This is a genomic window from Agromyces italicus DSM 16388, assembly GCF_000421545.1.
GTDB lineage: Bacteria > Actinomycetota > Actinomycetes > Actinomycetales > Microbacteriaceae > Agromyces > Agromyces italicus.
In genome coordinates this window covers 57,672-284,306 of the sequence record NZ_ATXF01000004.1, presented here as the reverse complement: position 1 = coordinate 284,306, position 226,635 = coordinate 57,672, and the positions used below count along the sequence as shown (strand labels likewise).

The window sequence follows — 226,635 nt, the reverse complement described above, 5'->3', positions numbered from 1 at the left end:
GCGACGCCCTGTTTGCCGCTCGAGCGGTTGCCGAGGAAGCGCACGGGGTCGAGCGGTTCGCGCGTGCCGCCCGCGGTGACGACGAGACGGCGACCCGCGAGATCCTGGTTCGCCGACGCATCGGATGCCGCGACCGCGAGTGCCGCCGCAACGATGACGTCGGGCTCCTCCATGCGGCCGGGGCCGCGGTCTGCGCCCGTGAGCTGGCCCACGGCGGGGCCGACGACGGTGACGCCGCGGGCCACCAGGGTCGCGACGTTCGCCTGCGTCGCGGGGTGGCGCCACATCTCGGTGTGCATCGCCGGGGCGATGACCACGGGCGCCTCGCTCGCGAGGATGCTGTTGCCGAGCAGGTCGTCGGCGAGGCCTGCCGCGAGTTTCGCGATCGAGTTCGCCGTCGCCGGCGCGATCACGATGAGGTCGGCCGCCTGGCCCATCGCGACGTGGCGGACCTCGGCGACGCCCTCGTACAGATCGGAGTGCACCGGATTGCGCGAGATCGCCTCGAGGGTGGGCCGACCGACGAAGCGCAGCGCACCCTCGGTCGGGATCACGTGCACGTCATGACCGGCGAGCACGAACGCGCGAACGACGCCGACGGCCTTGTACGCCGCGATGCCGCCGGTGATGCCGACGACGATCTTGAGGGTCATGCGGCCCCCGGGATCACTCGGCCAGGGGGCGGAGCCGCAGCTTGTCCTCGTTGATCTCGTGCATGGCCACGGACAGCGGCTTGTCGTCGATCGACGAGTCGACGAGCGGGCCGACGTTGTCGAACAAGCTGCCCTCGTGGAGGTCTGCGTAGTAGTCGTTGATCTGGCGGGCCCGCTTGGAGGCGAAGATGACCAGCTGGTACTTCGAGTCGACCTTCGAGAGCAGGTCGTCGATGGGCGGATCGATTATGCCGGAAAGCTTCTCAGCCATGGAGTGACTCCTTGTTTCGTGGGTGTGCGCCGAGCGCGCGAAAGCTCGTGGCGAGGGCGCCCGAACCGCGACGGCTCAACGACGACCCTTGCGAGGTCTCATCAAGTCTACGACCTTCTGGGCCGCCTCGCCGACTTCGTGGTTCACGACCTGGTGATCGAACTCGTCGACCGCGGCCAGTTCGACCTTCGCGGTCTCGAGCCGGCGCTGCTGTTCGGCGGCGGTCTCGGTGCCCCGCCCGACGAGGCGCCGGACGAGCTCGTCCCACGTCGGCGGGAGGAGGAAGACCAGGGTCGCATCGGGCATCGCGCGGCGCACCGAACGGGCGCCCTGGATGTCGATCTCGAGAAGCACGCTGTGTCCAGCGGCGATCGCCGCTTCGACCGGACCGCGAGGGGTTCCGTAACGCGAGGCGTTGTGCACGGTCGCCCACTCGAGCAGCTCGCCCGCCTCGATCATGCGGTCGAACTCGGCGTCGTCGACGAAGTAGTAGCTCTCGCCCTCGACCTCGCCGGGACGCGGTGCCCGTGTCGTCGCCGACACCGAGAGCTCGACCTCGGGGTGGTGCTGGCGGATGTGGCCCGCGACCGATCCCTTGCCGACCGCGGTCGGGCCGGCGAGCACGACGAGCCGATCGCCGGTTCCGCCGTGCGCGGCGACCCACTCCGCGATGAACTCGCGCAGGCGCCGGCGCTGCAGGCGCCCGAGACCGCCGAGCCGCTTCGAGGTCGAGATCTCGAGGTCCTGCATGATCCGGGTCGACTTCGTCGCACCGATCGCGGGGATGGAGGTGAGGAACTCGGTGACCCGCAGTCGCCCCTCGACGCCCTCGGGCTCCTCGAATGCGGCGCGCAGCACGTCGAGCGGGCTCCGACGACCCGCGGCGACCTCTGCCTTCACGTTCGCGCGCGCGCGTCGCGCGGCGACGGCCGCACGCGATGCGGCGATGCGGTCGACGTCTGGCGGGGTCGAAGCGGTGGTGCGTGACTCAGACATCGATGCTCCCGACCTCGTCGACCCGGCGGGCGACCGCGTCGGCGAGACCGTCGGGGCCCGCCGCCAGCAGCGAACGCGACTCGCTGACGATGACGCCCGCGCTGTACGCACCGTAGATCGAACGGAGCTCGCGGAGTTCGCCGCCCTGGTGACCGAAGCCGGGCGCGAGGACCGGCAGACCCGGGCGGGGCGGCTCGCCGTCGCGATCGAGACCCGCCGCGCGCAGGTCGACGGTCGCCCCGATGACGACGCCGACGGAGCCGAGGGAGCGCGTCGAGGCATCCGCCCGCCCCTGATTCCACGCCACGACGCCCGCGGTGATCGCTCCGGCGACCGTCGAACCGGCTCGGCTCGACTGCTGAAGCACGGCCCGCTGAATGGCCGCCGCCTCGGGATTGGAGGTCGCCGCGAGCACGAACAGGCCCTTGCCGGACGTCTCGGCGGAGTGCATCACCGACTCGATCGAGCCGAGGCCCTGATAGGCGCTGATGGTCATCGCATCGGCCTCGAGCGAGGAGCCGGGCCGCAGCCACGCCTCGCCGTACGCATCGACGCTCGACCCGATGTCGCCGCGCTTGACATCGGCGATCACGAGGAGCCCCGCGTCGCGTGCCTCGGCGAGCACCCGCTCGAGTGCGGCGTACCCGGCCGATCCGTGCCGCTCGAAGAACGCGACCTGCGGCTTCACGATTCCGGCGCGCCCGGCGGCCGCATCGATCACGCGGAGGCCGAATTCGCGTACCCCGGCGGCCGAATCGTCGAGCCCCCACGAGTCGAGCAGCGAGGCGTGCGGGTCGATGCCGACGCAGAGCCGCCCGTCGGCGGCGACGACCGCGGCGAGCCGCTCGCCGAACGGGATGACCTCGACGTTCACGCGGACGCCCCCCGCGTCGCCTGGTAGTCCTGCAGGCTCGTGACCTCGAAGCCGTCGCCGTTCACGTCGAGCGACGCGACCGCGGCGGAGAGCTCGGCGATGGTCGTGAACAGCGGGATGTCGGCGGCGACGGCGGCGGCGCGGATCTCATAGCCGTCTGCCCGTGCCGAACGGCCGCTCGGCGTGTTCACCACGATGTCGACCTCGCCGCGGTTGATGAGCTCGACCACCGAGATCGCGTCGTCGTCCGGCTTCTCGCTGAACTTCGTCACCTCGCGGGCACGGATGCCGTTGCGGCGGAGCACCTCTGCGGTGCCCTCGGTCGCGGTGATCTCGTAGCCGAGCTGCTGCAGGCGCAGCACCGGGAGGATGATCGCGCGCTTGTCGCGGTCGGAGACCGAGACGAAGACGGTGCCGGTGTCGGGCATGCCGCCGTATGCGGCGAGCTGGCTCTTCGCGAACGCCCGCGGGAAGTCGCGGTCGATGCCCATGACCTCGCCGGTCGAGCGCATCTCGGGGCCGAGCACGGAGTCGACCATGATGCCCTCGCGGGTGCGGAAGCGGTGGAAGGGCAGCACGGCCTCCTTCACTGCCACCGGTGCGTCGAGCGGCACGCGCGAACCGTCGGAGGCGGGCAGCAGGCCCTCGGCGATGAGCTCGGCGACCGTCGCACCCACCATGATGCGGCTCGCGGCCTTCGCGAGCGGGATGCCGAGCGCCTTCGAGACGAACGGCACCGTGCGACTGGCGCGCGGGTTCGCCTCGAGCACGTAGAGCACGCCCGCGCCGATCGCGAACTGCACGTTGAGCAGGCCCCGCACCCCGATCCCCTCGGCGATCGCACGGGTCGCCTCGCGCACGCGGTCGACCTCGGCGCGGCCGAGGGTGACGGGCGGGAGGGTGCAGCTCGAGTCGCCCGAGTGCACGCCGGCCTCTTCGATGTGCTCCATGACGCCGCCGATGTAGAGGTCGGTGCCGTCGTAGAGGGCGTCGACGTCGATCTCGATCGCGTCGTCGAGGAAGCGGTCGACGAGCAGGGGGTGGGTCGGTCCGACGATGCCCTGGCCCTCGATGCGCGCGAAGTAGTCGACGAGCGAGGCGGTGTCGTAGATGATCTCCATGCCACGACCGCCGAGCACGTAGCTCGGGCGGACGAGCACCGGGTAGCCGATGCCCTCGGCGACCTGCGCGGCGCCGGCGAGGTCGACGGCGGTGCCGTTCTTCGGCGCGAGCAGCCCCGCAGCATCGAGGATGCCGGAGAAGAGGCCGCGCTCCTCGGCGAGGTCGATCGCCTCGGGCGTCGTGCCGAGGATCGGCACGCCGGCCGCCTCGAGGCCCTTCGCGAGCCCGAGTGCCGTCTGGCCGCCGAGCTGCACGACGACGCCGACGAGCTCGCCGGACTGCGACTCTGCATGGATGACCTCGAGCACGTCTTCGAGGGTGAGCGGCTCGAAGTAGAGCCGGTCGCTCGTGTCGTAGTCGGTCGAGACGGTCTCGGGGTTGCAGTTGATCATGATCGTCTCGAACCCTGCGGCCGAGAGCGCGAACGACGCGTGGACGCACGAGTAGTCGAACTCGACGCCCTGCCCGATGCGATTCGGGCCGGAACCGAGGATGACGACCTTGCGGCGGTCGCTCGGCGCGACCTCGGTCTCGTGGTCGTAGCTCGAGTAGTGGTACGGCGTGAGCGCGGGGAACTCCCCCGCGCAGGTGTCGACGGTCTTGTACACCGGGCGGATGCCGAGGATGTGGCGCACCTCGCGGGCGTCGGCCTCGCTCCCGAAGCCTCGCAGCTCGGCGATCTGCGCGTCCGAGAAGCCGTGGTCCTTCGCGAGCAGCAGCGTGTCGTGGTCGAGCGCCTCGGCCGCGGCGACGTGCGCCGCGACCTCGTTGATGAGCACGATCTGGTCGAGGAACCAGGGGTCGATCTTCGTCGACTCGAAGGCCTGCTCGATCGTCGCGCCCTTGCGGAGCGCCTGCTGCACGAGCACGATGCGACCGTCGGTCGGCACCTTCGCCTGCTCGAGGAGCTCCTCGACGGTGCGCGCCTCCTCGCCCCAGTGGAACGACGAACCGCGCTTCTCGAGCGACCGCAGCGCCTTCTGCAGCGCGGTCGCGAAGTTGCGGCCGATCGCCATCGCCTCGCCGACCGACTTCATGGTCGTCGTGAGCGTCGGGTCGGCGGCCGGGAACTTCTCGAACGCGAAGCGCGGCACCTTGACGACCACGTAGTCGAGCGTCGGCTCGAAGCTCGCGGGCGTCACCCGGGTGATGTCGTTCGGGATCTCGTCGAGGCGGTAGCCGATGGCGAGCTTCGCGGCGATCTTCGCGATCGGGAATCCGGTCGCCTTCGAGGCGAGTGCGCTCGAGCGGGAGACGCGCGGGTTCATCTCGATGACGATGATCCGGCCGTCGGCCGGGTCGATCGCGAACTGGATGTTGCAGCCGCCGGTGTCGACGCCCACCGCTCGGATGATGTCGATGCCGATGTCGCGGAGCCGCTGGAACTCGCGGTCGGTCAGCGTGAGCGCGGGCGCCACGGTGATCGAGTCGCCCGTGTGCACGCCGACGGGGTCGACGTTCTCGATCGAGCACACGACGACGGTGTTGTCGTGCGTGTCGCGCATGAGTTCGAGCTCGTACTCCTTCCAGCCGAGGATGGACTCCTCGAGGAGCACCTCGGTGGTCGGCGAGTCGTGCAGGCCCGCGCCCGCGATGCGACGGAGGTCGGTCTCGTCGTACGCGAAGCCCGAGCCGAGTCCGCCCATGGTGAACGAGGGACGAACGACCAGCGGATAGCCGAGGTCCTCGGCCGCGGCCAGCACCTCGTCCATCGTGTGCGCGATATGCGAGCGGGCGACCTCGGCACCGCACTCGACCACGAGCTCCTTGAAGAGCTGGCGGTCTTCGCCCTTGCGGATCGCGTCGACCTTGGCGCCGATGAGCTCGACACCGTGCTTCTCGAGGATCCCCGCGTCGTGCAGCGCGATCGCCGCGTTGAGCGCGGTCTGCCCGCCGAGGGTCGGCAGCACCGCGTCGGGGCGCTCCTTTTCGATGATCTTCTCGATGATCTCGGGGGTGATCGGCTCGATGTAGGTCGCGTCGGCGAAGTCGGGGTCGGTCATGATCGTGGCCGGGTTCGGGTTCACGAGGATGACGCGGACCCCCTCGGCACGGAGAACTCGGCAGGCCTGCGTGCCCGAGTAGTCGAACTCGGCCGCCTGGCCGATGACGATCGGGCCTGAGCCGATGACGAGGACGGAGTTGATGTCGTCGCGCTTGGGCATTAGTTGCCGTTCTCCTTGCTCGCGATGACCATGTCGCGGAACCGGTCGAAGAGATAGTTCGCGTCGTGCGGGCCGGCCGCCGACTCGGGGTGGTACTGCACGCTGAACGCGGGGATGTCGAGGCAGTTCAATCCCTCGACGACGTTGTCGTTGAGGCCGACGTGGCTGACCTCGACGCGGCCGAAGCCCTCGCTCGACTCGCTGACCCGATCGGTCGGCGCATCGACGGCGAAACCGTGGTTGTGCGCCGTGATCTCGACGCGACCGGTGGCTCGGTCGAGCACGGGCTGGTTGATGCCGCGATGCCCGAAGGTCAACTTGTAGGTGCCGAATCCGAGAGCGCGACCGAGCAGCTGGTTGCCGAAGCAGATGCCGAAGTAGGGCACACCGGCGCGAAGCGCGCTGCGGAGGATCTCGACGTGCTGGTCGGATGCCGCGGGGTCGCCCGGTCCGTTCGAGAAGAACAGCGCGTCGGGCTGGAGTGCGAGCACCTCCTCGGCCGTCGTCGTCTGCGGGAGCACCTGCACGTCGAAGCCGCGCTCGGCGAGGTAGTTCAGCGTCGACGTCTTGACCCCGAGGTCGAGCACTGCCACCGAGCCGATGCGCTCACCCGTCGCGGGCAGCGAATAGGACTCGACGGTCGAGACGGCGCTCGAGAGATTCTGCCCGGCCATCTGCTCGCCCGACTGCACGACGGCGAGCTGCTCGCCCGAGCTCAGAGCTGCGTCGTCGCCCGAGAAGATTCCGGCGCGCATGGAGCCCGCCGAGCGGAGATGACGCGTGAGCGCGCGCGTGTCGATTCCCGAGATGCCGACGACGCCCGAGGCGACGAGGTCGTCGTCGAGGCTGCGCTGGGCCCGGAAGTTCGAGACCACGCGCGAGGGGTCGCGCACGATGAAGCCGGCGACCCAGATGCGGTTCGACTCCTCGTCCTCGTCGTTCATGCCCGTGTTGCCGATGTGGGGCGCGGTCATCATGACGATCTGCCCGGCGTACGACGGGTCGGTGAGGGTCTCCTGGTAGCCCGTCATACCGGTCGCGAAGACGGCTTCGCCGGTCGTGCGTCCGCGCGCACCGTAGGCGCGCCCCTCGTAGCGCGTTCCGTCTTCGAGGACGAGTACGGCGGGTTCGCCCGTGCCGAAGCCCGGCGCCCCGGCAGTCGCCGCTGCGGTCTCGGGCGTGCCCAGCGGCTCGCTCGCGGGGGTGGTGGTCTCAGTCATCCGAGGCCTCACTCTCGTGTTGTTCCGGCCGCGGTGCGGCTGGCGCCGCGGCGATGTCGTCGATGGCCCGGAGGATTCGGGCCTGGTCGCCCGGATACCGGGCTCGGAGGTAGCTGTCGACACGGGGCGCGGTGGCCTCGGTCTCGTCGCTCGTGGCGGCGATCCAGCTGAGGGCGATGAGCCCGTCGGGCTCCACACCGCGGTCGATCGCGTAGCTCGCCGTCGCCGCGCCGGCGACCCGGTCGGCGGGGATGAAGCTCACCGGTTCACCGGCGATGCGGAGTGCGACGCCGTCGCGCATCACCTCGATTCGCCCGGCGCCGCGGAACGCGAGGCCCTGCACGGCGAGCCGTTCGAGCGGTTCGCCGGCGGGGGTCGTGGCGACGTAGAGCACTTCGGATTCGAACTCGATCTCGCCGCGCACCGCGGGAACCGGATACGCCGAGAGCACCGAGTCGCGCACCGCGCGTCGGCGCCACGAGCGCAGCATGAGCCAGGCGATCACCGCGAGCACGGCGAGCGCGATGAGCGCACCGATCCACTTATCCATGGATACCCCCGTTCGCGGCGGCCGCGAGCTCGGCGGTCTCCTCGCTCGGGCGCACCCGTCCGTCGATCACGGTCGCATACCCGGCGTGGAAGGTCGCGACGACCCGCCCCGGCAGCGTGCGGCCGAGGTAGGGCGAGTTGGTGCTGCGGCCGGCGAGCCGATCGAGGTCGAACACCGAGGAGGCGCTCGGGTCGTAGAGGGTCAGCTCGGGTGCGGCGCCTGCGGCGATCGCCTCGCCCTGGCCGCGCAGCCGGCCGATCCTCGCCGGCGTCTCCGAGAGCACGCGCGCGACGTCGCTCCAGTCGAGCAGCCCGTTCTCGACCACGGCGGCGTGCACCACGGAGAGCGCCGATTCGAGCCCCACCATGCCGTTCGCCGCGGCATCCCACTCGCTCTCCTTCGCCTCGACCGGGTGCGGTGCGTGGTCGGTGGCCACGATGTCGATCGTGCCGTCGGCGAGCGCCGCGCGCAGCGCCAGCGTGTCTTCGGCACGGCGCAGCGGCGGGTTGACCTTGAATCGGGGGTCGTAACCCCTGATGAGGTCTTCGGTGAGCAGCAGGTGGTGCGGGGTGACCTCGGCGGTGACGTCGATGCCGCGGGCCTTCGCCCAGCGGATGACCTCGACCGAACCGGCTGTCGAGACGTGGCAGACGTGCAGTCGGCTGCCGACGTGCTCGGCGAGCAGCACGTCGCGCGCGATGATCGACTCCTCGGCGACCGCGGGCCATCCGACGAGACCGAGCTCGCCCGAGAGCACGCCCTCGTTCATCTGCGCGCCCTCGGTGAGGCGCGGCTCCTGCGCGTGTTGTGCGATGACGCCGTCGAAGGCCTTCACGTACTCGAGCGCGCGGCGCATGAGCAGCGGGTCTGAGACGCAGAAGCCGTCGTCGCTGAAGACGCGAACGTTCGCGCGCGAGCGGGCCATCGCGCCGAGCTCCGCGAGCTCTGCGCCCTTGAGGCCGACGGTGACCGCACCGATCGGCTGAACTGTGGCGTACCCGGCGGAGCGGCCGAGGCTCGCCTCCTGCTCGACGACGCCTGCGGTGTCGGCGACGGGGAAGGTGTTCGCCATCGCGAACACCGCCGTGAATCCGCCGGCCGCGGCCGCCTGCGTGCCGGTGAGCACGGTCTCGCTCTGCTCGTAGCCGGGCTCGCGGAGGTGGGTGTGCAGGTCGACGAGGCCGGGCAGCGCGATGAGACCGTCGGCGTCGTGCACCGTCGCGCCGGCTGGGGCGGAGATGCTGCCGACCTCGGCGATGATGCCGCCGTCGATGAGGATGTCGGCGCGCTCGCCGCTCGGGAGCGTCGCGCCGATGATGAGGTGACGCATCGACATCAGCTCTCACCCCGTTCGCCCGACAGCAGCATGTAGAGGGCGGCCATTCTCACTGAAACTCCGTTCGCGACCTGTTCTCGCACCGTGGACCGCGGCGAATCCGCCGCGCGGGCCGAGATCTCGAGCCCGCGGTTCATGGGCCCGGGGTGCATGACCATCGTAGTCGGGGGCAGCCGGTCGAACCTGGCGTCGTCGAGCCCCCACGTGCGCGCGTATTCACGGCTGTTCGGGAAGAACGCCGCATGCATGCGCTCGGCCTGGATGCGGAGCATCATGACGACGTCGGGGTTGCCTGCAAGCGCCGCGTCGAGGTCGTAGCCGACTCGGGCGGGCCAGGCGCCGGTCGCGACGGGCACGAGGGTCGGCGGCGCGACGAGTTCGACCTCGGCCCCGAGGGTCGTGAGCAGCCACACGTTCGAGCGTGCGACGCGCGAATGCAGGATGTCGCCGACGATCACGACGTGCACCCCGTCGAGCCCGCGGCCGCGGGAGGACGCGCCGTGCAGACGCCGACGGATCGTGAACGCGTCGAGCAGCGCCTGCGTGGGGTGCTCGTGGGTGCCGTCGCCCGCGTTGACGACGCCGGCGTCGATCCAGCCGCTCGTCGCGAGCGTCTGCGGGGCGCCCGAGGCGTGGTGGCGGATGACGACGCCGTCGGCGCCCATCGCCTGCAGCGTCTGCGCCGTGTCCTTCAGGCTCTCGCCCTTCGACACGCTCGAGCCTTTCGCGCTGAAATTGATGACGTCGGCCGAGAGGCGCTTCGCGGCGGCCTCGAACGAGATGCGGGTGCGCGTCGAGTCCTCGAAGAAGAGGTTCACGACGGTCTTGCCGCGGAGCGTCGGGAGCTTCTTGACCTCGCGCTCCTGCACCGCGGCCATGTCCTCCGCGATGTCGAGAAGTGCGATGGCCTCGTCGCGGCCGAGCTCGCGGGTGCCGAGGAGGTGTTTCATCGCGCGCCTCCCTCGGACGGAGCATCCTCGATCGACACGGCATCGTCGCCGTCGACCTCCTGAAGGCGTACGTTGATGCGCTCGCGTGTCGAGCTCGGGAGGTTCTTGCCGACGAAATCGGCGCGGATCGGGAACTCGCGATGACCGCGGTCGACGAGCACCGCGAGGCGCACGGCGCGAGCGCGCCCGAAGTCGGCGAGCGCGTCGAAGGCGGCGCGGATGGTGCGACCGGAGTAGAGCACGTCATCGACGAGCACGACCGTCTTGCCGTCGATGCCGCCCGCCGGCAGCTCGGTCGGCGACGGGGTGCGCAGTCGGGTGTGCGCCAGATCGTCGCGGTACATCGTGACGTCGAGCGCCCCGGCGAGCGCCGCGGGGGCATCGGGCTCGATGCGGGCGATGGTCTCGGCGATCCGGCGGGCGAGGATCACGCCACGCGTCGGGATTCCGAGGAGGACGAGGTCGTTCGAACCGCGATTGGATTCGAGGATCTCGTGCGAGATGCGGGTCAGCGCCCGCTGGATGTCAGCCTGATTGAGCACAGCTCGTGCCATGGACCGACTCCCTTCTCCGCCTCACAGGACGGCCTTAAAGGTTGCCAACTGGCATCGAGTCTACCGGATGCCACGGGGCCGCCGATCGGGTATCGGCGGCCCCGTGACATCCGCGCCTCAACGACGGCCGATGGGGCGCGTGAACGCCCTGGCCGCGACGACCATGGCGGCAGTGACCAGCACGACGTCCTTCAGGATGTACTGCGCGGTCAGCGTCGGGCCCGCGGTCGTGAAGAGCTCGCCCGAGAAGAACACGAGGGGCGAGAAGATGCCGACGAACGCACCGGCGAGTGCCAGGAGACCGACGCGCAGGAGGATTCCGGTGACGAGGGCGAAGCCCACGAACACCTCGAGCGAGCCGGTGATCGCCATCGCCGCGTAGCCGTCGACGAGACCGAACGAGAGGGCGTTCCAGGTGCGCACGACGAGGCCCTCGACTGGGCTGACCGCCGGGAGGAACTTCAGTGCGCCGAACACGAGGAAGACGAGACCGAGCGAGACGCGGAGCGCCGGGACGGCGATGCGGGCGAGGAAGCGCTGGACGACGGCCTGCGCGTCGTTCGCGCGTTCGAGGACGGAGTCGAGGCCCGAACCGGTCGAGACGCGTCCGGTGCCGAGAGCGGTGCTGGACATGATGATGCCTTTCTGAGGGTGTGATGTGGATTGGCAGCCGGATGCGGCAGCAGATCCATCTCATCGGCGCGACGTCGCCGGGTCGCCATGGCATCCGCTGATTCCCGCTCGTGGCCTCCCCCGAACGCGCCCTCAGGGCAACGGCGTGCGAACCCCCCGAGTGCGGGGCGCGCCGTCGCCGCGCAGCATGGTGCCGGCTCATGCGCGTCACGCTCCTCGAACGCGGCACCCCGCCGCCCGGGTTCGGCTTCGCTCCCGCCCGCAGCACCCTCGGGCGGCTGCGCGACCGCCTGCTGATCGCCGCGTTGCGGGTGCTGACGCGACGACTCCAGCGCACGCACGAATCCGAACGCGCGCTCGCGGGCTCCCGCCCGACGGGCGCATCTTCGACGAGGCCTGCTACTCCCCCGCCCTCGTCTGCGCCAGCGGCGTCACCGAACTCGACGTGCCGCGCCCCGACACCGGGCGAGGGCAGTACTGGGCGTGTTGATCGCGGCAGCGCCGGATGCCTCGACGGAGCGCCGCGCACGGCCGCTCCCGAGTGGTGGCCCGAGCTGATCGCCCACTGCGGCATCCTCGCCGCACTGTCGGCCGGCGTGCCGCTCATCGTCGCGGGCGGGGACGCCGACAAGCCCGAAGCCGCGGCGCGCCTCGCGCGTTCGGGCGCCGGTGTCGACCTCCGCACCGGCAGGCCCTCGCCCCGCGCGGTGCTGCGCGCGCACTGCAAGGTCGCGCACGACCGCGCCCACACGGCCAACGCCGAACGCCTCGCCCGACTCCTCGACGCGCACGACGGACCAGGCGAGGTCGTCGCCCTCACCACCGAACTCATGACGAAGGCGGCCGCCCCCGCGTGAGCAGGATCGGCCGCCTCGCGCTGAGTCTCGCGGCCGGTCAGGCCTTCGCGTGCGAGATCGCCGCGAGTAGGCCGTTCACGAAGCCGGCCGAGTCGTCGGTCGACAGCACGGTCGCCGCCTCGACCGCCTCGGAGATCGCGACCGGGTCGGGCACCTCGTCGTTGTAGACGATCTCCCAGACGCCGATGCGCAGCAGCGCCCGGTCGACCGCGGGCATCCGCTCGAGGGTCCACCCGCGCGAGTTCGTCTCGATGAGCTCGTCGATCTCGGCGCGGTGGTCGACGATGCCATCGACGATCTCGCGCGCGTACAGCCATGATGCGGCACGCTCGGGCTCGTTCGCGGCCTTCTGCGCCTCGACGACGAGCATCTGCTCGACCGGCACCTGGCGCATGTCGGCCGAGTACAGCATGTCGAGCGCGCGCTTGCGCGCCTTGGTACGGGCGCTCACTAGTCGTTCACGCGGCCGAGGTAGTCGCCCGTGCGGGTGTCGACCTTGACCTTGGTACCCGACTCGAGAAACAGCGGAACCTGGATCTCGTAGCCGGTCTCGACGGTGGCGGGCTTCGTGCCGCCCGTCGAGCGGTCACCTTGGAGGCCCGGCTCGGTGTACGTGATCTCGAGCACGACCGAGGCGGGCAGCTCGATGTACAGCGGGTTGCCGTTGTTCAGGGCGATGGTCACGGCCTGGTTCTCGAGCATGAAGTTCGCGGCGTCGCCGACGACGGTCGACGAGACGGTGATCTGGTCGTAGTCGGTCGCGTCCATGAACACGAAGCCGTCGCCGTCGTTGTAGAGGTAGGTGAAGTCACGGCGATCGACGTTCTCGATCTCGATCTTCGCGCCGGCGTTGTAGGTGCGGTCGACGGTCTTGCCGCTGACGACGTTCTTCAGCTTGGTGCGCACGAAGGCACCGCCCTTGCCGGGCTTGACGTGCTGGAACTCGATGACGCTCCAGAGCTGGCCGTCGATCGAGAGGACGACGCCGTTCTTGATGTCAGCGGTGCTTGCCATGCGATTACGATCCATTCAGTTGCGAAGAGGCTCGGCCGGAATCGGCCCGAGAAAGTTCAGTCGATCGAGTGTAGTCGCTGCGCTCCGGGCATGCCAATGCGCCCCGGATGCCTCCCGCTCGCGCCGCACGCGATGCCCTAGGCTGTCGTGGTGATCGACACGCCGCGCCCCGGACCCCGCCCCACCGTCTCGACCGAGGGGCCGCAGCACCAACTCGACCAGCAGGCGACGCCCGAGCTGTGGGGCCGTCTCGTGGCGAGCGTGTTCGCGCTCCCCGGGGTCATCGAGGGGCACAGCCAGGTGTCGCCGAAATCGTCCCGCGCCGTCTTCCTCGCGGAAATGAAGGCCGCGCGCACGCCCGAGACCTCGCTCTTCCCCGACGGCCGGCTCGAGCCGGTGCACCTGCACGGCGTCGACGACACGAGCGTGCACCTCGTGCTGCCCGTCGAGCGCGGCGCACGCCTGACCGAGCTCGGCTGGGCGGAGCCGCACCAGTACGAGGACTTCGGCACCGAGTTCATGGTCTACGGCCCGCGCGACCCCGCAGAACTCGCGGTCGTGGTCTCGATCGTCGAGGAGAGCCTCGCCTACGCACGCGGCGACTGAGTTGTCGCAGCCGCCCGGGGTCAGCCCTCGGCGCGGCCCGTGATGACGTCGAGCAGCAGCCGGACCGCGGTTGCATAGCCCGCGACGCCCTCCCCGACGACGTGCACGACCGCGACATCGGCGACGTACGAGTGGTGGCGGAACGACTCGCGCTGCGAGACGTCCGAGATGTGGACCTCTGCGACCGGAAGGTCGACGCCCGCGAGCGCGTCGCGGAGCACGACCGAGGTGTGCGTCAGCCCGCCCGGGTTGATCACGATGCCCGCGCAATCGAGACGCGCATCGTGGATCGCGTCGAGCAGCACGCCTTCGTGGTTCGACTGCACGGCACGCACCTCGAAGCCGCGCGCGGCCGAGACATCCACGACGATTCGCTCGACGTCGTCGAGCGTCTGCGAGCCGTAGATCTCGGGCTCACGGGTGCCGAGCAGATTCAGGTTCGGGCCGTTGACGAGCAGCAGCCGACGCTCGGTCACGAGCCGATCTCCTGGTAGGCGGCGAAGAGCAGCGACTGGTCGGGCGCCTGCATGACCGTCGGCTTCGCGAGATCGTCGAGCACGATGAACCGCAGCTGGCCCGCGCGCGACTTCTTGTCGCGCTGCATGGTGGCGAGGAGGGTGTTCCAGCGGCCGACGGGGTAGCTCGTCGGCAGGCTGAGCAGGTCGAGGACCCGGCGGTGTCGATCGGCGACCTCGTCGGAGAGCCGCCCCGAGAGGCGGCCGAGCTCGGCGGCGAACATCATGCCGACCGCGACGGCCGCACCGTGCCGCCACTGGTAGCGCTCGGCGTGCTCGACCGCGTGGCCGAGAGTGTGCCCGTAGTTGAGGATCTCTCGGAGCCCCTGCTCGGTGAGGTCCTCGGAGACCACGTCGGCCTTCATCTGGATCGCGAGCTCCACCACGCGACGGAACTCGGGCGTCGTGGGATCGGTCGCGACGTCGACATCGGCCTCGACGAGATCGAGGATCTCGGGGTAGCGGATGAACCCGGCCTTCACGATCTCGGCGAAGCCGGCGAGGATCTCGTTCTTCGGCAGGGTGTCGAGGACGTCGAGGTCGCAGAGGACGGCGGCCGGCGGGTGGAAGACGCCGACGAGGTTCTTGCCCTCGTTCGTGTTGATGCCGGTCTTGCCGCCGACCGCGGCGTCGACCATGCCGAGCACGGTCGACGGCACCTGCACGACGCGCACCCCCCGCAACCACGTCGCGGCCACGAAGCCGGCGAGGTCGGTGATCGCGCCCCCACCGAAGCCGACGACGGCATCGGTCCGGGTGAAGTCGGCCTGCCCGAGCACCTGCCAGCAGAACGCCGCCACCTCGACGCGCTTGCCGGCCTCGGCGTCGGGCACCTCGGCGAGCAGCACCTCGAAGCGATCGGAGAGCGACTCGCGGAGCGCAGCAGCACGAGCGCCGAGCGTCGCCGGGTGCACGACGAGCACCTTCTTCACCGCGCTGCCGAGCGCGTCGCCGAGCTCGGCGATGACCCCGCGCCCCACGACCACGTCGTAGCCCGACTCGCCGCCGACCCGGATCGTCGTGCGCTCGTCGTCTACCGTCATCGTTCTCCTCCGAAGTGCTCGGTGATGTCGTCGACGATCCGCCCGACCGAGCGTCGGGAGGTGTCGATGGCGAGGTCGGCGACCGCCGCGTACAGCGGGCGCCGGGCCTCGAGGATGGCCGACCATCGGTCGAGCCCGCCGTCGGCGATGAGCGGGCGGTTGCCGCCCGCCAGACGCGGGGCGACGGCCTCGCGCGAGACCTGGAGCCACACGACCGCGAGGCGTGCGAGGTCGTCGCGGGTGTCGTCGTGCAGCACGGCGCCGCCCCCGAGCGAGACGACGGCCTCCTCCCGGAGCGCCTCGGCGACGACCTCGCGCTCGATCACGCGGAAGTACTCCTCGCCCTCACGGGCGAAGATCTGGTCGATGGCGCCGTACCGTTCGGCGATGCGGGCGTCGGTGTCGATGAAGGGTGCCCCCGCCGCAGCGGCGAGCCGCTGCCCGACGCGCGACTTGCCCGCCCCCATCGGGCCGACGAGCACGATGGGAAGCCCGAGTCGGGAGTCGTCAGACACCGGCGTCGACCGCGCCCTCCGCACCCGCAGTGCGCAGGGCCGTGGGAATCGCGTCGAGATAGGCCGCGAGGTTGCGGCGCGTCTCGTCGACGGAGTCGCCGCCGAACTTCTCGAGCACGGCGTTCGCGAGGGTGAGGGCGACCATCGCCTCGGCGACGACCCCGGCGGCGGGCACCGCGCACACGTCGGACCGCTGGTGGTGCGCGGCAGCCGGCTCGCCGGTCGCGACGTCGATCGTCGGCAGCGCGTGCGGCACGGTCGCGATGGGCTTCATGCCGGCGCGCACGCGCAGCACGGTGCCGGTCGACATGCCGCCCTCGGTTCCGCCGGCGCGGTCGCTGCCGCGAGCGATGCGGCCGCCGACCGCGTGCAGCTCGTCGTGCGCGACCGATCCGCGCCGGCGGGTCGTCTCGAAGCCGTCGCCGACCTCGACGCCCTTGATGGCCTGGATGCCCATCAGCGCTGCGGCCAGCTGCGCGTCGAGTCGGCGATCCCAGTGCACATGCGAGCCGAGGCCGGGCGGCACACCGTACGCGAGCACCTCGACGACCCCGCCCAGGGTGTCGCCCGACTTGTGCGCGTCGTCGACCTCGGCGACCATGCGGGCGCTCGTCTCCGCGTCGAAGCAGCGCAGCGGGTCGGCGTCGACCGCATCGATGTCGGAGGGCAGCGGCAGCTCGGCGCCCTCGGCCACCCGCACCGGGCCGATCGAGAGGGTGTGCGCGATGGTCCGGATGCCGAGCTCGGCGAGGAACGACTTCGCGATCGCACCGAGCGCGACCCGGGCGGCCGTCTCGCGGGCGCTCGCCCGCTCGAGGACGGGGCGGGCCTCGTCGAAGCCGTACTTCTGCATGCCGACCAGGTCGGCATGGCCGGGGCGAGGCCGGGTGAGCGGCGCACCCCGCCCGCGACCGAGCCGCTCGGCGTCGATCGGTTCGGGGCTCATGACCTCTTGCCACTTCGGCCACTCGGTGTTGCCGACGCGCACGGCGATCGGGCTGCCGAGGCTCAGGCCGTGACGGACGCCGCCCGAGATCGCCAGTTCGTCCTGCTCGAACTTCATGCGCGCCCCGCGGCCGTAGCCGAGCTTGCGGCGCGCCAGATCGGCGCGGATCGAATCGAGTGAGACGGGGATACCGGCGGGAAGACCCTCGAGGATCGCGACGAGCTCAGGCCCGTGCGACTCTCCGGCAGTGAGCCAACGGAGCATGACTCCTATCCTTCCACAGCGTCAGGCGAGCGACTCGCGCATGACGGCGAGCACGTCGCGCTCGTCCGGCAGTTCCGCGAACGGGTCGCCGTTGACGAAGATGCGCACCTGCAGGAGCGCCTGGTGCAGCAGCATGCCGAGGCCGTGCACGACCGTGCCCCCGGACTCGACCCAGGATCGTGCGAGCGGGCTCGGCCAGGGGTCGTACGCGACGTCGAGAAGGGCCGCGGCCGCGACGAGCGCCGCCCTGGGCGCGACCCCGAGGTCGGTGCCGCCGGGCACCGTGCTGATCACGAGCTCGGCGTCGCCGCTTCCGAGGTCGGCGAGCGAGGCGAGCGGATGCTCCGTGGTGACGAGTCCGACGCGGCGCCCGAGCGAGTCGAGTTCGGCGGCGGCACCGGGCCGGCGAACGAACACCCGCACCGCCTCGGCCCCGAGCTCGGCCATAGCGACGAGCGCCGACGCGGCAGTCGCCCCGGCGCCGATGAGCACCCCGTGGCGGATCCCGGTGATGCCCGACTCCCCCAGCGTGCGCACGATGCCGCCGACGTCGGTGTTGAAACCGAGGCGTCGCCGCCGGTCGAAGAGCACCGTGTTCGCCGCACCCGTGAGCGACGCGAGTTCGTCGATCCCGTCGAGCAGCGGCAGCACCTCCTGCTTGAGCGGCATCGTGAGCGAGAGGCCCCGCCACGTGGCATCCAGAGCATCGACGAACGCCGGAAGGCGATCGCCGGTCATCTCGATCGCCGAGTACCCCCAGTCGAGGCCGAGTCGCACGTACGCGGCCCGATGCAGCAGCGGGCTCTTCGAGTGCGCGATCGGCGAACCGAGCACCGCGAGGCGGGCGCTCGTGCCCGCACCCGTCGTCGCGAGCTGCGGCTCAGCCATACTCGGGGTGCTCCTCCATCCAGGCGAGCCACTTCTCGACCGCGGCATCGTGCTGCTCGATGGTCTCGGAGAAGATCGTCTCGCCCGTGTCGAGGTTCCAGGTCACGAAGAACAGCCACGGACCGTCGGCCGGGTGCACCGCCGCGTCGATCGCGAGGTCGCCGGGATTCGAGATGGGCCCGACCGGAAGCCCCGGATGGACGTAGGTGTTGTACCGGTTCGCGGGGTCGGCACGCTCCTCGTCGGTCGTCGTGACGAGGTGCGTGTTGCCAGTGCCGTAGGCGACCGTTGCGTCGGACTCGAGCAGGCCGCTCTCCCACTTCGCGGGGTCGAGCCGGTTGAGGAACACGCGGGACACCTTGTAGAAGTCGTCCTTGAGGCCCGCCTCGCGCTGCACGAGCGCGGCGAGCACGATGGTCTTCCAGCGATCCTCGGGTGCCACACCGGCTTCGTCGAGCGCCTGGAACTGGCGATCGACGAGCGTCTGCAGCACGGCGTGCGCGTCGAGGTTCGGGTCGAGTGTGTACGTCGCCGGGAACAGGAAGCCCTCGAGGTTCGTCGCCTCGGCGGGAAGGCCGTAGCTCGCGGGCGGCTCGGCCGCGGCGGCCTGCAGCTCCTCGACCGGGATGCCCGTGCCCTCCGAGATGGGCGTCAGGGCATCGACGGTCGCCGTGCCCTCGGGGATGACGAAGGTGTTCTCGAGCTTGTTCGCCGGGTCGAGCAACGCGTCGAGCGCGGCCTGCGCACTCATCTGCTCGGCCAGCTGATAGGCGCCGGGATAGAACACGGGAGAGGGTTCGGTTTCGGCCACGGCCTCGAGGAAGGCCCCGGTCGAGGCCACGACGTCGGCGTCGACGAGGTTCGCGCCGATCGACTCGCCCGTGTCGCCCTCGTGGATCATGAAGACGAGCTCACCGGTGCCCGCGCCTTCGTAGTCGGCTGCCGGCTCGAAACGCTCGATCAGCGCGTTGATCGGCCTCTGCAGGAAGAAGAAGGCGCCGGCGCCGAGCGCCGCGACGATCAGCAGCCCGATGAGGCAGCCCCACGCGCCGCGACGGCGCGGCTTCTCGTCGTGATCGTGGTCGTGGTCGTAGGGGCCGGATGCCGCGGCCCGACGCTCGGCACGCGAGGGCTTGCGCCGCACGGGCTCGGAATCGGCGAACGTGTCGACCGACTGATGCGGATCGCCGAGGAGGTCGGCGAACGGCGAGGCGGACGGCGCGTGCTCGGCTGCCGACGTCGGCACGAGGTCGGGGCGCGGCACGACGGGCGGCGCCTCGCCCGCCAGATGGGCGTCGAAGGCGGAACGCGGCTGCGCGGGAGCGGCCGGCTGCGGCGCTCGCGACGGCTCGGCGAGCGGCGGTGCCGTCTGCGGCTGTCGAAGCGGCTGCAACGGTTGCTGTTGCTGTTGCTGTTGCTGCATCGCGGGCACGACCGGCTGCGGGGACGGGGTCGCTCCGGCCGCAGCCGGGGCGGCAACGCTCTCGGCTTCGGCCTGTGCCGCCGCGCGCTGCTCGGCCTCACGGATCTCACGCCGGGTCATCGGTCGACCTGGAACCGGGGTCGCCCCGGTCGACAGTGCGGGTACCGCTCCCGTCGTCGGCGCATCGCCGCCGAGCATCGCACGCCAATCGGCGGCGAGGGCGTCGGTGTCGGGGTGCTCTGGGGGGAGCTGGGTCACAGGGGTGAGGGCCCTTCGTCGAGGTCGAGCACGCGGCCGGGTGCGTGGCCTGCGGCCCGCTCGGCGTCGATCGCGTGTTGCAGAATGATAACGGCTGCGACCTGATCGACGACGGGACGCTGCTTCTTCGACGACTTGCCGCTCGCCCGTAGGGCATGTTGCGCGCTCACGGTCGAGAGTCGTTCGTCGACGAGCCGCACCGGCAGGCCCCCGCCGGCGCGCCCGAGCCGCGCGGCGAATTCGAGCGCGTCGTCGGTCGACGGCGTCGACCCGCCCGAGAGCGAGAGGGGCAGCCCGACGACGAACTCGATGACCTCGTGCTCCTCCGCGAGCTCGACGATGCGACGCACGTCGGCATCGCCGTCACTCGCTCGCGCGACCGTCTCGATCGGCACGGCGAGCACCCCGCCCGCGTCGCACCGAGAGACCCCGATACGTGCGCGGCCGACGTCGATGCCGAGCCTCGCTCCGGTGCGCATGCGATGGCTATCCACCGAGGCCGCGTCGTACGGCCTCGAGCGCCGCGGGAATCGCCGCCACGTCGCTGCCGCCGCCCTGGGCGAGGTCGGGCTTGCCGCCGCCGCCGCCGCCGAGCACGCCGGCCGCGGCCTTCGCCAGGGCTCCGGCGTTCGCTCCATGGTCACGTGCAGCCTGAGACGTCGCCACGATCGCGAGCGGCTTGCCGCCGACCGCGGCAGCGAGGGCCACGACGCTCGACGCATCGCCCAGCTGGCCCCGAACCGAGAGCGCGAGCGCGCGCAGTTCGTCGCCCGAGCCGAGCTCGCCGACCGGCTCGGCCACGAGCAGCACCTCGCCGACCCGGGCGGCCTTCGACGCGAGCGCCGGCACCCGGTCGTTCAGGGCCTTCGCCTCGAACGCCTGGATCTTCTTCTCGGCCGTCTTGAGGTTCGCGACGAGCTCGCCGACGCGGTCGACGAGTTGCTCGGGGCGGGTCTTCAGCGACGTGGTGAGCTCGTTGACGAGCGCGCGCTCGGCGGCGAAGCGACGGAACGCCTCGAGACCGACGAGCGACTCGACGCGGCGGTTCGAGGCACCGACCGAGGACTCGCCGACGATGTTGATCATGCCGATCTCGGCACTCGTCGTCACGTGCGTACCGGCGCAGAGCTCGCGCGACCACGGACCGCCGATGTCGACGACCCGCACGACATCGCCGTACTTCTCACCGAACAGCGCCATGGCGCCGAGCGACTTCGCCTCATCGAGGGCCATCTCGCGCGTCACCACCTGCAGGTTGTCACGGATCGCGGTGTTCGAGATCTCCTCCAGCTCACTGCGGGTCTCGGCCGAGAGGGCGGAGTTCCAGCCGTAGTCGAGGCGAAGGTAGCCGGCTTTGTTGAACGAGCCCGACTGGTGGGCGTTCGGGCCGAGCACCTGGCGGAGCGCGGCGTGCACGATGTGCGTTCCCGAGTGCGCCTGGGTCGCGCCGCGGCGGTAGTCCTCGTCGACGAGGCTCGTCGCGCGTTCGCCGACGCCGATCTCCCCGGAGATGACCTTGGCCGTGTGGCTGATGAGCCCCTTCACGGGCTTCTGCACGTCGAGCACCTCGAGTTCGAAGCCGTCGCCGACGATGCGGCCCTGATCGGGCGCCTGTCCGCCCGACTCCGCGTAGAGCGCGGTCTCGGCGAGGATGACCTCGGCCGTCTGCCCGGCGACCGCTCGCTGCACGGGTCGACCGTCGACGAGGAGTCCGAGCACGCTCGACTCGGTGGCGAGCTCGGAATAGCCGGTGAAGACGGTCTCGCCCTTGGCACGGAAGTCGGCGTACACGGAAAGGTCGGCGAGCACCTTCTTCTTCGACTTCGCGTCGGCCTTCGCGCGGGTGCGCTGCGCTGTCATGAGTTCGTCGAAGGCGACCCGGTCGACCGCGAGGCCGGCCTCGTCGGCCATCTCGAGCGTCAGCTCGATCGGGAAGCCGTAGGTGTCGTGCAGCAGGAACGCGGTGTCGCCCGCGAGCGCCCGGTGCCCGGCATCCTTCGTCTTCGCGACAGCCAGGTCGAGGATCGAGGTGCCGGCCGAGAGGGTGCGGAGGAAGGTCTCCTCCTCGCCGAGCGCGAGTTGTTCGATGTGCGCGTAGTCGCGCGCGACCTCGGGGTAGGCCGCCTTCATCGCGTCGCGCGACGCCGCGAACAGCTCGCGGAAGGTCGGCCCTTCGACGCCGAGCAGGCGCATCGCCCGGATGCTGCGACGGAGGAGCCGACGCAGGATGTACCCGCGGCCCTCGTTCGACGGGCTCACCCCGTCGCTCATGAGCATGAGCGCCGAGCGAACATGGTCGGCGATGACCCGCATGCGCACGTCGTCCTCGTGGTCGGCACCGTAGCGTCGGCCCGAGATCTGGGACGCGCGGTCGAGAACCGGCCGCACCTGGTCGATCTCGTACATGTTGTCGACGCCCTGCTTGATGAAGGCGACACGCTCGAGCCCCATGCCGGTGTCGATGTTCTTCTTCGGCAGCTCCTTCACGACGGTGAAGTCGGTCTTCGACTTCACATCGGTGATGAGGTACTGCATGAACACGAGGTTCCAGATCTCGACGTACCGGTCGTCATCGGTCGCCGGGCCGCCGTCGATGCCGTACTCGGGGCCGCGGTCGAAGAAGATCTCCGAGCAGGGGCCCGCCGGGCCGGGCTGCCCGGTGTGCCAGTAGTTCGTGTCCTTGCCGAGTCGCTGGATGCGCTCGTCGGGAAGACCCGCGACGCGCTTCCAGATCTCGATGGCCTCGTCGTCGTCCTCGTAGACGGTGACCCAGAGCTCCTCGGACGCGAACCCGTAGCCGCCGTCCGCCTCGGACGTGGTGAGCAGCTCCCACGCCATCGAGATGGCGCCCTCCTTGAAGTAGTCGCCGAAGGAGAAGTTGCCGCTCATCTGGAAGAAGGTGCCGTGGCGCGGCGTCTTGCCGACCTCTTCGATGTCGTTGGTGCGGATGCACTTCTGCACGCTCGTCGCCCGCGGGTACGGGGCAGGGACGATGCCCGTGAGGTACGGCACGAACGGCACCATGCCGGCGACGGTGAAGAGCAGCGTCGGGTCGTCGGAGACGAGCGAGGCCGAGGGGACGACGGTGTGGCCGCGGTCGGCGAAGAAGTCGAGCCAACGCTGGCGGATGTCGGCAGTCTGCATGGTTCCGTTCTGGGGTCGAGCCCGCGTGTCGGGCCGGAGGGAAGGGTGAGGACTCAGCGAGCGGCCGAGGCGTCGCCGTCGGCACGCAGCTCGGCGTCGCGGGCGTGGTAGCCCTCGGCGATGGCGTTGCCGAACGCGCGGGCCTTCGCATCGATCGACGAGAAGAAGTCGCGACCCTGCTTGGTCTGGTTGACCTGGTGCGCGACCACGAAACCGGCCGCGACGCCGACGGTGAACCACAGCATGCTCTTCACGGGTGCTCCCTCTTCGATCTCTCGCCGGCGCCGTGCGCTCGGCACGCCTCGGATCAGTCTAGCGGCGAGCGGGCGACCGTCGCCGGGAGACGCAACAGGGGCCGCGGGAAACCCCGCGACCCCTGTTCGAGACGACTCGCGTCAGCGAGCGGCGTAGTACTCGACGACGAGCTGCACGTCGCAGGTCACGGGGACCTCGGCGCGCTTCGGGCGACGCACGAGACGCGCCTGGAGCTTGTCGAGTTCGACCTCGAGGTAGCCCGGGACCTTGGGGAGCACGTCGACGTGACCGCCGGCGGCGGCGACCTGGAACGGCTCGGTGCCCTCGCTGCGCGACTTGACGTGCACGAGCTGGCCCGGCTTCACGCGGAACGAGGGGCGGTCGACGAGCTGGCCGTCGACGAGGATGTGACGGTGCACGACGAACTGACGCGCCTGCGTGATGGTACGCGCGAAGCCGGCACGGAGCACGAGCGCGTCGAGACGCATCTCGAGCAGCTCGACCAGGTTCTCGCCCGTCTGGCCGGCGGTGCGCTTGGCCTCGACGTAGGCGATCTTCAGCTGCTTCTCGCGGATGCCGTACTGGGCGCGAAGTCGCTGCTTCTCGCGCAGACGAACGGCGTAGTCGCTGTCCTGCTTGCGCTTGGTGCGCCCGTGCTCACCGGGAGCGTAGGGGCGCTTCTCCATGTAGCGGGCGGCCTTCGGGGTGAGGGCGACGCCGAGCGCACGGGAGAGTCGGGTCTTGCTGCGTGACTGGTTCGACACGAATGTCCTTTCGGAAGAATCTCAAGTGAATCGCCGGCGCGATCGTGCACCGGAAATCTGTGTCAGAGGGATTCGCCAAGGGTGGATCGGCTACAGATCGCACCCGTTCGCCGGTGATCCTCTCGCAGCCGCGCTCGAGGATCTGGCTTCAGGCCAGCGACCATGATATCACGAGGCGATGGCCGGCTCAGCGCCCGCCCCGGACGATCCTGCGGAGCTTCGCGAGCCTCGCCGAGACCTCGCGCTCGTTGCCGTGCTCGGTCGGCTCGTAGTAGACCGCGCCCCGCAGCGTGTCGGGCAGATACGCCTGGGCGACCACGCCGATCGCATCGTCGTGGGGGTAGCGGTAGCCCTTGCCGTGCCCGAGCCGCTTCGCTCCGGGGTAGTGCGCATCGCGGAGATGCTTCGGCACCCGCCCCGCCTTGCCGGCGCGCACGTCGGCGATGGCCTTGTCGATACCGAGGTACGCGGCGTTCGACTTCGGTGCGGTCGCGAGGTGCACGACGGCCTGCGCAAGCGGGATGCGACCCTCGGGCATTCCGATGAGCTGCACCGCGTCGGCGGCGGCGACCGCGACGCCGAGCGCCTGCGGATCGGCGAGGCCGATGTCTTCGGAGGCGAGCACGATGATGCGCCGGGCGATGAAGCGCGCGTCTTCGCCCGCCTCGATCATGCGGGCGAGGTAGTGCAGCGCGGCGTCGACATCGCTCCCGCGAACCGACTTGATGAAGGCGCTGATCACGTCGTAGTGCTCGTCGCCGTTGCGGTCGTAGCGCAACAGGGCGCGGTCGACCGCGCGGGCCACGATGTCGGCGGTGATGACGGGCGGTGCGGATGCCTCGGCGCTGACGCCGGCCTCGTGCTCCCCCGGCTCGACGCCGTCGCCGGCGGACCGGGCCGCCTCGGCCGACTCCGCCGGTTCGGCCACACCATCGGGCATCGCCGAAGCCGAGACCGCCGCCGCCTCGAGGGCGGTCAACGCCCGCCGCGCGTCGCCGGAGGCGAGACGCACGATCGCCGCGCGCGCCTCCTGGCCGAGCGAGACCCTGCCCGCGAGCCCACGCGGGTCGGCGACGGCTCGGTCGACGAGCAGGCCGAGGTCGTCGTCGCTCAGCAGCTCGAGCGTGAGCAGCAACGAGCGCGACAGCAGTGGCGAGATCACCGAGAACGAGGGGTTCTCGGTCGTCGCGGCGACGAGGATCACCCAGCCGTTCTCGACGCCGGGCAGCAATGCGTCTTGTTGGGCCTTCGTGAAGCGGTGGATCTCGTCGAGGAACAGCACCGTGGACAGCCCGTAGAGGTCACGGCTCGCCCGCGCCTCCTCCATCACCTGGCGAACGTCGCGGACGCCCGCCGTCACCGCGGAGAGCTCGACGAACTTGCGCCCCGACGAACGCGCGATCGCCTGGGCCAACGTCGTCTTGCCCGTACCGGGCGGCCCCCAGAGGATCACCGAGACCGACCCCGACTCCCCCGATCGATCTCCGGCGAGGGCGACGAGCGGCGAGCCCGGTGTCAGCAGATGACGCTGGCCGGCCACCTCGTCGAGGCTCGTCGGACGCATGCGCACCGCGAGCGGCGTCGCACCTGAACGCAGCCCCGGACCGGTTTCGACCATGGATTGAAGCGTAGTCGTGGCATCCGACACCGGCTTCTCGGACGACCGCGTACGGAGCGGCGATTGGTGCCGCCCCGCGGGCTTAAGTAGAGTCGGCTCGCAGGATTCCGGAGAAGGAGCACGCGTGGCATCGAACGACCGACAGGCGCGCGAAGAGCGCGCGCGTCTGCGCACCTACCAGGCACGGCAAGAGGTCCACGCCGGAAAGCAGCGGCGGCGCAGCCGCGACAACCTGATCGCAGTCCTCGCGCTGGTCGTCGTGCTCGCCCTCGCGATCGGCGCACAGCTCTTCTTCTTCAACGGCGGCCCGGGCACGCCCGAGCCGGTCGCGAGCGAGACCCCCGCTCCGACCGAAGCCGCCGGCGAGAACCAGGGCGACGTACCGAGCCCCGAACTCGCCGAGGGCCGCACCTGGACGGGCACGCTGACCCTCAACGACATCCCCCTCGGGATCGAGCTCGACGGCGCCGCCGCGCCGCAGGCGGTCTCGAGCGAGATCAGCCTGATCCAGTCGGGCTTCTACGACGGCGTCTCCTGCCACCGCCTGACGAAGGACGCGATCTGGGTGCTGCAGTGCGGCGACCCCGCCGGCGACGGCTCCGGTGGCCCCGACTACAGCTACGGCCCCGTCGAGAACGCGCCCGCAGACGGCGTCTACCCCGCCGGAACCATCGCCATGGCCCGCCAGTCGGGCAACGCCTACAGCCAGGGCAGCCAGTTCTTCATCGTCTACGAAGACACCACGCTTCCGGCCGACGCCGCGGGCGGCTACACGGTCATCGGCACGGTCACGAGCGGACTCGACGAACTGCGTGCAGGCATCACGGATGCCGGGCCCGAGGGCGGAGCGACCGACGGCGCGCCGACCGTGCCCACGACGATCACCGGCTTCACGATCGAGTGAGCACGGCGGCGGTGCCGAGCGGTGCCATAGGCTTGACGCATCATCGCCGCCGCCCGGCGGCATCCGACCTACAAAGGGTGAGGCCGTGACCGAATCAGATCAGCAACCGTGGGGCCGCGTCGACGAGACGGGCACCGTCTTCGTTCGCACGAGCGACGGCGAGCGGGAGGTCGGTCAGTACCCCGACGCGACGCCTGAAGAGGCGCTCGCCTACTTCGAGCGCAAGTACGCCGATCTCGCCGGCCAGGTGGGCCTGCTCGAGCAGCGGGTGCGTCGCGGCGCCCCCGCCGCCGACGTCGCGAAAGCCGTCTCGACGCTCACCGCCTCGGTCGCCGCTGCGCACGCGGTCGGCGACCTCGAGTCGCTCTCGCGTCGCCTCGAGGCGCTCTCGGGCACCACGAAGGAGCTCACCGAGCAGCAGCAGGCCGAAGCGAAGGCGGCGCTCGCCGGCGCCATCGTCGAGCGCACCGCGATCGTCGAGCAGGCCGAGGCGCTTGCCGCGCAGGACCCCGCGAAGACGCAGTGGAAGCAGGCGACCGCCGAGCTCGACGCCCTCTTCGCGAACTGGCAGCGCCACCAGCAAGACGGTCCCCGGCTGCCGAAGAACGACGCCAACGATCTGTGGAAGCGGTTCCGCGCCGCGCGCTCCACGATCGAGCAGCACCGGAAGGCGTTCTTCGCCGAGCTCGACGCCGCCCACCGCGACGTGCGTACCCGCAAGCAGCGGCTCATCGAGCGCGCCGAGGCGCTCGCTCCGCGCGGCGCCGACGCGGTCGGCGACTACCGCAACCTCCTCGACGAGTGGAAGCAGGCGGGTCGCGCCGGCAAGAAGCTCGACGACCAGCTCTGGGCGAAGTTCAAGGCCGCGGGCGATGTGCTCTTCAACGCGAAGGCCGAGATCGACGCGAAGGACGACGAGGAGTACCGCGCGAACCTCGACGAGAAGCTCGTGCTGCTCGCCGAGGCCGAGGCGCTGCTCGCGGAGACCGACCCGAAGCAGGCCCGCGCCGCGCTGAACCGCGTGCAGCGCAAGTGGGACGAGATCGGCAAGGTCCCCCGCGACCAGGTTCGCCCGGTCGAAGACCGACTTCGCAAGGTCGAGAACCACGTCCGCTCCCTCGAGGACGAGCGCTGGCAGCGTGAGGACCCCGAGAAGAAGGCCCGCTCTGAGGGCATGCTCGGCCAGCTCAACGAGGCGATCGAGAAGCTCGAGGCAGAGGTCGCGGCCGCCGAGGCCGCCGGTGACACGAAGGCCGCCGCCGCCGCACGCGAGGCACTCGACGCGCGTCGCGCCTGGCTCAAAGCCGTCGGGGGCTGATCCGTCGTCTCCTCCGCAGCTGAGCGGGAGGCGGGATTCTCCACAGAATCCCGCCTCCCGCTCGTGCGGTCATCGGGATGCCTCAGCATGGGGTGATGGCACGACTCCCACCGGTGCTCGGCACCGACGACCTCCCACTCGCCGAGCTCTGCGCCGCCCGCATCGACGGTGAGCTCTACATCGTCGACGAGGGCTGGGCACCGGTCGACGAGCCCGACCTGCCGAGTGTCAGGGCCGCGGCGGTCGCGCTGCGTGTGCCGCGTCGGCTCATCATCGAGCGACTTTCGGCGGCGTGGGTGCACGGCGCCCTTGACGTCGCTCCGCGCATCGCCCAGTTCTGCGTACCGCTCAACGAGCGCGTCGCCGTCGTCGCGGGTCCGCGCACGAACGTGCGCGAGGTCGTCATCGACGCCGCCGACGTTCTCGAACTCGGTCCCGCCCGGTGCACGACGCTGTCGCGCACCGTCTTCGATCTCCTCCGCGACGCCGCACTCGACGACTCGTTCGCCGAACTCGTCGTTGCACGACTCCTCGAGGTGCACCCCGGCCTGGGCGAGGCGGTGCGCATGCGATTCGCGACGGCGCATCGCCTGCCGCACCTCGAGCTGGCCCGCACCAGGTTCGCGCGGACGACGGCCGCGAAGACCGACGGCACGCCGACGGCAGGCTCAGCCGCGGCCCGGCCGCAGTCTTCTGCGCCGGTTCAACCGTCGCTGACCCGGTAGACGTCGTAGACGGCATCGATTCGCCGCACCGCATTCAGCACGCGGTCGAGATGGGTCGTATCGCCCATCTCGAAGACGAAGCGGCTGAGGGCCAGGCGGTCGGTCGAGGTCGAGACATTCGCCGAGAGGATGTTGACGTGATGTTCGGAGAGCACCCGCGTCACGTCGGAGAGCAAGCCGGCCCGGTCGAGCGCCTCGATCTGAATCTGGACGAGGAACACGCTCTTGGAGCTCGGCGCCCACTCGACATCGATCATCCGCTCGGGCTCACGCAGGAGCGACTGCACGTTGTGGCAGTTCGCCTGGTGCACCGAGACCCCGGCACCGCGGGTGACGAACCCGACGATCTCATCACCGGGCACCGGGGTGCAGCAGCGCGCCAGCTTCACGAGGATGTCGGGCGCACCACGAACGAGCACACCCGACTCCGCGGTCCGCGGCAGGGGACGCGTTCGGGTCGGGAGCGGCATATCGGGCTCGTCGACGTCATCGACGTCCCGAACCAGCGCGACGACCTTCTCGAGCACCGACTGCGTCGAGACGTGCCCCTCGCCCACCGCGGCGTACAGCGACGACACGTCGTCGTAGCGCAGGAGGGCAGCGACCTCTGCGAACGACTCCTGGCTCATGAGCTTCTGAAGGGGCAGGTTCTGTTTGCGCATCGCGCGCGCGATCGAATCGCGGCCCTGCTCGATCGCCTCGTCGCGGCGTTCCTTCGTGAACCATTGACGGATCTTGTTGCGCGCGCGGGGGCTCTTGACGAAGTTGAGCCAGTCTTTGCTCGGACCGGAGTCGGGGTTCTTCGAGGTGAACACCTCGACCACGTCACCGCTGGACAGCTCGCTCTCGAGCGGCACGAGCCGGCCGTTCACCTTCGCGCCCATCGTGCGGTGCCCGACCTCGGTGTGCACGGCGTACGCGAAGTCGACGGGGGTCGCCCCAGCGGGCAGGCCGATGACCCGCCCCTTCGGGGTGAAGACGTAGACCTCCTTCGCGCCGATCTCGAAGCGGAGCGAGTCGAGGAACTCCCCCGGGTCGGCCGTCTCGGCCTGCCAGTCGGAGATGTGGGCGAGCCAGGCCATGTCGGTCTCGCTCTGCATCGCAGGGCCGCCCGACGACTTGCCGGTCGTCTGCTCCTTGTACTTCCAGTGCGCGGCGACACCGTACTCGGCCCGCTGATGCATGTCGTGGGTGCGGATCTGAAGCTCGACCGCGCGGCCCTTCGGCCCGAGCACCGTCGTGTGCAGCGACTGATAGAGGTTGAACTTCGGCGTGGCGATGTAGTCCTTGAAGCGGCCGGGCAACGGCGTCCACCTGGCGTGGATCGCACCGAGCACGGCGTAGCAGTCGCGGACCGAGTTCACGAGCACCCGGATGCCGACGAGGTCGTAGATCTCGTCGAAGTCGCGCCCTCTGACGATCATCTTCTGATAGATCGAGTAGTACTGCTTCGGCCGGCCCACGACCTTGCCGCGGATCTTCGCGGCCTTGAGGTCGTCGTTCACGAGGTCGATGACGTTCTGCACGAACTCCTCGCGCTGCGGCGTGCGTTGCTTCACGAGGCTCTCGATCTCCGCGTAGAGCTTCGGGTAGAGCACCGCGAAGGAGAGGTCTTCGAGCTCCCACTTGATCGCCTGGATACCCAGTCGGTGCGCGAGCGGGGCGTAGATCTCGAGCGTCTCGGTCGCCTTGCGGCTCGCGGAGGCTGCCGGCACGAAGCCCCACGTTCTCGCGTTGTGGAGGCGGTCGGCGAGCTTGATGATCAGCACCCGGATGTCTTTCGACATCGCGACGATCATCTTGCGAACGGTTTCGGCCTGGGTGGAGTCGCCGTACTTGACCTTGTCGAGCTTCGTGACGCCGTCGACGAGCATCGCGATCTCGTCGCCGAAGTCGGCGCGCACCTCATCGAGCGTGTACGCCGTGTCTTCGACCGTGTCGTGCAGCAGCGCCGCCGCGACGGTCTTCGATCCGATCCCGAGATCGGCGAGGATCTGAGCCACCGCGATCGGATGGGTGATGTACGGCTCGCCGCTCTTGCGCTGCTGACCCTCGTGCGCCCGTTCGGCGACAGTGTACGCACGCTCGACCAACGCGAGGTCGGCCTTCGGATGGTGCATCCGGACCGTGCGCAGGAGCGTGTCGACCGCACCCGAAGGCTGCGCCTTCGAGAAGATGCGCGGCACCAGGCGGCGCAGCGAAGCCGTCGAATTGACCCCGGTCTCCGTCACGCCTCACCTCCAGAACTCAATTATCACCGCTCCGGAGGGTGAGGCGTGCACGGCGATGCACGCCGGGGGCGAACGTCATGCGGTCGGCAGCGCCTCTGCTGACGCCGATGCGCCGGCGAGCTCGCGCTCTTTCAGCACCTTCTGGTCGTGCCGGCGGATCGACGGCTCCCGCTCGCGCAGCTGCGAGTACAGCGGAGCCGCGAGGAACACCGTCGACCAGGTGCCGACGAGGATGCCGATGAGCAGTGCCAGCGAGATGTCTCGGAGCGTGTCGGCACCGAGCACACCGGCACCGATGAAGAGGATCGCCGCGACCGGAAGGGCTGCCACCACGCTCGTGTTGATGGATCGCACGAGAGTCTGGTTCACGGCGAGGTTCACCGATTCGGCGAAGGTGCGGCGCGACTGCTCGCCGTCTTCAGCGGTGTTCTCACGGATCTTGTCGAAGACCACCACCGTGTCGTAGAGCGAATAGCTGAGGATCGTGAGGATGCCGATCATCGCGGCGGGGCTGATCTCGAAGCCGACCGCGGCGTAGAGTCCGCTCGTGACGACGAGGTCGACCATGAGCGCGATGATCGCCGCGGCCGACATCTTCCACGTGCGGAAGTACAGCGCCATGATGATCGCGGCCAGAAGCACGAAGGCGATCAGGCCGATGACGGCTTGACGGGTGACGTCGGCGCCCCAGGTCGGACCGATGAACGATGCCGCGACCTCGGATTCGGGAACGTCGTACGCCTCGGCGAGCGCACCGCGCACCTCGAGCGACTCGGGCTGCGTGAGCTGGTCGGTCTGCACGCGGACGCCGTCTTCACCGACGATCGTGACCTTGGTGGTCGCTTCGGGCACGACCGAGGCGACGGCCTCGATGCCGGGCTCGGGCGTGGCATCCTGCACGCCCGTGATCTGGAACTGCGAGCCGCCCCGGAACTCGATGCTGAAGTTCACCCCGGTGAAGAGGGGAACGACCACCGAGAGCAGGAGGATGGCGCCGATGACCACGTACCACTTCTTGCGCCCGCCGACGAAGTTGAACGAGCGCTTGCCGGTGTAGAGGTCATTGCCGAAGGTGGTCAGACGGTTCGCCATCAGGACTCCTTCCCTTCGTTCGAGGTATCGCCGGCGCCGATCGCCGCGGCCTTGCGCTCGGCGATCGTCTGGCGCCGCTGAGCCTCCCTGGCGCTCGAGCCCGCCTTCTTGCCCGCCACCTCGGCGGTGGGCTTCCGGAACTCGGCGCGACCCCGGTACACGGCACCGAGCGCGTTCGGGTCGAGACCCGACCACGGGTTGCCGCTGGAGAAGAAACGGGTCTGTGCGAGCAGCTGCAGCATCGGGTGGGTGAACAGGATCACGACCACCACGTCGATGATCGTGGTGAGACCGAGGGTGTACGCGAAGCCCTTCACGCTGCCGACCGCGAGGATGAACAGCACGATCGCCGCGAGCAGGTTCGTGGCCTTCGAGGCGAGCACCGTCCGGAAGGCGCGCTTCCAGCCGGCCTCGACCGCCCCCACCAGCGGGCGCCCGTCGCGCAGCTCGTCTCGAACACGTTCGAAGTAGATGATGAACGAGTCCGCCGTGAATCCGATCGCGACGATGAGGCCGGCGATACCGGCGAGCGAGAGGCGGTAGCCCTCGCGCCACGAAAGGATCGTGATCATGAGATACGTGATGATCGCCGCGATGACGAGCGACGCGATCGTGACCGAGCCGAGTGCCCGGTACTGGAACAACGTGTAGATCACGACGAGGATGAGGCCGATGAGGCCTGCGAGCAGACCCGACTGCAGTTGCGAGCTACCGAGGGTCGCCGAGATCGAATCGGACGACTGCACCGTGAAGCTGAGCGGCAGCGCACCGAACTTCAACTGATCGGCGAGGGCCTTCGAGCTCTCCTGCGAGAAGTCGCCGGTGATCTGCGGACGACCGTCGGTGATCGCGCCGTTCATGGCGGGCGCCGTGAGCACCTGGCCGTCGAGCACGAACGCGAACTGGTCGCGCGGGGTCTGCCCCTGCAGTCCGAAGAGGCGCGTCGAGACCTTCGCGAACTCCTCGGTGCCCTTGTCGTCGAAGACGATGTTCACCGCCCACTGCCCGGTGGACGCGCCGGTCTGGGTCTGCACCATGCCGTTGGTCGCGTCGACGATGTTCTCGCCGCTCGCCTCGACCGGCCCGAGCAGGTACTTCGCGGTGCGGGTCACGTCGCAGGTCACGAGCGGCTCGTCGGCCGGGGCGACCTCGGTCGTCTCGTCGAGCGCCGAGCAGTCGTACGAGTCGAATTCGGCCTGGAGCGCCGGGGTGACCCATGCCGGGTCGCTGCCGTCGGTCGGCACCGCGGTCGGCGTCGACTCGAGCTCCTCTTCGGGAGCGTCGCTCGGCGACGGGCTCGCGCTCGGATCGATCGTCTGGTTCGTCGCTGCATCGGCGAGGAGGACCGCACGCAGTTCGAGCTTCGCGGACTGCTCGATGCGGGCGCGGGTCTGATCGTCGAGCTCGCCCGGGATGCGGACGACGACGTTGTCACCCTCGGTGTTGATCTCGGCTTCGGCCACGCCGGAGGCGTCGACGCGCTGGCGGATGATCGACACCGCCTGGTCGAGCTGCTCCTGCGAGACGTCGGCACCGGACTCGACCTTCGGGGCGAGCACGATCTGCGTCCCGCCCTCGAGGTCGAGCGCGAGTTTCGGGGTCCAGGAGCCTTCGCCCCAGATCACCCCGGCCGCGTTGATACCGAACAGGAGCGCGATGATGACACCCAGCCAGGTGAGGGAACGCCATGCCTTGCGGACGGGCGTCGGCCGGGATGACCGCTTCGATGGTGCAGCCACGTGTTCTGCTTTCTCTGCAGGAGCCCGCGCGGCATCGCGCGGGCCGAGCCTCGGGGGTGAGTCTTAGTCGTCCGACTTCTTGGTGTCGGGCGTCTCGTCGGTGGTCGGAGCCTCGTCGGCGGCGTCGGTGACGCGCTCACCGAACTCGGGCTCGCCCTCGACCGCTGCCGGCGACTCTTCGACTGCGTCGACCGGCTCGACGACGCGCGCGACGGTCTGGCGGTGCACGGTCAGGACGGTGCCGGGCGAGGTCTCGAGGAGCACCTGGTTCTCCTCTTCGTCCATCGAGAGGATGGTGCCGAAGACGCCGAAGTTGGTCATCACCTTCGCGCCCACCTGGACCTTCGACTGCAGTTCTTTGGCCTCGGCCTGACGCTTGCGCGAGTTGCGGAACATGAAGAAGATCAGCACCGCGAGCACGGCGAGCATGATGAGAGTGAACGGGTCGAACGTCATGAGAGGGAGATACCTTCCGGTGTGCGCGAGGCGCACGAAGTCAGTGGCGTTGAGGGACGAGCCTCAATGGATTATAGGTCATCGATCGGAAGCGCCGCTGCGGCGTCGGGGGCACCTTCGGCGAGGCCGAAGTGGCGCCACGCTGCGGGCGTCGCGACGCGCCCGCGCGGGGTGCGCGTGATGAGCCCGATGCGCACGAGGAACGGCTCGACGACCGCCTCGATCGTCTCCGCCTCTTCTCCGACGGAGACGGCGAGCGTGTTCAGCCCGACCGGGCCGCCGCCGAACCGGGTGAGGATCGTCTCCATCACGGCGCGGTCGAGCCGGTCGAGCCCGAGGGGGTCGACGTCGTAGAGCTCGAGGGCAGCGCGGACGGCCCCGAGATCGGCGCGGCCCGAGTGCACGAGCGCGTAGTCGCGCACGCGCCGCAGCAGCCGGTTGGCGATGCGCGGCGTGCCGCGGCATCGACCCGCGATCTCGGCCAGCGCTGCCCCGTCGGTGTCGAGGCCGAGCATCACGGCCGCGCGCGCGAGCACCTGCTCGAGCTCTGACTCGGCATAGAACTCGAGATGCGCGGTGAAGCCGAATCGGTCGCGGAGCGGGTTCGGCAGGAGGCCTGCGCGCGTCGTCGCACCCACGAGGGTGAAGGGGGCGAGGTCGAGCGGCACCGAGGTGGCCCCGGCGCCCTTGCCGACCATGATGTCGATGCGGAAGTCCTCCATGGCGAGGTAGAGCATCTCTTCAGCCGAGCGCGCCATGCGGTGGATCTCGTCGATGAAGAGCACCTCGCCCGGCACGAGCGAGGAGAGGATCGCAGCGAGATCGCCGGCGTGCTGGATCGCCGGCCCGCTCGACATGCGCAGCGGACGCCCGCCCTCGTGGGCGACGATCATCGCGAGCGTCGTCTTGCCGAGACCGGGGGGCCCGGCGAGCAGGATGTGATCGGGCGTGCGCTGCTGGATGGTCGCAGCGGTGAGGAGGAGCTGCAGCTGGCCGCGCACGCGTGTCTGCCCCACGAACTCCGCGAGGCTGCGGGGGCGGAGCGCTCCCTCGAACGCCAGCTCGGCTTCAGAGGCGAGCTCGGGGTCGGTCGGGTCGTCGGCGAAGTTCACCGGACCCTCCCGCCCTGCTGCGCGGGCCCGAGCCGGGCGAGCGTCAGCCGCAGCATCGTCGGCACCGAGGCGGACTCGACCTCGCCGGCACCGGCGAGCGTCTCGTCGAGGGCCTCGGCGGCGACCCGCTCGGACCACCCGAGGCCGGTGAGCGCCGCGAGCACGCTGTCGGCGACGCCGCCCGAGGCGATGGGAGTGACGGTGCTGCGCACCGCGGGCGGCGCGAGCTTGCCCGCGAGCGAGACGGTGATGAGCTTGGCAGTCTTCGGACCGATGCCGCTGACCTTGCGGAACACGGTGTCGTCGTCGCGGTGCACCGCCTCGGCGACCTGCTCGGGTGAGAGCGAGGAGAGCACGCCGAGTGCCGACTTCGGCCCGACCCCGGTGACGCCGATCAACAACTCGAACACCTCGAGCTCGTCGCGGGTCGCGAAGCCGAAGACCGTGAGCGAGTCTTCGCGCACGATGAGCGAGGTGTGCACCGCCAGCTCGTGGCCCTCACGGCTCGCGAGGACGAGCGCGGGGGTGGTGTTGACCTGGAAGCCGACGCCGCCGACGTCGATGACGACGGAGCTGCCGGCTGCGGCGAGGACGCGCCCGCGGAGGGAGGAGATCACTCCTTCAGCCTACGGGCCGCCCCCGACACCGCCGCGGAGCGCTCCGCGGCGAGCCATGCCCGCTGCGCGGGTGTGAGGCCCGAGGCGTCCGACGACGGTGTCGCGCCGGGCGCGCCGCCGTCCGCCGCCTCACGGATCGCGGTGCCGGCGACGCCACCGGTGCGCCACGCGTGGCAGATCGCGAGCGCGAGCGCGTCGGCGGCGTCGGCGGGTTTCGGCACCGACTCGAGCCCGAGGATGCGCGCGACCATCGCCCCGACCTGCTTCTTGTCTGCGCGCCCGTACCCGGTGATGGCGGCCTTCACCTCGGACGGCGTGTGCAGCGCGACGGGCAGTTCGCGGCGCGCGGCGATGAGCATTGCGACGCCCGAGATCTGCGCCGTGCCCATGATCGTCGACACATCGGATCGGGCGAACACCCGCTCGAGCGCGACCGCCTGCGGGCGGTGCTCGTCGAAGATCGCCTCGAGCCCGTCGGCGATCCTGGCGAGTCGCCGCTCGATGGGCGCGTCGGCCGGCGAACGCAGCACGACGACGTCGACGAGCTTCGCCGTGCGGTTCGGCGAGACGTCGACCACGCCGACGCCGCAGCGGGTGAGCCCGGGGTCGATGCCGAGCACCCGCACGGCGATCGGCCTACTCCGCTTCGAGCTCGGCCTGCACCTCGGGGGTGAGGTCGAAGTTGCTGTAGACGTTCTGCACGTCGTCGGAGTCTTCGAGCGCATCGATGAGGCGGAACACCTTGCGGGCCGTCTCGGCGTCGATCTCGACCTTCAGGTTCGGCACGAACTCGATGTCGGCCGACTCGTAGTCGAGCCCGGCCTCCTGCAGCGCCTTGCGAACCTCGACCATGTCGGACGGGTCGGTGACGACCTCGAAGCCCTGCGCGTGCGGTTCGATCTCTTCGGCGCCGGCCTCGAGGGCGGCCATCATGACGTCGTCTTCGGTCGTGCCCTCGCCCGAGACGACGATGACGCCCTTCCGGGTGAAGTTGTACGCCACCGACCCCGGGTCGGCGAGCGTGCCGCCGTTGCGGTTCAGCCCAGTGCGGACCTCTGCGGCGGCGCGGTTCTTGTTGTCGGTGAGCACCTCGACCATGAGGGCCACACCCGACGGGCCGTACGCCTCGTACGTGATGCTGAGGTACTCGACGGCCTCGCCGCCGATGCCGGCGCCGCGCTTGATCGCGCGCTCGATGTTGTCGTTCGGAACCGAGGTCTTCTTGGCCTTCTGCACCGCGTCGTACAGGGTCGGGTTGCCGTTCAGGTCGGCGCCGCCGAGCTTGGCCGCGACCTCGATGTTCTTGATGAGCTTCGCGAACGACTTCGCACGGCGCGAATCGATGATCGCCTTCTTGTGCTTGGTCGTCGCCCACTTGGAATGCCCGGACATGACTCTCCTGTATCCGCTTCTCGACGGGTCCGCCCGCCGAGAGCCCATTCTAGACGAGCGCGACGACCGCGCTCGGGTGTCGGCCGGATGCCTCGTGCCCGATCTGCTACCCGAGCACCTTGACCAAGGTGCGGAGGTTGCGGTTGGTGGTGGTGGGTCTGTACTGCGCTTTCGCGAGTAGCTTCGCGAACGGCGTGTCGACCGTCGTGCCCTTCACGGGGTTCCAGTACACGACACCCTCGCCGCGCGCGATCGGATCGACCGCGTCGTCGAGGTCGAGTTCACGGGCCGAGGCGAGGAGCTCGTCGAGCACCTCGCCCGACGAGCCGAAGATCACCCACGGCTGCCGGGACTCGTCGGCGGCGTCGAACGGGAACGCCTCGACGGCCCGCTCGAGCTCGGCGCGAGTGACGAGCACCACCCACGCCTCGTACCCGAAGCGGTCGGAGAGCGCGCGTTCGACCCGCGATTTCAGCACCGGGGCCTCCGCAGCGCCGTCGTCGCTCGCGAAGACGACGTTGCCGCTCGCGAGCACCGTTCGAACCCCGTCGAAGTCGAGCTCTCGGAAGAGCGCCGCGAGTTCGGCGGACCTGATCGTCACGCCGCCGACGTTGACCCCGCGGAGCAGGGCGGTCCATTCGGTCATGGGCGCGAGCGTAGCGCGGTCCGCCGACATGCGAGAGGTGGATGCCCCGACCGCCGACGCTCAGACGAGCGCAGGCATGCCCTCCGGGAAGAGCGACCGCTGCCATGCCGTGTACTTGCGGCGCATGAGGAGCGACCAGAGCGCCCGGATGGGCAACGGCAGGTTCTCGTGCAGCCACTGGTCTCGCTCGCCGGCCGGCATCGCGTCGAGCATGAGCCCCATCTGCACGGGCATCGTCTCCTTCGGGAACGCGCCGCGGGCGTGCTCGCCGATCTCGTCCCATTCTGCCTGGGTGAACACTCTAGCGACGATCGGCACGATGTCGGCCTCCTCCCGCCCGAGATGCACACCGAGGGTCGTGCCGATCGCGTCGAGGGCGTCGGCGAGTCGTTCACCCACGGCGGAATCGGCCGTCGTACGCCAGTCGGCGAGGAGCGCGTCGGCGACGTCGAGCAGTTCGGCGACCTGCGCGTGCTGCGCCTTCATGACGTCGACGTGCAGCGCGCAGCCCGGCTCGCGCCGCTCGAGCTTGTCCCAGATGAACCGGTCTTCGCCCTCGTGGTGGATGTGCAGGGCCTTGTCGATGAGCTCCACGGCTGCGGCGACGGTCTCGGCCCGCTCGAGATCGCCGGCGGGCACGGCCCGCACGAGGACGGGCATCTCGCGAAAACCCCATCGGAAGATGCGATGCACGAGAAGGATGTCGGCGGTGTCGCAACCGGCTTCGTCAACGGCTCGGCCGTCGACGCCGGTGCTCGGCAGTCGCTTGGTCATCCTGAGACCGTAGATCCACCGGGAGGCCGGCGGAATCGGTGCTCGCACTGAGCGGAGGCCCCCATTTCGCGGGACGCGCCTCTGGTATCGAGTGCTCAGCTGCGGGCGCGAGCGCGCACCTTCGACAGGAAGTACTCGTGGAAGCGGTGCTCGCCCGTGATCTCGGGGTGGAAGCTGGTGCCGAGGAGGTTCCCCTGCTCGACGGCGACGACACGCCCGTCGGCGAGCGAGGCCAGCACCGTGGCATCCGGCCCCACCGACTCGACGACCGGCCCGCGGATGAACACGGCGCGCACCGGCGCGACGCCGAGTGCCGGCACGTCGAGCTCGGTCTCGAACGACTGGTTCTGCGAGCCGAAGGCGTTGCGGCGCACGACGACGTCGAGCCCGCCGAGCGACTGCTGCCCGGCGATCGCGTCGAGCAGCGTGTCGGCGAGCATGATCAGTCCGGCGCAGGTGCCGTAGACGGGCAGGCCCCCCGCGATCGCCTCCCGAAGGGGGCCGGCGAGCCCGAAGGTGCGCGAGAGCTTGTCGATCACGCTCGACTCGCCGCCCGGGATGACGAGCCCGTCGACGGCCGCGAGCTCCGTGGGCCGGCGCACGAGCGAGACCTCGGCGCCGAGACCGGCGAGCACGTGGGCGTGCTCGCGGAAGTCGCCCTGCAGGGCGAGGACGCCGACGCGGGGGCCGGACGCAGCCCGCTCCCCCGCGCCGACGGACTCCTCGCGGAGGGTGGTCGTCACCAGCCGCGCTCGGCCAGGCGGTGCGGCGCCGCGAGGTCGGCGACGTTGATGCCCACCATGGCCTCGCCGAGGCCGCGCGAGACGTCGGCGATGACCGCGGGGTCGTCGTAGAAGGTCGTCGCCTTGACGACGGCCGCCGCGCGGGCCTCTGGGTTGCCCGACTTGAAGATGCCCGAGCCCACGAAGACGCCGTCGGCGCCGAGCTGCATCATCATCGCGGCATCGGCCGGGGTGGCCACGCCGCCCGCGACGAAGAGCACGACGGGGAGTTTGCCGGTCTCGGCGACCTCGAGCACGAGCTCGTAGGGGGCCTGCAGCTCTTTCGCGGCGACGTAGAGCTCGTCGCGGGTCATCGACTTCAGCTGGTTGATCTCGGAGGAGATCTTGCGGATGTGCTTCGTCGCCTCGGAGACGTCGCCGGTGCCGGCCTCGCCCTTCGAACGGATCATCGCCGCACCCTCGTTGATGCGCCGGAGCGCCTCGCCCAGGTTCGTCGCGCCGCAGACGAAGGGGGTGTTGAACGACCACTTGTCGATGTGGTTGACGTAGTCGGCCGGCGAGAGCACCTCGGACTCGTCGATGTAGTCGACGTCGAGCGCCTGCAGCACCTGCGCCTCGACGAAGTGGCCGATGCGCGCCTTCGCCATGACGGGGATCGACACCTCGGCGATGATCGCGTCGATGAGGTCGGGGTCGCTCATGCGGGCGACGCCGCCCTGCGAGCGGATGTCGGCGGGAACCCGCTCGAGCGCCATCACGGCGACGGCGCCGGCGTCCTCGGCGATGCGGGCCTGTTCGGGCGTGACGACGTCCATGATGACGCCGCCCTTCAGCATCTCGGCCAGGCCGCGCTTCACGCGGCTCGAGCCCGTCTCGGGTACGGTCACAAGGAATCCTCTCGGAGGGCGCTGGGACGTTGCGCAACGATCCGGACAATAGAGATGTTTGTCCTAGGCCAAAAGATAGCATGGTCGAAGACACGAGGAAGGACGGTGCCGAGATCATCGACATCGAGGGCCGCTCGGCGGCCGAGATCGCCGAGAGCCTGCGCACGCTCATCGAGCGCGGCGCGCTGCGCCAGGGCGACGCGCTCCCGCCCGTCCGCGCGCTGGCCGAACAGCTGGGCGTCAACCGCAACACCGCCGTCTCGGCATATCGGCTGCTCACGAACGCCGGAATCGTCGTCACCCTCGGCCGCGGTGGCACCCGTGTCGCGGGCACCGCGGCGGTCGCGCAGGAGGGATTCGCCGCCGACACGGCGTTGCGCGACCTCGGCACCGGAAACCCCGACGCCTCGTTCATCCCCGATCCGTCGGGCGTCCTGGCGAGCATCGCGCGCCGCCCCGTCCTCTACGGCGAACCCGTCATCGACCCCGACCTCGAACGCTCCGCGCGCGCGTGGATGAGCGCCGACCTGCCCGAGGGCACTCCCCTGCGCCTCACGGTGACGAGCGGAGCGGCCGACGCCGTCGAGCGACTGCTCGCGCAGGCCCTCACCCGCGACGACGCCGTCGCCCTCGAGGACCCGTGCTTCCTCACGAGCATCCACACGGTGCGCGTCGCCGGCTACCGCCCGGTTCCCGTGCCCGTCGACGAGGAGGGCATGACCGTCGCGGGGCTCCGCGCCGCCCTCGCGCAGGGGGTGCGCGCCGTCATCTGCACCCCGCGGGCGCAGAACCCGACCGGCGCGAGTCTCACCGCCGGCCGGGCGGCCGCGCTGCGAGCGGTGCTCGCGGAGCATCCCTATGTGCTCGTCATCGAGGACGACCACTACTCGCTCCTCTCGCGGCAGCCGCACCACTCGCTCATCGGCGCCGAACACCGACGGTGGGCGCTCGTGCGCTCGGTCTCGAAATTCCTCGGGCCCGACATGTGCCTCGCCGTCACCGCCTCCGACCCCGAGACCGCCGACCGCCTCGCGATGCGACTCACGCCCGGCACGACCTGGGTGAGCCACCTGCTGCAACGGCTCGTCCACGCCCTCGCGACCGACCCGGAAGTGGCGGCCGGCATTCGCGCCGCGGGTGAGCACTACGCGACCCGCAACGCCGCGTTCGCAGCATTGCTCACCGCCGAGGGGCTGCCCACCGCTCCCGGCGACGGGCTCAACGTCTGGGTCCCCCTCGAGGCGCCGGCGCGCGCGGTCTCCGAACAGCTCATGCGACGCGGATGGCTCGTTCGACCGGGTGACGAGTTCGCACTGGGCGACCACGGGGCATCCGAGCGCCTGCGGCTCACCGTGCACGAACTCGACGACGCCGAGCAGCGGCGATTGGTCGCCGACCTCGGCGCCTCGGTGCGCGCGGTGCGCGCCGCGCGCGAGCGAAGTGCGATGATCGATCGGTGAAGATTCTCTCGATCCAGTCGGCGGTGGCGTACGGCCACGTCGGCAACTCCGCCGCCGTCTTCCCCCTTCAGCGCATCGGCGTCGAGGTGCTGCCCGTGTACACGGTCAACTTCTCGAACCACACCGGCTACGGCGCATGGCGCGGACCGCACATCGCCCCCGACGACGTGCGCGAGGTGATCGCCGGCATCGAGGACCGCGGAGTGCTCGGCGAGATCGACGTCGTGCTCTCGGGCTACCAGGGCGGCGAGGGCATCGCCGACGTCATCCTCGAGGCCGTCGCGAAGGTCAAGTCCGCGAATCCCACCGCGATCTACGCGTGCGACCCCGTCATGGGCAACGCGAAGTCCGGATGCTTCGTGGCCCCCGCCATCCCCGTGCTGCTGCGCGAGCGAGTGGTGCCCGCAGCCGACCTCATCACGCCGAACCAGTTCGAGCTCGGCTATCTGACGGGAACCGAACCCGACACGCTCGAGTCGACGCTCGCCTCGGTCGATCTCGCCCGCACCGGCGGCCCGAGCACGGTGCTCGTGACGAGCGTCGAGCGCCCCGAGCGCGAGGAGGGCACGATCGAGATGCTCGCCGTCGACGAGCACGGCGCCTGGATCGTGCAGACCCCGCGCCTGCCGATGAAGGCGAACGGCTCGGGGGATGTCACCGCCGCCCTCTTCACGGCGCACTACCGTGCCACGGGCGACGCGGCCGAAGCCCTCGCACGCACGACCTCGAGCGTGTTCGACCTGCTCACCCGCACCCACGAGTCGGGCGAGCGCGAGCTGCAGCTCGTCGAGTCGCAGGAGTTCTACGCCCACCCGCGCATGCAGTTCGCGGTGCGACAGGTGCGCTGAGCGCGACCTCCGACGGTCGAGTAGCGAAGCGTATCGAGACCATTTCCGTGGTCTCGATACGCGCTCCGCGCTACTCGCCCGACTTCGGCGCTACTCGGCCTTCGGCCAGGCCTCGGCGATCTCCTGACGCACCTCGCCGAGCAGCCGAGGCAGCGCCTTCGTGCCGGCGATGATCGGGAAGAAGTTCGAGTCGAGCGCCCACCGCGGCACGATGTGCTGATGCAGGTGCTCGGCGATGCCGGCGCCCGCGATCCGTCCCTGGTTCATGCCGATGTTGAAGCCGTCGCAGTGCGAGACCTCCTTCACGACCCGCATCGCGATCTGGGTGAGCAGCCCGATCTCGGCGACCTCTTCAGGGCTCGCCTCGTCGTAGGTCGCGATGTGGCGGTACGGGCAGACCAGCAGGTGCCCGCTGTTGTACGGATACAGGTTCAGCAGGACGTAGGCGTGCTCGCCGCGCGCCACGATGAGCGACTGCTCGTCGCTCATCTCGGGGGCGCGGCAGAACGGGCACGAGTGCTCGTCGGGCTGCTGGCCGTGCTGGATGTAGACGAGTCGATGCGGGGTCCAGAGCCGCTGGAACGCGTCGGGCACGCCCGCGAGATCGGCCGAGGCATCCGTCGGAACACCCTCGAACTCGCCGGACCCGTAGCTCGCCCCGTCACCGGTCATGCGAACAGGTCGTCCCTCGTGTTCACCTGCAGGCGCTCGGCGATCGCGCCGCGCACCTTCTCGATCGCCGCGTTGATCGGCACACCGTTCTCTTGAGTGCCGTCGCGGAAGCGGAAGCTCACCGTCTCGGCCGAACGATCGTTCTCGCCCGCGATGAGCTGGAGCGGCACCTTCTGCGTGGTGTGCGTGCGGATCTTCTTCTGCATGCGGTCGTCGCTCACGTCGAGGTCGGCGCGCACGCCGAAGCCCTTCAGCTGCTCGATGATCGCGCCGAGGTACGGCGAGTACTCGTCGGCCACGGGGATGCCGACGACCTGCACCGGTGCGAGCCACACCGGGAACGCGCCCGCGTAGTGCTCGAGGAGGATCGCGAAGAACCGCTCGATCGATCCGAAGAGTGCCCGGTGGATCATGATCGGACGCTTCTTCTGTCCGTCGCGGTCGGTGAACTCGAGGTCGAACCGTTCGGGCAGGTTCGGATCGACCTGCACGGTCGACAGCTGCCAGGTGCGGCCGATCGCATCTCGGGTTTTCAGGTCGATCTTCGGGCCGTAGAAGGCCGCCTCTCCGGGCATCTCGGTGAGCTTCAACCCGCTCGCGCGGGCGACGTTGCGCAACGCGTTCGTCGAGTACTCCCAGAACTCGTCCGAGCCGATCCACTTCTCCTTCTCGTCGTCGCGCATCGAGAGCTCGAGCTCGAAGTCGTCGAGGCCGAAGTCGCGCAGCATCGAGATGACGAAGTCGATGACCTTCGTCGCCTCCTCCTCGAGTTGCTCGGGGGTGACGAAGAGATGCGAGTCGTCCTGGGTGAAGCCGCGCACGCGCGTGAGGCCGTGCAGCGCGCCCGAGAGCTCGTTGCGGTACACGGTGCCGTTCTCGGCGAGCCGCATCGGCAGGTCGCGGTAGCTGCGTCCGCGCTCCTTGTAGATGAGGATGTGCATCGGGCAGTTCATGGGCTTCAGGTAGTAGTCCTGGCCCTGCTTGGTGATGTTGCCGTCGGCGTCGCGCTCCTCGTCCATGACGATGGGCGGGAACATGCCGTCCTTGTAGGTGATGAGGTGATTCGAGGTGAGGAAGAGGTCTTCCTTCGAGATGTGCGGCGTGTACACGTAGGTGTAGCCGCCCTCGATGTGACGGCGACGGGCGTGCTGCTCCATCTCCATGCGGACGACCCCGCCGCGCGGGTGCCAGACCGAGAGGCCCGAGCCGATCTCCTCGGGGAAGCTGAACAGGTCGAGGTCGCGACCGAGCTTGCGGTGATCGCGCTTCGCCGCTTCCTCGAGGCGGTGCTGGTACGCACGCAGCTCGTCTTTCGTGGGCCACGCGGTGCCGTAGATGCGCTGGAGCTGCGGGTTCTTCTCGGACCCGCGCCAGTATGCGGCGGCGATGCGGGTGAGCGACCAGCCGTTGCCGATCATGCGGGTGTTCGGCAGGTGCGGGCCGCGACAGAGGTCCTTCCAGACCGTCTCGCCGGTCTTCGGGTCGACATTGTCGTAGATCGTGAGTTCGCCGGCGCCGACCTCGACGCTCTCATTGTCGTCGCCCGCCGAGGCCGAGCCTTTGAGCCCGATGAGTTCGAGCTTGTACGGTTCGCTCGCGAGCTCGGCGCGGGCCTCGTCGTCGGTGACGACGCGGCGCATGAAGCGCTGGCCGGCACGGATGATGCGTGCCATCTCTTTGTCGAGCGCCTTGAGGTCGTCGGGGGTGAACGGCGCCGCGACGTCGAAGTCGTAGTAGAAGCCGTCGGTCACCGGCGGGCCGATGCCGAGCTTCGCCTCGGGGTTGATCGACTGCACGGCCTGAGCGAGCACGTGCGCCGCCGAGTGACGGAGGATGTTCAGCCCGTCGTGCGAGTCGATCGTGACCGGCTCGACGACATCGGCGTCGGTCACCGTCGTCGCGAGGTCCTTGAGCTCGCCGTTGACGCGCATCGCGACAACGGAACGGTCGGTGAAGAGCTCGAAGCCGTCAGCCACCTGGATCCACTCCTTGGATTCTCTCGAAACGAACCCTTCAACTGTAGTCGTGCGCGCGCACCGCCCCGCGCCGACCGCCGGCCGCACCGATCCTCCGTCGATCGGGAGTCGAGCGCCCATCGATCGTCCGTCGATCGCGCCGCCCACCCCGAACGGGGGTGTACCCCGCGAGCCCTGATTCGGGGGACAATCCCTGTGGACCGGTCGCTGGCCGGACCACCGGATTCCGGTGAAAGCGAAAGCCGGTCACCGGGATCCGGCCCACTCCCCCTCGACCCACCTCGACGGCGGGGAGATTCGGGGAGACGACGAAAGCCCCGGCTGATGCCGGGGCTCTTGCTGGTGGGCGATACTGGGATCGAACCAGTGACCTCTTCCGTGTCAGGGAAGCGCGCTACCGCTGCGCCAATCGCCCAGGATCGAGGGCGAAGCTCTCGATCTGGAGGTGGATACGGGATTCGAACCCGTGTATACGGCTTTGCAGGCCGCTGCCTCGCCTCTCGGCCAATCCACCGTGTATGGGTTCTCCACCAAAAGAACAGGAATCGGGCTTTCGCCCGACCCTGATCAGAGCGGATGACGAGATTCGAACTCGCGACCCTCACCTTGGCAAGGTGATGCGCTACCACTGCGCCACATCCGCGTTGCTTTCGCATTTCTGCGTGCAGAGAAGACTTTATACACACTTCGGGCGATTCACAAACCGAGCGACCCGCGTTGCTCGTTCGGGCCGGTCAACCCGTCATTCCACCCCACTTTCCCGGGCGTGTCGAGCCCCGGAGTCGCGTCGAGCGCGTCGCTGCTCTCGCTCGATGTGCATTCGTCCTCGATCGTCGGCTAGTATCGAGTCCGCGGTCACCGAGAGGTTCCCGCGAACACCTCAGGGCGATTGGCGCAGCTGGTAGCGCGCTTCCTTCACACGGAAGAGGTCGTCGGTTCGAGCCCGGCATCGCCCACGAAAGCCCCCACTCCACTGGGGGCTTTCCTCGTTTCTCGGAGGGCGCGGCTGAGGCTCGTCGATCCGCCGTACCCAGCCCGCCCGGCCGAATCCCGTTGTGGCCGATCCGAACGCCGACTACCGTGTGCCGTATCCACGCAGTAGGCGAGGGGGAATCATGTCGGGCGAAGTCTCGTTCATCGAGTTCGGAGCTGCGGATGCCATGACTGCACGCAGCTTCTACGGCAAGCTGTTCGGCTGGACGTTCGAGTCGGGGCCGGGCGGGGACGGCTACGCGGTCGCAGGCGCCGGCGTTCCGGCCGGTGTGCACGGCGGCGACCCGGGTGCGTCACCGTACGTCTTCTTCAGGGTCGACGACCTCGACGCCGCGGTCGCCGCAGTCGAACGACTCGGCGGCACGATCGACTCCCTCCCCGGTGGCGATGACGAGGCGACGACGGCCACGTTCGGCGAGTTCCGCCTCTGCCGCGACGACCAGGGGTCGCCGTTCGGACTGCATCGACCACCGCGCGCCTGAAACCGGCCGCCCAGGGCACGAGCGGCCTCGAGCGCGGATCGATTCTCGGCGCGAGCTCGTCACCCCCAGCCGTATCGCGCGTCGAGGGCCTCGACCACGCGGTCGTAGCGCTCGGCGTCGAGCGAGGCCGCCTCACGCCGCATGCCCGCGGCGCGCACGCGGAAGACCCGGTCGATGCGCGCCCAGCTCGGGCGCCCCTCGCCGTCCCAGGCGCCGGGTCCGAGTGCGACGAAGTCCCGGTCGCCGTCGTGCGCCTTGCTCGTGAGCTGCACCGCCAGATAGTCGCCCGCGCCGGATGCCGCGACGACGACGACCGGCCGGTCCTTGCCACGCCCGTCGTTCTCCTCGTAGGGCACCCAGGTCCACACGACCTCGCCGGGATCGGGCTCGCCGTCTCGCGCCGGCGCGTAGCTCAAGCGCACCCCGCGCAGGCGCACCGGGTCGACCTCGATCGTGGCGGACTCCCCCGCCTGCCCAGGAGACGGGGAGTCGGTCGCGGTCGACGGCGACCCAGGGGCATCCGCCGTTCGCGACGCACCCCCTGTCTGCGGCCTCGCCCGGCCGGCCGACGATCGCGACGAACCCGATCCGAACAGGGCTCCGACGGCGCGGGAGAGGGCGGTGAGGAAGCGGCTGGTGTCTGGCACACCGGGCACACTACCCCACCGCCCTCGGGCGTCCGGAGAAGGCTCAGACGGTCTCGAGCTTGTACGCGTCCTCACCGTGCACGACGGTGTCGACGCCGGCGATCTCGTCTTCGTTCGTCACTCGGAAGCCCATCGTCTTCTGGATGATCGTGCCGATGGCGAAGGTCAACACGAAGGAGTACGCGAGCACCGAGATCGCGGCGATCGCCTGCACCGCCAGCTGCGTGAGGTCGCCGCTGTAGATGAGGCCCGTGCCGTTCGCGAAGATGCCGAGGTACAGGGTGCCGATGAGGCCGCCGACGAGGTGGATGCCCACGACGTCGAGCGAGTCGTCGAAGCCGAGCTTGAACTTCAGGTCGATCGCGAGGGCGCAGACCGCACCGGCGACGAGCCCGAGCACGATCGCCCACACCGGCGTCAGCGAGGCGCAGGCGGGAGTGATGGCGACGAGACCGGCGACGGCGCCCGAGGCGGCGCCGACCGAGGTCGGCTTGCCGTCCTTGAGCTTCTCGACGAGGAGCCAGGCGAGCAGGGCCGCGGCGGGAGCCGCGATCGTGTTCACGAAGGCGAGTGCGGCGGTGCCGTCGGCGGCGAGCTCGGAGCCCGCGTTGAAGCCGAACCAGCCGAACCAGAGGAGGCCCGCACCGAGGAGCACGAACGGCGGGTTGTGGGGAACGTGCGCGCCTTTCGAGAAGCCGACGCGCTTGCCGAGCACCAGCGCGAGGGCGAGGGCCGCGGCACCCGCGTTGATGTGCACCGCCGTGCCTCCGGCGAAGTCGATCGCGCCGACACCGAAGAACTCCTGCATGCCGTAGGTGATCCAGCCGCCGTAGGCGAAGCTGCCGTCGTCGGCGAGGCCGAAGTTGAAGACCCAGCTCGCCACCGGGAAGTAGACGATCGTCGCCCAGACGCCGGCGAACACCATCCACGCACCGAACTTCGCACGGTCGGCGATCGCGCCCGAGATGAGGGCGACCGTGAGGATGGCGAACGTCGCCTGGAACGCCACGAAGGCGAGCGGCGGGTACGCGGCGCCCTCTGGGGTCTCGAGGAGGCTCGTGAGGCCGATGGCCGACCAATCGATCGACCAGGGGGCGACGAGGCCATCAGCGCCGGGGAATGCGACGGCGTAGCCGAAGAGCACCCAGAGCACGCCGATGAGGCCCATCGCACCGAAGCTCATCATCATCATGCTGATGACGCTCTTCGCCTTGACGAGGCCGCCGTAGAAGAACGCGAGCCCTGGGGTCATCAGCAGCACCAGGGCTGCGGCGATCAACAGGAACGCGGTGTTGCCTTGATCCATCTCTCGAACCTCTCTCGGATTGCAGGGCGGGGGACCCTGTGCGCCCAAGTTTCACGAGGGGACGTTTCGAGAGGGATCGTGCGATGTTTCCGGCCCGTTACGGGTCGCGGCGTCGTGTGAACAGCACATTTCAGGATGCTGCTGATCGGCGAGGAACTCGCCGTGCGAACGCTCAGTCGTGCGGCGGCAGCTCGCCCGAGGTCAGCGCGATCATGCGCGAGATCGCCCGCAGGTACTTCTTGCGATAGCCGCCCGACATCATGTCGCCGCCGAAGACCTGGTCGAGCGCCAACCCGCTCGTGATGATCGGCACCTCGGCGTCGTAGGCGCGGTCGATGAAGGCGACGAGCCGGAGCGCGGCGTTCTGGTCGGTGAGCTCGTGCACCCCCTGGAGGGCGATGGTGTCGAGGCCCTGCACCAGCTTCACGTACTTCGAGGGATGCACGGTCGCAAGGTGCGCGATCAGCTCGTCGAAGGTGTCGACGGAGACGCTGTGGGAGCGTTCGGCGAGGGCCTGCGCGGTGCGAGCGACCTCGTCATCGGTCTCGAGCGCGAGGGCGTGCCCCTCGGTGTCGCGTCGACGGTAGTCGAGCCCGTCGATGCGCAGGGTCTCGAAGTTCGAGGACAGCGCGTGGATCTCGCGGAGGAAGTCGGCGGCGGCGAATCGACCCTCGCCGAGCGCGTTGGGCGGTGTGTTCGACGTCGCCGCCACGCGCGTGCCGCTCGCCATGAGCTCGCCGAGGAAGCGGGTCATGAGCATGGTGTCGCCCGGATCGTCGAGCTCGAACTCGTCGATGCAGATGAGCTTCGCACCGCGGAGCAGTTCGATTGCGGGCTGGTAGCCGAGCGCGCCCACGAGCGCGGTGTACTCGATGAAGGTGCCGAAGTACTTCGGGCCGTGCGCGACGTGCCAGAGGGCGGCGAGCAGGTGGGTCTTGCCCACACCGAAGCCGCCGTCGAGATAGACGCCCGGGAGTTCGATGCGGGCGGGGCGCTTGCGTGAGAAGAATCCGCCCGGCCGCTGGGCCGCGCGCCACGCGCCGGCGAACTGATTCAACCGTTCGAGGGCGGCCTGTTGCGACGGGAAGTCGGGGTCGGGTCGATACGACTCGAAGGAGGCGTGCTCGAACTGCGGCGGCGGCACGAGCTCCGAGGCGATCTCGGCTCCGGAGATCGCCGGGTTGCGATCGACGAGCCGGATGGGGACGTGGCGTGAGGCCTCGGTCATGCTGGTGAGCTCCCGTATTGCACCGGATGACGGGTGCCGTGACTGCGCCCCTCGGGCGGCGTAGATTCGAGTGTGGACAGGTGATCAGCCTAGTCCGCTCCCCCCGCACACGCCGCCGACCAGGCGATCCCAGGAGGTTCCCATGCCCGCCGAGTTCGACTCCGCCGCGAAGTTCGCCGAGTACGCCCACCCCGAACGGCTCGTCTCCACCGCCTGGCTCGCCGGACACCTCGGCGAACCGGGCCTCGTCGTCGTCGAGTCGGATGAGGACGTCCTCCTCTACGAGACCGGCCACATCCCCGGCGCGGTCAAGATCGACTGGCACCTCGACCTCAACGACCCGGTCGTCCGCGACTACGTCAGCGACGAGCGGTTCGCGGCGCTCCTCGGTTCGAAGGGCATCTCGCGCGATTCGACGATCGTCGTCTACGGCGACAAGAGCAACTGGTGGGCGGCCTACGCGCTCTGGGTCTTCACGCTGTTCGGCCACGAGGACGTCCGACTCCTCGACGGCGGCCGCGACCTATGGATCGCGGAGGGCCGCGAGATCACCACGGATGCCCCGGAGGTGACCCCGGTCGACTACCCGGTCGTCGCACGCGACGACCGCAAGGTGCGCGCCTTCAAGGAGGACGTGCTCGCCCACCTCGGCAACCCGCTCATCGACGTCCGCTCCCCCGAGGAGTACAGCGGCGAGCGCACGACCGCACCGGCCTACCCCGAGGAGGGGGCGCTGCGCGCGGGTCACATCCCGACCGCGGCGTCCGTGCCGTGGGCCCGCGCCGCCGCAGGCGACGGCACCTTCAAGGATCGCGCCGAGCTCGACGCGATCTACCGCGACGAGGTGGGGCTCGTCGACGGCGACGACATCGTCGCGTACTGCCGCATCGGCGAGCGGTCGAGTCACACCTGGTTCGTGCTGACGCACCTCCTCGGTTTCGACAAGGTGCGCAACTACGACGGCTCGTGGACCGAGTGGGGCAGCGCGGTGCGGGTGCCGATCGTGACGGGCACCGAGCGCGGCGAAGCGCCCTCCCGCTGAGCGCGCCGACTTCTCCGACGGGTGCGCCGGGTCACGCCCGTGGGAGAATCGAACCGATGGACCAGACGACGCTGCCCGAACGCCTCGCCGAGACCCGCGACGACTTCCTCGCCCTCGGCGTGCGCGACCGACTCCAACTGCTGCTCGAATTCTCGAACGAACTTCCCGAGCTCCCCGAGCGCTACGGCGAGCACCCCGACCTGCTCGAACGCGTCGAGGAGTGCCAGTCTCCGGTGTTCATCTTCGTCGAGGTCGACGACGGCATCGTGCACCTGTTCGCGACGGCGCCCGCCGAGTCGCCCACGACGCGGGGCTTCGCGTCGATCCTCGTGCAGGGTCTCGCCGGGCTCACGGTGCAGCAGGTGCTCGACATCCCCGCCGACTACCCGCAGTCGCTCGGGCTCGGCGAGGCGGTCTCGCCGCTGCGCGTGCGCGGCATGACCGGCATGCTGGCACGGACGAAGCGTCAACTGCGCGACCGCGTCGCCGCGGCCTGACGATTCCGCGCGGGTCGGATGCCCCGGCTCAGCCCACGATCTCGGCGGCGGCACCGTCGTGGTCGCCCACCGTCCGCGCGGCGAGCCATCCGGTGATCAGGCCGTTCCATCGCTCGGGATCGTGGTTCCAGAGCTTCGTGTGACGCGCACCCCTGAACTCCTCGAATTGGATGAGGTCGGGCCGGGAGGCTGCGAAGCGGCGCGATCCGTCGATGGGCACGAATCCGTCGTCGATGCTGTGCATCAACAGGATCGGCACGGAGAACTCGCTCGCCCTGGCGACGGGATCGAGCTCGTCGAGCGAGATCGGGGCGGCGAGCCCGGTCAGGCCGCCGCTGTACGGCGCACCGAGGAACCGCGCCACGACGTCGCCGAGCCGCCGGGGCAGACCGAGCGCCCCACCCTGGAATCGCAGGATGTCGACCCAGTCGATCGCCGGCGAATCGAGGATGACGCCCACGAGGTGCTCGCGGACCTCGGCGGAGCGCAGCACCGCCTGCAGTGAGATCATGCCGCCCATCGACCACCCCATCAGCACGATCTCCCGCGCGCCGTGCTCGCTCGCGTATCGCACCGCGGCGACCGCGTCGGCCCACTCGGTACCGCCGAGACCATACCGCCGATCCGTGCTCTCGGGCGCTTCTCCGTCGTTGCGGTACGAGATGAGGAGGCTGTTCCAGCCCGCCGCGTGCCCGGCATCCACCGCTCGGAGCGCCTCATGGCGCTTGGCGCCCCGCCCGTGGACCTGCACGACCCACCGATCGCTCGGCCGGTCGGCCGGAATCCACCACGCCGGCGCCGGGCCGAGCGGCGTCTCGACCACGACGTCCTCGTACGGGGTGTCGAGCTCCCACGGGCCGAGGTGGAACCAGCCGTCGATCCGCCCCCGAGTGGCGCGCTCGGGCCGCCCGAAGTCCGTCGAGGTGAACGCGCGACGCACCCGCCCGTCCCGTTCCTCGATCACGTCACCGAGTCGCGCGTGCCCCGAGTCGTGTTCGAACCAGAGCCCGTAGCGGCCGCGCATGCGCGCCTCGTCGCTCGCGGCGAGCGTGATCTCACCAGCCGCGGAGTCGATGCCGAGGATCCGGAGATCCTGCTCTCTCCTCGTGGGCGGCGTGACGACCCTGCGCGCGAACACGACCGTGAGCAGGGCGGCCGTCGCCCCGGTCACGAGAGCGATCACCGCCGCGAGCAGCGCGGCGGCTCCGACCACCGTCCGCACGGCCCCGTCTCGTTCCCCGTGCAGCGCCATCGGCATCCTCCCCGTCAACCCGTCTCGGGTGCGTCACGGTGCGGCGTGCCGCCGTCACCGGTTCCGGTCGAGACTCTAGTCTGCACTCGTGCCCGACGACCCGTCCTCGCTTCCCGCCGAGTTCGAGGCAGCACTCGCCTCGATCCGAGCCGCAGTTCCGCGCGCCGAGCTCGCGGTCACCGAGATCCCGGCGCCCGGCGGGCTCGCACCGCACTCGGTCGCCCTCTCGGCCGATGTCGCGCCCACGCGCCACGGCGACGACTCGGAACTCGGCACCGGCCGATTCATCCTGCTCTACGACCCCAGCGAGCCCGAGGCCTGGGGCGGGAGCTTCCGCGTGGTCTGCTTCGCCCAGGCGCCGCTCGAGACCGACATCGGACTCGACCCTTTCGTGGCCGAAGTCGCATGGTCGTGGCTGATCGATGCGCTCGACGCCCGCGGAGCGCACTACATCGCCGCCTCCGGCACCGCGACCAAGATCCTCTCGACCGGTTTCGGCGAGCTGGCAGCCCAGGGTGACGGCGCGCAGATCGAGTTGCGCGCATCCTGGACCCCTCTCGACGCCGAGATCAAGGCCCATGTGGAAGGCTGGAGCGAATTGCTGTGCATGCTCGCAGGGCTTCCGCCCCGATCGGAAGGGGTGACCGCACTGCCCCGTCGGAGGTCGAATCGTGGATGACTACCGGGTGATCGAGACACCCGAGGAGTTCGACGACGCCGTCGCAGCCCTCCTCGGAGGCGAAGGGCCGATCGCGGTCGACGCCGAACGGGCGAGCGGGTTCCGCTATTCGCAGCGCGCCTATCTCATCCAGATGTACCGCCGCGGCTCGGGGGTCTTCCTCTTCGACCCGCTGCACATCCCCGACTTCTCGGCACTGCAGGCGGGCATCCACTCCGATGAGTGGGTGCTGCACGCGGCCAGCCAAGATCTGGCGTGCCTTCGCGAGGTCGGACTGGACCCGGATCGCATCTTCGACACCGAACTCGCGGCGCGGTTGCTCGGCATGCCGCGCGTCGGCCTCGCCTCGGTCGTCGAGGAACTGCTCGACGTCAGGCTCGCCAAGGAGCACTCCGCGGCCGACTGGTCGACGAGGCCGTTGCCGCAATCGTGGCTGAAGTACGCGGCGCTCGACGTCGAAATGCTCGTCGATGTGCGCGACCGCCTCGTCGATCGCCTCGCCGAGGCCGGGAAGACCGAGATCGGCGTGCAGGAGTTCGACGCCGTGCTGCATCGCGCGGCGAAGCCGGCCGCGGCCGAGCCCTGGCGGAGGCTCTCCGGTATCCACGCGATGCGCAACGGACGGAATCTCGCCGTCGCCCGAGAGCTCTGGCTCTCCCGCGACGAGCTCGCGTCCTCGACCGACGTCGCCCCCGGTCGACTGGTGCCCGATGCCTCGATCGTCGCGGTCGCGAAGTCATTGCCGTCGACCCGCCGCGCACTCGCCGATCTTCGCGAGTTCACCGGGCGCCAGAGCCGCAGTGAGCTCGACCGCTGGTGGACAGCGGTCGAGCGCGGACTCACGACGACCGAGCTTCCTGCGGTTCGGGTGCCGAACGACGCGCCGCCACCGCCGCGGGCCTGGGCGGGCCGAAACCCGGAGGCCGACGCACGGCTGAAGGCAGCGAAGACGGCCGTCGCCGAAGTCGCGGAGGCACTCGAGATGCCGGTCGAGAACCTCCTCACGCCCGACTTCCTGCGGCGCGTAGCCTGGTCCCCGCCCAGTCCCGCCGATGCCGCATCGATCGGTTCTGCGCTCGCCGAGCTCGGCGCCCGCCCGTGGCAGCTTGCCGCAACCGCACAGATTATCGCCGCCGCGTTTGTGGAGGCGTCACAAGCCCTGCTCGACGCCACCTCCGACGATTCGTAGGATCCGTCAAGCGATTCAGCGGGCTTGCAGCGTGCTTCGTAGGATCGAAGCATCCTGATCGAAAGTGAGCTGCAGCGTGGCTGATCAAGCTGAAGTCGTGTTCGTCGACGGGGTCCGCACCCCGTTCGGCAAAGCCGGCGACAAGGGCATGTACTGGAACACCCGAGCCGACGACCTCGTCGTGAAGGCGATCGTCGGACTCCTCGAACGCAACCCGAACGTGCCGAAGGACCGCATCGACGAGGTCGCCATCGCCGCGACCACCCAGACCGGCGACCAGGGGCTCACCCTCGGTCGCACCGCCGCGATCCTCGCCGGACTGCCGAAGACGGTGCCCGGCTTCTCGATCGACCGCATGTGCGCCGGCGCGATGACCGCGACCGCGATGCTGGCAGGATCGATCGGCTACGGCATGTACGACCTCGCGATCGCCGGTGGCGTCGAGCACATGGGGCACCACCCGATGGGCTCGGGCGTCGACCCGAACCCGCGCTTCCTCAGCGAACGGCTCGTCGGCGAGGACGCCCTCGTCATGGGTGCGACCGCTGAGCGCATCCACGACCGCTTCCCGCAGCTCACGAAGGAGCGGAGCGACCGTTTCGCCCTTGCGAGCCAGCAGAAGACCGCCGCGGCCTACGCGGCCGGCAAGATCCAGCAGGATCTGGTGTCCGTCGCCATCCGCACCGATGAGGGCTGGGGTCTCGCCACCCGCGACGAGGTCATGCGACCCGAGACGACCCTCGAGGGCCTCGCCGGGTTGAAGACGCCGTTCCGCCCCCACGGCCGCATCACCGCGGGCAACGCCTCGGGGCTCAACGACGGCGCGACCGCCGCCCTGCTCGCCTCGGGCGCGACCGCGAAGGAGCTCGGCCTCGCCCCGAAGATGAAGCTCGTGAGCTACGCCTTCGCCGGCGTCGACCCCGAGATCATGGGCATCGGCCCGATCCCCGCGACTGAGAAGGCGCTCCGCAAGGCGGGCCTCACGATCGACGACATCGACCTCTTCGAGATGAACGAGGCCTTCGCCGTGCAGGTGCTCTCCTTCATGGACCACTACGGCATCGACGACGAGGACCCGCGCGTGAACCCGTGGGGCGGCGCGATCGCCGTCGGCCACCCGCTCGCCTCGTCGGGCGTACGCCTCATGAACCAGCTCGCGAGCCAGTTCGCCGAACGCCCCGAACTTCGGTACGGCATCACGAGCATGTGCGTCGGCCTCGGGCAGGGCGGCACGATGATCTGGGAGAACCCGAACTTCGACAAGAAGGCGAAGAAGCGCGCATGACCGACTACTCGACCATCGACTTCGCCTCGCTCGTCGCCCTCGCCGGCGACGACGAGGTCGTGACCCGCTCGTACGTCCGCGATGTGCCGCTCTCGGGCGGCAAGACGCTTGCGCTCCTGACCCTCGACAACGGCCGAGACCACACCCGCCCGAACACGCTCGGTGCGGCGACGCTGCTCGAGTACGCGGCGCGGCTCGACGAGCTCAAGGCACGCGCGGCAGCCGGCGAGATCCACGCGGTCGCCGTCACCGGAAAGCCGTTCATCCTCGCCGCGGGCGCCGACCTGTCGAAGGTCGCCGAGATCCCCGACAAGGAGACCGCGAAGAAATTCGTGCAGCTCGGCCACTACGCGCTCGCGAAGCTCGGCGAGGTCGGTGTGCCGTCGTTCACGTTCTACAACGGACTCGCGCTCGGCGGCGGCCTCGAGATCGGCCTCCACGCCGACTACCGTACGGTGGATGCCTCGGCTCCGGCCCTTGCGCTGCCCGAGGTGTTCCTCGGTCTCATCCCGGGTTGGGGCGGCGCGACGATCCTGCCGAACCTCATCGGTATCGAGAACGCCCTCAAGGTCGTCATCGAGAACCCGCTGAAGCAGAACCGCACGCTCAAGGGCCAGGACGCGTTCGACCTCGGCATTGCGGACGCGATCTTCCCCGCGGTGAACTATCTGGAGGACTCGATCCGCTGGGCGGACGACGTCGTCTCGGACCGCATCAAGGTGAAGCGCACGAACGAGCCCGGCAAGATGGAGCGGCTCGTCAAGTGGGACGCCGCGATCGGCATCGCGACGAAGATGCTGAAGAGCCGCATCGGCTCGGTGCCGCAGTCGCCGTACGCTGCACTCGAGCTCATGAAGGCCGCGAAGAGCGGCACGCGCGCGGAGGGCTTCCAGCGCGAGGACGAGGTGCTCGCCGACCTCATCGCCGGCGATCAGCTGCAGGCCTCGATCTACGCCTTCAACCTCGTGCAGAAGCGCACGAAGCGCCCGGCCGGCGCGCCCGACAAGGCGCTCGCGAAGAAGGTCACCAAGGTCGGCGTGCTCGGCGCCGGGTACATGGCGAGCCAGCTCGCGCTGCTGTTCGTGCGTCGCCTCCGCGTTCCCGTGGTGATCACCGACATCGACCAGGAGCGGGTCGACAAGGGCGTGGCCTACATCGCCGGCGAGATCGACGCCCTGCTCGGCAAGGGCCGCATCTCACCCGACGAGGCGAACCGTCTGAAGGCGCTCGTCACGGGCACCGTCGACAAGGCCGACTTCGCCGACTGCGACTGGGTCATCGAGGCGGTGTTCGAAGAGCTCGCGATCAAGCAGAACGTGTTCGCCGAGATCGAACAGCACATCTCGCCCGAGGCCGTGCTGGCGACGAACACCTCGTCGCTGTCGGTCGAGCAGATCGGCGCGAAGCTCGCCCATCCCGAGCGTCTCGTCGGATTCCACTTCTTCACGCCGGTCGCGGTCATGCCGCTCATCGAGGTCGTGAAGACGCCGTCCACCGATGAGGCGACGCTGTCGACCGCGATGGTCACGGCGAAGAACCTGAAGAAGAACGCCGTCATCACGGCCGACACCCCGGGCTTCGTCGTCAACCGCCTGCTCGCGGTGCTGCTCGGCGAGGCCATGCGCGCCGTCGACGAGGGCACCTCCTTCGAGACGGTCGACCAGGCGATCGCCCCGCTCGGCCTGCCGATGGCGCCGTCGGCGCTGCTCGACCTCGTCGGGCTGAAGGTCGGCGCGCACGTGCTCGACACGCACCACGCGGCATTCCCCGAGCGCTTCTACCGCAGCGAGAACCTGCACAAGCTCGCCGAGTACGGCAAGCTGCTCGAGAAGGACGACAAGGGCAAGGTCAAGGGCTTCGACAAGGGCGCCCTGAAGCTGGTCGCGGGCGGCAGGAACCCGCGTTCGGCCGAGGAGATCCTCGTGGCCCTGCAGGACGGCCTGGCCCGCGAGGTCAAGCTCATGCTCGACGGCGAGGTCGTGGCCGCACCTGAAGACATCGACCTCTGCATGGTGCTCGGCGCCGGCTTCCCGTTCCAGATGGGCGGCGTCACGCCCTACCTCGACCGGGTCGGTGCCTCGGATCGCGTCTTCGGCGACACCTTCCACCACCCGCCCGTGAAGGGCGTCGGCGCGTAGTCCGACGCGATTCGGCATGCGAACGCGGCCCCGTGCTTCGGCTGGGGCCGCGTTCGTGTTCGGTGGATGCCTCGCGCCCGCCTCGCTCGAGGTGTCCCCCGAGGCGTCCGGCGCCGGCTCGCCCGCGATGCCGCGGTCCGCACGGCCGGCGGAACGCGTCAGATGCGCTGCTGAGGACTCGTGTCGGTGGGCACGGCCGACTCGGTGCCGGTCGGCCTGGCGTGCGGCAGCTTCGAGCCGAGGACCATCGCCGTCACATCGCGGGCGATGTGCTGCGGCGTGAGCCCGACCCGCTCGAGGATGTCGGCCCGCGAGCCGTGCTCGAGGAACTCGTCGGGCAGCCCCAACTCGGTGACGGCGGTGTCGACGCCCGCCTCGCGCAGGTCTTGACGGATGCGGGTGCCGATGCCGCCGACCCGGATGCCGTCCTCGAGGCTCACGACGATGCGGTACTCGGCCGAGAGCTCGATCACGCTGCGCGGCACCGGAACCACCCACCGCGGGTCGACGACGGTCGCGCCGATGCCCTGCGCCTCGAGCCGCTCGGCGACGGCCAGGCCGATGCCGGCCATCGGCCCGACGGTGACGAGCAGCACGTCTTTGCGGTCGGACTCCGTGAGTACGTCGACGCCGTCATCGGTACGTCGCACTGCGTCGTAGTCGACACCGACGGTGCCCTTCGGGAAGCGCAGGACCGTGGGCGCGTCATCGACGGCGACGGCTTCGCCGAGTTCTTCGGCCAGTCGGATCGCATCGCGGGGGGCGGCGATGCGGATGCCCGGCACGACCTGGAGGATCGAGAGATCCCAGACGCCATGGTGGCTCGGGCCGTCGGGTCCGGTCACGCCCGCGCGATCCAGCACGAACGTCACGCCGGCCTTGTGCAGGGCGACGTCCATGAGGAGCTGGTCGAACGCGCGGTTGATGAACGTGGCGTAGACGGCCACCACCGGGTGCAGCCCGCCGAACGCAAGGCCGGCTGCCGCGGTCGCGGCGTGCTGCTCGGCGATGCCGACATCGAACACCCGGTTCGGGAACCGCTCGGCCATGCGGTGCAGCCCGGTCGGACGGAGCATCGCCGCGGTGATGCCGACGAGACGCTCGTTGCGTTCGGCCTGGTGCACGAGTTCATCGGCGAAGGCCCCCGTCCACGACGGGCCCGCGGATGACTCGAGCGACTCCCCCGTCTCTGGGTCGATCTGACCGACCGCGTGGAACTGATCGGCGACGTCGCGGCGGGCGGGCTCGTAGCCGCGCCCCTTCTCGGTGATGGTGTGCACGATGACGGGCGCACCGTAGGCCTTCGCCTGGCGCAGCGCCTCCTCCATCGCATGCTCGTCGTGCCCGTCGACCGGGCCGATGTATTTGATATCGAGGTTCGAGTACAGCGCCTCGTTGCCGGTGAAACGGCTGAGGAAGCCGTGCAGACCACCCCGCACGCCGCGGTAGAACGCACTGGCAGGTCCGCCGAGCTTGTCGAACGCCCGCCGGCTCGAGAGGTGGAGATTGCGGTACCCCTGCTTCGTGCGCACCGTGTTGAGGAAGCGGGCCATGCCGCCGATCGTCGGAGCATACGATCGGCCGTTGTCGTTGACGACCACGATGAGCTTGCGGGTGTTGTCGTCGGAGATGTTGTTGAGCGCCTCCCACGTCATGCCGCCCGTGAGTGCACCGTCGCCGACCACCGCCACGACGTGGCGATCGTTCTGCCCGGTCATCTCGAACGCCTTCGAGATGCCGTCGGCCCACGACAGCGAACTCGAGGCGTGCGAGCTCTCGACGATGTCGTGCTCGGACTCGGAGCGCTGCGGGTAGCCGGCCAGTCCGCCGGTGCGCCGGAGCGACGAGAGGTCGGTGCGGCCGGTGAGCAGCTTGTGCACGTACGACTGATGGCCCGTGTCGAACACGATCGCATCGCGCGGCGACTCGAACACCCGGTGGATGGCGATCGTCATCTCGACGACGCCGAGGTTCGGGCCGAGATGGCCGCCCGTCTTCGACACCGATTCGACGAGGTACTCGCGGATCTCACGGGCGAGCTGCTCGAGCTGCTGCTGGCTCAGTGCATCGAGGTCGCGAGGGCCTGAGATCGTCGAGAGCAGGGTCATGCGTGGTGCCTCCGGAGTGACGCGGGTGGTACCGCCGAACGGAACGATTCTACGCCGGGCCGGCTGTGGGCCCGGGCAGACGAGGGGGCGATCGGCGGAGTCGCCGATCGCCCCCTCGTCGAGGCGTGCGTCGCGTCAGACCAGGCTGCGGAGCACGTACTGCAGGATGCCGCCGTTGCGGTAGTAGTCGGCCTCACCCGGCGTGTCGATGCGCACGACCGCGTCGAACTCGATCGTCTGCTTGCCGGCCGGCGAGTGCTCGCTCGGCGCTGCGACGACGTGCACCGTCTTGGGAGTCACGCCCTCGTTCAACTGCTCCAGCCCCGAGATCGAGACGACCTCGGTGCCGTCGAGACCGAGCGACGCCCAGCTCTCGCCGGCGGGGAACTGCAGCGGCACGACGCCCATGCCGATGAGGTTCGAACGGTGGATGCGTTCGAAGCTCTCGGTGATGACCGCCTTGACGCCGAGGAGGCTCGTGCCCTTGGCCGCCCAGTCGCGCGACGAACCCGAGCCGTACTCCTTGCCGCCGAAGATGACGAGCGGGGTGCCCTGGGCCTGGTAGTTCTGGCTCGCGTCGTAGATGAACGACTGGGGCGCGTCGACCTGCGTGAAGTCGCGCGTGTAGCCGCCCTCGACGCCGTCGAGGAGCTGGTTCTTCAGGCGGATGTTCGCGAAGGTGCCGCGGATCATGATCTCGTGGTTGCCGCGACGCGAGCCGTAGGAGTTGAAGTCCTTGCGGTCGACGCCGTGTTCGGTCAGGTAGTGACCGGCCGGGCTGTCGGCCTTGATCGAGCCGGCCGGGCTGATGTGGTCGGTCGTGACCGAGTCGCCGAGCTTGGCGAGCACGCGGGCGCCGGCGATGTCGGCGACGGGCGTCGTCTCCATGGTCATGCCGTCGAAGTACGGGGGCTTGCGGACGTAGGTCGATGCCTCGTCCCATTCGAACACCGAACCGGTCGGCGTCTCGAGGTTGCGCCAGCGCTCGTCACCCTCGAACACGCTCGCGTACTGGTGCACGAACATGTCCTTGTTGATCGAGCTGTCGATCGTGTCCTGCACCTCGGCGGCGTCGGGCCAGATGTCCTTCAGGAAGACGTCGTTGCCCTCGGTGTCCTTGCCGAGGGCGTCGGCCTCGAAATCGAAGTTCATCGAGCCGGCGAGTGCGTAGGCGATGACGAGCGGCGGGCTCGCGAGGTAGTTCATCTTCACGTCGGGGTTGATGCGCCCCTCGAAATTGCGGTTGCCCGAGAGCACGGCGGTGACGGCGAGGTCGGAGTCGTTGACGGCGGCCGAGATCTCTTCGATCAGCGGACCCGAGTTGCCGATGCAGGTCGTGCAGCCGTAGCCGACGGTGTAGAAGCCGAGCGCCTCGAGGTCGTCGGTGAGGCCGGCCTTCTCGTAGTAGTCGGTGACGACCTTCGAGCCCGGCGCGAGCGTGGTCTTCACCCACGGCTTGGCCTTCAGGCCCTTCTTCGCCGCGTTGCGCGCGAGCAGGCCCGCGGCGAGCATGACCGACGGGTTCGACGTGTTCGTGCACGAGGTGATCGCCGCGATCGCGACGGCGCCGTGGTCGAGCGTGAACTTCTCACCGTCGGCCAGCGTCACCGGCGTCGGGTTCGACGCGGTCGCCGGGGCGTGGCTGCGGTGGTGGTGCTCGTGGTGGCTGTGCTCGTCTTCGGGCGAGTTGCCGGGCGGGTCGGAGGCCGGGAACGACTCGGCGACCTCGAGGTCGACGAGGTCGTGGTCGACGATCGCGTAGTTGAGCAGATCCTTCTCGAAGGCGCTCTTGGACTCGGAGAGCTCGATGCGGTCTTGCGGGCGCTTGGGTCCGGCGATCGAGGGAACGACGGTCGAGAGGTCGAGCTCCATGTACTCGCTGAACACGGGCTCGCTGTCTGCGTCGTGCCAGAGCTTCTGCGTCTTGGAGTACGCCTCGACGAGCGCGATCTGCTCGTCGCTGCGGCCGGTGAGGCGCAGGTAGTCGAGCGTCACGTCGTCGATGGGGAACATTGCGGCGGTCGAACCGAACTCGGGGCTCATGTTGCCGATGGTGGCGCGGTTGGCGAGCGGCACGGAGGCCACGCCCGATCCGTAGAACTCGACGAACTTGCCGACCACGCCGTGCTTGCGCAGCATGTCGGTGATGGTCAGCACGACGTCGGTGGCGGTGACGCCCGTCGGGATCGCGCCCGAGAGCTTGAAGCCGACGACCTTGGGGATGAGCATCGACACGGGCTGGCCGAGCATGGCCGCCTCCGCCTCGATGCCGCCGACGCCCCAGCCGAGCACGCCGAGGCCGTTGACCATGGTGGTGTGGGAGTCGGTGCCCACGCAGGTGTCGGGGTAGGCGCGGAGCACGCCCCCGACGGTGCGGGTGAAGGTGACCTTCGCGAGGTGCTCGATGTTGACCTGGTGCACGATGCCGGTGCCCGGCGGCACGACTTTGAAGTCGTCGAACGCCGTCTGGCCCCAGCGGAGGAACTGGTAGCGCTCGCCGTTGCGCTCGTACTCGATCTCGACGTTGCGCTCGAGGGCGTTCTCGGTGCCGAAGAGGTCGGCGATGACGGAGTGGTCGATGACCATCTCTGCTGGGGCGAGCGGGTTGATCTTGTTCGGATCGCCGCCGAGAGCGACGACCGCCTCGCGCATCGTGGCGAGGTCGACGATGCAGGGAACACCGGTGAAGTCCTGCATGACGACGCGCGCCGGCGTGAACTGGATCTCGGTGTCGGGCTCGGCGGTGGGAACCCACGAGCCGAGCGCCTCGATCTGCTCCTTGGTGACGTTCGCGCCGTCCTCGGTGCGGAGCAGGTTCTCGAGCAGCACCTTCAGGCTGAACGGAAGCCGCTCGTGACCCGGCACGGTGTCGAGCCGGAAGATCTCATAGGACTCATCACCGACGCGGAGCGTGTCCTTCGCCCCGAAACTGTTCACTGCAGACACGATGTCCTCTCCTTCGCGGATGTCGGCGACGACGCGCACGACACTCCATCTTCTCCGTCAGACATGGGGCGGTACCAGCAAGGGTAACCTAAGCCGATCGCCCGCCGACAGGCCTCGCACCTCGTGCGAATTTATCTTGACGTCGAGATAACTCTATCACTCGCCGGAGCGCGACGAAGACGGGTGGACGGCGCGCACCACGAGCCAGGAGAAGACGAGCACGAGCGCATAGAGCGGCACGCCCATGAGCAGCCGGAAAGCACCGAGGGCTTCGACGTTGCCCGCGAAATAGAACGGGAGCTGAACGGCGAGCCGGGCGACGAACAGGCCGATCCAGACGAGTGTCAGGAATTGGGCCGCGCGGTACTTGCGGCGATCCTTGCGCCATGCGAGACCATCGCCCATGAGGAATCCGACGATGAGCCCGATCGCAGGCCACCGAACGAACAACGAGATCAGCAGGGCGAGCGCGTACGCGGCGTTCGTGAAGAAGCCGAGCACGTAGTTGTCCTCGGCGCGCCCGGTCCAGAGTGCGAGCGCGGCGGACGCGAGCACGCCCACGAGCCCCGCGATCGCCTGGGTCGCCTGGCCCTTCACGATGAGCCGTGCGATCGTGAACACCACCGCAAGACCGACCGACGCGCCGAGCGCCGGCACGAGGGCCGCCTGCGCCTCGTAGCCCGCGAAGCTCGTCAGCGAACTGTAGACGACGAGGAAGACGAGGCCGGGCAGCAGCGCCTCGAGGATGCCCCGAACACCGCCGACCGCTCCGAGCAGGTCGCGCCCGCTCAGCTGTTCATCGCGTGCGAGCGCGCCGAGGCCGCTCTTCTCGGCAGCGGCGGCGAGCTGACGGCCGAACTCGGCCGCATCGGCGTCGGCACTGTCCGGGGCATCCTGCCCGTCGTCATCGGGGCGTGCCGCCCCCGGTGCAGCCGACACCGCTACGCCGTCGGAGCGCCCGCGGAGGACGCGGGCATTCGCAGCGGAATCAGGTCGCGGGGCGGCATCGGCGTCGCACCGCGCACCACCACGATCGAGCGGAAGAGATCTTCGACCTGCGACGCCGCCGCGGGATCGACCGCCGCCTGCCCTGCGATGACGCCGCGCAGGAACCAGCGGGGGCCGTCGACGCCGATGAAGCGGGCGAGACGCATCTGACCCTGCTGCCCCTCGCCGGCCGCCACGGGGATCTGCGCGAGCAGTTCGGGTCCGAAGGTTCCCTCGCGCACGGTGGTCGTGCCACCCTGACGAGCGATCTGCTCGGCGATCTGCGAACGGATCTCGTGCCAGAGCCCGCTCGAACGCGGTGCGGCGAACGGCTGCACCTGCAGCGTCGAGTTCGCATAGTCGAGGCCGATGGCCACGACGCGCTTGGTGCCCTCCTCGACCTCGAGACGGAGATGCAGGCCCTCTCGGGGCAGGACCTTCACGCCGCCGAGATCGACGTACGGACGGACCGGGTTGGCCTCCGACTCGTCGAAGGGGCCCGCGCTCGCCCGATCGTCGGGTGCGGACTTGGGCTGGTCGACGACCGCGCCCTCGGTGTTCTCGATGTCGCTCACGCGCTCACTCCTGACTTGAGCTCCCCGAATCCCGTGGAGCCGAATCCACCCTCGCCGCGCAGACTGCCCGGGAGTTGCTCGACCTCGACGAAGCGCGCCCGGCTGACGGGCATGACGACGACCTGGGCGATGCGGTCGCCGGCCTCGATCGTGTACGACTCACGCGCGTCGGTGTTGAGCAGGGCGACCTTGATCTCGCCGCGATACCCCGCATCCACCGTTCCCGGCGCGTTCACGATCGTGATGCCGTGCTTGAATGCGAGGCCCGACCGCGGGACGACGAACGCCACGTAGCCCTCGGGCAACGCGATCGAGACGCCAGTGGCGACGGTCGCGCGCTCCCCCGGATCGAGGACGACGGACTCCGCGGCATGGAGGTCGGCGCCGGCGTCGCCCTCGTGGGCGTAGCTCGGGATGCGTTCAGCGGTGATCAGCACATCGACGGCATCGGTCACGGTTCGCGGGTAGTGCAGAAGTCCGTGCGCGAGCGCCGCCCGGGTCACCGACCCACTCGATCACCGGGGAGTGCAGAAGTCCGTGCGCGAGCGCCGCCCGGGTCACCGACCCACTCGATCACCGGGGAGTGCAGAAGTCCGTGCGCGAGCGCCGCCCGGGTCACCGACCCACTCGATCACCGGGGAGTGCAGAAGTCTGATCTGATAGAGCCATGCCCGATTACCACGAGAGACTCTGGCCCACGCCGTGGATCTACATCGCCAGCCTGCTGCTCATCCCCGCGAGCATCCTCGTGCTGGCGCCCGTCTCGCTGCCCGCCGGCATCGCCACGGGGGTGATCCTCTACCTCGCGTCCGTGGGCGCATTGACACTCACCTCGCCCACCGTCGAGGTTCGCGACGGCCGGTTCCGCGCCGGACGCGCCGAGATCGGGGTCGGGCAGCTCGGCGAGGCGGTTGCGGCCGACGAGGTCGCCGCCCGCATCGAGCGCGGAACCGGGCTCGACGCCCGTGCGTTCCTCGTCATCCGCGGGTGGGTGCGACCGGTCGTGCGGGTGCCGATCATGGACCCGGCGGACCCCACGCCCTACTGGCTCGTCTCGAGCCGACGGCCGAAAGAACTGGCCGCCGCGATCAACGGATCACGACGGCCTGAAAGTGAGCAGCGCAGCGTCTAGGACGCGCACTCCAGGCAGATCGGCCCGAGCTTCGTCTCGTGGTCGATCTGCGAACGGTGCTTGACCAGGAAGCAGTTCACACAGGTGAACTCGTCGGCCTGGGGCGGAAGCACGACGACATCGAGTTCGACGTCCGAGAGGTCTGCACCGGAGAGGTCGAATCCTCCGGGGTTGTCGGCATCATCGACATCCACCACTCCCGACATCTTGTCGGGGACGCGTTCCTTGAGGGCCTCGATCGACTCCGAGTCGTCTTCGGTCTTCCGCGGGGCGTCGTAATCCGTTGCCATTCCCATCCATTTCCTCATGCGCCGAAGATTCGGCGGCCATAGTCTGCATCAAAACGGGTACGTAAGCAAACCCTCTGCACACCCGTTCGGCGATGCACCGTGCTCAACTTCCGCCGCGCCCGCGCTATTCCCGCGAGCATCGGCGGCGACGTGGCATCCTTGGGCGGAGACGAAAGCACGGAAGGGCTTGTCGCGATGCAGGAACTCAAGGTAATCGGGGTCGAGAACGGCGCGTTGCTCGCTGCCTCCGACGATGGCGCGCGCTTCCGGATCGAGATCGACGAGGTGCTCCAGTCGCGGATCCGGCAGGCTCAACCCGAGCAGCACAGCGGGCCCAAACCCTCGCCACGGGAAGTGCAGGCGCACATTCGTGCAGGGATGTCCGCCGAGGAGGTCGCGGAGGTCACGGGCGCGTCGGTCGACTACATCCGGCGATTCGAGGGTCCAGTGCTCGCGGAGCGCGAACACGTCGTCACTTCGGCACTCGCCGTACCCGTCAATCTCGGCGTCGAGGCGGAGCCCGCCGACGAACCCGCCACCTTCGGCGCCGTGATCCGCGACCGGCTCGCGAAGCTCGGCGCCCAGGGCGAGCGATGGGCCAGCTGGAAGGACGAGGAACGCGGTTGGATCGTCAAGCTCGAGTTCACCGCCGACACGATCGATCACGATGCGCGCTGGACGTTCGAGCCGCGCAAGCAGTCGTTGCAGCCGCTGAACTCCGAGGCGGTCACGCTCTCGCAGCAGGGCGAACTCAAGGGCGGGCTCATTCCCCGGCTGCGTGCCGTCGGGCCGGATTCCGATGAGTCGAGGTTCGACAGCGGAGCCTTCACCTTCGAGGAACTCGACCACGACGTCAACGACACGGCTCCCCATCTCGAGCCGCTCCCCTACGCTCGCACTTCGCAGACGTCGAGCCCCGCCGTCGCGCGTGCCGCGATCAAGCGCGCCGACGAACCGAAGCAATCTCTCGGCGAGACGGCTGACCTGCTCGAGGCGCTGCGACGGCGTCGCGGTGAACGCGAATCGGCGATCGTCGAGAACGAGTCGCCGCGGCCTGCACCCACCCCTGCCACGCCACCTGCACCGGTCGCCCCTGCCGCGGCCGTCGAGGCGCAGCCCGAACTCTCCGCCGACGATCAGCCCGGCGCAGGGGCCCGCAGCATCTGGGGCAAGGTCGCGTCCCCCTCGGGCAGCAACGGCGCAGCTCGGGCCCAGAAGAAGGGCCGCGCGTCGATGCCCAGTTGGGACGAGATCGTGTTCGGCGCTCGGACCGACGACGACCTGGCCTGAGTCCGCCGGAGTCCCTCGTACGACGGCCCGAGCAGCGCTTCGCTGCTCGGGCCGTCGTCCGTTCTCGGGTTCGATCCGAGTGCGAGCCTCCTCGCGCCCGGATGCCTCCTCCCCGCCCCGTCGCCTCGGATCGAGCAGTTCGTGGCACGATGGTAGGATTCGAACACATATTCGAATGACGGTCGAATCGGAGGGTGCCGTGCCGCAACTGCATGAACCCGTCGAACTGTGGACGGACGACGCCGGAACACCGCTGCGTCTCGTCTGGCGGTCGCGCCGGTTCCGGGTCAGCGATACCCCGACCGCACTCGTGGGGGCGTGCGAGTGGTGGCGCCCCTTCGCCGAGCACGACGTCTCCCCGGGCCGGCTACCGCTCGAGATCTCAGGGTGGCGGTTCCAAGCGGGCACGGCCGACGGCGAGACCCACGTGTTCGACGTCGAGCACGCATCGGGCTCCGACGCTCGGTGGCACGTCGTGCGCGTCTTCGATTGACCCAGAGATCCCGGCGACCCGAGACGGGATGGAGGGCGGACTCTCTCGTTCTACGCCGACTTCTCGGCCCGGCGCGGCTTGTGCGGCACGATCGTCGGAGCCGCGTTGTCGAGCACTGCGGCCTTGGTCACGACCACCCGAGCAACACCCGTCGAGGACGGCACCTCGAACATGATCGGTCCGAGCACCTCCTCCATGATCGCGCGAAGGCCGCGGGCACCCGTCTGGCGGAGCACCGCGAGGTCGGCGATCGCCTCGAGTGCGGCCTGCTCGAAGTCGAGCTCGACGCCGTCGAGCTCGAACATGCGCTGGTACTGCTTGACGAGGGCGTTCTTCGGCTCGGTGAGGATCTCCATCAGCGCCTCCTGGTCGAGCGGCGTCACCGTCGCCACGACCGGAAGCCTGCCGATGAACTCGGGGATGAGTCCGAACTTGTGCAGGTCTTCGGGGAGGACCTCGCTGAAGATGTCGGCCTCGTCCTCCTTGTTGTGCAGGGGGGCGCCGAACCCGATGCCGCGCTTGCCCGCGCGCGAGGAGATGATGTCTTCGAGCCCGGCGAAGGCGCCGGCCACGATGAACAGCACGTTCGTCGTGTCGATCTGGATGAACTCCTGGTGGGGGTGCTTGCGACCGCCCTGCGGCGGCACCGAGGCGACCGTGCCCTCCAGGATCTTCAACAGCGCCTGCTGCACGCCCTCGCCCGAGACGTCTCGCGTGATCGACGGATTCTCGGCCTTGCGGGCGATCTTGTCGACCTCGTCGATGTAGATGATGCCGGTCTCGGCTCGCTTGACGTCGTAGTCGGCGGCCTGGATGAGCTTCAGCAGGATGTTCTCGACATCTTCGCCGACGTAGCCCGCCTCGGTGAGCGCCGTCGCATCGGCGACCGCGAACGGCACGTTGAGCTGCTTCGCGAGCGTCTGGGCGAGGTAGGTCTTGCCGCAGCCCGTCGGACCGATCAGCAGGATGTTCGACTTCGCGATCTCGACGTCGTCGTGGGCACGATCGGCGGTCGTCAGCGTCGCCTTCGCACGCACGCGCTTGTAGTGGTTGTAGACCGCGACGGCGAGCGCCTTCTTCGCGGCCTCCTGCCCGATCACATACTCTTCGAGGAAGCCGAAGATCTCTTTCGGCTTCGGCAACTCGAACTCGCCTGCCTCGGTGTCGCCCGCTTCAGCCAGGCGCTCCTCGATGATCTCGTTGCAGAGTTCGACGCACTCGTCGCAGATGTAGACGCCGGGTCCGGCGATGAGCTGCTGGACCTGCTTCTGGCTCTTTCCGCAGAAGGAGCACTTCAGCAGATCGGCGCTCTCTCCGATGCGTGCCATCGAAACCCTCCCTGTCGACGAGTCTGTTCCGAGCCTAGCCCGAGTTCCGGCGGTTGCGGCGTAGCCCGGGCGATTCGACACGCCACCGGGTTCGCCCGCCGCGAACCCGGTGCGCTCCGTCGATGAGATGACGCAGGTAGCGACGTGGGTCGTCGAGGTACGAGCGCCAGTGGGCGACGAGTTCGAGGTCCTCCCAGTTCGCCTCCCGGATGCCCCACTCCCCCAGCTCGAGGATGGTCGCGCCGGGGACGGAGGCGAGGATCGGCGAGTGGGTCGCGCAGACGACCTGCGTGCCGCGGGCGACCATGCGGTCGAGCGCCGCGATCCATCCGAGGATCGACGAGAACGACAGCGCCGCCTCGGGTTCGTCGAGGCACACGAGCCCGGCCACGAAGTCGGGGTGGTCGAGCTTGTTGCCGAGCAGATCGTTGAACGACTCGCCGTGGCTCAGCGAGTGCAGGTGCCGATCGGGGCTGTCGGGCAGGTCTTCGAGGTAGCTGTAGTAGCCGTGCATCGTCTCGGCCCTGAGGAAGAACCCCCATCGGGGCGCCCACGGGCTTCGCTCGACGCGCAACCACTCGCCGAGCGGCGATTCACTCGGGCGGGTCGCTCGGCCCCCATTGCTGCTGCCGCCCTCGGGCGGGAGCCCGTATGCGGTCGCGATGCCCTCGAGCAGGGTCGACTTGCCACTGCCGTTCTCGCCCACGAGGAAGGTGAGGCCGGGCATGAACTCGAGCCCTCGGTCTTCGATGAGCTGCGCGACCGCGGGGACCGTCGCCGGCCAGACGGCGGGATCGATCGACGCGTCCGCAGACAGCGAAACGCGGCGGATGGCGCGGCTGTCGTCCAGCCGGCCATCCGCCGCGTTCGTCACGCTGAAAGGCTACCGGGTGATCGCCGGCAGACTCTTGCGCGAGGTGAGCACCTGGTCGATGAGACCGTATTCGAGCGCCTCGGCAGCGGACAGGATCTTGTCGCGGTCGATGTCGGCATTGACCTGCTCGGGGGTGCGGTTGGAGTGACGCGACAGCGTCTCTTCGAGCCATCCGCGCATGCGCAGGATCTCGGCCGCCTGGATCTCGATGTCGCTCGCCTGGCCGTGCCCCGCCTCGCCCATGGCGGGCTGGTGGATGAGCACGCGCGCGTTCGGCAGCGCGAGGCGCTTGCCGGGCGTGCCGGCGGCGGCGATGACCGCAGCGGCGGAGGCCGCCTGGCCGAGCACGACGGTCTGGATCTGCGGACGGATGTACTGCATCGTGTCGTAGATCGCCGTCATGGCGGTGAACGAGCCACCGGGCGAGTTGATGTAGAGGATGATGTCGCGGTCGGGGTCCATCGACTCGAGCACCAGGAGCTGGGCCATGATGTCGTCGGCCGAGGCATCGTCGACCTGCACGCCGAGGAAGATGATGCGGTCCTCGAAGAGCTTCGCGTACGGGTCTTGACGCTTGTAGCCGTAGGCGGTGCGCTCCTCGAAGCTCGGCAGGATGTAGCGCGAGCCCGGTGCCTGCACGCCGTTGAAGGCGGTGCCACCGAAGGTGGGTACTGTCATTCGCTCGTTCTCTCTTCTCTCGTGCCTACGCCTGGGTTCCGCCGCCGCCGGCGACGTCGAGCGCCGACTCGCGGATGTGGTCGACGAAGCCGTACTCGAGCGCCTGCTGCGCATTGAACCAGCGGTCGCGGTCGCCGTCGGCGTTGATCTGCTCGACGGACTTGCCCGTCTGGGCCGCGGTGATCTCGGCGAGACGCTTCTTCATGTCGAGGATGAGCTGCGCCTGTGTCTGGATGTCGCTCGCGGTGCCGCCGAAGCCGCCGTGCGGCTGGTGCAGGAGCACTCGCGCGTTCGGCGTGATGTAGCGCTTGCCCTTCGTGCCCGCCGTGAGGAGGAGCTGCCCCATGGAGGCAGCCATGCCGATGCCGACCGTGACGATGTCGTTCGGCACGAACTGCATCGTGTCGTAGATCGCCATGCCGGCCGTGATCGAGCCACCGGGCGAGTTGATGTAGAGGTAGATGTCCTTCTTCGGATCCTCCGCGGCGAGCAGCAGAAGCTTCGCCGCGATCTCGTTCGCGTTGTCGTCGCGCACCTCGGAGCCAAGCCAGATGATGCGGTCCTTCAGCAGTCGATCGAAAACACCGGTGCCTGGTGTCGGTTCGGCCATGTGTCGCTCCGTTTCGGTTGTCGCGTTGAATCGAATCTATCCGGTGCAACGCGCGCGAACCGGGCTGTTCGCCCTAGGCGGATGCCGCGAGTTCCGCCGCGTAGGCGGCGAGCGAGATGCGGTAGCGCGGCAGATGGGGTGCGAGTGCGGCCAGGGCGTCGGATGCCGCATGGCGGGCGTCGCCCGCGTCGACCCGCGCCAGCGCACGGAACGCGACGACCGCGTCGCGCAGCTCGCCCGACTCGGGCTCGATCTGGTCGAGGAGCGCGATCGACTCGAGCGGCCGCCCGAGGTTGCGAACGGTGGAGGCGAGCTGGATGTATGCCTGCACGCGCTCCGAACCTGCGAGGCCGACCCCGATCGCGCGCCGATAGAGCGGTTCGGCCTCGCGCTCGAGCCCGGCCGAGTCGCGCGCGCCGGCCCGCTCGAAGAGCGCGAGCGGGTCGTGCTCATCGCGTTCGGCGGCCAGCGCGTCGATGCGCCGGATGACCTCGAGCTCGCCGAGCTCGTCGGCCCTGGACCACACCTCGTCGATCTGCCGCTGCCAGTCGCTCGTCTCGCTCATCCTGTCTCCCTCTGCCGACGGTCCCGGCCAAGACGAGAGGGCCGAGCGAGAACGCTCGACCCTCTCGTACTGCGATGCGGTGATTACTCCGCGTCGGCCTTCTTCGGCGCACGCTTGCGAGCCGGCTTCTTCTCTTCGGCAGGAGCCTCGGCGGCGTCCTCGGCCGGGGCATCGGCGGCGGCCTTCTTGGGAGCGCGCTTCTTCGCGGCGGGCTTCTTCTCCTCCGCGGGCGCCTCGGTGGCCTCCTCAGCGGCCTCGTCGTCGCCGCCCACGGCCGTGAACTCGGAGAGGTCGACGGCGTTGCCCGCGGCATCCGACACCTTGGTCTTGCCGAGCGCGATCGCGAGCGCCTTGTTGCGCGCGACCTCGCCGACCATGGCGGGGATCTGGCCCTGCTGGCTCAGGATCTGCACGAACTCGTTCGGGTCCATGCCGTACTGCGCCGCACCCTGCACGAGGTACTGGGTGAGCTCCTCCTGGCTGACCTGGACCTTCTCGGCCTCGGCGATCGCGTCGAGGAGGATCTGCGTCTTGAACGCCTTCTCGCTCGACTCGGCGACCTCGGCGCGGTGCACGTCGTCCTCGAGGCGGTTCTCGCCCTCGAGGTGACGGTGCACCTCGTCGTCGATGACGCCCTGCGCGACCGGCACGTCGGCGAGCTCGAGGAGCTTCTCGACGAGGAGGTCGCGGGCCTGGTTGCCCTGGCCGAAGACCTTGTTGCGACCGGCCTGCTCCTTGAGCGATGCGGTCAGTTCGGCGAGCGTGTCGAATTCGCTCGCGATCTGTGCGAAGTCGTCGTCGGCCTCGGGGAGTTCGCGCTCCTTGACCGCACCGACCGTCACGGTGATCTCGGCGGTCTCGCCCTCGTGGTCGCCGCCGAGCAGCTTCGAGGCGAAGGTGGTGGTCTCATCGGCGGAGAGCGTGTCGAGCGCCTCGTCGATGCCCTCGAGCAGTTCGCCCGAGCCGAGCTCGTACGAGATGCCGCTGGCGGTGTCGACCTCGGTGCCGTCGATCGTGGCGACGAGGTCGAGGGTCACGAAGTCGCCCGACTTGGCGGGGCGGTCGACCGTGATGAGCGTGCCGAAGCGGCTGCGCAGGCGGTCGAGCTCTTCGGCGACCTCGTCGTCGCCGACCTCGATCGAGTCGACGGTCAGCTCGAGGCCCTCGTAGGCCGGGATCTCGATCTCGGGACGAACGTCGACCTCGATGGCGAGCAGCAGCTCGCCCGAGAAGTCCTTGTCGCTCGGCCACTCGACGATGTCGGCCTCGGGGCGGCCCATGGGGCGCAGTTCGTGCTCGGCGACGGCGGCGCGGTAGAAGCCGTCGAGGCCCTCGTTGACCGCGTGCTCGAGCACGGCGGCCTTGCCGACCCGCTGGTCGATGATGGGCGGCGGCACCTTGCCCTTGCGGAAGCCGGGCACGTTGACCTGCTCGGCGATGTGCTCGTACGCGTGGGCGATGCTGGGCTTCAGCTCCTCGGGCGTCACCGAGATGGTGAGCTTGGCGCGAGTGGGGCTCAGCTTCTCAACCGAAGTGGTCGGCATGGGGAAGATCTCCTGTTGTGTGGAAGTTCGTGTCGAGTCGAGGAACTCGTCGGGGCGACAGGATTCGAACCTGCGACTTCCCGCTCCCAAAGCGGGCGCTCTACCAAGCTGAGCTACGCCCCGAGTCGCCGACTCAACTCGTCGATTCACCCGCACGGGCATGCCGAAGCACACGTCAGGCGGGTGGACCTCGGAAAGTCTACTGCACGCGCGGCGAGGGTTGCTGATCACCGCGCTCCGGCTCGGCGCGCCTGTGGAGCGATCACGCGATCCTCGCCGTGCGGCTGGCAGAGTGTCGCCATGACCGACCGACCGACCGCCGCTCCCGACGGAGTGCTGCGCTGGCCCGCCGACCCCGCGTTCTTCGTCGACACGACGCGCTGCCCCGCCTGCTTCGCCCTGCTTCCCTCCGCCCGATGCGCCGCATGCGGACTCGACCTCGGCGTGCCCGCCTCGGTCGAGCTGCTCGCGGTCGGCACCCGCCTCCACGCCGAGAGCGCGACGCGGGCCGAGCTCATCACGCGGATGCGTGCCGCGCAGGCGGCGGCAGTCGCGCGGCCGAGCGAGGCGCTGCCACCGACGGCGTCGCTCGCGTCCCGGTCCGGCACGACGACCGCGGTGATGGATGCCACGGCGCCGGCCACGGCCGTCACACCACCGGTGCCGGCGGTGCCGGTGGCGCCATCGCCCGGGTCGGCGACTCCGCCGGCGATCGGGCCCACGGCATCGGCTTCGCCCGTCGACGAGGCCCCGACCCGACCCGCGCGACGCTCCGGCGTCCAGGTCTTCCTGCTCGGGCTCGGTGTCGTGCTGCTCTCGATCACCGCGATCGTCTTCCTGTTCTACGCGTACCTCGTGGCGAACCTCGAGGTGCGTTCGATCATCACCGCCGCACTCAGCGTCGTGGTGCTCGGCGTCGCCTGGCTCGTCCGCGCCCGGCGGCTGCCCGGAACGGCCGAGGGGGTGGCAGCCGTGGCCGTCGTCCTCCTGCTGCTCGACGTCTGGATCGTGCGTGCGAACGACCTGTTCGGCACCGACGCGCTCGATGCCGCCGGCTACACGGGCGGCGCCCTCCTCGTCGTGGCTGCGGTGCTCGCGCTCGCGCGCCTCGCCACCGGCATCCGCACGACGGGCATCGCCGTCGCGGCGCTTCTGCCCGTCTCGGTCTACCTCCTCGCATCCCAGCTCGCCCCCGCGGGCGACTCGGTCACCGGGGTCTGGGCAGGTGCGATCGCCACGGCGTTGCTCGGCGCCGCTGCCCTCGCCCTTCCACCGCTCGTCGAACGCACGATCGTGCTCAGCGCGGGTTTCGCCGGAGGCGGGCTCGCGGTGTTGACCGCCGCGTGGACGATGCCCGAACTGGCATGGCATCCGCTCTGGGGCTTCCTCGGCGCCGCCGCGGCCTGGCTCCTCCTCGTCAGAGCGCTCGGCGCGCGGGCGGCCACCGTTCCCGAGGCGTGGCGCGTCGTCGCCGCCTCGGCGTTCGGGCTCAGCGCGGCGCTGGCGCCCGCGGTCACGATCGCCGTCGAGGCCGACCTGGGCACGGCGATCTGGCTCGCTCCAGCTGGAGCCGGGGCGGTGCTGTGCCTCCTCTCGCTCGCCCTCCGGCGCGTGGGCGTACGGCCCGGCCACGAGCTCGGCGCGGTCCTCAGCGGCGCGCTCGTGGCGGCGGGCTCGGCGGTGCCCGGGGCACTCGTCGGCATCGCCGCGATCGGTGCGCGTCTGCTCGGGGACGCCATCCCCGCCCCGGGCCTCAGGGTCGACGGTGCCCTCGGCCTCGACGCCGCCACCGAGCTCGGCGCAGTGCTCCTGCCGGTGGTCGTCGCCCTCGGCGGGGCGGCGACGCTCGCGATCCTCGGCCGCCTCCGCCGCTTCGTCGCGCTCCCGGCAGGCGCGGCACTCGCCGCGCTCGTCGTCGTCGGCGCGGTCGTCGACGCGCCGTGGGCCACCGCGTCGATCTGGCTCGCCGTCGCCCTCGGCGCACTCGTCTGGGCGGGATTCTCGCGTCACGCGACGGGCGGGCTGCTCGCGGTCGCCGCAGTCGCTGGAGTGACGGCCGCGATACTCGCCGAGCTGTTCGGCTTCACCGCGCCCGAGGTCTGGCCCGCGACGAGCGGCGGCGTGCTCGCGGCCGCCGTCGGCGGGCGCATCCTCTCGGGCCGCATCTGGGGTGCGCGGGCGAACGCGGCCGGGATCGTGCACGTCGTCATCGCGGCGCTGCTCACCGTCGCCGCCCTGGCTTCGCTCGTCTGGTGGCTCGAGTCGCGGGGCGTGCGGTTCGACGAGCCGGCGGCCGCACCGTGGCTGACGGTCGGCATCGGCGCCTCGCTGCTCGTCGGCATCGCCGGCGTCGTGCGTCTCGGCACCCGGGGCGACCGCACCGCGTTCACCGTCCCGCTGCTCGCGAGCGCCGTCGTGGCCGCGGGCGAGTTCGTCGTCGATCAACCGGATGCCACGTGGTCGTGGCTTCCGGCGACGCTGCTCGCCGTGGCATCCGCGTCATGGTTGCGCCCCTCGGCGCCGGCAGGACTGCGCATCGCCGTCGCCGCGATCGCCCCGCTCGCACTCGGTGCAGGCGGCGGACTGCTCGCGCTCGAGGCGGCCGGCCCCGAGGCGCTCGCCTACAGCCTCGCGGGCGCCGCCCTCGCGAGCGCCGGGCTCGCGCACGTGGTGTCGCGCGGCCCTGACGATGCCGCGGTGGTCGGCTGGTCCGCAGCGGTCGGCCTGCTCGGCCTCCTCACGGTCACGTCGGCGTTCTCGGGCGCGGGCGAACCCTGGCTGGTGTTCGCGATCCTCGCGCCGGTGCCCATCGTGCTCGCCGCGCTCGCGGGCGACCCGATCGGCGGCGAGAGCCCACTGCGCCACTTCTCCTGGCTGAGCGCCGTCCTCGCGGTCCTCGCGGTGTGGAGCCGCTTCCTCGGCGACGGCATCGACGAAGTGGAGGCGTACACGCTGCCGCTCGCGGCGGCGCTCATCGTGTGCGGGGCGCTCATCACTTGGCGCCGCGCACCTGCGACCCCGAGCGCGCGCGGCCGCACCGCGTTGTTCGCTGTCGCCGCTGCAGTCGCGGTGCTGCCGAGCGTCGCCTCGGCCGGGTCGTCCGAGCTGCGAACCATCGTGCTCGTCGCCGGGGGCACCGTGGTCGCCATCGCGGCCGGGTTCCTCCCGCAGATGGTGCGCGGCGTGCCCGTTCGCCTGCTCGCCGCGGCGACCGGGTGGGCGGCCGTCACGGGTGCAGCGCTCGTGCGCGGCATGACCGTCGCGCAGGCCGGTGGCGGCGGCCTGCCACCGGAGTTCTGGCCTGTCGTGGCACTCGCGACGGGCATCGTCGTCGCGGTCGTCTGGGCCCGGGCCGGCTCGCGACCCGCGTTCGTCGCGGCGACCGGTCTCGCCGCCTCGCTCGTCGCGGCCTCACTGCCGACGCTCTTCGCGATCGTCTACGACGACGCGTCGTCGCTGCGGGCGGCTGTGCTCGTCACCGTCGTGGGCGCCGCCCATGTCGTCGCTGCTGCCACGGGGGCGCGACCGATCGCCGGGCCGATCTTCGCGTGGACGACCCGCGGCATCCTCGTGCTCGGCGGCCTCATCGCACTCCTGAGCGCGACCGTCGACCCGTTCGATCTCGTCACCGCACCGGTCGGCCTCGCCTTCATCGCCGCAGGCGCGTTCGCGCTGCACCGCTCGCCCGAACTCGGCAGCTGGCCGGCGCTCGGAGCCGGTCTCGCGATTCTGCTGCTCCCCCCGCTCGCCGCCGACGCCCTCGACCCAGAACTCTGGCGGATCATCGCACTGGGCATCGTGTCGGCCCTGGCCCTGATCATCGGCGCGATGCGGCGAATGCAGGCGCCGTTCGTGCTCGGCGGCTCGGTGCTGCTCGTGCACGCGATCGTGCAGCTCTGGCCGGCGATCACCTGGCTGTACGAAGCCGTGTGGTGGTGGCTGTGGCTCGGCATCGCGGGCGTCGTGCTGGTGGTGCTCGCGGCCACCTACGAGCGCCAGCTGCGCCTCGCACGGACGACGATCGGTTCGATCGGAGCACTGCGCTGACGACGCGCCGTGCGCGAAGGTGCCGACGGCGTGTACTACGATGATCCAGTGCCCGCGAGCGGGCCGCGGGGATGTAGCTCAATGGTAGAGCCTCAGTCTTCCAAACTGATCACGCGGGTTCGATTCCCGTCATCCCCTCTCTGAGAAATCGCCGGTCAGCCCCGGATTCCGGCCCGACCGCCGAGTGCCGCGATGTCACGAGCTGGCCCGGAAATGTCACTAACGCTCCCGAGAGCACCCGCGAGAGCGTCGACCGCAGCGGCGGCTGCGACGGCGTTGGAATGGGCGTAGGTCGACAGCAGAGTGCGCACGTCGTGACCAAGAACGGCCGCGACCACGTGCGGCGGCTGACCTGCCTCGAGGAGCAGCGTGGCGACACTGTGACGCACGTCGTGCAACCTGATGCGCCGGAGCCCCGCGGCGTCGGCGACGGCGTAGAACGCGGCTGAGTAGTGGTCGGGCCGCATCGGCTCGCCCAGCTCGTCGAGCGCGATCAGCCGGCGGTCGATATCGATCGGGAGAGCGTCAACGAAGGTGCGCTCCCGCGTGATCCGCAGCGCCTCGATGACGGCCGCATGCAGAGGAACCTCGCGCCGACCGCGCGCGCTCTTCGGCGACCCCGCGATGACATCCGCGCCGACGGCGACGCGCGACTCCCTGATCACGATCACGCGGCGGTTCATGTCAATGTCGCCCCACCGGGCGCCGAGCACCTCGCCCCGGCGCATGCCGAGGGTCGAGAGGGCGAACGCACCCGCAAGCCGGTGATCGAGAGCAGCGTCGAGGAAGCGGCGCAGCTCGTCGGCCGACCACGTGGTGCGCTCGGTCGCCTCGGTGCGGGGTAGCTCGATACCCCGAGCGACGTTGCGGTTCACCGTGCCGCGCCGCACGGCGAGGTCGAGGGCCGCGGTCAACAACTGGATCGCGAGCTTCACCGAGCGGCCGGAGCGACCACCCTCGGCGCCCGAGCGGGTGCTGCTCAGGTGCCGCACGAGCTTGTCGACATCCTCGGGCCGCAGGCGCTGCACAGGCTTGTCGCCCATGAATGCCCGGATCGGCCGAAGGGCGCTCTCGTTCACGTACTTCGTGCTCGGCTTCCAGCGCACGCTCTTTGCTGCGATCCATGCGTCGAGCACGTCGTCGACCGTCGCCCGGTCGGGCTCGACGTAGTCGCCCGCGTGCACCTGAGCCCGAGCCTTCGCCTGCGCGGCGATCGCCTCGGCCTCGGTCTTGCACGTGATCGTCTGTTGCCGACGACGCACCCGGCCGTTCTCGTCGACGACCGGCGGTAGGTCGAGGCGGAACCGCCAACGCACCTCACCCGACTTGAGTACGACGCGCTGAATGCTGCTGCCACGCTGGCGGCGCTGCTCGGTCATTTCGTGTCCTCCTTCTTTGTCGTCGTCGTCGTGCTCCCCCGGCCCGGTGCACGGCCGGTGCGTGGATCGACACCCGGCCGATCCTTGCGCGCGTCGCGCGGGCGGTGCGGCGTGTAGGCCTTCGCCCGCGCCAGCTCGTCGCGATAGTCGTCGATGAGCCCGGCGTCTCGCGCCTGCGCGATCCACCGCTGACCCGTCGGCTCGGTGGTCTCGAATACCTCGGCGAGCAGCTCGCGCGGGGCGATGTCGTGCTCAAGCGCGAGGCGATAGACCCGGACTACGCGGGCGAGGTGCTCGCGTCTGCCGCCACGCGACGACGCCCGAGGGTCGCCGCCCTCGCTCGCGATCATCTGGGCCAAGCCGTGAAGTACTTCACCTTGGCGCACCGAATCGGCGACCCGGAGCACCGCGCCGAGCGGTAGCGCTCGCCATTCCCTCGTGGTCACTGTCTTGCCCGGCGGCGGCACGAGGGTGACCGCGCCGTCGGCGGTCCGCACCTCGACGGCCCATGCGGGCAGATCGCGGATGCCGGTCACCGTGACGCCGGCCGCGCTCGCCGTCGCTGTCATTTTCGTTCGCATGATCATCAGTGTGTCATCTGCGCATAGCTCTGTCAAACACATTTGCATAGCGTGAGAGACATAACAACACGTCGAGAGGAGACGACATGACGAACACCCGAAACGCGACCGCCGACGACGCGATGCAGGCTCTGTTGACGCAAACGACGATTACGCCCGACCAGGCGGCCCGAGTCGTCGGGCAGAGCGGGTACACGGTCCGGCTGGCGATCGAGCGCGGCGACATCGCCTCGATGCGGCTCGGCCGCAACATCCGCGTACTGAGCGCACCGCTCCGCCGCCAGCTCGGACTCGAGGAGGTCTGACCCATGCACTACAACGACAGCGCCCCCACCTCCCGGAGGAAGCAGGGGCACCCAGCAACACGAGTCTACGACTCCTCCGCCGCGCTCGTCGCGGAATTCGACGACCGCATCCGCCAGCACGATGCCGAGCTGCTCGTCAACTGGGCCATCATCCCGACGATCGGCGGCAAGCCTGCGCTCGGTACGACGTTCGATCTCGCGACCGCCCGCCCTGATGAGCGCGCCCGCCTCGGCGCCGAGTTCTTCCACGACGGATGGGGCGTCCGCCTCGACTGGTCCGACCTTCTCGTTTTGGATCTCGACGTCGGCCACCCCAACGGGCGCGACGGTATCAACGACGCGTGCGAGCTGTTCGGTGGCCACTCCCCGATGTCCAACATCTTCGCGACCACCCCGCGCGGCGGCATCCACCTGTATTACAGGGCGGAACCGCGCTTCGACCGCACGGAGATCGGGCTCAACGCCTTGTCCATCGACCTCCTCGCCGGTAAGCGCGTCGTTCCCTTCTGCGGACCGGGCCGCGAGCTTCGCGGATGGTGGCGGCAGGAATCCGTGGGCATAGTGCCGGACTACATGCGGCGAGTACTCGTCGACGTGCTGCCGCCGGAGCGCGCCGCCGTGCCGAGGTTCAGTGACATCAGGACTTCGGCGCCGCTCACCCGAGAGACCGCTCGGCGGCGCCTCGAGGGGCTCCTCGTCGCCGTACGCGGTGCCGAGGCCGGTACGCGGAATTCGACGCTAAATTGGGCCGCCTACAGGGCCGCCGAGATCGTGGCGGCCGGCGGTGACGAGCACGGCATTGCCGAGGCACTCGTCGACGCGGCACGCGACGCAGGTCTGCCGCCGTCGGAAGCGTGGGCGACCGTGCGGTCGGGACTCCGAGAGGGGGCCCAGCGATGAGGGAGATCAACGACCCCTTCGCGGGCATTCCGGACGCGGCAAGCGTGGGCCTCGAGGTGTTCGACACCCGGCCGATCCTCGGCCGGATCCGCGACCACGCCCGCGCTCGCCGTGTCGGTCCATGGGCCGTGCTCGGTGGGGTACTCGCCCGCGTGATCGCCGCGACACCACCGGATGTCGTGCTGCCGCCCGCCGTCGGCTCCTTCGGCTCGCTCAACCTCTTCGTCGGCATCGTCGCGCCCTCTGGCGGAGGAAAGGGCGCGAGCCAGTCTGCCGCGGCGGACTTTCTGAACTTCGGGAGCTTTCCGGCGTTCGACATCGTGAACATCGGGTCGGGAGAAGGCATACCTCACGCTTACGTGCGCCGGGCCGACGGGCAGGTCGAGCAGCACACGACGAACGTGTTGTTCGACGTCGCCGAGATCGATACCCTCGCCGCCCTCGCCAAGAGGCAGGGAGCCACCCTCCTCGGTGAACTCCGCAAGGTGTGGTCCGGTGAGGCCCTCGGGTTCCAGAACGCCGATGCCGCCCGACGTCTGCCCGTCGCGGCACACACCTACCGGGCCGCCCTCGTCGCCGGCATCCAGCCAGCACGAGCGGCCGGACTCCTCGACGACACCGACGGCGGCACGCCGCAGAGGTTCATCTGGCTCCCCGGCACCGACCCGGACGCACCGACGACACCGCCGCCCGCGCCCGAGCCGCTCGGCTGGACCCCGCCACCCTTCATGACGATCCCGACGAGAGGGAAGCACCGGGTCATCCCGGTGTGCCCGGCCGCGCTTGCCGAGATCGACGCCGCCCGCCTCGCACGGCTCCGCGGCGAGGGCCATGAACTCGATGCACACGCCGGTCTGGCTCGCCTCAAGATCGCCGCCGGCGTCGCGCTCCTCGAGCCGCGCGACGCCGTCTCGATCACCGAGGAGGACTGGCACCTTGCCGGGCTCGTCCTCGACCGGTCGAACGTGACCCGGGCGGAAGTCCGCGCCGATCTCGTACGAGCCGCCGCGAGGGCGAACACCGCGCGCGCCGAGTCGCGGGCCGCTGCAGAAATCATCGTGAACGAACGCGTTGACGATGCCGCCCGGAAGCGCGTAGCCAAGTGGATCTTGGCCCGCCTCGAGAGCGGCGAGGTCGGCCGCGCCGAGCTTCGCAAGGGGGCCAATTCGCGAGACCGCGGGAACGTCGACTACGCCCTCGATGACCTCGTCGCCGCGAGCGCGGTCGTCGCCGATACGTCGGGCGACGGCACCCGCTACCGACTCACCGACGCCGTGGACACGGGGCACAGGGGTGGACAGGTGGACAACGTGTCCACCCCCCAACTCGCCCGGAATTCCGCAGAAGTTCGGGGGTGGACAGCGCGTCCACCTGTCCACCCCACCCCCGAGGAGAAGACCGCATGAACGACCCGACCAGAGACGACCGAATGACCACCACCGCCCGATGGCTCGAGGCCGAGCTCGCCCGACTCGATCGCGAGTACGACGGCACCGTCGACGAGCTGACCGACTGTGAGCGCGCAACGCTCGAGGCGCTCGCCTCGAGGGCGAAGGCCGACGGCGCCGTCATCGCCACCCGCGCCGAGCTGGCGGTCGCGACCGGATGCTCGGTGGCCGACATCATCGCGGGCGAGCAGTGGCTGCGGTGGCGCGGTTCCCTCAATGCGAAGGCCTCGAGGAACAACCCGCGCGTCATGGTGTACCGGCTCCGCGGATGGGAGCGCGGCGCATGAAACCGACCCGAACCCGCCGTTTCCCGTCCGGCGCCATCCTGTGCGCCCTGCTCGCCTTCACGATCGCGACGATCACGCCCGTGATCGCCCGATGAACCGCAACACCCGATCGACCGAGGAGGTCAACGAAATGAACCACGAACCCGAAGTCCGCTGCAGCTACTGCGGCACGGGCGTGCCGGCGTCTGCCGCCGCGCTCGCCGCCGGCGGAAACCACCCTGAGTGCCGCTGGCCCGCACGTGCTCTGCTCGCCTCAGTCGGCGGGCCGACTGCCTCGGCGCACGCGCTCAGAGTCTGGCGAGCACGCCGAGCGCTCGATTCGATCGTGCGGTCGATCCGTCGGAACGGCGGCCGACGATGAGCCCGCGGAGCAGCCGCCAGATGCCCCAGAAGAGCCGCGAAGTTCTCGATCGGCTCCGCGACCTGCCCGAGGCGCTCTGTGCCGCCTGCGGGGCGCCTGTGGGCGCTGGCGATGGCATCACGGCCCCGGAGGGCGCTCCGGGGCGGGGCGACGCCTGGAGCAACTCCGCGCACGTCGATCACGACCGCGCCGATGTCGACCGGAAGGCCCGGGGGCTCACTCCGGTGCTCCGCTGGCAGCGCCGTCACGACGCCTGCCCGACGACCGGCACGACAGCTGTCAAGGTGCTGCTCGATCGCGACGACCTCACCGACGGCGAAGCCGAGGCGATCGCGGCGAGATACGTCGGCACCGTCAGGCGGGCGCTGCTCGCGTCGCGGCAGTTCTTCGGCCCCGATGCCCGCGACGCGCCCGGGCGGGCATGGCAGCACGTCGACCGTGCCGCACTCGCCGATGCCGCGAAGAAGGTGCTCGCCCGAAGCCGGGGCGCGCGGTGCTCCACGGGGCCGTGTGCGGCCTGCGGCGCCTCGCACAGCACGCGATGGTCGACGAGCCCGCTCAGGTGGTCGTCGGGTGGCCCCGCGAGCTTCTGCGGCTCGTGCGCGACGCACTGGGAGCAGGCCGGCAAGCCCTTCGACATCGACGAGATCCGATTCAGGGTCGGGCTGCGATCGCTCGCCGGATTCAACGGGTCGGCGCGACCCTACGGCGCCTTCGGTATCCGACTCGCGGTCGAAGTGCTCGGCGACGACGAGCGCGACGCGAAGCGCGACGCGTGGTCATTCCGGCCCGAGCAGCTCGCGGCCGTTCGTGAGCGAGTCTGGGCCGAGTTCCCGAAGTACGCGCCCCTCGACGAGCAGGCCGAGCGCCTCGCGGCGAAGGCGGAACGCGAGCGCGACGAACTGCGGGCCGCTCGCGCCGAGCAGGTCGCCGAGGAGGTCGCGCGCAACCCGTTCGTGTCGGAGTCGTGGGCATCGTGACCGTGCAGCAGCGGGCGGGGCTCGACCACCTTCTCGACCTCGCCGGGGATGCGCCCGAGGCGATCCGCCGCAGTGTCGAGATGATGCTCGGCGACGGTATGAGCTTCGCCGAGGTCGCCGACGTCGTGCTGATGCGATTCGAGGCCGAGCGGCTCGCGCTCGAGTCCTGAGCCACAACACGAACGCCCCCTTGCCCGGTTCCAGTCGGGTAGGGGGCGTTCGTCGTATCCCGACGGCTACCGCCTAGTGTTCGTCGGAATCCTCTTCGTCGTCGACGGGCTCGCCCCAGTCGCCCTCGAGCAGCTCGTCGTCGTCGCCCTGCGCCTCGAGTTCGAGCGGGTCGGCCTCGATCGGCGCGTTGACGCCCGACGCCTGCGCGACGAGGGCGAGCATGCGGGCGAATTCCTGCCCGGTCGGGTCGGTCAGCTCGAGCCGGGTCGGTGCGTCGAGACCGTCGAGAGCGGCTGCGCGCTGCGCGATCGCGACGCCTGCCCTGAGAGCGCCGGGTCGCTGCTCGGCGACGTCGATCGCGGCTTGCCACCAGAGGGCCTCGAGGCGTCCGCGCCAGAGGCCGCGCAACTCGGGGGCGTTCGGCTCGGGCAGCGTCGCGAAGTAGTTCTTGACGGCCCGGAGCGCCGTGGCCGCATCGTGATAGCCGACGATCTCGGCGACCTCGCCCCACGTCGAGCCGTTCACTCGGTGAGTCCACGCCTGCATCGCGCGCCGCGCAGCGTCGGCAGCCACCGCACGCTTGGATCGCGTACTACGCATTGGCAGCGAATTGGCATTCATCACGATTTCACCTTACGCAGCAATTGATTTCCGGCACAACTTGACACGTGCGCTACTCGCCTTGGCCGCTGTGGATTCCTACAAATGCCTTCCCTGCGCGCCAAACGTCCCATTGGGCCCGCGGGCGCGATTCTCCGGCGTTTTCAGAGCGCGAGCACCCGCAACTACCTGCGGGCTCCGTTCGGCGCTCAGCGGGGCGCCTACGGGCTCGGGGTCGAGAGCGGCTCAGGGTCGCGATTTCTCAGAGTGCGGTCGCGTACAGAGGCGGCTGTCGTAACACGGGCGGAAGCGCGCGACGAGTCGGCCCGGGTGGGGGGGGTTGTTTGCACAGTGCAATCGCTGGGCCCCGTGTCACGGCGATGTCACAAACCCGTGACAACGAATCACTACAGGTCGCTACAGGTTGCACCTCCTCCCCGCGCAGATACTGGGCAGTCGCTACAGGTCACAACAGGTCGATACGGTCTCCTCTTTCTTCCAAACTGATCACGCGGGTTCGATTCCCGTCATCCCCTCCGAAGAGCAGAAACTGAGACGGCCCGCGACAATGTCGCGGGCCGTCTTCGCATGAGCCGAGCAGCTCCTGCGGCAGCGGCGGCGCAGTTGCGCCGCCCCCACCGCCTCAGTACTTGTTGCCGAGCGCCTTGTTCTTCAGCGCGTCGAACTCGCCCTGCGTGATGGTGCCGGCATCGAGCAGCGCCTTCGCCTTGGCGATCTCGTCCATCGGGCTCGCGAACGAGACCGAACGGATGTATTCCTCGCTGTACTCCTGGGACTCCTTCTGCTTGCGCGCCGAGCGTTCGGCCATGCCGCCGCCGCGCGCGATCAGGTAGACGAGCGCGGTGATGAAGGGCACGAATACCAGGAAGATCAGCCAGACCGCCTTGAGCCACCCGTTCAGCGTGCGGTCGCGGAAGATGTCGATGACGATGTAGACCAATGCGAACAGGTACGCGAGGTACACGTAGATCCAGAACAGGAACCAGAACCAGTCCCAGATGGTGGCAAGGAAAGTCATAGCGCAGCGCCTCTCGATCGGATTGACCACAAACTATCGGTTCGCCGTGCCGCCGGGGAAGCATGACGCGCGGAGTCGAGCCCGGTCAGCCTTGCCTTCCCTTGCTTGAAATACCCGGGCATCTGCGTAGCGTTGAAGAAGACATCACTCCAGGGAAGGTGGACACGATGACCGACATCCAGACCGCACCGAAGACCGGATCGAACGCCGACGTCGCCGCAGGCGTCGCCCAGTACCTGACCCCCGTCGTCCACGAACTCGTGGCGCTCGCCGTCAACGGCAAGCAGGCCCACTGGCACGTTCGCGGCGCGAACTTCATCGCCGTCCACGAACTGCTCGACGAGGTCGTCGCCCACGCGCAGGATTGGTCGGATCTCGCGGCCGAGCGCGTCGTCGCCCTCGGACTGCCGATCGACGGCCGCCTCGGCACCGTCGCATCCAAGAGCGGCGCGAAGGATCCGAAGCTCGGATTCCTTCCGTACGACGAGGCGATCGCCGACGTCGTCACGCAGATCGACCTCGCGACCGAGAAGATCAACGCCGCGATCGAGGGACTCGGCGAGCTCGACCCGGCCAGCCAGGATGTCGTGATCGAGATCCGGAGAGGCCTCGACAAGGACCGCTGGTTCCTCTTCTCGCACATCGCCGTCAAATAGACGAAACGATGGCGGGCCGACGGGCCCGGGTGCAGAATTGCCGGTATGACGGCGGATGCATCCGGGCCCGAGCCGTCTCCGCATGCGGTGCACGCCGAGGCGGGCTCGACGCGGCACCGCGCGCGCAAGACGCCCCGGCGCCCGCAGTCGACGCTCGCGGAGCGCTGGACGACCGTCGACGGGCTCGATGTCTTCTACCGCGAGTCGCCCTCCCCGCCGGTCGGCGCCCCGGCGGTCATGCACCTGCACGGGTTCGGGCTCTCCGGCCACTACCTGCTGCCGACCGCCGAGCTCCTCGCCGACGACTTCCACACGCTCGTTCCCGACCTGCCCGGGTTCGGTCGAAGCGCCCGCCGATCGCGCTCGAACCTGACGCTGACGTCGCTCGCCGACGCGGCCGCCCGGTTCCTCGACGACCGTGGCATCGAGAAGGCCTCCCTCGTCGGCAATTCGATGGGCTGCCCGGTCATCTGCGAGTTCGGCCACCGCCACCCCGACCGCCTCGCGCGAGCGATGCTCGTCTCCCCCGCCGGCGGCTACCACAATCAGCCGCTCGTGCGTGCGATGGCCCAACTCGCGCGCGACGGCGGACGCGAACCGAAGCGGATGGTCCGCGTCGCCGCGCCCGACTACCTGAAGTTCGGCGTCGCGAGCACGGTCAAGATGTTCGGCGCATTGACCCGGTACCCGACGCTCGAACGACTCCTGTCGCTGTCCGCACCGATCCTCGCCGTGATCGGTGACCGCGACCCGTTGATGCCCGACCCCGCCCGCGTGCACGACGTCGTCCGCCACGCAGGCACCGACGTCACCGTCGTCGTGATGGTGGGCGCCGCCCACGCCATCAACTTCAGCCATCCGGGCGAGCTCGCGCACATCATCCGCCGATTCATGGCCGATGAGCCGATCACCGACGACGTTGATTCGCCCGGCGCTACGAGGGTCGTCGAGCTGCACCGCGGCGGGCACCGCCCGCCGGCGGCTGAGGGTGGCGGGCCGAGGATGGCGGGTTGATCGGCGCGGGTGCACAATGCGGACATGGCGACCGTCGTTCCGGGCCACGAACCGCCCGACCGCGGTGACACCGCATCGTTGAGCGATGCGCAGAAGGCGCTGCGCACCCAGATGCTCGCGACCGAGCACTGGAGCCTGCTCGCGTCGAGGAGCACCACGCAGAGCGAGGTACTCACGCGCATCGCGATCTTCCTCACCCTCGTGTCGGCAGGCCTCGTCTCGCTCGGCGTGCTCGGCAACGCGACCGGCTTCCGCGGCTGGTTCGGCGTGGCCGCGATCGGCGTGCTCGCCCTGCTCGTGCTGCTGGGGGTGATCACACAACTGCGGGCGTTCAACACCGCGGCCGAGGATCTCGTCTACGTGCTCGCGATGAACCGTCTGCGGCGCGCCTACCTCGATCTCGACCCGGGGATCGCCCGGTACTTCCTGACCGGGACCACCGACGACGAGACCGGGGCGAAGATCACCAACTTCCCCTTCGCGACTCGCGATCGTTCTCAGGTGTTCGCGAGTTCGATGATGGTCATGCTCGTCGTGAACACCGCGCTCGTCGGCATGTTCGTCGGCGCCGTGGTCTTCGCACTCAGCGCCTCGCTCGGATGGGCGATCGCGGCCGGAACGGTCATCGCCATCGCGCAGTTCGTCGTGTGGATGGTGCGCGGCTACCGCAGCTACCGCGGGACGCTCGACGCACATTCGCCGCTTCGCTGAGCGATTCGCCGAACCGGGCTCGACCAGCGGTCAGCGCTGCAGCCAGGTGAGAACGGCGAGCACCCGACGGTGATCGGTGCCCGAGTCTTCGAGGCCCAGTTTCTGGAAGATCGAGGTGACGTTCTTCTCGACCGCGCCGACCCCGATGAACAACTGCTTCGCGATGCCGGCGTTCGTGCGCCCCTCGGCCATGAGCTCCATGACCTCGCGTTCGCGAGGCGTGAGCGAGGCCAGCGGATCGCTGCGCCGCGAGAGCAGTTCGCGCACGACCTGCGGATCGAGCACGGTGCCGCCCTCGCTCACCCGTGCGACCGCGTCTTCGAGCTCGTCGAGCGAGACGACCCGATCTTTCAGGAGGTAGCCCATGCCCCCCTCCCCCGAGGAGAGCAGTTCGTGGGCGTACGTGCCCTCGACGTACTGGCTGAGCAGCAGCACCCCGAGCTTCGGACGCCGACGGCGAAGCTCGATCGCGGCGCGCACGCCCTCATCGCGGAAGGTCGGCGGCATGCGCACATCGAGCACCGCGAGGTCGGGGTCGGTCTCATCGATCGCGGCGAGCAGCGAGTCGGCCTCGCCGTACGCGGCCACCGTCTCGAATCCCGCCTCGTCGAAGAGGCGCACGAGGCCCTCGCGGAGGAGCACCGAGTCTTCGGCGAGCACGATTCGGAGAGGCCGGGCACGGTCGGTCATGCCCTCACACTATCGACGGGGTGCGGATGCCTCTCGAAACCGTGTGCGCCGACGGATGGTTTCGAGACGCGTCCTCCCCCGTCGGGCGCTCCTCAACCCACGGGTTTCGAGACGCGTCCTCCCCCGTCGGGCGCTCCTCAACCCACGGGTTTCGAGACGCGTCCTCCCCCGTCGGGCGCTCCTCAACCCACGGATCTACGCCACCGGCGTGTACGGGATGTGCGCCCCGATCGACGTCGGTCCGCCGACGGGACTGTCGACGACGAAGACTCCTTGCAGGCCCTGCACACGATCGGCGAGCCCCGCGAGCCCGTGACCCGGCAGCGTCGATGCGCCGCCACGCCCGTTATCGGTCACCCAGAGGTCGAGCCAGTGCCCCGCCTCGCCGGTGTCGCGCGTCGACACGACGAGACGCACGCCCGTGGCCTCGGCATGCTTCGCCGCATTCGTGAGCAGCTCGGCGACCACGAAGTAGGCGTTGCGTTCGATCGGCGCGGGCAGCGAGGCATCCGGCAGTGCGATCTCGACCTCGACCGGGACGGGGCTGCGCGACGCGAGCGAGCGCAGTCCGACCGCGAGACCGCGGTCCTGCAGGATGGGCGGGGCGAAGCCCCGCGAGAGTGCACGCAGCTCGTCGAGGGTCTCACGGGCCTGGTCGCGCGCCTCGCCGAGCAGTTCGCGCGCCGACTCGGGGTCGCGCTCGAGCTTGCGTTCGATCGCGGCGAGGTCCATCTGGAGGCGCACGAGTCGCTGCTGGGGGCCGTCGTGGATGTCGCGCTCGAGACGCCGCAGCGAGGCATCCTCGGCCTGCACCGCCGCGCCCCGCGAAGCGGCCAGCTGAACGACCTCGCGCTCGAGCGCCTCCGAACGCCACGCGCCGAGCATTCCGCGAGCGATGACGTCGTGCAGCACCGTGAGGCCGCGGAAGACGAGCGGCAGGGTCGAGAGGAAGATGACCCCGACGACGAACTCGAACACGGCCTCGCCGACGCGGGGGTCGATCTGCCACGTGTTGCCCGGGAACACGAAGTCCGTCACGACGTCGTGGAGCCAGAAGTCGTCGTCACCGCGACCGTCGGGAAGGTAGCGCTGCCAGATCCACCCCGTCGTGCCGCCGAGCGCTGCCGAGGTCCACGCGATCGTGATGCTCCAGCTGATGACGCTCACGATCGGGTTCACGACCATGCCGTGCAGCAGGTACAACCAGTAGTGGCCGTCGACGAACGGTGCGAAGGTCGCACGCCAGAAGCCCTGCTCGCGATCTCCGCGCCCCCACGCCGGCTGGATCGTCTCGGGGCGGCCCGCCCACCGGAGGCGCACGAGTTCGAGCGCGCCGAACCCGCGCGCCATGAACAGCGAGGCGACGAGGATGAAGACGCCGAAGACGAGCACGATCAGGCCCAGCCCGGTGAAGAACATCGTCGAGAGCAGCACGAGGCCGGTGATGGCGATGGGCATCGTGAGGATGAGGAAGCCGAATTCGCGTGGCACGCTCGCCCACATCGACCAGTACCCACGGCGGCGCGACGGCCGCTCCGTCGATGCGATCGGGCTCGGTCGTGCGTTCGTCGATTCAGTGCTCATGGTTGGTTCCTCCAGTCATCGTGGCAGACTGCCCCGGCTCGACGACGGCGAACTGGCCCATCATGCCCTGATCCTCGTGCCACAGCAGGTGGCAGTGGTACATGTACGGCGTGTCGGAGTCGGCGTAGTCCTCGAAGCGCATCAGCAGTTCGTACTCGGTCTCGGGTTCGGTGAAGATCGTGTCCTTCCAGCCCGCCAGTTCGGGTGGCGGCGCCTGCCCGTCGATCGTGGCGATGCGGAACTGCACGTCGTGCACGTGGAAGCTGTGCGGCACCTGGGTCGCGTTGTCGACGACCCAGCGCTCGAGCGTGTCGACGGTCACCGTCTCGTCGACGCGGCCCATGTCCATCGCCTTGCCGTTGATCTCGAAGCTGTCGCTCAGTTCGAAACGGCGCGTCGTGACGACCTCGGACTCGTCGTAGTCTGCGATCCTGTTGAGCTGCGCCGGCACCTCGAGCGCCGGGTCGAGCGCGTCGGCGGCACGCACCTCGAGCACGTCGAACGCGTCGCTGCCGCCGTTGGTGTCGGCGACCGGGCCGACGAGCCCCGCGATCTCGGGCGTCATCTTGGACTGCAGCACGACGCGTTCGCCGGGGGTCACGCGCAGCAGCACCTCTGCCCGCTCACCCGGTGAGAGGCGTACGTGATCGAGGTCCACGGATGTCTCGAGGAGGCCCCCGTCGGAGGCGATGAGTTGCACGGGGCGGGCATCGCTCCACGTGAAGGCGTAGGTCCGAGCGGTCGACGCGTTGAGCAGCCGCAGCCGGACGAGTTCGTCGCTCACCTCGAGGTACGGGCTGCGGGTGCCGTTGACGATGAGTTCGTCGCCGATGCCGCCCGCGTAGGTGCGCCGCTTCGACTCCTGCTCGCCCTCGGCGGAGAAGCCCGTGTCCTGCACGATCACGGGGATGTCGTCGACGCCGTACTCCCCCGGCAGGCCGAGCGAGCGCTCGTGCTCGTCATGGAGGATGAACATGCCGGCGAGGCCACGGGCGACGTGGTCTTCGGTCTCGCCGTGCGGGTGCGGGTGGTACCAGAGCGTCGCCGCCTGCTGGTCGATATCCCACTCGGGCGACCACGTGGCATCCGGTTCGACCATCTGGTGCGGGCCGCCGTCCATCTCGGGAGGCAGGTGCATGCCGTGCCAGTGCACGGTCGTCGGCTCGTCGAGCGAGTTCGTCATGTCGACGCGCACGTGCTCGCCGCGGTCGGCGACGAGGGTCGGGCCGAGGTAGGTGCCGTTGAAGCCCCAGGTGTCGCTCGGCTCGCCCGGCTCGAACTCGGTGGCGCCCGCCTGCGCCTCGAGCGAGAAGACGCGAGTTCCGTCGGCGTCGACGGTCGACTCGGCGAGCGGCGGGATGGCGAGCGGGCGGTCGAAGTCGACCTCGCCGACGGTCGAGATAGGGCCCGGCGTGACGATGCCGCACCCCGCGAAGGCGAGGGCGACGAGCCCGCCTGCGGCGAGGGCCGCGATGGCGCTGCCGATCGCGGCGCGCGGCCGACGGAGACGTGTCTGAAGCATGACTCCAGCCTCGCGAGCGATGCCGCGCCGCCCCACCCGGCGGGCGCCCCGATCGCGTCGGGGGTTATCCCCCGCTCGACCTCACGCCTGGCACGACGGGCACCAGTAGAGCTTCCGAGCAGCCATCTCCTCGAGCACGATGTTCGTGCCGCAGACCCGGCACGGCAGGCCTTCGCGCTTGTACACCCAGTGCCGGTCGTCGCGGCTCGCCATCGCGGCGCGGTACGCCTCGGGGTCGAGGTCGTCCATGGTCATCATCTGCCCGGTCTCGACGCCGATGCGCAAGAGTTTCGCCCAGTCGCGCCAGAGCCCGCGCACGAGCTCCTCGGGCACCTGCCTGCCGGGCGTGTGCGGGTTCAGACGGGCCCGGAACAGCAGCTCGGCCCGGTAGACGTTGCCGATGCCGGCGACCACGTTCTGATCCATGAGCAGCAGCCCGATGGGTGTGGGCTTCTTGCGGACGACGCTCGTGAAGCGCTCTTCGGCGCCCTTGCCGGGGTCGAGCAGCGGGTCGGGGCCGAGCTTCGCGACCGTCGCCTCGACCTGCGCCGGGTCGAGCACCTCGCACGCGGTCGGCCCGCGAAGGTCGGCGCAGATCGTGTCGGTGAGCAGGCGCACCCGCACCTGCCCGATCGGCTCGGGCGGAAAGGTGTCGAGGCCGTTGCCCTCCTTCTCGGATTCCGACATGCGCAACCGGGTCTTGCGGGGCGCCCCGATCGAGTGCAGCGAGTTCTCGCCCGCCGAGTCGAAGACGACGGCGTCGGGGTTCGGCGCGTCGAGAAAGGTTCCGCGCTGGTTGGTCTGCCCCATGCGTCCGTTCGCCGATGCGATCGTGGCATCCATCAGGATGTCGCCCGCGAAGTCCCACGCACCGTACATGCCGAGGTGCACGCGCAGCCAGACGTCGCCCTCGAAGCCGAGGAACATCTGCTTTCCGACCGCGCGCGCGTCGATCATGCGCCGCCCGTCGATCTCGGCGGCGCCGACCGCGAAGCGGCCCTGCGGGCTCGAGGCGTGCACCACATGCCCGACGAAGTTGCGCTCGAACTGCCGGGTGATGCGGTGGACGGAGTGACCCTCGGGCACGTCAGCGCTGTTCGCTGGTTGAGCCTGTCGAAGCCGCCGTGACATCCACGCCCTTGCCGGCGATGTCGCCCGTCGTCTCGTACTCGGCGAGCTGCGCGATGCGGCGCACGTGACGCTCGTCGCCCGAGAACGGCTCGGCGATGAACGCGTCGATGTAGCGGATGGCCTCTTCGACGGTGTGCTGGCGGGCGCCGATCGAGATGACGTTGGCGTCGTTGTGCTCGCGTGCGAGGATCGCGGTGTCCATGCTCCAGACGAGGGCGGCGCGGATGCCCGGCACCTTGTTCGCGGCGATCTGCTCGCCGTTGCCCGATCCGCCGAACACGACGCCGAGCGCCTTGACGCCGGCGGCCTGGTCGCGGGCGACGCCGAGCGCGGCGTTGATGCAGAACGCCGGGTAGTCGTCGAGCGCGTCGTACTCGACCGGGCCGTGGTCGATCACCTCGTGGCCGCCGTTCGAGAGATGAGCATTCAGGGTCCGGCTGAACTCGAGGCCGGCATGGTCGGTCGCGATGTGGATGCGCATGCAGCAATTCTACGGATTCGGCACCCACGTGACGGCGCGTCCGTGCGGTTGCGCCCAGGGCTTCGCCGCATGATGCACGATTCCCGGTATGGTGCACGTTGTAGTCATGTGGCGTCGGAACTTCATCATTTGATGCATGAATGTGGTCATTCGGCGGTAGAATCTGGTCATGCACCTGGGCCACCCGGCATACGACGTCCTGGGCGAGAGCGATGCCCGCGTTCTGCGCCAACTCGACGTACTCGGCGACGGCGCATCCGGGCGTCGAATTCAGCAACTTTCGGGGGTGGCGAGCCTGCGTACCGTTCAGCGCATTCTCGAACGTCTCGAATCGGTGGGCCTCGTCGACGTCCAGCCAATCGGCCGAGCCAACAGATACTCGTTGAACCGCTCGCACATCCTCTGGCAGCCGATCTCACTCCTGCTCGACGGATCCGCGCGAGCCCAGACCGAGATCGCGCGCATCATCGAAGACGTCTACGGCGAGCACATCCGCCACGCCGTCCTGTACGGGTCGTTCGCGCGAGCTGACGCCGGCAGCGACTCCGACATCGATGTGCTGATCGTTTGGGCCGACGAGGTGGACCTCGATTGCCGGCTCGAGATGGTCGGCGAAGCCGCCCTTCGGGTCGAGCGTGCAACCGGCAACCGTGCGCAGTTCCTCTCCGTCGACTCGAGCGAACTCGCAGCACTGATTGATGCCGAAGAGCCGCTCATCGCGTCGATCCGCGACGAAGGCATCGCTCTGACGGGGTCGACCGACATTCGTCGCCTGCTCAGGGCCGGCCGATGAGCCAGCGTCGCACGCCCATGGGCCGAGCCGATGTGCTCGCGCGACAGGCGCAGGCTCGCGCATTCCTCGACTCCGCTCGACTCGTCGATGAGTTCGGCGCCGATGCATCGATCGAACCGCTGGGCAACACCGTCGCATCGCAGTTCTCGCTGGCATCGCCGCGAGCGACGCGATCTGCGGCGCGGAGGTCGGCGAACGGGCCGGCGAGAACCACGTCGATGCGGTGAAACTGTTGCGGCAAGTCACGCCGGGAAGGTCATGCGCCGCACAACTGCAACGGCTCCTCGATGCGAAGCCCGAGTCCCACTATTCAGCGAGGCTCGTTACCATGGCTCGAGCCCTCGACCTCGTCGAACAGGCCGCACGACTCGTCGACGAGATGGACGCCGTCATTCGACGTAGATTCGGGTGAGCACCTGGCGGCACTCGTCGCTCAGGGATTCGGCACCCAGGTGAGCGCGCGCCCGTGCGGTTGCGCCCAGGCGCGCTGCACCCCGTCGAGGGCGAGCACGAAGTCGGTCGAGTCGTTCGGCACGTCGTCGCGCACCCGGATACCGGGGACGATCGACCGGCCCTCGACCGACAACCAGTGCCCGGGCAGCGTGCGAACCGTCTCGACGAAGCCGGCGCGTGCGGGCTCGTCGAGGTAGGCGATGACGGCCGTGTGGAACACGACGAGGGTGGCGTCGCCGGGCGCCTCCGCGGCGAGCGCGGCGAGCCGTTCGTTGAGGTCGCCCGCGACGAGGTGCGGCGGGTCGGCGGCGACGATGGATGCCGCGGCGCGAAGCCGTTCGCGGCGGTCGTCGTGCTCGGGCCAGATGAGCGCGTCGAGCCAGGCGAGGTCGTCGGGGTTCGTCACGTCGAGCGGGTTGAGGTCGATGCCGGCGCGCCAGACGACGTCGGGCAGGTGCGTGGGCACGGGCACCGGCGCGGTTCCGCGGGTCTCGCGGGTCTCGCAGTCGAGGATGACGCGGCTCGCGCCGTCGGCGGGGTCGAGTCGCTCGCGACCGGCGTACCGGTAGCCGTACCGGTCGGGGTAGAGGCACAGGCCTGCCGAGGCGCCGACCTCGAGCAGCGCGAGCGGGCCGTCGATCTCGGCGAGCGCGGGCACGTGCAGCGCGCAGCGGCCGGCCTCGTTCGTCTGGGTGGCGTGCGTCTCGGCGGTGTGTCGCACGGGCGGCCAGTGCTCGCGCAGCCAATTCTTGAAGGCGTCGTAGGGCGCCGGCTCGGCGCCGTTGAACCGTGCCGCCGAGAAGACGAGGTTCGGCTGACGCTTCGCCGGCGGCAGCTCGTCGATGAGCGCGATCGTCGCCGGGTCGCCGGCGACGCCGAGCGCCCACGCGTCGTACGTCTTCGACATGCCGCGCGCCTCGACCTCGGCGAATGCACGGTAGCGCTCAGCGGTCGGGGCCTCGTTGTCGACGGATGTGCGCATGGGTGAAGGCTACGCCTGTCGCGAACACGACCGTCGCCTGGCGGCGTGACGAGAATTGTCACGCATTCGCGCAGCAGACCCCGCGAACAGCGCGCGACCGGGCATGCAACTCAGAAACCCCACGGTTCGAGCACGAGTGCGAGCAATATCGTAAGCATCCCTGTCGGGGTGAAACGACCAATGTCTGACACTGAGACGCAAACGAGATTTTCGAAGCCGCAGGTCTCGATTCCCTCCCCCGTCGCTACTCGACCGGCGCATGCGAGGGCTAGGCTGGAACGCGTTGCCTGCGGCCACGAGCCGCGTCGATATTGCGAAGGAGCGCACGTGCCCGGAGAGAACCTCACCCGACTCGAAGCCGAGGAGCGCGCAGCGCTCGTGACGGTGCACGACTACGACGTCGTGCTCGACGTCACCGTCGGCCCGGAGGTGTTCACGACCACCACGACCGTGCGCTTCGCCGCGGCTACGCCGGGCGCCTCGACCTTCATCGACGCGATCACGGCGGCAGTGCACTCCGTCACCCTCAACGGCGTCGCACTCGACCCCGCCGAGGTGAGCGACGGCGTGCGCATCCAACTGCCGAACTTGCAGGCCGAGAACGTGCTCGTCGTCGAGGCCGACGGCCGCTACATGAACACCGGCGAGGGCCTGCACCGCTTCGTCGACCCCGCCGACGGCGAGGTCTACCTCTATACCCAGTTCGAGGTGCCCGACTCGCGCCGCATGTTCGCCGTGTTCGAGCAGCCCGACCTCAAGGCCGCCTTCACGTTCACGGTCACGGCGCCGTCGCACTGGCAGGTCGTGTCGAACATGCCGACGCCCGAACCCGTCGTGCACCCGTCGGGCCGCCGCGCCGACGACGTCTCGACCGCCACCTGGGCGTTCGAGCCCACGCACCGCATCTCGAGCTACATCACGGCGCTCGTCGCAGGACCCTACGACGTCGTGCGCGACGAGCTCACGAGTAGCGACGGCCGCGTCATCCCTCTCGGCGTGTTCAGCCGCAAGAGCCTGTCGCAGTACCTCGACGCCGACTACATCTTCGAGAAGACGAAGCAGGGCTTCGAGTACTTCGAGCAGAAGTTCGACGTGCCCTACCCCTTCACCAAGTACGACCAGCTCTTCGTGCCCGAGTACAACGCCGGCGCGATGGAGAACGCGGGCGCGGTCACCTTCACCGAGGTGTACGTCTTCCGCTCGAAGGTGACCGACGCGATCAAGGAGCGTCGCGTCGTCACGATCCTGCACGAGCTCGCGCACATGTGGTTCGGCGACCTCGTCACCATGAAGTGGTGGAACGACCTGTGGCTGAACGAGTCGTTCGCCGAGTGGGCGTCGACCATCGCCACCGCCGAGGCCACCGAGTGGCACCACGCGTGGACGACGTTCAACTCGATGGAGAAGAGCTGGGCATACCGTCAAGACCAGCTGCCGTCGACGCACCCGATCACAGCCTCGATCCGCGACCTCGAAGACGTGCTCGTCAACTTCGACGGCATCACGTACGCCAAGGGCGGATCGGTGCTGAAGCAGCTCGCCGCCTGGGTCGGCATCGAGGCGTTCTTCACGGGCGTCTCGGCGTACTTCAAGAAGCACGCGTGGGGCAACACGACCCTCGCCGACCTGCTCTCGGAGCTCGAGGTCGCGAGCGGCCGCGATCTGTCGGGCTGGTCGAAGCTGTGGCTCGAGACCGCGGGCGTCAACACCCTGCGCCCTGAAATTCAGACGGATGCCTCGGGCACGATCACCTCGTTCACGGTGCTGCAGTCGGCCCACACCGACCACCCGACCATCCGCCCGCACCGCCTCGCGATCGGCTTCTACAACCTGCGCGACGGCAAGCTCGTGCGCGAGCACCGCGTCGAGCTCGACGTCGACGGCGAGCGCACCGAGGTCGCCGAGCTGGTCGGCCTCGCCCGCCCCGACCTCGTGCTGCTCAACGACGACGACCTCGCGTACGCGAAGATCCGCCTCGACGAGGCATCCCAGCAGGTGGCGATCGCGAACCTCTCGAAGATCGAAGACCCGCTCGCCCGCGCCCTGGTCTGGTCGAGCGTCTGGGATGCGACGCGCGACGCCGAGACGAGCGCGAGCGACTACCTCGAGCTCGTGCTCGGCAACATCGCGAGCGAGACCGAGTCGACGACGCTGCGCATCATCCTCGCGAACGCGCAGCTCGCCGCAAGCTCGTACGTCGCGCCCGAGCGCCGCGCCGACGCGCGCCGCACCCTCGCCGACGGGTTCTGGCAGCTCGCGCGCGAGGCCGAGGCCGGCAGCGACGCCCAGTTCCAGTTCGTGAAGTCGTTCGCCGCGATCGCCGAGGCCGGCACCCAGGTCGACGCCCTCGCGGGCCTCTTCGACGGTTCGATCTCGCTCGACGGACTCGACATCGACACCGACCTCGGCTGGGAGCTGCTCATCGCGCTCGTCGCCGCGGGCCGTGCCGGCGATGCCGAGATCGACGCGCGCCTCGCAAGCGACAAGACCGCGACCGGCCAGGAGTCGGCGGCGCACGCCCGTGCCGCGACGCCGACCGCCGAGGGCAAGCAGCGCGCGTGGGACTCGATCGTCGTCGCCGACACCGCGACGAACTCGGTCGTGCGCACGACCGCCGCGGGCTTCGTGCGTGCCGACGACCAGTCGCTGCTCGCGCCGTTCGTCGAGCGCTACTTCGGCAGGCTCACGACCGTGTGGGAGCAGCGCAGCTACGCGATCGCCGAGAAGCTCGTCGAGCTGCTCTACCCCGCCACGCTCGCGAACCCTGAGCTCGTCGGCGCGAGCCACGCGTGGCTCGACGAGAACACCGACGCCGCGCCCGCGCTGCGTCGACTCGTGGTCGAGAACGTCGCCGGCGTCGAGCGCGCCCTCGCCGCGCAGGCGCGCGACGCGCAGTAACGCACCAGGTCGGTCGAGTAGCGACGAAGGAGCGTATCGAGACCACTCCCGGGTGGTCTCGATACGCTTCGCTACTCGACCGACGTGGTACCCCGGTACCACCCACCGCCGCTCCGAACCATTCCCGCGGCGGATGCGCCGCAGGCGGCGGCATCCGTAACGTCGAAGACATGATCACCGCAACCGCGCTCACCAAGCGCTACGGCGCGAAAACCGCCGTCAATGACATCACCTTCACCGTGCGGCCCGGTCAAGTGACCGGGTTCCTCGGGCCGAACGGCGCCGGCAAGTCGACCACGATGCGCATGATCGTCGGACTCGACCGGCCCACCTCCGGCACGGTCGCCGTCGGCGGCAAGCCGTTCGCCGCGTCGCGGGCGCCGCTGCACGAGGTCGGCGCGCTGCTCGACGCGAAGGCGGTGCACACCGGTCGCACCGCCGAGAACCACCTGCTCGCGATGGCGGCGACCCACGGCATCGGCAAGCGACGCGTGCGCGAGGTCATCGAGCTCACCGGCCTCGAGTCGGTCGCCCGCAAGCGCGTCGGCGGCTTCTCGCTCGGTATGGGCCAGCGGCTCGGCATCGCAGCGGCCATGCTCGGCGACCCGTCGACGCTCATCCTCGACGAGCCGGTCAACGGCCTCGACCCGGAGGGCGTGCTCTGGGTGCGCCAGTTCGTGCGCCATCTCGCGGGCGAGGGCCGTACGGTCTTCCTCTCCTCGCACCTCATGAGCGAGATGTCGCAGACCGCCGACCACCTGATCGTGCTCGGACGTGGCGAGATCATCGCCGACGCGCCTGTGGCCGACATCATCGAGGGCGGCACGCGACCCCGGGTGCGCGTGCGCTCACCGCACGCCTCGCAGCTGGCCGAGCTGCTCGCCGCGCCCGAGGTGGCCGTGATCCGCTCGGAGGCGGGCCTGCTCGAGGTGACGGGAGTCGAGGCATCCGGCATCGGCGACCTCGCAGCCCAGCACGGGCTCGCGATCCACGAACTCACCCCGCAGAACGCGTCGCTCGAAGAGGCCTACATGGCCCTCACGGCCGGCGTCGTCGAATACCGTACGGAGGCCGTCCGATGACCACGATCACCCCCACTGCGACCCACCCTTCACAGGGTGGTGTCGACGGGCTCAACCAGCGGGGGCGCCTCACCTTCGGCGGTGTGCTGCGCTCCGAGTGGATCAAGCTGCGGAGCCTGCGCTCGACCGTCTGGTCGTACCTCATCGTCATCGCGATCTCACTCGGCATGGCCCTGCTGATGTCGCTCAGCATGGTCGGCATGAGCAGCGGGGAGGAGATCGACGGCGGCCCGCTGCCGTTCGAGCAGACGCACGAGCTCGTCATGCAGGCCTCGACGTTCGGCGTCTACTTCGGTCAGCTCGTCGTCGGCGTGCTCGGGGTGCTCGTCATCAGCGGCGAGTACTCGACCGGCATGATCCGCTCGACCCTCACGGCCGTGCCGAAGCGCCTGCCGGCGCTCGCCGCCAAGGGCGTCGTGCTGTTCGTCGCCACCTTCGTCGTCGGGATGCTCGCCAACCTCGGCGCGTACCTGACCTCGTCGATCGTGTTCGGCACCGAGCTCGAGTTCTTCGACGCGAACACGCTCCTCACACTCGCGGGCGGTGCGCTCTACCTCGCTCTCGTCGCGGTGTTCGCGCTCGGCGTGGGCGCGATGCTCCGATCGAGCGCGGGCGGCATCGCCACCGTGCTCGGCATCCTGCTGCTGCTGCCGATCGTGCTGCAACTCATTCCGGCCGACTGGGCGCACGACGCCGCCCCGTACCTGCTCCCGAACGCGGGAATGACGATGTTCATGGGGATCGGCGCGGACGAGTCGACGATCGTCGGTCCGAACGCGTGGCAGAGCCTCCTGATCGTGCTGGCGTGGGTGGGGGTCTCCCTCGCCGGCGCAGCCGTGCTCCTGAAGCGCAGGGACGCGTAGAGTCCTGCCTATGACGGAAGCACCGTTCTCCCCCGGCCGCCCGGCTTCTGCGGCCGGGGGAGAACTGCGTCTGCCGAAGCCCCCGGGCGTGATCCGGCAGTTCTGGGCGAGGCATCCGCGCCTCGCCGACTCGCTCATCGCCGCGGCCTACGTCATCCCGACGTTCATCGGGGCGATCGTGATGGCGACCGACTCCCCCGAACCTCCGCTCTGGTCGACGCTGCTGCAGCTCGTCGGGATCGCGCTGGGCGGGGCGGCGCTGCTGTTGTTCCGGCGCAGCCGCCCGTGGCTCGTGATGGGCGTCGCGTGGCTCATCTGCTTCATGGTGTACTCGTTCGGCGCGGTCGACGTCTACCCGATGCTGTTCGCCCTCTACGGGCTCGGGGTCTACCGGTCGACGAAATCGGCCTGGGTCGGCTACGCCGGCTCGGTCGTGGCCTCGACGGCCGCCGCCTACCTGGCGGTCTGGATGGCGACCGACCCCGCGTTCGGCCGACCCGAACTCGAGATCGGCCCGGTCGCCGCATCGTCGCAATACGCCGTGGTGATGCTGATCGCGACCCTCATCGGCGTGACCGTCGGCAACCGCCGCCGATACCTCGACGCGCTCATCGCCCGCGCGCACGACCTCGCGAGGGAGCGCGACCAGCAGGCGCAGCTCGCCGCGATCGCCGAGCGCGCCCGAATCGCCCGCGAGCTCCACGACATCGTCTCCCACGGCCTCACCGTCATGGTGACGCTCGCCGACGGGTCGGCGGCGACCGTCGCACGCGACCCCGAGCGCGCCGCCGAGGTGATGCGGAGCGTCGCGGAGACCGGCCGAGACGCGCTCGGCGAGATGCGCCGGATGCTCGGGGTGCTCACCGGGCCCGACTCCGAACCCGCCGGGCTCGCACCGCAGCCCGGCCTCGGAGCCCTGCCCGAGCTCATCGAGGGGTTCCGCGACACCGGGATGCCGGTGACTCTCACCACCGTCGGAGCGCCCGCCGCCGACGCCGCCACGGGCCTCGCGGTCTACCGGATCGTGCAGGAGGGCCTGACGAACGCGCTCCGCCACGGCGGACGCGCGCACCAGGTCGACGTACTTGTCGCGCATGGCGCCGACGGCGTCGAGATCACGATCGACGACGATGCGCCGTACAGCGGCGATGGCGTGACCACGACTCGCGGCGCAGGTCGGGGGCTCGCCGGGCTCCGCGAGCGAGCCGCGCTGTACGGCGGCACGCTCGAAGCCGGACCCCGACCTGGACGCGGCTGGCGCCTGCACGCGGTGCTCGGGCATCCCGAGGCGACCGCGCTCCCCCGCAATGCACCGAGAAGCACCTCGCACGACTCCCCCGACGACACCGCGAAGGACGACGCCGAATGACCTATGCCGCAGATCAACCGACCGGCCGGCCGATCCGCGTCGGTCTCATCGACGATCAGGCGCTCGTGCGCACCGGATTCCGACTCGTGCTCGACGCCGAGCCGGGCATCGACGTGGTCGGGGAGGCTGCCGACGGCCGCGCCGCGCTCGAACTGGTCGACACGACCGAGGTCGACGTCCTGCTGATGGACGTGCGCATGCCGGGCATGGACGGCATCGCCGCGACCGCTGAGCTGAGCGCGAGACATCCCGAGACCCGCATCATCGTGCTCACCACCTTCGACCTCGACGAGTACGCGTTCGCGGCGATCCGTTCCGGCGCGAGCGGATTCCTGCTGAAGGACGTGCGTCCGCACGAGCTCGTGACCGCGATCCGCACGGTGCACGCGGGCGAGGCCGCCCTCTCACCGCGGGTCACCAGGCGCATGCTCGAACTGTTCGCCGAGGATCTCCCGGGTGGACCCGACGCCCACTCCGCGGCGGCGAGCGTGCCCAGCCCGCTCGACGTGCTCACCGCCCGTGAGCGCGAGATCCTGGAGGCGATCGCCGAGGGTCTCAACAACACCGAGCTCGCCCAACGCTTCTTCCTCTCCGAGTCCACGGTGAAGACGCACGTCGGCCGGGTTCTCCAGAAGCTCGGCGCACGCGACCGCGTGCAGCTCGTCATCATCGCGTACGAGCACGGGATGCGCCCGGCCGTCGAGTAGCGAGGGAGGAGGATCCCGAGGCCTCGCGGCGGGTCTCGAGACGCGTGCTCCTTCGTCGCCCCTCCTCGCCCACCGGAGCGTGCTCGCTAGGCTTGCTGAGCGCACTCGTCACGAAAGGGATCGTCCATGCCTGCTGCCAATCTCACCCGCATCGAAGCCGAGGAGCGGGCGGCGACCGTCGGTTCTGCGAGCTACGAGGTCGTGCTCGACCTCTCGGGCGACGGCGAGACGTTCCGCAGCGAGACGACGGCCCGGTTCACAGGCGTCGCCGGCGCTGCGACCTTCATCGAGGCGAGCACCGAGCGGGTGCACGAGGTCGTGCTCAACGGGCGCACGCTCGACCCCGCCGAGGTGAGCGACGGCACCCGCATCAGGCTCGACGGGCTCGCCGCCGAGAACGAGCTGCGCGTCGTCGCCGACGCCCGCTACACGAACAGCGGCGAGGGCCTGCACCGCTTCGTCGACCCGGTCGACGGCGAGACCTACCTGTACACCGAGTTCGCCGTCGCCGAGGCGAATCGCGTCTACGCGGTGTTCGACCAGCCCGATCTGAAGGCGGGCGTGCGCTTCACCATCACCGCGCCATCGCACTGGAGCGTGCTGTCGAACGCACCGTCGCCCGAGCCGAGCCCGGATTCGACAAGCTCAGCCGGCGGACGGGCCGCCACCTGGGCGTTCGAGACCGGGCCCGTCATCTCGAGCTACATCGTCGCGATCATCGCCGGCCCGTACGCGAGCCGGCGCGGCACCGCGACGAGCGTCGACGGCCGCGAGGTACCGCTCGGACTCTTCACCCGCGCCTCGCTCGCCGAGTACGCCGACCCCGAGATGATGTTCCAGACGGTGCAGGCCGGGCTCGCGTTCTACGAGCAGGCTTTCGGCGTGCCCTACCCGTACGGCAAGTACGACCAGATCTTCGTGCCCGAGTACAACTGGGGCGCGATGGAGAACGTCGGCGCGGTCACCTTCAACGAGTCGTACCTGTTCCGCTCGCGCGTCTCCGACGCCCGTCGCGAGCAGCGCGCGATCGTCGTGCTGCACGAGCTCAGCCACATGTGGTTCGGCAACTCGGTGACCATGAAGTGGTGGAACGACCTGTGGCTCAACGAGTCGTTCGCGACGTGGGCGTCGACCCTCGCGACCTCGCAGGTCACCGAGTTCACGGGCGCCTGGTCGACCTTCGCGAGCGATGAGAAGACGCACGCCGCCGAGCAGGACCAACTGCCCTCGACCCACCCGATCGTCGCCGAGATCCGCGACCTCGAAGACGTCGAGGTCAACTTCGACGCCATCACCTACGACAAGGGCGCCTCAGTGCTGAAGCAGCTCGTCGCGTGGGTCGGGCTCGAGGCCTTCCAGCGCGGCGTCGGCGCATATCTCGCCGCCAACGCCGGCGGCAACGCGACCCTGCGAGATCTGCTCGACGAGCTCGAGCGGGCGAGCGGGCGCGAGCTCACCCGGTGGTCGCAGCTCTGGCTCGAGACGGCGGGCGTCAACACATTGCGTGCGATCGTCGAGCAGGATGCTTCGGGCACGATCACGGCCGCCCACCTCGAGCAGACGGCGGCGCCGTCGCATCCGACCCTGCGGCCCCACCGTCTCGCCATCGGCGGCTACGTCCTCGGCGACGCCGGTCTGACCCGCTCCTTCCGCGTCGAGCTCGACGTCGACGGCGCGCGCACCGAGCTACCCGAGCTCGTCGGCGAGACCAAGCCCGACCTCCTCCTCGTGAACGACGACGACCTCACGTACGCGAAGGTCCGGCTCGACGCGCACTCCTTCGACACGGCGGCGCACCACCTCGCCGAGCTCGCCGACCCGGTGGCCCGCGCCGTCGTGCTCGGGTCCGCGTGGGACGCCGTGCGCGACGCCGAGCTGCCTGCGGCCGCGTTCGTGCGGCTCGTGCTCGCCTCGATCGGGCACGAGACCCAGTCGTCGGCCCGCGCGCTCGCCCTCGGCCGGCTCGAGCTCGCCCTCGGTCGCTACCTCGCCGACGAGCACCGCGAACGCCTCTCCGACGAGGCGGGGGACGCGATCTGGGCACTCGCCGAGCTCGCACCCGCGGGTTCCGATGCGCAGTTGCAGTTCGTGAAGGCCTTCACCCGCCTCGCGACGACGGCCGCGCACGGCGACGTGCTCGGCAGCCTCCTCGAGGGCACCATCGCGCTCGACGGGCTCGAGATCGACCTCGATCTCCGCTGGGAGATCGTGATCGCGCGTGCCGCGCTCGGAGCCGGCGACGACGCGGAGCTCGCTGCGGCGCTCGCCGCCGACGACACCGCGAAGGGGCGGCAGCTCGCCGAGACCGCGCGCGCCGCGCGCCCCGATCAGGCGGTGAAGGATGCCGCGTGGCGGCGAGCCATGACCGACACGACCCTGTCGAACGACCTGGCGCGCGCGATCGCCGAGGGCTGGCGTCGTACGGGCTCCCCCGAGCTCCTCGCCGGTGTCGCGCACGAGTACCTCGACGCGATGCCCGGCGTCTGGGAGGGTCGCTCCTACAACATGGCGGCCATCCTCTCGACGCGGCTCTTCCCGAGCCCGATCGTCGACGCCGGGCTCGCCGATCTCACCCGCGCCTGGCTCGCCGAGCACCCCGAACCGGCGTCGATGCACCGCATCGTCTCGGAGCACCTCGCCGAACTGGACCGGGCGCTCGCCGCGCGTGCCCGCGATGCCAGCGAGCTCTCGGGTGGGGCTCAGTAGACTTGCCAACCATGTTCGGTTTTGCAGAGCCCGCCGTCGATGATTCCGGAGAGAACCCGGTCAGCGGTGATTTCTGGGCGGGCATCGCGACGTTCTGGGCCGACAACTGGGACGTGATGCTCGGCAAGCTGATCTCGATCGTGATGATCATCGTGATCGCCCTGCTGATCCGCTGGGTGCTGCACTTCGTCATCGAGCGGGTCGTCAAGCAGATCGTCACCGGCGTCAAGAAGAAGCAGGACGTCACCGACACCCAGGCGCTGCAGGCCTCGCCGCTCGCCGCCGTTCGCGTCGTGCAACGCACCCGCACCCTCGGCACGGTGCTCACGAACATCGTCAACGTGACCCTGTTCGTGGTCGTCGTGCTGCTCGTCGTGAACACGATCAACTCCGAGATCCTCGGCTCGTTCGCGCTGCTGACCGCGGCGATCGGCGCCGGCCTCGGCTTCGGTGCGCAGAACATCGTGAAAGACGCGCTCAACGGTCTGTTCATGGTCGTCGAAGACCAGCTCGGCGTCGGCGACGTCGTCGACCTCGGGCCGGCCACAGGCATCGTCGAAGAGGTGCGCATCCGCATCACGGCCGTCCGCGACGTGAACGGCACGCTCTGGTTCGTCCGCAACGGCGAGATCCTGCGGGTCGGCAACATGTCGCAGGGCTGGGCGCGGGTCATCATCGACCTCGCCGTGCCCTACGACGCCGACGTCGAGACCGTCGAGACCGCGCTGCTTCGCACCGCGACCGAGATGGCGCACTCGGGCAAATGGCGTTCGCGCGTGCTCGAGAAGCCCGAGGTCTGGGGGCTGGAGTCGATCTCGGCCGAGGCGATGGTGCTCCGGGTCGTCATGAAGGTGCGGTCCTCCGCGAAGGACGATGTCGCCCGTGAGCTCCGGATGCGATTGAAGCACGCGCTCGACGAGATGGAACTGAAGCTCCCGAGCCTCGCGAGCGTCGTGCTGACCGGCTTCGACGGCGCGACCCGCGTCAAGGGCGCGAAGCCGCCGCGCACCGCGCCGAACTCGGTCGTCGCGGGGCAGCCCGTGAAGAAGCCGAAGAACCGGGCGCCTCGCCTGCCCCGCACCACGGGCGGCAGCGCGAGCGACGCAGGAACGACGCCGAAGCCCCCGACCTCGCCCGACGGAGGCGCAGCATGACCGAGATCCAGTCGTTCTACGAGCAGGTCGGCGGCAGGCCGACCTTCGAGAAGCTCGTCGCAGAGTTCTACCGCGGCGTCGCCGATGACCCGGTGCTGAAGCCGATGTACCCCGAAGAAGATCTGGGGCCCGCGGCGCTGCGGCTCCAGCTCTTCCTCGAGCAGTACTGGGGCGGACCGACGACGTACAGCGAGGAGCGCGGCCACCCGCGCCTGCGACTGCGCCATCAGCCCTTCACGGTGAACCCCGACGCCCGCGACCGCTGGCTCGCGCACATGCGCACCGCGGTCGACTCGCTCGAATTGCCACCCCTCGCCGAAGAGACCCTGTGGGATTATCTCCAGCGGGCCGCCTTCGCGATGGTGAACACCTTCGACGCCTGACGACCCACCGCCACCACCCGAAGCGACGAAGGAGTCACTGTGGCCGTAGCAGCATCCACCCCCGATGCGATCGTCGTCGGGGCCGGCCTCGCCGGCCTCGTCGCGGCATCCGAACTCGTCGACGCCGGCCGCCGCGTCGTGATCGTCGACCAGGAGCCCGCGGCGAGCCTCGGCGGGCAGGCCCACTGGTCGTTCGGCGGCCTGTTCCTCGTCGACTCGCCCGAGCAGCGGCGCATGGGCGTGAAGGACTCGCTCGAACTCGCCCGACAGGACTGGGAGGGCACCGCGGCGTTCGACCGCGACGAGGACGAGTGGGGGCGGCGCTGGGCCGAGGCGTACCTCGAGTTCGCCGCGGGCGAGAAGCGCGCGTGGCTGCACGAGAAGGGCGTTCGCTTCTTCCCGGTCGTCGGGTGGGCCGAGCGCGGCGCCGGGCAGGCGATCGGCCATGGCAACTCCGTACCGCGGTTCCACATCACCTGGGGCACCGGGCCCGGTGTGCTCGCGCCGTTCATCGCCCGGGTGAAGGCCGGTGAGGCCGCAGGGCTCGTCGAGTTCCGCCACCGCCATCGCGTCGACGAGCTCATCGTCGAGGGCGGTGCAGTGGTCGGCGTCCGCGGCGCGGTGCTGGCGGCCGACGACGCAGCTCGAGGCGAGGCCTCGAACCGCGAGGTCGTCGGCGACTTCGAGCTGCGTGCCCCCGCTGTGGTCGTCTCATCGGGCGGCATCGGCGGCAATCACGAGCTCGTGCGCGCGGCGTGGCCGGCCCGGCTCGGCGAACCGCCCGCCGAGATGCTCTCGGGCGTGCCCGCTCACGTCGACGGACGCATGCTCGGCATCGCCGAGGCATCCGGCGCGCGTCTCGTGAACGGCGATCGCATGTGGCACTACACCGAGGGCATCACCAATTGGGACCCGGTATGGCCGCTGCACGGCATCCGGATCCTGCCCGGTCCCTCATCGCTCTGGTTCGACGCAGAGGGGCGCCGCCTGCCGCCGCCGCTCTACCCGGGCTTCGACACCCTCGGCACGCTCGAGCACCTCGCGGCGACGGGGCACGGGCACTCCTGGTTCGTGCTCACCCAGAAGATCATCGAGAAGGAGTTCGCGCTCTCAGGCAGCGAGCAGAATCCCGACCTCACCGGAAAAGACCTGAAGCTGCTCGCCCAGCGCGTCAGGCGCGGAGCGCCCGCACCGGTCGAAGCCTTCAAGGAGCACGGCGTCGATTTCATCGTCGCCGACACCCTCGATGACCTGCTCGAGCGGATGCGCGCACTCTCCCCCGAGGCCCCGCTCGACACCGCGAACATCGAGCGCGAGGTGCACGCGCACGACCGCGAGATCGAGAACGAGTTCACGAAAGACCTCCAGATCACCGCCCTGCGCGGAGCACGCAGGTATCGCGGCGACAAGCTCATCCGGGTGGCGACCCCGCACCGATTCCTCGACGCGGAGGCCGGGCCGCTCATCGCCGTGAAGCTGCACATCCTCACCCGCAAGAGCCTCGGCGGCATCCAGACCGACCTCGACTCGCGCGCGCTCGGCGCCGACGGCGCGCCCGTTCCCGGGCTGTACGCCGCCGGCGAGGCGTCGGGCTTCGGCGGCGGCGGCGTGCACGGGTACCGCGCGCTCGAGGGCACCTTCCTCGGCGGATGCCTCTTCACCGGCCGTGCAGCGGGGCGGGCGATCGCTTCCGCGGGTCGAGGAGCGAGCGAAGCGAGCGTCTCGAGACCCCGACCGAGGCGAGCGGATTGAGGAGGGAGCGAAGCGAGCGTCTCGAGACCCCGACCGAGGCGAGCGGATTGAGGAGGGAGCGCAGCGAGCATCTCGAAATCCCGATCCATGCGGCAGGTTTCGAGACGTCGCTTCGCTCCTCCTCAACCAGCTGAGGGCACTAGGACTTCAGCGTCCACGGCTTGCGCCGCACGAGCACGTGCCCGCGGCGCGAGGAGAGCCTCGTCCACGGGCCGGTCTCGAACAACTGCACGGGGTCGTCGCCGAGGAACCCGAGGCTGAAGGCCGCGAACGCCGCTCCGGTCGGCAGGTACTCGACGCCCTCGACACCCCGGCCCCACACCTCGGAACGAACGCGCTGCACCAGCTGCTCGCCGGTGCCCGCGGGGATCGCCTCGGCGACCTCGTCGATGCCCGCGCGCGCCGCGGCTTCGAGCACCGAGGCATCCGCTTCGCCGAGCGGGCGCCAGCCGCCTCGCGGCGGCGAGATGCCCGCCCAGGTGACGGTGTTCACCTCGGGCGGCCGCGACATCGAGATCGGCCGCGACTCGTCGCCTTCGCCGAGCTCGCCCCGGGCGCGCACGATGCGCTCGACGAGCGAGCGCATCGGCACCACCGAATCGAACTCCTCGGTGTCGGCGAGTGCGAAGGTGCGGAGGCCGAGCACGGTCGGGCTCTCGTCGAGGATGCCCCGCGGATAGAGGATCGCGGTGTAGACGGCGAGGATTCCGGAGCCGGCGATCAGACGCACCGACCCGTCTTCGACGCGGGCGGCCCGTTGCAGATACGTGTGCAGATCGCCGAGCGACAGGCTGTCGGCGAGCGTGAGTCGTTGAACCATCTCCTGTCTAAACTACCAAGTGAGCGGGGCTGTTCCGTCTGACCCGCGTTCCACGGCGCCGGCGGCGGCCGCCCACCGACACGGAGGAACGATGAACGGACCCATCGACGGCCTGCTGAGCACGTTGAACCTCACCGACACCGGTGCGCGCACCACTGAAGACATCTTCACCGGCCCGTCGCAGTGGATGCCGCTCGGGCGTGTCTTCGGCGGTCAGGTGCTCGCCCAGTCGATCGTGGCCGCCCTGCACACCGTGCCCGACGACCGCAACATCCATTCGATGCACGGGTACTTCCTCCGCCCGGGCGATGTCGCGCACCCGATCACCTTCTCGGTCGACCGCATCCACGACGGGCGCTCGTTCTCGACGCGCCGCACGCAGGCCTACCAGCACGGCGAGCCGATCCTCTCGCTCATCGCCTCGTTCCAGACCGACGACGACGGTGTCGAGCACCAGCTCGACATGCCCGACGGGCTGCCCGACCCCGAGTCGCTGCCCTCGACGGCCGACGTGCTCGGCGAGTTCGATCACGACGTCGCCCGATACTGGTCGAACGAACGAGCCTTCGACGTGCGACACGTGCCGTCGCCGATCTACCTGAGTGTCGACGGCGACCGCTCACCCCACCAGGCCGTGTGGATGAAGGCCTTCGGCCGCCTCCCCGACGACCCGAAACAGCACCGGGCGGCGCTCGCCTATGCGAGCGACTACTCGATCCTCGAGCCGGTGCTGCGCGCGCACGGCATCGCCTGGGCGACCCCGGGCCTCAAGGTCGCAAGCCTCGACCACGCCATGTGGTGGCATCGCGACGCCCGCGTCGACGAGTGGCTGCTCTACGTGCAGGAGTCGCCCTCCGCGAGCGGCGGCCGTGGGCTCTCGCTCGGCCGTGTCTACACCCGTGACGGCGTGCTCGTCGCGAGCGTCGCCCAGGAGGGCATGGTGCGGGCACCCGCACCGCACGGCTGAGCGATTGCTGTGCAATCCCGGCGCCGGGCGCGTCGGTGCCCCACAATGGTGGCAGGGGCGCTCGCGCGCCCGGGCGGGCGAAGGAGTTCGGCAATGACGGAACCCAGCGATCTCACACGACGTGCTGTGCTCACCATCGGTTCGGTCGGCGCGGTCGGCAGTGCCCTCACCCTCGCCGCATGCGCCGCGGATGACTCGGGCGGCAGCGCGAGCCCGAGCATCGATCCACCGAGCGATGAGGATCCGACCGCCACGACCGGCCCCGAGCCCGACGCTCCCGCCCTCGGCGACGATGTCGGGGCTCTCGCCGACGTTCCGGTCGGCGGCAGCATCGACGCCACCATCGACGGCGAACCCGCGCTCATCGCCCAGCCCACGTCGGGGCAGGTGGTCGCGTTCAGCGCGATCTGCACGCATCAGCAGTGCGTCGTCGCCGCGGCCGGCGAGGAGTTCCATTGCCCGTGCCACGGCTCGATCTACGAGGCAGCCACCGGCGAGGTGGTGCAGGGCCCTGCCATAGACCCGCTGACCCCCATCCCCGTCGCCGTCTCGGGCGACCGGATCGTCACCGCTTCCTGAGGCCCGGGTCGAGCGCGATGGAGTACAGTTTCGAGGGTCTCCCCCTCCACGTGCTGCTCGTGCACGCGGTCATCGTGCTCACGCCGCTCGTGGGGCTCCTGCTCGTCGTGCTCGCCGCCTGGCCGGCCGCGCGACGGGTCCTCTGGCTTCCCGCCCTCGTCGGCGCGGTGCTGCTCGTGCCGCTCGGGCTCGTCACCGTCGAGGCCGGCAAGTGGCTCGAGGCCCGCGTGCCGGAGGCTCCCCTCATCCAGCAGCACACCGGCATGGGCGAAGATCTCACCCCGTGGCTCATCGGGGTGCTCGTCGTCGCGGCCCTCATCGCGGCGTGGGCGCTCGTCGAGCGCGCGGACGCCCGGCGCACGAATTCCGGGCTGTCGCGAGGACTCCGCATCGGGGTGGCCGCGGTGCTCGTCATCGCATCGCTCGTCGTCGCGGTCGGCTCGACCGCGACCCTCGTTCGGATCGGCGAGGCCGGCAGCCGCGCCGTCTGGGAGGGCACATTCAGCGAAGACCCGCTCGAACGCTGACGCGCGGAGACCTCGATTTCGGCCTCCGGCGAACGCTCAGCGCCGACGGAAGCCGATCGACTCCTCCAGGTACGGCGTCCAGGCGTCGCGCTCCTCGTCGGTCATGCGCCGGGGCCGCTCGGTCGCGGCGTCGACGAGCACGATGGTCGTGACCGCCCGCGTGTAGCGAACCCGCGGCTCGACGCCCGCCGGCGAGAACACCTCGTAGCAGACGTCGAGGCTCGCGCCGCCCATATGCCCGATCCAGAGCTCGATGTCGAGCGGCAACCGCTGATACGGGATCGGCGCGAGGTATTCGATCTCTTGGCGGGCGATCAGCGTGATCGTCGTCGACCCGGGCGTCGCGTCGATGACCGCCGTCGATGCGCCCACCGCGTGCTCGGCCGTGCCGTGCTCGTCGACCCAGAACGCCTGGATGCGAGCCTCCTCGAGGAGACTGAGCATCCGGGCGTTGTTGACGTGCCCGTAGGCGTCGAGGTCGCTCCACCGCAACGGGGTGGGCACGTGCAGTCGCAAGTCAGTCTCGCGTGAGCTTGCGGTACGTCGAGCGATGCGGCTTCGCGGCGTCGGCGCCGAGGCGCTCGACCTTGTTCGCCTCGTACGCCTCGAAGTTGCCCTCGAACCAGTGCCAGTTCGACGGGTTCTCCTCGGTGCCCTCGTAGGCGAGGATGTGCGTCGCGATGCGGTCGAGGAACCACCGGTCGTGGGTGATGACCACGGCGCAGCCCGGGAACTCGAGGAGGGCGTTCTCGAGGCTCGACAGGGTCTCGACATCGAGGTCGTTGGTCGGCTCGTCGAGCAACAGCAGGTTGCCGCCCTGCTTGAGCGTGAGCGCGAGGTTCAAGCGGTTGCGCTCACCGCCTGAGAGGATGCCGGCGCGCTTCTGCTGGTCGGGGCCCTTGAAGCCGAACGTCGAGACGTAGGCGCGGCTCGGCACCTCGACCTTGCCGACCTGGATGTAGTCGAGCCCGTCGGACACGACCTCCCAGAGCGACTTGTTCGGGTCGATGCCGCCACGGGTCTGGTCGACGTAGGAGATCTGCACGGTCTCGCCGATCTTCACCGAGCCGCCGTCGCTCGGCTCGAGGCCGACGATGGTTTTGAAGAGCGTGGTCTTGCCGACGCCGTTCGGGCCGATGATGCCCACGATTCCGTTGCGAGGCAACGAGAAGCTGAGGCCGTCGATGAGCACCCGGTCGCCGAAACCCTTCTTGAGGTTCTTGACCTCGAGCACGATGTCACCGAGGCGGGGACCTGCCGGAATCTGGATCTCCTCGAAGTCGAGCTTGCGTGTGCGCTCGGCCTCGGACGCCATCTCCTCATACCGGGCGAGGCGCGCCTTCGACTTGGCCTGGCGGCCCTTCGCATTCGAGCGGACCCACTCGAGCTCCTCCTTCAGGCGCTTGGCGAGCTTCGCGTCCTTCTTGCCCTGGACGGTGAGTCGCTCCTGCTTCTTCTCGAGGTAGGTCGAGTAGTTGCCCTCGTAGGGGTAGAGCCGGCCTCGGTCGACCTCGCAGATCCACTCGGCGACGTGGTCGAGGAAGTACCGGTCGTGGGTGACGGCGAGCACCGCGCCGGGGTACTTGGCGAGGTGCTGCTCGAGCCAGAGCACGCTCTCGGCGTCGAGGTGGTTGGTGGGCTCGTCGAGGAGCAGCAGGTCGGGCTTCTGCAGCAGCAGCTTGCAGAGCGCGACACGACGCTTCTCACCGCCCGAGAGCACCGAGACCTGCTCGTCGCCCGGAGGGCAGCGCAGCGCGTCCATCGCCTGCTCGAGCTGGGAGTCGAGATCCCAGGCGTCGGCCGCGTCGATCTCCTCCTGCAGGGTGCCCATCTCGGCGAGCAGCGCGTCGAAGTCGGCGTCGGGCTCGGCCATGAGCAGCGAGATCTCGTTGAAGCGGTCGAGCTTGGCCTTGATGGGGCCGACGCCCTCCTGCACGTTCTCGAGCACGGTCTTCGACTCGTCGAGCTCGGGCTCCTGCATGAGGATGCCGACCGAGTAGCCGGGGGTGAGCTTCGCCTCGCCGTTCGACGGCTGGTCGAGGCCGGCCATGATCTTCAGGATCGTCGACTTGCCGGCGCCGTTCGGGCCGACGACGCCGATCTTCGCCCCGGGAAGGAACGCCATCGTCACATCGTCGAGGATGACCTTGTCGCCCACCGCCTTGCGCGCGCGAACCATCGAGTAAATGTAATCAGCCAAGATCTTCCCTCAAACCCCATGCGGTAGCGGCCGAACGCGGCCCGCCGTGTCGCCTACCAGTCTATGGGGCGAGTCTCGCCGACGAGACAGTCGCCGGTGCCGAGCGCGGGGCGCACCGCGCCGTGGTAGCCGCCCGACTTCGGACCGTACTGCCCGATGAGGCACTCGTCTTGGAAGAGCACGGCGAACTGCACCGAGTCGGCGTCGAGGTCGATCGTCGTGCGATCGGCCGTGACCTCCATCGCCGTCTTGTCGAAACCTGCGGCGACGAGCGCGTCGATGAAGTCGCGGCCGCCCGCCTCGGCGTTCGCCGCGACCACCGCGGTGTTGACGGAGTCGAAGAACGCCAGGTTCTCGGAGGCCGAGAGCTCGGGCCGTAATGTGGGCGGAGCACTCGGCGTCGGGGCCGCCGATTCGGTCGCCGACGGGCCGCCTGAGGCGGACGGCGACGGGCCCGGCCCGCCGAACAGGCTGCACCCGGCGAGGCCGAGGGTGAGCGCAGCTGCGGCGAGCGCGAGCGCCGCCGTGGTCCTGTTCCGCCGTGCCATGCTTCCCCTCACCGCGGTGTCGACCGCCCGAGCCGAGTCTAAGCGGTCGACGCCGCTCGGCACCGGGCGGCCGTCGCCGCCGGCGAGGCTCAGAAGCGCCCGGCCTCGGCGAGCTCGGAGACCTCGTGCGGGTCGTCGTTCGCGGCCTCGCCCTCGAGCCACGTGGACGCCGCGGGTTCGCCTTCGCGGTCGAACTCTCCCGACTCGATCGGGTCATCCTCGACCTCGACCTCGACCTCGGCCTCGGCCTCGGCCTCGGCGCCAGTCTCGGCCGCCTCGGCGGCCGGCTTGGAAGCCTGCACCCGCGCGTAGGTGCTGACGCACCACGCGAGGTCGTGCCCGATCGCGTCGGCCTCGATCTCGACGGAGGTGCCCGACTTCGTGGCGGTCTCCCACGCACGCTGACGGAGCCGCCCCTGCACGATGACGCGCTCGCCCTTGCGGATCGACAGGCTCGCGTTGCGGGCGAGCTGCCGGAACGCCGAGACGCCGTACCAGTTGGTCTCGCCGTCCTTCCACTCGCCCTTGGCCCGGTCGAAGAAGCGCCGGGTCGACGCGACGCGGAAGGACGTGATCACGAGTCCGTCGCCGGTCACGCGCTGCTGGGGGTCGGTGCCGACGACGCCGGTCACCGCGATGGTGTCGCTCATGTGTACTCCTCGGTCTGGCGCCGCCGCGGATCGGCGACTCGTGGCTCCGGGACGGCCTCGTGCCGGACACCGCCCCGGAACCACGTGCCCCAATGCTCGGCCCAGGCACGGGGCATCCGAACCCCTGCCGTCGTTCTGTGCATCGATGCGATGCAGGCCGGGCTGTCGAGGAGAGATGGCGGATGCGCAGGTCGCGCCGCCGAACACGGCTCTAGAGTGGCGGGATGCCCTACATCGCCGCCCCCGAACGCTACGACCGCATGCGCTACAACCGAGTCGGCCGGAGCGGCCTGAAGCTGCCCGCCCTCTCGCTCGGGCTCTGGCACAACTTCGGGCACGATCGCCCTTTCGAGACGCAGCGGGCGATCGTGCGACGCGCGTTCGATCTCGGCATCACGCATTTCGACCTCGCGAACAACTACGGTCCACCGCACGGGTCGGCCGAGGAGAACTTCGGTCGCCTGCTGGCCGGCGACCTCGCCCCCTACCGTGATGAGTTGATCGTCTCGTCGAAGGCCGGGTACGACATGTGGCCGGGACCGTACGGCGAGTGGGGGTCGCGCAAGTACCTGCTCGCCTCGCTCGACCAGAGCCTCGGCCGGCTCGGGCTCGACTACGTCGACATCTTCTACTCCCACCGCCCCGATCCCGAGACGCCCGTCGAAGAGACGATGGGGGCGCTCGCCACCGCTGTCAGGCAGGGCAAGGCCCTCTACGTCGGCATCTCGAACTACGGCCCCGACGAGACCAGGGCGGCCGCCGCCGCGCTCGCGGCCGAGGGCGTGCCCCTGCTCATCCATCAGCCGCGGTACTCGATGTTCGACCGGCATGTCGAAGACGGGCTGTTCCCCGCGCTCGACGAGGCGGGCGCAGCGAGCATCGTCTTCTCTCCGCTCGCGCAGGGGCTGTTGACCGACCGCTACCTCTCGGGCGAAGTTCCCGCTGGTTCGCGCGCGGCGACGAGCCGGTTCCTGCCCCCTGAACGGATCAGCGCCGACTACCTGGAGCGGGCGCGGGCACTCGAGGCCATCGCCCGCGAGCGCGGGCAGTCGCTCGCACAACTCGCGCTCGCGTGGGTATTGCGGGAGCCGCTCGTGGCGAGCGCCCTCGTCGGCGCCTCGAGCGTCGCGCAGCTCGAGCAGAATGTCGCAGCGCTCGACGCCGCGCCGCTGACGATCGAGGAGATCGAGCGGATCGAACCGTTCGCGGCGCAGGACACTGCGCTCGGCTGAGGATGTCGGTGGCACGGCCTAGTCTCCGAGGACACCCCCGCAGGGCCGGCTGCGACGTCGAGAGGAGCATCATGACACCCACGCCGCAGCCGCGCGTCCGAGAGGCCTTCCCCGTCGAAGTACCCGGTCTCGCGTTCACGCCGGCCGCGCCCGGGCTCTGGCGTGTCGCCCGAGCCGACGGCTCGGTGCTCGGCCATGTCGAACACCGAGCCGTCGGCGAGGGCGGCCGGTTCGCGGCGCGCCGACTCACCGCCGGCACTCTGCGCACGACAGAGATCGGCGAGTTCTGGTCGGCCCGCGAGGCCGCCGAACTCTTCCGCTGATCCGACCGCGCGCCGCGATCCGGGGCGCGCCGCGATCCGGGGCGCGCCGTCGGGGCTCGATCTCGCACGACCCGCTCGGGGGTAGCCTGCCGCCATGCAGTGGTGGAACGACCTCATCTCCTGGCTCACCTCGAGCGAATCGCAGTCGACGGTGTTCGCCGCCGTCGTGCTCTTCGTCTCCGTCCTCGCAGCCGGGCTGCTCGCCGCCTGGATCTCGAGCGCGGCGGTGAAACGCGTCGTCGCGCAGCGCGATCGCGAGGCGAAGAGTGCCGCGATCGCGGCACTCGTGGATGCGGCGACCGAAGCCTCCGTGTGGAACTCGCTCACGCCCCAAGAGCAGGTGCTCGCCGACCGCACCGTCGGTCAGGCCGACATCCTGGTGCGGCTGCTTCCGATCCGCGGATCGGACGTCGCCGCCAACTGGTCCGCGCACCAACTGCACGAGCTCAAGCGCGCCTCATCGACCTTCGGTTACCAGCTCGATCCCGCCGTGGTCGAGTTCCGCGACCGTCTGCTCGACTGGCAGCGGCGCCCGTCGCGCACGAAGCGCCAGTTCCAGAACGACCTCATGCGGTGGCGCACCCAGCGCGACGAAACCCCCGAGCAAACGACGATCGACGAGCAGGAGGCCTGGGTCGCGCAGCAGCACCACGACCGCTACCGGGATGCCGTGACGATCGGCGACACGAGCGGGGCGTCGACCGCCCCGACGCCGACGATCGCCACCGAGGCCACCGGCCCGACCGCGACGACGATGCCCGCCTCCGACGCGACCCGCTGATCGAAGTTCAGCGCCACCACTCGTCGAACATCGACACCGGCACGGTGCGCTTGTGGCGCGTCTGCAGGAACCGTGCCTCGAGCCTCTCGGCCACCTGCTCGTCGATCTCCTCGCCCTCGAGGTAGGCATCGATGTCCTCGTAGCGCAGCCCGAGATTCGCCTCGTCGGACTGGCCGGGCAGGCTGTCGAGCAGATCCGCGGTCGGCACCTTGAGGTACAGGCGCTCGGGAGCGTCGAGCTCCATGAGCAGCGCTCGTCCCTGCCGCTTCGTGAGCCCCGAGAGCGGCAGCACGTCTGCCCCGCCGTCGCCGAACTTCGTGAAGAAGCCCGTGACGGCCTCCGCGGCGTGATCGGTGCCCACGACCAGCAGCGCGCCCTCGCCGGCGATGGCGTACTGGGCGACCATGCGCATCCGGGCCTTCACGTTGCCCTTGCCGAAGTCGCTGATCGGCTCGCCGAGCGCGGTCTCGAAGTCGGCCGCGACACCGTCGACACCGCCCTTGACATTGAACACGACGGTCTCCTGCGGCTCGATGAACTGGAGGGCGAGCTGGGCGTCGTCCTCGTCGCGCTGCGCCCCGTACGGCAGTCGAACCGCGACGAATCGCGCCTCGACGCCCTCGTCGACCAGTTCGTCGACCGCGATCCGGCAGAGGCGCCCCGCGAGTGACGAATCCTGACCGCCGCTGATGCCGAGCACCAACCCCTTCGCGCGCGTCACGCGCACGTAGTCCTTCAGGAATTCGACGCGTGCGCGCGCCTCGGTGGGCGGGTCGATGGTCGGGCTGACGTTGAGCTCGGCGATGATTCGCGCCTGCAGGTCTCGCATGCCCCGACGATACCGTCGTCGTGTTTCGCGGAGGAAACATGAGCTGCGAGCCTCCCCGGGATGCCCGTGCGCCGGATGCGCGAGGAGCCGTTCCACTAGCATCACGTCAGGGATGCGCCCGTTCAGGAGGTCACGTGGAAGTCTCGATCAGCACGATGGTGCTCGTTCCTGCGATCGCCGTCGTCGCGCCGCTACTGGTCCGCGGGCTCGGCAGGTGGATCGCGATCCCGCTCGTCGTCTTCGAGATCGTGCTGGGGCTGCTCCTCGGTCCGGCCATGCTCGGCTGGGTCGTGCCCGACGAGTTCATGGGCCTGATCGCCGAATTCGGTCTGGCCATGCTGTTCTTCCTCGCGGGCAACGAGATCGACTTCCGGGCCATCCGTGGCCGGCCGTTGAACCGGGCTGCGATCGGGTGGATCATCTCGCTCGCCGCCGGAGTCGGCATCGCCGCGCTGTTCGCGCCCGACCTTCCCGCAGCGGCCTTCATCGGCATCGCGCTCACCTCGACGGCGCTCGGCACGATCATGCCGGTACTGCGCGACTCCGGAGACCTGACCACGCCGTTCGGCATCTCGGTGCTCGCGCTCGGCGCAGTCGGCGAGTTCGGTCCGTTGCTCGCGATCTCGCTGTTCCTCAGCGGGCGCTCACCGCTCGTCGCCGCGATCGTGCTGGTCGGCTTCGCGGTCGTCGCCGGTTTCGCCATCTGGTTGGCGGCCAAGGGTGCGGGCAAGCGCATGCACCAGGTGATCACGGCGACCCTGCACACGAGCGGGCAGTTCGCCGTGCGACTGGTGATCTTCGTGCTGCTCGCCCTCGTTGCCCTCAGCATCGTGCTCGACCTCGACATGCTGCTCGGGGCATTCACCGCCGGCGTGCTCTACCGTCTGCTCCTCGTCGGCGCCCCGAAGCACGATGCGGAGGCGATCGAGTCGAAGCTCGAGGGCGTCGGATACGGCTTCCTCGTCCCGATCTTCTTCATCAACACGGGCGTCACCTTCGATCTCGAGGCGCTCTTCGCCGACGGCCGCACGCTCGCGATGCTGCCGGTCTTCGTGGTGCTCCTGCTCGTGATCCGGGGCATGCCCTCGCTCCTCGCCGCTCCGGCGGGCTCCTCGCCCCGCGACCTCACCGCGACCGCGCTGTTCGGCGCCACCGGCCTGCCGATCATCGTCGCGGTCACGGCGATCGGCGTCGATGAGGGCGACCTCGCGAGCGGGACGGCCGCAGCGCTCGTCGGCGCCGGCATGATCTCGGTGCTGCTGTTCCCCCTCATCGCCCTGCTCTTGCGGGGGCGCGGCGGCTCGCGCGAGCGCACCCGCACCGACGACGTGCAGGTGCCCACCGAAGGGTGAGCCGCGGCGCCCGGTATGCTTGGCGAGACCGCCCCCGTAGCTCAGCGGATAGAGCAGGAGCCTTCTAATCTCTTGGTCGCAGGTTCAATTCCTGCCGGGGGCACCACAGCTCGCGAGAGACGTGTCGGCGCGCCCCGGTAGACTCGCCGCATGGCTTCTTCGAGCGACCGACTGGTCTGGATCGACTGCGAGATGACCGGGCTCGACCTCGAGGTCGATGAGCTCGTCGAGATCGCGGTTGTGATCACCGACTACGATCTCAACCCCGTCGATGCGGGGCTCAGCATCGTCATCAAGCCCGACGCGAGCGCGCTCGAGTCGATGGGCGAGTTCGTCCGTCGCATGCACACCGAATCCGGGCTCATCGAAGCGATCCCGAACGGGGTCAGTCTGGCCGACGCCGAGTACCAGGTACTCGAATACGTGTTGCAGCATGTTCCCGACGAGCAGAAGGCCCCGCTCGCCGGCAACTCGATCGGCACCGACCGGGCGTTCCTCACGAAATTCATGCCGCGGCTCGACGCGCACCTCCACTACCGCAACGTCGACGTCTCCTCGATCAAGGAGCTGGCCAAGCGCTGGTTCCCGCGCGCCTATTTCAACGCGCCGGCGAAGAACGGCGGCCACCGCGCGCTCGCCGACATCCTCGAATCGATCCGCGAGCTGCAGTACTACCGTCGCGCCGTCTTCGTCGCCGACCCCGGGCCGGCGAGCCACGAGCTCCAGTCGCTCGCCGCCGAGGTCGTCGCCGAGTTCGAGCAGAAGCAGAAGGTGTAGTACGCTCTTCTAGTTGCCAGATCGTCACGGCGATCCGACACATGGTGGGTATAGCTCAGTCGGTAGAGCGCCTGGTTGTGGTCCAGGAGGCCGCGGGTTCAAGCCCCGTTACTCACCCCAAGTCCGCGAAGCGCGGGTCCGATGCGGGCCCGCGCTTCGCGCTTTCGCTCGGCCGAAGCCAGACCAACGGACTGCATGGCCGACGGGCGCAACGCACACCGACGGAGGAGAATCGTGGAACTCGATGCCGAGGCCTTCGAAGCGCTCGTGGTCGAAGAACTCGACCAGCTGCCGGACGACATGGTCGACGGGCTCGAGAACGTGGTGTTCGTCGTCGAGGATCGCCCCGAGGACGGATCGCTCGATCTCCTCGGCCTCTACGACGGCTTCGCGCTCACCGAGCGCGACCGGTACGGCTTCGGCGAGATGCCCGATCGCATCATCCTCTACCGCGAGTCGCTGCTCGCCATCTGCGAGGACGAAGGCGAACTGCGCGACGAGATCCATGTGACTCTCGTGCACGAGATCGCCCACTTCTACGGCATCGACGACGACCGGCTGCACGAGCTGGGCTGGGCGTGATTCGGGCACCGTTACGCTGATCTCCATGACTCTCTCCCCCGGCCGGATCGTCGGAGTCGCGCTCGGCGCCGTCGCGATCCTCGCCATCGGCGTCTACGGCCCGGCGATGCTCCTCGGCCCGCTGCCCGAAGCCACCATCCGCGTCGATGCGGCATCTGCGGCGACGGGCGGGCCCGGCGCGCCCGTCGTGCTCCCCGACGCCGGTGCGAGCGCGCTCGCGATCGTCGGCGACGACGGAACGGCCGAGACGCTCGCCGTCGGCGGCGCCGTCGGGGCCGTGCCGATCGGCGGCGCGGCGAAGCTCATCGCGGTGCTCGCGACCCTCGACTCGCTGCCCCTCCCCGCGAGCGGGCCCGGCCCCGCGATCACGATCGGGCCCTCCGATTACACGAACTACCTCGACCATGTGAAGGACGGCAACCGCACGCTCCAGGTCTCGCCCGGCGACTCGTGGACGGAGCGCGACGTGGTGCGCGCGACGCTGCTCGCCTCGAGCAACAACCACGCCGACACCCTCGTGCGTTGGGCATTCGGCAGCGCCGAAACCTACGTCGTCGAGGCGAACGCCTGGCTCGAAGCCAACGGATTCGACGCGACCAGGGTCGCCGACGCCACGGGGCTCTCGGCCGACAACGTGGGCACCGCCGAGGAGCTCGCGCGCCTCGGCGCGCTCCTCTACGCCGACCCGGCGCTCACGGCCATCGTGACGGCCCCCGGGGCAACCGATTCGACGGCACGCGGCGTGCCCGATGTCATCGACCATCTCCGAGAGGCGGGCGTGCGCGCCCTCTCCCGCAGCTACACCGACCAGGCGGGCGTCTGCTTCATCTTCAGCACGGTCCTCCCGTCCGCCGACGGCGGGGAGCCCACCCGCGTTACCGGGGCGATGACGATGATGCCCGACTACGAGACGCTCGACCCGGCGGTCACCGAGGCCGTGACGTCGGTGACCGCGGCCGCCCAGCCGGTCATGGTCATCACCGAAGGAGACGAGTACGGCACCGTCACCACAGCCTGGGGCGACTCGGCTGCGCTGATCGCGCGCACAGGGCGCACGGATGCCGCATGGGGCAGTGACCCGGGCGAGGCATCCGTCGCCGTGGAGCCGTTCTCGACCGCGACCGCCGGGCGCGCCGTGGGCACCGTGACGGTGCCGACCGCCGACGGCGACATCCGCAGCGAACTCGAGCTGTCGGCCGACATCGACGACCCAGGACCGCTGTGGCGCCTCACCAATCCGGCGCCGCTCATCGCGGCGTTCTTCGCGGCGCAGCCGAGCTGATCGATCGCCTCAGTCGTTCTCGTCGTCGGACTCGACGGGGTCGGAGTCGTCCGCATCGAATCGGAACCTCACCCGGAGCTCGCCGTTGACCTGACGTTCACCGACGGCGTCGTACCAGAACAGCGATTCGAGACCGTCGACCGCGGCGACCATGCCGATGCGCCGCTCGGCCTCGCCTCCGACGAGGGCGCGATGGTCGAACTCGCCCTCGAGCGGTCCGTCGATGAACTCTGCGACGTACTGGGCGCCGACCGAATCTGCACTCATGTGTCCACCGTAGCCCTCAGCACGGGTTCTGCACCCGAAGCCGCCGGCGAAACGCTCAGTCGACCGCGGGGAGCGTCACCACGAGGTCGGCTGATCGAAGCGGTCGCACCCGGCGCACGTAGCGCCGCCACTCGGTCTCCCAGAGCTCCCAGTAGGGGTCGAATCGCCCCGCATCACGGGCGAGCGCCCGCAGCCTGCGGGTGTCGTCGGCGGCCTGCAACCAGACGCGCACCGCACCCGGACGCCGGGTGACCGCCTCGAACGCACCGCACCCCTCGAGGATGAGCGGGCCGCCGGGTGGCAGCACCACCGCACCGGCCCGGCGTCCCTCGGACCAGTCCCAGCGGCGCCAGCCGCCGGGCACCCCGCGAGCGTGCGGCGCGAGCAGCGTGCGATCGAGCGACCCCGCGGCCGCTGCGAGCCCGTGCCACCCCGGGTAGACCTCGTCCAGCCGCACGAGCCGCGCGCGGCCGCCGGGCCAGTCTGCGGCGAGCTCGTCGGCGAAGGTGCTCTTGCCCGATCCGCTCGGCCCGTCGATCGCGACGATCGGGCCGCTGCGGCGGCCGGCTCCCGCGCCCGCGTCGGCCGCGACCGAACGCGGTACCGCGACCGAGCGCCGTACCGCTGCCCTCACGAGCTGCAGCGCCGCAGTGCGGCGATGCGTCACGTCGCTCACGACCACACCGCGTGGAAGGTTCCGGCCCAGACCGCCGACGCGATCGAGACCGCGGCGATCGTCACGGCGAGCACGACGAGCACGAGGTCCGGCCATCCGACCCGAGATTCGCGAGCCCAGGTTCGCGGCACCTCACTGCCGAATCCGCGCGCCTCCATGGCCGTCGCGAGTTTCGACCCGCGACGGATCGCGAGCACGAGCAGGGCGAAGGCCATCGTCGCGAACCGCCGCACGGTCCCGTGGTCGCCGATCCCGCGCGCCCGGCGGCTGAGCGACATCGCCTGCCAGTCCTCGATGAAGAGTCCGACCAGTCTGGCGCCGGCGAGCGCACCGAGCACGAATCGGCTCGGCAGGTGCCACACCTGCGCCAGCCCGTCGGCGAGTTCGGTCGGGTCGACGTGCATGAACAGCAGCACCGCGGGCAGGCCGATCGCGAGCACCCGCACGGTGACCGCGACGGCGAGTTCGATCGAACCATCGGTGATTCGGGCGAGCCAGAAGGTCCAGTACTCCTCGCCGGAGGGCTGACCGTAGAGCAGCATGCTCACGCCGGCGACGGGTGCTGCGATGAGGATCGGCCAGGCGCGGCGCAGCAGCGTCGGCAGTGTGACGCCCGCGAGCGCGAACAGCACGAGCTGGATCACGAGCGCGGTCGCGGCGCTGACCCAGTCGACGGTGAGGAGCAGCGGCGTCGTGAGCAGCATCGCCGCGGCGAGCCGGCTCACGGGATTCACCCGATCGATGAAACGGAGACGCGCCGCCGCCTGTGGCACCGAGTACGTTTCTGCGCTCATGCGAACTCCCTCGCCGTCGACGCCGCGAGGACGATGCGTTCGTCGCCGAGCCGTGCGATGAATGCGGCGTCATGCGTCACGGAGACGAGCGCGAGCCCGTCGTCGACGAGTTCGCGGAGGAGCGCGGTGAGTTCGATCCAGGTCGATCGGTCCTGGCCGAAGGTGGGCTCGTCGAGGATGAGCACCGATGGCCGGGTGGCGAGCACCGCGGCGACCGAGAGACGGCGCTTCTCTCCGCCCGACAGCGTGAAGGGATTCGCGCGAGCGAGATGGTCGAGGCGGAGCCGTTCGAGGAGTTCATGGACACGGGCCGCGATCGCGACGTCATCAAGCCGCAGGGCACGGAGACCGACCGCGAGCTCGCCCTCGACGGTCGACGCGACGAACTGGTGCTCGGGCTCCTGGAAGACGGTACCGATACGGGTGAGCAGCTCGCGCGAGCGCCAGGCGATCGGCTCGCGCTTCAGGCCGGAAGCGAGCGCAGCGGATGCCTCGACGCGCCCCTCGAGCGGGCGGAGCAGGCCGCCCGCGGTGAGCGCGAGCGTCGACTTGCCGACGCCGTTCGGACCGGTGATGACCGTGCTCGCCCCCGCAGCGACGTCGAGCTCGAGACCGCGCTGTACGACGGCGTTCGCACGCCGGCCGATGGCGAGGCCTCGTGCGGTGAGCGCGTGCTCGATCGCACTGCGGCCCGCGGAACCGGACTCGGTCGCCGCAGTCGCCTGCCCGGTGACGTCGAAGGCGACGGCACCCGGCAGCGGCACGCCAGGCACCCACACACCGGCGTCGAGCAGTTCCCGGCGCTGCTCCACGAGGACGACGCCCGGCGTGCCGTCGGCGATCAGACGCCCGTCGCGCCCGAGCACCACGACCCGCTCGACGAGGTCGACCCAGACGTCGACCCGGTGCTCGACGACGACCAGTGTCGCCCTCGTGCGCTCGAGCACGCGCCCGACGGCGTCTCGCACCTCGCGCACCCCGTCGGGATCGAGGTTGGCCGTCGGCTCGTCGAGCAGCAGGAGTCCCGGACGCATCGCGATCGCGCCGGCGAGGGCGAGCCGCTGCTTCTGTCCGCCCGAGAGCGCCGAGCTCGGGTGCTCGAGCGGCAACTCCAGTCCGACGTCGGCGAGCGCCCGACGAACTCGGGGCCAGATCTCGTCGCGCGGTACCCCGAGGTTCTCGCAGCCGAACGCGACATCGTCGCCGACCCGCGCGAGGATCACCTGCGAATCGGGGTCTTGCAGGACGAGACCGGCGCGCCCCCTGGCCGCCGATGGCGCGACCCCGTCGACCATGAGCTCGCCGTACTCCTCACCTTCGTCGTCGCCGCCGTGCACCCCGGCGAGTGCATGCAGCAACGTCGACTTGCCCGCTCCGGAAGGGCCGAGCAGCAGCACCCGCTCCCCGGGGTGGATGCGCAGATCGAGCTTCTCGACCGCGGGGCGGAGCCGTGACGCATGGCGCCACCCCCAGCCGCGCGCCTCGATGGCGGCCGGCGCCGGCGCTGACGAACGTGACATCCTCACACCCGCTGGGTGACGTCCTGGCCCGCGGCGAAGCGGCTGAGCGCCCCGGTCGCGGCGAGGGCGCGCACGAGCAACCAGCCGACGAGGCCGGCGAGCACCGCCCCCGACACGACGACGGTGCCGAAGTAGAGTGCGAGGAACTCGGCCGACTTCTGCAGGTTTCCTGAGACGAAGAGCTCGAGCGTCCAGGCGGCGGCGCCGGCTGCCGCGCCGGCGAGGATGGCCTGCGTCAGCCCGAATCGACGGTAGAGGAACAACGCGAAGACGAGTTCGGCGCCGATGCCCTGCGCGAGGCCCGAGTAGATCGTCTCGATGCCCCACTGGTTGCCGATGAGCGCCGAGACGATCGCGGCGACGAGTTCGACGAAGAGCGCCGCCCCGGGCTTGCGGATGATGAGGCCGCCGAGCACGCCGCCGATCAGCCAGATGCCGACGGCGATGCCGCCGAGGCCCGGGGTCACGGCGTCAGCCGCGACGAACCAGGCATAGCCGATGTTGTTCCAGAACAGGAACAGGAGGCCCGTCGCGACGGCGATGACGGCCGCCACGACGATGTCGACGACGCGCCAGCGGAAGGTGCGCTTCGGTGCGACCTCGCGTGCCGACGGGGTGGTGGGGGAAGTGGTGTGCACTGTCGTGCCCTTTCGGTTCGTGGAAAGAGGCACGGGATATTGAGATCGATTGCCCTCCCTGCGCTGGCATGACCCAGATCAGGTTCGACGGTCGAAGGTTGAGAACCTTCCTCTCAGCCCGGCTCACCGGACTCCCGTGTTCGAGGACGAGTATACGCCGGGGCGGCGACCGCGTCGCCCCGGCTCAGTGCTTGAGCGCTCGGATGACCCAGCGCAGCGCCTTGCCGGTCACCCAGACGAGCGGCGTGGCGACCAGGATGAGACCGATCAGATTCGGCTCGAAACGCACCTCGCCCCCGGAACGACCGACGTATGCGCCGAGGGGAATGGACAGCCCACCGCCCCCGCCGCCACCGGCCTGGTCGCCGCTCTCGTCGCTGCCGCTGCCGGCGCCGAAGCCGTAGTAACCGAGGGCCACCGGAACGACCTTGGTGCCGTCGAGGTCGATCGGTTCGCCGTATGAGGTCTTCACGCCGACGCCGGCGACGGTCTCTGCCAGTTCGAGTACGAGATCAGCCATGTCGCCACGCTACCCGCCGAACTGGGTTCGATCCACCCCTGCGCGCCCTTCGGCCTGCGCTGCCTGCGCTGCCTGCTCGGCGGCGAGCCGGGCCCGGCCCTCCGCATCCATGGGCTTGCGACGCATCGACTCGACCCGCGCCGCCGCCTCCCCGGTTCGAACGAGCGCCGCGGGCCTGACCGCCCCGCGCCCGAATCGAGCGGTGACCTCGTCGATCGCGCGTTCGGCCTCGCGCCACTCCTCGTCGGGATCCCAGAGCATGGCACCCCCGCCCGACGGGCGCAGATGCTCGGCGCGCACCCCGATCAAACGGATTCGCGCGCCGTCACCGAGCAGTTCGGGGAGCGCCGACTGCGCCTCGTCGTAGATGCGTCGTGCGACGTCGGTCGGTTCGCCGAGAGTACGCGAACGCGTGACCGTGCGGAAGTCGCCGTACCGGAGCTTCAAGACGACCGTTCGGCCGACGAGGCCGGCACGCCGCAGCCGCACGGCGACGTCGTCGGACAACCGGAGCAGCTCGCGACGGATCTGCTCGGGATCGGTGAGATCGTGCCCGAAGGTGACCTCGTGCCCGATGCTCTTCTCGGCCCGAGCCTTCTCGACATCGCGCGGGTCGATGCCGTTCGCGAGCCGCATCAGACGCGACGCGAGCGACGGGCCGATCGCCCGTTCGAGCGCGTCAGCGGGCATCGCCGCGACGTCGCCGACCGTGCGCAGGCCGAGTCGTGTCAGCGACTCCTCGGTCACCCGACCGACCCCCCACAACGCCGAGACAGGAAGAGGATGCAGGAACGACACGGTCTCGGACGCCGGGACCACGAGCATGCCGTCGGGCTTGGCCCGGCTCGAGGCGACTTTCGCGACGTATTTCGACGCGGCCACCCCGATAGAACAGGTGAGGCCCGTCTCGCGCTGCACGCGCTGACGGATCGTCCACGCGATCTCGGCGGGGCTGCCGTGCAGGCGGCGCGCACCCGAGACGTCGAGGAACGCCTCATCGATCGACAGCGGCTCGACCAGCGGTGTGATCGACTCGAAGATGCCCATGACCTCCTTCGAGTAGCGCGAGTAGCTCGCGTAGTCGCCGCGGAGCACGACCGCGTTCGGGCAGCGCTGCAGCGCGATCGACATCGGCATCGCCGAGTTCACGCCGTAGCGGCGGGCCTCGTAGCTCGCGGCCGACACGACGCCTCGCCCCGCCGTGCCGCCGACGAGCACGGGCCTGCCGCGCAGTTCGGGTCGCGAAAGCAGTTCGACCGAGACGAAGAAGGCGTCCATGTCGACGTGCAGGATCGGGGTCGCCGAATCGTCGACGGGGCCCGTCGTCACCTGCCTCGACGAGCCGTCCTGCTTGCTCATGCTCCGACCCTAACCGCGCCCACCGACACCGCTCCCGCGGCGCCGTCTGCGCGAAGCCATGGCGCCGGGGGAACGGCCGCCACGGCGACGCGGCTAGAACCCGAAGTCGCCGCCGCCGCCGAAATCGCCCCCACCGAAGTCGCCGAACCCGCCGAAGTCGCCACCGGAATCGGAACCCACGTCGGCCGAGGCTTCGCCCGCGCCCGCGTCGGTCGCGCCGTCGGCGCCCTGGTCGGCGCCGCCGGCCTCGAACGCCGAGGCGTCGGGCAGCAGCGCCTGCGCGATCGCCGAGCCGACGACGACGCCCGCGATCGAGCCGAGCAGCGAACCGCCGAACATCTGGCCGAAGGACGGGCCGGCCTGGCCGGCGCGTGCGCCGGTGGCATCCGCCCCGCGGAACGCCCGCTCCATGTTGCCGGGTGCGCGAAGCTCGGCGCGCGTGGCCGCTCGCGCGAGGGCCGACGGCTCGTCGGAGACGATCCGCTCCCCTGCGGGCGCCTCGTCGGCGAGAGAACGGTACACGGCCGCCCGCTGCTCGGGCGTCAGCTTCGCGAAGGCCTCGGCGTGCACCTGCTCGATCGACTCGGGCGGTGCGGTGCGAAGCAGGTAACGGTAGCGCTCGAGCGCGAGCTCGTCATCGCTGAGCCGCCTGACCGGCGGTGACTGCCGCGGTGCGGGCTGCTCGGGTGAGCCGAAGAGTCGATCGAAGAATCCCATGGTGTCCTCGCTGATCGTGAAGGGGAATTCGATTCTCTCGACACTCCCCCGGAAACGGCTGAGAGCCGGGCCGACCCGAAGGACGCGCCCGGCTCTCGACTCGCCGAGGGCTGAAGCGCTACTGCACCGCGGCCGCGCGCTCGAGGACGAGCTCGCGCACGCGCGCCGCATCGGCCTTGCCCTGCATCGCCTTCATGACGGCGCCGATGACCGCGCCGGCGGCCTGGACCTTGCCGTCGCGGATCTTCGCGAGCACGTCGGGCTGCGAGGCGAGCGCCTGGTCGATCGCCGCGATGAGCGCCCCGTCGTCGGAGACGACGGCGAGACCGCGGGCGTCGACGATCTCCTGCGGCGAACCCTCGCCGGCGACGACGCCCTCGAGCACCTGACGGGCGAGGCGATCGGTGAGCGTGCCTGCATCGACGAGTGCCGCGAGCTCGGCGACCTGCGCCGGCGTGGCGAGCTCGGCGACGTCGCGCTCCGAGGCGTTCGCAAGACGGGTGAGCTCACCCGTCCACCACTTGCGGGCCGAGGCCGGAGAGGCTCCGGCGGCGACGGTCTCGGCGACCTCGTTCAAGAGTCCGCTGTTCGCGACATCCTGGAACTCGAGGTCGGTGAAGCCCCACTCGCCCTTCAGCCGACGCCGACGTGCAGCCGGCGGCTCGGGCAGCGCCGCGCGCAGCTCGTCGATGAGCTCGGCCGACGGCACGACGGGCACGAGGTCGGGCTCGGGGAAGTAGCGGTAGTCGTCGGCGTCGGACTTCGGACGACCGGCGCTCGTCGCGCCCGTGTCCTCGTGCCAGTGCCGCGTCTCCTGCGTGATCGTGCCGCCGTTGGCGAGGATCGCCGCCTGCCGCTGGATCTCGTAGCGCACCGCGCGCTCGATCGAACGGAACGAGTTCACGTTCTTCGTCTCGGTGCGGGTGCCGAGCTTCTCGTGGCCGCGCGGGCGCAGCGAGACGTTCGCATCGCAGCGCAGGTTGCCGCGCTCCATGCGCGCCTCGGAGATGCCGAGCGCGAGGGCGATGTCGCGGATCGTCGCGACGTACGCCTTCGCGAGCGCCGGGGCATCCGCCTCGGCACCGAAGATCGGTCGCGTGACGATCTCGACGAGCGGCACGCCCGCACGGTTGTAGTCGACGAGCGAGTACTCGGCGCCCTGGATGCGGCCCGTCGCACCGCCGACGTGGGTCAGCTTGCCGGCGTCCTCCTCCATGTGGGCGCGCTCGATCGGGATCATGAACGTCTTGCCGCCCTCGATCTCGACCTCGAGCTCGCCGTCGAAGGCGATCGGCTCGTCGTACTGCGAAATCTGGTAGTTCTTCGCCAGATCGGGGTAGAAGTAGTTCTTGCGCGCGAAGCGGCTCGACGGGGCGATCGAGCAGCCGAGCGCGAGACCCAGCGAGATCGACTTGCGCACGGCGTCGCCGTTCACGACCGGCAGCGACCCCGGCAGGCCCAGACACACCGGCGAGACGAGCGTGTTCGGCTCGGCACCGTGGAACTCGGAGTTCGCCGGGTTCGGCGCCGACGAGAACATCTTCGTCGTGGTGTTCAGCTCGACGTGCACCTCGAGGCCGATCACCGGTTCGAAGAGCTCGAGTGCCTGGTCGAAGTCCATCAGTTCAGCGCGGGCCATCAGAGTGCGCCTTCCTCGGTCGCGGAGAGCTCGTGTGCGGTCAGGTCGGGGGCCCGACCCAGCAGCGGGCCGCCCCACTCGGCGACGAGCAACTGCTCGAGCGCGCCGCCGACGTTGTAGAGGCGGGCGTCCTCGCGCGCCGGCGCGAGGAACTGGATGCCGACGGGCAGGCCGTCTTCGGGGGCGAGACCGGTCGGCACCGAGATGCCGGGCACCCCGGCAAGGTTGGCCGGGATCGTCGCGATGTCGTTGAGGTACATCGAGACCGGATCGGCGAGCTTCTCGCCGAACTTGAACGCCGTGGTCGGCGCGGTCGGCGAGGCGAGCACGTCAACCTTCGCGAACGCGGCGTCGAAGTCGCGCTGCACGAGCGTGCGCACCTTCTGGGCGCTGCCGTAGTAGGCGTCGTAGTAGCCGGCGGAGAGCGCGTAGGTGCCGAGGATGATGCGGCGCTTCACCTCGGGGCCGAAGCCCGCCTCGCGGGTCGCGGACATGACTTGCTCGACCGTGCCGGCGCCGTCGGGCGTGACCCGCAGGCCGAACCGCACCGAGTCGAACTTCGCGAGGTTCGACGAGGCCTCGGCCGGGAGGATCAGGTAATAGGCGGCGATCGAGTACTCGAAGTGGGGGGCGCTGACCTCGACGATCTCGGCGCCGCCCCGCTCGAGAAGCTCGAGCGCCTCGTGGAAGCGCTGGCGGACGCCGGGCTGGAAGCCCGCGCCGTCGAGCTCCTTGATGACGCCGATACGGAGGCCCGAGACATCCGCCCGCCTGACGGCATCGGCCATCGACGGCCAGGCCATCGGCAGCGAGGTCGAGTCGAGCGGGTCGTGCCCGGCGATGACGTCGTGCAGCAACGCCGCGTCGAGCACCGTGCGGGTGACCGGGCCGATCTGGTCGAGGCTCGAGGCCAGGGCGATCGAACCGTAGCGGCTGACCGCGCCATAGGTCGGCTTCACGCCGACGGTGCCGGTGACGTGCGCGGGCTGGCGGATCGAGCCGCCGGTGTCGCTGCCGAGCGCGAGCGGCGCCTCGAACGCGGCGACCGACGCGGCCGAACCGCCGCCGGAGCCGCCCGGGATGCGATCGAGATCCCACGGGTTGTGGGTGGGCCCGTAGGCCGAGTGCTCCGTCGAGGAGCCCATCGCGAACTCGTCCATGTTGGTCTTGCCGAGCGGGATGAGCCCAGCCTCGCGGACCTTCGTGACCGGGGTGGCGTCGTAGGGCGGGATCCACCCCTCGAGGATGCGCGAGCCCGAGGTGGAGGGCATGCCCTTCGTGACGAGCACGTCTTTGATGGCGATCGGCACGCCGGCGAGCGGGCCGAGGGCCTCGCCCGCGGCACGGCGGCGGTCGAGGTCGGCGGCGGTCTCGAGGGCGCGCTCTCCTTCGACGTGGAGGAAGGCGTGCACCGCGCCGTCGACCGCGGCGATGCGGTCGAGGTGTGCGCGCGTCGCCTCGACCGAGGAGACGTCGCCGGCGGCGAGCTTCTCACCGAGCTCGGCGGCGGACAGGCGGATCAGCTCGTCGCTCACTGTTCTTCTCCCAGGATCGCGGTGACCACGAAGCGCGAACCGTCGGACTCGGGGGCGCCCGAGAGCGCCTCCTCGGCGGTCAGCGTGTTGCCGACGACGTCGTCGCGGTACACGTTCTGCATCGGGATCGGGTGGCTCGTCGGCGGCACGTCGGGCGTGGCCACCTCGCTCACCTTCTCGACCGCGTGCATGATCTGGGCGAGTTCGGTCGTCAAATGCCCGATCTCTTCGTCGGTGAGCGCGATACGTGCGAGGTTCGCGAGATGCGCGACCTGCTCCGCACTGATTTCGGACATGCTGCTCCGTCGTCTCGTGGTGGGAATCCAACGATTCTATCGGGGTGCACCGGAGAGCCCGCGCCCGTGGAACGCCTGCGTTCAGTCGAGTGCCGCGGGCCCCTCGCTCACCAGCACGGCGAACTGCGCCGCGTCGAGTACCCGGATGCCGAGCTCCTCGGCCTTCGCGAGCTTCGACCCCGCCCCTGGGCCGGCGGCCACGTAGTCGGTCTTCTTCGAAACGCTCGACGCCGCCTTGCCGCCCGCGGCGATGATCGCCTCCTGCGCGCCTTCGCGGGTGAACCCATCGAGGCTGCCCGTCGCGACGACCGTGAGACCGGAGAGCACCCCGCCTGCCGCGGCTGCGGCACCCGGCCCCGGATGCCCCGGGGTGGCCCATTGCACGCCCGCCGCCGTCCACAGTTCGATGATCTCGAGGTGCCAGTCGACGCCGAACCAGTCGATCAAGGAGTCGGCGATGATGCCGCCGACCCCGTCGACCTCGGCGAGCTCGTCGCGGGATGCCGCCCGGACGGCGGCGAGCGAGCCGAACCAGTCGGCGAGCGCCCGCGCCGCCACCGGACCGACATGGCGAATGTTGAGCGAGACGAGCAGGCGCCAGAGGGGCTTCGCCTTCGCCTTCTCGAGTTCGGCGAGGAGTTTCGTCGCCGCCTCGGACGGACCGACCTCGCGGAAGTCCTTCTTGACCCCCGCTGCGCGACGTTCGGCCGGCGTCAGCTGCTCGGTGCCCGGCGGGTAGGCGATGCGCACCTTCTGGAACGGAGCGCGCCGAACGGGTTCGCCGGTCGCCTCGTCGATCTTGGGCTCACCGGTCTCGGCGTCGCGGACGACGACTTCGATGGGCACGAGTTCGTCGATCGTGAGTTGGAAGAGGCGCGCCTCGGTCGCCAGCGGCGGTTCGGCCGGGAACGAGGGCTGCGTCAGCGCCGCCGCGGTGACCTCTCCGAGTGCCTCGATGTCGAGTCCGCCGCGCGAGCCGATGTGCTCGACGCGCCCGCGAACCTGCGCCGGGCACGACCGCGCGTTGGGGCAGCGCAGATCGATGTCGCCCTCTTTCATCGCCCGCAGCGGCGTACCGCACTCGGGGCAGAGCTCGGGCATGTGCCACTCGACCTCGCTGCCGTCACGCAACTGCTCGACCGCGCCGAGGATCTCGGGGATCACCTCGCCGGCTTTGCGCAGTACGACGGTGTCGCCGATGCGTACGCCCTTGGCGCGAACCACCTGCTGGTTGTGCAGCGTGGCCTGGCGGACCGTCGAGCCCGCGACCTTCACGGGCTCCATCACGGCGTACGGCGTCGCACGACCGGTGCGGCCGACCCCGACGACGATGTCCAGGAGCTTCGTGTGCACCTCTTCGGGCGGGTACTTGAAGGCGATCGCCCAACGCGGCGCGCGGCTCGTCGCCCCGAGCTCGGCGTGGAGCTCGAGTTCGTCGATCTTCACGACGATGCCGTCGATCTCGTGCTCGACGTCGTGGCGGTGTTCGCCGCGGTCGACGATGTAGTCGGCAACCTCGTCGACCGAGGAGAACACGCGCGAGTGCGGCGAGACGGGCAGCCCCCATGAGGCGAGGCGCCCGTAGATCTCGGACTGCGCGCGCACCTCGGGGTCGGCCCATGCGCCGATGCCATGCAGGTAGAGCGAGAGCCGGCCGAGCCGTTCGCGCATGAGTGCGAACTCGAACTCGCTCTTCTTCTCGCGCCGCTGGCGGAGGCTGCCGGCCGCGGTGTTGCGGGCGTTCGCGAATTCTGGGTAGCGGGTCGGCACCGCATCGGCCGGCCGGCCCTTCGCGGCCCAGTCGGCCTCGAATGCGGCCTGCAACGCATGCTGGCGATCGTTCAGCGCCTCGAAGTCGGCGGTGCGCAGGAACACCTCCCCGCGAACCTCGAAGAACGACGGGTAGCCCGCACCCTCGAGACGTCGTGGGATCACGGGGATCAGGTCGACGTTCTCGGTGATGTTCTCGCCGACCCGACCGTCGCCACGAGTCGTCGCGGTCTCGAGCACGCCGTCGCGGTAGGCGAGGCTGATCGCGAGGCCGTCGATCTTGAGCTCGGTCAGCCAGTGCACCGGTCGCCCCGCCGCGGCCTGCGCCTTCGCGGCCCACTCGCGGAACTCGTCGATCGAGAACACGTTGTCGAGGCTCAGCATGCGCTCGGCGTGCTCGTGCTCGGGGAACCCGGCCGAGACGACCGCTGCGCCGACCTGCTGCGTCGGGCTGTCTTGGCCGGCGAGCTCGGGGAACGCCCGCTCGATCGCCTCGAGCCGATGGAATGCGGTGTCGTACTCGGCGTCGGCGAGCGGTGAGTCGCCGTCGCCGTAGTAGGCGAGCCTGGCGACCTCGATGCGCGCCGTGAGCGCCTCGGCCTCGGCGCGCGCCGTCTCGAAGTCGGTCGGAAGGTCGTTCTCGACGGGAGTCTCGCTCACAGGCCAATACTACGATCGACCCCCGACGCCCGAGCGTGACCGACTACAGTGAGCCGGTGACCATACGTACCCCGGGTCGGGCCGATCGAACCGGCTCCCGCCGGAGAGCGTTCAGCCTGCATCCGGCGCAGACCGTCGTCGCCGGCTTCGCCGGAGCGGTGCTGGTCGGCACCGCGCTGCTGATGCTGCCGATCTCCAAGGTCGGCCCGGGCGGCGCCTCGTTCGTCGATGCGCTGTTCACGGCGACATCCGCCGTCTGCGTCACCGGCCTCACCGTCGTCGACACCCCGACGTACTGGACCTCGTTCGGCCAGGTCGTGATCATGCTGCTCATCCAGCTCGGCGGTCTCGGCATCATGATCTTCGCCTCGCTCATCGGCCTCGTGCTCGCGCGCAAACTGTCCGTGCGCTCCCGCATCACGACCGCCACCGAGACGAAGACGAGCGGATTCGCCGACGTCCGCGCGCTCGTACGCGGCATCGTGAAGATCACCCTCGTCATCGAGGCGGCGGTGTTCGTGCTGCTCTGGCTGCGTCTCGTGCTGGGGTACGGCTACGGCGTGGGCGAGGCCGCCTGGCACGGGGGCTTCCTCGCGGTGTCCTCATTCAACAACGCGGGCTTCGCCCTCTACACCGACAACCTCATGGGGTTCGTCGCCGACCCGTTCGTCTGCATCCCGATCTCTGCAGCCATCATCCTCGGCGGTCTCGGTTTCCCGGTCATCATGCAACTCCGCAAGGAGTTCCGGCGCCCCCTGCACTGGACGATGAACACCAAGCTGGTGCTCTGGGGAACCGCGGTACTGCTCATCGGCGGCACCGTCTACCTCACGGTGATCGAATGGGACAACCCGGGCACGCTCGGTGCACTCGACCCCGGTGCGCGAGTGCTCGCGGGCTTCTTCCAGTCGGTGCAGACCCGTACCGCGGGCTTCAACTCGATCGACATCGGCCAGATGCACGACGCGAGCTGGCTCGGCATGGACGTCCTCATGTTCATCGGCGGCGGTCCTGCCGGTACCGCGGGCGGCATCAAGGTCACGACCTTCGCCGTGCTCTTCTTCATCATGATGACCGAGCTGCGCGGCGAGACCTCGGTGAACATCTTCGGCAAGCGCCTGAGCCGCGCCGTGCACCGGCAGGCGATCACGGTGGTGCTCATCGCCGTCGGTGCGGTCGTCGTCGGCACCGCAGTGCTGCTCATGATCACCGGACTGGACCTCGACCGGGTGCTCTTCGAGGCGGTCTCGGCCTTCGGCACGGTAGGACTGTCGACCGGCATCACCGCCGACCTTCCCGACGCGGCGAAGATCGTGCTCGTCCTGCTCATGTTCCTCGGCCGCATCGGCCCGCTGACCCTCGGCAGCGCCATCGCTCTCCGCGAGCGACGGATCCTCTACGAACTCCCCAAGGAAAGGCCGGCAATTGGTTAGGTTCCCCCTCTTCGGCGGCGACACGTCGCGCCGCATCGCCGAGGCCGACTCCGTCGCCGTGATCGGCCTCGGCCGCTTCGGCAGCGCCCTCGCACTCGAACTCATGGCCGGGGGCACCGAAGTGCTCGGCATCGATCTCGAGGAGGATCTCGTCCAGGCCCTGAACGGCGAGCTCACCCAGGTCGTGCGCGCCGACTCCACGAAGGAGGAGGCGCTGCGCCAGCTCGCCGTCGACGAGTTCGACCGTGTCGTCGTCGCGATCGGCGGTGACATCTCGGCGTCGATCCTCACCTGTTCGGTGCTGCTCAGCATGAAGATCCCGGTCATCTGGGCGAAGGCCGTCGACGACCGCCACGGGCTCATCCTCGAGCAGCTCGGGGTCCATCACGTGATCTACCCCGAGAAGGACATGGGCCGGCGCGTGGCGCACCTCGTACGCGGTGCCGCCCTCGACTACATCGAGGTCGCACCGGGCTACGCGCTCGTGAAGACTGCGGCCCCGTCGGTGCTGCACGGCAAGCCGCTCGGCGACACCGGCATCAGATCGAGCCACGGCATCACCGTCGCCGCCTACCAGCACGGCGACGAGGCGTGGCGGAACGCCGACAATGCGACCGTGCTGCACGCGGGCGACACGATCCTCATCGTCGGGCCGACCGCCGACGCCGAGGCGTTCGCGCAACTCCGCTGAGCGGTGCAGCGGGGGCGTGCCGCGCGGACTCGCCCGCTACGCCCCCACGGGCACCGCGCTGACGGTGCGGTCGATCGTGAACTGGCCGAGCACGCGGGTGCCGACGTAGATGACGGCGGTCTGGCCGGGGGCGACGCCGTCGAGCGGCTGCACCGGGGTGACGACGAGTTCGCCGCCGTCGAGCACGGCCGACGCGGGCACCGGATCGGCGTGCGCCCTGATCTGCACCTCGCAGTCGAACGCCTCGCCGTCGGCGGCCACGAGACCGGATGCCACTGGGTCGAGGCCGGCCCAGGAGTAGCGCGACCCGGCGATGAGGCCGATCGCGAGCGCCTCCTTCGGGCCGACGACGACGGTGTTCTCCTTCGGTCGCACCTCGAGCACGAAGCGGGGCTTGCCGTCGGACGCTGGGGTGCCGAGCCGCATGCCGCGGCGCTGGCCGACGGTGAACGCGTGGGCGCCCTCGTGCGAGCCGACGACGGCGCCCGAGCGGTCGACGATGTCGCCGGTCTCGGTGCCGACGCGCTCGGCGAGCCAGCCCTTCGTGTCGCCGTCGGGGATGAAGCAGATGTCGTAGGAGTCGGGCTTCTGCGCGACGCTGAGGCCGCGCTCGGCGGCCTCGGCGCGGACGAGCTGCTTCGAGGCGGTGTCGCCGAGCGGGAAGTAGGCGTGGGCGAGCTGCTCGGCCGTGAGCACGCCGAGCACGTACGACTGGTCTTTCGACTCCGCGTTCGCGCGGTGCAGTTCGAGCGCGCCCGAGGCGCCGGTCACGACCTTCGCGTAGTGGCCGGTGGCGACGGCGTCGAAGCCGAGCGCGAGCGCCTTCTCGAGGAGGGCGGCGAACTTGATCCGCTCGTTGCAGCGCATGCAGGGGTTCGGGGTGCGCCCCGCCGAGTACTCGGCGATGAAGTCGTCGACGACGTCGGCCTTGAACCGCTCGGAGAAGTCCCACACGTAGTACGGGATACCGAGGACGTTCGCAGCCCGCTGCGCGTCCATCGAGTCTTCGATGGTGCAGCAGCCGCGGCTGCCGGTGCGGAGCGTGCCCGGCATGCGGCTGAGCGCGAGATGCACCCCGACGACCTCGTGGCCCGCCTCGACGGCGCGCGCAGCGGCGACGGCGCTGTCGACGCCGCCGCTCATCGCTGCGAGAACCTTCACCCCTCCAGTGTAGGCAAGCGCACCTCCGTGTTTCCCGACACCCCACGTTTCTCAGGAGGCGGCACCCGGATAACGACGTTTCTCAGGAGATTTCGGCCGCACGAGGGACGCCCGGTGCCCGAGTTTCCTGAGAAACAGGGTTCTCGGCAACCACGCTCCGGAGAAGCCGCGATCTCAGCGGTCGAAGGAGGTCGCCCGGGCCGCGAGACCGGCCTTCGCGGCGAGTGCATGCGCCGCAGGCAGCGCCGAGAGGAACGCGTCGACGTCGGCGTCGGTCGAGCTGTGGCCGATCGTGATGCGCAGTGCGCCGCGCGCGTCGGCCTCGCTCCGGCCCATCGCCATCAGCACATGGGAGGGTTCGGGCACGCCCGCCTGGCAGGCCGAGCCGGTCGAGACGGCGACCCCGGCCGCATCGAGGAGGAAGAGCAGCGAGTCGCCCTCGCAGCCGGGAAACGAGAAGTGCGCATTGCCGGGCAGTCGAACGGATGCCCCGGGGCCGACGTCGCCCGACAGGCGTGCGTCGGGCACGGTCGCCGCGACGCCCGCGACGAGTCGGTCGCGAAGCGCCGACATCCTCGCCGCATCGTCGCCCAGACGCGACGCGGTCACCTTCGCCGCCGCCGCGAACGAGACCGCGGCCGCCACGTCCTGCGTGCCCGAGCGCACCTTGCGCTGCTGGCCGCCTCCGTGGATGAGCGGTTCGACGGCCGCCGAGCGGTCGAGCACGAGCGCGCCGATGCCCGCGGGCCCGCCGATCTTGTGCGCCGAGACGCTGAGGGCGACGAGTCCGGCGCCGCGCGGGGCATCCGTCGCACGTCGAATGCCGTGGAAGTCGATCGGGACCTGCCCGTAGGCGGCGATCGCATCGACGTGCAGCGGCACGCCCGCGCGAGCGGTCATACGCGCCGCCTCTTCGACGGGCTCGATCGTGCCGACCTCGTTGTTGGCCCAGAGCATGGTGACGAGGGCGACGGATGCCGCGTCACGGTCGAGCTCGTCTGCGAGCACGTCGAGGCGAACCCGGCCCACCTCGTCGATCGGCAGCTCGACCACCTCGGCCCCCTCGTGGGCGACGAGCCACTCGACGGTGTCGATCGTGGCGTGGTGCTCCCCCGCCGGCATGAGGATGCGGCGACGCGCGACAGGCGCCTCGGCGGCCCCCGCCACTACCCCGGCAGCCGTATGCCGCTGCCACCAGAGCCCCTTGATCGCGAGGTTCACCGCCTCGGTGCCGTTGCCCGTGAACACGATCTCGATGCCGTCGGCGCCGAGCGTCGCAGCGATCTGCTCGCGCGACTCCTCGAGCAGGCGCTTGGCCTGCTGGCCCGCGCTGTGGATCGATGACGGGTTGCCCACCACGGCGAGCGCGGCCGTGAGCGCGTCGATGGCCTCAGGCAGCATCGGCGTGGTCGCGGCGTGGTCGAGGTAGACCATGTGACCTCCGGGGTGTGACCGAATGCGTACGCGACACGGGCGTGTATGCACTTGCAGGCGTCTCGCCTCCACGAACTACTGTAGATCGCATGCCTGAGCGCGATCCCCTGCACGACCTCGGTGTGCATGCGGGCGCCGACGGCGGGGTCGCGAGGGTCTGGTCGCAGCACGCGACCTCGGTCGACCTCGTCGTGTTCGACGCCGACGACCTCGACTGCGTGATCGCCCGCACTCCCCTCGTGCGGGGCGACCACGGCGTCTGGCAGGGCGAGTCGACCGAACTCCGCCCGGGCGCCCACTACGGCCTGCGCGTCGACGGGCCTGCGGGAGCCCCGCACGCGTTCAACCCGGTACACACCCTGCTCGATCCCTACGCCCGCGGACTCGCGCGCGCCGACGACGGCTCGTGGCGCGGCGTCGCTCTCGAGCCGCTCACCGCGACGGGCTTCGAGTGGGGCGTTTCGGCCAAGCCCCGCGTTCCACTCGACCGCACCGTGGTCTATGAAACACACGTGCGGGGCTTCTCGAAGCTGAATCCCGCCGTGCCCGAGCCCCTGCGCGGCACCTACGCCGGCCTCGCGCACGACGCCTCGCTCGAGTACCTCGTGAACCTCGGCATCACAACCGTCGAACTGCTGCCCGTACACGCGTTCGTGTCGGAGGAGCGCCTCGTGCGCCAGGGCAAGATCAACTACTGGGGCTACAACACGCTCGCGTTCTTCACCGCCCACTCGCCGTACGCGAGCTCGGCGGCTCGAGCCGAAGGTGCCGCCGCCGTCCGACGCGAGTTCGCCGGCATGGTGCGGCGCCTGCACGAGGCCGGCCTCGAGGTCGTGCTCGACGTCGTCTACAACCACACCGCCGAAGAGGGCCGCGAGGGGCCGACCTCCTCCTTCCGGGGCATCGACAACGCCGCCTACTACCGGCACGACGCGCACGGCCACTACGTCGACACCACGGGTTGCGGCAACAGCCTCGACTTCACCGCCGAGGCGTCGCAACGGCTCGTGCTCGACTCGATGCGCTACTTCGCCGACGAGCTGCAGGTTGACGGATTCCGTCTCGACCTCGCCGCCACGCTCGGCCGTGACGAGCGCGAGACGTTCACGCCGGAGCATCCGCTGCTGCGCGCCATGCTCGACGACCCGGTGATCGGGGCCTCGAAACTCATCGCCGAGCCGTGGGATTTCGGCACCGGCGGCTGGCAGACGGGCAACTTCCCAGCGGGCTTCACCGAATGGAACGACCGCTACCGCGACCGCATGCGCGAATTCTGGCTCGGCGACCTGCGGCGCGAGCGCGAGACCGGCTCGGCGGGCAGCGGCATCGGCCGCTTCGCCACGCGTCTCGCGGGCTCGTCGAACACATTCTCGGGCGAGCGCGGGCCCCTCGCGAGCCTCAACTTCGTGACCGCGCACGACGGGTTCACGCTCGCCGACCTCACCGCCTACGACGTCAAGCACAACCAGGGCAACGGTGAGCAGAACCGCGACGGCACCGACTCCAACAACTCGTACAACCACGGCGTCGAGGGCGAGGCGGCCGACCCGGTCGTGCGGGCCTCGCGGCGCCGGAGCATCCGGAACCTGCTCGGCACGCTGCTGCTCTCAGCGGGCGTGCCGATGATCACGGCGGGCGACGAGTTCGGCCGTAGCCAACGCGGCAACAACAACGCGTACTGCCACGACTCGCCGCTCACCTGGCTCGCGTGGGACACGGCCGACCGGCCCCGATTCGCCCCCGAGCTGCTCGAGACCGCCCGCCACCTGATGCGGTTGCGCGCCGAGAACCCGGCGCTGCGACCGATTCGCTTCGGGCGGCTCGGTGAGACCGTGCCGAGTGCCTCGCAGATGGACTGGTTCAACGCCGACGGCGAGACCATGGGCATCGACGACTGGAACTCCCCCGCCGAGCGCACGCTGCAGTTCCTCGCCGCCTCGACGCCGGAGACCGAGGCGCCGAACCGCATCCTCCTCGTCGTGCACGCCCACGAGTCCGACGCCGAGGTCGTGCTGCCGTCGCACGACGAGGTCAGCGGGTACACGCCGCTCTGGGATTCGGCCAACGAGGCGCCGTCGACGTCAGTCGGCTCGCCTGGCTCCGGGGCGCTCGCCCCAGGCACCACCATCATCGTCGGCGCCCAGTCGATGCGACTGTTCCGTGCAGCGGGCGCAGCCTGATGGCCAAGCGCGCGGATGCCTCGGCAGGCACGCCCGCGACGGTCGCCCTCACTCGGGCCGGCGTCGCGTTCACCGCACTCGGCTACGACCACGACCCGCGCGCCGCGGCCTACGGCCTCGAAGCCGCCGAGAAGCTCGGCCTCGACCCCGACCGCGTCTTCAAGACCCTGCTCGCGAGCATCGATGGCGCCCTTGCTGTCGGCATCGTACCCGTGGCGATGCAGCTCGACCTGAAGGCGCTTGCCGCCGCACTGGGGGGCAAGCGCGCAGAGATGGCCGACCCCGCCGTCGCCGAGCGCAAGACGGGCTACGTCGTCGGCGGCATCAGCCCCATCGGCCAGAAGACGGCGCTGCCGACGGTGCTCGACGAGTCGGCGATCCTCCACGAGACGATCTACGTCTCGGGCGGTCGCCGCGGCCTCGACCTCGAGCTCGCGCCTGACGACCTGCTCGCGGTGACGGCCGGCTGGTACGCTTCGATCGCCCGCACCCGCTGAGCGGGCTGAGCCCGGGCACGGGGATGGGCACGGGTCGAGGCGGCGCGCCAGCGCCGTCTCGAAACCCTGACTCCGGCAGCTTCGCGAACCGCTGCCGGCCGCGAAACCTACCCTCAACGGCCGGCCGGTCATGACGTTCCGGCCGCGTTCGCAAGTACGATCCGGCGCGCACGCGCTACGGTCGAACCGTGACGACCGCCCCCGTGCTCGCCGGCCGGATCCCCGTGACCCGGCTGACCCCCGCTGCGCCCGATGCGCGTTGGCGCCCCAAGGCGTTCGAGGGCGAGGTGGTGCCGTTTCGCGCGACCGTGTTCCGCGAAGGGCACGACCGGGTGGGCGCGATGCTCGTCATCACGAGCCCATCAGGCGAGGTGCGCCGAGAGAGGATGTCTCCGCTGGCGGCCGGCACCGACCGATGGGAGGCCGAGGTGCTGCTCGGCGAGATCGGCGAGTGGCGCTGGCACGTCACGGGCTTCGACGACGAGGTCGCGACGTGGCGAAACGACGCCGCGCTCAAGGTCGACGCCGGGGTCGACGCCGAGCTGATGTTCGAGCTCGGCGCGCGCCTGCTCGACCGGGCCATCGCAGAGAAGGCCCGACCGCTCGCGGCCCGCACACGACTCACGACGCTTGCCGCCGGGCTGCGCGACGTCGCGGCATCCGTCGCTGCTCGCCGCACGCTCATCGACGACCCGCTCCTCGACGAGTTCGACTCCCACCCGCTCGCGCGCCTCTCGACGGACTCCCCCGAGCACACGATCCTGGTCGAGCGCCGGCGCGCAGGGGTCGGCGCCTGGTACGAGTTCTTCCCCCGCTCGGAGGGGGCGAGGCGCTTGAAGGACGGCATGTGGAAGTCGGGCACGTTCCGCACTGCGCAGCGGCGCCTCGACGCGGTCGCGGCCATGGGCTTCGACGTCGTCTACCTGCCGCCGATCCACCCCATCGGCGTGACGAACCGAAAGGGACCGAACAACACCCTGACGCCCGGACCCGACGACCCCGGCTCGCCGTGGGCGATCGGCGGCCCGACGAAGGACGGCAGCCCGGGCGGCCACGACGCCGTGCATCCCGATCTCGGCACGCTCGCCGACTTCCGCGCGTTCGTACGCCACGCGAACGCACTGGGCCTCGAGATCGCGCTCGACCTCGCGCTCCAGGCCTCGCCCGACCACCCGTGGGTCGCCGAGCATCCCGGCTGGTTCACGCAGCTGCCCGACGGCACGATCCGCTACGCCGAGAACCCGCCGAAGAAGTACCAGGACATCTACCCGGTGAACTTCGACGACGACCCCGAGGGCATCTTCGCCGAGGTGCTGCGCGTCGTGCGGCACTGGATGACGCAGGGCGTGCGCATCTTCCGCGTTGACAACCCGCACACGAAGCCCCTCGTGTTCTGGGAGCGGCTCATCGCCGCAGTGAACGCGGAGGACCCGGGCGTCGTCTTCCTCGCGGAGGCGTTCACCCGCCCGGCGATGATGCAGGCGCTCGCCATGGTCGGCTTCCAGCAGTCGTACTCCTACTTCACCTGGCGGAACACGAAGGCCGAACTCGAGGAGTTCCTCACCTCCGTCACCCAGGAGACGGCGGACTTCATGCGGCCGAACCTCTTCGTGAACACCCCCGACATCCTCACCGAGTATCTGCAGTTCGGCGGCCCGGCGGCGTTCACGGTGCGCGCGACGATCGCCGCGACCGCGGCGCCGCTCTGGGGCGTCTACTCGGGGTTCGAGCTCTTCGAGTCGGTTGCGCGGCCCGGTGCCGAAGAGGCGATCGACAACGAGAAGTACGAGTACAAGCCGCGCGACTTCGCCGCGGCCGAAGCCGAGGGCAGGTCGCTCGCGCTGTACCTCGGCATCCTGAACCGCATCAGGGCCGAGCATCCGGCGCTCACCCAGCTCCGCAACCTGCACGTCCACGCGAGCGACGACGACTCGGTGCTCGTGTACTCGAAGCACCTCGACGGCCGGTTCACGCCCGACGGGCGCGACGACACGATCATCGTCGTCGCGAACGTCGACCCCCACTCGGTCCGCGAGACCACGGTGCACCTCGATCTCGCGGCCCTCGGGATCGACGACGACGCCCGGTTCGAGGTCGACGACCTCGTCACCGGCGCGAGCTGGGAGTGGGGCGCCTCGGACTACGTGCGGCTCGACGCGTTCACGCGCCCGGTGCACGTCCTCCATGTGAGACGAGACTGAGGATGCCTGAACCGATCGCCGCACCCGACGTCGATGGCGAGGTGCTCGCCGCCGTCGCCGAGGGTCGCCATGCCGACCCGCACTCCGTCCTCGGGCAGCACGGCTTCGCGCGCGTGGCCGAGCCCGGACCGTTCTCCGCGATCCGCACCCGTCGCCCGCTCGCCGACTCGGTCGACGCGATCCTCGCCGGCGGCGAGACCCTCGCGCTCGAGCACGTCGGACACGGCATCTGGGCCGGCGCGGGCGACTTCGGCCCCTGCGACTACCTGATCCGCGCACGCTACGCCGATGGCGGGGAGTGGCTCGCCGACGACCCGTACCGCTTCGCCCCGACGATCGGCGAGCTCGACCTCCACCTGATCGGGGAGGGCAGACACGAACAACTCTGGCAGGCACTCGGTGCCACGCACCGGGAGCATTGGGGCGTCTCGGCCTCGATCAGCGGCACGGCGTTCACCGTCTGGGCACCACGCGCACGGGCCGTGCGGGTCGTGGGCGACTTCAACCGCTGGGACGGCGCCGGGCATGCGATGCGCAGCATGGGGCGGAGCGGCGTCTGGGAGCTCTTCGTGCCCGAGCTCGAGCCGGGTGCGCGCTACAAGTTCGAGATCCTCACGCGCGCCGGCGAGTGGACCATGAAGGCCGACCCCATGGCCCGCCGCGCCGAACAGGCGCCCGCGACCGCCTCGATCGTCGACGTCACCGCGTACGAGTGGGGCGACGGCGAGTGGATGTCGCTCCGCGCCGTGACGAACGCGCACGAGCGCCCCATGTCGATCTACGAGCTGCACCTCGGCTCATGGCGCCCCGGCAAGGGCTACCGCGACATCGCCGATGAACTCATCGAGTACCTCGACTGGCTGGGCTGCACGCACGTCGAGTTCATGCCCCTCGCGGAGCATCCCTTCGGCGGGTCGTGGGGCTACCAGGTGACGGGCTACTACGCCGTGACCAGCCGTTTCGGCTCCCCCGACGACCTCAGGCACCTCATCGACCGCCTGCACCAAGCGGGCATCGGCGTGATCATGGACTGGGTGCCGGGGCACTTCCCGAAGGACGAGTGGGCGCTCGCCCGCTTCGACGGCGAAGCGCTCTACGAGCACGCCGACCCCCGGCGCGGCGAGCAGAAGGACTGGGGCACCCTCGTCTTCGATTACGGCAACCCCCGGGTGCGCAACTTCCTCGTCGCGAACGCCCTGTTCTGGCTGGAAGAGCTGCACGTCGACGGCCTCCGGGTCGACGCCGTGGCGTCCATGCTCTACCTCGACTATTCGCGTGCCGAGGGTGAATGGCTGCCGAACGTGCACGGCGGGCGCGAGCACCTGGAGGCGGTCGCATTCCTCCAGGAGGCGACCGCGACCGCGTACAAGCGCAACCCCGGCATCGTCATGATCGCGGAAGAGTCGACCTCGTGGCCCGGGGTCACCGCGCCCACGAGCTCAGGCGGCCTCGGCTTCGGCTACAAGTGGAACATGGGCTGGATGCACGACTCGCTCGAGTACATCCAGACGGAGCCGATGCATCGGGCGCACCATCACCACGAGCTGACCTTCTCGTTCCTCTACGCGTTCAGCGAGCACTTCATCCTGCCGATCTCGCACGACGAGGTCGTGCACGGCAAGGGCTCGCTCGTCCGCAAGATGCCGGGCGATCACTGGCAGCAGCTCGCCAACGTGCGCGCCTACCTCGCGTTCATGTGGGCGCACCCCGGCAAGCAGCTGCTGTTCATGGGCCAGGAGTTCGGCCAGCTCAGCGAGTGGAGCGAGGAGCGCGGCCTCGACTGGTGGATCCTCGACCAGCCGTCGCATCGTCAGCTCGCCGAGTTCGTGGGCGCACTGAATCGACGCTACCGCGAGACGGCCGCGCTGTGGCAGCTCGACGACGACGCCGCGGGCTTCGAATGGGTCGAGGGCGGCGCCGCGGCCGAGAACGTGCTCGCGTTCCTGCGCTACGACCGCGAGCGACGGCCGTTGCTCTGCATCGTGAACTTCGCGGGGCGGCCCCACGAGCGCTTCCGACTCGGTCTGCCGTTCGAAGGCCGGTGGCGCGAGGTGCTGAATTCGGATGCCGCGGAGTTCGGCGGCTCGGGCGTCGGCAACCTCGACGGTGTCGAAACCGAACCCGTGCCGTGGGCCGGACGGCCCGCCTCGGCGACGTTCGCGCTGCCGCCGCTCGGCGCGGTGTGGTTCGAGTTGGAGGATTGAGCGGCGCGGTTCAGCACGAGGCCGCCCACCACAACGTCGGCGATCGCCACGACTTCGGAGCGGAGCATCCCCATGGACCCGAATCGGGGCAGATCTCCGAAATCGTGGCGTGCGCCTCGCTGGCGGGGTTCCGTCAGTAGAGGAGGCTCGCGAGGCGGCGGCGGGCCGTCGCCACGCGCGCGTCATCGGTGCCGACGACCTCGAACAGCTCGACGAGCCGCTCGCGCACGAGTCTCTGCCCGTCGGCGTCGAGCGAGGGGAACATCGTGAGGAGCCGATCGAAGGCGTCGTCGACATGACCGCCCGAGACATCGAGATCGACGACGTCGAGCTGCGCGGCCAGGTCGTCGGGTGCCGCGGCGGCCGCCTGACGGATCTCGTCGAGGGTCTTGCCCGCGAGCCTGCCGAGGAGGTTCGCCTGGGCGAGTCCGGCGACCGCGAGGGTGTCGCGCGGATCCTGCGCGATGGCGGTGCGGTACGCGGCTGCGGCCGCATCGTAGTCGCGCCGTTCGATCGCCTCGTAGGCCTCCTGGTGGAGCGGCGGCAGCGGCGTCTCGACGGGCTCGGGCGCAGACTGCTCCGCTTCGCCGTCGCCCGCCTCGACCCGACCCGACACCCCGTGCTGGGCACCGAGTTCGAGCAACTGGTCGAAGAGCTGCGAGATGACCTCGTCGGGCTGCTCGCCCGCGAAGAGCGGCACCGGCTGCCCCGCGACGAGCGCGACGACCGTCGGAATCGCCTGTGCCTGGAACGCCTGCACGAGCTGCGGACTGCGGTCGGCGTCGGCCGCGGCGAGGATCAGCCGTCCGTCTCGGGCACGAACCAGGCGCTCGAGGGCGCCGAGGAGCGCCTGCGACGGTTCGCTCCATGAGGCCCACAGCGCGACGACGACGGGAACGGTGCGAGAGAGTTCGAGGACGGCGCCGAAGCCCGTGTCGTCGGTCTCGACGACGATGCGATCGGACGACGACGGTGCGTGCGCGCCGCTCGGGGTCGAGGCCGTCTGCTGTCGCTGCACGAGCGTCGACAGGTCGACGGCCCCGCGAAGGGCGGCCCCCGAGGGAGGAATGGGGTTCGTCACTTGACCTCCGCAGCTTGAATCAGGTTCTCGGACCAGCCGAGGAGTTGGATCTGCGCGTTCTCACCCGCGCTGACGCCCGGGACGTAGAAGAGCAATTGGATGCCGCTGACCCGCGACACCCCCTTCGCGCTCTGCTCGGTGAAGCCCGACAGCGCCGCGGCGCTGCCGCCCTCCTGGAACCCGGTGGTGCCTCCGTCGTTGGGCACGCTCTTCTCGCCGCGGCGCACGTCGACCGCGACGATCGCCCCTGCGTCGATCGTGCCGAAGGAGATCGGCGGCATCGAGCCGGCCGCCGTCGACACCGTGAGCGTCGCCGTCGGGTTCTCGGACTCGGCCGCCTTCTTACGGCTCGCGGCATTGAGCGCCTCGTCGAGATCGGAGTCGTCGAGCGCGAACATCGGGGCGAAGGTGCTCTCGGCCCCGTTCTGCAGGATATCGGCGTACGCCGCCGCGACCTCGCCGGTGGGCATCACGAGACCCTTGTACTCGGGCGAGATGGGCGGAGCGCCGATCGAGGCCGGAGCGACCTCGGGCACGTCGGTGTCGGGAACGAGCGCGGTCTGGGAGATGACGTGGTAGTTCTCGCGCGGAGTCTCCTGCACGAGCACGAGCGCCGTGGGTGCGATCGTCTCGTCGTCGGCGTTCTTCGCGATCGTGAGCACCGTGCGAGGCCAGCCTGTCGACTGCTGCGGGAGCGTCAGGGTCAGGGGCGAGGCCGGAATCGCAGGCGGAAGCGGGTGATCTTCGAGCTTGCCCCTGATCGTGTAGTTGGCTGCACGGGCTTCGAGCGGCGGGCCGACGAAGCGTTCCGCGGCGAGGTCGGCGTCGCGCGACTCGTCGACCTCGCCCGTGAAGACCGCGAGTCGGCGCATGATGCGCTCCATCTGCGGCACCGTCACCGCGGGCTCGACGGCCGGCGCCTCGGGATCGGTCTCCTCCTCGGCGTCGGCGGTGGTGACCGGGGTCGCCGGTGCCGTCGTCGCCGGAGCCTGGTCGCCGTCGAAGCTCGGCCAGTAGTCGGCGGAGCACGCGGAGAGCGCGAGGGCGGGAAGGAGCAGCGCCGGGACGATCACGACGCGCTTGGCACGCCCGACGGCACGGCGCCCGCCGCTGCCGCCGACCTGGTTGCGCGTGGGTTTCGGTGCACTCGGAAGGCGGCCGCGCGGCCCCTTGGGAAGGTTGCGACGCGGTCCCCGCGACCGCTTGTGGCGGATGAACCCGGAGGCGAGCAGCCCCAGCCCCACGAGGAAGACGAGGCCACCGCCCACGATGAGCGGCCCCGCCCACGGGGTCACGGTGTCGGTCGGCCAGTCGAGCGACACGCGCGTCGGCGCGGGCGACAGACCGTCGGAGGCGACGAGCACGGAGATCCCCTCGGGGACGTCGATGGTCGTGGTCACGAATCGCTCCCCCGTGAACTCGTCGAGCCAGAGGTCGGAGCCGATGGGCGTGGCGGCGGCGAGCGCCTCGGGGTCGGGCGCGGCGTCGGTGGCCGCGGGCGTCTCGGTCGGCGCCGGGGTCGCGGTCGGCGACGTCTCCGGCTCGTCGGTGGGCGATGCGGTCTCGGGCTCGTCGGCGGGCGGAGCGGTCACCGACTCGGTCACGAGCGTCTTCTCTTCGGCGTCGTAGCGCACCGACTCGTAGGGGATCTCACCGAGCCACGCCTGAACATCGGTGGTGCGCCCGTACGAGATGAAGATCGGGCCGTCGCCCGACACCGAGATCTCCTGCTTGCCGGGATTCGCGGCCAGCGCATCGGGCCCGATCACCATGAACGCGCTCTCGCCGTCGGACTCGGCCGACATCGACACCCGATCGGCTTCCATGAACACCGTGCGTTGGGCGATGCCGAGCCCGATCATCACGGCCGCGGCGACGAAGGCCACGATTGCGAGGGCGAAGCGCACGAACAACCTCCAAAGCCGCGCACGGCGGCATCCGACAAAGACATTCCACACTACCGGCAGAGTCTGTGAGTCGCCTCACCGATCCCTGGCAGCGGCCGCACCGCACGGTACCCCGAAGCCCCGTACAATCGGAACGATTCCCGCATGAGCCCCCACAAACGCGGGACACGACCCGGAGGAAGCATGGCCGTCGAAGAGACCGAGTTCACACAGGTGTTCCGTGGATACGACAAGGACGAGGTCGACAAGGCCATCAACGGCCTTCGTCGCGACATCATCACCGCGAACAACCAGTCGTCGGACTCGGTGAAAGAGAACAAGCGCCTGCTCGCGCGAATCGAAGAGCTGACCGCAGAACTCGAAGAGGTCGGCAGCCCGACCTTCTCGGGCCTCGGCACCAAGCTCGAGAACACCCTGCGCGTCGCCGAAGAGCAGTCGACCCGGCTCATCGCCCAGGCCGACATCGACGCCGAGAAGCTCCGCCGCGCCGCCGAGGACGAGGCGCACCTCATGCGTTCCGACGCGCACGAACTCGCCGAGCGCACGCTCACCGAGACGCGCGCCCAGGCCAACCGCATGCTCGAGAACGCTCGCGCCGAAGCCGACGACATGGTCGCCCGCGCCCACGAGACGAGCGAGCAGCTCCGACAGGACGCCGCGCGCGATGCCGCGGCGATCCGCGGCGCCGTCGCGACCGAGACCGCCGAGCTGCGCACGACCGCGAAGCGCGAATCCGCCGCGCTCGTCTCGGCCGCCGAGCGGAAGTCCTCCGAGATCCTCGTCGCCGCGAACGCCGAGGCGAGCGAGGCCCGGGCGACCGCGGCCGGCCTCACCCAGGAGACCGAACAGACCCGAGCCGAGGTCGCGATCGAACTCGACCGCGCACGCGCCGAGCTCGCGAAGGAGACCGAGCAGGCGCGGATCGACCTCACCCGCGAGACCGAGCAGTCCAAGCTCGACCTCGAGCGCGAATCGGCCGAGGCCCGCGCCGGCATCGACGCCGAGATCGCCGAACGTCGCGCCTCCCTCGTCCACGAACTCGAACAAGCCCGCACGGACCTCGACCGCGAACTCGCCGGCAGCCGCGCCGAACTCGCCGAACAGCGCGAGCAGGCCAAGGTCGACCTCGACCGCGAGGCCGAAGCCGCGCGCCTGAAGCTCCAGCACGAACTCGAGCGCATTCGCGCGAAGCACGCCGCCGACCTCGACCAGATGCGCGCCGACCTCGCCCTCGAGCAGGAGCAGGCACGAGCCGACTTCGACGCCGAGTCCGAGCAGTCGCGCATCGATCTCGACAACCAGCTCACCGCGATGCGGAAGAAGACCACGCACGAGGTGAACCGCATGCGTCGCGAGATCGAGAAGTCGCACCTCGACCTCGAGTCCGAACTCACTGCGAAGCGCGACGAGTCCGAGCAGGAGCGCCTCGCGGCGCACCAGGAGGCCGTCGCCCAGACTCAGCAGTTCCTCGAGGACGCGAACGCCGAACTCGCCGAGGCCGTCGCCCGCACGGCGGCGAGCCGCGCGGAGGCCGAGCGCCTCGAGACCGAGGTGCGCGCCGAGATCGCCGGAGTCCGCGACAGGGCCGACGAGGAGGCACGCGAGCGCGTCGCCGCCGCGCACGACCAGGCGCGCAAGCTCATCGCGGATGCCGAGGAACGCACACGCGCCCTCGTGGCGGACGCGGAAGACCGCCTCTCGCAGATTAGGATCGAGCGCGACGCGGTCGCCGGCTACTTCGAGAGCCTGCGCGGCGTGCTGACCCAGGCAGAGCAGATCGCCGCCGACACGAAGTAGTCGAGCCGTAAGGAGCGCGCAGGTTCCATGAAGATCCAGAACGCGTTCCGCATCGGGCTCGTCGGCACGCTCGGCGTCGGCGTCGGACTCTTCATCCTGACGTCGATCGTCAGCCTTTCGGCGATCATCACCTACATCGGAGCAGCCCTCTTCCTGGCCCTCGGGCTCGATCCGGCGATCAGCTGGCTCGAGCGCCGAGGGCTTCCGCGTTGGTCGGCGATCCTCATCGCGATGAGCGGGGTCGGGCTCATCGTTGCCGGGCTGGTGCTCGCGGTCGTCCCGACGATCGTCGAGCAGATCAGCGACATCATCGACGAGATCCCTCGGATCGTCCGACAGGTGAGCTCCCAGGACTGGCTCGAGTACCTCCAGGAGCAGTTCCCGCTGCTCAAGGTCGAAGAGATCGCCGAGCAGGTGACTGCGGCGCTCACCGATTTCTTCACGAACCCCGACAAGCTCTCCGAACTCGCCGGAGGGGTGCTGCAGGCCGCCGTGGCGATCGGCACCGGGGTGTTCGCCGTCATCATCGTCTTCATCCTGATGCTCTACTTCGCGGCGTCGCTCAACACGATGAAGCGGGCGACCTACCAGTTGGTGCCGGCCTCGAAGCGCGCCCGGTTCGCCGACCTCACCGAACAGATCACCCAGTCGGTCGGCCGATTCGTGCTCGGGCAGGTGTCGCTCGCCGCCGTCAACGGGGCGCTGAGCTTCGTCTACCTCTCGATCATCGGTGCGCCGTTCACCGCGGTCCTCGCGTTCCTCGCATTCATGTTCTCGCTCGTGCCCCTCGTCGGCACCCTCACGGGCTCGATCATCATCGTGCTCGTCTGCCTCATTCCGACGATCGGCTCGCCGCTCACCGCACTCGCCGCCGCCATCTACTACGTGATCTACATGCAGGTCGAGGCGTACGTGCTGAGCCCGCGCATCATGAACCGCGCGGTCAAGGTGCCCGGTGCCCTCGTCGTCATCGCGGCGCTCGCGGGCGGTGCGCTCGGCGGCGTCCTCGGGGCGCTCGTCGCGATCCCGGTCGCCGCAGCGCTCCTGCTGATCATCAAGCAGGTCGTGATCCCGCGGCAGAACGAACGCTAGTCGCCCGCGGTCACTCGCGCACGGCCGCGTCGTACGTCGGCCACCGCGTCGGCAGCGGCGCCGCTGCCGGATTCACCACGGACACGATCTCATCGAGCACGCGCCTCGTCTGCGTCTCCCCCACCCAGAGGTGACGCCCGCCCGCGACGTCGATGCGGCGCAGACGGGGCAACCCCGCGAACCGCTCGGCGGCCTCGGCGGGCTTCAAGTAGTCGTCGTGCTCGGGAATGAGCGCGACGAGTGCCGGCGCCGCGTCGCGCCAGCGGGCGAGCTCTCCGTCGCTCGTGCGGTGGAGCGGCGGCGAGAGCAGGATCGCGCCGTCGATGCCGTGGTCGAGCCCGTACTTCAGCGCGAGCTCCGTTCCGAACGACCAGCCGACGAGCCAGGGATGCGGCAGCCCCCGCTCGGCGACGAACGCCATCGCCGCGGCGACATCGGCACGCTCGGCGAGTCCTTCGCCGAAGGAGCCCTCGCTCGTCCCGCGGGCGGACGCGGTGCCGCGCGTGTTGAATCGCAGCACGGCGAGATCGGCGAGCGCCGGAAGCCTCGCCGCCGCCTTGCGGAGGATGTGCGAGTCCATGAACCCGCCGGCGGTCGGCAGCGGGTGGAGCGTCACCAGCGTCGCGACCGGGGCGCGTTCGGCCGGCAGTGCCAGCTCGCCGACGAGGCGCAGCCCGTCGCTGGTCCGCAACTCGATCTCCTCGCGGCGGGCGGGAAGCTCGACGCCCGCTCTGATCTCGATCGATTCGTCTGTTCCGCTCACCGTGCGCCCAATCTCCAGCAGTGCGTGTGCCAGTGCCGTCGCCCCGCGAGATCAGCGGCATCGCCGAGGACGCCGTCGGCGCGCCAGGCGACGAGGTGCGCGACGCCGGGTGCGACCTCGAGCCCGCAACCGGGGCAGAGGTAGGCCTTGAGGGCCTGTGCCTCGGAGACGGGCTGGACGTTCCACTCGCGACCGGCGTGCACCTCGGTGCGTCGCCATCCGGCTGTGAGGCGGTCGACGTCGAGGTCGGGGTGTCCTTCGCGTGCTCGCGCAGCGCGACCCCGAGATCGGTTCGAACGCGCCATGCCGTCAAGTCTAGGGCGACGGGAGACGCCCGTTCGCCCACGGTGGACTCAGTACCAGCCGACGGACTGGGAATGCCCCCACGCGCCGCACGGGGTGCCGTAGCGACCCGAGATGTACCCGAGCCCCCATTCGATCTGGGTTCCCGCGTTGGTCTCCCAGTCGGCGCCGGCGGTGGCCATCTTCGAGCCGGGCAGCGCCTGCGGGATGCCGTACGCACCGCTGCCGGCATTGTAGGCGTTCACGTTCCAGCCGGACTCCTTGTTCCAGAGCGCGACGAGGCAGTCGAACTCCCCGGTGCCCCAGCCGCGTGCGGCCACGGCACCCGCCGCATACGCCTGCGCGGAGCCGGGATCTGGGGTCACCGCGGGCGGCGCCCAGCCACCCTCCGACGAGGCCGCGACGACCACGACCTCGGGCTTCTCCTCGACGACGTAGTTCTCGGGGCCGCCGAGCGTGACCTCGTAACCGGTGCCGGCGGCGACCGACTGCGCGGCCTCGCCGTCGAAGCGATCGCCGTCGAACGCGAACTCGGCGGAGGCGGTGGCACCCGAGTACGGGTCGACGATGTTGACGAGCACGAGACCCGAGGCGGCGAAGAACGCGAAGAGGACCGAGGCGGCCTGTTTGACGGGCCCCCTGGTGGGTCGGCTCCTCGTCACCGGCGCCTGTGCGGCTGCGTCTGCTCCATTGTGTCTACCCACGATTCGATGAGTGTATCGGAGCACGGCCGGGCCAGTCGAACGCGACGCGGCACGTCATCGGACGGCGAGCATCACGTCGACGACGGCGTCGAGAACGAGATCGACCTGGGCCTCGCGGTAGCCGCCCCGCTGCGTCGCGAAGACCACGGAGCGGACGTCTTCGACGGAGATCGGCCAGCCGTCCCGGAAGTAGCGCGTCAGCCGATCGGAGAAGCGATCGACCTCGCGCACGCTGTACCCGAGCACGAGGGGATTCATCCGTTCGAAGCGCTCCCCCTCGGGTCGTGCGAGCCGGTTCGAGACGACCTGCGCCGTCATTCGAGCCTCACGCAGCCACGCCTCGTCTCCGTGGAGGCGCGCGGCCACCTGTCGCTCCTGCGCGGCGAAGGCGTCCTCGAGGCGCGCGAGCGCCGCGTCGACGTGATCGGTCGAGTAGCCGCGCTTCTGCATCGCGAAGGCCGTGAGACGGATCTGTTCGCTCGTCAGCGGCTCGTCGTCGGGGCGCGCGGTGCCGTCGTACGCGCGGCGGGCGCGCTGCAGGAACTCCTCGACCTGGGCGGTGTCGTAGCCGAGGCGGGGCTTTCGGGCGATCGGGAAGGTCGGATCCACCGCACCAGTATCGCGCACGCTCACCGGAAGATCACGCGCACGCTCACCCGAAGATCCGGAACGCCACGAACGCGACCGCCGCGGACGGGAGGATCGAATCGAGACGGTCGAGGAAACCGCCGTGCCCGGGCAGCCACGAGCTCATGTCCTTGATGCCGATATCGCGCTTGATGAGCGATTCGACGAGGTCGCCGAGCGTGGCGGTGAGGAAGATCGCGGCGCCGAACAGCAGCCCGAACCACCAGGTGTTGCCGAGCAGGAACAGTGAGATCAGGAGGCCCGTGACGACGCTGGTCGCGGCTCCTCCGGCGAACCCCTCCCAGGTCTTCTTCGGGCTGATCACCGGCGCCATCTTGTGCCTGCCGAACATGAGCCCGAAGGCGTAGGCGCCGGTATCGGCGGCGACGGCCGCCACGATGAACGCGAGTGTCCACCACTGGCCGCCGTCTGCGGCGGTGAGCACCACCGCGAAGGTCGCCAGGAAGGTCACGTAGCCCTGCACGAAGGCCCCGGCAGCGAGGTCGCGCACGAGTGTCCGTGCATCCGTGCGAAGTCGGGGAACGCCCTGCTCGATGAGTCGCCAGATCGTGACCACCGCGATGCCGCCGAGCACGGCGAGCAGTTGCCCTCCGGCGCCGCCGTAATATGCGACCGGCACGGCCGCGACCGCGACGACGACGGTCGGGATGCGCGGAACGCGGTAGTCGGCCTTCCGCAGCGCCTGCGCGAGCTCGTAGCTCGCGAAACCGGCGATCACGACCGCGAGGAGCATGAAGAGCTCTTTCACGACGAGGAGGCTCAGCAGCACGGCGCCGCCGAAGACGAGACCGATGAGGATCGCCACGAGCAGGTTGCGACCGGTGCGCGCGTTGATCTTCTCCTGCGCCTCGTCGAACTGCGCTTTGGATGCCTCGAACTGACGCTCGAGGTCGGCCTTGCGTGCGTTCACCTGGGCGCGGAACTCGCCACGCGCGGTCCGTTCTTGCCCCCCGGCGTCCGCCTGGCCCTCTTCTGGGACGCCTGACATCTCGCTCCCTCAGACCTCGAGGAGTTCGGCTTCCTTGCGCTTGAGCGCCTCGTCGATCGCGTCGACGTTCGACTTGGTGATCTGCTCGAGCTCCTTCTCGCCGCGCGCCACCTCGTCGTCGCCGACCTCGCCCTTCAGCGCGTCGAGGTCGTCCTTCGCCTTGCGACGGATGTTGCGCACGGCGACCTTCGCGTCCTCGCCCTTCGAGCGCACGATCTTGACGAACTCCTTGCGGCGGTCCTCGGTGAGCTCGGGCAGGGTGACGCGAATGAGACTGCCGTCGTTCGTCGGGTTCGCCCCGAGGTTCGGCATGTCGCGGATGGCCTGCTCGATGTCCTTCATCGCACCCTTGTCGTACGGGGTGACGACGAGCGTGCGCGCCTCGGGGTTCTGGAGCGAGGCGAGCTGCGCGAGCGGCGTGGGCGTGCCGTAGTAGCTCACCATGATCTTCTGGAAGAGCTGGGGGTTCGCCCGCCCCGTCCGCACGGTGGCGAAGTCGTCCTTGGCGACCTCGACCGCCTTCTGCATGCGAGTGGTGGCATCGGAAAGTACATCCGCGATCACGGGAACTCCTTACGGTTCGCTACTCGGGCCAGTCTATCGACTGCTCGGCTCCACGCCGTTGCTCACGACGGTGCCGAGCTCGGCGCCGAGGATCGCAGCGGTCACATTTCCGGCGGGGGTCATGCCGAACACCTGCATCGGCATGCCGTTGTCCATGCACAGGCTGAACGCGGTCGAGTCGACGACCTTGAGGCCGCGCTGCAGGGCCTCCTGGTAGCTGATCCGGTCGATCTTCGTCGCCTCGGGGTTGGTGCGCGGGTCGTCGGAGTACACGCCGTCGACGCCGTTCTTGGCGACGAGCACGACCTCGGCGTCGATCTCCAGCGCACGCTGCGCCGCGACCGTGTCGGTCGAGAAGTACGGAAGCCCCGCACCCGCGCCGAAGATCACGACCCGGCCCTTCTCGAGATGGCGCTCGGCGCGGCGCGGGATGTACGGCTCGGCGACCTGCGTCATCGAGATCGCCGACTGCACGCGCGTCTCGGCGCCCGCCTGCTCGAGGAAGTCCTGGAGAGCGAGCGAGTTCATCACCGTGCCGAGCATGCCCATGTAGTCGGCTCGGCCGCGGTCCATGCCGCGCTGGCTGAGCTCGGCGCCGCGGAAGAAGTTGCCGCCGCCGACCACGATCGCGACCTCGACGGTCTTCGCCGCATCGGCGATCTCTCGGGCGAGGGCGCTCACGACATCGGGGTTGACCCCGAGTGCTCCCCCGCCGAACGCCTCTCCTGAGAGCTTCAGCATCACTCTGCGCTTGCGTTCCGTCATCCCCGCCCGTCCTTCCGGTACCCGTGTCAAAACTAGTGCTTCGCCTCGCCCCGGCGCACTGCCGGGCGAGATGCGCGCGGCGCGCAGCCGTCGAAGGACGCCTGCGCCGGAGCATCCGCGCATGGAAAAGGGAGCCCGGATCGACTGAACGATCCGAGCTCCCTCGCCAAGGTGTTACGCCGTGGCCTTGAAGCGGGCGAACCCGGTCACGGTGAGACCGGCGTCCTCCAGCACCTTCTTGACCTGCTGCTTGTCGTCGCGGGCGTAGCCCTGCTCGAGCAGCACGATCTGCTTGAAGAAGCCGGTGAGTCGGCCGTCGACGATCTTCTCGAGCATCGCCTCGGGCTTGCCCTCGTTGCGGCTGATCTCGGTGACGATGTCGCGCTCCTTCTCGACGAGCTCGGCCGGCACGTCCTCACGAGTGAGGTACTGCGGGTCGAACATCGCGATGTGCTGCGCGACCGCGCGAGCGGTCTCGGCGTCGGCGCCCGAGTAGGCGACGACCACGCCGATCTGCGGCGGCAGGTCCTTCGAGGTCTTGTGCAGGTAGACCGCGAACTCGTCGCCCGGCAGGGTGACGGCCTTCGCGAGCTCGACCTTCTCGCCCAGGATCGCAGCCTGCTCGTCGATGACCTCGCCGACGGTCTGGCCGTCGACGGGCGCGGCGAGGGCCGACGCGACGTCGGCGGCACCGGCCGCGGCGACCGCGTCGAGCACCTTCTCGGCGAGCGCGACGAACTTCTCGTTCTTCGCGACGAAGTCGGTCTCGCAGGCGAGCTGGATCATCGTGTAGCCGGCGGGCGACTCCTTCGCGGCGACGAGACCTTCGCTCGTCGAGCGGTCGGCGCGCTTCGCGTTGCCCTTCGCGCCCTTCAGACGCAGGATCTCCGTGGCCTTCTCGAGGTCGCCGTCGGCCTCCTCGAGCGCCTTCTTCGTGTCGACCATGCCCGTGCCGAGCTGCTCGCGCAGGGCCTTGATGTCAGCGATGCTGATTGCCATGTGTGGCTGTCTCCTTCGGACTTATTCGGCGGGAGTGGCGGTCTCGTCGGCGACGACCTCGGCCGCAGCCTCGGCGCCCTCGACGTCGGCGACCGACTCGGTCGCTGCGATCTCGGCCGCAGCCTCGTCGACGACCTCTGCGGCCTCCGCCTCGGCCGCGGCCTCGGTCTCGACCGTCTTCTCGGTCGCGGCGCCCTGCTGGAGGAGCTCCTGCTCCCACTCGGCGAGCGGCTCGACGGCCGAGACGTTGCCGGCCTCTTCGGGCTTCTGGTGGCGCTCGATGAGGCCCTCGGCCGCGGCGTCGGCGATGATGCGGGTGAGCAGGCTCACCGAGCGGATCGCGTCGTCGTTGCCCGGGATCGGGTACTGGACCTCGTCGGGGTCGCAGTTGGTGTCGAGGATGCCGATGACGGGGATGCCGAGCTTCTTGGCCTCGTCGATCGCGAGGTGCTCCTTCTTGGTGTCGACCACCCAGAGCGCCGACGGAGTCTTCGACAGGTTGCGGATGCCGCCGAGCGACTTGTGCAGCTTGTCGAGCTCGCGCTTCTTGATGAGGAGCTCCTTCTTGGTGAAGCCGCTCGTGGTGCCCTCGAAGTCGAGCTCCTCGAGCTCCTTCATGCGCGCGAGGCGCTTGGAGACCGTCTGGAAGTTGGTGAGGAGGCCGCCGAGCCAACGCTGGTTGACGTAGGGCTGGCCGACGCGGGTCGCCTGCTCGGCGATGGACTCCTGGGCCTGCTTCTTCGTGCCGACGAAGAGGATGGTGCCGCCGTGGGCGACCGTCTCGCGGACGAAGTCGTACGCCTTGTCGATGAAGGCGAGCGACTGCTGCAGGTCGATGATGTAGATGCCGGAACGCTCGGTGAAGATGAAGCGCTTCATCTTCGGGTTCCAACGGCGGGTCTGGTGCCCGAAGTGCACGCCGCTGTCGAGCAGCTGGCGAATGGTGACGACGGCCATGAGCCGTTCTCCTTCTGTTCTCAGTTGTCGCAACCGGCCGGCGGCCGGGAGCCCTGGTGCCCGGCACGGCTCCGCCGTCGCCCTGAGATCTCAGGGGTCGGACTGAATGGAGTCGGTCGCCGAATGGGCACGCGTAGTCACCTCGACAGGCGAGGCGCTCCGGACACTCTACCATCGGCACTCCTCCTCCCCAACCGCCGGGCGGCATCGGTCGTCCACGGCGGCGCGTCGGTCACGGCCGGATGCCTCGCAGTCGCCGCACGATCGAGGGCATGACCCGTCTCCAGCACCCCGGCACCCCGCACCGTCGTCACCGCACGGCCGCCTCCGCCCTCGCGGCGGCGACGCTCACGCTCGCCGTGCTCGCAGCCCTCGTCGCGATATCGCCGCCGGCTGCACTCGCCTTCGGGCTCGGCTCGACCGCCATTCGAGCCGAGAGCGATCGGGTGGAGACGGTCCAGTGGGTCTGGCCGGTTCCCCCGCCGGTGCGTGTGGTCTCGCCGTTCCGTGCCCCGCCGACGCCGTACACGTCCGGCCACCGGGGCGTCGACCTCGAGGTCGAACCCGGCGCCCCGCTCGTCGCCGCGGAGTCGGGGGTCGTGAGCTTCGCGGGCATGGTCGCCGGCCGCGGCGTGGTCGCCGTCGACCACGGCGACGGCGTCGTGAGCGCGATCGAACCGATCGACCCCTCGGTCGGGGCGGGCGACACGGTCGCTGCGGGCACCGCGATCGGCATCGCTTCGCAGGGCGGCCACTGCGCGGGCGACTGCGTGCACTTCGGCGTCAGATTCGACGGCGAGTACGTCTCGCCTTTCCTGTTCCTCGGCGGGCTCCCTCGCGCCGTGCTGCTGCCATTCGGATGAGGCATCCCTCCGGGGGACGGGCCCGGCGGATGCGGCCGCGCGTCACGCCCGCGGGTGGGCGGTGCGGTAGCTCTCCTTCAGCCGCTCGGCCGAGACGTGGGTGTAGATCTGCGTGGTGCCGAGGCTCGCATGGCCGAGGAACTCCTGCACCGCCCGGAGGTCGGCGCCGCCGTCGAGGAGGTGCGTCGCCGCGGTGTGGCGGAAGGTGTGGGGCCCGCTCGGTCCGGTCCCGGGGATCTCGGCGAGGAGTCGGGCGACGAGCGCATAGACGCCCCGCGTGCCCATCCGTGCGCCCCGGGCGCCGAGGAAGAACGCGTCGTCGCGCGTCGACGCGACACGGGGCGTCCGGCGCCGTGCCATCGGTGCTCCGGCCGGCGCCGCCGCTGTGCCCGTCGGGGTCGCGCCCGTCGGTGTCGCCGCCGTGATGATCCTCGGCCTGCCGTCTTCGAGGTACCGGTCGAGGGCGCGTGCGGCCGGCGCGCCGTACGGCACGACCCGCTCCTTCGCCCCCTTGCCCACGACCCGCACCGTGCGACGCCGTCGATCGAGGTCGCCGAGATCGATTCCGACGAGCTCGGAGACGCGCAACCCCGAGGCATAGAGGAGTTCGACGATCGCGACGTCTCGCACGTCGATGGGGTCGTGCGTCGCGACCGCACGTGCCTCGAGCCCGGCGAGCGCCTCGTCGAGGGCGGGTGCCGCGACGACCCTCGGCAACGCGCGCTGAGCCCGCGGGGCGCGCAGCCGCGCACCATGGTCGATCGGGACGAGTCCGCGCCGGGTCATCCACGCCGTGAAGCCGCGGGCGGAGGCCGCACGCCGCGCGATGGTGGCCCGGGTGAGCCCTCGCTCGGTCGCCGCCCAGAGCCAGTCGCGCAGGATCGGAAGGTCGATCTCGCTCACCGCCACGACACCGTGCTCCTCGGCGAAGCGGAGCAGGTCGGCGAGGTCGGCCCGGTAGGCGGCGACCGTGTGCTCGGAGTAGCCCCGCTCGGCGCGGACGTGGGCCAGGTAGTCGTCGACGATGCTGTCGAGGGGCGCGGTCATGTCGGCGGCTTGCGCGAGAACCGCTCGAGTCGTTCGGCGGGGGCCATCGCCTCGAGCTCGGCCAGATACCCCTCGCCGAAGCTCGTGACGACGTCGAAGGGGCCGAGCGGCACGACCGAGGCCGAGAACGCGCCATCGAAGAGGTGCAGGAGCGAGAAGGAGCGCCCGCCGTCGATGCCGACCAGTTCGCGCGGGGGCGCGGAGAGGTCCATCGTGTAGGCCGTCGCCCCGGCGACGGAGACGGGGATGCCGGCGAACGCACCGTGCGTCGCGTAGTGGAGATGCCCGCCGAGGAACAGCCGGACGTCTCGGCCTCGCACCACCTCGGCCAGTTCGTCCTGTCCGCGCAGCTCGAGGACGTCCATGAGGGCGAGCGGCGTCGCGATCGGAGCGTGGTGCATGGCGATGATCGTGCCGCGCGGCGCCGGCTCGGCGAGCACTCGGGCCAGCCAGTCGAGCGAGCGAGCGTCGAGTTCGCCGTGATGGTAGCCCGGCACGGTCGTGTCGAGCGCGATGATCCGGAGCCCGTCGACGTCGGCGACGCGGTGCACCGGGTCGTCGAGCGGCGCTCCGCCGGGTGCTTCATCGAGCAGCCCCAGTCGGAACGCCGCGCGCTCGTCGTGGTTGCCCATCACCCAGACGAGTTCGGCCCCCGTCGCCCGGGCGAGCGGGTCGAGCTCGGCGCGGGCACGGGCATACGCGTCGGCCTCACCGAGGTCGGCCACGTCGCCCGTGACGACGATGACGTCGAGCGACGCGCCGAGCCGCTCGAGCTGGGCCGCCGTCTGCGCGAGGGCTGCGACGGTGTCGGCACCCCCGAGCGGTGCACCGCCCGACAAGAGGTGCGTGTCGCTGACGTGCGCGATGACCGTCGTCGCCGCCGGGTACCTGCCGAGTCGCTCCATCTCCCCCGCCCTTCGAGCTCAGCCTACGATCCGGCACCGACAGGCGGCGGGCGCCGGGCCGCGCCCGCCGACTTCTCCCTCACAGCCCGCCGCGGCCTCCGAGCTTCCGCGGAACCCGCCACGCGGCCCGATCCGCCGCTCGGGCACGGCACGCTCGAAGCGGAGGTGGTCGCTTTGGCCCACAACACGGAGCTCGGTCGGCACGGCGAACAACTCGCCGCCGACCATCTCGAGGCGCTCGGCATGTCGGTGATCGAGCGCAACTGGCGATGCCGTCTCGGCGAGATCGACCTCGTCGCCCGCGACGGCGAGGCCGTCGTGTTCGTCGAGGTCAAGGCGCGGACGGGCCTCGGCTACGGGCACCCGTTCGAGGCGATCACGCCCCCGAAGCTCGCTCGGCTGCGACGACTCGCGATCGCCTGGTGCGAACAGTCCGGCGCGCATCCGACCCGGATCCGCATCGACGCGATCGCGGTCACCCTTCCTCGCGACGCACCCGCGATCATCGAGCACCTCGAGGGAGTGAGCTGATGCCGGTCGCACGCACGGCGTCGGTCGCCCTGCTCGGGCTCACCGGTTCGATCGTCGAAGTCGAGGCCGACCTCTCGGCGCAGCTGCCCGGCGTCATCATCATCGGTCTGCCCGATGCCGCGCTCGGCGAGGCACGCGATCGGGTGCGCTCGGCGGCGAGCAACGCGGGCTGCCCGCTGCCGAGCCGCAGACTCACCGTCAATCTCTCGCCGGCGGCGTTGCCCAAGCACGGGTCGGGGTTCGACCTGGCGATCGCGATCGCCTGTCTCGCCGCCTCGGGAGAGCTCTCGACCGAGTCGGTCGCACGGGTGGTGCATCTCGGCGAACTCGGACTCGACGGTCGCCTCCGCCCGATCGACGGCATCCTGCCCGCCGTCCTCGCCGCCGTCCGCGCGGGGCACGACCTCGTCATGGTCCCCTCGGCCAACGCCGAGGAGGCGTCGCTCGTCCCCGGCGCCCGGGTGATCGGCGTCGCATCGCTGCTCGACGCCGCGATCTGGCACGGCGGCGCCTTCGAACCCCGGGTCAGCGATCCTGTGGCCGGCCAGTCGCCGGTCGAGGACGCCCCCGATCCCGCGGGCGACCTCGCCGAAGTCGCCGGCAACAGCGACGCGGTCGAGGCGATGCTCGTGGCCGCGTCCGGCGGGCACCACGTCTCGATGCTCGGGCCGCCCGGGGCGGGCAAGACCATGCTCGCCTCCCGCCTGCCAGGGCTCCTGCCCGATCTCGATGCCGACGCGGCGCTCGAGGTCGCCTCGATCCACTCGCTCGCGGGTCGCCGCCCGGGGGCCCAGTTGAGTTTCAGGCCGCCGTACGAGGCGCCGCACCACACGGCCACCGCGGCGTCGATCGTCGGCGGAGGCAGCAGGGTGATCCGTCCGGGCGCCGCAGCGAGGGCGACCCACGGCGTGCTCTTCCTCGACGAAGCGCCCGAGTTCCCACGGGCCGTGCTCGATGTACTGCGCCAGCCGATCGAGTCGGGCACGATCTCGATCCATCGGGCGAACGCCGTGGCGACCTTTCCCGCACGCTTCCAGCTCGTGCTCGCGGCGAACCCGTGCCCGTGCGGCAATGCGGGCACCACCGAGTGCACGTGCGCTCCGATCGTGCAGCGCCGCTACCTGGCGCGGCTCTCCGGGCCGCTGCTCGATCGCGTCGACCTGCAACTGCGCGTACCCAGGGTCTCCGTCGCGGCGATGCGCATGGCCGACGAGGGCGGGGTCTCCACCGCGCAGGGGCGGGCAATGGTCCTGGCGGCGCGCGCCGCCGCAGCCGAGCGGCTAAAGGGTACGCCCTGGCGCACCAATGCCGACATGCCCGGTCCCTGGCTCCGCGGCGCCGGCCGACTGCATCCCGGCACCCGCGCGACCACCACGCTCGACCGGCTGCTCGAACGCGGGGGCGTCACGATGCGCGGGTACGACCGGATCCTGAAGGTGGCGTGGACCCTCGCCGACCTCGCCGGCAGCAGCACGCCGAGCGCCGAGCACGTCGGGCGCGCGATGTTCTTCAAGTCGGGGGTCACGTCATGAGCGCCACGCGCCGCACCGCCTCCGCATACTCGACCGCGATCGACGCTGTTCGAGGCGGCCACGAGCATGCCGAGGAGGAGCAACGTGCCGACGCGGCCGCCCGTGCGGCGCTCGGGTTCCTCTCCGAACCCGGCGACGGGGTTCTGGGGCGACTCGTCAACGCCATCGGCGCGCCCGCCGTGCTCGACCTCGTCATCTCGGGCGCGAGGCCGTCCGAGTTCGCGGTCGCGCTCGGGGCAGCGGGCGAGCCGGGCGAACCGCTCGGCGATTCGTCGATCGGGCACGGGCTGAAGCGCTGGCGTCCTCGTATCGACGCGGCGGCGTTCGAGCGATCCCTCGCGCAGGCCGCTCGCGTCGGCGCACGTCTCCTGGTCCCCGGCGATGCCGAGTGGCCGACGGGCATCGATGACCTTGGTCCGAACGCCCCGCTGGCACTCTGGGTTCGCGGTCGCGCCGACGCGCTCGCCGGAGCTCAGCCCACCATCGCGCTCGTCGGTGCTCGAGCCGCGAGCGGGTACGGCGAACATGTGACCGCGGAGGCCTCGGCCGGTCTCGTCGATCGCGGCTTCCTGATCATCTCGGGTGGCGCCTACGGCATCGACGGCGTCGCCCACCGCGCGGCGCTCGCGAGCGACGGCACGACGGTCGCCTTCCTCGCCGGCGGCATCGACCGCCTCTATCCGGCGGGCCACGAGTCGCTGCTCACCCGCATCGCGCAGACCGGGGCCATCTACTCGGAGGTGCCCTGCGGGACCGCGCCGTCGAAGTGGCGGTTCCTGCAGCGCAACCGGCTCATCGCCGCGGCCGGCGACGCGACGATCGTGATCGAGGCCGGGATCCGCTCGGGCTCGCTGAACACCGCAGGGCACGCGGCCACGCTCGGCCGTCCACTCGGCGCCGTGCCCGGGCCGGTGACGAGCCCGTCGTCTGCCGGCTGTCACCGCTTGATGCGCGAGCGCGACGCGACCTGCGTCGTCGACGCGGCGCAGATGGCCGAGCTCGCCTCGGGAATGGGCTTCGGGATCGAGCAGGGCCCGCCGAACCGGTCGATGGATTCAGCGCCTTCGGCCGATGCCGTCCGCCTGCTCGACGCGCTCAGCCCGAGGAGCGCGCGGTCGGTCGACGACCTCGCCCGACGCAGCGGCCTCGCCCCGGGGCTGGTGATGTCGACGCTCGCCGAACTCGAGGTCGATCGTCTCGTGATCCGCGACGTCGGCGGTGACTGGAAGTGCCGGCCGCGACGCCGATGAGCGAGCCGCCGGCACCGCCGGTACGGGGCCGTCGCGACGGGAACGCGCACAATCGCCGAGTGCCGGGCCCGCACCGACGACTACTCGTCGAGCGCGAGCTCCTTCGGCAGCTCGAACTCGCGCGTGGCGAGTTCTTCGACGTTGACATCCTTGAACGTCAGCACCCGCACCGATTTCACGAAGCGGTCGGCGCGGTAGACGTCCCAGACCCAGACGTCCTTCATCGTCAGCTCGAAGTAGAAGTCGTGCTCGGTGTCACGGCGCACGAGTTCGACCTCGTTCGCGAGATAGAACCGTCGCTCGGTCTCGACCACGAACTTGAACTGCGAGACGATGTCTCGGTACTCGCGATACAGGGCCAACTCGACCTCGCGGTCGTAGTCTTCGAACTCGTCTTCATCCATCGTCGTTCATCCTACGCCGAGCTCGAAGAGCGCCGGTGCCTCGGGCGCACGCTCGTGCAGCCAGGTGCGCCGATGGAGGGCGTTCGGGCCGTGCTCGTCGATCGCGGCGAAATGCGCGCGGCTCGAGTAGCCCTTGTTCTCGTCCCACGAGTAGAGCGGGGTGTCGGCGTGGGCCAGGCGCATCCCACCGTCGCGATGCACCTTCGCGAGCACGGAGGCCGCCGCCACCGAGGCGCAGTCGCGGTCGGCCTTGATGCGGGTGCGTACGGCCACCCGCCGCTCGATCGCCGGGCTCAGCCAGTCGTGGTTGCCGTCGAGGATGAGCGGCGCACCGGCCACCTCGTCGGCGAGCCCGGTGCCCGCCGCCAGCGCCGCGAAGGCGCGGGCACCCGCGAGCCCGAGGCAGGCCATGATGCCGAGCTCGTCGATCTCGGCCGCAGAGGCGTCGCCCACCGCCCACGCCCGCACCCAGGCGCCGGCGCGAGGCGCCATCGCATCGCGCTTCGGCTCGGTCATGAGCTTCGAGTCGCGAAGACCGGCCGGCATCCGGCGCACGGCGGGGTCGATGACGACGAGCCCGACAGTCACGGGGCCCGCGAGCGCGCCGCGGCCCACTTCGTCGCAGGCGAGCACGAACGGCGCCCCCTCGTCGAAGAGCTCGCGCTCGGCGCGGAGGTTGGGGATCGCCTGCCCGCCCATCAGCCGGCGCCCTCGTCGACGCCCTCGAAGACGGTCGGGTAGTTGTCGAGCCACGCCCAGTGCGAGACCGGCCAGCTGACGACGAACGCACGCCCCACGACGTTGTCGATCGGCACGAAGCCCTTGAGGGGGGTGTCGCCGTTGAAACGGGAGTCCTTCGAGTTGCCGCGGTTGTCACCCATCACCCAGAGCGCGCCCTCGGGCACGGTCTCGTCGAAATCGACCTCTGAGACCTTGGTGTCGCCGGGCGGCAGGGCGACGTAGGCCGACTCGTCGAGCGGCACGCCGTTGACGCTCATCTGGCCGAGCGCGTTGCAGCAGACGACGTGGTCGCCGGGCAGCCCGATGACTCGCTTGACGAGGTGGTCGTTCGAATCGGGCGCCGAGAGGCCGACGAAGGCCATGAACCAGTCGACGGCGGCGATGAGCGGCGGCTGCGACTCCTCGACGCGGGCGGGCAACCAGCCCCCCGGGTCTTTGAAGACCACGACGTCGCCGCGCGAGATCGGCGTCACCTCGGGAACCAGCTGATTCACGATGATGCGATCGTCCTTCACGAGCGTCATCTCCATCGACTGCGACGGGATGAAGAACGATCTGATGAGGAACGTCTTGATGAGGAACGAAACGAGCACCGCCACCACGAAGATGACGAGCAGGTCCCTCAGGAAGAGGAGAATGCCGCGCTGCCTGCCGCGTGCCGATGCCGAACCAGCGCGATCTTCTTCGCGCATGGTGGTGTCTTCTGTCATTTAACCGCCCGAGCTCCCCACCAGTCTATTGGTGGGGAGCTCGGTCGGAGTTCGCGGGAGACCGCGATTCGCGCAGACGGGTCAGGCGTCGCGCTTCTCCTTGATCTTGGCCTTCTTGCCACGGAGCTTGCGCAGGTAGTAGAGCTTCGCACGACGGACGTCACCACGGGTGACGACCTCGATGTGGTCGATGACCGGCGAGTGCACCGGGAACTTGCGCTCGACGCCGACCTGGAAGCTGACCTTGCGGACCGTGAAGGTCTCGCGCACGCCTTCGCCCGAGCGGCCGATGACGACGCCCTGGAAGACCTGGATGCGCGAGCGGGTGCCTTCGATGATGTTCACGTGCACCTTGACGGTGTCGCCGGGGCGGAAGTCGGGGATGTCCGACCGCAGGCTCGCGGCGTCGACATGGTCGAGAATGTGCATGATGTTCGCTCTCTGCGCCCGCAACCGGTCGAACGCGGATCTTGAATGGAAAGTGTCTGGCGCCGCCTCGCACGGTTGACCCATGCGTCGCATGCTCCCCGGAGGCAGAGACGTCGGCGGGATCGCTCCCGCAGCGGCACAATCCTCTATTGTGCCATGCCGGACGCCCGGCAGGCAAAGCGGGCGACGCGGTCACGGGGATGCCACGGTGTCGCCGACGCACGCGTCAGTCGCGCACCTCGTGGATGACGATGACCTCGTCTCCGTCGTCGAACGGCGGACGGCGGGTGCCCGGGGCATCCTGACGCGGCTTGCCGCCCTGTTGCTCGGCGGCGAGCCGCTCGAATTCGGCCATGGAGGCGTTCATGCGCTTCGCGCCGTCCTTCACGAGCTGCCAGAGCGCGACCCAGAACGCGGCGATCGCCGCAACGATCGCGAGGACGCCGAAGAACGTCGACCCGCCGGTGTAGAAGCCCGTGGCGATGAGGGCGGCGTGCCAGACGCCGATCACGCCGACGTCGATCCATGAGACGGCGCGTTCGCGGCGCACCGTCGGCCGCGCGTTCACGAGGAGGACCACGACTCCGAGCGTGAGGAACGCGACCGGCACGACGATCACGAGGCCGAGGGTGCCCCAGCCGCCCGAGCCGAAGATCGCCCAGCCCACCAGAAGCCACGCCGGCAGTGCGACGATCGCGATGAACTGCCAGCGGTAGAAGAGGCGCCGGATGAGCATGGGGCAAGCGTAATCCGGCGCGGCTGCGAGCGCGCCGGGTGTTCACTCAGGGCGGAGACGACAGAATGGTCTCGGAGAGGATGAGCGTGATCGAACTGAGGACCCCCGCCGAGCTCGAGGAGATGCGGCCTGCGGGCCGTTTCGTGGCAAGCGTCATCGAGGCGACGTCGAAAGCCGCCGCCGTCGGCGTCAACCTGCTCGAGCTCGATGCGCTCGCGCACGAGATGATCCGCACGGCCGGCGCCGAGAGCTGCTACATCGACTACCACCCGTCGTTCGGGGCGAGCCCGTTCGGCAAGGTCATCTGCACCTCGGTGAACGACGCGGTGCTGCACGGCCTCCCCCGCGACTACAAGCTCCGCGACGGCGACCTGCTGAGCCTCGACTTCGCCGCCTCGGTGAACGGCTGGGTCTCCGACTCGGCGATCTCGATCGTCGTCGGCACCCCCCGCGACGACGACCTGCGCCTCATCGACACGACGCAGCGGGCCCTCGACGCCGGCATCGCCGCAGCGCGCCCCGGCAACCGCATCGGCGACATCTCGCGCGCGATCGCCGACGTCGCGAAGGCCGGCGGCTACTCGATCAACACCGACTTCGGCGGGCACGGCGTCGGCCGCACCATGCACGGCGACCCGCACATCCCGAACAACGGCCGCCCCGGCCGCGGGCTGCCGCTGAAGCCCGGCCTGGTCGTCGCGATCGAACCGTGGTTCCTCCAGACGACCGACGAGATCTTCACCGACCCCGACGGCTGGACCCTGCGCAGCTCCGACGGCTCCCGCGGAGCGCACGCCGAGCACACGATCGCCGTCACCGAGGGCGACCCGATCGTGCTCACGCAGCGCGGCTGAGACGAGACGCCCCGTTCTTCAGGCGTCGAGTTCGACCTCGATCATGCCGCCGACGATTCGCGTGCGGAAGGTGCGCAGCGCCAGTGTCGCATCGGTGAAGCACTCGCCGGTGCCGAGATCGTAGACCTCCTTGTGCAACGGTGAGGCGATGGTGGGGCGCTCGCCCCGAGACCCCACGATGCCCCGCGCCATGACGGGCGCACCGGTGTGGGGGTCGAGGTGGTCGACCGCGTAGACCTCGTCGCCTCGGAGGCGCACGAGTGCGATCTGCCGGTCGGCGTGCAGCGCGACCTCGCCCCACCCCGGCTCGAGCTCGTCGAGATCGCAGGCGGCGAGCCAGGTGGTCGTCGTGGCGGTCGGCGTCATGGCGGGTCCTCCTCGGTCGAGCCGAGCTGCGACGGCCCGGCGATGTCTGCACCCGACGCTAGCCCCGGTTCGTTTCGACCGACCGGTCCCGATGTTTCGGGGCGGTGAAGAGCGCCTCACATCCGCGGTCGGTGGCCGTGCGGGATGCGCGCAGCTCGGTTACCGCGCCGAAACAGCCCCGAAACGACTCCCTCCTACGCTCGCCTCATCCGATCAGGGGAGGCAGCATGTCCGGCAGCACGAGCGAGCTCGACGGCGGCACCGCGGTGCGCGACGTCCTCATCGTCGGCGGCGGGCCCGCCGCACATCGACTGGCCGACAGCCTGCACGCCCGTGACACGGGCCGGAGCCTGCGGGTCACGGTCGTCGGCGAGGAGCCGCACGCCCCCTACGACCGGGTCGCCCTCAGCACCCGGCTCGCCGACGGCACGGTCGACCTCGCGCTCGAGCCGAGCACGATGTGGGACAGCGGGCACGTCGGCCTCGTCGTGGGCGAGCGCGTCGTCGCGATCGACGCCGACGCGAACACGGCGACGACGTCGACGGGTCGGCGGCTGCACTGGAACGAGCTCGTGCTCGCGACCGGTTCGAGCGCGCCGGTGCCCGACCTCCCCGGCTCCGAGCACGCCCGCGTGTACCGCACCATCGAGGACGTCGACTCGCTCGTCGCCGAGACCGCGGCGATCGCCGCGACGCACGGACGGCCCGCCCGCGTCGTCGTCGCGGGCGGGGGTCTCCTCGGACTCGAGGCCGCCGGCGGGCTCGCCGCCCTGGGCGCCCACGCAGCGATCGTGCACTCCGGCGGCTGGCTCATGTCGGCCCAGCTCGACGAGGGCGCGGGACGCGCACTCGGCCGGATCATCGCCGGTCAGGGCATCGGGCTGCACCTCGGCGTACGACCGACGGCGCTGCACGTCGACGACGGGGCGGTGACCGGCGTCGAGCTCGCGAACGGCCGGCGCATCGACTGCGATCTCGTCGTCTTCGCGATCGGCATCAGTCCGCGCGACGAGCTCGCCCGCGAGCTCGGCCTCGACCTCGGCCCCCGCGGCGGCATCGCGATCGACTCGGCCTGCGCGACGTCACGGCCTCGGGTGTACGCGATCGGCGAGGTCGCGAGTTTCGAGGGGCGTTGCACGGGCCTCGTCGCACCGGCGAACGCGATGGCCGAGGTCGTCGCCGACCGCCTGCTCGGCGGTGCCGCCGAGTTCACGACCGTCGACGATGCGACGAAGCTGAAGCTCTCGGGTGTCGACGTCGCGAGCTTCGGCGACGCCCTCGCCCGCACCGAGCACGCCCTCGAGATCGTCTACGCCGACCCCGCACGCGGGCTCTACCAGAAGCTCGTGATGACCGGCGACGCCAAGACGCTGCTCGGCGGGATCTTCGTCGGCGACGCCTCGCCGTACTCGAGCCTGCGCCCGCTGCTCGGCACCGAGCTCTCGAGCGAGCCGGCGGCGTATCTCTCGGCCTCGGGCGTCGAACCGCCCGCTGGCGACGAACTCCCCACCGGAGCCCTCGTCTGCGCGTGCAACAACGTGACGGCGGGCACCATCCGCGACGCGATCACGGGCGACGGGCACGCCGAGGGCTGCACCGAGCTCGGCGCGCTGAAGACGTGCACGCGGGCCGGCACGCAGTGCGGCTCGTGCGTTCCGCTCGTGAAGAAGCTGCTCGAGGGCGAGCTCGAGAAGTCGGGCGTCGCCCTCTCCCGGGCGCTCTGCGAGCACTTCGAGCTCTCCCGGCAGGAGCTCTTCGAGTCGATTCGGGTACTCGGGCTCACGAGCTTCGACGAGATCGTCGAGCGCCTCGGCACCGGTCGCGGGTGCGACATCTGCAAGCCGGTGATCGCCTCGATCCTCGCCACCCAGCACGGTTCGTACATCCTCGACGGCGGCCGCGGGGGCCTCCAGGACACGAACGACCGGGCGATGGCGAACATGCAGAAGGACGGCACCTACTCGGTCGTGCCGCGCATCCCGGCCGGCGAGATCACTCCCGAGAAGCTCGCGGTGATCGCCTCCGTCGCCCAGGAGTTCGGCCTCTACACGAAGATCACGGGCGGCCAGCGCATCGATCTGTTCGGCGCACGGCTCGACCAGCTGCCCGACATCTGGAAGCGGCTCGTCGACGCCGGGTTCGAGTCGGGCCAGGCGTACGGCAAGGCGCTCCGCAACGTCAAGAGCTGCGTCGGGTCGACGTGGTGCCGCTACGGCGTGCAGGACTCGGTGGCGATGGCCGTCGGGCTCGAGCTCCGGTATCGGGGTCTGCGCTCCCCGCACAAGCTCAAGTTCGGCGTCTCGGGGTGCGCGCGCGAGTGCGCCGAGGCCCGCGGAAAGGACATCGGCGTCATCGCGACCGATCAGGGGTGGAACCTCTACGTCGGCGGCAACGGCGGGTTCCAGCCGGCCCACGCGCAGCTGCTCGCGAGCGACCTCGACGACGAGACCCTGATCCGCTACATCGACCGCTACCTGATGTACTACATCCGCACCGCCGACCGGCTGCAGCGCACGGCACGGTGGATGGAAGACCTCGAGGGCGGCCTCGAGCACGTGCGCGAGGTCGTCGTCGAAGACCGGCTCGGCCTCGCCGACGAACTCGAGGCGGCCGTCGCGACGCACGTCGAGCACTACGAGGACGAATGGGCGGCGACGCTCGCCGATCCCGAGCGACTGCGCCGGTTCCGCTCCTTCGTGAATGCCCCGCACACGCCCGATCCCTCGATCGCCCGGGTCGCCGAACGTGAGCAGTTCCGCCCGGCGACGGCCGAGGAACGCGCGGACGGACGGGCGATCCTCATCGCGGGCGCCACGATTCCGATGCGGGAGGAGCTCGCATGACCGGGCGCGTCACGCTCGTGGGCGGCGGCCCCGGCGCGATCGACCTGCTCACGGTCCGCGCCGTGCGGGCCCTCGCCGACGCCGACGTCGTGCTCGTCGACCGCCTCGCGCCCCACGAGGAGCTCGCCGCCCTCGCCCCGCGCGCCGAGATCGTCGATGTCGGCAAGGCCCCCGGTCACCACGCCGTGCCCCAGGGCGAGATCGAGGCGCTCATCGTGCGGTACGCGGCATCCGGTGCCCATGTGGTGCGCCTGAAGGGCGGCGACCCGTATGTGCTCGGCCGCGGCGGCGAGGAGGTGCTCGCCTGCCAGGCAGCGGGCATCCCCGTCGAGGTGGTCCCGGGCGTCACGAGCGCGATCGCAGTGCCGGGCGCCGCGGGCATTCCCGTCACGCATCGCGCGGTGAGCCGTCTCTTCACGGTCGTCTCGGGGCACGCGCCGCTCGGCGACGATGAGCTCGCCCACCTCGCCGGGCTCGGCGGCACGATCGTCGTGCTGATGGGCATCGGCACACTGCCCTCCCTCGTGGCCGGACTCGCCCGGCACGGCCTGCCGCCGGAGCATCCGGTCGCGATCGTCGAACGCGGATTCAGCCCCGAGCAGCGAACCACCGTCGGCACCCTCGCCGACATCGTCGCGACGGCCGCGCGAGCGCGCGTCGTCTCCCCCGCCGTGGTCGTCGTCGGCGAGGTCGTGCGCCTTGCGCACGACGGCGACGCGGCCGCAGACGAACTGATGGCCCGCGCGGCCGTGTTGTCGGTGATCGCATGACGGATGCCACGGAGTGCCCGCCTGGCTTCCGCCCCGATCAGTTGTCGGGGTTCCGCATCGGGGTCACGAGCGACCGGCGTTCGGCCGATCTCATCGACGCCCTGACCCGACGCGGCGCCCAGGTGCTGCACGCCCCGACGCTGCGGATGGCGAACGCCGCGAGCGACGATCCCGTCATCACCGACACGCGCGCGATCATCGATGCCCGACCCGACGTGCTGCTCGCGACGACCGCCTACGGGGTGCGGCGCTGGTTCGAGGTCGCCGACTCGGCGGGGCTCGGCGAGGACCTCGTCGAGGCGCTCCAGTCGACCGACATCCTCGTCCGCGGGCCGAAGGCACGGGGCGGAATCCGGGCCGCGGGGCTGAACGACGTCGGCATGAGCGCCGAGGAGACGACCGAGTCGCTCATCGACGAGCTGCTCGATCGCTACCCGCCGAATCTCACCGTCGCGGTGCAGCTGCACGGCTTCCTCCAGGCGCATCAGCTCGATCGCCTGCGCGCCGTGCACCCCCGGGTGCTGACCGTCGAGCCGTACCGCTGGGTCGAGACCGACGCCGACGACGATCGGGTCGACCGGCTGATCGACGCCGCCTGCTCGGGCGGGCTCGACGCCATCACCTTCACGAGCGCGCCGGCCGTGCACGCGCTGTTCGGCGCCGCCGAGGCGCGCGGCCGCTACGACGACCTCGTCGACGCGATGTGCGGAACCGTCGTCGCGGCCGCCGTCGGCCCCGTGACGGCGGCGCCGCTCCTCGATGCGGGCATCGTGCCGATCCAGCCCGAGCGGTTCAGGATGGGCGCACTCATCCGGCTCGTCTGCGAGCATCTCGAGCAGTCGCGGGTGCTCCGGCTCGCCACCCGTCACGGCGAGCTCGCCCTCCGCGGGTCGATGCTCGAGATCGACGACCGGCGGGTGCCGCTCGCCCCCGTCGCGCTCGCCCTGCTGCGCGCGCTCGTGCTCGCCCACGGCGCGGTCGTCGCCCGTGACCGGCTCGCGTCGGGCCTGCCCGGCACGGGCGACCTGCACGCCCTCGAGGTCGCCCTCAGCCGCCTGCGGCAGACCATCGGAGTGCCCGGGCTCATCGCGACCGTGGTCAAGCGCGGGTACCGGATCGATGTCTGAGCCGCGCCTCACACCCGGGCCGGCACCGGGTGAGCACCTCGAGACGAGGCGTTCACGATCGGCACGATCCGCGGAAACACCGGCTCCGTAGCGTCGGTCGCACGAGTTCCGCGCACGAACGACCGCACCGGAGGCACCGATGACCGACACCGTCAGCACCGAGCAGCACCAGCCGGATCCCGCCACGGGCACGCCCACGTCCGTCGCCCCGGCCCCCGTCCTCACGATGCGCCCGGGCCGCTGGATCGACGGCTGGGACCCCGAGGATCGGACGCAGTGGAACGGCGTGGGGCGCGCGATCGCACGTCGCAACCTCCGCTGGTCGATCTTCGCCGAGTTCCTCGGTTTCGTGATCTGGCAACTCTGGTCGATCGTCGCGGTGACCCTGCCGGAGGCCGGCTTCGAGCTCTCGACGGGTGAGATCTTCTGGCTGATCTCGATCCCGAGCCTCGTCGGTGCGACGCTCCGCATTCCCTACTCCTTCCTCGTGCCCCGTTTCGGCGGCCGGAACTGGACGATCATCTCGGCGGGGCTGCTGCTCGCCCCGGCGATCGCCCTCGCCGTCTGCGTCGGGAACCCCGAGACGCCGTTCGGCGTCCTCCTCGCGGTGGCGGCCCTCGCCGGATTCGGCGGCGGCAACTTCGCGAGTTCGATGTCGAACATCACGTACTTCTATCCGCAGCGCGAGAAGGGCTGGGCTCTCGGGCTCAACGCCGCGGGTGGCAACCTCGGCGCCGCCGTCGCCCAGTTCATCGTGCCCGTCGTCATCACGATCGGCGCAGGGGCATCCCTCAACCTGCCGATCGCCGGATGGATCTGGGTTCCGTTCATCGTCGTCGCGATGCTCGGCGCGTGGCGCCGGATGGACAACCTCTCGAACGCGAAGGCCGATCTCGCCGGTTCGGCGGCGGCCCTCAGGGAACCGCACCTCTGGGTGCTGTCGCTGCTCTACATCGGCACCTTCGGCTCGTTCATCGGCTTCGCGAGCGTGTTCCCGAAGCTCATCGTCGACCAGTTCCCCGATTTCTCGACGATCGCCGTCGGCGGCACCTCGGTCTCGCTCGCCTTCATGGGAGCGCTCATCGGTTCGCTCGCGCGCCCCTACGGCGGACGTCTCGCCGATCGCTTCGGCGGCGCCCGCATCACCATGAGCGCCTTCGCGGCGATGGCGGCGATCACCCTCGCGGTCGTCGTCGCCCTGCCGGTCACGGGATTCTGGGGCTTCCTCGGCCTGTTCCTGCTGCTCTTCGCCGCGGCCGGCATCGGGAACGGCTCGACCTACCGGATGGTGCCGATCGTGTTCGCGCTGCGCGCCTCGGGCGACGAGTCGGCACGCAGACGCAAGGCGGCCGCGGCGCTCGGCCTCATCTCGGCGATCGGCGCGTACGGCGGCTTCCTCATCCCCCAGGCGTTGAACCTCTCGTTCCAGGCGACGGGCGGGTACGCCGCCGCCTTCCTCGGCTTCGTCGCCGGCTACGCCGTGCTCCTCGCCCTGACCGCCCTCGTCTACGTCCGGCCCGGTCGGGCCCGGGCGCAGCAGATCTGAATCGAGCACGAATGCCGCGAGCCGCCACCGCCACCCACTGCCCGTACTGCGCACTGCAGTGCGCGATGACGCTCAGCGAACCGGATGCCACGGCGTCGGCCTCGTCCGCGGCGCCGTCGCCGGCGCCGGTGAGCGTCGCCGCGCGCGACTTCCCGACGAATCGCGGAGGGCTGTGCAAGAAGGGGTGGACCTCGGCCGAACTCCTCAGCAGCACCTCACGACTCCGGGTGCCGCTCGTACGGGGTGCCGGCGGCGAACTGGTCGAGGCGAGCTGGGACGAGGCGCTCGATCTCGTCGCGGGTCGGCTCCGAGGCATCCGCGAGGAGTACGGCGCCGATGCCGTCGGCGTCTTCGGCGGCGGCGGCCTCACGAACGAGAAGGCCTACCTGCTCGGCAAGTTCGCGAGGCTCGCGCTCGGCACGAGCCGCATCGACTACAACGGCCGCTACTGCATGTCGTCGGCCGCAGCCGCGGGCAATCGGGCGTTCGGCGTCGATCGCGGGCTGCCGTTCCCCGTCGAGGAGCTGGACGGCGCCGAGACCGTACTCCTCCTCGGCTCGAACGTGGCCGCGACGATGCCCCCGTTCATCGGACATCTCGCAGGCGCCCAGTCGGCCGGCGGCCTCGTCGTCGTCGACCCGCGCCGGACCGCGACCGCGAGACTCGCCGACGACGGGCAGGGCCTGCATCTGCAGCCGGCGCCGGGCACCGACCTCGTGCTGCTGCTCGGCCTCATCCACCAGGTGATCGCCGAGCGGCTCGTCGACGCCGACTACGTCGACCGGCGCACGACCGGGTTCGCGGCGCTTCGTCGGTCGGTCGCGAGCTGGTGGCCCGAGCGTGTCCAGTCGGTGACGGGGGTGCCCGCTTCGTCGATTCGCGGGCTCGCCCGTCGCCTCGCCGCCGGCGGCGGCACCTTCATCCTCACCGGGCGCGGTGTCGAGCAGCACGTCGACGGCACCGACACGGCGACGGCCGCGATCAACCTCGCGCTGCTGCTCGGCCTGCCCGGGCGCCCGGGCAGCGGCTACGGCACACTGACCGGCCAGGGCAACGGCCAAGGCGGGCGCGAGCACGGGCAGAAGTGCGATCAGCTGCCGGGCTACCGCAAGATCACCGACCCGGCGGCGCGCGCCCACGTCGCCGGGGTCTGGGGCGTCCCGCCCGAGGCGATCCCCGGGCCAGGGCTCCCCGCGGTCGAGCTGCTGGCGTCGATGGGGCGCGAGGGCGGGGTGCGAGCGCTCCTCGTGCACGGCTCGAACCTCGTCGTCTCCTCGCCGAATGCGGCCTCGGTGCGCGCAGGAATCGCCGCCCTCGATCTCCTCGTCGTGTGCGACTTCGTGCGCTCCGAGACGGCCGCGCTCGCCGACGTCGTGCTGCCCGTGCGCCAGTGGGCCGAGGAGGAGGGCACGATGACCTCGCTCGAAGGGCGCGTGCTGCGGCGCCGCCGAGCGCTCGAGGCCCCCGAGGGCACGCGCGACGAGCTCTGGGTGCTCGCCGAGCTCGCCCGGCGGCTCGACTGCCGGGCGACGTTCGACACCGACCCCGAACGCGTCTTCGAGGAGCTGCGCCTGGCCTCGGAGGGCGGTCTCGCCGACTACTCGGGCATCGACTACGCGATGCTCGACCGGGGCGAGGTCGCATACTGGCCGTACCCGCGCGGCAGCGCGGGCACCCCGCGGCTCTTCGCCGAGCGCTTCGCGCACCCCGACGGCCTCGCCCGGCTCGTGCCGGTCACGGTGCGGAACGCAGTGCTCGAGGGCCCCGCCCCCGACGAACTCACCCTCGTCACCGGGCGCCTCCTCGAGCACTACCAGAGCGGGGCGCAGACGAGGCTCGTGCCCGAACTCATGACCGCCGAGCCCGAACTGCGCGCCTCGATCCACCCGGCGACCGCTGCACGGCTCGGCATCGCCGACGGCGAGATCGTCGAGCTCGCGAACGAGCGCGGACTCGTCGCCTGCCCCGCCCGGCTCACGACCGAGGTGCGCGTCGAGACCGTGTTCCTCCCCTTCCACTTCGGCGACCGTCAGACGGCGAACCTGCTCACGAGCGACCGGGTCGACCCCGTCTCGGCGATGCCCGAGTTCAAGACCAATCGGGTGCGCCTGCGCGCAGCACACCGCTCGAAGCCCCGGCCCGCGACGGGCCTCGCGACCGACCCGGCACCCCGCCCTGCAGAAGCCGGAGCCACGACATGACCACTCCGCGACACGTCGTCCTCCTCGGCTACGGACCGGTCGGCGCACGTTTCGTCGAGGAGCTGCTGCCGGCCGTCGCCGACGGCTCCCTCGAGCTGACCGTGATCGGCGGCGAGGCGATGGAGGCCTACAACCGCGTGCTCGTCGCCGAGTACGCGGTCGGCGGCACCGAGCTCGACTCGATGCTCGTCGGCGACCGGGAGGCCGCGGAGGCCGCGGGCGTCAGGATGATGCTCGGCGTCGCCGCGCGCACGATCGACCGCGACGCCCGCACGGTCGAGCTCTCGACCGGCGAGCGCGTCGGCTACGACCGGCTCGTGCTCGCGACGGGCGCGCGCGCGAACGTGCCCACCCTCGACGGGGTCGAACGGCACCGTCGCGACCTCGTCTCGCTCGAGAAGTATCCGGATTCGCTCGTCGGCCGCGACGACGAGCTGCCGTCGGGCATCACGGCGCTCCGCGACCTCGCCGACGCCGAACGCGTGCTCGCCGCGGTTCGGGCGCGGCGCCGCATCATCGTGCTCGGCGCGGGAGTGCTCGGGCTCGAGCTCGCGCTGGCTGCCGCGCACGCGGGCGCGGAGGTGTGCGTCGTGCACCACGGCCCGCACCCGATGCCCCGCAACCTCGACCGCGGCGCGGGGCTCGTGCTCCGTGCCGCGCTCCGGCGCACCGGCGTCACCGTCGTCGCGAACTCGCGCGCCGAGGCGGTCGGGTTCCGCGACGAGGCCGACGGCAGCCGCCGCTTCGATCAGCTGGTCACCGCCGACGGGAAGCAGCTCCGCGGCGACCTGCTCGTGCTCTCCTGCGGGGTCGGCGCCCGCACCGAGCTCGCGACGCTCGCCGGGCTCCGCACGGCGGCCGGCGTCGTCGTGCACCCCTGGCTCGCCTCCTGGAGCGACCCGGCCGTCTTCGCGATCGGCGACTGCGCCCAGATCGTGGAGCGCACCGAGCAGAACGCCCGCGAACGCGATCTGCCGGGCGCACCGGCCGGGCTCATCGGCCCCGGCTGGCGGCAGGCCGACTGGCTCGCGGCCCGGCTCTCGGCCGAGGCCCGCGGCGAGGCATCCACTCGTTCGACGGAGCTCGGCGACGACGGTTCGCTGCCCGGCGAACGCCCGGCCCTGCCCGCCGAGCGCGAGGCGATCGTGATGCTGAAGGCCGAGCACCTCGATGTGGTCGCCGTCGGCGACGTCTCGGCGGAGCCGTGGGACGAGCATCCCTCGCACCCCCGGCGACGTGTCGCCCAGTGGGCCGACCCCGAGCACCACCGCTACGTGAAGATGGTGACCGAGGGCGGGGTGCTCACGGGTTTCGCGAGCGTCGGGATGCCGCGCACCGCCGCCGAGCTCACGCTGCTGTTCGAGCGGCGCGGCGAGCTCCCGGCCGACCGCTCGCTGCTCCTCCGTTTCGACGGCCCCGATTTCGACCCGTCCGCTTCGGGCGATGCGTTCGCACCGACCGCGACCGTGTGCTGGTGCAACGGCGTCACGGTCGAGCGCATCGAGGCCTCGACCGCGAGCGGAAGCACGACGGTCGAGTGCATCGGGCGCGACACCCGGGCGGGCACGGGCTGCGGCGGGTGCAAGGGCCGCATCGGCGAGGTGCTCGCACGCGCGGCGTCGAAGCCGGCGGGCGCGGGCGATCCCGCCCCCGCGGGCTCGCCTGACGACGCTCCCAGCCGCACCGGCTGAGCGGTCGGTGCTGCGGCATACGACTCGCGTGCCGAACGCGCCCCTCCGCCGCCTACACCGCGACGCGACGTGACGCGGCGGCCGAATAGCGGTCGAGCACGAGCTCGACGAGTTCGGCGGCGGCGGACTCCCGGGGCGAGAGCAGGGGCTCGGCGACGAGTTCGGCTCCCGTCGCAGCGACCGCGTCGGAGAAGGCGCCGGGCGCGAGCAGATACGGCACGACGGCGATTCGCACCCCGGGGTGCACCTCGCGGATCATCTCGATCGCGTCGGGCAGCCGCGGGATCGCCGCGGCGATGAAGCCGACCGTGACCGGCCGGCCCAGCCTGACGCCGAGGCCGCGCCCGGTCTCGAAGCACTCCCGGACCGCGCGCGGATCGTTCGATCCGGCGGCGGCGAGGACGACGGCGTCGTCGTCTTCGAGGCCCGCCAGCGAGAGCCGCCGCGCGAGCACGTCGACGATGCGTTCGTCGGGACCGAGCGCCTCGGCCAGCCCGGCACCGGCACCGAGCCGCTCGAGGCCGAGCGAGAGCCGGGTGCGCACGTGGAACCCCGCCGACAGCACGAGCGGAACGATCACCGGGGCGGGCCCACCGCTGCCGAGTGCGGCCGCGAGATCGCCCTCCCGTGCATCGACGAAGCTGATGGCGACGTCGAGCTCGGGCCTGGCCGAGGCGACCCCGTCGACGAGGCGCATGATCGACTCGCGGTTCGCCGTGGAAGGCGCCCCGTGCGTCACCGCGACGAGACGGAGCGGCCGGCCTTCCGGCCGGTGCAACGGCGCCGACGCCGCATTCGTGACGACCATGCTCCGACCCGCGCTCTCCGGCGGGAATCGTTGGTGCCCGCCGATTCGACGCTATGAAGCGGGTGTTACGGGGCGGCGAGCCCGATGTTTCGGGCGCGTGAAGAAGGCCTCACGCACCTGGGGCGGTCGGTCCGTCGCCGAGCAGTTCGGGTCGCACGCGACGGGTGCGTTCGACTTGCTGCTCGTGCCGCCACGCCGCGACCGCGCCGTGGTTGCCCGAGCGCAGGACCGGCGGCACCTCGATCCCCCGCCACTCGGCGGGCTTCGTGTAGCTCGGGTACTCGAGCAGGCCGTTCTCGTGCGACTCCTCGACGAGCGACTCGGGGTTGCCGACGACGCCGGGGACGAGTCGGCCCGCCGCCTCGATCATCGCCATCACGGCGACCTCGCCGCCGTTCAGCACATAGTCGCCGAGCGAGACGAGCCGCACGCGCATCCGCGTCGCGTAGTGGTCGACGACGCGCTGGTCGATGCCCTCGTAGCGCCCGCAGGCGAAGACGAGGTGCTGCTCATCGGCGAGTTCGCGGGCGATCGCCTGGGTGAACGGCTCGCCCGCGGGCGAGGGCACGATGAGCAGCGCATCGGATGCCCCGTCGCCGACGATCGAGTCGAGGGCCTCGCCCCACGGCTCGGGCTTCATGACCATACCCGCACCGCCGCCGTACGGCGTGTCGTCGACGGTGCGATGCCGGTCGTGCGTGAAGTCCCGCAGGTCGTGCGCGGTGACGTCGAGGAGGCCGGACTCGCGCGCCCTGCCGAGGAGCGACAGGTCGAGCACCGAGAAGAACTCGGGGAAGATCGTGACGATGTCGACGCGCATCGAGCGACCTATTCGGCGGGGGCGTCGCCGTCGGCGACGGGCTCGGCCGAGGCGTCCGCCGTCTCGCTCTCGGCGAGCTCTTCGAAGAGCCCGGCCGGCGGGGTGACGGTGAGCGTGCCGGCCTCGAGGTCGACCTCGGGCACGATCGCCGAGACGAACGGGACCATGACGTCGCGGCCGCCCTCGCGCTCCTCGTCGACGCGCACGATCAGCAGGTCTTGCGCGGGCAGGTGCTCGACGTGCACGACCTCGCCGATGCGCGCGCCGTCGCGAATGACGGCGAGCCCGATCAGCTGGTGGTCGTACCAGGCGTCGTCTTCGGGTGCCTCATCGTCGACCTGGTCGACCCAGAGGATGGCCTTCAGCAGCGTCTCGGCCGCGGTGCGGTCGTCGACGCCCTCGAAGAACCCGACCGGCTGCCCGTTGTACCAGCGCACCTCGCGGAGGGTCAGGTGCTCGCCGTGCCACGGCGAGTCCTTCGGGACCTGCAACGAGAACACCGCGCCGGGCACGAAGCGACGCTCGGGGTCGTCGGTGTAGAGCTCGAGCTTGATGGCGCCCTTGAGGCCGTGCGCCTTGGTCAGGCGCCCGACCCGGAGCTGCGTACCCGGTGCGTCGGCCACGTCAGTCGTCGGTGTCGACGACGTCGACACGCACACGGCGGCCATCGGCCAGCGCGGTCACGAGCGTGCGGAGCGCCTTGGCCGTACGGCCGGCACGACCGATGACGCGACCGAGGTCCTCGGGGTTCACATGAACCTCGAGGACCTCGCCGCGTGCGCCAGCCGCTGCGACGACCTTCACGTCGTCAGGGTGATCGACGATCCCCTTGACGAGGTGTTCGAGCGCGGACTGGAGCAAGGCTTACGCCTCGTCCGTCGCGGTCTCCGCGGCCTCGGACTCGGCCGGGGCCTCTTCGGCCTTGGGGGCCGGCTTCTCGGCCTTGGGCTTCAGCACCGGCTTCTTCTTCTCGTCGGCGACGAACTCGACCTTGGCGGCCTTCGTCTGCACGGTCGAGACGGCGTTCGCGTCGCCCTTGAACTTGCCCCAGTCGCCCGTGAGCTTGAGGATGGCGGCGACCTGCTCGGTCGGCTGCGCACCGACGGAGAGCCAGTACTGGGCCCGCTCCGAGTCGACCTCGATGAACGAGGGCTGCTCGGTGGGGTGGTACTTGCCGATCTCCTCGATCACACGACCGTCGCGCTTGGTGCGCGAGTCGGCGACGACGATGCGGTAGTACGGCGCACGGATCTTGCCGAGACGCTTGAGACGGATCTTGACAGCCACGATTCTCCTGAATGTGTCGAAAGGTTGAACCGATCGCCTGGAGCGTGGGGTGCACACCCGGCGGAAGCTCGAAAATGGTCGGATCACGGCCTGATAGAGGGTCGGGCGGCGATCCAACCCCCTATTCTGCCAGATTCGGCGGGCTCCCGCGAACCGGCGCCGCGCCGCGCGTCAGCGCAGCCCCGCCATCCACCCCTCGATGCCGTCGGCGTCGATGGGCAGCCCGGCCGAGAGCACCTCGCCGCCCGCTGCGGTCACCACGAGGTCGTCCTCGAGGCGCACCCCGATGCCGCGCAGCTCGGGCGGAAGGGTTTCGTCGAATGCGTGGAAGTACAGCCCCGGCTCGACCGTCAGCACCATGCCGGGCCGCATCTTCGCGCCCTGATAGGCGGCGTGGCTCGCCGTCGAACAGTCGTGCACGTCGAGGCCGAGATGGTGACCGACTCCGCACACGAGGTAGCGGCGGTGATGCTGCCCGCCGGGCGAGAGCGCCTCGTCGACCGAGACCGGCAGGAGCCCCCAGTCGGCGAGCCCGCGGGCGAGCACCTCCATGCAGGCGGTGTGGAAGTCGGCCCAGTCACGGCCGGGCCCGACCGCGGCGAGTCCGGCGCGGTGCGAGCGCTCGACGAGGTCGTGAACCTCTCGCTGCGCGGCCCCGAACCGTCCCGAGGCGGGCAGGGTCCGGGTGACGTCCGCGGTGTAGCCCGAGCGTCGCTCCACACCGAGATCGAGCAGCAGCAGCGCGTCGGGGTCGATCTCGCCCTCCGCACGCACCCAGTGCAAGATCGGCGCGTGCGGGCCGGATCCGACGATCGACGCGTAGCCGACGCCGGATCCGAAGGTGCGCGCATGCCGGTCGAAGGTGCCCTGGAGCCAGCGCTCGCCGCCGCGGCGCACCGCCTGCGGGATCTCGAGCGCGGTCGCGGCGAACCCGTCGACCGTCGTGTCGACGGCCGCGCGCAGTTCGGCGAGCTCCCACTCGTCCTTGATCATGCGGAGTTCGGCGAGCACGCGGTCGAGCTCCGCCGAACGCGGCCGGGCGGCGAGCGCGGCGGCCGGCCCCGCAGCGGCGGGGGCGCCCGCCAGCAGGGCGTCGACGGGCAGGTCGAGCTCTTCGAGACGCCGCGTGCGCACGCCGAGCGCGTCGCCGTACTCGCGGAGCCCGGGCATCGGTCCGACCCAGAGTTCGCCCCGGAGCGGATCCGCGAAGAAGCCCTCGTCGCCGGGACGGAACGGCGCGGGCAGGTAGAGCGTCGGCTCCTGCCCGCCCGCGACCGGTTCGAGCACCAGCACGGCGTCCTCGATCGCGGCGCCGACGAGCCAGAGGAAGTCGCTGTCGGCGCGGAACTCGTGCGCATTGTCGTTGACCCGCATGGGCGCTCGGCCCGCGGCGACGGCGAGGACGCGCCCCGGCAGCGCCTCCCCGAGCCGGGCCCGGTGCCGAGCGGCCGCGCCTGAGGCGCCCGACGGTACGGCCGGGGTGCGATCGGCCTCGCCCCAGCCCTGGAGCATCCACTCGCCGAAACCCGGCGCCTCGGCGAGCCGCGGCATGCGCGGATCGGCCTCGGCCGCCTGCGGCATCGATCGTGCGGGCGGCGCCGCCGCTGCGGGCGCGGCGAGTTCGGCGACGGCGTCGGGGGCGTCATTGGTGGTCATCGGGTCTCCTCCCGGCCCGCGCTGCGCGGGCCATCCGTTGCTGGTGCCATGCCGAGGCGCACCTCGAGGGCGGTGAACAGTCGCTCGGCGACGTCGCCCTGGTGCAGGCCGTCGTGCTCGAACTCGTTGGTGATCCACGCTTCGAGGGCGCTGACGCGTGCGGCCGTCTCGAGCGAGAGGCCCGCATCGACGTACATGTCGTCGTGGTAGACGGCCGCCTGAACGGGCACCTCGTTGGCGGCGAGGCGCGGCAGGTCGTAGAGCGCGATCGGCACGCGGGAGTCGGCGAGCAGCTCGACGCCCTGCCGGAAGCCGCGCAGCGCCCGGATCTCCTCGAACATCCACGGGAACACCATCTCTCCGGTGAAGCGCAGCGGCCGCGCGGCGGGGTCGAAGTCGGGATGGGCGGTTCTGGCCCGCTCCGCCGCCCACCCGGTCGGCCCCTCTCCGTAGATGCTCTCCTGCAACGCGATGAACAGCGGGTTGCGCTCGAAGCCCGTGAGCCGCTGCGCCTCGGCGAGGAAGGTCGTGGACAGGCGCGTCTCCGAGGCATCCGCCCACGCCTCGTCGAACACCCAGTGCACCCGGTCGAAGCCGACCGTCATGCCGAAGTCGAAGCCGAGCGTCTGGAGGCGGTGCACCGTCAGCCGGTCGCCGTCGGGCAGCCGGACGTCGCCCGCGGCGAGGTGATCGGCGACCGCGGCGACGCGTTCGCCGAGGTGCGGGAACCGCCGCTCGAAGGCCGCGTTCTTCGCGCGAACGCGCGGGAAGGTGCGGGCGTAGACCGCCTCGGCCGAGGGGTCGAGCGACGGCAGACCCCCGGCGACCGCCGCGGCGACGATCGCCTCCGGGGCGACCGAGAGGTAGTGGAGCGTGAGGAATCCGCCGTAGCTCTGGCCGAGCGACCACCAGCGCTCGCCGGCGTAGTGCGTCGCCCGCACCGCCTCGAGATCGCGCACGATCGAGTCGGCGCGGTGCAGGGCGAGCCGGCGAGCCTGCTCGGCCGCCGGCATCCCCGCGAAGGCGTCGCCCTCGAGCGGGGTGGACCGCCCCGTGCCCCGCTGATCGGGAAGCACGACGCGGAAGCGTTCGAGCGCGGCCGCGAGGAAGCCGTCGCGACCGGTCGGCCGCGGCGACTTGCCGCCCGGTCCGCCCTGCAGGTAGACGAGCAGCGGAAGGCGCTCGTGCGCCCGGCGCGCATCGAGGAGCTCGCGCGAGAACACCCGGATGGTCTCACCCTCGGGGTCGTCCCAGTCGAGCGGGACGTCGGTCCAGAGGTCGCGGGCGCGGAGGTCGCGACTCACGAGGTAGCCGGCGCCGCTCATCGTGCCGCCGTCCGCACGCGAGAGTCGAGCACGGCGTAGAGCAGGTCGACGACGAGATTCGCGACGACGACGAAGACGCCGCCGAGCAGCACGATCGCGATCACGACGGGACGGTCCTGCATCGCGACGCTCGTCACGGCGAGACTGCCGACGCCGAGCAGGCCGAAGACCTGCTCGATCACGATCACGCCGCCGAGCATGAGGCCGATGTCGATGCCGAGCTGCGTGACGAGCGGCGGCATCGCGCTGCGGAACGCGTGCGTGTACGTGATCCGGCGCTCGGTGAGGCCCTTCGCCCGCGCGGTGCGGATGTAGTCCTGGCCGAGCACCTCGAGCATCTGGCCGCGGGTGAGGCGCGCGTACACCGCCGCGACGACGAGCGCGAGGGTCGTCCAGGGCAGGATCAGATGCCACGCCCAGCCGAGCGGATCCTCTGCGAACGGTACGTACCCGCCGGGCGGGAACAGGGTCACGCCGGCCTTCGTCGGCAGGAAGTACAGCAGGAACAGCGCCATCATGCCGAGCACGAAGGTCGGGAAGCTGATTCCGACGATGGCGAAGCCCTGCCCGAAGCGGTCGCGCAGGCTCCCCGGGTGCTTCGCCGAGGCGATGCCGATCGGGATGCCGATCGCGAGCCACAGCACGACGGCGCCGAACACGAGCGACATCGTGACCGGGACGCGTGCGTACAGGAGGTCGGAGACCGGGAGCCCCGAGCGGTACGAGAAGCCGATGTCGCCGCGGAGCAGGTTGCCGACGAAGTTCAGGTACTGCACGTAGATCGGTTGGTCGAGACCGAGTTTCACCCGGATCTGGGCCATCAGCTCCTCGGTCGCCTTGTCGCCCGCGATGATGCGTGCGGGGTCGGAGGGCGAGACGTAGAAGAGCACGAAGACGAACACGCTGAGCAGGAACAGCACGAGCAGGCCGAAGCCGACGCGCGCGAGGATGAACCGGGTCATGCGCCCTTGCCCCCCTTCGAGGCGGCGGGGTCGAGCGCATCGCGCAGACCGTCGCCGAGCAGGTTGAACGCGAGCGTGAGCGCGAGCAGGGCTCCGCCCGGCACCACGACCATCCACCACGCGATGAGGTAGAGCGAGCCGTTCGCCGCATCGGCGAGCATGTTGCCCCAGCTCGGCGTCGGCGGCACGATGCCGAGTCCGAGGAAGGAGAGGGTCGCCTCGAACACGATCGCCGACGGGATCATGAGCGTCGTGTAGACGATGATCGGCACGACGAGGTTCGGCAGGATGTCTCGGAACATGATCGAGGTGCGCGAGGCGCCGAGCGAGCGCGCCGCCTCGACGAACTCGCGGTGGCGCAGCGCCATGACCTGGCCCCGGATCACCCGGGCGAGGCCCGTCCAGCTGAAGAACACGATCACGGCGATCGACAACGGCAGACTCGGCCCGAGCACCGCGACGAGCGCGATCGCGCAGAGCAGGAACGGCACGCTCATCACGAGGTCGGTGATGCGGCTGAGGACCGTGTCGACCGGGCCGCCGAAGAAGCCCGCGACGACGCCGACGACGACCCCGATCACCGAGGCCGCGATCGAGGCGACGACGCCCACGAGCAGCGACACCTGAGCCCCGTACGCGAGCCGGACGAGCACGTCGCGGCCGAGCTGGTCGGCGCCGAGGAGGAACTCCGCGGAGGGGCCGACGGGGATTCCGGAGGGGCTGAGCCCGGTGTCGCGGAACTGCTCGGTCGGGCCGTGGCCCGTCCACGCGGCGACGAGCGGCGCACCGAGCGCGAAAGCGACGATCAGCAGGATGACCGTGATCGAGCCGATGCTCGCCGGGTCGCGGCGCAGCCGTGCGAAGGTCAGCGACCAGGAGCCGCGCAGCTGCACGTCTGCGGCGTTGCGCGCCGCGATCGCAGCGGTCTTCGGGGTCGCGAGCCGCGGCGCCGGTGGCTTGGAGGTCGAGAGGCTCATCGGCGCGCCCCCTCGATCGCACGCTCGGGCAGGAGCACCGGCGCGGGTCCCGCCTCCCTGGGCCGGGCGGTGCGCACGAGCCGTCGCCGGGCCGGCGTGCGCGGGATCTCGGGTGCGGCCGCCGCGAGCAGTCGCTTCGTGAACGGCTGCTGCGGATCGCGGTAGAGCCGATCCGCGTCGTCGAGTTCGATGATGCGTCCGCCCTCCATCACCGCGATGCGATCGCAGACATGGCGCACGACCGACAGGTCGTGCGAGATGAACAGGTAGGTGAGGCCGAGCGTGCGCTGAAGCTCGTCGAGCAGGTTCAGCACCTGCGCCTGGATCGACACGTCGAGCGCGGAGACGGGCTCGTCGAGGATCACGAGCTCGGGCTTCAGCGCGATCGCGCGGGCGATGCCGATGCGCTGGCGCTGGCCGCCCGAGAACTGCGACGGGAAGCGGTTGTAGTGCTCGGGGTTGAGACCGACGAGCTCCATGAGCTCCTGCACCTCGGCGCGACGCCCCTGGCCCGAGGCGAGCCCGTGGATCCGGAACGGGTCGCCGATGATCGAGCCGACCCGCCGTCGCGGATTGAGCGAGCCGAACGGGTCCTGGAACACGACCTGGACACGACGCCGGAGCGAGCGCCACTCGCGCCGGCCGAGCGTGGAGAGCTCGTGCCCGTCGAAGGTCACGGTGCCCGCGGTCGGCGCGACGAGCCCGGCGATCGCGCGAGCGAGCGTCGTCTTGCCGCAACCCGATTCGCCGACCAGCCCGAGCGTCTCGCCGCGGCGGACCTCGAGCGTGATGTCGTCGAGCACGACGCGGGCGGGGCCGCGCCGCTGCGGGAACGCGAGTCGCAGCGACTCGACGCGGACGATCGAGGCGTCGGCAGCCGGGTCGTCGGAGCGCGCCTCGACCGCGGGCGGCAGTTCGGGCGCCGGCGGCTCGCCGGGTTCGCCCTCGAGCCAGCACACGACCTCGGTGCCGTCGTCGTAGCGGCGGAGCGGCGGCCGCTCCGAGCAGATCGACATCGCATCCGGGCATCGAGCGGCGAAGGCGCAGCCCGACGGCGGAGCGAGCAGGCTCGGCGGGCGGCCGGCGATCGGCACGAGCGGGGTGCCCGGTTCGCGGTTGAACGCGGAGGAACGGAGCAGGCCGGCCGTGTAGGGGTGCGCGGGCGAGCAGAGCACGTTCGCGCTCTCACCGAGCTCCATGCGCCGGCCCGCGTACATGACCATGACGCGGTCGGCGACGCGGGCGAGCACCCCGAGGTCGTGGCTGATCATCACGACGGTCGCCCCGAACTCGCGCCGCATCTCGTCGAGCAGGTCGAGGATCTGCGCCTGCACGGTGGAGTCGAGCGCGGTGGTGGGCTCGTCGGCGATGATGAGCGCCGGGCCGAGTGAGAGGGCCATCGCGATCATCACGCGCTGGCGCATCCCGCCCGAGAACTGGTGCGGGTACGCGTCGAACCGTGCCGCGGCGTCGGGGATGCGGACGCGTTCGAGCAGCTCGATCGCCCGCGCCTTCGCCGCCTGCTGCGAGATCTTCTCGTGCGCGCGGATCTGCTCGACGATCTGCCAGCCGACGGTGTACTGGGGGTGCAGGCTCGAGAGCGGGTCCTGGAAGATCATGCCGATCTCCCGGCCGCGCACCGAGCGCATCGCCTCGTCGCCGAGTGCGAGCAGGTTGCGGCCGCGGAAGTCGACGGTGCCGCTCGTGCGCGCACCGGCGACGAGGCCCATGATCGACTGCACCATCACGGACTTGCCCGAGCCCGACTCTCCGACGATGCCGAAGAACTCGCCCTCGTGCACGGTGAAGGAGACGTCCTGCACGGCGTGCACCGTGCCATCCTCGGTGGGGATGTCGACGACGAGATTCGAGACCTCGAGAAGCGCCATTGCGTGGTCCTTTCCTCCGAGCGGGCGGCCGGCCTCACGGCCGGCCGCCCCACGGTTCATGGATGACTCGTGACCTGCGTCAGCCGTTCAGCCAGACGTTGGTCCAGTCCCCGTTCTGGCTCTGCGCGTACTCGACGAATCCGCCGACGCGCTCCGAGTGGTAGTTCGGCTTGAGCCGGTAGGCGATGCTCACCATCGGCGAGTCGGCCATGACCGCCTCGTCGACCTGGTGCCAGAGATCGCCGGCCTCCTCGGGCGTCGTGGCGGCGAGCGCCTGCTCGGCGAGGGCGTTGGCCGCGTCGCTGTCGTAGTCGACGTAGTTGTAGCTCTGGTGCGTGCCGTCGAAGACGAACTGCGGCTGGAAGACGCTACGCGCAGCGCCGCCCTGCCAGTCGGGCGACCAACCGACGAGCGCGATGTCCCAGGCGCCGGTCGTGGCGTTCTCGGGGTTCGTCATGAAGTTCGCGTAGTAGTCGGTCGGCGGCACCGGGCTGAGCTCGACGGTGATGCCGGCGCGCTCGAGGCTCGCCTGCACGGTCTGCGCGATGTCGGGCTGGGTGCCGACGTTGCGGTACGGCAGCTTGAGGGTGATGCCGTTGGGGAACCCGGCCTCGGCGAGCAGCTGCTTCGCCTTCTCGGGGTCGCCCTTGCCGTCGTTCGCGGGGTACGGGTCGTACGCCTCGTAGCCGAGGATGCCGGGCCCGAAGATGCCGTTGGTGACGCCGGCGAGCTCCTCGCCGCCCATCGTCTGGACGACCGCGGTCTTGTCGACCGCGTACTGCAGCGCCTGGCGCAGCTTCAGGTCGGCGAGCGCGCCGCCGTTGTTGGGCGACTTCGTGTTGATCCACATGAACTGGTCGACGCCGCCGTTCTCCATGGTGGAGAGCTTGTCGTCGTTCTGCGCCTTGAGCTGCTGGATGTTCGCGGGGCTCGGCGAGAGGTCGAAGAGCAGGTCGGCCGAGCCGGCCTGCAGCTGCTGCATCGCGGCGTCGCCCTCGACGCCCATCGTCATCTCGATCGAGTCGACGTAGGCCTTGCGCAGCGGGTCGCTGTCGGGGTTCCACGCCTCGTTGCGCTCGAGCACGAGCTTGGCGTCGGGGGTGTAGTCGGCGACCTTGTACGGGCCGGAGGAGACGAAACTGCGGCGATACTCGGGCGAGTCAGGCAGCTCGTCGAGCGCCTCGATCGGTGCCGGGTCGGCCGCATCGAGCGACAGCATGAACGGGAAGTCGCTCGCGGGCTTCGTGAGCGTGAACACGACGGTGGTGTCGTCGGGCGTCTCGATGCCCGAGATATCGGTGTTCTCGAGGTACTCGCGCATGGGATCGACCTCGGGGGCGACGGCGGCGAAGCCGGTGCAGAACTCCTCCATGCCATCGATCAGACCGGTGAAGTACCCGGCGAGGGCACCCGAGATGAAGGGGTTGCAGAGCCGCTTGATGCCGCGCTCCACGTCGGATGCGACGATCGCGCGCTCGCCGTCGGGGGCGCCCCAGGTGATGCCGTCACGCAGGGTGATGGTGTAGCTCAGCCCGTCGGCGCTGGGCTCGGGCACGGCCTCGGCGAGGTCGGGCTGGAGCACGATGCGCTCGGCCGCGTCGTTGCTCGCCGAGTAGCTCAGCAGGGAGCGCGAGATCGAGCGCATGACGTTGTAGGTGGGCACGTACGCGACGAGCTGGGGGTCGAGGTGGTCGACGTCGCCGTTCGCGAGCACCTTGAGCGTGCCGCCGGTCTGGGGTTCACCCCCGCCCGCGGGGTCGTCGGACGATGGCGCGCACGCGGCCAGCGCGAGCACCGTGGCGACGGTGAGGGCGGTGGCAGGCACGAGGAGCTTCCGGGACATCGGTCACCTTCGGGTTGATCCGAGCCGCGATACCGGTCAGCACCGCGGATCGCCGGCTGCGACGGAGCCAGCGGCGCGCCCGGCCTCCGAGAGGGGAGGGCCGGGCGAACCTCGGACGCGCTTCGTCGAACAATCCGCGATGAGTAGCATATTACACATCACACACTAGGATGTCGATATGACCGATGTCATCGCCGCCATCCGGGTCCTCGATGCGGCGGCGCTCCGCGCCCGCGTCGACCTCCCCCGCGCCATCCGAGCCCTCCAGCATGCGCTCCGAGCCGGGTTCGATCCCGACGACGATCCGCCGCGATCGATCGTCGACGTCCGGCACGGGCAGCTCCTGCTGATGCCGGCCGACCTCGGGCGCTACGCCGGGCAGAAGCTCGCGACGGTCGCTCCCGCGAACCCCGAGCGGGGCCTCGAGCGCATCCAGGCCGTCTACATCGTGCTCGACGCCGAGACCCTCTCGCCCGTCGCCCTCCTCGACGGCACCGAGCTCACGAACCTGCGCACCCCCGCCATGTCGGCCGCGATGCTGGATCTCGTGGCCGAGCCCGACGCGTCGAGCCTCGTCGTGTTCGGCACCGGCCCGCAGGGGCTCCGCCACGTCGAGGCGATGCGCGCCATCCGCCCGATCGAGCGGGTGCGTTTCGTCGGCCGCGACCGGGGCCGGGTCGAACGCGCGGTGGCCGCATTCGCGGCATCCGGCCTCGATGTCGCCGTCGGCAGCGCCGGCGACGTCGCCGACGCCGACCTCGTGGTATGCGCGACGACCGCGCGCGAACCGCTCTTCGACGCGGCCCTCGTGCACGAGCGCACCGCGCTCGTCGCGGTCGGCTCGCACGAGCGCGACGCGCGCGAGCTGCCCGGCGCGCTCCTCGGTCGCGCACAGGTGATCGTCGAGACCGAGCGGGTCTCCCGCGCTGAGGCCGGCGATGTGATCATGGCCGTCGAGGAGGGGCACCTCTCCCCCGGCGACATCGTGCCGATGGCGCGGATCGCAACCGGCGACATCGACGTGGCGCGAGATCGTCCGCGCGTCGTGAAGACGTGCGGCATGGGCTGGCAGGACCTCGCGGTCGCCGCGGCCGCGATCGAGGAGGGAGCGTGATGCACTGGAGCACCGAGGACTGGCACACCGCCGGCGAGCCGTTCCGGATCGTGAACGGCGTCGCGACCGCGGGCCGGACCGTGGCCGAGCGGCGGGTGCACGCGATGACCGGCGAACCGGATGCCGTGCGCCGCTTCCTCTGCCTGGAGCCGCGGGGCCACGACGACATGTACGGCGGCTTCATCACGCCGCCCGACGACGACGGCGCCGACTTCGGCGCGCTGTTCTGGCACAAGGACGGCTTCTCGACCGCGTGCGGGCACGGCACGATGGCGCTCGGCGCCTGGGCCGTCGCGACCGGGCGCGTCGACGCCCCCGACGACGGTGAGGCGGTGATCGTGATCGACGTGCCGAGCGGACGGGTGCAGGCGCGGGTGCAGCGCGAACACGGCCGCACGACGGGCGTCGTCTTTCGCAACGTCGCCTCCCGAGTGCTCGCCCGCAGCATCCCGCTCGCGACGAGCCGCGGCGAGGTGCTCGTCGACCTCGTCTTCGGCGGCGCCGTCTACGCGACGCTCGCTGCCTCGTCGCTCGGCCTCGCGGTGACGCCCGCGCACACGACCGAGCTGATCCGGCTCGGCCGAGAGATCAAGTGGGCGCTGAACGAGCACCCCGCGGCGCAGCTCGACGACGACCGGCTCGCGGGCGTCTACGGCACGATCCTCGTCGACGAGCTCGGCCGCACCGACGACGGCCCCTGGCAGCGCAACGTCACGGTCTTCGCCGACGGCGAGGTCGACCGCAGCCCCTGCGGCTCGGGCACCGCCTCGCGGATCGCCCTCCTCGCGCACACGGGCGAGCTCGGCGACGGCGAGACGCTCACGCACGATTCCATCATCGGCACCCGGTTCCTCGCCCGCATCGCCGAGCGCACCGCGGACGGGGTCATCCCGGAAGTGACCGGGCAGGCGTACCGCGTCGGCCGCTGCGAGTTCGAGCTCGACCCTGCCGACCCGCTCGCCGAGGGCTTCAGCCTGCGCTGACCGCCGCACGGTTTCAGGAGAACGCACGCCACTCGGGGCGATCCTCGAGTATCCGTCCTGAGCGGCGTTCGTCGTCCTGAAACGCCGGGGTGCCCAGGTTGAACGACGGCGGCGGATGCCACGGGGCCTCGCCCGCGGCATCCGCCGCCGTGATTCGGGATCAGTGCTCGCCGGTGAGACTCCCCCAGCCGGTCGACCGGCCGGCTGCGCTGCGCCGCTGCGGCACGCCCCACGGATTGTCGTCGCGGAGCGGCTCGGGCAGCAGCGCTTGCGGGGCGTTCTGGTAGGCGACGCCGCGGAGGAACCGGGTGATCGCAGCGGTGCCGACGCTCGTCGCGTCGCTCGTGGTCGCCGGGTACGGCCCGCCGTGCTGCATCGCACTCGTCACCGAGACGCCCGTCGGCCAGCCGCCGAACAGCACGCGCCCGCTCGTCTCGGCGAGGGCGTCGACGAGATCGGCGAGGCCGCCGCCGGCGAGCTCGGCATCGCTCGCGTGCAACGTCGAGGTGAGGTTGCCGGGGAACAGCTCGCGCTGCACGGCGGGCAGCTCGGCCGCGTCGTCGTAGCGCACGATGATCGAGAGCGGGCCGAACGATTCCTCGAGGAGCTCCTCGCGGTGCTCGCGCAGGAGATCGAGGTCGACCTCGACGACCGTGGGTGTCGCGAAGCGCTGCTCCGCGTCGTCGACGCGCACCGCGCCCTCGGCGAGCACGGTGACGCCGGGGGCGCCGAGCACGGCGGTGCGGCGCTCCTCGAATGCGCGCCCGATACCCGGGTTCAGGAGGCGGTGCTCGGCGAGCGTGGCTGCGGTCTCGTCCACCTCGCCGAGCACGGCCCCGCGCGGCACGAAGAGGAAGCCGGGCTTGGTGCACAGCTGCCCCGCCGATCCCGAGACCGACGCGAGGAAGCCCTGGAGCAGTTCGGGGTCCTCCGACACCGCGCCCGCCGTCGCGTAGACGGGGTTCACGCTGCCGAGCTCGCCGAAGAACGGGATCGGGCGCGGCCTCGAGGCGGCGAGGTCGGACAGGAGGCGCCCCACGCGCGTCGACCCGGTGAAGGCGCCGGCGCGGATGCGGTCGTCCTGCAGAAGCGACACCCCCGCCTGCTGACCCGCGACCACCTGGAAGACGCCGTCGGGCATGCCCGCCCCGGCGAGCGCGGTGGCGACGACCTCGCCGGTGCGTCGCGAGAGCTCGGGGTGCCCCGAGTGGGCCTTCACGATGAGGGGGCACCCGGCCGCGAGCGCCGCGGCCGAGTCGCCGCCCGCGACCGAGAAGGCGAAGGGGAAGTTCGACGCCGCGAAGTTCAGCACCGGGCCGACGGGTTCGAGCACGCGCCGCACATCGGGACGCGGGCCGATCACGTAGCCGGGGTCGGCGTCGTCGATGCGCGCGTCGAGGTACCCGCCGTCGACGATCACCTCGGCGAACAGCCGCAGCTGGTTGGTGGTGCGGCGCACCTCGCCCGTGAGGCGCGCCTCGGTGAGGCCGGTCTCGCGCATCGCGATCGCGATGAGCTCGGCGGATGCCGCGTCGAGCGCGTCGGCGACGGCGACGAGTGCGGCGGCGCGCTCGCGCGGATGTGTCTCGGCGAAGGGTCGTGCGGCCCGCGCCGCGCGAGCGGCGACGGCGTCGAGGTCGGTCTCGGTGGTCATGCGTGAGTCTCCAACTGGTCGTTTCGGATGGCGGCGCCGACGGGATGGCTCAGAACACGAATCCCTCGGGGAACGGGTCGTCCTCGTCGAGGAAGTACTGGCCGAGGCCGGTGACCCAGGCGCGGCCGGTGATCGTCGGGACGACGGCGGAGATGCCGCCGACCTCGGTCTCGCGAATGAGCCGCCCCGTGAACTCGGTGCCGATGAATGACTCGTTGACGAACTCGGTGTCGAGCGCGAGCTCGCCGCGGGCGAAGAGCTCGGCCATCCGCGCACTCGTCCCGGTGCCGCACGGCGATCGGTCGAACCAGCCCGGGTGGATCGCCATGGCGTGCCGGGATCGGACGGAATCCGAACCGGGTGCGATGAACTCGACGTGGTGCACGTGGTTGGCGCCGGCGATGACGGGGTGCTGCGGCGGCGCCTGCGTGTTGATCGCCTCCATGATCGCGAGCCCCGCCCTGAGGATCTCGTCCTTGCGCGAGCGGTCGAACGGCAGCCCGACCGCATCGAGTTCGACGAGGGCGTAGAAGTTGCCGCCGAAGGCGATCGAGTACGGCACCTCGCCATAGCCCGGCACCTCGATCGAGGCATCCAGCCGCTCGGCGAAGCTCGGCACGTTCTCGATGGTGACGTGCTTCGCTCGGCCGCCCTCGACCGCGATGCGCGCGATGACGAGGCCGGCCGGCACGTCGAGCCGGATCTCGGTGACGGGCTCGGTCACCTCGACCATGCCGGTCTCGACGAGCACCGTCGCGACGCCGATCGTTCCGTGCCCGCACATCGGCAGGAAGCCGCTCGCCTCGATGAACACGACGCCCCAGTCGGCGTCGTCGCGCGCGGGCGGCTGCAGGAGCGCCCCCGACATCGACGCGTGGCCGCGGGGCTCGTTCATGAGGAGGCCCCGCAGCCCGTCGAGGTACTCCATCGCGTAGAGCCGTCGATCGTTCATGGTCGCGCCGGGGATCCGGCCGATCCCGCCCGTGACGACACGGGTCGGCATGCCCTCGGTGTGGGAGTCGACGGCGGAGAGAACCCGGCGCGCCCGCATCAGGCGAGCACCGCCTGCCGGGCGGCGATCGCCGCGAGTGCGCGCTCGGTGTCGGCGGTGACCTGGGCGTGCTGCTCGGCCGAGAGCGGGCCGCGCGGCGGGCGGGTCGGTCCGCCGTACGAGTTGCCGCAGATGTCCATCGAGAGCTTGATGGCCTGCACGAACTCGGTGCGCGAGTCCCAGCGGAACACGGCGACGAGCTGCTCGTAGAGCGCCTTCGCCTCGTGCCACATGCCCTCGGCGCAGAGGTTGTAGAGCTCGACGGCCTCCTTCGGGAAGGCGTTGGGGTACCCGGCGAACCAGCCGACGGCGCCGTTCACCATGAGCTCGAAGAGCACGTCGTCGGCACCGGCGATGATGTCGATGTCGCACTGCTCCTTGATCTCGTAGACCCGGCGCACGTCGCCAGAGAACTCCTTGATCGCGACGACCTCGGGGATCTCGGCGAGCTTCGCGATGAGCGAGGGCACGAGGTCGACCCTCGTGTCGAAGGGGTTGTTGTAGGCCATGATCGGCAGCCCGACCTTCGCGACCTCCTGGTAGTGCGCGATGACCTCGGCGTCGTTGGCCCGATAGAGCGTCGGCGGCAGGAGGAGCACGCCGTCGGCGCCATCCTCCTGGGAGACCTCGGCCCACTTGCGCGCCTGGTGGCTGCCGACGCCGTGGACGCCGGCGATCACGATGCCTCGGCCGTCGACGGCCTCGACGGCGACCTGGATCACCTTGCGGCGCTCCTCGTCGGTGAGCGAGGAGTACTCGCCGAGCGAGCCGTTCGGGCCGACCCCGCGGCAGCCGTTCGACATGAGGAAGTCGACATGCTCGCCGAACTTGTCGTAGTCGACGGCGAGCCCGGCGGGCGCGCCCGCGTCCTCACGGAAGGCGAGGGTGGTGGCGACGACGACACCGCCCAGGTCCATGTTCTTCTCGGTCATCGGGGTTCCATCCTGTCGGTCTCGATGTGGTCCGGTGGGTCTCGGTGCGTCCACGGGACATCCTCGACCTCAAGTAATGTGTAATATATCACGCACTACGAGGGGATGTTGCGGTTTCTCGTCAATTCTCACCGTTGGTCGGCCGATCCGATCCGCCGAGTTCGCCGAGCCGCACGGGCGCGAGCAGGGGTCGCCGATCGAAGCCGACGTCCCCGCCCTGAGCCGAGGAAGACGAGCCGTCGACGGTCTCCCCCGCCGCGGCGACCCCGGCCGCCGACGCGCGAGCCTCGGAGACGATCGCCTCGACCGCGCGCCCGCAGGTGCGTGCCTGGCAGGGCCCCAGCCCAGCCCGCGTGGCGAGGCGCATCGCCCGCAGCGGCACCTCGGCGCGCTCGACGATCGCGCGCTTCGCGACCGCCTCGCAGCGGCAGACGATCGTGTCGTCGTCGAGCCACGCCGTCCATCCAGGCCGGATGCCGTGCGCCGTCTCGAGTCGCCGCGCGAAGCGGCGCATCCGATCGCGGACGCGGAGCGCGGCGTGCAGCCGCTGGTCGTCCTGCGCGACCCCGGCCGCACGGTACCCCGCGATCGCGCCCTCGGCGAGGGCCGCGTCTGCTCCCCCGATGCCCGTCACCTCGCCGGCGGCGAACACCTGCGGCCGCGTCGTGCGCTGCCCGTCGTCGACGACGACGAAACGGCCCCGACGATCGCCTGCGACCTCGCAGCCGAGCATGATCGCGGCCTCGAGCCGCGGGACGAATCCGTGCCCCAGCGCGACGGCGTCGCACTCGATGACGCGCTCGGTGCCTGGCCGCGGGCGCCAGTCGGCGTCGAGCTGCGCGACGACCGCGCCCTCGACCCGCTCGTCGCCGAGCACGCGCACGACTCCGCTGCCGACGCGGTACGGGATGCGGTGGCGCGCGAGCGCGCCCGCGTACTGCGCGAGCTCGCCCGCCTTGCCGAGGAGCTGCCACGGCTTCGGCAGCCAGCCGCCGGCGAGTGCGCCGATGCGGGATGCCTCGTGCACGCCGACGACCGTCGAGCCGACGAGCGCCAGCGACTGGGCGACGGGCAGCAGGAACGGCCCCGCCCCGGCCACGAGGGTCCGCCGCCCGACGGAGACCCCGTCGCGCTTCGCCAGGGCCTGGGCCGCGCCGGCGGTGGTCACCCCTGGCAGCGTCCATCCCGGAATCGGCAGGGCGAGGTCGTGGGCGCCCGTCGCGATGACGAGCGCATCGGCCTCGACGACGACCGCCTCGCGGCGGGCACCGTCGGCCGGGCCGACGGCGGCGCGGAGCACCACGGCGCCGCCGACCTCGCCGGGCTCGCCGGGCTCGCCGGGCTCGACCGACCACACCGCAGCACCCGAATGCACCTCCGCGCCGGCGAGGGCCGACTGCAGCTGTTCGAAGCGGCGCACCCCGTGCTGCATGCGCGGATCGGTCAGGCCGGGGCGGTGGCGCCAGAACTGCCCGCCCGGGCGAGCCCCCTCGTCGAGCACGGTGACCTGCGCGCCCGCCGCGAGCGCGGCCTCGGCGGCGGCGAGACCAGCTGGCCCGGCTCCGAGGATCGCGACACGGGTCATTCGCGCACCTCCCGTTCGACGCGATCGCCGTCGACGGCCTCGCGTTGGCAGGCGCGCACGCCCTCGACATCGTTGACCGTGACGAGGCAGTCATGGCAGACCCCGATGCCGCAGAAGACGCCGCGCTCGCCGTGCTGGGCGCCGCGCCAGGCGACCCGGCCCGAGCCGAGCAGGACCCCGGCGATCGTCTGGCCGGCGCGGCCAGTGACGGTCTCGCCCTCGACGAGGATCTCGACGGCGGCGGGCACTGCGGTCAGGCCGGTCGCACCAGTCGACCGGATCGAACCGCGTGCGTTCCGCGCCGCGCTCACGCAGCCGCTCCGATCCCCGGGCGCCCCGGCAGGAACGGCACCGGGTCGAGCGACGTCGGTGCGCCGAGCACGGCGTGGGCGACGAGCTCGGCCGTCGCCGGGGCGAGGCCGATGCCGGCGCCCTCGTGACCGGTGGCGTGGAACAGGCCGCCGACGCGGGGGTCCTCGCCGATCACGGGCAGATGGTCGGGGGCGTACGGGCGGAACCCGAAGTAGCTGCGGAGCAGGATGGTCTCCTCGAGGAAGGGGAAGAGCCGGGTGGCCTTGGCCGCGATCGCGCGCACCGGGTCGACCCCGGGGTGCTCGTCGAAGCCCACGCGTTCCCGGCTCGACCCGATGAGCACGGTGCCGCCGGGGGTCGATTCGACGACGGTCGAGGTCTGCAACGTGGCATCCCCCGAACCGACGGCGCCGACGTAGTCGGCGTCGTAGACCTTGTGGAAGACCCGCTGGGGCATCGGGGTCGTGACGAGGACGACGCCGCGGCGCGGCCGGATGTCGAGCGGCGCACCGAGACGGCGGCCGAGCTCGCCCGCCCAGGGGCCGGCGCAGTTGACGACGGCGTCGACCTCGATCGCCCCGGCCGTCGTCTCGATCGCCGCGATTCGCCCGGCCTCGGCACGGGACCCCGTCACCTCGGCGACGACGAGGCGGGCCCCCCGCCGGATGGCGGCCGCGGCGAGCGCCTGCGTCGCGTTCGACGGCTGCAGCTGCGCGTCGTCGGGGTAGTGGATCGCGACGACGACCTCGGGCGAGAGGTGCGGCTCGGCGGCGAGCAGCCGCTCGGCACCGAGCTCCTCCGCCCGGACGCCGATGCCGCGCTGGGTCGCGGCGAAGCGCCGGAGCGCCTCCTCGCCGCCGGGGAAGGCCACCACCACGCCGCCCTTCGCCTCGAACTCGGTCTCGGGCTGGCCGCCCTCCCGCTCGGCGTCGAGCCGTTCGGCGAGCGCGCGCCAGCGCGCGTTCGAGTGAATGGCGAGCTCGGCCTCGGGCCCCGGCGCCTTGTCGCTGACCAGGAGGTTGCCCTCGCATCGGCTCGAGGTCTCTGCGGCGATGCCCACCCGGTCGATGAGCACCACCTCGGCGCCCCGCTCGGCGAGTTCGAAGGCGCACGTGGCGCCGACGACGCCCGCCCCGATCACTGCGATCCGCATCGCTGTCCTTCCGCGCTCATCCGTGCCGCGCCAGGCTGCACCTCGACGAAGCGAACGTCGCGCACACGGGCACGGAGGCCGACCTCGACGGGGCGTGGGCGGTCTCGTGCGTCACGTGCGACCACGACGCGATACGTGACATACTACCTCCTCGATGAGATCGCTTCACAGCGCCGCGTCCGCACCATAGCCGCAGGCGCGGCGTCATCGTCGGACGCGGGCTCTCAGCCCTCGTCCTGCCCGCTCCAGAGCCCGGCGACGTGGCCGACGTGGCGGCGCATCAGGTCTTCGGCGGCAGCGCCGTCGCCCGTCACGAGGAGCTTCACGAGCTCGGCGTGCTCGAGCGAGGAGGCGACGAGCGCATCGCTCTCGGCCAGGTTCACGAGCCCGACGAGACGCGTCTGCTGGCGCAGCTCGCTGACGAGGCGTACGAGGTGCCGATTGCCGGTGAGTTCGAGCAGGGTGAGATGGAACGCCGTGTCGGCCTCGAGGTAATCCTCGAACCGGCCCTCCCGCCCTGCTGCGACGATCTCGGCCGCGAGTTCTTCGAGCCGGGCGACGGTCGCCTCGGGCAGATTTCCCGCGAGTCGACGCATCGGCGGGGCCTCGAGCAGCGCCCGCACCTCCCCGAGCTCCCTGAGCTCGTCCAGCGAGATCTCGGTCACGCGGAAGCCGCGGTTGCGGATCGGGCTGAGGAACCCGCGCCGGGCAAGGTTCAGCATCGCCTCGCGCACGGGCGTCGCGCTGACCCCGAACTCCGCGGCGAGCGTCGGCACCGTGAGCACGGCCCCCGGTGCGAACTCCCCCGCCACGATCCGTGACGACAGCGTACGCTCGACCTGTTCGCGCAGGCTCTGCACCTCGAGCAGCCGCATCGGCTCGGGGCTCATGGGGTACCGATCTGGCGAGATGTCATGCGGCACATCGTACTCCGATGAAGCGTCGCAGCCGGTGAGGTCGGGGTCGAGTCATCCTGCGTCGCACCCCCCCCGACCGGCCGCGCGCACCGTGGGATGATTGCCGAACGGGCCCGCACCCGCGCGCGACCCCGGGGAAGGCCGCCATGCCGATCGAGTTCGCGCATTCCCGACGGTCCACCGTCGGCCTCGAATGGGAGATCGCGATCGTCGATCGCGCAACCGGCGAACTCGCGTCGATCGGAGATCGGGTACTCGAACTGCTCGACGCGGGCAGCCCGGGCGGCACGCACCCCTCGATCACCTCCGAACTGCTGACGAACACCGTCGAACTCGTGAGCGGGGTGCACACGACCGTCGCGGGCGCCGTGCGCGACCTCGAGCAGCAACTCGCCGAGGTGCGTGCGGTCATCGACGGGCTCGGCGACTACGAGTTGATCTGCAGCGGCTCCCACCCCTTCAGCCAGTGGTACGACCAGCACCTCACCGACAAGCCCAGGTACCACAAGCTCATCGAGCGCACCCGCTGGTGGGGTCGGAACATGATGATCTGGGGCGTGCACGTGCACGTCGGACTCGAGGACCGCGACAAGGCCCTGCCGATCCTCGACGGGTTGCTCGCCTACCTGCCGCACCTGCAAGCGCTCAGCGCCTCGAGCCCGTTCTGGGCCGGCGTCGACACGGGCTACGCCTCGAACCGCGCCCTCATGTTCCAGCAGTTGCCCACCGCGGGTCTCCCCTACCCGCTCGCCGATTGGGCGGCCTACGAGCGCTACGTCGGCGACCTCGTGCGCACCGGCGTCATCGACGACCACAGCGAGGTCCGCTGGGACATCCGGCCCTCTCCTCGCTGGGGCACCGTCGAGGTGCGCGTCTGCGACGGCGTCTCGACCGCCGCCGAGATCGCCGCGATCGGCGCCCTCGTCCAATGCCTCGTCGAATGGATGTCGACACGGCTCGACGAGGGCGAGACACTCACGGTGCTGCAACCCTGGTTCTTGCGCGAGAACAAGTGGCGGGCGGCCCGCTACGGCATGGAGGCCGAGGTGATCACGGATGTCGCCGGCACCGAGCGTCCCGTCGCCGACGACCTGCGCGACCTCCTGACGACGCTCGCCCCCGTCGCCGAACGACTCGGCTGCCCGGCCGAGCTTCAGCAGGTGCGAGCCGTGCTCGACGGCGGCGCGAGTTACCAACGCCAGCTCCGGGTCTCGGCGGACGCCGACGGGGACCTCACCGCGGTGGTCGCCCACCTCGCGCGCGAACTCCGAGAGGGCATCGGCGAACGCCGGAACGTCGCGGACTGAACCGGCGGACCGGCCCTCGGCCACGAGCTACCCGGGATCGGGGATCGCGCGGGTGCGGATCAGTTCGGCGTACCATTTCGCACTGTCTTTGGGCAGCCGCTCGAGCGTGTCGTAGTCGACGCGCACGATGCCGAATCGCTTCGAGTAGCCGTAGCCCCACTCGAAGTTGTCCATGAGCGACCACACCTGATAGCCGCGCAGGTCGACCCCGCGCGCCATGGCGCGGTGCGCCGCCGTGAAGTGGCGCCGCAGGTAGTCGATGCGGTCGAGGTCGTGCACGGCGGGGCCATCGGCGCCCACCGTGACCACGTCGTCGAACGCGGCCCCGTTCTCGGTGACCATGAGCGGCAGCGTCGGGTAGGCCTCGTGCAGTGCGACGAGCAGCTCTTCGAGACCCGACGGGTCGATGTTCCACCCCATGGCGGTGGAGGGGCCGGGCTGCACGAGGAACTCGACGCGCTCGGAGCCCGGCCAGGCCGTGCCGCCCATGTCCTTGTGGCCGTCGGCGTTCGACCGCGGCGACCGGCCGTCCCACATCTCGACCGTGACCGTGGAGTAGTAGTTGACGCCGAGCAGGTCGATGGGTTGCCGGATCAGCTCGGCGTCGCCTGGCTTCACGAACGACCAATCGGTGACGTCCGCCGTGTCGGCGATCACGTCGGCCGGATACTCTCCGTCGAGCAGCGGCCCGAGGAACACGCGGTTCGCGAGCCCGTCGATGCGTCGCGCCGCCTCGACGCCGGTCGGGCCGTGCGGCCGGATGACGTGCAGGTTCAGGGTGATCGAGTAACCCGGGTCGTTCGAGACGACCTCGCGGAGGGCGGCGATCGCGAGGCCGTGTGCGAGGTTCAGGTGGTGGACAGCGGCGAGCGCGGCGGCGCCGTCCAGGTGACCGGGGGCGTGCGCGCCCGAGCCGTAGCCGAGATAGGCGCTGCACCAGGGCTCGTTGAGCGTCGTCCACACGGCGACGCGGTCGCCGAGCCTCGCGCCCACGATGCGGGCGTAGTCGGCGAACGCCTCGGCCGTGGCGCGGTTCACCCACCCGCCCTCGTCTTCGAGGGCCTGGGGAAGGTCCCAGTGGTACAGGGTCGCGATGGGTCGGATGCCTCGGGCGATGAGCCCGTCGACGAGGCGTTCGTAGAACGCCAGCCCGGCCTCGTTCGCGGGGCCCCGCCCGGTGGGCTGCACTCGCGGCCAGGCGATCGAGAACCGGTAGGCCTCGAGGCCGAGCTCCGCCATCAGGTCGAGGTCGGACTCGAGGCGGTGGTAGTGGTCGTCGGCGACATCGCCGGTGTCGCCGTTCCAGATCTTGCCCGGCGTGTGGCTGAAGGTGTCCCAGATCGACGGCCCGCGCCCGTCTTCGGTTGCCGCACCCTCGATCTGGTACGAGGCGGTCGCGGACCCGAACAGGAAGTCAGCGGGGAACTCGAGGCCGGCGTCTCGATACTCGGGGTCGCCGATGGTCATGACCGTGCTCCACTCATCTCAGGGGGCATCCGTCGCCCTCGCCAATCAGACAATATCGGCGGGATCCGCTCGCCTGACGACGAGCACGGGAATCATCGACCGAGGAGCTTCTGGAGCGAGGCGAGTTCCTCCTCGGTCGGGGCGTTCTTGGGGCCCGTGCCTGCGCCGAGGCCGAAGCCCGAACCGCTCGGCGCACGCCCCTGGCCGGCCTGGGTCGCACCCGACGCGATGGCCTCGTTCTCGGCCGCCCGCTTCGCGGGGTTGCCCGAGCGCGAACCGCCCGACTTCTTCTTGTTCTTGGCTGCTTGGCGCTTGCCGCCGCCGTAGCCGCCGGCGCCCGGGATCGGGCCCATGCCGGGGATCTGCGGCACGCCGCCGCGGGCGACGGTCTTCATCATCTTCGCGGCCTGCTCGAAGCGCTGCACGAGCTGGTTGACGTCGGTGACGGTCATGCCCGAGCCCTTCGCGATGCGCAGGCGCCGCGAACCGTTCAGGAGCTTCGTGTTCTCGCGCTCGGCAGGGGTCATCGACTGGATGATCGCCTCGGTGCGCACGATCTCGCGCTCGTCGAAGTTCTCGAGCTGCTGCTTCATGCCGCCCGCACCCGGCAGCATGCCGAGCATCTTCTTGATCGAGCCGGCACCTCTGAGCTGCTGCATCTGCCCGAGGAAGTCGTTCAGCGTGAACTGGTCGGTCGCGAACTTCTCGGCGACCTTCAGCGCCTCTTCTTCGTCGAAGGCCTGCTGGGCCTGCTCGATGAGGGTGAGGATGTCGCCGAGATCGAGGATGCGGCTCGCCATGCGGTCGGGGTGGAACGGCTCGAAGTCGTCGAGGCCCTCACCGGTCGACGCGAAGATGATGGGGCGCCCGGTGACCGAGGCGACCGAGAGCGCCGCACCGCCGCGCGCGTCGCCGTCGAGCTTGGAGAGCACGACGCCCGTGAAGTCGACGCCCTCCTGGAAGGCCTTCGCCGTCGTGACCGCGTCCTGACCGATCATCGCGTCGATGACGAAAAGCACCTCGTCGGGGTCGGTCGCCTTGCGGATGTTCGAGGCCTGCTTCATCATCTCGGCGTCGACGCCGAGGCGGCCGGCGGTGTCGATGATGACGACGTCGTGCAGCGCGCGACGCGCCTCGGCGACGCCCGCCTTCGCGACCTTGACGGGGTCGCCGACGCCGTTGCCGGGCTCGGGGGCGAAGACCGGCACGCCGGCCTGCGAGCCGACGACCTGCAACTGGTTGACGGCGTTCGGGCGCTGGAGGTCGCTCGCGACGAGCAGCGGCGTGTGCCCGTCTTTCGCGAGGTGCTTCGCGAGCTTGCCCGCGAGGGTCGTCTTGCCCGCGCCCTGGAGGCCCGCGAGCATGATCACCGTCGGCGGGTTCTTCGCGAACTGGAGGCGGCGCTGCTGGCCGCCGAGGATCGCGATGAGCTCCTCGTTGACGATCTGCACGACCTGCTGGGCGGGGTTCAGCGCCTTGTTGACCTCGTCGCCGAGCGCACGCTCGCGCACCTGCCCGGTGAACTGCTTGACCACGTCGAGCGAGACGTCGGCGTCGAGGAGGGCACGACGGATCTCGCGCACCGTGCCGTCGACGTCGGAAGCGGAGAGCTTGCCCTTGGTGCGGAGGTTCTTGAAGGTCTCCGCGAGGCGGTCAGACAGGTTTCCGAAGGTAGCCATGGTGCCTTCGATTCTAAGCGAGGTCGGATGCCTCTCCGCTTCGCGGGTCGAACCGCGCCCCGAGACGGCGCTCGCAGCACGCTCGGGCTCACCCAGGCGCGCTCCGGTGCGCTCAGGCGTGCTCAGCCCTCGAAGCGGACGTCGACGATCTCGCGCTCGAGGTCGATCGAGGCGACCAGGCGCTCGTCGGTGTCGTCGGGCGCGAGCGCGTACTCGAACTCGGCGAAGACGTCGCCGGGCTCGTCGGCGTCGGGGCGGAGGTCGACGCGCACGAGGCTCAACGAGCGCAGCGCGTCGACCTGCCGGTCGCCCGAGTCGCGGCCGATCGCGGCGTCGATGTCGTCGGCCTGCTCGAGCTCGGGGTCGAGCACCGCGTCGAGGTAGCGCACGATCGGCGAGCTCTTGCTGTCGAGCTGGCTGACGAAGGCCTGGCGCAGTTCGTCGTCGACGAGTTCGAGTTCACCGACGAGCGCCGAGGCGATGTCGAGCGACGGGAGCGAGACGAGGTCGGCGTCGGCGTCGAGCACCACCTCGACGCGCTGATCTGCGTACTCGAACGTCTCGGACCAGTAGTCGCCGACGAGGCCGAAGTAGTCGTGTTCGATCGACATCAGGATGCTCCTAACCGACGAGTTTCTGCGCGAAGACGTGCGGCGTGAAGCCGGTGAGGTCGCCGATGCCCTCGCCCTGTCCGATGAGCTTGATCGGCAGGCCGGTCTTCTCCTGCACGGCGAGCACGAAACCGCCCTTCGCGCTGCCGTCGAGCTTCGTGAGCACGAGACCCGTCACGCCCCCGTGCTGGATGAACGCCTCGGCCTGCGCGAGGCCGTTCTGGCCTGTGGTCGCGTCGAGCACGAGCAGCACCTCGCTGATCGGCGCCTGCTTCTCGACGACGCGACGGATCTTGCCGAGCTCGTCCATGAGGCCGTCCTTGGTATGCAGGCGGCCGGCGGTGTCGATGATCACGATCTCGGTGCCGTCCTGCTTGGCCTTGTCGACCGTCTGGAACGCGACCGACGCAGGATCTTGACCTTCCCGTTCGGGGCGCACGATGCCGACTCCCGCGCGCTCCGCCCAGGTCGCGAGCTGGTCGACGGCGGCCGCGCGGAAGGTGTCGGCGGCGCCGACCACGACCGAGCGGTCGTAGCTGCGGAGGAAGCGCGCGAACTTGCCGATCGTCGTCGTCTTGCCGACGCCGTTCACGCCGACGACGAGCACGACGGCGGGCCGTTCGGTGAGCTTCAGGGTGGGGTCGTACTTGGCGAGCCGCTCCTCGACGACCTCGCGGAGCATCCGCTGGACGTCCTTCGGGTCGGTGGTCTTGAACCGCTCGACCTGGGCGCGGATCTGCGCGACGATCTCCTCGGTGACCGCAGGCCCGAAGTCGGCCCGGATGAGCGCCGATTCGAGGTCGTCCCAGGTGTCGTCGTCGATCGTCTTCGCCCCGAAGACCCCGCGAAGGGCCGCGCCGAGCGACCAGGATGCGCGTTCTGCCATGCCTCCAGCCTACGGTGACGGGGGCCCGGGTCGGAGCGTCCCGGGTCAGCTCGCCTTCTGCTCGCGCTCCTCACGAACGCGCTGGCCGACGACCGCCGAGACGCCGTCCTGGCGCATCGAGACGCCGTAGAGGGCGTCGGCGATCTCCATCGTGCGCTTCTGGTGGGTGATGACGATGAGCTGGCTCGCATCGCGCAGGCTCTCGAAGGTCGTGAGCAGCCGCCCGAGGTTGGCGTCGTCGAGGGCGGCCTCCACCTCGTCCATGATGTAGAACGGGCTGGGGCGGGCCTTGAAGATCGCCATGAGCAGCGCGACGGCCGCGAGCGAGCGCTCGCCGCCCGAGAGCAGCGAGAGACGTTCGATCTTCTTGCCCGCGGGCTTCACGCTCACCTCGATGCCGGTGGTCAGCAGGTCGTCGGGGTTCGTCAGGGAGATGCTGCCGGTGCCGCCCGGGAAGAGCACGGGGAACACCTCGGCGAATGCCGCCCTCGTGTCGTCGAAGGCGCTGCGGAAGATCGCCTCCATACGCCCGTCGATCTCCTCGATGATCGTGAGCAGGTCTTTTCGCGTGTTCGCGAGGTCGGTGAGCTGTTCGCTCAGGAACTGGTGACGCTGCTCGAGCGCCGCGAACTCCTCGAGTGCGAGCGGGTTGACGCGGCCGAGCTGCGCGAGTTTGCGCTCGGCCGCGGCGAGACGCCGCTGCTGCTCCTCCCGGCGGAACGGCCTCGGCTCGGCCTCCTCGCCGTCAACGCGGCCGGCGCCGTCTGCGGGGATCAGCTCGTCGGGGCCGTATTCGGCGATCAGCACCGCCTCGTCGAGCCCGAGCTCCGACTCGGCGCGCTCGACGAGCCCGCCGACGTGCAGCTTCTTCTCGTAGATCCGCAGCTCGAGCCCGTGCACGTCTTCGGTGACCGAGTGCAGGCGCTCCCGCACCGCGGCCTCCTCGCGGCGCACCGCCTGCAACTCCTCGTTGCGGCTGGAGCGTTCGGCCTCGGCTCGCCCCAGGGCGACGCGGGCCTCGGCGACCGAGGCGTCGACCGACTCGAGTGCGGGCGGCAGCGCCTCGGCGACGCGCCGGGCCGCCTCGAGCTGCGCCCGTCGGATCACCGCACGCCGGGCGGCCTCGACCGCGGCGGTGCGTTCGGCGTCGTACTGCGCCTCCATCGTGCGGATGCGGGCCTCTTCGGCGCGCACCCGCTCCTTCGCGGTCTCGAGCCGGAGCTTCGCCTCCACCTCGGCCTCACGGGCCGACTCGACGGCGGCGAGCGCCGCGTCGCGCACCGAGACGTCGAGCACCGGCCGTGGCACCGCTCGGGCCCCTTCGAGCGCGGCCTTCGCCTCGCCGGCGGCCTGCTCGGCCTCGGCGACCCGCTCCTCGGCGTTCGCCGACGCCTGGCGGAGTCGCTCCGACTCGGCCTCGGCGGCCTCGGCCTGCACCCGGGCGCGGTTCAGGCGTTCGGTGCGCTGCGCGAGCTGTGCGTCGAATTCGCGGAGCGCCGCGAGGGCGCGCTTCGACTGCTCCTTGGATGCCTCGACGAGCTGCCGCTGCTCGGCGAGCTCTGCGCGACTGCGCTCGATCTCGCCGCGTACCTCCTCGAGGCGGGCGGCGGCGCGGTCGCGCTCGGCGATGAGCTCGATGCGGCTCTGCTTGCGGCCCGAGCCGCCACGCACCACGTAGCGGCCGATGACGGTGCCATCGCGGGTGATCACGGTCGCGGGGCGGGATGCCTCGGCGAGCGCCGGTTCGGCGGCGCGCGCCGCGGCGAGGTCGTCGGCGATGAAGATCTCGGCGAGGAGCCCCCGCACGCCGGGCGGGGCGGTGACGACGTCGGCGGCGGCGGTGAGCCCGCCGATCGGAGGTGCGGCGTCGGCCTCGCCGCCGGGTTCGGCGACGGCGAGTGCGACGCGGCCGAGCTCGCCCGTCTCGGCGCGGCCGAGCGCACGGTAGGCGGCGTCGCGGTCGTCGACGAGCACGGCGTCGGCCAGCGAGCCGAGCGCGGCGGCGATCGCGGCCTCGTAGCCGGACTCGACCTGCATCGCCTCGGCGAGGAGACCCCGGACCCCGGCGACCCCGGCCGCGACGAGGGCGGCCGAGCCGTCCTTCTGGTCGAGTGCGAGCGAGAGCGCCTGAGTACGGGCGCTGAGGGCGCCGTGCTCGCGCTCGCGCCCGTGGAGTTCTTCACGGATGCGCTCGATCTCGGCCTCGGCCTCGAAGACCGCGCCCTGCGCGAGCTCGTAGGCCTCGTCGAGATCGGTCTCCGCGGTCTGCTCGACGCCCGCGGCGGCCTCGGCCTCGGCGAGCGCGGCGGCGGCGGCTTCACGACGTACCGCTGCGGCGTCGAGCGCGTTGGCGTGGCGCAGCACCTCACCGCGCACGGCGGCGAGCTTCGATGCGGCCGAGTCGGCCTGCCCGGTGAGTTTCGAGAGTTCGAGGTCGTAGGCCGAGACGAGCGCCGACTGACGAGCGATGCCCTCGTCGACCGCGTCGAGTTCGGCCCGGCGACGCTGCGTCGCCTCGTGCGCGAGATCGAGGGCGGAAGCCTCGGCGCCGATGCCGTCGCGGACACCGTCGAGCTCGGCGACGGCGCCGTCGATCATCTCTCGGGTCACGCTCGGCGCGGCATCCGAATCGTCCGACGCGCCCTCGAGGAGCGCGATCCGCTGCCGGGCGAGCGAATCGAGCGAACGCAGGCGCGACTGCGCCTGTTCGAGCGCGAAGCTCGTCGAGCGCGCGCGGTCGACGTCGTCGCCGCCCTGCGCCTCCTCGAGCCGCGTGACCTTCGCCTGATGCTGTTCGAGGCGCTCCTGCAGAACCAGGCGCTCCGAGTGCCGTTCGTGCTCGCTCTTCCCGTGTTCGTCGAGGGCGCGTCGGAGGCCGACGACCTCGTCGGCGAGCAGTCGCGCCTTGGCGTCGCGGACGACCGCGGCGATGGTCGCGGCCTCGCGGGCGACCTCGGCCTGCCGACCGAGCGGCTTCAGCTGGCGCCGGATCTCGCCGGCGAGGTCGGAGAGGCGGGTGAGGTTCGTCTGCATCGCGTCGAGCTTGCGGAGCGTCTTCTCCTTGCGGCGGCGGTGCTTGAGGATGCCCGCGGCCTCCTCGATGAAGCCGCGCCGGTCTTCGGGCGTGGCGCGCAGCACCTGGTCGAGCTGGCCCTGGCCGACGATGACGTGCATCTCCCGGCCGAGGCCCGAGTCGCTGAGCAGCTCCTGCACGTCGAGGAGGCGGCACTGCTCGCCGTTGATCGCGTACTCGCTCGTGCCGTTGCGGAACAGCGTGCGCGAGATCGTGACCTCGCTGTACTCGATCGGCAGGGCGCCGTCGGAGTTGTCGATCGTGAGGCTCACCTCGGCGCGACCCAGCGGGCCGCGCGTCGAGGTGCCGGCGAAGATGACGTCCTCCATCTTGCCGCCGCGGAGGGTCTTCGCACCCTGCTCGCCCATGACCCAGGCGAGTGCGTCGACGACGTTCGACTTGCCCGAGCCGTTCGGGCCGACGATGCACGTGACCCCGGGCTCGAAGGCGAAGGTCGTCGGCTGCGCGAAGGACTTGAAGCCCTTGAGCGTCAGGCTCTTGAGGTACACGTCCTACCCTCCCCTGTGCGCGAGAACGCTGCGGACTACCGTATCCGAGGTTCGAGCTCCGGGCGTGCACGCGCGCCGCCGATCGACGAAGCCGCGCTTGTCGCCGTGGCGCGGCGCGGCTAGTCTGGTCGGCTGCCCGTACTCGGCAGCCCGATGAGAGGAGCCGGCGCGTGCCCGTGGACATTCGACCCGTCACGATCCCACAGGTGCTCGGCACCGCCGAGTCGGCCGAGTTCGAACGCGTCGTCGAGCTCCAGACCGCGATCGAGATCGAGCGCTGGGGCGACGATCGCTTCGCCTTCACCGCCCCCGAGTTGCTGGCGCTCTACCAGGATGCGTATCTGCCGCGCCGGGTGTTCGCCGCGTGGCACGGCGAACGCTGCGTCGGTCGCTCGGTGGCGTTCTGGGAGGCTGACCCGGCGGCCCTGCGGGGCGACACCGTCGTCGAGGTCGCCGCGGAGTATCGGCGGGCCGGGATCGGTTCGCAGCTCCTCGCCCGGGCCGAGGGGGTGATCCGCAGGCTCGGCCGCGAGGTCTTCGGCACCTTCTTCGACATCCCGATCGCCGATGCCGCCCTGCCGGGTGGGCGACTGCACGCGCCGCAGGGCGACGCGACGATCCCAGTCGAGCTGCCGGGCGCGCGATTCGCGATGCGGCACGGCTACACGCTGCGCCAGATCGAGCGTCAGAGCGGCCTGACCGTCGCCGGGCGCGTCGAAGAATTCAGGGCAGCGTCCGCGCAACGCGAGGCCGAGGCATCCGATTACCGCATCGTCGGCTGGGTCGACCGCACCCCCGACGACCTCGTCGACGGCTATGCCGCTGCGCGCGCCAGGATGGTGCTCGACGTCCCGGCGGGAGAGCTCACGATCGACGAGGAGCGCTGGGACGGAGCCCGGGTGCGCGCGCACGAGGATCGTGCGCTGGACGGCGGACGGTCGCTCCTCGTCCAGGCCGCGGTGGCGCCCGACGGCTCGGTCGCTGGCTACACCGAGCTCGAGCTGCCGCCCGGCAAGACCGTCGCGTACCAGTCCGACACGCTGGTCGTCGCCGCGCACCGCGGCCACGGCCTCGGCATGCGGGTGAAGCTCGCGAACCTCGTCCTCCTCGGCGAGATCGCGCCAGAGCGCACCGACGTCTACACCTGGAACGCCGACGAGAACGAGCACATGCTCGCGATCAACGTCGCGCTCGGCTTCGACGTGCGCGGCGTCTCGGCGGAGTTCCAGCGGGGCTGAACCGATGGGTCAGCCGCCCGCTTGCGCACCGTAGCGCGCCTCGACGGTCAGCGCGGCCTCGTGCACGACGCGGTGCATCTCGGCGTCGCTCATCGTCCAGCCGCCGTGGATCAGTCGCGGCCAGAAGACGACGGTCGAGATCATGCCGAGGAATTGCGCCGACGCGGTGTCGGGGTCGTCGACGATCGCGATCCCCTCGGCGCTCGCGATGACGAAGCAGCGCCGAACCGCCGCGAACAGCGGCAGTGTGCCGAAGTCGAAGACCCGCTCCCGGAGTTCGGGGAACCGCGACGATTCGGCGATCACCGCGCGAATCAGCTCCGTCATCCCCGGGCGGTTCAGGAGCTCGACGTAGGCGTGGCCCAAGCCGATCAGGCCCGCGCGGAAGTCGCCCGACGGCGGTTCCTCGAACGCGCCGTCCGGCGAGCCGGCCGCGGTGAGGACCATCGCCTCGAACAACTCGGCCTTGGTCGGGAACTGTTTGAACAGCGTCGCCCTGGAGACCCCGGCCGCCTCGGCGACACGTGCCAGGGAGGTGCGGTCGTAGCCGAGTTCGAGGAACAGCGTGTTGGCGGCGCCGAGGATCGTCGCCCGCTTGCTCGCGGCGATACCGCGGTGGTAGCTCGACAGCTCGGGGGGCATGCCGCAAGTATCGCACAGTGGTGAGCCCGTTGACTCACCACTCCGGAGGGATTACCTTCGAATGGAGGCGAGCCAGTCGACTCACCTCTCAGGAAGGAGCTGAACATGGCCAAGCTCATCTACTCGATGATCACCTCGCTCGACGGGTACGCCGAAGCGGCCGAAGGCGACCTCGGCAGGGGTGCGGAAGACGAGGAGGTGCACACTTTCATCGGCGACGCGTTCCGCGACGTCGGCACCTTCCTCTACGGCCGGCGGATGTACGAGACCATGGTCTTCTGGGAGACCGTGCGCGACGACCCCGAGGTGCCGCCGCACATCGTGCAGTACGCGAACGACTGGCGAGCCGCGGAGAAGATCGTCTACTCGAGAACACTGGAGTCCGTCTCGAGCGGGAGGACCAGCATCGAGCGGAGCTTCGACCCCGATGCGGTGCGACGGCTCAAGGCCGAGGCCGATCACGACCTCTCGGTCGACGGCCCCGAACTCGCGGCCCAGGCGATCAGGGCCGGCCTGGTCGACGAGTACCACCTCTTCATCACCACGAGCGTGGTCGGCGGCGGCAAGCGCTTCTTCCCCGACGGGGTGCGCCTCGACCTCGAACTCGTCGAACAGCGCTCCTTCCCGTCGGGACTGATCTCCGCTCGCTACCGAACCCGATGACCCGAGCTCAGCGCCTTCGCTGGCACCTCGGGCAGAAGTGCGAACCGCGGTTCATGAAGGCTTCTCGCACCATCGGCGTGCCGCAACGCGGGCACGGCTTGCCGGCCCGTCCGTAGGCGTTGAGGGAATGCTCGAAGTACCCGGATGCCCCGTTGACGTTGACGTACTGGGCGTCGAAGCTCGTGCCGCCCTCAGCGAGCGCCTTGCCGAGCACGTCGCGCACGGCGGCGAGGAGTTCGCGCACCCGGCGAGGCGAGAGCGACGAGGCGGGATGCTCGCCGTGCAGGCGCACGGCCCAGAGCGACTCGTCTGCGTAGATGTTGCCGATGCCGCTGACGACCCCCTGATCGAGCAGCACGCGCTTGACGCCGGTGTCGCGCTTCGCGAGCGCAGCGACGAACGCACGCTCGGAGAAGGCGGGGTCGAGCGGATCTCGCGCGATGTGGGCGACCTGGGAGGGCAGCTGCCGCGCCCACTCCCCCGTCACCCCGTCGGAGAAGCCGCCGGTCTCGCCGTCGGTCGTCGGCACGAGACGATCGACCGCGAGCGAGCCGAAGATGCGCTGGTCGACGAAGTCGACGCGGAGTTCGCCGTGCTCGGGATGCTCGAGGTGCAGGCGCACCCGCGCGTGCCGGTCGTCCCCCGGGTGATCGGGCGTGCGCAGGAGCATCTGGCCGCTCATGCCGAGGTGGCCGACCACCGCCCGACCACCGCGCCGCTCGTCACCCGAGAGCGGCAGCCAGAGGAACTTGCCGCGGCGCACGGCCGCTTCGACGCGGGCACCGGTCAGCAACGTCTCGAAGTCGCCGGATGCCGCATCGTGCCGCCTCAGTGAGCGCCGATCGAGCACCTCGACGGCCGCGACGACGGCGCCCGTCACCGCGGGCGCGAGCCCTGAGCGGACGACCTCGACCTCGGGGAGTTCGGGCAACTCAGGCCGCGCCGCTGATCCGGGTCCAGGCCTCGAGCGCCGCGGCCATCTCGGCCTGCTTCTTGCTCGAGCCCGCGCCCGACGCCTCCACGAGTTCGCCGACCGTGACGGTCGCGACGAAGTGCTTGTTGTGGTCGGGGCCGGACTCGGCGACCGAGTACGACGGCGCCGGCGCGCCGCGGCGGGCCGCGATCTCCTGCAGGCTCGTCTTCGGGTCCATCGCGGCGCCGAAGCGCTCAGGATCTTGCATGAGCGGGGTGACGAGACGCAGCACCAGCTCGGTCGCGGCGTCACCGCCCGCGTCGAGGTACACCGCGCCGATGATCGCCTCGACGGTGTCGGCGAGGATCGACGGCTTGTCGGCGCCGCCGGTCATCGTCTCGCCGCGCCCCAGCCGGATGTAGGCGCCGACCCCGATGGTGCGGCCGACCTCGGCGAGGGCGACACTCGACACCAGGCTGGCGCGCCGCTTCGCGAGCTCGCCTTCATCGAGGTCGGGGTGATCCCTGAAGAGCCTGACGGTGACGGCCTGTCCGAGAATCGAGTCGCCGAGGAACTCGAGGCGCTCGTTCGTCGGGATGCCGCCGTTCTCGTACGCGAACGACCGGTGCGTGAGCGCGAGGAGGAGCAGGGCGGGATCGATGTCGACCTGCAGCGTTCGCTGCAATTCGTCGAGCGTGCGATCTTCGAGCGCTGTGCGCCCGCTCGCCGTGCGTTCCGTTCGCGTCACGACCGGTCGTCGGTGCGTCTCTGGCCGACTAGACGTCGGCGACCTTGCGGCCCTTGTACTCGAGGAAGAGCGGGGTGCCCGCGGAGTCCTCGACGACCTTCGCGCGGTGCGGAAGGCTGTAGGTGACCTTGCCGTTCTCGACGGTCTTGACGAGCGTGGGGACCTCGGCCTTCCACTGCGAACGGCGCGCGTGGGTGTTGGCGCGTGACTTCTTCCGCTTCGGAACAGCCATGACTATCTCTCTTCTCTCTGCTGGTCGGCGCCGGACATCGAATCCGGACCGTTGTCTTCGGAGGCCTGGAACCCTGCGAGCGCGGCCCAGCGAGGGTCGTTGTGCTCAGGGGTGACGAGTTCCGGATGATCGGCCAGTCGGACGCCGGTCTCGGGGTCGAGACCTGGGCAGTCCGGTCGGCACACCGGCTGGAACGGCAGTGCCAGCACTACCGCATCGCGGATGAGTGGTTCAAGATCCACGTGGTCGTCTTGAACCTCATACTCGATGGCTTCCCCGCCATGATACCCGAAGAGTTCTTGGAACTCGACTTGGACGGGCACCGCGAGTTCGATGAGGCAGCGCCCGCACTCGCCGTCGGCGGTCGCATCGACCTCGGCGGTGACGAGGATCCCCTCGTGCACGGATTCGAGCCGGACGCCGAGGTCGATCTCCGACCCCTCCTTCACGGCGACGAGACCTTCGCCGAGCTGATGGGCTGCGGGCGCGCTGACGCGCTCCTCGCGCATCTCACCCGGACGGTTCACGAGATCGCGCACGCTGAGGTCGAACACGGAATGCTTGGTGGCCACGATCGATGATTCTACGCGTCGACGGGTGGACGTTCGCCGAACGTCGGCCTCACCCGCTCGATCAGCGAGCGGGGCATGAGCGTCGCACGCCATCTGGCGGGCAGCGACTCCCCCTCGGCGAGCGCGGCGCAGGCGATCGCGAGCGCGCGCACGCGTTCGTCGGATGCCTCGGGCGAGCCCTCGCCCCGGCCGCCGGGGCGGTCCGCGCCGGCACCCGGTCGCTCCGGCGCCGGTCCGTAGCGTTCGCGCTCGACCGCGTCGCGGAGTGCCGCGAGCGCCTGCCGAGCCTCGTCGCCCGACTCGCCGACGAACCCCTCCCGATCGGCGATCCCCCGGGCGATGGCACGCGGAGTCGAGTTCGTCTCGACCCTGAACCCGAGATCGCGCGCCGTCGCCACGAGCTCGTCCCATGCGGCATCCGCCGGCCCGTCGCCTCGGGCGATGCGCCGATGCCGCGACGCGCGCTGTCCGGCCCGGAGCGCGGCGGGGGCGAGAAGGACGCCGGCGACGAGGAGCAGCGCGACGCCGCCCCTGAGCCACCACGAGTCGGCCGCCCCACCGGTGCCGCCGCCGTCCGCGAGGCCCCGATCGGGGTCGAGCTCGGGGCGTCCGTTCGGCGGCGCACTCGCGCTGCCCGAGGAGGGGGGTGGCGTTGCTGCGGGGTCTCCGGCGCCCGGCCGCGAGTAGTCGGGCACCGTGCCCCGACTCGGCGTGGGTTCGAACGGCACCCAGCCGACGCCTTCGAAGTAGAGTTCGGGCCACGCGTGCAGGTCGTGCGAGTCGACCTCCACGCGCTGCACACCGTCGACCCGCTCCTGGGTCGACGTGCCCTGGGTGTAGCCGACGGAGATGCGCGACGGGATACCGGCCTCGCGGGCGAGCACCGCCATCGTCGAGGCGAAGTGCACGCAGTACCCCGAACGCTCCTGGAGGAACCGGGCGATCACCTCGAAGCCTCCGCCGTCGTAGCCCGCCTCGACCGGCGCCTCCGTCGAGTACTCGAACTCGGGCGAGCGGAGGAACGCCTGGATCGCGACCGCGGCATCGTACTGCGTCGCCGCGCCGCCTGCGACGGTCGCCGCGGTCTCGGCGATGATCGGCGGTACGTCATCGGGAAGGGCGAGGAAGGCGTCGAACTCCTCGCCAGCCCGGCCTCCCGCCGCTCGCAACTGCGACGGGCTCGGGTCGACCTCGAGCCACGTCGCCCGATAGCGCTGCCCGCCGGTGTCGGTATCGACGCTCCGCACCGTCAGCGACCCGGCATCCCAGAACCACGAGCCGCTGAGCCCTTCGACCTGCCGCGTCGGGTACGGCAGCGGCAGCCAGGTGGTGCGCACCTCGTCGACCACGATGTCGATCGGATGCTCGGTGGCGGTCACCTCGTCGTCGAGCCCGTCGGGCAGGGGAAGTGCGTCGACGGTGTTGTCGGCGTCGACGGGCCGTTCGGTGACGCCCCACGCCGCGCCTTCGAATCGGTCGAGCGTCAGCACCGTGAAGTACGGGCGGTCGTTGTCTCTCGCGAAGTAGTGGAACGCCGGCCGCGGGTCGGGCCTTCGGAGATCGCGTCCGAGGTCGATGAACGGGCTGACTCCGCGGGCGAAGCTCATCGACGGCGAACCCGAGCCGAGCAGCAGGCTCGAGGAGATGCTCGGCGTCGAGGCGGTGAGCACCGCCGCCGTGAGGATGCCGACCGCGGTGAGGCCGAGCGTCGCGCCGAGGCTCGAGACGATCGGCACCCGTGTGGGCGGGATGACCGTGGTGCCGCCGGTCTCATCGTCGCGCTCGGCGGCAGCGAGCAGTGCGCGGCGACGGGCGCGCACGTCGATGCGCAGCAGCAGCAGGTACGCGGCCGCCGAGAAGACGAGCGTCGCCACCTCGGCACCCGACTCGATGATGAACCCGGGGATGAGGATCGGAACGAGCGCGGGGGCCGCAGCGAGCGCGGGCATGCGGACGGTCTGGACGAGCACGTCCGTGCAGATCGCGAGCACCCCGACGCCGAGCGCGAGGACGAAGCCCAGCGCCGGCACGGGAATCGCCGGGACGGACTGCTGCTGGATCGTGCGCTGGGCGCCGTCGAAGAGCTCGCCGAAATGGGCGAAGGTGTCCTGGGTCGGCACGATGAGGGCGAAGCTCGTCGACCCGCCGAAGAGCAGCGTGAGCAGGAGCAGCAGCACGACGAGTTCGAGCACCGGCACGAGCGAGGCGGGAACCCGGACCGCGCGGAGTCCGGCGCCCCCGAACAGCGTGCCGGCCGCCACGAACGCGCAGAGCCACCACCATCCGCTGCCCGAGATGAGCGGCCCGAGCGCCATCGTCGAGACCGCGAGCAGGAGGAAGCTCGCCGCGGTGAGCGAGAGTCGCTGACCGCGGGTGAGCGGCAGGGGGTCAGGGCGCATCGCGCCCCCCGGCGGAAGGGCGGGTCGAGCCGCGATCGGCGTCGCTCACTCGCGCGGCCGGTGCCGCGCCCGTTCGACTCATCGCGTCGGGTTGGGCGACGCCCGCCCAGGCGTCGCCGATCGCGGCCGCCCGACCGACTCGCACGATACGCCAGTCCGACTGCTCGAGCGCCTTCACCACCCGCGTTGAGACGGCCTCGCCGACGAAGGCGACCGCGGGCTCGAATCCGGTGCGGAGCGAGACGAGCGTCGCGGCATCCTGCTCGTCGGGGTCGACCAGCACGGCGAATCCCGGCATCCTCGCTTCGCGTGCGCGGACCTCGCCGCGACCGGCGCCCTCCGTGCTCCCGCCGCCCGGGGAAGTGCCGTCGACCCGCTCGCCGCGATTCGGGGAGTCGAGCCTCGCGAGGTCCTCGAGCAGCACGTGGTCTCCTCCGGGCAGGCGATAGGTGCCGGGCGCCCCCTCGCCGAGGCCGCCCCGCCCCGGGTCGCCGAGCGGATCGCAGCGGACGCGGAAACCCCGCTCGAGCAGGTGCACGCCGATCGAGGCCGCCACCTCGACGCCGAGCTCGAAGCCGAGGTGCACCAGCCCGGCCCACTCGGGCCTCGGACCCCCGGCGCGGAACTGCCCCGAGAGCATGGTGTCGAGCAGGATCCGGACCTCGGGGTCGCCGCGCTGCTCCTCCTCGCGCACCATGAGTTCGCCGCGCCGGGCCGTCGCCGGCCAGTTCACGCGGCGCAGCGGATCGCCGTAGCGGTACTCGCGGGCGATGAGCTCGTCGGAGTTCGGGTGCGCCCGGCGTTGCAGCCCGTGCAGCACGCCGTCGACGCTCGCGGCCGAACCGAGGGCCCGCTCGAGGGGGGTGACCCGCGGCGTCACCACGACCTCGTGACGCGTTCCGGCGTCACGGTCGATGCGGGCGAGGCCGAAGGGGTCGGCAACGCCGATCCGCATCGGGCCGATGCCGTAGACGCCGCGACGGGGCAGCCGCAGGCGGTACTCGAGGTGCACCGTGTCGTCGCCCGACGGCAGCACGCTCTCGTACGGCCCGAGCGCCGGCAGCACCGCCTCGGCCGGAGCATCGAGTCCCTCGGGCACCCGGTCGCGCCAGTGAGCGCCGTCGAGCGTCTGCCGCGAACGGTTGCGCACCGCGATCGCGACGGCAGACGAGCTGCCCGCCGCGACGATCGGCGGCGAGAACCTGCGGGTGACCCCGAGGCGCGGCACCCGGAGCGTCACGAAGAGCGCCGCGACCCCGGGCATCGCGATGCCGACGAAGGCGAGCAGCATGATGTCGCGCAGGTCGAACCAGAGCGAGACGGCGAGGAGCGCCGCCCCCACCACCAGCAGTGCGCCGCCGCGCCGGGTGAGTCGCGGCCAGGTCGCGACACGCAGGGGACGGGGGCGTCTCATGTCAGTTCCTTCGTGCGCTGCCGACCGGAACCGGCGTCTCCCCCACGATGCGTCGGACGATGGCGTCGATGAGCGGGCCCGCGTCGCGGTCGTGCGCCCCGAGCGCGCGGCTCGTCGGCACGAGCCGGTGCGCGAGCACCGGCACGGCGAGCGCGTCGATGTCGTCGGGGAGCACGAAGTCGCGACCGTGCATCGCGGCATGCGCCTTCGCCGCGCGCACGAGCTGGAGCGTCGCACGCGGGCTCGCCCCGAGCCTGAGCTGCCGGTCGTCACGAGTGCCACGGGCGAGTTCGACCGCGTACTCCTGTACGGGCTGCGAGGTGAACACCTGGTGCACCGCGGCGATCATGGCCCGGAGCTCGCCGAGCGAGACGACCGCCTCGAGCGACTCGAACGGGCTCGAGGTCTCGCGCGTCGTCAGCATCGCGAGTTCATCGGCCGGGGCCGGGTACCCCATCGAGATGCGCGCCATGAAGCGGTCGCGCTGGGCCTCGGGCAGCGGGTACGTGCCCTCCATCTCGACCGGGTTCTGCGTCGCGACGACGGTGAACGGCGGATCGAGGCGGAAGGTGGTGCCGTCGGCGGTGACCTGGCGCTCCTCCATGCACTCGAGCAGGGCCGACTGGGTCTTCGGACTCGCCCGGTTGATCTCGTCGCCGATGACGAGGTTCGCGAAGACCGGGCCGCGCTTGAACTCGAATCGCCGGCTCGCCTGGTCGAAGACCGACACCCCGGTCACGTCGCTCGGCAGTAGATCGGGGGTGAACTGGATTCGGCTGACACTCGCGTCGACCGAGCGTGCGAGCGCCTTCGCGAGCATCGTCTTGCCGACACCCGGCACGTCCTCGATGAGGAGGTGGCCTTCGGCGAGGAGCACCGTGAGCGCCGCGGTGACCGCGTCGCGCTTGCCGGCGATCACCGTCTCGACGTTCGCCACGATGGTCGCGGCGAGCGACCCGACCTCGTCGATGCCCATGGTCGCGGCGCGCGCCGCCGTTGCCGACCCGCCCGTCACCGCGACCTCGCCGCTCATGCCGTCATCGCCACCGCGAGGTAGTCGGCGACCACCGGAGGCACGTAGGGGGCGACGTCGCCGCCGAGCGACGCGACCTGGCGCACGAGGGAGCTCGACACGTGCGCGTTCGCCGGGTCGGGCAGGAGGAAGACCGTCTCGACGCCGGCGAGATGTCGGTTCACGATGGCCATCGGCGTCTCGTACGCCACGTCGAGCTGCGAACGGACGCCCTTGACGAGCACGCTCGCCCCGACGTCGGTGCAGTAGTCGACGAGGAGGCCCATGCTCCAGGCGGCGACGACGATGCGACCCTCGATGCCCGCGTCGGCGATCGACTGCTCGATGAGCGAGACGCGCTGGGCGATCGGCAGCAGCGCCGACTTGTCGGGGTTGTGCACGACGACGACATGCAGCTCGTCGTAGAGCCCCGCCGCCCGCGAGATCACATCGAGGTGGCCGCGCGTGACGGGGTCGAACGATCCGGGGACGACGGCGATCCGCTGCATACGAACCAGCGTAGCGCCAGCGGCGGCCTCGCCGGGGCCCGGCCGAGAGTCTCAGCCCTTGCTCAGGTACCCGCTCGCCTCGTCGTCGAGTCGGCGGCGGACGGCGGCGGCGAGCGCCGGGTGCCCGTCGAGCGTCGGGTCGACCTCGAGAATCACCTCGGCCTCGGCACGTGCGTCGGCGATGACCTCGCCGTCGCGCACCACGCGCAGCAGTTTCAGCGACGATCGCCCGCCCGACTGCATCGCACCGAGCACGTCGCCCTCTTGGCGCAGCTCGAGGTCGACGCGTGCCAGTTCGAAGCCGTCGAGGGTGGCGGCGACCGCCTCGACGCGCTGAAGGGCGAGCGAGTTCGGCGGTGCGCCCGTGACCAGCAGGCACAGCCCAGGCACCGCCCCCCGGCCCACGCGCCCGCGCAGCTGATGCAGCTGCGAGACGCCGAAGCGGTCGGCGTCGACGACCACCATGACGCTCGCGTTCGGCACGTCGACGCCCACCTCGATGACCGTCGTGGAGACGAGCACGTCGAGCTCGCCGGCCGCGAAGGCGCGCATCGTGCGGTCTTTCTCGTCGGCGCTCATGCGTCCGTGCAGCGGCGCGACGCGGAGCTCGGCGAATCGGGGGTGCTCGCCGAGTTCGGCGAGCACCGAGGCGACGGATGCCACGGGGCCCGCCCCCTCGGTCTCGCCGGGCGCCGGCTCGGCGCCGTCGTCTTCGGCGACCCGGGTCTCGATCGCCGGGCACACCACGAAGCCCTGGCGGCCGAGGGCGATCTCCTCCGCGAGGCGCTCCCAGACGCGCGGGCGCCACGCCGGACGGATCGCGAGCGGCACCACCTGCGATTCGATGCCCGCCCGGCCTGCGGGGAGTTCGGCGATCGTGGAGACGTCGAGGTCGCCGAACACCGTCATCGCGACGGTGCGCGGGATGGGAGTGGCCGTGAGCACCAGCACGTGCGGAGGCTCGGCGCCCTTCAGCCGCAGCGCCTCGCGCTGCTCGACCCCGAACCGATGCTGCTCGTCGACCACGATGAGCCCGAGGTCGGCGAAGGTGACCGTGTCGCCGAGGAGCGCATGGGTGCCGACGATGAGGCGTGACTGGCCGGCGGCGGCGCGCAGCAGCGCCTTCTTGCGTTCGGCGGCGGGCAGTTGGCCGGTGAGCAGGGTCGGGATCAGCTCGGCGGAGAGCTCGGGGCCGAGCATCTTCACGATCGAGCGGAGATGCTGGGCGGCGAGCACCTCGGTCGGCGCGAGCAGCGCCGACTGCCCGCCCGAGTCGGCGACCGCGAGCATCGCCCGCAGCGCGACCACCGTCTTGCCGGAGCCGACCTCCCCCTGAACGAGACGGTTCATCGGCACGGGCTCGCCGAGGTCGTGGGCGATCTCGGCGCCCACCTGCTCCTGGTCGCCGGTGAGCGCGAACGGCATGGCGGCATCGAAGCGCTCGAGAAGGCCACCGGGCGCCGGACGCCGCGCGAGCGCGTGGCGCGCCCGCAGGGCGGCACGCCGTTCGAGGAGCGCCGACTGCAGCACGAACGCCTCGGTGAAGCGGAGGGTTCGCCTGGCCGCCTTCCAGTCGGACTCGCGCTCCGGGCGATGCACCCGTTCGAGCGCCTCGCGATGGCCGAGGAGCGCACGGCCCTCGCGAACCGAGCCCGGCAGCGGGTCGTCGACCCGACCGAGTCCGTCGAGGAGCATCCCGATCGCCTTCGCCAGCTGCCAGCTCGCGAGCGTGGAGGTCGCGGGGTAGATCGCGATGGGCGCCTCGGCCCAGCGCTTGGCCGCCGCATCGCCGACCTCGGCGGGCACCTCGTCGTCGAAGAGCTCGTAGTCGGGGTGCGCGAGCTGGCGGTTGCCCCGGTAGTCGCCCACCTTGCCGGCGAAGATGCCGCGTCGCCCCGGCCGGAGGTCGTTCTCGCGCCACCGCTGATTGAAGAAGGTGAGGGTCAGCACGCCGGTGCCGTCGGAGATCTTCGCCTCGACGATCGACCCCCGGCGCTGGCGCATCTCGCGGACCCGAACCTCGATCACCTCGGCGACGAGGGTGACGTTCTCGTCGAGCGGCAGCGAGGCGAGCGCCGTGAGCTCGCCGCGCAGCGCATAGCGCCGCGGGTAGTGCGCGAGCAGATCGCCGACGGTGACATGGCCGAACGCCCGCTCGATCGCCTGCGCCGTCCGGCCGCCGAGCGCGCCGGCCAGCTTCGAGTCGAGCGTGTAGCTGCCGGGGATCGCCTCCTCCGAGGCATCCGCTGGTCGTGCGGTCATGCCTCGATCGTAGGCGGCGCCTCCGTCAGTGCCGCGAGTTCGGCCTGTACGTAGGGGTCGTCGGGGCGCTCGGCCGCGAGCGCGCGCTGGAGTCCGAGTGCCTCGTCGGTGCGGCCGAGGCTGCGGAGGCACCGCGCGACCGACCATCTCGCCACGTGCCGCTGCTCGGCGGTGCCGTACGCCTCGGCCGCCCGTGCGGCCTCCTCGAACTGCATCAGCGCACCGGTGAGCCGCCCGGAGTCGTGCAGGGTCCAGCCGAGGTTGTTGTGGAGCGCGACGCCCCAGCGGAGCACTCGCGGGTCACGCGCACCGTCGAGCACGTCGAACCCCTCGGTCGCCCACTCCTCCTCGTGGCCGACGTCGTGGAGGGCGAGCATGTGCAGGGCGTCGAGCACGAGGAAGGTCGAGCCGGCGATGGCGGCCTCGCGCACCCCGCGGGTCAGTTCGGGAACCGCGTCGGCGGGCCGGCCGTCGGCCGCGAGGAGCCGGCCGCGCTCGATCGCCACGCGGGCGCGCAGTTCGGCGAGGAGGGCACCGGGCTCGTCGTCGTCGACCGGCAGGGCGCCCACGACGTCGTCGAGTTCGGCGAGTGCCTCGTCGCGCCGCCCGAGCAGCCCGATGGCGCGGGCGAGTTGCGTCTGCATGACCGCGCGGGTGTGCGCGGTCTGCGATGCGTCGCTCGCAAGCTCGCGGAACCGCTCGGCGCTGGCACCGGGGTCGGCGAAGTCCCAGAGGCGGTCGATCAGTTGCTGCTCCCCCCCTCGGTGTCGGGACGGATCGGCGGGCAGGCGGTCGGTCGAGCCGGTCTCTTCATCAACTGGGGCAGGCACCCCTCCATCATGGCAGCGGTCGGCGGGCGTCGATAAGCTGCCGGGAGCATGACCCGCATCATCGCCGGATTCGCCGGCTCACTCAGCCTCCAGGTTCCGCGTTCCGGCACCCGCCCCACGAGCGATCGCGTGCGCGAGGCGATCTTCTCCGCGCTCGAGGCCCGTGACGCCATCGACGGCGCGCGCGTGCTCGACCTCTACGCCGGTTCAGGCGCGCTCGGTCTCGAGGCCGCGAGCCGAGGCGCCGCCGAGGTCGTGCTCGTCGAGCGGGCGAAGCCCGCCGCCGAGATCTGCCGACGCAACGCCGCAGCCGTGAGCCGCGCCGACGGCGGCGTGCACGCGGTGCGCGTCAGCGTCGTGTCGCGCGCCGTCGCCGCCTACCTCGAAGGAGCGGCAGGTCCGGTCGACCTGGCGTTCATCGATCCGCCGTACGACCTCTCCGAGACCGCGCTCGCGCACGATCTCGAGCTGCTCGCGCCGCTCCTGTCCGACGACGCGGTCGTGGTGGTCGAACGCAGCAGCCGATCGCCCGAGCCGGCCTGGCCCGCGGGTCTCGTCGCCGAGCGGCGGCGCGACTACGGCGAGACGACGCTGTGGTGGGCGGCGGCCGATCAGCCGGTGCGGCCGTCCCAGCCCGAGTAAGGGTCCCAGCCGACGGCGGTGATGGGCTCGCCGTCGACGCGCAATTCTCCGGGTGCGTCGACGACGCGGCCGACGATCTCGAACGGCGCGGGCACGGCCGTTCCCGCGGGGAAGGTCGCGAGCAGGCCGTGGTCCTCGGCGCCCGCGAGCGCGAGTCGCACCTCGGGGCCGAGCGCGGCGCCGTCGAAATCGAGGCCGACCCCGCTCGCCTCGGCCAGCCGCCGCGCGTCGCGAGCCAGCCCGTCCGAGACGTCGAGCATGGCGGTCGCTCCGGCTTCGGCCGCGACGACGCCGGCGGCGACGGGGGGTTCGGGTGCGAGTTGGGCGGCGATGAGTCGCGGATGCCTCGCGCGAAGCGCGGCGGCCCGTTCACGATCGGGCTCGCCCGAGGCATCCACCCCCTCGGCGAAGAGGAGGCCGAGACCCCGCGCCGCATCGCCGCGGACGCCGGCGTGCGCGACCAGGTCGCCGACCCGCGCGCCCGCGCGGGTCACCGGCCTCCTGCCCTCGAGATCGCCGAAGGCGGTGACCGTGATCGTCAGCACGGACGACGCCGAGAGGTCTCCGCCGACCACGCCTGCCCCGGGGGCGAGCGCGGTGAGCCCCTCGCGCAGCCCGTCGGCGATACCCTCGAGCACCCCGACGGCGAGGTTCGGCGGCGCCGCGATCGCCACGACCAGGGCCGTCGGCCTGGCGCCCATCGCGGCGACGTCGGTGAGGTTCGTCGCCGCGGCCTTCCAGCCGAGCTCGAAGGGCGTCGACCAGGCGAGACGGAAGTCGGGGCCGTGGATCATCATGTCGCACGTGACGACGAAGCGCCCGTCGGGCGCCGCGACCACTGCGGCGTCGTCACCGGCGCCGAGCAAGGCCGAGTCCCCCGCGTGCAGGCGCGGCAGGATCCGGGCGAGCACGGCCTGCTCGCCGAGGGCGCCGATCGTCTCGACCGATTCGCCGTGCTCGATCGGCTCGAGATCGGTTGCGGTGCTGGGGCGATCCTCGGGCATCCACTCAGCGTAGGTCACGACCGATCGCCGGATGGTGTGTAATGGTTCTTTACGAACTTGGTGCAGATGCCTACGCTGGGTTCGCGAAGAACCCGACCGCGGTGGACGCCCTGCCCACCGCCCTGCGATGGAGCGAGCGTGAGTCGACGGAGCGAACGAGCAGCTGACCGACGACGACGCCGTCGGACGACCATCGCGATCGCGGCGGTGTCCGCGACGGTCGCACTGGTCGGCGTCGCGGGCGTCGCCGGCGTCGCCTGGGCGAGCGGCGAGTTCGAACGCTGGCAGAACCCCGAGATACCCTGCACGACGCCGGCCGAGCTCAGCGTCGTCGCCGACCCGGCGATCGCCGCGACCGTGAAGGCGATCGCCGCCGACTACGACGCCGGTGAGCAGTCGTGCTCGCGGACCGAGGTCACAGCCCAGGCGTCCGCCGACACCGCCGCGATGCTCGCGTCGGGAAATGCCGCGGATGTCGACGCCTGGATCCCCGACTCCCCCGTCTGGCTCGTGCGCATGTCGAGCACCGCCAGATCACTCGGCCGACCGGTTCCGAACTTCGCCCTCGAGCGATCGATCGCCTCGAGTCCCGTCGTGTTCGCGGCCGCCGCGGAGCGCGCGGGTGAGCTCGGCGACACCCCTCCGGGCTGGAACGCGCTCATGAAGGGCGAGTTCACGGCGTTGCTCGCCGACCCCGAGGCCTCCTCGGCGAGCCTCAGCGCGCTCCAGGCGATGGAGCGGCGCGCCGACATCGGCGCACCCCGACAGTTCCAGACCGCGATGATCGAGCTCAACGACACCGTGCTGCCGACGGCGGCCGACGCATTCGCCGAGCTCGACTCGCGTCCGGCAGGGACGTTCGCGATCGCCAGCGAGCAGCAGATCGCCCTGCACAACGGCGAAACCGGGTCATCCCCGCTCGTCGCCCTCTATCCTTCCGACGGCACGCTCGCCCTCAACTATCCGTTCCTCCGTTCCCTCGACGAGACCGAGCTCGCGAAGAACCTCCCCGCTCCCGGTGCCGAAGACGCACCCGACACCGCGGAATCGCGGGCCCTCGCACTCCGGGCGAAAGAACTCGACGGGCTGAAACTCGCACTGTGGGGTGCGAAGGACGCCTTCGCCGCCGACGGCTTCCGCGACGGCGTCGGCTCGGGCGAGCTCGAGCAGGAGGGCATTCTCGCCGAAGCCGTCGCCGTCGACACCGCCGCCGCGGGCGCGCAGGTCTCGATCCTCCGCACCTGGGGCGTCCTGAGCCTGCGTTCGCGCATCCTCTCGGTCGTCGACGTCTCCGGCTCGATGGAGGAACCGACGGTCACGGGTCTCCGGCGGATCGACCTGCTCACCCAGGCGACGACCTCGACGCTGTCCCAGTTCTCGGGCGACGTCGACCTCGGCCTCTGGATCTTCTCGACCGAGCGTGCGGGCGAGCGCGACTGGGAGTCGCTCGCCCCCATCGAGCGGCTCGGCGATGCGGAGCACAAGGCGAAGCTCGGCACCGCCATCGCCTCCCTGCCGGGCCGGCTGGGCGGCGCCACCGGGCTCTACGACACCGCACTCGCCGCCGTCGCGCACGTTCGATCGACGTACGACACCGGCAAGGTGAACTCGGTGCTCCTGCTCACCGACGGCCGGAACGAGGACGAGAACGGGATCTCGCTCGATCAACTGCTCGCCCAGCTCACCGAGATGGACGACCCGGCGCAACCCGTCCCCGTCATCATGGTCGGCATCGGGCCCGACACCGACGTGAAGGCGATGCGTGCGATCGCGAAGGCCACCGGCGG

211 protein-coding genes, 8 tRNA genes, 1 pseudogene and 1 riboswitch (2 of these 221 running past the window's edge) are annotated in these 226,635 nt (G+C 70.5%); of the genes and pseudogenes, 77 read left to right on the top strand and 143 right to left on the bottom strand.

Annotation, left to right across the window (positions count from 1 at the left end; translation table 11 throughout):
* The 11 genes from coaBC to H516_RS0101710 all read right to left on the bottom strand — a co-directional run.
* Positions 1-653, bottom strand: partial view of a bifunctional phosphopantothenoylcysteine decarboxylase/phosphopantothenate--cysteine ligase CoaBC gene (coaBC, locus tag H516_RS17710; protein ID WP_022888007.1) — the 5' portion only. The gene continues 601 nt to the left of window position 1, outside the view; the window shows 653 of its 1,254 coding nt (coding positions 1-653); it begins with the start codon at positions 651-653; the stop codon falls past the left edge of the window.
* A gap of 13 nt (positions 654-666) precedes the next feature.
* Positions 667-924, bottom strand: coding sequence for a DNA-directed RNA polymerase subunit omega (gene rpoZ, locus H516_RS0101755; protein ID WP_022888006.1), 258 nt, complete (start codon positions 922-924; stop codon positions 667-669).
* A 75-nt stretch (positions 925-999) separates the two neighbouring features.
* On the bottom strand, positions 1,000-1,920 hold the full coding sequence (gene gmk, locus H516_RS0101750; protein WP_022888005.1) for a guanylate kinase: 921 nt from the start codon (positions 1,918-1,920) through the stop codon (positions 1,000-1,002).
* The gene (gene pyrF / locus H516_RS0101745) at positions 1,913-2,794 is read right to left on the bottom strand and encodes an orotidine-5'-phosphate decarboxylase (RefSeq protein ID WP_022888004.1); all 882 of its coding nucleotides are present in this window, start codon (positions 2,792-2,794) and stop codon (positions 1,913-1,915) included. Before pyrF ends, gmk begins: the two co-directional genes overlap by 8 nt.
* Entirely contained in the window at positions 2,791-6,081 is a 3,291-nt protein-coding gene (gene carB / locus H516_RS0101740; protein WP_022888003.1) for a carbamoyl-phosphate synthase large subunit, read from the bottom strand. Before carB ends, pyrF begins: the two co-directional genes overlap by 4 nt.
* Positions 6,081-7,301 carry a glutamine-hydrolyzing carbamoyl-phosphate synthase small subunit gene (carA, locus tag H516_RS17705; protein ID WP_022888002.1) on the bottom strand — a complete coding sequence of 407 codons (1,221 nt, stop codon included), beginning with the start codon at positions 7,299-7,301 and terminating at the stop codon, positions 6,081-6,083. The genes carB and carA overlap by 1 nt, the downstream gene beginning before the upstream one ends.
* A complete protein-coding gene (locus H516_RS17700) occupies positions 7,294-7,851 on the bottom strand; it encodes a PH-like domain-containing protein (RefSeq protein WP_022888001.1) in 558 nt (185 codons plus the stop codon). The genes carA and H516_RS17700 overlap by 8 nt, the downstream gene beginning before the upstream one ends.
* On the bottom strand, positions 7,844-9,187 hold the full coding sequence (locus tag H516_RS17695) for a dihydroorotase (protein ID WP_022888000.1): 1,344 nt from the start codon (positions 9,185-9,187) through the stop codon (positions 7,844-7,846). The genes H516_RS17700 and H516_RS17695 overlap by 8 nt, the downstream gene beginning before the upstream one ends.
* Positions 9,187-10,137: an aspartate carbamoyltransferase catalytic subunit gene (locus tag H516_RS0101720; RefSeq protein WP_022887999.1), complete on the bottom strand. Its 951-nt coding sequence runs from the start codon at positions 10,135-10,137 to the stop codon at positions 9,187-9,189. Before H516_RS0101720 ends, H516_RS17695 begins: the two co-directional genes overlap by 1 nt.
* On the bottom strand, positions 10,134-10,691 hold the full coding sequence (pyrR, locus tag H516_RS0101715; protein ID WP_022887998.1) for a bifunctional pyr operon transcriptional regulator/uracil phosphoribosyltransferase PyrR: 558 nt from the start codon (positions 10,689-10,691) through the stop codon (positions 10,134-10,136). The genes H516_RS0101720 and pyrR overlap by 4 nt, the downstream gene beginning before the upstream one ends.
* Positions 10,692-10,808: 117 nt before the next feature.
* Positions 10,809-11,324: a hypothetical protein gene (locus H516_RS0101710; RefSeq protein WP_022887997.1), complete on the bottom strand. Its 516-nt coding sequence runs from the start codon at positions 11,322-11,324 to the stop codon at positions 10,809-10,811.
* A 200-nt stretch (positions 11,325-11,524) separates the two neighbouring features.
* Here H516_RS0101710 and H516_RS0101705 point away from each other — a divergent pair, with 200 nt between their 5' ends.
* Positions 11,525-12,181 (top strand): glycosyltransferase, encoded by a 657-nt coding sequence (locus tag H516_RS0101705; protein WP_022887996.1) that lies wholly within the window; start codon positions 11,525-11,527, stop codon positions 12,179-12,181.
* 37 nt (positions 12,182-12,218) lie between these two features.
* On the opposite strand, the gene nusB is transcribed toward H516_RS0101705, so the two are convergent.
* Both nusB and efp read right to left on the bottom strand, forming a co-directional pair.
* The gene (gene nusB, locus H516_RS0101700; protein ID WP_022887995.1) at positions 12,219-12,632 is read right to left on the bottom strand and encodes a transcription antitermination factor NusB; all 414 of its coding nucleotides are present in this window, start codon (positions 12,630-12,632) and stop codon (positions 12,219-12,221) included.
* Complete coding sequence (efp, locus tag H516_RS0101695) at positions 12,632-13,195, bottom strand: elongation factor P (RefSeq protein WP_022887994.1); 564 nt, start codon at positions 13,193-13,195, stop codon at positions 12,632-12,634. Before efp ends, nusB begins: the two co-directional genes overlap by 1 nt.
* 150 nt (positions 13,196-13,345) lie before the next feature.
* On the opposite strand from efp, the gene H516_RS0101690 reads away from it, so the two are divergent.
* Positions 13,346-13,801, top strand: coding sequence for a luciferase domain-containing protein (locus H516_RS0101690; protein ID WP_245561690.1), 456 nt, complete (start codon positions 13,346-13,348; stop codon positions 13,799-13,801).
* A gap of 20 nt (positions 13,802-13,821) precedes the next feature.
* Here H516_RS0101690 and aroQ read toward each other — a convergent pair whose 3' ends face one another.
* The 11 genes from aroQ to H516_RS0101635 all read right to left on the bottom strand — a co-directional run bounded on the left by aroQ (position 13,822) and on the right by H516_RS0101635 (position 25,434).
* Positions 13,822-14,277, bottom strand: a complete 456-nt coding sequence (aroQ, locus tag H516_RS0101685) for a type II 3-dehydroquinate dehydratase (RefSeq protein ID WP_026378299.1) — start codon at positions 14,275-14,277, stop codon at positions 13,822-13,824.
* Complete coding sequence (gene aroB, locus H516_RS0101680; RefSeq protein ID WP_022887991.1) at positions 14,274-15,359, bottom strand: 3-dehydroquinate synthase; 1,086 nt, start codon at positions 15,357-15,359, stop codon at positions 14,274-14,276. The genes aroQ and aroB overlap by 4 nt, the downstream gene beginning before the upstream one ends.
* Complete coding sequence (locus H516_RS0101675) at positions 15,356-15,874, bottom strand: shikimate kinase (RefSeq protein ID WP_245561689.1); 519 nt, start codon at positions 15,872-15,874, stop codon at positions 15,356-15,358. The genes aroB and H516_RS0101675 overlap by 4 nt, the downstream gene beginning before the upstream one ends.
* The gene (gene aroC / locus H516_RS0101670; RefSeq protein ID WP_022887989.1) at positions 15,867-17,084 is read right to left on the bottom strand and encodes a chorismate synthase; all 1,218 of its coding nucleotides are present in this window, start codon (positions 17,082-17,084) and stop codon (positions 15,867-15,869) included. The genes H516_RS0101675 and aroC overlap by 8 nt, the downstream gene beginning before the upstream one ends.
* 21 nt (positions 17,085-17,105) lie before the next feature.
* Positions 17,106-17,972, bottom strand: a complete 867-nt coding sequence (locus H516_RS0101665; RefSeq protein ID WP_022887988.1) for a shikimate dehydrogenase — start codon at positions 17,970-17,972, stop codon at positions 17,106-17,108.
* Positions 17,965-19,653: an endolytic transglycosylase MltG gene (mltG, locus tag H516_RS22600; protein ID WP_022887987.1), complete on the bottom strand. Its 1,689-nt coding sequence runs from the start codon at positions 19,651-19,653 to the stop codon at positions 17,965-17,967. Before mltG ends, H516_RS0101665 begins: the two co-directional genes overlap by 8 nt.
* On the bottom strand, positions 19,650-20,132 hold the full coding sequence (gene ruvX, locus H516_RS0101655; protein WP_022887986.1) for a Holliday junction resolvase RuvX: 483 nt from the start codon (positions 20,130-20,132) through the stop codon (positions 19,650-19,652). Before ruvX ends, mltG begins: the two co-directional genes overlap by 4 nt.
* Before the next feature lie 7 nt (positions 20,133-20,139).
* Positions 20,140-22,797: an alanine--tRNA ligase gene (alaS, locus tag H516_RS0101650; RefSeq protein WP_022887985.1), complete on the bottom strand. Its 2,658-nt coding sequence runs from the start codon at positions 22,795-22,797 to the stop codon at positions 20,140-20,142.
* A 53-nt stretch (positions 22,798-22,850) separates the two neighbouring features.
* Complete coding sequence (locus H516_RS0101645; protein WP_022887984.1) at positions 22,851-23,051, bottom strand: hypothetical protein; 201 nt, start codon at positions 23,049-23,051, stop codon at positions 22,851-22,853.
* 141 nt (positions 23,052-23,192) lie between these two features.
* The gene (gene rpsD, locus H516_RS0101640) at positions 23,193-23,816 is read right to left on the bottom strand and encodes a 30S ribosomal protein S4 (protein ID WP_022887983.1); all 624 of its coding nucleotides are present in this window, start codon (positions 23,814-23,816) and stop codon (positions 23,193-23,195) included.
* Between the two features lie 187 nt (positions 23,817-24,003).
* Positions 24,004-25,434 (bottom strand): replication-associated recombination protein A, encoded by a 1,431-nt coding sequence (locus H516_RS0101635; protein WP_022887982.1) that lies wholly within the window; start codon positions 25,432-25,434, stop codon positions 24,004-24,006.
* 124 nt (positions 25,435-25,558) lie between these two features.
* Between H516_RS0101635 and H516_RS0101630 the strand changes: the two genes are divergently transcribed.
* From H516_RS0101630 to H516_RS21070, 3 genes are all read left to right on the top strand, one after another.
* On the top strand, positions 25,559-26,338 hold the full coding sequence (locus H516_RS0101630) for a peptidylprolyl isomerase (RefSeq protein WP_022887981.1): 780 nt from the start codon (positions 25,559-25,561) through the stop codon (positions 26,336-26,338).
* 85 nt (positions 26,339-26,423) lie between these two features.
* Positions 26,424-27,656 carry a DUF349 domain-containing protein gene (locus H516_RS0101625; RefSeq protein WP_022887980.1) on the top strand — a complete coding sequence of 411 codons (1,233 nt, stop codon included), beginning with the start codon at positions 26,424-26,426 and terminating at the stop codon, positions 27,654-27,656.
* 95 nt (positions 27,657-27,751) lie between these two features.
* Positions 27,752-28,381 (top strand): hypothetical protein, encoded by a 630-nt coding sequence (locus H516_RS21070; RefSeq protein WP_022887979.1) that lies wholly within the window; start codon positions 27,752-27,754, stop codon positions 28,379-28,381.
* On the opposite strand, the gene H516_RS0101615 is transcribed toward H516_RS21070, so the two are convergent.
* The 12 genes from H516_RS0101615 to pdxS all read right to left on the bottom strand — a co-directional run bounded on the left by H516_RS0101615 (position 28,360) and on the right by pdxS (position 40,070).
* Positions 28,360-30,612 carry a RelA/SpoT family protein gene (locus tag H516_RS0101615; RefSeq protein ID WP_022887978.1) on the bottom strand — a complete coding sequence of 751 codons (2,253 nt, stop codon included), beginning with the start codon at positions 30,610-30,612 and terminating at the stop codon, positions 28,360-28,362. The genes H516_RS21070 and H516_RS0101615 overlap by 22 nt on opposite strands.
* A gap of 75 nt (positions 30,613-30,687) precedes the next feature.
* Entirely contained in the window at positions 30,688-31,704 is a 1,017-nt protein-coding gene (gene secF / locus H516_RS0101610; RefSeq protein WP_022887977.1) for a protein translocase subunit SecF, read from the bottom strand.
* Entirely contained in the window at positions 31,704-33,443 is a 1,740-nt protein-coding gene (secD, locus tag H516_RS0101605) for a protein translocase subunit SecD (protein ID WP_026378296.1), read from the bottom strand. Before secD ends, secF begins: the two co-directional genes overlap by 1 nt.
* 63 nt (positions 33,444-33,506) lie before the next feature.
* Complete coding sequence (gene yajC, locus H516_RS0101600) at positions 33,507-33,899, bottom strand: preprotein translocase subunit YajC (protein ID WP_026378295.1); 393 nt, start codon at positions 33,897-33,899, stop codon at positions 33,507-33,509.
* 71 nt (positions 33,900-33,970) lie between these two features.
* The gene (gene ruvB / locus H516_RS0101595; protein WP_022887976.1) at positions 33,971-35,011 is read right to left on the bottom strand and encodes a Holliday junction branch migration DNA helicase RuvB; all 1,041 of its coding nucleotides are present in this window, start codon (positions 35,009-35,011) and stop codon (positions 33,971-33,973) included.
* Positions 35,008-35,628: a Holliday junction branch migration protein RuvA gene (gene ruvA, locus H516_RS0101590; RefSeq protein WP_022887975.1), complete on the bottom strand. Its 621-nt coding sequence runs from the start codon at positions 35,626-35,628 to the stop codon at positions 35,008-35,010. The genes ruvB and ruvA overlap by 4 nt, the downstream gene beginning before the upstream one ends.
* Positions 35,625-36,254: a crossover junction endodeoxyribonuclease RuvC gene (gene ruvC, locus H516_RS0101585; protein WP_022887974.1), complete on the bottom strand. Its 630-nt coding sequence runs from the start codon at positions 36,252-36,254 to the stop codon at positions 35,625-35,627. Before ruvC ends, ruvA begins: the two co-directional genes overlap by 4 nt.
* Positions 36,255-36,264: 10 nt before the next feature.
* On the bottom strand, positions 36,265-37,020 hold the full coding sequence (locus H516_RS0101580) for a YebC/PmpR family DNA-binding transcriptional regulator (protein WP_022887973.1): 756 nt from the start codon (positions 37,018-37,020) through the stop codon (positions 36,265-36,267).
* A gap of 106 nt (positions 37,021-37,126) precedes the next feature.
* Entirely contained in the window at positions 37,127-37,666 is a 540-nt protein-coding gene (locus tag H516_RS0101575; RefSeq protein ID WP_022887972.1) for a DUF1697 domain-containing protein, read from the bottom strand.
* Between the two features lie 60 nt (positions 37,667-37,726).
* Positions 37,727-38,440: a hemerythrin domain-containing protein gene (locus tag H516_RS0101570; RefSeq protein ID WP_022887971.1), complete on the bottom strand. Its 714-nt coding sequence runs from the start codon at positions 38,438-38,440 to the stop codon at positions 37,727-37,729.
* Positions 38,441-38,535: 95 nt separating this feature from the next.
* Complete coding sequence (gene pdxT, locus H516_RS22470; protein WP_022887970.1) at positions 38,536-39,183, bottom strand: pyridoxal 5'-phosphate synthase glutaminase subunit PdxT; 648 nt, start codon at positions 39,181-39,183, stop codon at positions 38,536-38,538.
* Complete coding sequence (pdxS, locus tag H516_RS22465; RefSeq protein ID WP_022887969.1) at positions 39,180-40,070, bottom strand: pyridoxal 5'-phosphate synthase lyase subunit PdxS; 891 nt, start codon at positions 40,068-40,070, stop codon at positions 39,180-39,182. Before pdxS ends, pdxT begins: the two co-directional genes overlap by 4 nt.
* 80 nt (positions 40,071-40,150) lie before the next feature.
* Here pdxS and H516_RS0101555 point away from each other — a divergent pair, with 80 nt between their 5' ends.
* A complete protein-coding gene (locus H516_RS0101555) occupies positions 40,151-41,530 on the top strand; it encodes an aminotransferase class I/II-fold pyridoxal phosphate-dependent enzyme (RefSeq protein ID WP_022887968.1) in 1,380 nt (459 codons plus the stop codon).
* Positions 41,527-42,378, top strand: a complete 852-nt coding sequence (gene pdxY, locus H516_RS0101550; RefSeq protein ID WP_022887967.1) for a pyridoxal kinase PdxY — start codon at positions 41,527-41,529, stop codon at positions 42,376-42,378. Before H516_RS0101555 ends, pdxY begins: the two co-directional genes overlap by 4 nt.
* A 90-nt stretch (positions 42,379-42,468) precedes the next feature.
* Here pdxY and H516_RS0101545 read toward each other — a convergent pair whose 3' ends face one another.
* The 5 genes from H516_RS0101545 to H516_RS0101525 all read right to left on the bottom strand — a co-directional run bounded on the left by H516_RS0101545 (position 42,469) and on the right by H516_RS0101525 (position 45,669).
* Positions 42,469-43,050 (bottom strand): HIT family protein, encoded by a 582-nt coding sequence (locus H516_RS0101545; RefSeq protein WP_022887966.1) that lies wholly within the window; start codon positions 43,048-43,050, stop codon positions 42,469-42,471.
* Positions 43,047-44,981: a threonine--tRNA ligase gene (gene thrS / locus H516_RS0101540; RefSeq protein WP_245561706.1), complete on the bottom strand. Its 1,935-nt coding sequence runs from the start codon at positions 44,979-44,981 to the stop codon at positions 43,047-43,049. Before thrS ends, H516_RS0101545 begins: the two co-directional genes overlap by 4 nt.
* Positions 44,982-45,366: 385 nt before the next feature.
* Positions 45,367-45,441, bottom strand: a tRNA-Val gene (locus H516_RS0101535).
* Between the two features lie 25 nt (positions 45,442-45,466).
* Positions 45,467-45,540 (bottom strand) — tRNA-Cys (locus H516_RS0101530).
* Between the two features lie 57 nt (positions 45,541-45,597).
* Positions 45,598-45,669, bottom strand: a tRNA-Gly gene (locus tag H516_RS0101525).
* Between the two features lie 240 nt (positions 45,670-45,909).
* Here H516_RS0101525 and H516_RS0101520 point away from each other — a divergent pair.
* Positions 45,910-45,982 (top strand) — tRNA-Val (locus H516_RS0101520).
* A gap of 159 nt (positions 45,983-46,141) precedes the next feature.
* Positions 46,142-46,501 (top strand): VOC family protein, encoded by a 360-nt coding sequence (locus H516_RS0101515; RefSeq protein WP_022887964.1) that lies wholly within the window; start codon positions 46,142-46,144, stop codon positions 46,499-46,501.
* Positions 46,502-46,560: 59 nt separating this feature from the next.
* Here the strand turns inward: H516_RS0101515 and H516_RS17685 are convergent, their stop codons facing one another.
* The 3 genes from H516_RS17685 to zapE form a co-directional block, all read right to left on the bottom strand.
* Entirely contained in the window at positions 46,561-47,148 is a 588-nt protein-coding gene (locus H516_RS17685) for a type II toxin-antitoxin system PemK/MazF family toxin (protein WP_022887963.1), read from the bottom strand.
* A gap of 43 nt (positions 47,149-47,191) precedes the next feature.
* Positions 47,192-48,454, bottom strand: coding sequence for an ammonium transporter (locus tag H516_RS0101505; RefSeq protein WP_022887962.1), 1,263 nt, complete (start codon positions 48,452-48,454; stop codon positions 47,192-47,194).
* 172 nt (positions 48,455-48,626) lie between these two features.
* Positions 48,627-49,682 carry a cell division protein ZapE gene (gene zapE / locus H516_RS0101500; RefSeq protein WP_022887961.1) on the bottom strand — a complete coding sequence of 352 codons (1,056 nt, stop codon included), beginning with the start codon at positions 49,680-49,682 and terminating at the stop codon, positions 48,627-48,629.
* A 142-nt stretch (positions 49,683-49,824) separates the two neighbouring features.
* Between zapE and H516_RS0101495 the strand changes: the two genes are divergently transcribed.
* Together H516_RS0101495 and H516_RS0101490 are read left to right on the top strand one after the other, a co-directional pair.
* Positions 49,825-50,724, top strand: coding sequence for a sulfurtransferase (locus tag H516_RS0101495; protein ID WP_022887960.1), 900 nt, complete (start codon positions 49,825-49,827; stop codon positions 50,722-50,724).
* Between the two features lie 56 nt (positions 50,725-50,780).
* Positions 50,781-51,221 (top strand): SufE family protein, encoded by a 441-nt coding sequence (locus H516_RS0101490; RefSeq protein WP_022887959.1) that lies wholly within the window; start codon positions 50,781-50,783, stop codon positions 51,219-51,221.
* Between the two features lie 28 nt (positions 51,222-51,249).
* Here the strand turns inward: H516_RS0101490 and H516_RS17680 are convergent, their stop codons facing one another.
* Entirely contained in the window at positions 51,250-52,473 is a 1,224-nt protein-coding gene (locus H516_RS17680; protein ID WP_022887958.1) for an alpha/beta hydrolase family protein, read from the bottom strand.
* Between the two features lie 88 nt (positions 52,474-52,561).
* Between H516_RS17680 and H516_RS0101480 the strand changes: the two genes are divergently transcribed.
* The 4 genes from H516_RS0101480 (at position 52,562) to H516_RS0101465 (ending at position 57,764) form a co-directional block, all read left to right on the top strand.
* Positions 52,562-53,152, top strand: coding sequence for a DUF3000 domain-containing protein (locus H516_RS0101480; RefSeq protein ID WP_022887957.1), 591 nt, complete (start codon positions 52,562-52,564; stop codon positions 53,150-53,152).
* Positions 53,145-54,341: a ribonuclease D gene (locus tag H516_RS0101475; protein WP_022887956.1), complete on the top strand. Its 1,197-nt coding sequence runs from the start codon at positions 53,145-53,147 to the stop codon at positions 54,339-54,341. The genes H516_RS0101480 and H516_RS0101475 overlap by 8 nt, the downstream gene beginning before the upstream one ends.
* A gap of 76 nt (positions 54,342-54,417) precedes the next feature.
* Entirely contained in the window at positions 54,418-55,626 is a 1,209-nt protein-coding gene (locus H516_RS0101470) for a thiolase family protein (RefSeq protein ID WP_022887955.1), read from the top strand.
* Positions 55,623-57,764, top strand: a complete 2,142-nt coding sequence (locus tag H516_RS0101465; RefSeq protein ID WP_022887954.1) for a 3-hydroxyacyl-CoA dehydrogenase NAD-binding domain-containing protein — start codon at positions 55,623-55,625, stop codon at positions 57,762-57,764. Before H516_RS0101470 ends, H516_RS0101465 begins: the two co-directional genes overlap by 4 nt.
* 158 nt (positions 57,765-57,922) lie before the next feature.
* Here H516_RS0101465 and dxs read toward each other — a convergent pair whose 3' ends face one another.
* The 5 genes from dxs to dut all read right to left on the bottom strand — a co-directional run bounded on the left by dxs (position 57,923) and on the right by dut (position 64,835).
* A complete protein-coding gene (gene dxs / locus H516_RS0101460) occupies positions 57,923-59,872 on the bottom strand; it encodes a 1-deoxy-D-xylulose-5-phosphate synthase (protein WP_022887953.1) in 1,950 nt (649 codons plus the stop codon).
* A gap of 135 nt (positions 59,873-60,007) precedes the next feature.
* Positions 60,008-62,818, bottom strand: coding sequence for an aconitate hydratase AcnA (gene acnA / locus H516_RS0101455; protein WP_026378291.1), 2,811 nt, complete (start codon positions 62,816-62,818; stop codon positions 60,008-60,010).
* A gap of 156 nt (positions 62,819-62,974) precedes the next feature.
* Entirely contained in the window at positions 62,975-63,757 is a 783-nt protein-coding gene (locus H516_RS0101450) for a DUF3159 domain-containing protein (protein WP_022887951.1), read from the bottom strand.
* A gap of 2 nt (positions 63,758-63,759) precedes the next feature.
* The gene (locus H516_RS0101445; protein ID WP_022887950.1) at positions 63,760-64,380 is read right to left on the bottom strand and encodes a DUF3710 domain-containing protein; all 621 of its coding nucleotides are present in this window, start codon (positions 64,378-64,380) and stop codon (positions 63,760-63,762) included.
* A complete protein-coding gene (gene dut, locus H516_RS0101440) occupies positions 64,377-64,835 on the bottom strand; it encodes a dUTP diphosphatase (RefSeq protein WP_026378290.1) in 459 nt (152 codons plus the stop codon). Before dut ends, H516_RS0101445 begins: the two co-directional genes overlap by 4 nt.
* A gap of 212 nt (positions 64,836-65,047) precedes the next feature.
* Here dut and H516_RS0101435 point away from each other — a divergent pair, with 212 nt between their 5' ends.
* Positions 65,048-65,512, top strand: a complete 465-nt coding sequence (locus H516_RS0101435) for a DUF3093 domain-containing protein (protein ID WP_022887948.1) — start codon at positions 65,048-65,050, stop codon at positions 65,510-65,512.
* On the opposite strand, the gene H516_RS0101430 is transcribed toward H516_RS0101435, so the two are convergent.
* Together H516_RS0101430 and H516_RS22595 are read right to left on the bottom strand one after the other, a co-directional pair.
* Positions 65,509-65,802, bottom strand: coding sequence for a DUF4193 domain-containing protein (locus H516_RS0101430; RefSeq protein WP_026378289.1), 294 nt, complete (start codon positions 65,800-65,802; stop codon positions 65,509-65,511). The two genes, H516_RS0101435 and H516_RS0101430, sit on opposite strands and share 4 nt — an antisense overlap.
* A 48-nt stretch (positions 65,803-65,850) precedes the next feature.
* The gene (locus H516_RS22595; RefSeq protein WP_245561715.1) at positions 65,851-66,129 is read right to left on the bottom strand and encodes a hypothetical protein; all 279 of its coding nucleotides are present in this window, start codon (positions 66,127-66,129) and stop codon (positions 65,851-65,853) included.
* Between H516_RS22595 and sepH the strand changes: the two genes are divergently transcribed.
* Both sepH and H516_RS0101420 read left to right on the top strand, forming a co-directional pair.
* Positions 66,037-67,092, top strand: coding sequence for a septation protein SepH (gene sepH / locus H516_RS0101425; protein ID WP_245561705.1), 1,056 nt, complete (start codon positions 66,037-66,039; stop codon positions 67,090-67,092). The genes H516_RS22595 and sepH overlap by 93 nt on opposite strands.
* Before the next feature lie 175 nt (positions 67,093-67,267).
* Entirely contained in the window at positions 67,268-67,585 is a 318-nt protein-coding gene (locus H516_RS0101420; RefSeq protein WP_022887945.1) for a hypothetical protein, read from the top strand.
* Between the two features lie 50 nt (positions 67,586-67,635).
* On the opposite strand, the gene clpX is transcribed toward H516_RS0101420, so the two are convergent.
* The 7 genes from clpX to H516_RS0101385 all read right to left on the bottom strand — a co-directional run bounded on the left by clpX (position 67,636) and on the right by H516_RS0101385 (position 73,307).
* Positions 67,636-68,913, bottom strand: coding sequence for an ATP-dependent Clp protease ATP-binding subunit ClpX (clpX, locus tag H516_RS0101415; protein ID WP_022887944.1), 1,278 nt, complete (start codon positions 68,911-68,913; stop codon positions 67,636-67,638).
* A 34-nt stretch (positions 68,914-68,947) separates the two neighbouring features.
* Positions 68,948-69,787, bottom strand: coding sequence for an AAA family ATPase (locus H516_RS17675; protein WP_022887943.1), 840 nt, complete (start codon positions 69,785-69,787; stop codon positions 68,948-68,950).
* Positions 69,788-69,796: 9 nt separating this feature from the next.
* Positions 69,797-70,465: an ATP-dependent Clp protease proteolytic subunit gene (locus H516_RS0101405; RefSeq protein WP_022887942.1), complete on the bottom strand. Its 669-nt coding sequence runs from the start codon at positions 70,463-70,465 to the stop codon at positions 69,797-69,799.
* A 25-nt stretch (positions 70,466-70,490) separates the two neighbouring features.
* Complete coding sequence (locus H516_RS0101400; protein ID WP_022887941.1) at positions 70,491-71,075, bottom strand: ATP-dependent Clp protease proteolytic subunit; 585 nt, start codon at positions 71,073-71,075, stop codon at positions 70,491-70,493.
* 73 nt (positions 71,076-71,148) lie between these two features.
* Positions 71,149-71,640 carry a tetratricopeptide repeat protein gene (locus H516_RS0101395; RefSeq protein ID WP_026378287.1) on the bottom strand — a complete coding sequence of 164 codons (492 nt, stop codon included), beginning with the start codon at positions 71,638-71,640 and terminating at the stop codon, positions 71,149-71,151.
* 83 nt (positions 71,641-71,723) lie between these two features.
* Positions 71,724-73,184, bottom strand: coding sequence for a trigger factor (tig, locus tag H516_RS0101390; protein ID WP_022887940.1), 1,461 nt, complete (start codon positions 73,182-73,184; stop codon positions 71,724-71,726).
* 49 nt (positions 73,185-73,233) lie between these two features.
* A tRNA-Pro gene (locus H516_RS0101385) sits at positions 73,234-73,307 on the bottom strand.
* Positions 73,308-73,484: 177 nt separating this feature from the next.
* On the opposite strand from H516_RS0101385, the gene H516_RS0101380 reads away from it, so the two are divergent.
* Positions 73,485-77,231 (top strand): SCO7613 C-terminal domain-containing membrane protein, encoded by a 3,747-nt coding sequence (locus H516_RS0101380; RefSeq protein ID WP_022887939.1) that lies wholly within the window; start codon positions 73,485-73,487, stop codon positions 77,229-77,231.
* A 67-nt stretch (positions 77,232-77,298) separates the two neighbouring features.
* Positions 77,299-77,369: transfer RNA gene (locus tag H516_RS0101375), tRNA-Gly, on the top strand.
* A 17-nt stretch (positions 77,370-77,386) separates the two neighbouring features.
* On the opposite strand, the gene H516_RS21065 is transcribed toward H516_RS0101375, so the two are convergent.
* A complete protein-coding gene (locus tag H516_RS21065) occupies positions 77,387-78,610 on the bottom strand; it encodes a site-specific integrase (protein ID WP_022887938.1) in 1,224 nt (407 codons plus the stop codon).
* Positions 78,607-79,146 carry a hypothetical protein gene (locus tag H516_RS0101365; RefSeq protein ID WP_157432108.1) on the bottom strand — a complete coding sequence of 180 codons (540 nt, stop codon included), beginning with the start codon at positions 79,144-79,146 and terminating at the stop codon, positions 78,607-78,609. Before H516_RS0101365 ends, H516_RS21065 begins: the two co-directional genes overlap by 4 nt.
* A 131-nt stretch (positions 79,147-79,277) precedes the next feature.
* On the opposite strand from H516_RS0101365, the gene H516_RS0101360 reads away from it, so the two are divergent.
* From H516_RS0101360 to H516_RS0101325, 6 genes are all read left to right on the top strand, one after another.
* Positions 79,278-79,496: a hypothetical protein gene (locus H516_RS0101360; protein ID WP_022887936.1), complete on the top strand. Its 219-nt coding sequence runs from the start codon at positions 79,278-79,280 to the stop codon at positions 79,494-79,496.
* A 3-nt stretch (positions 79,497-79,499) separates the two neighbouring features.
* Complete coding sequence (locus tag H516_RS0101355; RefSeq protein ID WP_022887935.1) at positions 79,500-80,396, top strand: bifunctional DNA primase/polymerase; 897 nt, start codon at positions 79,500-79,502, stop codon at positions 80,394-80,396.
* Positions 80,393-81,802 carry a hypothetical protein gene (locus tag H516_RS17665; protein ID WP_022887934.1) on the top strand — a complete coding sequence of 470 codons (1,410 nt, stop codon included), beginning with the start codon at positions 80,393-80,395 and terminating at the stop codon, positions 81,800-81,802. Before H516_RS0101355 ends, H516_RS17665 begins: the two co-directional genes overlap by 4 nt.
* Positions 81,799-82,131, top strand: a complete 333-nt coding sequence (locus H516_RS0101345; RefSeq protein ID WP_033196665.1) for a hypothetical protein — start codon at positions 81,799-81,801, stop codon at positions 82,129-82,131. The genes H516_RS17665 and H516_RS0101345 overlap by 4 nt, the downstream gene beginning before the upstream one ends.
* Before the next feature lie 381 nt (positions 82,132-82,512).
* The gene (locus tag H516_RS0101330; protein ID WP_022887930.1) at positions 82,513-83,472 is read left to right on the top strand and encodes a hypothetical protein; all 960 of its coding nucleotides are present in this window, start codon (positions 82,513-82,515) and stop codon (positions 83,470-83,472) included.
* Positions 83,460-83,642 carry a hypothetical protein gene (locus H516_RS0101325; protein ID WP_022887929.1) on the top strand — a complete coding sequence of 61 codons (183 nt, stop codon included), beginning with the start codon at positions 83,460-83,462 and terminating at the stop codon, positions 83,640-83,642. The genes H516_RS0101330 and H516_RS0101325 overlap by 13 nt, the downstream gene beginning before the upstream one ends.
* 73 nt (positions 83,643-83,715) lie before the next feature.
* Here H516_RS0101325 and H516_RS0101320 read toward each other — a convergent pair whose 3' ends face one another.
* Both H516_RS0101320 and H516_RS0101315 read right to left on the bottom strand, forming a co-directional pair.
* Complete coding sequence (locus H516_RS0101320) at positions 83,716-84,168, bottom strand: hypothetical protein (protein ID WP_033196664.1); 453 nt, start codon at positions 84,166-84,168, stop codon at positions 83,716-83,718.
* A 718-nt stretch (positions 84,169-84,886) separates the two neighbouring features.
* Positions 84,887-85,282, bottom strand: a complete 396-nt coding sequence (locus H516_RS0101315; RefSeq protein ID WP_022887927.1) for an SHOCT domain-containing protein — start codon at positions 85,280-85,282, stop codon at positions 84,887-84,889.
* A 167-nt stretch (positions 85,283-85,449) separates the two neighbouring features.
* Between H516_RS0101315 and H516_RS0101310 the strand changes: the two genes are divergently transcribed.
* From H516_RS0101310 to H516_RS17655, 3 genes are read left to right on the top strand one after another with little or no spacing between them, the layout of a single operon-like run.
* Complete coding sequence (locus H516_RS0101310) at positions 85,450-85,938, top strand: Dps family protein (RefSeq protein WP_026378286.1); 489 nt, start codon at positions 85,450-85,452, stop codon at positions 85,936-85,938.
* A gap of 45 nt (positions 85,939-85,983) precedes the next feature.
* Positions 85,984-86,952 carry an alpha/beta fold hydrolase gene (locus tag H516_RS17660; RefSeq protein ID WP_022887925.1) on the top strand — a complete coding sequence of 323 codons (969 nt, stop codon included), beginning with the start codon at positions 85,984-85,986 and terminating at the stop codon, positions 86,950-86,952.
* Between the two features lie 24 nt (positions 86,953-86,976).
* Positions 86,977-87,663 carry a hypothetical protein gene (locus H516_RS17655; protein ID WP_022887924.1) on the top strand — a complete coding sequence of 229 codons (687 nt, stop codon included), beginning with the start codon at positions 86,977-86,979 and terminating at the stop codon, positions 87,661-87,663.
* A gap of 30 nt (positions 87,664-87,693) precedes the next feature.
* Here the strand turns inward: H516_RS17655 and H516_RS0101295 are convergent, their stop codons facing one another.
* The 5 genes from H516_RS0101295 to H516_RS17645 all read right to left on the bottom strand — a co-directional run bounded on the left by H516_RS0101295 (position 87,694) and on the right by H516_RS17645 (position 93,071).
* Positions 87,694-88,353, bottom strand: a complete 660-nt coding sequence (locus H516_RS0101295) for a response regulator transcription factor (protein ID WP_022887923.1) — start codon at positions 88,351-88,353, stop codon at positions 87,694-87,696.
* A gap of 195 nt (positions 88,354-88,548) precedes the next feature.
* Positions 88,549-89,937, bottom strand: coding sequence for a sensor histidine kinase (locus H516_RS0101290; protein WP_022887922.1), 1,389 nt, complete (start codon positions 89,935-89,937; stop codon positions 88,549-88,551).
* Entirely contained in the window at positions 89,927-91,459 is a 1,533-nt protein-coding gene (locus H516_RS17650) for a multicopper oxidase family protein (RefSeq protein ID WP_022887921.1), read from the bottom strand. Before H516_RS17650 ends, H516_RS0101290 begins: the two co-directional genes overlap by 11 nt.
* A gap of 81 nt (positions 91,460-91,540) precedes the next feature.
* Positions 91,541-92,545 carry an Fpg/Nei family DNA glycosylase gene (locus H516_RS0101280; protein ID WP_022887920.1) on the bottom strand — a complete coding sequence of 335 codons (1,005 nt, stop codon included), beginning with the start codon at positions 92,543-92,545 and terminating at the stop codon, positions 91,541-91,543.
* Between the two features lies 1 nt (position 92,546).
* Positions 92,547-93,071: a ribose-5-phosphate isomerase gene (locus H516_RS17645; protein ID WP_022887919.1), complete on the bottom strand. Its 525-nt coding sequence runs from the start codon at positions 93,069-93,071 to the stop codon at positions 92,547-92,549.
* A 169-nt stretch (positions 93,072-93,240) separates the two neighbouring features.
* Here H516_RS17645 and H516_RS21060 point away from each other — a divergent pair, with 169 nt between their 5' ends.
* Positions 93,241-93,864, top strand: a complete 624-nt coding sequence (locus H516_RS21060) for a nucleotidyltransferase domain-containing protein (RefSeq protein ID WP_022887918.1) — start codon at positions 93,241-93,243, stop codon at positions 93,862-93,864.
* A gap of 433 nt (positions 93,865-94,297) precedes the next feature.
* Here H516_RS21060 and H516_RS0101260 read toward each other — a convergent pair whose 3' ends face one another.
* The gene (locus tag H516_RS0101260) at positions 94,298-95,299 is read right to left on the bottom strand and encodes a DUF2332 domain-containing protein (protein WP_022887916.1); all 1,002 of its coding nucleotides are present in this window, start codon (positions 95,297-95,299) and stop codon (positions 94,298-94,300) included.
* Between the two features lie 327 nt (positions 95,300-95,626).
* Here H516_RS0101260 and pepN (H516_RS0101255) point away from each other — a divergent pair, with 327 nt between their 5' ends.
* The 9 genes from pepN (H516_RS0101255) (at position 95,627) to H516_RS17625 (ending at position 108,213) form a co-directional block, all read left to right on the top strand.
* The gene (gene pepN, locus H516_RS0101255; RefSeq protein ID WP_022887915.1) at positions 95,627-98,197 is read left to right on the top strand and encodes an aminopeptidase N; all 2,571 of its coding nucleotides are present in this window, start codon (positions 95,627-95,629) and stop codon (positions 98,195-98,197) included.
* Between the two features lie 170 nt (positions 98,198-98,367).
* Positions 98,368-99,279 carry an ABC transporter ATP-binding protein gene (locus H516_RS0101250; RefSeq protein ID WP_022887914.1) on the top strand — a complete coding sequence of 304 codons (912 nt, stop codon included), beginning with the start codon at positions 98,368-98,370 and terminating at the stop codon, positions 99,277-99,279.
* Positions 99,276-100,142 carry an ABC transporter permease gene (locus tag H516_RS0101245; protein WP_022887913.1) on the top strand — a complete coding sequence of 289 codons (867 nt, stop codon included), beginning with the start codon at positions 99,276-99,278 and terminating at the stop codon, positions 100,140-100,142. Before H516_RS0101250 ends, H516_RS0101245 begins: the two co-directional genes overlap by 4 nt.
* A gap of 10 nt (positions 100,143-100,152) precedes the next feature.
* Positions 100,153-101,511, top strand: a complete 1,359-nt coding sequence (locus H516_RS17635) for a sensor histidine kinase (protein WP_245561687.1) — start codon at positions 100,153-100,155, stop codon at positions 101,509-101,511.
* Positions 101,508-102,218 carry a response regulator transcription factor gene (locus H516_RS0101235; RefSeq protein ID WP_022887911.1) on the top strand — a complete coding sequence of 237 codons (711 nt, stop codon included), beginning with the start codon at positions 101,508-101,510 and terminating at the stop codon, positions 102,216-102,218. Before H516_RS17635 ends, H516_RS0101235 begins: the two co-directional genes overlap by 4 nt.
* Positions 102,219-102,344: 126 nt before the next feature.
* A complete protein-coding gene (gene pepN / locus H516_RS0101230) occupies positions 102,345-104,924 on the top strand; it encodes an aminopeptidase N (protein ID WP_022887910.1) in 2,580 nt (859 codons plus the stop codon).
* Positions 104,925-104,935: 11 nt separating this feature from the next.
* Positions 104,936-106,078 carry a mechanosensitive ion channel family protein gene (locus H516_RS17630; RefSeq protein WP_084620165.1) on the top strand — a complete coding sequence of 381 codons (1,143 nt, stop codon included), beginning with the start codon at positions 104,936-104,938 and terminating at the stop codon, positions 106,076-106,078.
* The gene (locus H516_RS0101220; protein WP_026378284.1) at positions 106,075-106,461 is read left to right on the top strand and encodes a globin; all 387 of its coding nucleotides are present in this window, start codon (positions 106,075-106,077) and stop codon (positions 106,459-106,461) included. Before H516_RS17630 ends, H516_RS0101220 begins: the two co-directional genes overlap by 4 nt.
* Before the next feature lie 39 nt (positions 106,462-106,500).
* Positions 106,501-108,213: an FAD-binding dehydrogenase gene (locus H516_RS17625; RefSeq protein WP_022887909.1), complete on the top strand. Its 1,713-nt coding sequence runs from the start codon at positions 106,501-106,503 to the stop codon at positions 108,211-108,213.
* 139 nt (positions 108,214-108,352) lie between these two features.
* On the opposite strand, the gene H516_RS0101210 is transcribed toward H516_RS17625, so the two are convergent.
* Entirely contained in the window at positions 108,353-109,033 is a 681-nt protein-coding gene (locus H516_RS0101210; RefSeq protein ID WP_022887908.1) for a DUF8185 domain-containing protein, read from the bottom strand.
* A gap of 91 nt (positions 109,034-109,124) precedes the next feature.
* Between H516_RS0101210 and H516_RS0101205 the strand changes: the two genes are divergently transcribed.
* The 3 genes from H516_RS0101205 to H516_RS0101195 all read left to right on the top strand — a co-directional run bounded on the left by H516_RS0101205 (position 109,125) and on the right by H516_RS0101195 (position 111,106).
* The gene (locus tag H516_RS0101205) at positions 109,125-110,000 is read left to right on the top strand and encodes an acyl-CoA thioesterase (RefSeq protein WP_022887907.1); all 876 of its coding nucleotides are present in this window, start codon (positions 109,125-109,127) and stop codon (positions 109,998-110,000) included.
* A 93-nt stretch (positions 110,001-110,093) separates the two neighbouring features.
* Complete coding sequence (locus H516_RS0101200) at positions 110,094-110,579, top strand: Rieske (2Fe-2S) protein (protein WP_026378283.1); 486 nt, start codon at positions 110,094-110,096, stop codon at positions 110,577-110,579.
* Between the two features lie 17 nt (positions 110,580-110,596).
* The gene (locus H516_RS0101195) at positions 110,597-111,106 is read left to right on the top strand and encodes a hypothetical protein (protein ID WP_022887905.1); all 510 of its coding nucleotides are present in this window, start codon (positions 110,597-110,599) and stop codon (positions 111,104-111,106) included.
* A 36-nt stretch (positions 111,107-111,142) separates the two neighbouring features.
* Here the strand turns inward: H516_RS0101195 and H516_RS0101190 are convergent, their stop codons facing one another.
* The 4 genes from H516_RS0101190 to ssb form a co-directional block, all read right to left on the bottom strand.
* Positions 111,143-111,622, bottom strand: a complete 480-nt coding sequence (locus H516_RS0101190; RefSeq protein ID WP_022887904.1) for an acyl-CoA thioesterase — start codon at positions 111,620-111,622, stop codon at positions 111,143-111,145.
* Between the two features lies 1 nt (position 111,623).
* Positions 111,624-113,306, bottom strand: coding sequence for an energy-dependent translational throttle protein EttA (ettA, locus tag H516_RS0101185; protein WP_026378282.1), 1,683 nt, complete (start codon positions 113,304-113,306; stop codon positions 111,624-111,626).
* Between the two features lie 53 nt (positions 113,307-113,359).
* Positions 113,360-113,854, bottom strand: coding sequence for a DUF6993 domain-containing protein (locus H516_RS0101180; RefSeq protein WP_022887902.1), 495 nt, complete (start codon positions 113,852-113,854; stop codon positions 113,360-113,362).
* 89 nt (positions 113,855-113,943) lie between these two features.
* Positions 113,944-114,504 carry a single-stranded DNA-binding protein gene (gene ssb, locus H516_RS17620; protein ID WP_022887901.1) on the bottom strand — a complete coding sequence of 187 codons (561 nt, stop codon included), beginning with the start codon at positions 114,502-114,504 and terminating at the stop codon, positions 113,944-113,946.
* Positions 114,505-114,728: 224 nt separating this feature from the next.
* Between ssb and H516_RS0101170 the strand changes: the two genes are divergently transcribed.
* From H516_RS0101170 to H516_RS17610, 3 genes are all read left to right on the top strand, one after another.
* Positions 114,729-115,736: an aldo/keto reductase gene (locus H516_RS0101170; RefSeq protein WP_022887900.1), complete on the top strand. Its 1,008-nt coding sequence runs from the start codon at positions 114,729-114,731 to the stop codon at positions 115,734-115,736.
* 71 nt (positions 115,737-115,807) lie between these two features.
* Positions 115,808-116,059, top strand: coding sequence for a hypothetical protein (locus H516_RS17615; RefSeq protein ID WP_022887899.1), 252 nt, complete (start codon positions 115,808-115,810; stop codon positions 116,057-116,059).
* A gap of 94 nt (positions 116,060-116,153) precedes the next feature.
* A complete protein-coding gene (locus H516_RS17610) occupies positions 116,154-116,840 on the top strand; it encodes a hypothetical protein (protein WP_022887898.1) in 687 nt (228 codons plus the stop codon).
* Between the two features lie 7 nt (positions 116,841-116,847).
* Here the strand turns inward: H516_RS17610 and nadE are convergent, their stop codons facing one another.
* Complete coding sequence (nadE, locus tag H516_RS0101155) at positions 116,848-117,669, bottom strand: ammonia-dependent NAD(+) synthetase (RefSeq protein WP_022887897.1); 822 nt, start codon at positions 117,667-117,669, stop codon at positions 116,848-116,850.
* 134 nt (positions 117,670-117,803) lie between these two features.
* Here nadE and H516_RS0101150 point away from each other — a divergent pair, with 134 nt between their 5' ends.
* The 6 genes from H516_RS0101150 (at position 117,804) to H516_RS0101125 (ending at position 121,662) form a co-directional block, all read left to right on the top strand.
* Positions 117,804-119,021 (top strand): cation:proton antiporter, encoded by a 1,218-nt coding sequence (locus tag H516_RS0101150; RefSeq protein ID WP_022887896.1) that lies wholly within the window; start codon positions 117,804-117,806, stop codon positions 119,019-119,021.
* 30 nt (positions 119,022-119,051) lie between these two features.
* A tRNA-Arg gene (locus H516_RS0101145) sits at positions 119,052-119,127 on the top strand.
* Between the two features lie 44 nt (positions 119,128-119,171).
* Positions 119,172-119,798: an oligoribonuclease gene (gene orn / locus H516_RS0101140; RefSeq protein WP_022887895.1), complete on the top strand. Its 627-nt coding sequence runs from the start codon at positions 119,172-119,174 to the stop codon at positions 119,796-119,798.
* 44 nt (positions 119,799-119,842) lie between these two features.
* Positions 119,843-119,918, top strand: a tRNA-His gene (locus H516_RS0101135).
* A 75-nt stretch (positions 119,919-119,993) separates the two neighbouring features.
* Positions 119,994-120,380 carry a metallopeptidase family protein gene (locus tag H516_RS0101130; protein ID WP_051138648.1) on the top strand — a complete coding sequence of 129 codons (387 nt, stop codon included), beginning with the start codon at positions 119,994-119,996 and terminating at the stop codon, positions 120,378-120,380.
* Between the two features lie 25 nt (positions 120,381-120,405).
* Positions 120,406-121,662 carry a serine hydrolase family protein gene (locus H516_RS0101125; RefSeq protein WP_022887893.1) on the top strand — a complete coding sequence of 419 codons (1,257 nt, stop codon included), beginning with the start codon at positions 120,406-120,408 and terminating at the stop codon, positions 121,660-121,662.
* 9 nt (positions 121,663-121,671) lie between these two features.
* Here the strand turns inward: H516_RS0101125 and H516_RS0101120 are convergent, their stop codons facing one another.
* From H516_RS0101120 to ligA, 12 genes are all read right to left on the bottom strand, one after another.
* Entirely contained in the window at positions 121,672-121,929 is a 258-nt protein-coding gene (locus H516_RS0101120) for a hypothetical protein (protein ID WP_022887892.1), read from the bottom strand.
* Positions 121,930-121,984: 55 nt separating this feature from the next.
* Positions 121,985-122,605 (bottom strand): nucleoside/nucleotide kinase family protein, encoded by a 621-nt coding sequence (locus tag H516_RS0101115; RefSeq protein ID WP_245561685.1) that lies wholly within the window; start codon positions 122,603-122,605, stop codon positions 121,985-121,987.
* Positions 122,602-123,399, bottom strand: a complete 798-nt coding sequence (locus H516_RS0101110; protein WP_022887890.1) for an energy-coupling factor transporter transmembrane component T family protein — start codon at positions 123,397-123,399, stop codon at positions 122,602-122,604. Before H516_RS0101110 ends, H516_RS0101115 begins: the two co-directional genes overlap by 4 nt.
* Positions 123,396-124,919, bottom strand: a complete 1,524-nt coding sequence (locus H516_RS0101105; RefSeq protein ID WP_022887889.1) for an ABC transporter ATP-binding protein — start codon at positions 124,917-124,919, stop codon at positions 123,396-123,398. The genes H516_RS0101110 and H516_RS0101105 overlap by 4 nt, the downstream gene beginning before the upstream one ends.
* A gap of 2 nt (positions 124,920-124,921) precedes the next feature.
* Positions 124,922-125,557, bottom strand: a complete 636-nt coding sequence (locus tag H516_RS0101100; RefSeq protein WP_022887888.1) for an ECF transporter S component — start codon at positions 125,555-125,557, stop codon at positions 124,922-124,924.
* Positions 125,558-125,595: 38 nt separating this feature from the next.
* Positions 125,596-125,705, bottom strand: a riboswitch (TPP riboswitch).
* Positions 125,706-125,741: 36 nt separating this feature from the next.
* A complete protein-coding gene (locus H516_RS0101095) occupies positions 125,742-126,077 on the bottom strand; it encodes a hypothetical protein (protein WP_022887887.1) in 336 nt (111 codons plus the stop codon).
* Between the two features lie 9 nt (positions 126,078-126,086).
* Positions 126,087-127,436, bottom strand: a complete 1,350-nt coding sequence (locus H516_RS17605) for a DNA polymerase IV (RefSeq protein ID WP_022887886.1) — start codon at positions 127,434-127,436, stop codon at positions 126,087-126,089.
* Between the two features lie 93 nt (positions 127,437-127,529).
* Entirely contained in the window at positions 127,530-128,153 is a 624-nt protein-coding gene (locus tag H516_RS0101085) for a hypothetical protein (RefSeq protein WP_022887885.1), read from the bottom strand.
* A gap of 118 nt (positions 128,154-128,271) precedes the next feature.
* Positions 128,272-129,792, bottom strand: a complete 1,521-nt coding sequence (gene gatB, locus H516_RS0101080) for an Asp-tRNA(Asn)/Glu-tRNA(Gln) amidotransferase subunit GatB (protein ID WP_022887884.1) — start codon at positions 129,790-129,792, stop codon at positions 128,272-128,274.
* Positions 129,792-131,327 (bottom strand): Asp-tRNA(Asn)/Glu-tRNA(Gln) amidotransferase subunit GatA, encoded by a 1,536-nt coding sequence (gene gatA, locus H516_RS0101075; protein ID WP_022887883.1) that lies wholly within the window; start codon positions 131,325-131,327, stop codon positions 129,792-129,794. Before gatA ends, gatB begins: the two co-directional genes overlap by 1 nt.
* Positions 131,324-131,623, bottom strand: coding sequence for an Asp-tRNA(Asn)/Glu-tRNA(Gln) amidotransferase subunit GatC (gatC, locus tag H516_RS0101070; protein ID WP_022887882.1), 300 nt, complete (start codon positions 131,621-131,623; stop codon positions 131,324-131,326). The genes gatA and gatC overlap by 4 nt, the downstream gene beginning before the upstream one ends.
* 81 nt (positions 131,624-131,704) lie before the next feature.
* A complete protein-coding gene (gene ligA, locus H516_RS0101065; protein ID WP_022887881.1) occupies positions 131,705-134,053 on the bottom strand; it encodes an NAD-dependent DNA ligase LigA in 2,349 nt (782 codons plus the stop codon).
* 62 nt (positions 134,054-134,115) lie between these two features.
* On the opposite strand from ligA, the gene H516_RS0101060 reads away from it, so the two are divergent.
* Together H516_RS0101060 and H516_RS0101055 are read left to right on the top strand one after the other, a co-directional pair.
* Positions 134,116-135,486, top strand: a complete 1,371-nt coding sequence (locus H516_RS0101060) for a TrkH family potassium uptake protein (RefSeq protein ID WP_033196700.1) — start codon at positions 134,116-134,118, stop codon at positions 135,484-135,486.
* The gene (locus H516_RS0101055) at positions 135,479-136,177 is read left to right on the top strand and encodes a potassium channel family protein (protein ID WP_022887879.1); all 699 of its coding nucleotides are present in this window, start codon (positions 135,479-135,481) and stop codon (positions 136,175-136,177) included. Before H516_RS0101060 ends, H516_RS0101055 begins: the two co-directional genes overlap by 8 nt.
* 36 nt (positions 136,178-136,213) lie before the next feature.
* Here the strand turns inward: H516_RS0101055 and mnmA are convergent, their stop codons facing one another.
* Positions 136,214-137,338, bottom strand: coding sequence for a tRNA 2-thiouridine(34) synthase MnmA (gene mnmA, locus H516_RS0101050; protein ID WP_245561683.1), 1,125 nt, complete (start codon positions 137,336-137,338; stop codon positions 136,214-136,216).
* 174 nt (positions 137,339-137,512) lie between these two features.
* Positions 137,513-138,772, bottom strand: a complete 1,260-nt coding sequence (locus tag H516_RS0101045; protein WP_022887877.1) for a cysteine desulfurase family protein — start codon at positions 138,770-138,772, stop codon at positions 137,513-137,515.
* 89 nt (positions 138,773-138,861) lie between these two features.
* Between H516_RS0101045 and glgX the strand changes: the two genes are divergently transcribed.
* From glgX to glgB, 4 genes are all read left to right on the top strand, one after another.
* Positions 138,862-140,952, top strand: coding sequence for a glycogen debranching protein GlgX (gene glgX / locus H516_RS0101040; protein ID WP_022887876.1), 2,091 nt, complete (start codon positions 138,862-138,864; stop codon positions 140,950-140,952).
* Positions 140,952-141,449, top strand: coding sequence for a Cys-tRNA(Pro) deacylase (gene ybaK, locus H516_RS0101035; RefSeq protein ID WP_022887875.1), 498 nt, complete (start codon positions 140,952-140,954; stop codon positions 141,447-141,449). Before glgX ends, ybaK begins: the two co-directional genes overlap by 1 nt.
* A 203-nt stretch (positions 141,450-141,652) precedes the next feature.
* Positions 141,653-143,650: an alpha-1,4-glucan--maltose-1-phosphate maltosyltransferase gene (locus H516_RS0101030; protein ID WP_084620274.1), complete on the top strand. Its 1,998-nt coding sequence runs from the start codon at positions 141,653-141,655 to the stop codon at positions 143,648-143,650.
* 2 nt (positions 143,651-143,652) lie between these two features.
* Positions 143,653-145,854, top strand: coding sequence for a 1,4-alpha-glucan branching protein GlgB (gene glgB / locus H516_RS0101025; RefSeq protein ID WP_022887873.1), 2,202 nt, complete (start codon positions 143,653-143,655; stop codon positions 145,852-145,854).
* 133 nt (positions 145,855-145,987) lie between these two features.
* Here glgB and H516_RS0101020 read toward each other — a convergent pair whose 3' ends face one another.
* Positions 145,988-146,935: a tetratricopeptide repeat protein gene (locus tag H516_RS0101020; protein WP_022887872.1), complete on the bottom strand. Its 948-nt coding sequence runs from the start codon at positions 146,933-146,935 to the stop codon at positions 145,988-145,990.
* Positions 146,932-148,842, bottom strand: coding sequence for a hypothetical protein (locus H516_RS0101015; protein WP_026378274.1), 1,911 nt, complete (start codon positions 148,840-148,842; stop codon positions 146,932-146,934). The genes H516_RS0101020 and H516_RS0101015 overlap by 4 nt, the downstream gene beginning before the upstream one ends.
* A gap of 183 nt (positions 148,843-149,025) precedes the next feature.
* Between H516_RS0101015 and H516_RS0101010 the strand changes: the two genes are divergently transcribed.
* Positions 149,026-150,639 (top strand): DivIVA domain-containing protein, encoded by a 1,614-nt coding sequence (locus H516_RS0101010; protein WP_022887870.1) that lies wholly within the window; start codon positions 149,026-149,028, stop codon positions 150,637-150,639.
* Positions 150,640-150,666: 27 nt separating this feature from the next.
* Positions 150,667-151,731 (top strand): AI-2E family transporter, encoded by a 1,065-nt coding sequence (locus H516_RS0101005; RefSeq protein WP_022887869.1) that lies wholly within the window; start codon positions 150,667-150,669, stop codon positions 151,729-151,731.
* A gap of 10 nt (positions 151,732-151,741) precedes the next feature.
* On the opposite strand, the gene H516_RS0101000 is transcribed toward H516_RS0101005, so the two are convergent.
* The 9 genes from H516_RS0101000 to rpsB form a co-directional block, all read right to left on the bottom strand.
* Positions 151,742-152,473 (bottom strand): alpha/beta hydrolase, encoded by a 732-nt coding sequence (locus H516_RS0101000; protein WP_026378273.1) that lies wholly within the window; start codon positions 152,471-152,473, stop codon positions 151,742-151,744.
* A 17-nt stretch (positions 152,474-152,490) separates the two neighbouring features.
* Positions 152,491-152,799 carry a hypothetical protein gene (locus H516_RS0100995; RefSeq protein ID WP_022887867.1) on the bottom strand — a complete coding sequence of 103 codons (309 nt, stop codon included), beginning with the start codon at positions 152,797-152,799 and terminating at the stop codon, positions 152,491-152,493.
* A 48-nt stretch (positions 152,800-152,847) separates the two neighbouring features.
* Positions 152,848-153,501, bottom strand: coding sequence for an aggregation-promoting factor C-terminal-like domain-containing protein (locus H516_RS0100990; protein ID WP_051138647.1), 654 nt, complete (start codon positions 153,499-153,501; stop codon positions 152,848-152,850).
* 54 nt (positions 153,502-153,555) lie between these two features.
* Positions 153,556-154,110, bottom strand: coding sequence for a DivIVA domain-containing protein (locus H516_RS0100985; protein ID WP_022887865.1), 555 nt, complete (start codon positions 154,108-154,110; stop codon positions 153,556-153,558).
* Positions 154,111-154,153: 43 nt separating this feature from the next.
* Positions 154,154-155,137 carry a phosphatidate cytidylyltransferase gene (locus H516_RS17600; RefSeq protein ID WP_022887864.1) on the bottom strand — a complete coding sequence of 328 codons (984 nt, stop codon included), beginning with the start codon at positions 155,135-155,137 and terminating at the stop codon, positions 154,154-154,156.
* 9 nt (positions 155,138-155,146) lie between these two features.
* Positions 155,147-155,701, bottom strand: a complete 555-nt coding sequence (gene frr / locus H516_RS0100975) for a ribosome recycling factor (protein WP_022887863.1) — start codon at positions 155,699-155,701, stop codon at positions 155,147-155,149.
* A 33-nt stretch (positions 155,702-155,734) separates the two neighbouring features.
* Positions 155,735-156,466: a UMP kinase gene (gene pyrH / locus H516_RS0100970; protein ID WP_022887862.1), complete on the bottom strand. Its 732-nt coding sequence runs from the start codon at positions 156,464-156,466 to the stop codon at positions 155,735-155,737.
* A gap of 174 nt (positions 156,467-156,640) precedes the next feature.
* Entirely contained in the window at positions 156,641-157,465 is an 825-nt protein-coding gene (tsf, locus tag H516_RS0100965) for a translation elongation factor Ts (protein WP_022887861.1), read from the bottom strand.
* A gap of 21 nt (positions 157,466-157,486) precedes the next feature.
* Entirely contained in the window at positions 157,487-158,422 is a 936-nt protein-coding gene (gene rpsB, locus H516_RS0100960; RefSeq protein ID WP_022887860.1) for a 30S ribosomal protein S2, read from the bottom strand.
* A 272-nt stretch (positions 158,423-158,694) separates the two neighbouring features.
* On the opposite strand from rpsB, the gene H516_RS0100955 reads away from it, so the two are divergent.
* Positions 158,695-159,285: a M23 family metallopeptidase gene (locus H516_RS0100955; protein ID WP_026378271.1), complete on the top strand. Its 591-nt coding sequence runs from the start codon at positions 158,695-158,697 to the stop codon at positions 159,283-159,285.
* A 42-nt stretch (positions 159,286-159,327) separates the two neighbouring features.
* Here the strand turns inward: H516_RS0100955 and H516_RS0100950 are convergent, their stop codons facing one another.
* Together H516_RS0100950 and H516_RS0100945 are read right to left on the bottom strand one after the other, a co-directional pair.
* A complete protein-coding gene (locus tag H516_RS0100950) occupies positions 159,328-160,332 on the bottom strand; it encodes a tyrosine recombinase XerC (protein WP_022887858.1) in 1,005 nt (334 codons plus the stop codon).
* Positions 160,329-161,237: a metallophosphoesterase gene (locus H516_RS0100945; protein ID WP_022887857.1), complete on the bottom strand. Its 909-nt coding sequence runs from the start codon at positions 161,235-161,237 to the stop codon at positions 160,329-160,331. Before H516_RS0100945 ends, H516_RS0100950 begins: the two co-directional genes overlap by 4 nt.
* Positions 161,238-161,411: 174 nt before the next feature.
* Here H516_RS0100945 and H516_RS0100940 point away from each other — a divergent pair, with 174 nt between their 5' ends.
* From H516_RS0100940 to dprA, 3 genes are read left to right on the top strand one after another with little or no spacing between them, the layout of a single operon-like run.
* Entirely contained in the window at positions 161,412-161,768 is a 357-nt protein-coding gene (locus H516_RS0100940) for a YraN family protein (protein ID WP_022887856.1), read from the top strand.
* Positions 161,768-163,300 carry a YifB family Mg chelatase-like AAA ATPase gene (locus H516_RS0100935; protein ID WP_022887855.1) on the top strand — a complete coding sequence of 511 codons (1,533 nt, stop codon included), beginning with the start codon at positions 161,768-161,770 and terminating at the stop codon, positions 163,298-163,300. The genes H516_RS0100940 and H516_RS0100935 overlap by 1 nt, the downstream gene beginning before the upstream one ends.
* Positions 163,297-164,550 carry a DNA-processing protein DprA gene (gene dprA / locus H516_RS17595; RefSeq protein ID WP_022887854.1) on the top strand — a complete coding sequence of 418 codons (1,254 nt, stop codon included), beginning with the start codon at positions 163,297-163,299 and terminating at the stop codon, positions 164,548-164,550. The genes H516_RS0100935 and dprA overlap by 4 nt, the downstream gene beginning before the upstream one ends.
* An 80-nt stretch (positions 164,551-164,630) precedes the next feature.
* Here dprA and H516_RS0100925 read toward each other — a convergent pair whose 3' ends face one another.
* From H516_RS0100925 to H516_RS17585, 5 genes are all read right to left on the bottom strand, one after another.
* Positions 164,631-164,954 (bottom strand): DUF2469 family protein, encoded by a 324-nt coding sequence (locus H516_RS0100925; RefSeq protein ID WP_022887853.1) that lies wholly within the window; start codon positions 164,952-164,954, stop codon positions 164,631-164,633.
* 6 nt (positions 164,955-164,960) lie between these two features.
* Positions 164,961-165,653, bottom strand: coding sequence for a ribonuclease HII (locus H516_RS17590; RefSeq protein ID WP_022887852.1), 693 nt, complete (start codon positions 165,651-165,653; stop codon positions 164,961-164,963).
* Positions 165,653-166,405 (bottom strand): signal peptidase I, encoded by a 753-nt coding sequence (gene lepB, locus H516_RS0100915; protein WP_026378269.1) that lies wholly within the window; start codon positions 166,403-166,405, stop codon positions 165,653-165,655. The genes H516_RS17590 and lepB overlap by 1 nt, the downstream gene beginning before the upstream one ends.
* An 81-nt stretch (positions 166,406-166,486) precedes the next feature.
* Complete coding sequence (gene rplS / locus H516_RS0100910; protein ID WP_022887850.1) at positions 166,487-166,834, bottom strand: 50S ribosomal protein L19; 348 nt, start codon at positions 166,832-166,834, stop codon at positions 166,487-166,489.
* Positions 166,835-167,060: 226 nt separating this feature from the next.
* Positions 167,061-167,570 carry a hypothetical protein gene (locus H516_RS17585; RefSeq protein WP_022887849.1) on the bottom strand — a complete coding sequence of 170 codons (510 nt, stop codon included), beginning with the start codon at positions 167,568-167,570 and terminating at the stop codon, positions 167,061-167,063.
* An 86-nt stretch (positions 167,571-167,656) separates the two neighbouring features.
* Here H516_RS17585 and map point away from each other — a divergent pair, with 86 nt between their 5' ends.
* Complete coding sequence (gene map / locus H516_RS0100900; protein WP_026378268.1) at positions 167,657-168,424, top strand: type I methionyl aminopeptidase; 768 nt, start codon at positions 167,657-167,659, stop codon at positions 168,422-168,424.
* Between the two features lie 18 nt (positions 168,425-168,442).
* Here the strand turns inward: map and nirD are convergent, their stop codons facing one another.
* Positions 168,443-168,790: a nitrite reductase small subunit NirD gene (gene nirD, locus H516_RS0100895; protein WP_022887847.1), complete on the bottom strand. Its 348-nt coding sequence runs from the start codon at positions 168,788-168,790 to the stop codon at positions 168,443-168,445.
* 227 nt (positions 168,791-169,017) lie between these two features.
* Here nirD and nirB point away from each other — a divergent pair, with 227 nt between their 5' ends.
* From nirB to H516_RS0100865, 6 genes are all read left to right on the top strand, one after another.
* Positions 169,018-171,633: a nitrite reductase large subunit NirB gene (nirB, locus tag H516_RS0100890; RefSeq protein WP_022887846.1), complete on the top strand. Its 2,616-nt coding sequence runs from the start codon at positions 169,018-169,020 to the stop codon at positions 171,631-171,633.
* Complete coding sequence (gene cobA / locus H516_RS17580) at positions 171,630-172,403, top strand: uroporphyrinogen-III C-methyltransferase (RefSeq protein WP_022887845.1); 774 nt, start codon at positions 171,630-171,632, stop codon at positions 172,401-172,403. The genes nirB and cobA overlap by 4 nt, the downstream gene beginning before the upstream one ends.
* On the top strand, positions 172,400-173,530 hold the full coding sequence (locus tag H516_RS0100880; RefSeq protein WP_026378267.1) for a uroporphyrinogen-III synthase: 1,131 nt from the start codon (positions 172,400-172,402) through the stop codon (positions 173,528-173,530). Before cobA ends, H516_RS0100880 begins: the two co-directional genes overlap by 4 nt.
* Positions 173,531-173,669: 139 nt before the next feature.
* A complete protein-coding gene (locus tag H516_RS0100875) occupies positions 173,670-175,076 on the top strand; it encodes an MFS transporter (RefSeq protein ID WP_022887843.1) in 1,407 nt (468 codons plus the stop codon).
* An 11-nt stretch (positions 175,077-175,087) separates the two neighbouring features.
* A complete protein-coding gene (locus H516_RS17575; RefSeq protein WP_022887842.1) occupies positions 175,088-177,277 on the top strand; it encodes a molybdopterin oxidoreductase family protein in 2,190 nt (729 codons plus the stop codon).
* Positions 177,274-178,968 carry an FAD-dependent oxidoreductase gene (locus tag H516_RS0100865; protein WP_022887841.1) on the top strand — a complete coding sequence of 565 codons (1,695 nt, stop codon included), beginning with the start codon at positions 177,274-177,276 and terminating at the stop codon, positions 178,966-178,968. The genes H516_RS17575 and H516_RS0100865 overlap by 4 nt, the downstream gene beginning before the upstream one ends.
* 52 nt (positions 178,969-179,020) lie before the next feature.
* Here H516_RS0100865 and H516_RS17570 read toward each other — a convergent pair whose 3' ends face one another.
* The 11 genes from H516_RS17570 to H516_RS0100810 form a co-directional block, all read right to left on the bottom strand.
* The gene (locus tag H516_RS17570; RefSeq protein ID WP_022887840.1) at positions 179,021-179,776 is read right to left on the bottom strand and encodes a sirohydrochlorin chelatase; all 756 of its coding nucleotides are present in this window, start codon (positions 179,774-179,776) and stop codon (positions 179,021-179,023) included.
* A gap of 109 nt (positions 179,777-179,885) precedes the next feature.
* Entirely contained in the window at positions 179,886-180,596 is a 711-nt protein-coding gene (gene trmD, locus H516_RS0100855) for a tRNA (guanosine(37)-N1)-methyltransferase TrmD (RefSeq protein ID WP_022887839.1), read from the bottom strand.
* A gap of 8 nt (positions 180,597-180,604) precedes the next feature.
* Positions 180,605-181,264 (bottom strand): ribosome maturation factor RimM, encoded by a 660-nt coding sequence (gene rimM / locus H516_RS0100850; RefSeq protein WP_051138646.1) that lies wholly within the window; start codon positions 181,262-181,264, stop codon positions 180,605-180,607.
* Positions 181,221-181,457, bottom strand: a complete 237-nt coding sequence (locus H516_RS0100845; protein WP_022887837.1) for an RNA-binding protein — start codon at positions 181,455-181,457, stop codon at positions 181,221-181,223. The genes rimM and H516_RS0100845 overlap by 44 nt, the downstream gene beginning before the upstream one ends.
* Positions 181,458-181,460: 3 nt before the next feature.
* Entirely contained in the window at positions 181,461-181,883 is a 423-nt protein-coding gene (rpsP, locus tag H516_RS0100840) for a 30S ribosomal protein S16 (protein WP_022887836.1), read from the bottom strand.
* Positions 181,884-182,054: 171 nt separating this feature from the next.
* Positions 182,055-183,539 carry an aminopeptidase P N-terminal domain-containing protein gene (locus H516_RS0100835; RefSeq protein WP_022887835.1) on the bottom strand — a complete coding sequence of 495 codons (1,485 nt, stop codon included), beginning with the start codon at positions 183,537-183,539 and terminating at the stop codon, positions 182,055-182,057.
* Entirely contained in the window at positions 183,536-184,864 is a 1,329-nt protein-coding gene (locus H516_RS17565) for an alpha/beta fold hydrolase (RefSeq protein WP_022887834.1), read from the bottom strand. The genes H516_RS0100835 and H516_RS17565 overlap by 4 nt, the downstream gene beginning before the upstream one ends.
* Complete coding sequence (locus H516_RS0100825; RefSeq protein WP_022887833.1) at positions 184,861-185,826, bottom strand: ABC transporter permease; 966 nt, start codon at positions 185,824-185,826, stop codon at positions 184,861-184,863. The genes H516_RS17565 and H516_RS0100825 overlap by 4 nt, the downstream gene beginning before the upstream one ends.
* Positions 185,823-186,803 carry an ABC transporter permease gene (locus tag H516_RS0100820; protein WP_022887832.1) on the bottom strand — a complete coding sequence of 327 codons (981 nt, stop codon included), beginning with the start codon at positions 186,801-186,803 and terminating at the stop codon, positions 185,823-185,825. The genes H516_RS0100825 and H516_RS0100820 overlap by 4 nt, the downstream gene beginning before the upstream one ends.
* Entirely contained in the window at positions 186,800-188,692 is a 1,893-nt protein-coding gene (locus H516_RS22795; RefSeq protein ID WP_084620159.1) for a dipeptide ABC transporter ATP-binding protein, read from the bottom strand. The genes H516_RS0100820 and H516_RS22795 overlap by 4 nt, the downstream gene beginning before the upstream one ends.
* 79 nt (positions 188,693-188,771) lie before the next feature.
* Positions 188,772-190,535, bottom strand: coding sequence for an ABC transporter substrate-binding protein (locus H516_RS0100810; RefSeq protein ID WP_022887830.1), 1,764 nt, complete (start codon positions 190,533-190,535; stop codon positions 188,772-188,774).
* A 178-nt stretch (positions 190,536-190,713) separates the two neighbouring features.
* Between H516_RS0100810 and H516_RS0100805 the strand changes: the two genes are divergently transcribed.
* Both H516_RS0100805 and H516_RS0100800 read left to right on the top strand, forming a co-directional pair.
* On the top strand, positions 190,714-191,649 hold the full coding sequence (locus tag H516_RS0100805) for an ornithine cyclodeaminase family protein (protein ID WP_022887829.1): 936 nt from the start codon (positions 190,714-190,716) through the stop codon (positions 191,647-191,649).
* Positions 191,649-192,632 (top strand): proline racemase family protein, encoded by a 984-nt coding sequence (locus tag H516_RS0100800; RefSeq protein WP_022887828.1) that lies wholly within the window; start codon positions 191,649-191,651, stop codon positions 192,630-192,632. Before H516_RS0100805 ends, H516_RS0100800 begins: the two co-directional genes overlap by 1 nt.
* Before the next feature lie 160 nt (positions 192,633-192,792).
* Here the strand turns inward: H516_RS0100800 and H516_RS0100795 are convergent.
* The 7 genes and pseudogenes from H516_RS0100795 to H516_RS0100765 all read right to left on the bottom strand — a co-directional run.
* A pseudogene (locus H516_RS0100795) lies at positions 192,793-194,325 on the bottom strand (aldehyde dehydrogenase (NADP(+))); the annotation flags it as partial.
* Between the two features lie 10 nt (positions 194,326-194,335).
* Complete coding sequence (locus tag H516_RS0100790; protein ID WP_022887826.1) at positions 194,336-195,337, bottom strand: proline racemase family protein; 1,002 nt, start codon at positions 195,335-195,337, stop codon at positions 194,336-194,338.
* The gene (locus tag H516_RS0100785; RefSeq protein ID WP_022887825.1) at positions 195,337-196,269 is read right to left on the bottom strand and encodes a dihydrodipicolinate synthase family protein; all 933 of its coding nucleotides are present in this window, start codon (positions 196,267-196,269) and stop codon (positions 195,337-195,339) included. The genes H516_RS0100790 and H516_RS0100785 overlap by 1 nt, the downstream gene beginning before the upstream one ends.
* A 121-nt stretch (positions 196,270-196,390) precedes the next feature.
* Positions 196,391-197,854 (bottom strand): FAD-dependent oxidoreductase, encoded by a 1,464-nt coding sequence (locus H516_RS17555; protein WP_022887824.1) that lies wholly within the window; start codon positions 197,852-197,854, stop codon positions 196,391-196,393.
* Complete coding sequence (locus tag H516_RS0100775) at positions 197,851-198,165, bottom strand: (2Fe-2S)-binding protein (RefSeq protein ID WP_022887823.1); 315 nt, start codon at positions 198,163-198,165, stop codon at positions 197,851-197,853. The genes H516_RS17555 and H516_RS0100775 overlap by 4 nt, the downstream gene beginning before the upstream one ends.
* Positions 198,162-199,319 carry an NAD(P)/FAD-dependent oxidoreductase gene (locus H516_RS0100770; protein WP_022887822.1) on the bottom strand — a complete coding sequence of 386 codons (1,158 nt, stop codon included), beginning with the start codon at positions 199,317-199,319 and terminating at the stop codon, positions 198,162-198,164. Before H516_RS0100770 ends, H516_RS0100775 begins: the two co-directional genes overlap by 4 nt.
* Before the next feature lie 224 nt (positions 199,320-199,543).
* Positions 199,544-200,209: a GntR family transcriptional regulator gene (locus H516_RS0100765; protein ID WP_022887821.1), complete on the bottom strand. Its 666-nt coding sequence runs from the start codon at positions 200,207-200,209 to the stop codon at positions 199,544-199,546.
* A 173-nt stretch (positions 200,210-200,382) separates the two neighbouring features.
* Between H516_RS0100765 and H516_RS0100760 the strand changes: the two genes are divergently transcribed.
* A complete protein-coding gene (locus tag H516_RS0100760) occupies positions 200,383-201,543 on the top strand; it encodes a glutamate--cysteine ligase (RefSeq protein WP_022887820.1) in 1,161 nt (386 codons plus the stop codon).
* 27 nt (positions 201,544-201,570) lie between these two features.
* Here H516_RS0100760 and H516_RS0100755 read toward each other — a convergent pair whose 3' ends face one another.
* From H516_RS0100755 to smc, 5 genes are all read right to left on the bottom strand, one after another.
* Complete coding sequence (locus H516_RS0100755; protein ID WP_022887819.1) at positions 201,571-203,010, bottom strand: GH1 family beta-glucosidase; 1,440 nt, start codon at positions 203,008-203,010, stop codon at positions 201,571-201,573.
* A 92-nt stretch (positions 203,011-203,102) separates the two neighbouring features.
* Positions 203,103-204,689, bottom strand: coding sequence for a signal recognition particle protein (ffh, locus tag H516_RS0100750; RefSeq protein WP_022887818.1), 1,587 nt, complete (start codon positions 204,687-204,689; stop codon positions 203,103-203,105).
* A 122-nt stretch (positions 204,690-204,811) separates the two neighbouring features.
* Positions 204,812-205,300 (bottom strand): DUF2004 domain-containing protein, encoded by a 489-nt coding sequence (locus H516_RS0100745; protein ID WP_022887817.1) that lies wholly within the window; start codon positions 205,298-205,300, stop codon positions 204,812-204,814.
* Positions 205,301-205,310: 10 nt separating this feature from the next.
* Entirely contained in the window at positions 205,311-206,186 is an 876-nt protein-coding gene (ftsY, locus tag H516_RS0100740; protein ID WP_022887816.1) for a signal recognition particle-docking protein FtsY, read from the bottom strand.
* A 45-nt stretch (positions 206,187-206,231) separates the two neighbouring features.
* Entirely contained in the window at positions 206,232-209,768 is a 3,537-nt protein-coding gene (gene smc / locus H516_RS0100735; RefSeq protein WP_022887815.1) for a chromosome segregation protein SMC, read from the bottom strand.
* Positions 209,769-209,938: 170 nt separating this feature from the next.
* Between smc and H516_RS17550 the strand changes: the two genes are divergently transcribed.
* The gene (locus tag H516_RS17550) at positions 209,939-211,006 is read left to right on the top strand and encodes a GNAT family N-acetyltransferase (RefSeq protein ID WP_033196662.1); all 1,068 of its coding nucleotides are present in this window, start codon (positions 209,939-209,941) and stop codon (positions 211,004-211,006) included.
* Positions 211,007-211,015: 9 nt separating this feature from the next.
* On the opposite strand, the gene H516_RS0100725 is transcribed toward H516_RS17550, so the two are convergent.
* On the bottom strand, positions 211,016-211,648 hold the full coding sequence (locus tag H516_RS0100725; protein WP_022887813.1) for a TetR/AcrR family transcriptional regulator: 633 nt from the start codon (positions 211,646-211,648) through the stop codon (positions 211,016-211,018).
* 105 nt (positions 211,649-211,753) lie between these two features.
* Between H516_RS0100725 and H516_RS0100720 the strand changes: the two genes are divergently transcribed.
* On the top strand, positions 211,754-212,311 hold the full coding sequence (locus H516_RS0100720; protein WP_022887812.1) for a dihydrofolate reductase family protein: 558 nt from the start codon (positions 211,754-211,756) through the stop codon (positions 212,309-212,311).
* A gap of 7 nt (positions 212,312-212,318) precedes the next feature.
* Here H516_RS0100720 and mutM read toward each other — a convergent pair whose 3' ends face one another.
* From mutM to H516_RS17535, 10 genes are all read right to left on the bottom strand, one after another.
* Complete coding sequence (mutM, locus tag H516_RS0100715) at positions 212,319-213,242, bottom strand: bifunctional DNA-formamidopyrimidine glycosylase/DNA-(apurinic or apyrimidinic site) lyase (RefSeq protein WP_022887811.1); 924 nt, start codon at positions 213,240-213,242, stop codon at positions 212,319-212,321.
* Position 213,243: 1 nt separating this feature from the next.
* A complete protein-coding gene (gene rnc, locus H516_RS0100710) occupies positions 213,244-213,909 on the bottom strand; it encodes a ribonuclease III (protein WP_026378260.1) in 666 nt (221 codons plus the stop codon).
* A gap of 91 nt (positions 213,910-214,000) precedes the next feature.
* Entirely contained in the window at positions 214,001-214,204 is a 204-nt protein-coding gene (gene rpmF, locus H516_RS0100705; protein ID WP_022887809.1) for a 50S ribosomal protein L32, read from the bottom strand.
* Between the two features lie 2 nt (positions 214,205-214,206).
* On the bottom strand, positions 214,207-214,743 hold the full coding sequence (locus H516_RS17545; protein ID WP_425393470.1) for a YceD family protein: 537 nt from the start codon (positions 214,741-214,743) through the stop codon (positions 214,207-214,209).
* A 44-nt stretch (positions 214,744-214,787) separates the two neighbouring features.
* Entirely contained in the window at positions 214,788-217,175 is a 2,388-nt protein-coding gene (locus tag H516_RS0100695; RefSeq protein ID WP_022887807.1) for a transglutaminase TgpA family protein, read from the bottom strand.
* Entirely contained in the window at positions 217,165-218,589 is a 1,425-nt protein-coding gene (locus tag H516_RS21055) for a DUF58 domain-containing protein (protein WP_022887806.1), read from the bottom strand. The genes H516_RS0100695 and H516_RS21055 overlap by 11 nt, the downstream gene beginning before the upstream one ends.
* Before the next feature lies 1 nt (position 218,590).
* Positions 218,591-219,565 carry an AAA family ATPase gene (locus H516_RS0100685; RefSeq protein ID WP_026378259.1) on the bottom strand — a complete coding sequence of 325 codons (975 nt, stop codon included), beginning with the start codon at positions 219,563-219,565 and terminating at the stop codon, positions 218,591-218,593.
* Positions 219,566-219,618: 53 nt separating this feature from the next.
* Complete coding sequence (gene coaD, locus H516_RS0100680) at positions 219,619-220,110, bottom strand: pantetheine-phosphate adenylyltransferase (RefSeq protein WP_022887804.1); 492 nt, start codon at positions 220,108-220,110, stop codon at positions 219,619-219,621.
* A 51-nt stretch (positions 220,111-220,161) separates the two neighbouring features.
* Positions 220,162-222,372, bottom strand: a complete 2,211-nt coding sequence (locus tag H516_RS0100675) for an ATP-dependent DNA helicase RecG (RefSeq protein WP_022887803.1) — start codon at positions 222,370-222,372, stop codon at positions 220,162-220,164.
* Positions 222,369-223,202: a tetratricopeptide repeat protein gene (locus tag H516_RS17535; RefSeq protein ID WP_022887802.1), complete on the bottom strand. Its 834-nt coding sequence runs from the start codon at positions 223,200-223,202 to the stop codon at positions 222,369-222,371. The genes H516_RS0100675 and H516_RS17535 overlap by 4 nt, the downstream gene beginning before the upstream one ends.
* 48 nt (positions 223,203-223,250) lie before the next feature.
* Here H516_RS17535 and rsmD point away from each other — a divergent pair, with 48 nt between their 5' ends.
* Complete coding sequence (gene rsmD / locus H516_RS0100665) at positions 223,251-223,844, top strand: 16S rRNA (guanine(966)-N(2))-methyltransferase RsmD (protein ID WP_022887801.1); 594 nt, start codon at positions 223,251-223,253, stop codon at positions 223,842-223,844.
* On the opposite strand, the gene thiL is transcribed toward rsmD, so the two are convergent.
* Positions 223,814-224,848, bottom strand: a complete 1,035-nt coding sequence (gene thiL / locus H516_RS0100660) for a thiamine-phosphate kinase (RefSeq protein WP_051138674.1) — start codon at positions 224,846-224,848, stop codon at positions 223,814-223,816. The two genes, rsmD and thiL, sit on opposite strands and share 31 nt — an antisense overlap.
* Positions 224,849-225,055: 207 nt before the next feature.
* On the opposite strand from thiL, the gene H516_RS0100655 reads away from it, so the two are divergent.
* Positions 225,056-226,635, top strand: the 5' portion of a protein-coding gene (locus tag H516_RS0100655; RefSeq protein WP_051138645.1) for a substrate-binding domain-containing protein. The gene runs 88 nt beyond the window's last position; only the first 1,580 of its 1,668 coding nucleotides appear in the window; it begins with the start codon at positions 225,056-225,058; its stop codon lies off the right edge, out of view.

What these genes read in the sequence shown, in the direction of transcription:
- rpoZ (WP_022888006.1), bottom strand. Translation starts at nt 924, where the DNA reads ATGGCTGAGAAGCTTTCCGGCATAATCGATCCGCCCATCGACGACCTG.
- gmk (WP_022888005.1), bottom strand. Translation starts at nt 1,920, where the DNA reads ATGTCTGAGTCACGCACCACCGCTTCGACCCCGCCAGACGTCGACCGC.
- carB (WP_022888003.1), bottom strand. Translation starts at nt 6,081, where the DNA reads ATGCCCAAGCGCGACGACATCAACTCCGTCCTCGTCATCGGCTCAGGC.
- carA (WP_022888002.1), bottom strand. Translation starts at nt 7,301, where the DNA reads ATGACTGAGACCACCACCCCCGCGAGCGAGCCGCTGGGCACGCCCGAG.
- H516_RS17700 (WP_022888001.1), bottom strand. Translation starts at nt 7,851, where the DNA reads ATGGATAAGTGGATCGGTGCGCTCATCGCGCTCGCCGTGCTCGCGGTG.
- H516_RS17695 (WP_022888000.1), bottom strand. Translation starts at nt 9,187, where the DNA reads ATGTCGATGCGTCACCTCATCATCGGCGCGACGCTCCCGAGCGGCGAG.
- H516_RS0101720 (WP_022887999.1), bottom strand. Translation starts at nt 10,137, where the DNA reads ATGAAACACCTCCTCGGCACCCGCGAGCTCGGCCGCGACGAGGCCATC.
- pyrR (WP_022887998.1), bottom strand. Translation starts at nt 10,691, where the DNA reads ATGGCACGAGCTGTGCTCAATCAGGCTGACATCCAGCGGGCGCTGACC.
- H516_RS0101710 (WP_022887997.1), bottom strand. Translation starts at nt 11,324, where the DNA reads ATGTCCAGCACCGCTCTCGGCACCGGACGCGTCTCGACCGGTTCGGGC.
- H516_RS0101705 (WP_022887996.1), top strand. Translation starts at nt 11,525, where the DNA reads ATGCGCGTCACGCTCCTCGAACGCGGCACCCCGCCGCCCGGGTTCGGC.
- efp (WP_022887994.1), bottom strand. Translation starts at nt 13,195, where the DNA reads ATGGCAAGCACCGCTGACATCAAGAACGGCGTCGTCCTCTCGATCGAC.
- aroB (WP_022887991.1), bottom strand. Translation starts at nt 15,359, where the DNA reads ATGACGGTAGACGACGAGCGCACGACGATCCGGGTCGGCGGCGAGTCG.
- aroC (WP_022887989.1), bottom strand. Translation starts at nt 17,084, where the DNA reads ATGCTCCGTTGGCTCACTGCCGGAGAGTCGCACGGGCCTGAGCTCGTC.
- H516_RS0101665 (WP_022887988.1), bottom strand. Translation starts at nt 17,972, where the DNA reads ATGGCTGAGCCGCAGCTCGCGACGACGGGTGCGGGCACGAGCGCCCGC.
- ruvX (WP_022887986.1), bottom strand. Translation starts at nt 20,132, where the DNA reads ATGCGCACCGGAGCGAGGCTCGGCATCGACGTCGGCCGCGCACGTATC.
- alaS (WP_022887985.1), bottom strand. Translation starts at nt 22,797, where the DNA reads ATGCAGACTGCCGACATCCGCCAGCGTTGGCTCGACTTCTTCGCCGAC.
- H516_RS0101635 (WP_022887982.1), bottom strand. Translation starts at nt 25,434, where the DNA reads ATGGTCGAAACCGGTCCGGGGCTGCGTTCAGGTGCGACGCCGCTCGCG.
- H516_RS21070 (WP_022887979.1), top strand. Translation starts at nt 27,752, where the DNA reads ATGGCACGACTCCCACCGGTGCTCGGCACCGACGACCTCCCACTCGCC.
- secF (WP_022887977.1), bottom strand. Translation starts at nt 31,704, where the DNA reads ATGGCGAACCGTCTGACCACCTTCGGCAATGACCTCTACACCGGCAAG.
- yajC (WP_026378295.1), bottom strand. Translation starts at nt 33,899, where the DNA reads ATGACGTTCGACCCGTTCACTCTCATCATGCTCGCCGTGCTCGCGGTG.
- H516_RS0101580 (WP_022887973.1), bottom strand. Translation starts at nt 37,020, where the DNA reads ATGTCCGGGCATTCCAAGTGGGCGACGACCAAGCACAAGAAGGCGATC.
- H516_RS0101575 (WP_022887972.1), bottom strand. Translation starts at nt 37,666, where the DNA reads ATGACCGAATGGACCGCCCTGCTCCGCGGGGTCAACGTCGGCGGCGTG.
- H516_RS0101570 (WP_022887971.1), bottom strand. Translation starts at nt 38,440, where the DNA reads ATGACCAAGCGACTGCCGAGCACCGGCGTCGACGGCCGAGCCGTTGAC.
- H516_RS0101555 (WP_022887968.1), top strand. Translation starts at nt 40,151, where the DNA reads ATGGTCGAAGACACGAGGAAGGACGGTGCCGAGATCATCGACATCGAG.
- H516_RS0101545 (WP_022887966.1), bottom strand. Translation starts at nt 43,050, where the DNA reads ATGACCGGTGACGGGGCGAGCTACGGGTCCGGCGAGTTCGAGGGTGTT.
- thrS (WP_245561706.1), bottom strand. Translation starts at nt 44,981, where the DNA reads ATGCGCGTCAACGGCGAGCTCAAGGACCTCGCGACGACGGTGACCGAC.
- H516_RS0101515 (WP_022887964.1), top strand. Translation starts at nt 46,142, where the DNA reads ATGTCGGGCGAAGTCTCGTTCATCGAGTTCGGAGCTGCGGATGCCATG.
- H516_RS0101505 (WP_022887962.1), bottom strand. Translation starts at nt 48,454, where the DNA reads ATGGATCAAGGCAACACCGCGTTCCTGTTGATCGCCGCAGCCCTGGTG.
- zapE (WP_022887961.1), bottom strand. Translation starts at nt 49,682, where the DNA reads ATGACCGAGGCCTCACGCCACGTCCCCATCCGGCTCGTCGATCGCAAC.
- H516_RS0101495 (WP_022887960.1), top strand. Translation starts at nt 49,825, where the DNA reads ATGCCCGCCGAGTTCGACTCCGCCGCGAAGTTCGCCGAGTACGCCCAC.
- H516_RS0101490 (WP_022887959.1), top strand. Translation starts at nt 50,781, where the DNA reads ATGGACCAGACGACGCTGCCCGAACGCCTCGCCGAGACCCGCGACGAC.
- H516_RS17680 (WP_022887958.1), bottom strand. Translation starts at nt 52,473, where the DNA reads ATGGCGCTGCACGGGGAACGAGACGGGGCCGTGCGGACGGTGGTCGGA.
- H516_RS0101465 (WP_022887954.1), top strand. Translation starts at nt 55,623, where the DNA reads ATGACCGACTACTCGACCATCGACTTCGCCTCGCTCGTCGCCCTCGCC.
- dxs (WP_022887953.1), bottom strand. Translation starts at nt 59,872, where the DNA reads ATGACCCTGCTCTCGACGATCTCAGGCCCTCGCGACCTCGATGCACTG.
- H516_RS0101435 (WP_022887948.1), top strand. Translation starts at nt 65,048, where the DNA reads ATGCCCGATTACCACGAGAGACTCTGGCCCACGCCGTGGATCTACATC.
- H516_RS0101430 (WP_026378289.1), bottom strand. Translation starts at nt 65,802, where the DNA reads ATGGCAACGGATTACGACGCCCCGCGGAAGACCGAAGACGACTCGGAG.
- H516_RS0101420 (WP_022887945.1), top strand. Translation starts at nt 67,268, where the DNA reads ATGACGGTCGAATCGGAGGGTGCCGTGCCGCAACTGCATGAACCCGTC.
- clpX (WP_022887944.1), bottom strand. Translation starts at nt 68,913, where the DNA reads ATGGCACGCATCGGAGAGAGCGCCGATCTGCTGAAGTGCTCCTTCTGC.
- H516_RS0101405 (WP_022887942.1), bottom strand. Translation starts at nt 70,465, where the DNA reads ATGACAGTACCCACCTTCGGTGGCACCGCCTTCAACGGCGTGCAGGCA.
- H516_RS0101400 (WP_022887941.1), bottom strand. Translation starts at nt 71,075, where the DNA reads ATGGCCGAACCGACACCAGGCACCGGTGTTTTCGATCGACTGCTGAAG.
- H516_RS0101395 (WP_026378287.1), bottom strand. Translation starts at nt 71,640, where the DNA reads ATGAGCGAGACGAGCGACTGGCAGCGGCAGATCGACGAGGTGTGGTCC.
- tig (WP_022887940.1), bottom strand. Translation starts at nt 73,184, where the DNA reads ATGCCGACCACTTCGGTTGAGAAGCTGAGCCCCACTCGCGCCAAGCTC.
- H516_RS0101380 (WP_022887939.1), top strand. Translation starts at nt 73,485, where the DNA reads ATGACCGACCGACCGACCGCCGCTCCCGACGGAGTGCTGCGCTGGCCC.
- H516_RS21065 (WP_022887938.1), bottom strand. Translation starts at nt 78,610, where the DNA reads ATGACCGAGCAGCGCCGCCAGCGTGGCAGCAGCATTCAGCGCGTCGTA.
- H516_RS0101360 (WP_022887936.1), top strand. Translation starts at nt 79,278, where the DNA reads ATGACGAACACCCGAAACGCGACCGCCGACGACGCGATGCAGGCTCTG.
- H516_RS0101355 (WP_022887935.1), top strand. Translation starts at nt 79,500, where the DNA reads ATGCACTACAACGACAGCGCCCCCACCTCCCGGAGGAAGCAGGGGCAC.
- H516_RS17665 (WP_022887934.1), top strand. Translation starts at nt 80,393, where the DNA reads ATGAGGGAGATCAACGACCCCTTCGCGGGCATTCCGGACGCGGCAAGC.
- H516_RS0101345 (WP_033196665.1), top strand. Translation starts at nt 81,799, where the DNA reads ATGAACGACCCGACCAGAGACGACCGAATGACCACCACCGCCCGATGG.
- H516_RS0101330 (WP_022887930.1), top strand. Translation starts at nt 82,513, where the DNA reads ATGCCCCAGAAGAGCCGCGAAGTTCTCGATCGGCTCCGCGACCTGCCC.
- H516_RS0101315 (WP_022887927.1), bottom strand. Translation starts at nt 85,282, where the DNA reads ATGACTTTCCTTGCCACCATCTGGGACTGGTTCTGGTTCCTGTTCTGG.
- H516_RS0101310 (WP_026378286.1), top strand. Translation starts at nt 85,450, where the DNA reads ATGACCGACATCCAGACCGCACCGAAGACCGGATCGAACGCCGACGTC.
- H516_RS17660 (WP_022887925.1), top strand. Translation starts at nt 85,984, where the DNA reads ATGACGGCGGATGCATCCGGGCCCGAGCCGTCTCCGCATGCGGTGCAC.
- H516_RS17655 (WP_022887924.1), top strand. Translation starts at nt 86,977, where the DNA reads ATGGCGACCGTCGTTCCGGGCCACGAACCGCCCGACCGCGGTGACACC.
- H516_RS0101295 (WP_022887923.1), bottom strand. Translation starts at nt 88,353, where the DNA reads ATGACCGACCGTGCCCGGCCTCTCCGAATCGTGCTCGCCGAAGACTCG.
- H516_RS0101290 (WP_022887922.1), bottom strand. Translation starts at nt 89,937, where the DNA reads ATGAGCACTGAATCGACGAACGCACGACCGAGCCCGATCGCATCGACG.
- H516_RS17650 (WP_022887921.1), bottom strand. Translation starts at nt 91,459, where the DNA reads ATGCTTCAGACACGTCTCCGTCGGCCGCGCGCCGCGATCGGCAGCGCC.
- H516_RS17645 (WP_022887919.1), bottom strand. Translation starts at nt 93,071, where the DNA reads ATGCGCATCCACATCGCGACCGACCATGCCGGCCTCGAGTTCAGCCGG.
- H516_RS21060 (WP_022887918.1), top strand. Translation starts at nt 93,241, where the DNA reads ATGCACCTGGGCCACCCGGCATACGACGTCCTGGGCGAGAGCGATGCC.
- H516_RS0101260 (WP_022887916.1), bottom strand. Translation starts at nt 95,299, where the DNA reads ATGCGCACATCCGTCGACAACGAGGCCCCGACCGCTGAGCGCTACCGT.
- H516_RS0101250 (WP_022887914.1), top strand. Translation starts at nt 98,368, where the DNA reads ATGATCACCGCAACCGCGCTCACCAAGCGCTACGGCGCGAAAACCGCC.
- H516_RS0101245 (WP_022887913.1), top strand. Translation starts at nt 99,276, where the DNA reads ATGACCACGATCACCCCCACTGCGACCCACCCTTCACAGGGTGGTGTC.
- H516_RS17635 (WP_245561687.1), top strand. Translation starts at nt 100,153, where the DNA reads ATGACGGAAGCACCGTTCTCCCCCGGCCGCCCGGCTTCTGCGGCCGGG.
- H516_RS0101235 (WP_022887911.1), top strand. Translation starts at nt 101,508, where the DNA reads ATGACCTATGCCGCAGATCAACCGACCGGCCGGCCGATCCGCGTCGGT.
- pepN (WP_022887910.1), top strand. Translation starts at nt 102,345, where the DNA reads ATGCCTGCTGCCAATCTCACCCGCATCGAAGCCGAGGAGCGGGCGGCG.
- H516_RS17630 (WP_084620165.1), top strand. Translation starts at nt 104,936, where the DNA reads ATGTTCGGTTTTGCAGAGCCCGCCGTCGATGATTCCGGAGAGAACCCG.
- H516_RS0101220 (WP_026378284.1), top strand. Translation starts at nt 106,075, where the DNA reads ATGACCGAGATCCAGTCGTTCTACGAGCAGGTCGGCGGCAGGCCGACC.
- H516_RS0101210 (WP_022887908.1), bottom strand. Translation starts at nt 109,033, where the DNA reads ATGGTTCAACGACTCACGCTCGCCGACAGCCTGTCGCTCGGCGATCTG.
- H516_RS0101205 (WP_022887907.1), top strand. Translation starts at nt 109,125, where the DNA reads ATGAACGGACCCATCGACGGCCTGCTGAGCACGTTGAACCTCACCGAC.
- H516_RS0101200 (WP_026378283.1), top strand. Translation starts at nt 110,094, where the DNA reads ATGACGGAACCCAGCGATCTCACACGACGTGCTGTGCTCACCATCGGT.
- H516_RS0101195 (WP_022887905.1), top strand. Translation starts at nt 110,597, where the DNA reads ATGGAGTACAGTTTCGAGGGTCTCCCCCTCCACGTGCTGCTCGTGCAC.
- H516_RS0101180 (WP_022887902.1), bottom strand. Translation starts at nt 113,854, where the DNA reads ATGGCACGGCGGAACAGGACCACGGCGGCGCTCGCGCTCGCCGCAGCT.
- ssb (WP_022887901.1), bottom strand. Translation starts at nt 114,504, where the DNA reads ATGAGCGACACCATCGCGGTGACCGGCGTCGTCGGCACCGACCCCCAG.
- H516_RS0101170 (WP_022887900.1), top strand. Translation starts at nt 114,729, where the DNA reads ATGCCCTACATCGCCGCCCCCGAACGCTACGACCGCATGCGCTACAAC.
- H516_RS17615 (WP_022887899.1), top strand. Translation starts at nt 115,808, where the DNA reads ATGACACCCACGCCGCAGCCGCGCGTCCGAGAGGCCTTCCCCGTCGAA.
- H516_RS17610 (WP_022887898.1), top strand. Translation starts at nt 116,154, where the DNA reads ATGCAGTGGTGGAACGACCTCATCTCCTGGCTCACCTCGAGCGAATCG.
- nadE (WP_022887897.1), bottom strand. Translation starts at nt 117,669, where the DNA reads ATGCGAGACCTGCAGGCGCGAATCATCGCCGAGCTCAACGTCAGCCCG.
- orn (WP_022887895.1), top strand. Translation starts at nt 119,172, where the DNA reads ATGGCTTCTTCGAGCGACCGACTGGTCTGGATCGACTGCGAGATGACC.
- H516_RS0101130 (WP_051138648.1), top strand. Translation starts at nt 119,994, where the DNA reads ATGGCCGACGGGCGCAACGCACACCGACGGAGGAGAATCGTGGAACTC.
- H516_RS0101125 (WP_022887893.1), top strand. Translation starts at nt 120,406, where the DNA reads ATGACTCTCTCCCCCGGCCGGATCGTCGGAGTCGCGCTCGGCGCCGTC.
- H516_RS0101120 (WP_022887892.1), bottom strand. Translation starts at nt 121,929, where the DNA reads ATGAGTGCAGATTCGGTCGGCGCCCAGTACGTCGCAGAGTTCATCGAC.
- H516_RS0101110 (WP_022887890.1), bottom strand. Translation starts at nt 123,399, where the DNA reads ATGAGCGCAGAAACGTACTCGGTGCCACAGGCGGCGGCGCGTCTCCGT.
- H516_RS0101105 (WP_022887889.1), bottom strand. Translation starts at nt 124,919, where the DNA reads ATGTCACGTTCGTCAGCGCCGGCGCCGGCCGCCATCGAGGCGCGCGGC.
- H516_RS0101095 (WP_022887887.1), bottom strand. Translation starts at nt 126,077, where the DNA reads ATGGCTGATCTCGTACTCGAACTGGCAGAGACCGTCGCCGGCGTCGGC.
- H516_RS17605 (WP_022887886.1), bottom strand. Translation starts at nt 127,436, where the DNA reads ATGAGCAAGCAGGACGGCTCGTCGAGGCAGGTGACGACGGGCCCCGTC.
- H516_RS0101085 (WP_022887885.1), bottom strand. Translation starts at nt 128,153, where the DNA reads ATGGGATTCTTCGATCGACTCTTCGGCTCACCCGAGCAGCCCGCACCG.
- gatB (WP_022887884.1), bottom strand. Translation starts at nt 129,792, where the DNA reads ATGGCCCGCGCTGAACTGATGGACTTCGACCAGGCACTCGAGCTCTTC.
- gatC (WP_022887882.1), bottom strand. Translation starts at nt 131,623, where the DNA reads ATGTCCGAAATCAGTGCGGAGCAGGTCGCGCATCTCGCGAACCTCGCA.
- H516_RS0101045 (WP_022887877.1), bottom strand. Translation starts at nt 138,772, where the DNA reads ATGGTCTACCTCGACCACGCCGCGACCACGCCGATGCTGCCTGAGGCC.
- glgX (WP_022887876.1), top strand. Translation starts at nt 138,862, where the DNA reads ATGCCTGAGCGCGATCCCCTGCACGACCTCGGTGTGCATGCGGGCGCC.
- ybaK (WP_022887875.1), top strand. Translation starts at nt 140,952, where the DNA reads ATGGCCAAGCGCGCGGATGCCTCGGCAGGCACGCCCGCGACGGTCGCC.
- glgB (WP_022887873.1), top strand. Translation starts at nt 143,653, where the DNA reads ATGCCTGAACCGATCGCCGCACCCGACGTCGATGGCGAGGTGCTCGCC.
- H516_RS0101010 (WP_022887870.1), top strand. Translation starts at nt 149,026, where the DNA reads ATGGCCGTCGAAGAGACCGAGTTCACACAGGTGTTCCGTGGATACGAC.
- H516_RS0101005 (WP_022887869.1), top strand. Translation starts at nt 150,667, where the DNA reads ATGAAGATCCAGAACGCGTTCCGCATCGGGCTCGTCGGCACGCTCGGC.
- H516_RS0100995 (WP_022887867.1), bottom strand. Translation starts at nt 152,799, where the DNA reads ATGGCGCGTTCGAACCGATCTCGGGGTCGCGCTGCGCGAGCACGCGAA.
- H516_RS17600 (WP_022887864.1), bottom strand. Translation starts at nt 155,137, where the DNA reads ATGTCAGGCGTCCCAGAAGAGGGCCAGGCGGACGCCGGGGGGCAAGAA.
- pyrH (WP_022887862.1), bottom strand. Translation starts at nt 156,466, where the DNA reads ATGACGGAACGCAAGCGCAGAGTGATGCTGAAGCTCTCAGGAGAGGCG.
- tsf (WP_022887861.1), bottom strand. Translation starts at nt 157,465, where the DNA reads ATGGCAATCAGCATCGCTGACATCAAGGCCCTGCGCGAGCAGCTCGGC.
- rpsB (WP_022887860.1), bottom strand. Translation starts at nt 158,422, where the DNA reads ATGGCCGTCGTCACCATTCGCCAGCTGCTCGACAGCGGCGTGCACTTC.
- H516_RS0100955 (WP_026378271.1), top strand. Translation starts at nt 158,695, where the DNA reads ATGACCCGTCTCCAGCACCCCGGCACCCCGCACCGTCGTCACCGCACG.
- H516_RS0100950 (WP_022887858.1), bottom strand. Translation starts at nt 160,332, where the DNA reads ATGACCGCGCCCCTCGACAGCATCGTCGACGACTACCTGGCCCACGTC.
- H516_RS0100945 (WP_022887857.1), bottom strand. Translation starts at nt 161,237, where the DNA reads ATGGAGCGACTCGGCAGGTACCCGGCGGCGACGACGGTCATCGCGCAC.
- H516_RS0100935 (WP_022887855.1), top strand. Translation starts at nt 161,768, where the DNA reads ATGCCGGTCGCACGCACGGCGTCGGTCGCCCTGCTCGGGCTCACCGGT.
- dprA (WP_022887854.1), top strand. Translation starts at nt 163,297, where the DNA reads ATGAGCGCCACGCGCCGCACCGCCTCCGCATACTCGACCGCGATCGAC.
- H516_RS0100925 (WP_022887853.1), bottom strand. Translation starts at nt 164,954, where the DNA reads ATGGATGAAGACGAGTTCGAAGACTACGACCGCGAGGTCGAGTTGGCC.
- H516_RS17590 (WP_022887852.1), bottom strand. Translation starts at nt 165,653, where the DNA reads ATGGGCGGGCAGGCGATCCCCAACCTCCGCGCCGAGCGCGAGCTCTTC.
- lepB (WP_026378269.1), bottom strand. Translation starts at nt 166,405, where the DNA reads ATGACAGAAGACACCACCATGCGCGAAGAAGATCGCGCTGGTTCGGCA.
- rplS (WP_022887850.1), bottom strand. Translation starts at nt 166,834, where the DNA reads ATGCACATTCTCGACCATGTCGACGCCGCGAGCCTGCGGTCGGACATC.
- H516_RS17585 (WP_022887849.1), bottom strand. Translation starts at nt 167,570, where the DNA reads ATGCTCATCCGGCGCCTCTTCTACCGCTGGCAGTTCATCGCGATCGTC.
- nirD (WP_022887847.1), bottom strand. Translation starts at nt 168,790, where the DNA reads ATGACGCCGACCGCCACGACGACCACCTGGCTCGCCGCCTGCGATCTC.
- nirB (WP_022887846.1), top strand. Translation starts at nt 169,018, where the DNA reads ATGTCCGGCAGCACGAGCGAGCTCGACGGCGGCACCGCGGTGCGCGAC.
- cobA (WP_022887845.1), top strand. Translation starts at nt 171,630, where the DNA reads ATGACCGGGCGCGTCACGCTCGTGGGCGGCGGCCCCGGCGCGATCGAC.
- H516_RS0100880 (WP_026378267.1), top strand. Translation starts at nt 172,400, where the DNA reads ATGACGGATGCCACGGAGTGCCCGCCTGGCTTCCGCCCCGATCAGTTG.
- H516_RS0100875 (WP_022887843.1), top strand. Translation starts at nt 173,670, where the DNA reads ATGACCGACACCGTCAGCACCGAGCAGCACCAGCCGGATCCCGCCACG.
- H516_RS17575 (WP_022887842.1), top strand. Translation starts at nt 175,088, where the DNA reads ATGCCGCGAGCCGCCACCGCCACCCACTGCCCGTACTGCGCACTGCAG.
- H516_RS0100865 (WP_022887841.1), top strand. Translation starts at nt 177,274, where the DNA reads ATGACCACTCCGCGACACGTCGTCCTCCTCGGCTACGGACCGGTCGGC.
- H516_RS17570 (WP_022887840.1), bottom strand. Translation starts at nt 179,776, where the DNA reads ATGGTCGTCACGAATGCGGCGTCGGCGCCGTTGCACCGGCCGGAAGGC.
- trmD (WP_022887839.1), bottom strand. Translation starts at nt 180,596, where the DNA reads ATGCGCGTCGACATCGTCACGATCTTCCCCGAGTTCTTCTCGGTGCTC.
- rimM (WP_051138646.1), bottom strand. Translation starts at nt 181,264, where the DNA reads ATGGCCGCCGTGTGCGTGTCGACGTCGTCGACACCGACGACTGACGTG.
- H516_RS0100835 (WP_022887835.1), bottom strand. Translation starts at nt 183,539, where the DNA reads ATGACCACCAATGACGCCCCCGACGCCGTCGCCGAACTCGCCGCGCCC.
- H516_RS17565 (WP_022887834.1), bottom strand. Translation starts at nt 184,864, where the DNA reads ATGAGCGGCGCCGGCTACCTCGTGAGTCGCGACCTCCGCGCCCGCGAC.
- H516_RS0100825 (WP_022887833.1), bottom strand. Translation starts at nt 185,826, where the DNA reads ATGACCCGGTTCATCCTCGCGCGCGTCGGCTTCGGCCTGCTCGTGCTG.
- H516_RS0100820 (WP_022887832.1), bottom strand. Translation starts at nt 186,803, where the DNA reads ATGAGCCTCTCGACCTCCAAGCCACCGGCGCCGCGGCTCGCGACCCCG.
- H516_RS22795 (WP_084620159.1), bottom strand. Translation starts at nt 188,692, where the DNA reads ATGGCGCTTCTCGAGGTCTCGAATCTCGTCGTCGACATCCCCACCGAG.
- H516_RS0100810 (WP_022887830.1), bottom strand. Translation starts at nt 190,535, where the DNA reads ATGTCCCGGAAGCTCCTCGTGCCTGCCACCGCCCTCACCGTCGCCACG.
- H516_RS0100805 (WP_022887829.1), top strand. Translation starts at nt 190,714, where the DNA reads ATGACCGATGTCATCGCCGCCATCCGGGTCCTCGATGCGGCGGCGCTC.
- H516_RS0100800 (WP_022887828.1), top strand. Translation starts at nt 191,649, where the DNA reads ATGCACTGGAGCACCGAGGACTGGCACACCGCCGGCGAGCCGTTCCGG.
- H516_RS0100790 (WP_022887826.1), bottom strand. Translation starts at nt 195,337, where the DNA reads ATGCGGGCGCGCCGGGTTCTCTCCGCCGTCGACTCCCACACCGAGGGC.
- H516_RS0100785 (WP_022887825.1), bottom strand. Translation starts at nt 196,269, where the DNA reads ATGACCGAGAAGAACATGGACCTGGGCGGTGTCGTCGTCGCCACCACC.
- H516_RS17555 (WP_022887824.1), bottom strand. Translation starts at nt 197,854, where the DNA reads ATGACCCGTGTCGCGATCCTCGGAGCCGGGCCAGCTGGTCTCGCCGCC.
- H516_RS0100770 (WP_022887822.1), bottom strand. Translation starts at nt 199,319, where the DNA reads ATGCGGATCGCAGTGATCGGGGCGGGCGTCGTCGGCGCCACGTGCGCC.
- H516_RS0100765 (WP_022887821.1), bottom strand. Translation starts at nt 200,209, where the DNA reads ATGAGCCCCGAGCCGATGCGGCTGCTCGAGGTGCAGAGCCTGCGCGAA.
- H516_RS0100760 (WP_022887820.1), top strand. Translation starts at nt 200,383, where the DNA reads ATGCCGATCGAGTTCGCGCATTCCCGACGGTCCACCGTCGGCCTCGAA.
- H516_RS0100755 (WP_022887819.1), bottom strand. Translation starts at nt 203,010, where the DNA reads ATGACCATCGGCGACCCCGAGTATCGAGACGCCGGCCTCGAGTTCCCC.
- ffh (WP_022887818.1), bottom strand. Translation starts at nt 204,689, where the DNA reads ATGGCTACCTTCGGAAACCTGTCTGACCGCCTCGCGGAGACCTTCAAG.
- H516_RS0100745 (WP_022887817.1), bottom strand. Translation starts at nt 205,300, where the DNA reads ATGTCGATCGAACACGACTACTTCGGCCTCGTCGGCGACTACTGGTCC.
- ftsY (WP_022887816.1), bottom strand. Translation starts at nt 206,186, where the DNA reads ATGGCAGAACGCGCATCCTGGTCGCTCGGCGCGGCCCTTCGCGGGGTC.
- H516_RS0100725 (WP_022887813.1), bottom strand. Translation starts at nt 211,648, where the DNA reads ATGCCCCCCGAGCTGTCGAGCTACCACCGCGGTATCGCCGCGAGCAAG.
- H516_RS0100720 (WP_022887812.1), top strand. Translation starts at nt 211,754, where the DNA reads ATGGCCAAGCTCATCTACTCGATGATCACCTCGCTCGACGGGTACGCC.
- rpmF (WP_022887809.1), bottom strand. Translation starts at nt 214,204, where the DNA reads ATGGCTGTTCCGAAGCGGAAGAAGTCACGCGCCAACACCCACGCGCGC.
- H516_RS0100695 (WP_022887807.1), bottom strand. Translation starts at nt 217,175, where the DNA reads ATGCGCCCTGACCCCCTGCCGCTCACCCGCGGTCAGCGACTCTCGCTC.
- H516_RS21055 (WP_022887806.1), bottom strand. Translation starts at nt 218,589, where the DNA reads ATGAGACGCCCCCGTCCCCTGCGTGTCGCGACCTGGCCGCGACTCACC.
- H516_RS0100685 (WP_026378259.1), bottom strand. Translation starts at nt 219,565, where the DNA reads ATGGGCATCGACGAGGTCGGGTCGCTCGCCGCGACCATCGTGGCGAAC.
- coaD (WP_022887804.1), bottom strand. Translation starts at nt 220,110, where the DNA reads ATGCAGCGGATCGCCGTCGTCCCCGGATCGTTCGACCCCGTCACGCGC.
- H516_RS0100675 (WP_022887803.1), bottom strand. Translation starts at nt 222,372, where the DNA reads ATGACCGCACGACCAGCGGATGCCTCGGAGGAGGCGATCCCCGGCAGC.
- rsmD (WP_022887801.1), top strand. Translation starts at nt 223,251, where the DNA reads ATGACCCGCATCATCGCCGGATTCGCCGGCTCACTCAGCCTCCAGGTT.
- thiL (WP_051138674.1), bottom strand. Translation starts at nt 224,848, where the DNA reads ATGCCCGAGGATCGCCCCAGCACCGCAACCGATCTCGAGCCGATCGAG.